Source organism: Nocardioides sp. (assembly GCF_030019515.1).
Classification (GTDB): Bacteria; Actinomycetota; Actinomycetes; order Propionibacteriales; family Nocardioidaceae; genus Nocardioides.
Genome location: NZ_JASEEQ010000005.1, coordinates 1 through 221,612, shown reverse-complemented (window position 1 = coordinate 221,612; position 221,612 = coordinate 1). Strand labels below are relative to the sequence as shown.

Below are 221,612 nucleotides of genomic sequence, written 5' to 3'. Positions count from 1 at the left end.
TCCGAGCGCTGTGGGAGACCCGCGACGAGATAGCGGAGCACCGCGACGTCACCCCCGGACGGGTCCTGCCCGACTCCGCCATCGTCGCGGCCGCACAGGCGATGCCGACCGACCGGGCCACGCTGCTGGCCACCAAGGGGTTCCACGGCCGTGGCGCCGAGCGCTACGCCAACCGGTGGGTCGCCGCGCTCCGCGAGGCTGCCGAGCTGCCCGAGTCCGAGCTGCCGGCCCGATCACCACGTGGCGACGGCCCCCCGCTCCCCCGCGCCTGGGCCGAGAAGGACCCGGTCGCTGCCCGTCGCCTGGCCCTGGCCCGCGACGCGATGGCCGCCCTCGCCGAGCAGCACCACCTCCCGGTCGAGAACCTGCTCACGCCCGACTACCTGCGCCGGACCCTGTGGACGCCGCCACGCTCGCGCGACGCCGCGACGCTCGCTCCCGCCGTCGCCGACCAGCTGCGCGCCCTCGGGGCCCGCGAATGGCAGGTCGAGCTGACCGGTCCGATCCTGGTCGACGCGATCCTCGTCGCGGAGCAGGAGCCCCCGACCGGGAGCTGACCGGGCGGCGATCGGGCCCAGCGATCGGGTGTGGTGATCGGGTGTGGCGATCGGGTCCGGGCCGGCTCGATCCTGAGGGAATCCTGAGCCGATCCTGAGGTGATCCCCCGTGGTCCGCGGTTACTTGACCCAGGTCATGTTGGGGGTGGGCGGGCTGCTTCGACACTCGGGCCACCCCAACGAGAAGGAGTGACCCCATGGTTGCTGCAAGCAAGAAGTTCCTCGCCCGCGCCGTCCTCAAGTCCCGCATCGGCCGGGCCGTCGTGGCCCTGCTGGCCGCGACGGCGCTCGCGGTCCCGCTGATGCTCGGCTCGGCCGCGCCGGCCTCGGCCCACTGCGACTCGGCCCAGGGCCCGGTCGCGACCGCGGCCCGAGACGCCCTGGCGGAGGGCAACGTCGACCTGGTCCTGCCGTACGTGAAGGCGGACCAGGAGCAGGAGCTCACCGCGGCGTTCAACCAGACCGTCGCCATCCGCGACAGCGGCCCGGAGGTCCAGAAGCTCGCCGATCAGTACTTCGTCGAGACCGCCGTCCGGTTGCACCGCGTCGGCGAGGGCGCGTCGTACACCGGCCTCAAGGACGACGTCGAGATCAGCCCCGCGCTGGCCGCCGCGGAGGCGTCCCTGGAGGAGGGCACCAGGGACCAAGTGCTCACGGTCCTCAAGCGCGACCTGCGCGTCGAGCTCACCGAGCGGTTCGAGAGCGTCCTGGAGGCCCGCGAGGCCGAGCGGGCGAACCCGAGCGTCGAGACGGCACGCGAGCGCGCGGAGGCCGAGCTGATGTTCGAGAAGTACGTCCTGGAGATCGAGACGGCGACGAACGCCGAGCTCGGCCACGACGCACCGGCCGGCGGCGAGGGCCACTGACGGCCGCTGCCGTCAGTCAGGGCCGATCAGTGACGGCCGATCAGTGAGGGGCGGTCGCGGACGTCGTCGTCCGCGGCCGTCCCGCGTCACTCCGCGGAGGACCCGCTCGCGGGGGCTGCGGGCGACTCCCCGTCGCCGGAGGACCCGTCGGACGGTTCGTCGGAGGGGCTGGGCTCGGGCGGGCTGAGGATGGCTTGCGACTCCTCGTCGATCTGCTCGGTGAGACCCTCCAGGTCGAGCACGCCGATGCCGTAGACGAGCTGGTCGAGGCTCGGCTGCACCGCGGCCTCGAGCTTGCCGAGGGTGTCGATGAGCGGCGGCAGCGTGATCGAGCGGACCGTGGAGTTGAAGAACGACGCGTGTCTCGGCTCGCGGCCGGGCTGGAGGAAGGTATCGGAGAGCGCCACCTCGAGGTTGGCGGGGGCGAGGTAGCCGGTGCGGGCCACCCGGCTGACCGCGTCCGCCGAGATCTCGTGGACCAGGAAGTCGGCCGCCAGCGGCAGGCTCTCGGAGGTGCGGGACAGGCAGAGGCCGGTGACGTCGCCGACCGTCGAGGAGCTGTCGAGCACCGGCATCGGCATCACGTCGAAGTCGAGGTCCTCGACCTGGCGCAGCAGGGGCACCAGCGAGCGGTAGCCGGCGATCATGCCGAGGCGGCCGCGCTCGAACCAGGTCAGCGGGCTGGCTTCGGCGAGCTGGTCGTCGTCCAGGGTGACCTGCGGGTTGCGGAGCAGCTCGAGGGTGCGCTCGAGCGCCGATCGGGTCCCGTCGCTGGAGAAGGACAGCGAGGTCGGGTCGGTGCTGTCGTCGTAGACCGAGCCACCGCCCGACCCGATGAACGGCGCCAGCCCGGCCAGCGTCGCGGCGATGTGCACGCCCTTGGTGTCGCGCCGGGGGCGGGAGGAGAAGTCGGCGGCCGCGGCGAACTGCTCGAAGGACCAGCTGGTGGAGTCCTGGTCGGGGGCGTCCAGGCCGCGCTTGCGCATCCGGTTGAAGTTCACCAGGTCGCGGTTGTAGTAGATGACCATCGGCGAGACGGAGTAGGGCATGCACTGCAACCGGTCGCGCGCGCTGAACGCCTGGATGGAGTCGCGCGAGTAGTCGTCGCCGAACTCGACGCCGCGCTCGTCGAGCAGCTCGTCGACCGGCTGGTTGTGGCGGTTCTCGAGCAACCAGCTCAGGTCCGAGCGGGAGGCCAGGAACACGTCGGGCACCGGGGCACCCGCGTCGATATCGGCACGCATCGCCGCGTGGTCGGGCCAGGACCGCAGCTTGACCTCGGGCCGGTCCTCGCCCTCGCCCTTGGCGGCGGCGTTCCAGACATCGACGCTGGCGCGGTACGCCGCGATCTCGGCCGGCGCGCCGTAGACCCCGAACGTCAGCTGGGACACCTCCGGCTGGGCCGGGGTGGTCGACGGCGCCGGCCCGGGCGTCGCCCCGCCGTCGGTGCAGCCCACCGCGGACAGCGCGAGGCCGACCGCAGCCACGGCGCCCAGCAACGCGCGACGCCCCCGACTCGCCCTCACCGGCATCCTCCTCGCGCGCACTCGCTGATCTCGTCCGGGTCGCGCCCGGCGCGGACAACCCTAGCGAGTGGTGTCGACCGGTCGCCGGGGCCGCATGTCGCAACCCGGATCGGCGGTCCCGGATCCCTACAATGGCAGGCGTGCCTCGGGTCCGGACCACCTCCCAGATGGCGGCACTGGTCGTCGGGGGCGTGACGGCCTCGCTGCTGCTCGCGAGCTGTGGTTCCGGTGGGGACGGGCGGGGTGCGGACGGGCCGGGTGCGGCGGAGCCGGTCGTGACCCCGAGCGCTCGGTCCACGCCCGCGGTGCCGCCGACGACCGAGCCGCCGGCACCCGGACCGAGCGCCACGACGCCACCGACCCGCAAGCCGCACGGCCGCAAGGTCGGTGCCCTGGAGCCGCGGGCGCGAGCCACCACCGCCGAGCACCTGCTGGACGCCGACCGGCTGCCCACGGTCGGCGAGCGGGCCTGGGCGGTCGACGCCACCGGCCCCGAGGACCCCGATCGCGACCCGGCCGTCGGGACCTGCCAGAAGACCCTGCTGGGCACCATCGGCGCCGTCGAGACGGTACGCCGCACGTACACCGCCGCCGACCGGGTCAGCGCGACGCAGGTGGTCGCCCGGTTCGCGGACGCCCGCTCGGCGTGGCGCGCCCACCAGGTGCTGGTCGCGTGGCGCGATGACTGCGCGGAGCGGGTGGACCGCGCCGACGTCGGGCCGATGGAGCCCGTGACGGTGCACACCGGGACCGCCGAGTCCTACCGCACCGCCGCACGGAGGCGGGCCGCCGGACTGGGCATCCTGCGCACCGGCAGCTACCTCACCGTGGTCGAGGTCACGGCCCGCAGCGAGAGCTACCCCGACTCCTGGGACCCCGCCCGGATGGCGCTGCGCCGGGTGGCCCGCACGTTCTAGGTCACCGAGCAGGAGCGAGCGAGGGACGAGCTCGCTGCGGGGGCTCGGGGAGGTCGAGCAAGGCCCGCGGCCGAGGGACGAGGCTGCGACGGCGGGTCGAGACCCGAGACCACTCAGCCCAGTGCGTGGAACCGACGCGCCTCGGCGACCACGCGATCGAACGTGGCCCGGTCGAGGGCGGCGCCCTCTCGTCGTACGGCGTCCGGCGCGAGCTCGATCAGCCGGTCCAGGCGGACCTCGCTGGGACGCCGCTCGCGGTCCCACCCGCCGGCGCCGACGTCCATCCAGTGCCGGCCCCAGCGTGCCTCGTCCGCGGCGTCGCGGTCGTGGTCCTTGCTGGTCAGCATCAGCCCGAGCAGGGTGCCCGCACGCCGGCCGATCAGGAGCACCGGCCGGTCCTTGCCCTGTCGCGGGTCGTCCTCGTAGGGCACCCAACCCCAGACGACCTCGCCGGGGTCGGGCCGACCGTCGGCCCGGGGCGCGTACGACACGGTCGACGCCGGCGCGGCGGCCCGGGCCGATCTCCGGGCCGATGTCCTGGCTCTCGGTCGGGCCCGGGCCAGCAGCCGCCGCAGCGATCTCATGCGAGGAGACTAGAAGGTGCAGGAAGTAGGAGTACGCCGGACCGGGAGCGCCTCACGGCGCGTGGCCGCTCGTAGCGGCTGATTTTGGGACCCGGGGCTGCCACGGCCCGGCGTACTCGGTGAGTGTAACGGCCTCATGCCAGCTCGTGTTCCAACTCGGCGTGACCCGCCGACTCGAGTTGCTCGGAGAGCACCAGCATCCGCTGCACCTCGGCCCCGGTCGGGTCGCTCAGCGTCGCGCGGCCGGTCGCCACGACCCGGGCGAACGCCGCCGCCCGCAGCAGCACGTCGGCGAAGTCGCTGCCCGCGATGCCGCTCAGCACCTGGTCGACCATGGTCTTGAGCTGCTCGGGTCCGGGCGGCTCCGCGACGCCGGCGACCACCCGGGCCACCTGCGCGCTGCGGCGCCCGGCCTCGAACTCGCGGGCGACCTCCAGCGGGTCGGCGTACACCCAGGAGCGCAGCAGGTAGAGGCGCCACAGGCAGCCGGCGAGCGAGTCCGCGGGGGCACCCGACCACACCTCGGCGATCGTCTCGATGCCCTCGGTGTCGGCGAGGTGCAGCAACCGGTCGGCGACCGCCGCGTCGTCGGACTCCCGGGCGCCGCGCACGAGGAGGGTCGCCGCGCGCTCCGCCGCCTCGCTCACCACGGCCGGGTCGGCACCACCGACGAGCGCCTCGAAGAAGTCACCGCCCGGGGTCATCGGACGGTGGTGCGCGCGCTCGTTCACGGTTGCAGGCTACGTCGGATGCGCTGGTCGCTGACCGGGTACGGCGTCCCGAGCTGCTGGGCCCACAGCGAGACGCGGTACTCCTCGAGCATCCAGCGGACCTGCCGCAGTCGCGCGCCGGGCGGCCGACCGGGCGGCAGCGCCTCGACCTGGTGCAGGTAGGCGGCCTGGAGGTCGGCGACCTGGTCCATCAGCTGCCGGTCGCGGTTGACCTGCCCGGGCAGCCGCTCGCGGCGCTGCTCGAGCGCGGTGAGGTAGACCGGGTAGCGGCGCAGCTGGGCCGCGCCGGCCTCGCCGACGAACCCGCGGTGCACCAGTCGCCCCAGCTGGGCGCGCATGTCGGTGAGCGCGGGCAGCGCCACCATGTCCGCGCGGCCGCTGAGCGCCTTCTCCGCCCGGCGCCAGGCGTCCAGGACCCGGATCACGTCGCCCATCACGGCCCGCAGGTGGGCCTCCTGGTCGCGGGCCGCCTCCGCCCGCAGCGCGGCGTACGCCGCCTCGTCGCGCACCACGGGCCGGGCGTCGACCAGGGCACCGACGACCGCCGCCCGGCAGTCCTCGAGGAGCTCGGCGACGCTGGGGTACGGCGAGCCCGCGAGCCCGAGCTTCTCGGCGTTGGTGAGCCCGTCGAGAACCCGCTTCACCGGGGAGTCCAGCTCGACGAGCAGCAACCGGCGCACGCCGAGGCGGTGCCGTGCCTCCTGCTCCTCCACCGACCCGAAGACCTGCAGGCCGACCGTCGTGCCCTCGTCGACCAGCGCCGGGTGCACCTGCACCTCGTGGCCGGCGCGCCGGTCGGTGTGGGTGGCCGGGACCGTGCCGAACGCCCAGCTGGTCTCGCCGGTGCGCGCCAGCCCGCTCTCGCTGGCGACCTCGGCGATCGCCTGGGCGAACCTCGGCCGCAACGGCGCCTTGAGCGCCTCGAGGTCCTTGCCGCGGGCCTGCTCGCGGCCCTCGTCGTCGACGACGCGGTACGTCGGTCGCAGGTGCTCCGGCACCTTGGCCCAGTCCCACGCGTCGCGGGGCACCAGGAGTCCGGTCCGGGCGCGGCACCAGCGCTCGAGCGCCTCCAGGAGGGGCTCCTCGCCGGGCGGCACCGTGGTCAGGAACTCCCGGGCGGTGTTGGGGGCCGGGACGAGGTGGACGCGCAGGTTCTTCGGCAGGCTGCGGATCAGGCTGGTGACCAGCTCCTCCCGCAGTCCGGGCACGTTCCAGGAGAAGTCGTCGGCCTCGACCCGGTTGAGGGTGGCGACGGGGACGTCGATCGTCAGCCCGTCGTCGGGCGTGCCGGGCTCGAAGTGGTAGCTGATCGGGAACGTCAGCCCCTCACCACCGGACCCGGCAGACTGCCACTGCTCGGGGTAGTCGGCGGCACTGATCTGCTCGACCGTGTCGTGGGTCAGCATCGCCGGGTCGAAGGTCAGCAGTTGGCCGTTGCGCTGCCGCTCCCGCTTCCACCACTGGTCGAAGTGGGCACCGCTGACCACCTCGGCGCCGACGCGGGCGTCGTAGAAGTCGAACAGCGTGTGCTCGTCGACGACGATGTCGCGGCGCCGGGCCCGGTGCTCGAGCTCCTCGGCCTCCTCGAGCAGCCGCCGGTTGGTCTCGAGGAACCGGTGCCGGCTCGACCACTCGCCGTAGACCAGTGCGTGCCGGATGAACAGCTCGCGGGACAGCGCGGCGTCGACCTTCCCGTACGCCACGGGGCGGTCCGCGACCAGTGGGACGCCGTACAGCGTGACCCGCTCGAAGGCCATCACCGAGGCCCGCTTCTTGCTCCAGTGCGGCTCGGAGTAGCTGCGCTTGACCAGGTGCTCGCCGAGGCGCTCGGCCCACTCGGGCTTGATCGCGGCGTTCTGCCGCGCCCAGAGCCGGCTCGTCTCGACCAGCTCGCCGGCCATCAGGAACTGCGGGTTCTTCCGGTGCAGCACGCTGCCCGGGAAGACCGCGAACCGCGCGCCGCGGGCGCCGAGGTACTCCCGCGGCCCGCGGCGTCGTTCGGTGGTCGAGCCCGTCGACACCCGCTCCTCGAGGAGCCCGATGTGGGACAGCAGGCCGGAGAGCAGCGCCTGGTGGATGCCGTCCTGGTCAGGGTTGTCGGCCGGCTGGCCGACCTTGATGTCCATCTCCTTGCAGACCTGGCGCAGCTGGGACTCGAAGTCCTGCCACTCCCGGACGCGCAGGTAGTTGAGGAACTCGCGTCGACACATCCGCCGGAACGCCGAAGAGGAGAGCTCCTTCTGCTGCTCCTTGAGGTAGCGCCACAGGTTGAGCCAGGTGAGGAAGTCGCTGCCCTCGGCCTTGAACCGGGCGTGCAGCTGGTCGGCCTGCGCCTGCTCCTTGGGGTGGTCCGCGCCGGGACGCTCGCGCGGGTCCTGCAGGGAGAGGGCGGCCGCGATCACCACGACCTCGCGGACGCAGCCGAGCCGCTCGGCCTCGAGGATCATCCGGGCCAGACGGGGGTCGATCGGCAGCCGCGCGAGGCGCTTGCCGATCCGGGTCAGCCGGTCGTCCTGGCCGGCGAGGGCGCCGAGCTCCTCGAGCAGTTGCACGCCGGCCTGCACATTGCGCCGGTCGGGCGGCTCGACGAAAGGGAAGCGCGCCATGTCGCCCAGGCCGAGGCTGGTCATCTGGAGGATGACGCTGGCCAGGTTGGTGCGCAGGATCTCGGGGTCGGTGAACTCGGGCCGGCCCTCGAAGTCCTCCTCCGAGTAGAGCCGGATCGCGATGCCCGCCTCGACGCGGCCGCAGCGCCCGGAGCGCTGGTTGGCCGAGGCCTGGCTGATCGGCTCGATCGGCAGCCGCTGGACCTTGGTCCGCACCGAGTAGCGACTGATCCGCGCGACGCCGGTGTCCACGACGTACCGGATGCCGGGCACGGTCAGTGAGGTCTCCGCGACGTTGGTGGCCAGCACCACGCGGCGTACGGCGTTGCCGTGGGAGGAGAAGACCCGGTGCTGGTCGGCCGCAGACAGCCGGGAGTAGAGCGGGAGGATCTCGGTGCGCGGCAGGTCGGCGAGGGCGTCGGCGGTGTCGCGGATCTCGCGCTCGCCGGGCAGGAAGACCAGGACGTCGCCGGGCCCCTCGGCGGAGAGCTCCTTGATCGCCTCGACGATGGCCTCGGTCTGGTCGCGGACGACGACCTCCCCCTCGTCGTCCTCCTCGTCGAACGCCATCAGCGGCCGGTACCGGATCTCGACGGGGTAGGTGCGGCCGGAGACCTCGACGACGGGGGCGTCGAAGTGCTTGGCGAACCGCTCCACGTCGATGGTCGCCGAGGTGATGATCAACTTGAGGTCCGGCCGCTTCGGCAGCAGCCGCTTGAGGTAGCCGAGCAGGAAGTCGATGTTGAGACTGCGCTCGTGGGCCTCGTCGATGATGATCGTGTCGTACCTGCGCAGCTGCCGGTCGCGCTGCAGCTCCGCGAGCAGGATGCCGTCGGTCATCAGCTTGACCCGGCTCCTCCTCGAGGTCCGGTCGGTGAACCGGACCTGGTAGCCGACCAGGTCGCCGAGCTCGGTCCCCAGCTCGCTCGCGATCCGCTCCGCCACCGACCGCGCCGCGATCCGGCGGGGCTGGGTGTGCCCGATCAGCCCCTTGGAGCCGCGGCCCAGCTCGAGGCAGATCTTCGGCAGCTGGGTCGTCTTGCCCGAGCCGGTCTCCCCCGCCACGATCACGACCTGGTGGTCGCGGATGGCCGCGGCGATGTCCTCACGGCGCTGGGTGACCGGCAGCTCCGGGGGGTAGGTGATCTGGAGCTTCTCGGACATGACCGCTCCATTCTGCCAACCGCGTCCACCCGAATGCCGAGTCGGCGCGTCTTGCCCACCCACGCCCGTCGAGTCGGCGCGTCTTGTCCGGGACCTGTGGACAACGCGGGCAAGATGCGCCGACTCGCGCCCTCCACGCGGGCAAGATGCGCCGACTCGCCCCCTCCACCCGGGCAAGATGCGCCGACTCGCGCCCTCCACCCGGGCAAGATGCGCCGACTCGCGCCCCACACGCGGGCAAGATGCGCCGAGTCGACGGGATAGAACGTGAGGACGTGACGCCGATCGCCGGGCTCTACGCCGGCCGACCTGCCCGAAGGTGCGGTGGCGCGGACCGGGGCGCCGGCGTAACGCCGCGCGCTGGCCCCTGCTGCTCGCCGTCCCTCCCCCCTCACCGTGGTGGTCCCTGACGCCTCCGGGCCGGCGCGCGCCCATGGCGATCGTCGGGGGACTACTGCTCCGGGACGGTCTCCACGATGGCGGGCAGGGAGGCGGCGAGGATCTCGAGGAGCTGCTCGCGGGACAGTCCGCCGGGGTCGGCGATCCAGGACAGGACCAGCTCCTCGATCATGGCCGACCAGCCGCGGACGACGAGCCGGGTCACGGGGGTGTCCGGGATGATCTCGCCCTGGGCGTCCTCGCGGAAGATCCGCCCGTTGAGCGCCGAGCGCGCCTCCTCGTAGATCTCGCGCAGCGTCTCGTTGCCGCCGGCCGCCGCCTTCACCAGTGAGAGGTAGCCCTCGTGGTTGGCGACGACGTAGTCGACGTACGCCGCGAGCGAGCTGACCAGCCGCACCATCGGCTCGTCGTCGGAGGGCGGCGCGGTCTGCTCGATCAGGTCGTCGGCCGCCCGTCGCACGACGGCCTCGTGGAAGGCATGCTTGTTCCCGAAGTAGTGGTAGAGCAGGCCCCGCGAGATGCCGGCCTCCTCGGCGAGCAGGTCGATCGAGAGCTCGTCGAGGGAGCGGGTGGCGAGCAGGCGGACCCCGAGATCGAGCAGCTGGGAGCGCCGCTGCTCGGGCGTGAGCCGGGTGCGGGTGATGGGCGTCGTCACGGACCCCACTCTATTGACACATTTTCAATAACGCCAGTACGGTCGGCCACCATGAGCGCACCCCGCACGTCCGCCCCCGAACAGCACGTCGGGCAGCACGTCGAGCACCTCGTCGTCGGCGCCGGCTTCGCCGGGCTGTGCACCGCGATCCGGCTGCAGCAGGACGGCGAGACCGACTTCCTGGTGGTCGAGAAGGCCGGCGACGTGGGCGGCACCTGGCGGGACAACACCTACCCCGGCGCGGCCTGCGACGTCCCGAGCCAGCTCTACTCGTTCTCGTTCGCTCCGAACCCCGACTGGACCATGTCGTTCTCCCCGCAGCCGGAGATCTGGGCCTACCTGCGCCGGGTCGCCCGGGAGTCGGGGACCCTGGACCGGTTCGTCTTCGACACCCGGCTGGAGCACGCGACCTGGGACGAGGCCACGCAGCGCTGGCACAGCCGCCTGGTCGGCCCGGACGGCGAGCGCACGGTCACCTCGACCACCCTGGTCGTCGGGGCCGGCGGCCTGTCGGAGCCCAGGCTGCCTGAGATCGACGGGATCGAGACGTTCCAGGGCGAGCTCTTCCACTCCGCCCGCTGGGACCACGACGCCGACCTGGCCGGCAAGCGGGTCGCGGTCATCGGCACCGGCGCCTCGGCGATCCAGATCGTGCCCGAGCTGCAGCGGGCGTTGGCGGCCACCGGCGGCCACCTCGACGTCTACCAGCGCACCGCGCCGTGGGTGATCCCGCGCCACGACCGCCGCTACCCCGCCTGGGAGCGGGCGGCGCTGCGGCACGTCCCGGGTCTGCAGCGGCTCTACCGGACGGCCGTCTACTGGGCCCGGGAGACCTACGTCCCCGCCTTCACCATCCAGCCCAAGATCGCGGCGCCCGCCAAGCGGGCGGCCCTGGCCAACATCGAGCGCGGCATCGCCGACCCGGAGCTGCGCGCGAAGGTCACGCCGCACTACGAGATCGGCTGCAAGCGGATCCTGATCTCCAACACCTACTACCCCGCCCTGGCCGCCGACAACGTCGAGCTGGTGACCGATCCGATCGCGAAGGTGACCGGCAACGCGGTGGTCACCTCCGACGGGGTCGAGCGGCCGGTCGACGTGCTGGTGGTGGCGACCGGCTTCTACACCACCGAGCTGCCGATCACCGAGCACGTGACCGGCCGCGAGGGCCGCACCCTGGCCGACGTGTGGCGCACGTCCGGCATGGCGGCCTACAAGGGCACCACGGTGCCCGGCTTCCCGAACTTCTTCATGCTGGTCGGTCCCAACACCGGCCTGGGCCACTCGAGCATGGTGTTCGTCATCGAGTCGCAGGTGGACTACCTGCGCGGCGCCGTCCGCGCGATCCGGCGCGGCGGGTACGCCGCGGTCGAGCCGCGCCAGGACGCCCACGACGCGTGGAACGACGACCTCCAGCGGCGGATGCGACGCACCGTGTGGAGCACCGGCGGGTGCTCGAGCTGGTACCTCGACGAGCAGGGCCGCAACACCACCCTGTGGCCCAAGTCGACCGTGACCCTGCGCCGCCAGCTGGCCCGCTTCGACACCGACGCCTACCGGCTGCGCCCCGCCGCACCCACCACCATCCCCCAGGGAGAGGAAGCCCACGCATGAGGACGCTCGACGACAAGGTCTGCGTGGTCACCGGCGCCGGGTCCGGCATCGGCCGGGCGCTGGCGCTCAACCTGGCCGCCCGCGGCGCGCGGCTCGCCCTCAGCGACGTCGACGACGCCGGCCTGGCGGCGACCGTGGACCAGGTCCAGGCGGCCGGGGTCCGCGAGGTGCGCCCGGACCACCTCGACGTGGCGGACCGGGACGCGTTCGCGTCGTACGCCGCCGGGGTCGTGGACCACTTCGGTCGCGTCAACGTCGCGATCAACAACGCGGGGGTGGCGCTCGCCGGCAACTTCGAGGACCTCGAGTACCCCGACATGGACTGGATCATCGGGGTGAACCTCTGGGGCGTCGTGCACGGCACCAAGGAGCTGCTGCCGCACCTGATCGCGTCCGGCGACGGCCACCTGGTCAACATCTCCTCGCTCTTCGGGCTGGTCTCGATGCCGGGTCAGAGCATGTACAACGCCTCGAAGTACGCCGTGCGCGGGATGTCCGAGGCGGTGCGCGAGGAGATGCTGATCGCGGGCCACCCGGTCGGCGTCACCGTCGTGCACCCGGGCGGCATCAAGACCGCGATCGCCCGCAACGCCCGCGTCTCCGCCCGCGAGGACAAGGAGCGGACGGCGAAGCTGTTCGACGAGAAGCTCGCGAGGATGACCCCGGAGCGGGCCGCGGAGATCATCGTGCGCGGCATCCTGCACAACCGCGCCCGGGTGCTGGTCGGGCTCGACGCGCACGCCGTGCACCACCTCGCCAAGCTGACCGGGTCGCGCTACCAGGACATCCTGGCGAAGGCCGCGTCCCGGGTGCTGTCCGACCAGACGACCGTCGTCTGACGCGGCTAGGCCCCCGCGTCGTCGGTCCGGCGGCGGGAACGGCGGGACGTGCGGGTGCGCAGCGGCCCGACCAGGCGCGGACCGGCCAGCCGGTTCTCCAGGCGGTGCGCCTCGCGCTTGAGCGGCTGGGCGACGTACTCGCCGAGGATCACGCCGGAGGCCAGCGCGATCGCCACGGACGCCGCGGTGATGATCGCCAGCAGCCCGTCGGAGGTCTGCGTGTCGCCCTCCGTGAGCAGGCTGAGGCCGCGGTAGATCGACAGGCCGGGCAGCATCGGGACGATCGCCGGGACGACGACCACCAGTGGCGGCACCCGGAGCCGGCCGGCCACCGTGTAGCTGACCAGGCCCACGAAGAACGCCGCGAGCGCGGTCGGCCAGGTCCTGCCGATGCCGCCCAGGGCGCCCGACCCCGCGATCACGATGGCCACGGCCGCCACCGCGCCGATCGGCAGCAGGGACCGGCGCGGTGCGTACGACGCGAACGCGAACGACGACCCGCAGATCGCGGCGCCGAGCGCCATCAACGAGATCGTCTTGAGGTCGGCCGCCGCGCCGGGATCGAGTCGACCGACGTCGACGCCGAGGACGTCGGCGAGCGTCAGGCCGCCGCTCACGCCGGCGATGATGCCGGCGGTCGCGAGCAGCGCCTCGGTCAGCCGGGCCCCGGCGGTGACGTAGAAGCCGGACAGCGCGTCGTGGAGCGCGCCCATGAAGCCGATGCCGGCCAGCAGCATGATGATGTTGGCCGTGACCGCGACCGAGGGGTCGAGGTCGCCGGGCACGGCGACCGCGGCCAGTACGGCGATGATCGTCGCGACTCCCCCGCCGGCGACCTGCTGGTAGAAGAACGGCAGCCGTCGCCGGGCCATCACCAGCTGGAGCCGGTCGATGCACGCCGCGGCCAGGAACGCCACCGCCACGATCACCGGGCCACCGCCCAGTTGCAGGCCCACGCCCGCGCACATCGCCCCCCACCCGAGCGTGACCGCCCAGCGCGGGGTCAGGTGGCCCGACGAGACGATCCGGGCCAGCCGGCTGCGGGCCTCCTTGAGGTCGACCTCGCCGCGGAGCACGTCGCGCACCAGATGGTCGACCAGGGTCAGGTCCTCGTAGTCGATGTCGCGCTGCTTGACGTGACGCAGCAGCACCGCGGCCGGCTCCTCCGGGTCGCGCTGGTAGCTCATCGACAGCGAGGTGAACGTGATGTCGATCTCCGGCTGTCGCACGCCCAGGTGCCAGGCCAGCGACTTCATCGTGGCGGTGACGTCGGCGGCGCCGGCTCCCGAGGAGAGGAGCAGCTCGCCGACCCGCAGACAGAAGTCCAGGGTCAGGTTCAGCTCGCGAGCCTCGGGCATGAGCGCCATCGTGGCAGCCCGACTGGTAGACAGGCCACGTGACCCCGGCCGCCCACCCGGACCTGCCGCCCGTCCCCGGCGAACGCGTGCGCGTCGTCATGACCAAGTGGCGCGACGGGCCGCACTGGGAGTTCGAGGCGGACTACCTCGGCCGCGACGAGCACGGTGACTGGCTCGGGATCCTGGCGGGCACCACGATGGCGCGCCCGGGAGCGACGTACGTCGCCCCCACCGACCAGGTCGGCCTGGCGCCGGCGCCCGGTCCGGACGCCGCACGCGGGTGGCTGGCGACGTTCCACGCCGTGGGCGGCCCGGTCCGGGTGTACGTCGACGTGACGACCCCGCCGGTGTGGGACGGGCCGGTGCTCCGGGCGGTCGACCTCGACCTGGACGTGGTGCGCGGCAACAGCGGCCGGGTCTGGGTCGACGACGAGGACGAGTTCGCCGACCACCGGGTGCGCCTCGGCTACCCCGACGAGCTGGCCCGTGCGGCGCTGTCCTCGTGCGATCGGGTGCGGGCCGCGATCGAGGCCGCGGCGGCGCCCTACGACGGGACGGCTGAGGCGTGGCTCACCCGGCTGGGCACTCTGCCCCGGCGCTGAGCTGTGGAACGCTGGGGCGATGCGGATCGACTTCCACGCGTCGCCCGAGCCCACGCTCGGCGTCGAGTGGGAGCTCGCGCTCGTCGACCGGCGCACCCGCGACCTGCGCAACGACGCAACGCACCTGTTCGCGCGGGCCAAGCCCCGGCTCCCCGACCCCGACAAGCTGCACAAGGAGCTGCTCCGCAACACCGTCGAGATCGTCAGCGGGGTCTGCCGCACCGTCGGTGAGGCGATGACCGACCTGCGCCGGACCCTCGAGGTGGTGATCCCGGCGGGCGACGATCTCGACGTCGACCTGTACGGCGGCGGCACCCACCCGTTCGCGTCGTGGACCGTGCAGCAGCTGTCCGAGGGGCACCGCTACGAGGAGCTGATCAGCCGGACCCAGTGGTGGGGCCGGCAGATGCTGATCTGGGGCGTGCACGTGCACGTCGGCATGCCCGACCGCGAGCGGGTGATGCCGGTGCTGTCGTCGCTGCTCAACTACCACCCGCACCTGCAGGCGCTCTCCGCCTCGTCTCCGATCTGGTCCGGCATCGACACCGGCTACGCCTCCAACCGGGCGCTGATGTTCCAGCAGCTGCCCACCGCCGGCCTGCCGTTCCAGTTCGAGCGGTGGTCGGAGTTCGAGGCGTTCGTGAGCGACGAGCTGGTCACCGGCGTGATCGAGGAGCTCTCCGAGGTGCGCTGGGATGTCCGGCCGGCGCCACGCATCGGCACCCTCGAGAACCGGATCTGCGACGGCGTCCCCGACCTCGACGACCTCTCGTCGCTGGTCGCGCTCATGCACTGCCTGGTCGTCGACCTCGACACCCGGGCCGCGGCGGGCGAGACGCTGCCGACGATGCCGCCCTGGCATGTCCAGGAGAACAAGTGGCGTGCGGCCCGCTACGGCCTCGACGCGATCGTGATCACCGACGCCGACTCCAACGAGCGGCTGGTCACCGACGACCTGGCCGACCTGCTGGAGCGGCTCGCGCCGGTCGCCGACCGGCTCGGCTGCAGCGAGGAGCTCGCGCAGGTGGCCCGGATCCCGGAGCGCGGCGCGTCGTACCAGCGCCAGCGCGCCGTCGCCGAGCGCACCGGCGGCGACCTGGTCGCCGTCGTCGACTCGGTCGTCGCCGAGCTGCGCGCCGGCCTGGGGTGAGGCTCGCCGGCGGTCGCTTCTGGAGGTGATGCGGACGGAGCAAGCGGTCGCACCGTCCGGATGACCTCCCGGTGACGGGAGCCGACCTTCGGGCCGGTCAACCGGCAGTCTCGGGCGGGTCGACCATCTCGAGGCGCACGCCGAGCAGGCGGACCGGGCGGTCCCGTTCCACGCGGTCGAGGAGGGAGACCGCGGCCTCCTCCAGGACGTCCGGGTCGTCGCTCGGCTCAGGCAGCGTGAGGCTGCGGCTGACCGTGGTGAACGGCCGGTAGCGGACCTTGATGCCCACCCGCGCGGCCGGGCGGCCGTCGCGGTCGATGTCGACGAGCACGCGGCGCGTCAGCAACCGGACCTCCGCGGTGACCGCTGCCCAGTCCTCGAGGTCCTCCTGGTAGGTCTCCTCGCGCCCGTGCGCCCGCGGCACCCATGGCGTCGCGTCGACCGGGCTGGTGTCGACCCCGCGGCCCAGCCGGTGGAACCACGGGCCCATCGTCGGCCCGAGCTCGGCGGCGAGCACCCGGGCGTCGGAGCGGGCCAGCTGCTCGACGGTGTCGATGCCGAGCGCGGCGAGCTTCCTCGCGGTGCGGCCGCCGATACCCCACAGTGCGGTCGTCGGCCGCTCCCCCATGACCGGGAACCAGTCCTCCTCCGTCAGCTGCCACACGCCGCGCGGCTTGCCGAAGTCGGTGGCGATCTTGGCGCGCAGCTTGTTGTCGCCGATGCCGACCGAGCAGTGCAACCTGGTCTCGGCGAGCACCTCGGCGCGCAGGTGCTGCGCGAACTCCCGCGGGTCGCCGAGCTCGCCGTGCCCCGCGCCCGCCGCGAGGAAGGCCTCGTCCCAGCCGAGCACCTCGAGGACGACCGGCACGCCGCCCCACTCCAGGCCGCGCAGCGTCGCCATCACCTGCGCCGACGCGGCGTCGTAGGCCTCCTTGTCGACCGGCAGGAAGACCGCGTCCGGGCACTTGCGGGCGGCGACCCGCAGCGGCATGCCCGACCCGACGCCGAAGGCGCGCGCCTCGTACGACGCGGTCGCGACCACCCCACGCTCGGTCGGGTCGCCGCGTCCGCCGACGACCACCGGCAAGCCGGCGAGCTCGGGCCGCCGGAGCACCTCGACCGCGGCGATGAACTGGTCGAGGTCGACGTGCAGCACCCAGCCGGGCGCGCTCGGCCCGCTCATCGGCTCGCTCATCGCGGTGGCGGTGGCAGGGCGTCGGTCGACGCCATCTGGTCCAGGCCGGTGACCATCAGCAGGTCGGCGACCACTGCTCGCAGCTGGGCCAGGATCGCCTCGGCGGTGAGCGACCCGGTGCGCTCCACTCGTCCGGTGGCCTCACCGACGACGAGCAGGGCGTCTCGGGCCGCGGCCGCCATCCGGTTCGCGGCGAGCTCGTCGGCGACCTGGTCGGCCGCGTCGGCGAGGTCGAGCGCGAGCAGCGAGTAGGACGACGGCACCGGCCGCCTGCGGTACGCCGCGACCGCGGTGTGGCGCACCAGCACGCGGGTGCTGCGCAGCGCCCGGTCGAGCGGGTCGACCAGGTCGACCATCTTGCGCAGGTCGCCCTTGTGGCGGACCCGGAACGGCGAGGACTCCACCACGGACAGGCCCTCGTCGGCGGCATCCTTGAGCTCGCGGATCAGGTAGTCGGTCGAGCGAGCGTCCGCGAGCAGGTCCAGCGCCCGCCCCGCCTCCCCGTCGTCCATCACCTCGCCCGCGGCCCGGAGCAGGGCCGCGATCTTGCGCATCACGATCGCCGCCTGCTCGCGCGGCCGGCGCAGTGGCGCGGCCGGCACCGCGGTGGCCGCGACCAGCGCGACCGCGCCACCCACGACCGCGTCCGTCCACCGGGTGAACGCCGCCCCCGGGTCGGGCACCAACGACGCGACCACGATCGACTGCACCGCCGCCTGGATCACGAACAGCGGGCCGCCGTCGAGGAGGAACGCCGCCGCCATCGCGAGCGCCACGATCAGGCCGATCTGCCACCAGCCCGAGCCGAGCCCGGCCACCAGCAGGTCGGCGAGGAAGACGCCGACGGCCACCCCGACGGTGACCTCGGCGACCCGTCGCAGCCGCTGGCCGTACGAGGTGCCGAGCGCGACCACGGCCGCCACCGGCGCGAAGAACGGCGTCGGGTGGCCCAGGACGTCGGCCGCGACCAGCCAGGCGACCGCGGCGGCGAGCGCACACTGTGCGATCTGCCAGGACTTGGACTGCAGGCGCCGGACCCGGGCCCGGGCCGAGGTCCGGCTCCGGTCCCACATCCGGTCCAGCGGCCCCGGCTCCATGGGCGCGATCCTGCCACGCGCGCCCGACGCCTGACCGACGCCAGCACCGGGACCGACCGCCGGCCGGGCGAGGGCGAGGACCTGTGCAGACAGCAGTCACCGGCCACGCTGTGCACGCTCACCGGGCCGGGGACCCCAGGACACGGTTCGCGCGGCGGCCTCGTGGGTACCGCCCCGCCGTGGACACAGGGGAGCTCCTCGGCGGCCGGTACCGGTTGACCGGGCGGATCGGCTCAGGCGGGATGGGGACCGTCTACCGGGCCCACGACACCCGGCTGGACCGGCCCGTGGCGATCAAGACGCTGCACGGGGGCCGCGACGTGGACGACGTCACCCGGGCCCGGCTGCGCGCGGAGGCGCGGCTCGCCGGCACGCTGCGCCACCCGGGAGTCGTCCAGGTCTTCGACTACGGCGAGGAGGTCGGCGCGGCCGGGCCGGCGCCGTACGTCGTGATGGAGCTCGTGGAGGGCACCCCGCTCTCCGAGGTCCTCCGCGACCGGGGCCCGCTGTCGGCCGAGGTGGTCGCCACCCTCGTCGGCGACGTCGCCCGGGCGCTCGAGGCGGCCCACGCCGCCGGCATCGTGCACCGCGACCTCAAGCCGTCGAACATCCTGATCGCCCCCGACGGCCGGGCGGTGCTCCTCGACTTCGGCATCGCGCGCTCGGACGCCATGGAGCCGCTCACCGAGACCGGGCTGATCATCGGCAGCGCCGACTACCTCAGCCCCGAGCAGGTGCTCGGCGAGCGGGCCACCCCCGCCTCGGACGTGTTCGGCCTGGGCGTGGTCGCCCACCAGAGCCTGAGCGCCGCCTCGCCCTTCCACCGCGACACCCAGGCCGCGACGGTGCTCGCCCGCCTGCACGAGGACGCGCCGGCGCTGCCGGCGACGGTGCCGGCACCGCTGCGCCGGCTGGTCGCCTCGATGCTCGCCCGCGAGCCCGAGGACCGGCCTTCGGCCGCCGAGGTGGCCGACCGGGCGGCGACGGTCGACCGGACCGGGCCGGTGCTCCCGCCGCTGCCGGTGCCCGCCCCGTCGCCCGCGCCACGGCAGCGGTGGAACCGGCAGCGCCTGCTGGTGATCGCCGCGGCCGCCGTCGTGCTCGCGGGCACCCTCGGGCTGCTCGCGCTGCAGCACCGCGACGTGCCCCCGGCCGGCGCCTCCGAGCTCGATGTCCCGGCCGTCGTCGGCAAGCAGGCCGAGCGAGCCGTCCGGATCCTGGACCGGGCCGGGTTCGAGGTCGTGCTGGAGGACGCCGGCGGCGACGTCCCGGGGCAGGTGGTCAAGCAGTCCCCGGACCCGGGTCGGTACGACGGCACCCCCGCCGTGACCCGCCCCGCCGTGACGCTCTGGGTGACGGTCGCCGCGAGCCCCCCTCCCTCGCCCACCGCCACACCCCGTCCCGAGCCCGACGAGAAGCCGCCGGCGACCGGCGCGGGCACCGGGAAGCACGACCCCGGATCCGGGCAGGGCCACGGGGCCGACAAGGGACCCGGCAAGGGGCCGGACAACGGGCACGGCAAGGGCCCGGGGAAGAAGCACCGCTGAGACCGGCCCTTGTGGCCGCCCCGGCGACGGGACATAGTCGGACGCCACGACAACGGCGCACACAACGAGTGGGGGACGCGCGTGGTCTCACCGATCGACCCGACGGCTACGGGCTTCCTGCTCGCCGAGAACCGCAGCATGCCGATGCACGTCGGCGGCCTGCAGCTCTTCGAGAAGCCCGAGGGCGCCGGACGTGACTACGGGCGGGTGATGTACGAGGCGATGCGCGACGTCTCCGAGGTCGCGCCGCTGTTCATCAAGCGACCCCACCGGTCGATCGCGACCGCCGGGCAGCTCGTCTGGGTCGAGGACGAGCAGTTCGACATCGAGCACCACGTGCGGCACAGCGCGCTGCCCAAGCCCGGGCGGATCCGGGAGCTGCTGGACCTGGCCGGCCGGCTGCACAGCACCCGGATGGCCTGGGAGCGGCCGCTGTGGGAGGCGCACGTCATCGAGGGCCTGCGCGACGGCCGGGTCGCGCTCTACACCAAGACCCATCACGCCCTGGTCGACGGGATCTCGGCGATGCGGCTCCTGCAGGGCGTGCTCACCACGGACCCCGACCAGCGCAACATGCCCGCACCCTGGGACGCGCGCACCCGCTCCAACCGGGCCGCGGCCGAGAGCCGCACGACCGACACCAACCTGGCCGAGCTGCCCACCCACGTGGTCCGGCAGGCGCTGAGCCAGGGCCTCGGCATCGTCGCCGAGGCCGCCGGGATGCCGGGCGCCCTGGTGCGCACCCTCGGCAAGGGCGTGCGCAACGAGACCTCCGCGATCTCCCTGCACGCGCCGCGCACCCTGTTCAACCAGAAGATCACCGGGTCCCGCCGGTTCGCCGCCCAGGACTGGCCGATCGAGCGGCTCCGCGCGATCGGCAAGGCCACCGGCACCACGATCAACGACGTGGTGCTGGCCATGTGCAGCGGCGCGGTCCGCGCCTACCTGCTCGAGCACGAGGCGCTCCCCGAGGATCCCCTGGTCGCGATGGTGCCGGTCGGGCTCAAGGCCAAGGAGTCGAACGTCGCCTCGATCGACGGCGGGAACGCCGTCGGCGCCGTGATGTGCCGGCTCGGCACCGACCTGGTCGACCCGGCCGACCGGCTGACCGCGATCCACCGGTCGATGAAGGAGGGCAAGGACGCACTCTCGAGCATGACGCCCACCCAGATCCTGGTGATGAGCGCCCTCGGGCAGGCCCCGGCGATCGTCGCGCCGATGCTCCGCATGCAGGGCATCGTGCGCCCGCCGTACAACCTGATCATCAGCAACGTGCCCGGCCCGCGCACGACCCACTACTGGAACGGCGCGAAGCTGGTCGGCACCTACCCGCTCTCGATCCCGATCAACGGGATGGCGCTGAACATCACCTGCACGTCGTACGACGGCAACATGGGCTTCGGGCTGATCGGCTGCCGCCGGACCGTCCCCCACCTGCAGCGGCTGCTCGCCCACCTCGACGACGAGGTCCGGGCGATGGAGAAGGCCGCCGGGGTCTAGGGGCGGTCGAGCGCTCGCTCAGCGCGGGAGGTCCTGCGGACGGAGCCAGCGGTGACACCGTCCGGATGACCTGTGCGGGGGCACTCCCGGGCTGCAGCAGGAGAGCCCTCTAGGGGAGGCGGAGCTCCTCGAACCCGCCGCCGACGCTCTCGGCGACGGCTCGCAGCCGGGCGCGGGTGATGTCGGCGACCGTGTGCAGCCCCGCGTTGCGCGCGTTGGAGCCCGCGCGGGTCGGCTCGGCGGAGTTGATGCTGACGCAGCGGCGGGTGCCGCCGTCGGCGGCGTTCTGCAGCGCGACGGCGTGGCCGGTGGTACCGCTTCCGGCGAAGAAGTCGAGCACGAGCGCGTCGTCGGGCATGGTGCCGAGGATCCGGCGGACCAGGCCGGTCGGCTTGGGCGACTCGAAGACGTGCCCGAGGACGTCCTTGAGCTCGGCGACCGCGGTGTCGGTGGAGCCGACCTCCTCGGCCAGCCAGATCGTGCGCAGCTTCTTGCGCCGCACGCCGGGGGTGCCCGCCGAGGCGATCGGGTGCAGCCAGTCCTTCTGGAACACGTCGACTCGCTCCCCCAGGCGTCCCTTCACGCGGCGGCAGACCAGGTCGTCGGGTCGCTGGTCGATCAGCGGCCGGCTCCACCGCCACACCGCCGGGGTGCCGTCGCCGAACACCGGCCCGATCTCGAGCGCGCCCTCGAACGGCACGGTCGCGACCCGACCGGTCTCCGGGTCGCCCCAGACCGTGAAGTGCAGGGTGCGCGCGGTGACCGGGTTGAACTTCTTGTTGGTGTTGCGCAGCGGCAGGTGCCTGTATCGGTGGCCGTCCGCGCTCTCCAACGGGAAGTCCGCAGGGTCGACAGTCTCACTCGTCGACGCATTGAGAGCGGTGCTGGCGGCATCTCGTGCATAGGTCAACAGGTACTCGTGACTGGTGGCGAAGCCGGAGCCCCTGCCGAGCTGACGGCCCTTGGGGTTGAGGTTCACCACGACCTGGGCGAGGAAGTTCTGCTCGCCGTACACCTCGTCCATCAGCAGCCGCAGGTGGGCGGCCTCGTGGTCGTCGATGCTGACGAAGATCGCCCCGGTCTCGGCGAGCACCTCACGCGCGGCCTCGAGCCGCGGCCGCATCATCGCCACCCACGCGGCGTGACCGCGGAAGTCGTCGTGGTAGGCGAAGTCGTTGCCGGTGTTGTACGGCGGGTCGATGTAGACCAGGTCGACCGGCCGCCCGACCAGCCCCGGCACCCGGGGCAGCACGTCGAGGTTGTCGCCCTCGACGAAGAGGTTCCACGGCTGGCCCACGGCCCGACAGTAGTGGCGCGCGCGTCCTCGAAGATGGGCGAAACGCCCCCGGGCCCCCCGGCGGGGCCCGAGAATCACCGCGTGTTCCGCATGCGCTCGGCACGTCTGGCGCAGCGCCGCCATGCCCGGGAGCTGCGCCGGCTGCTGCGGGACCTCGACCGGCTGGAGCAGCGTCGCCGTCGTCGTACTCACCGGATCCCGGCCCGCGCCCGCACCTCCACCTCGCTGCTGCTCGCCGTCGTGCTCGCGGCCCTGGTCGTCGCGTTCAACCCCACGTCGACCGGTGAGCGGCTGCGGGCGACGCTCGGCCTCGGCCAGGACCTCACCTTCACGATCGCCGACCCCGGCGGCGCCGGCTACGCGTTCGCGATGATGCAGCCCGACGGCGTCGGCCCGGTGACCTGGGACCGCTGCCGGGACATCCCCTACGTGGTCAACCCCGACGGCGCGCCGGCCGGGCACCTGGAGACGGTGGCGGCCGCGGTCGACGAGCTCGCGGACGCCAGCGGGCTCCGACTGCGGTACGACGGCACCACCGACGACCGCCGCCTCGAGGACCGGGCCGGGGCGTTCGGGTCGACGGCCCCCGTGCTGATCGCCTGGGCGACGCCCGAGGAGGTGCCCGCCCTGGCCGGCGACGTCGCCGGCGTCGGCGGGGCCGAGGCGCGGTCGGTGCCGCCGGGCCGGTTCGTCTACGTGACCGGGACGGTCGCCCTCGACCGCGACGCGTTCGCCGCGATGGGGACGCGTCCCGGCGGGGCGGCGCTGCAGCGCGCGGTGGTCGAGCACGAGCTCGGCCACGTCCTGGGGCTCGGCCACGTCGAGGACCCGGCCCAGCTGATGTACGCCGAGACCACCGGCCAGCGGCACCTCGCCGCCGGCGACCGCGAGGGCCTGGCCGTGCTCGGCAGCGGACCCTGCCGGTGAGGGCGTCGTCCCGCGTCGCCCCGCGTGGTGACCGGTCAGTAACCTGAGCCCCGCTCCAGGCGTTGTCCTCACATGCTGCGCACCACACTCCACCCGGCGCTGGCCGCCGCGCTGGCCGCCACCCTGGCCGCCGGCACCCTCCTCGCCGCCCCGGTCACGCCCGTGGCAGCGGCGAAGCCGGTCGCGACGACGACCGACGGCTGCCTGAGCAGCGTCCCCGACCCGGGCACCAGCGAGCCCGTCCAGATCTGCTACACGATCTTCCGGCCCGCGGACGCCTCCCGCCGGCACCCGGTGCCGATCCTCATGCACAGCCACGGCTGGGGCGGCTCCCGGGCGACCGACCCGGCCGAGCTCTCGACCTACCTGCGGGCCGGCTACGGCGTGATCTCCTTCGACCAGCGCGGCTTCGGCGAGAGCGGTGGGCACGCGTACGTCGAGAACCCCGCGGTCGAGGGCCACGACGTGCGGGCGCTGGTGCGGCTGGTCAGTCGCCTGCCGTGGGTCCGCCAGGACGGCCCCGGAGACCCGCGGATGGGCGCGATCGGCGGCAGCTACGGCGGCGGCTACCAGTTCCTCACCGCGTTCGAGGAGCTCCGGGTGACCGGCGAGCCCGTGCTCGACGCGCTGGCCCCCGAGATCACGTGGAACGACCTCAGCGACAGCCTCGCGCCCGAGGGCGTGGTCCGCACCGCGTGGGCCGCAGCTCTCAGCGCCGCAGCGGTGCCCTCCGACGCGCTGCCCCCGAACGTCTACAAGGCACTCGTCGAGGGCGCGGCGACCGGCTCCTGGCCGGACGGCTCGGTGCCGGGCACCGAGGACATGGCGACGTTCTTCCGCGCCAACGGCCCGAAGTGGCACGTCGAGCACGGCCGTCGTCTCGACATCCCGGTGCTGTTCGGCCAGGGCACCACGGACTCCCTGTTCCCCCTCCAGCAGGGGCTCGCGAACTGGCAGACCGCGCTCACCCCGCGAGCCCGCCGGCACAGCATCTTCGTCGCCTACAACGGCGGCCACGTGCTGCCGGCGGTGCTGCCCAGCGGCGTGAGCGTCGACTCCGACCCGTGCAGTCGCAGGCTGGCCGGCGGCAGCTTCGCCGACCTCAGCGTGCGCTTCTTCGACGAGCAGCTGCGCGGCCGCGACACCGGCCTGCGCGGCTACGGGAGATATCACCTCGCCACCCCCGACAGCACCTGCACGACCGTCGCGTCGGTCGCCGCGAACGCGACGTACGACGTCGGCACGGTGGCGACCCCCGAGGCCGGCGGCGCGCCGTTGGCCTACGAGGTCGCCGCCGGGCCGATCCGGGTCGCGGGGACGCCGTACCTCACCGGCACGCTGACCGCGCTCGGCGCCAACAACCGGGCGTTCTACGGCCTGGCGGTCGGCACCTCGCCGGCGGACGCGCACCTGGTGCAGAACAACGTGCTGCCGCTGAGCACGCTCGAGCCGGTGGTCGGGCAGCCGTGGCGGCTGGCGCTGCCCTCGGTGGCGGTCGACGTGCCGGCCGGGCAGTCGCTCTACGTGCTCGCCAGCCCGGTCAGCGACACCTTCGTCGGCATGGGCAGCCGGACGCCCGGCGCGGTCCTGCTCGAGGACACGGTCGCCCACCTCCCCGTCGTCGGCAGGTGAGCGCTTAGCCTTGTAGAGGTGCGTACCCACCTCCTCTCGGTCAGTCTCGCCGCGTGTCTGCTCGCGGCCACGGGGCCCGCTCTCGCGGGCGAACTGGGCAGTGATGCGTCCGTGGCCCCGCAAGCCGGCGGGCACGGGAACCGTCCCGACGTGCCGCGCACGCTGCACCCCCGGCACACCTCCGGAGGCGAGAAGGGCGAGGTCGCGGTGGCGCTGCCCTCGATGCGCCGCGCGGCCGGCCAGAACTGGCAGACCAGCTGGCAGGTCGCTCCGGGCGTGAAGTTCACCAAGTGGAGCCAGACCGACGCGCGCGGGCCGATCGTCGCCCACCTGCTGACCATCGACCCGAGCACCCCGGGCCTGCGCGTCGACTACGCGAGCATGGGCGCCGTACGCCGCGTCGCGCCGGTGCGCGACATCCTCGGCGTCGACGGCGCCGTCGCCGGCGTGAACGGCGACTTCTACGACATCGGCCACACCGGTGCCCCGCTCGGGCTGGGCAAGGACCGGCAGCGCGGTCTCCTGCACGCCCGCGAGGACGGCTGGAACAAGGCGTTCTTCATCAACCGCCACGGCCGCGCCCGGATCGGCGACCTGCCGATGAGCGCCCACGTGCTGCGCCACCCGGAGCTGGAGGTCACGAACCTGAACTCACCGTTCGTGACGCCGGGCGGCATCGGCATCTACACCCCGCGCTGGGGCCGCACCGCCGGCTACCGCGTCACCCAGGGCCAGACCAAGCGGGTGCGGGCGGTGAGCGTCGTCAACGGCCGGGTCCGGACCAACCGCGCGAGGCTCAGCCACGACAAGCCGATCCAGGGGCTGCTGTTCATCGGCCGGGGCGAGGGCGCGAACGTGCTGCGCAAGCTGCCCAGGGGCACCCGGATCAAGGTCCGCTGGTCGCTCCAGGGCCGTCCGCAGATGGCGATCAGCGGCAACAACTTCCTGGTCCACGACGGGATCATCCGGGCGATCGACGACCGGCAGATGCACCCACGCACCGCGGTCGGTGTCGACTCCGACACGGGCGAGGTGCTGCTGCTGGTCATCGACGGCCGGCAGGCCGACAGCCGCGGCTACACGATGGTCGAGCTCGCGAACCTGATGGTCGACCTCGGCGCCGACGAGGCCGTGAACCTCGACGGCGGCGGCTCGTCCACGATGGTCGGCAAGAACCGCAAGGGGACCGTCGCGGTCCTCAACGACCCCTCGGACGGCTTCCAGCGCTGGGTCGCGAACGCGATCGAGGTGACCTACTCGCCGCCGTCCTGAGGCACCGCCGCGAGCGCCACCGTCGTCACCGGCGCGAAGCACTCCTGCCGGGGTGAGCGCACCTGCTCGGGCACGAACGTCGCGTCCTCCCCCCGGCCCGCGACGTCGACGCCGGGAGGTACGTCGCAGCCGACCGCGACGACCGCGGCGACCAGCCGGGTCCCGGCCGGGACGTCGACCGCCTGCGCCGCGCGCTCGATGTTGCCGGCGAGCGGGCCCCGGAACCGGTCGGCGTACGTCGCGATCGCCGCCTCGTCGTCGAGCGCCGTCACCCGGTCCGCGACCTCGCCGCCCGCGGCCGTGCCGGAGACGACGATGACCTCCGGCGCCGCCGGGTCGCCGACCGCGGTCACCCCCTCGTCGCTCCCGCACCCGCCCGCCGCGAGGAGCAGTGCCGGCACGAGCAGCGTCGTTCCGAGAATCCGTCGCATGACCATGGGACGGTAGCCGCCGGACCGGGGTTCCGGGGCCGTGGCAGGCTTCCGGCGTGCCCCGCTTCACCCGCGCCGAGCTCGAGTCCTTCCGCGACGCCGAGGTGCCCGACCTGCTCGGCCCCGGGCTGAGGCTGCTGTTCGTCGGCATCAACCCGGGCCTGTGGACCGCCGCCACCCGGACGCACTTCGCGCACCCGGCGAACCGGTTCTACCCCGCGCTCCTGCAGGCCGGCATCATCACCGAGCCGATCAGCCCGTCGGCCGGCATGACCGACGAGGACCGCGACCGGCTGCGCGCCCGCGGGATCGGCATCACGAACCTGGTCCGCCGGGCCACGGCGCGGGCCGCCGAGCTCACCGACGAGGAGCTGCGCGCCGGCGGGCTCGCGCTGGTCGAGACGGTGCGCCGTACGGCGCCGCGCGTCGTCGCCGTCGCCGGCATCACCGCCTACCGCTCGGCGTTCGGCTCCCGGCGCGCGGTGGTCGGTCGACAGCCGGAGCCACTCGCGGGAGCCGAGCTCTGGATCGTCCCCAACCCGAGTGGTCTCAACGCGCACGAGACGGTCGCGTCGCTCGCCGTCGCGTACGCCGACGCCGCGCGGGCGGCCGGCGTGATCTGAGCCGGCCGCGGCCGACCGGGGCGCGGATCAGGCGAGCCACTCCAGGGCGGCGGTGACGAGGGCGGTGGTGCCGGTGTCGAGGGTGGGCTGGAGGACCGGGGCGAAGGCGGCGGAGTGGTTGACGGGGACGTCCTGGGCGACCCGGCCGGCCGCCCGGGCCTGCTCGTAGAGGTCACGGTCGATGCCGCCGATCCCCCAGTAGGTGTACGGGATGCCGAAGGCGCCGGGGAGGTCGGTGAAGTCCTCGCTCGCGGTCTGCAGCGGGAGCTCGACGGCGTCGGCGCCGAACCGCCGGCGGAAGGCCGCGGCGACCCGCCCGGTCACGCCCGGGTCGTTGTCGGTGAGCGGGAACCGGTCGAAGAGCTCGAACTCGGGCGGCCGCGGGCTGCCCGACGCGTCGCACTCGGCCACCACGATGCGGCGGATGGCGTCGAGGATCGCGGTCCTGGTCTGCTCGTGGTAGGTCCGCACGTTGAGGGCGATCACGGCGTGGTCGGGGATCACGTTGCTCTTGGTCCCGGCCTGGACGCTGCCCACGGTGAGTACGGCGGGCTCGCCCGGCTGCGTCTCGCGCGAGATGACGGTCTGCAGCCGGACGACGATCATCGCGGCGAGCACCACCGGGTCGACCGATGCCTGCGGCATCGAGCCGTGCGCGCCACGGCCGTGCACGACGATCCGCATGCTGTCCGCAGCGGACAGCGTCGGGCCGACGCGCGTCGCCACCTGACCTGCCGGCAGCGGCAGCACGTGCTGGCACAGCGCCACCTCGGGCCGGCCGGCACCGTCGACCAGGTCGACGAGACCGTCGTCGACCATGCCCCGCGCCCCGTCGGCGACCTCCTCGGCCGGCTGGAACACCGCGACCACGGTGCCGTGCCAGGCGTCCCGCGCAGTCGCGAGCAGCGAGACCGCGCCCAGCAGACAGGCCACGTGCACGTCGTGCCCGCAGGCGTGCATCACCGGCACCTCGGCCCCGTCCGCGTCGAGGGCGACGGCGCTGCTCGCGTAGGGCAGCCCGGTCGCCTCGCGCACCGGCAGCGCGTCCATGTCCGCGCGCAGCAGCACGGTCGGCCCGTCGCCGTTCGCCAGGACGCCGACCACGCCGGTGCCGCCCACCCCCTCGTGGACCGCGCAGCCGTCCTGGCGGAGTCGGTCGGCGACCACGCCCGCGGTCCGGCTCTCCTGGTGGGAGAGCTCGGGGTGTGCGTGCAGGTCTCGGTAGCAGTCCTCCTGCCAGGAGCGCACCGACGCCAGGCCGGCGAGCACGGTCGTGAGCGGGTCGCGGGTCATGGCTGCCTCTCGTCGGCGGGTCCGGCTGGTCGATCAAGCCTGTCGGCTACGTCGGGAAGGCCTGGTCCTTGCCGAGGATCGTGAGCCCGTCCTCGACGACGAAGCCGCGGGCGAGGTCGGCCTCCGGGTCCACGCCGATCTGCTCGCCGGGCGGCACCACGACGTTCTTGTCCAGGATCGCGTTGCGCACGACGGCCCCGGCGCCGACGTACACCCCGTTCATGAGCACGGCGCCGCTGACCTCGGCGCCGGTCTCGACGCGCACGGACGGGGACAGCACCGAGCGCCGCACCTCGCCGCCGGTGACGACGACGCCCGGCGAGAGGACCGCCTCGTCGACCCGCGGCAGGTCGCCGGACGCGCCCTGCACGAGCTTGGCGGGCGGCTGGGGGCCGTAGGAGGTGTAGATCGGCCAGTCGAAGTTGTAGAGGTTGAACACCGGCAGCGGCGAGACGACGTCCATGTGCGCGGCGTAGTAGGACCCGATCGTCCCGACGTCGCGCCAGTAGCCGCGGTCGCGGTCGGTGGACCCCGCGACGTCGTTGTCCTTGTAGTCGTAGACGGCCGCCTGCTGGCGGCGCACGAAGGCCGGCACGATGTCGCCGCCCATGTCGTGCTTGGAGCCGATCTCGGTCGCGTCCCGGGTCACCGCCTCGACCAGGGCGTCGGCGTCGAAGACGTAGTTGCCCATCGACGCGAGCACCTCGCCGGGGCTGTCCGGGAGCCCGACCGGGTCGGTGGGCTTCTCGAGGAAGTCGCGGATCCGCGACGGGTCGTCGGGGTGCACGTCGATGACGCCGAACTGGTCGGCCAGCTCGATCGGCTGCCGGATCGCGGCGACCGTGCAGGCCGCGCCGCTCGCCACGTGCGCCTGGACCATCTGGTAGAAGTCCATCCGGTACACGTGGTCGGCGCCGACGACCACGACGTAGTCGGGCCGCTCGTCGCGCATCAGGTTCAGCGACTGGTAGATCGCGTCGGCGGAGCCGAGGTACCAGTGCTTGCCGACGCGCTGCTGCGCGGGCACCGGGGTGACGTAGTTGCCGAGCATCGTCGACATCCGCCAGGTCTGGGTGACGTGCCGGTCCAGGCTGTGGGACTTGTACTGGGTCAGCACGACGATCTTGAGGAACCCCGAGTTGACGACGTTCGACAGCGCGAAGTCGATCAGCCGGTAGATGCCCGCGAACGGCACGGCCGGCTTGGCCCGGTCCGCGGTGAGCGGCATCAGCCGTTTGCCCTCGCCGCCGGCGAGGCAGATGACGAGCACGTTCTTCCGGGAGATACGGGCCATGGGCCCACGCTAGCCTCCGCTGACCGCCCGCAGGGGCGAGTAGGTTCGTGGCGTGCGAGTCGACGTGCTGAGCAGGGAGTACCCACCCGAGGTGTACGGCGGGGCCGGTGTCCACGTGGCCGAGCTGGTGCGGGCACTGCGGGCGCGCGAGGACCTCACGACGCACGTGCACGCGTTCGGCGCGCTGCGCGACGAGGACCGCACGTCGTCGTACCCGGACCTCGCCGAGCTGGCCTCGGCGAACGCCGCGCTGCGCACCCTCGGTGTCGACCTCACCATCGCGGACGGCTGCGCGGGCACCGACCTGGTGCACTCGCACACCTGGTACGCCAACCTCGCCGGGCACCTCTCCTCGCTCCTGTACGGCGTCCCGCACGTCGTGACCGCCCATTCGCTCGAGCCGCTGCGACCGTGGAAGGCCGAGCAGCTCGGTGGTGGCTACGCGATCTCCTCATGGGCCGAGCGGACCTCCTACGAGGCCGCCGCCGCGGTGATCGCGGTGTCGGCGGCGATGCGCGAGGACGTGCTCGCGTCGTACCCGCGCATCGACCCGGACCGGGTGCACGTCGTGCACAACGGCATCGACACCGAGGACTGGCGGCCGGCCCCGGACCCCGGCCGGGTGCGCGAGCTCGGCGTCGACCCGGACCGCCCGTCGGTGGTGTTCGTCGGCCGGATCACCCGGCAGAAGGGGTTACCGCTGTTCCTGCGGGCCTGCTCGGCGCTGCCGCCGGACGTGCAGATCGTGCTGTGCGCCGGCGCGCCGGACACCCCGGAGATCATGGCCGAGGTGGAGGGCCTGGTCGACGGGCTGCGCGCGACCCGGGGCGGCGTCGTCTGGATCCCGGAGATGCTGCCGCGGCGCGACGTGGTCGCGCTGCTGACGGCGGCGACCGCGTTCGCCTGCCCCTCGATCTACGAGCCGCTGGGCATCGTCAACCTCGAGGCGATGGCGTGCGAGACCGCCGTGGTCGCGACCGCCACCGGCGGCATCCCGGAGGTGGTGGTCCCCGGCGAGACCGGCCTGCTGGTGCCGATCGAGCAGGCCACGGACGGCACCGGCACGCCGCTGGACCCGGACCGGTACGTCGCCGACTTCGCCTCGGCCCTGATCGAGGTCGTCTCCGACCCGGTCCGGGCCGCCGAGATGGGCCGCGCCGGGCGCGCCCGCGCGATCGCGGACTTCAGCTGGGCGGCGATCGCCGAGCGCACCGTGGAGGTCTACCGCTCGGTGACCTGACGGGGGCGGGCACCCGATGCGGACCGCCTGTGGAGAACCGCTCGCCGGCAGCCGCGAACCGGGAAGGCTCCGCGGCATGAACGATCACCCCTACCGCCCCACCGTCCGCAGCCAGGCCGACCTCGAGACGGTCTGGCGCCACCTCATGCGGCCGCTCGGCTTCGCCGAGGGCAGCATCTGGATGATGCACCTCGAGCCCGACGGGCGCGCGGTGCCCAGCCTTATGGAGATCGCCGACGCCGAGCTCGACGCGGCGGGCCCGGAGGACTTCGCGACCCTGCTCGCGGAGCTCGAGAGCGCCGACCCGGGTGGCAGCTACTGCTTCCTGCGGTCCCGCCCCGGGCGCGGCGGCGTGCTGCCCGAGGACCGCGACCGGGCGACGTTCCTGTACGCCGCCGGCCGGGCCGCGGGCGTCCGGCTCGAGGTCGTGCACCTGGCGACCGACACCGACGTCGTGCCGCTGCCGCTCGACGAGGTCGGCCTGCCCCGCAGCGCCTGACCGCCGTCGGGACGGCCGGGCCGCTACCGTGGGCGCCCGTGAGCAAGCTGGTGTTCGCGCTGTGGGGCGAGGGACCTCCGACGAGCCTCCACGACCCCGGCCTGCACGAGCGGCTCGCGGCCGTCGGCGTACGCCGACTGCAGGTCAACGTCGACGACGAGCACGTGGCCCCGGCGATGCGGATCCCGACCGGCGACCCGGTGCGCGCGATCGTCAGCGTCTGGGACGCCGAGGCCGGGCCCGTCGCCGAGGTCCTGGCGACCGCGGCGGCGACCGTGCACGGCTGGCGGGTGGACGAGCGCCGTCGGCTGGACCCTCCCGAGACGTGGGACGGCAGCCGGGCCGACGCGCTGAGCAACGTCGCGATCCTGCGCCGCCCCGACGAGCTGGCGCACGGGGAGTGGCTGCGGCGCTGGATGGTCGAGCACACCCCGATCGCGATCCGCACCCAGGCCACCTTCGGCTACGTCCAGAACGTCGTCGTCGAGCCGGTCACCACGGGCGCGCCGCGCGTCGACGCGTTCGTCGAGGAGCTCTTCCCGAGCGCCGCCATGACCGACATGCACGCGTTCTACGGCAGTGGTGGGGACGACGCCGAGCTGGGCCGCCGGCTCACCGGGCTGATGGCCAGCGTCGCCCGGATCGGGGCCGACCGCGACCTCGACCTGGTGCCGACCAGCCGCTACCTCTACGCGCTCCGCTAGGCGTCAGGCGCTGGGGTAGGTGCGCACGTCCACGACGTTCGGGTAGAACGCCACGTGGCCGGCGATCTCGGCGACCGCGTCGTGCGGCTGCTCGTAGGTCCACACCGCGTTGTCGTGGGCGGCACCGTCGACGACCAGGCTGTAGTAGCCGGCGTCGCCCTTGTACGGGCAGTACGTCGCGTGGTCGGTCCGCTCGAGGACCGCCGGGTCGACGTCGGCCAGCGGCACGTACTGCACGGGCGGGTAGCTCGCCTCCTGCAGCGTCAGGGCGGCGGTCGTGTCGGCCACGGTGCGCTCACCGAGCGTGACGACGACCCGGCCCGTGGTGGGCGTGATCGTGATCGGGTGACCCGCGTCGGGCACCAGCACCTGCTTCTCGCTCATACCCGCTCCAACACCGTCCGCGGCGCGCGGATTCCGGGTCTCGCGGGCTGTTCGCGGACGAGGACGTCCGGCACCGACACCACGACCGGGCCGGTCACCGGCCGCACGGCGACGTCAGCCCTGCTCCGCAGGGGTGCTGCCGGGGGCGGCGGGGAGCCGGGCGACGCACTCCTCGACGATCTGGTCGACGCTCTGGTCGACGTCCACCGCGATGCCGTGCTCGTCGGGCTCGAGCGGCTCGAGGGTGGCGAACTGCGAGGACAGCAGGGACGCGGGCATGAAGTGGCCCGGACGGCTGGCCTGCCGCCGGGCGATCGCCTCGTGGGAGCCCTCGAGCTGCACGAACTCCACGTCGGGAGCGTGCCGTCGCAGCTGGTCGCGGTACCTGCGCTTCAGCGCCGAGCACGCCATCACCCCGCCGTCCGGGTGCGCCGCGAGCCACCCGCCGACCGCCTCCAACCACGGGTAGCGGTCGGCGTCGTCGAGCGCATGCCCGGCGCTCATCTTGGCGACGTTCTCCGGCGGGTGCAGGTCGTCCGCGTCCTCGTAGGGCACCCGCAGCCGCTGCGCCAGCGCGGCACCCACGGTCGACTTGCCCGAGCCCGAGACACCTATCACCACGAGAGGACGCATCCCCGCACGTTAGTCCGCGACGTTCAGCAGTGCCGCCACCGCGAACCGGGCGGCCGCGCGCTCGAAGACCGCGCCGTGACGCAACATCGCGTGCCGAGCACCCGGGACCTCGACGTACTCGAGGTCGGTACGACGGGCGAGGCGCTCGGCGACGGCCCGCGACCGCTCCAGGGGCGCGACCCGATCCTCGGTGCCGTGCACGAACAGCACCCGGCGGCCGGTCAGGTCGACCGGCCGGCGCGGGTCGTCGGGATAGACCCACGGGTTGAGGGCGACCACACCGCGCACGCCCACCTCGCCGCCGGCCAGCAGCGCCGCCCGGCCGCCGAGCGAGTGCCCGACCAGGCAGGCCGGCAACGTCCCCCAGCGGGCGCGGACCTCGCGCAGCGCCCAGGCGACGTCGTCGACCGGCGTGTGGGTGGTGTCCCACCCGCGCGCCGAGTTGAGCAGCCGGAGCACCGCGAGCCGGCCCCGGCCCGCACCCGCGATCCGTCGCGCCACCGGGACCATCCGCAGCACCGAGAGCTGGGCCGGGCTCACCTCGGAGCGCCCCGGACGGCTGGCGCCACCGTGCAGCACCAGCACGACCCCCTCGGGGTGCTGCGGCGCCCGGGTCTCGATCAGTCGGGCGCGGGTCACGCCGTGGTCCGCGGCCCGGGTCGAGGCGTCACCGGGACCGGCCGGCACGTGCGGAGTGGTACGCCGGCTCGCGCAGTCGCTCGACCGCGTCGTACTGCTCGAGCCCGGGCAGCCGGTTGGCCACCGGGTCGAACGAGACGTCCGCGTCGGAGGTGTCGTCCGGGGGCAGCGTGGAGAGGCGCAGCTCGGCGAAGCGCACCCACTCCCCCTCAGGCTCGGCCGCTGCGAGCTCGAAGGACTCCTCGCCGGTCGCCCGGGCGCCGATCACCAGCGGGCCCCGCGCCGTCCGGTAGGGCAGCAGCGTGGTCATCGGGCGCCGGCGCGGCGAGCGACTCGCCGTCAGCACGAAGCGGGTCAGCCGGCCCCACCCGGTCGAGGCGAGCAGCAGGTCGCCGTACCCGCCGTCGGGGCGTGGCACCCGCACCGCGAGGCCGTGGATGTCGGGCGCGGAGACGGGCAGGCCGATGGCCCGGGACCGGCGCACGAGCACGTCGTCCTCGCCGGCCTCGTCGAGCCACGGCACGCCGGTCGCCGGCCGCGCCCCGCTGCGGAACAGGCGGCCGCGGGTGACCTCCCCGCGCGGGTGCAGCGGCTTGGCCGCCGGCCGGACGGCGGCCACGGCGCGCGTGGTGCCGGCGAGCAGCAGGCCGCCGGCCGAGGCGAGGGCGTGCGCGGGGGCGTCGAGAGCAGACATGGCCGCTCCGTACCCACGCCGCGTGGCGAGCACGCGGTCAGGGCACCACGACGGTGAACGCGACGGTGTTGGCCGGCCGGTACGGGTTGCCGGCGGTGAAGCTGAAGGTCCGCACGCCCAGGTCGGCGCCCTCGGGGCAGTCGTGCGCGGACTTGCTGAGGTACGCGGCGAGGTTGGCGCCCGCCGACCCGTCCCAGTCCACGCTCACCAGCGGCGCGAGGATCCCCGGATCCAGCGAGTCGTCGCTGTAGGTGAGGCAGTAGACGCCGGTCTTGGGGCGACTCACGGAGGCGAAGCCGCGGGTGCGGGCGGAGTCGAGGACCACGGGGTCCTGCCACGTCACGTACGTGTAGGCACGCACCGAGAGCGCGGCCAGCGAGGACGCGCTGAGGTCGGTCGGGCGCACCGCGCCGTCCTTGATCTTCACGCTGGTGATCGCGCTGTTCGCGATGTCCTTGGTGCCGATCCTGGTGGCCGCGTAGCCGACCCCGCCCATCGAGAGCACCAGGGCCAGGCAGGCCACGATCATGGCGGGTGAGGGGATCAGTCGGCGCACGCCCCCCACTCTAGGAAGCGCCGCCGCCGCGGCGGTGGCGCCGCACCGCACGGGCCGGCCCCGGTGGCTCGGCGCGTACCAGCCGGTAGCGTCTGCCCCACCACGCTCGACCAGGCTCGATCGAGAGCCCCACCCACGGAGGTACGGATGCAGCTGGCGCTGTCGGCAGAGGACGCCGAGTTCCGCGACGAGATGCGCGAGTTCTTCACCACCCAGGTCCCCGAGGACATCCGCGACGCGGTCCGCGACCAGCGCGAGCTGACCAAGGACCAGTTCGTCAGCAGCATGCGGATCCTCAACGAGCACGGGCTCGCCGTACCGAACTGGCCCGTCGAGTGGGGCGGCCGCGACTGGTCGCCACTGCGGCGCCACATCTGGCACGAGGAGATGCAGCGCGCCTTCGTGCCGGCGCCGCTGGCCTTCAACGCCACGATGATCGGGCCGGTCATCGCCCAGTTCGGCTCCCAGGCGCTCAAGGAGCGCTTCCTGCCCGCCACCGCGAACCTGGACATCTGGTGGTCGCAGGGCTTCTCCGAGCCCGACGCGGGCTCCGACCTCGCGTCGCTGCGCACCACCGCGGTGCGCGACGGCGACGAGTACGTCGTCAACGGGCAGAAGACGTGGACCACGCTCGGGCAGTACGGCGACTGGATCTTCAACCTCGTGCGCACCGACCCGGAGGCCAAGAAGCAGGCCGGCATCTCGATGCTGCTCATCGACATGACCTCCCCGGGCGTCGAGGTGCGCCCGATCGAGCTGGTCGACGGCGGCCACGAGGTCAACGAGGTGTGGTTCACCGACGTGCGCGTGCCGGTCGAGAACCTGGTCGGCGAGGAGAACCGGGCCTGGGACTACGCCAAGTTCCTGCTCGGCAACGAGCGCGTCGGCGTCGCGCCCGTGGGCGCCACCAAGCGGCTGCTCGCCCAGGCCAAGCAGTGGGCCGGGCCGCTGCTCGAGGACCCCCTGGTCGGCGCCCGGATCGCCGAGCTGGAGAACGAGCTGCTCGCGCTGGAGCTCACGGCGCTGCGCGTGGTCGCCCACTCCGCCGACGGCAAGCCGCACCCGGCGTCGTCGGTGCTCAAGCTCAAGGGCACCGAGCTGCAGCAGGCGGTGACCGAGCTGGTCGTCGACCTCGCCGGGCCGGCGTCCCTGGCGAGCGGCGCCGGCGAGGACTCCGACCTGCCGTGGTGGACGCGCCGCTCGACGCCGATCTACCTCAACTTCCGCAAGGCGTCGATCTACGGCGGCTCCAACGAGGTGCAGCGCCAGATCGTCGCCCGCACGATCCTGGGACTCTGAGCCCTCTCCCGGAGGAGGAACCGCCATGGACTTCACCTACGACGACGAGCAGCAGGCCCTGCGCGAGGCCGTGCGCGGCCTGGTCGGCCGGACGTACGCCGACTTCGAGAACCGCCGCCGGACGGTGGCCGAGGACCCCGGCTTCAGCGAGGCCGTGTGGGGCCAGCTGGCCGAGATGGGCGTCCTCGGGCTCCCGTTCGCCGAGGAGTACGGCGGGATGGGCGCCGGCGCCGTCGAGGTCGGCATCGTCGCCCAGGAGCTGGGCCGGGTGCTCGCCCCCGAGCCGTTCCTCACCTCGGTGGTGCTGGCCGGGGGCCTGGTCGCCGAGGCCGGATCGGCCGAGCAGCGCACCGAGCTGCTCGGCGGCCTGTCCGCGGGCGAGCTGGTGCTCGCCTTCGCCCACGCCGAGCCGGGCTCACGCTGGGACCCCGCCGCCACGGAGGTCCGTGCGGAGGCGGCCGGCGACGGCTGGACGCTCAGCGGCGTGAAGGAGCCGGTGCCGCACGGCGCGCGCGCGGACGTGCTCGTCGTGAGCGCCGCACTGCCCGACGGTGGGACCGGGCTGTTCGTGGTCAGCGGGGCGGACGCCGTACGCGACGGCTATCCGACCTACGACGGCGGGCGCGCCGCACGCGTGGCCTTCGACGCCACGCCGGCGACGCCGCTGGGGAGCGCCGAGGACCGCACGGGCATCATCGCCCGGGTGCTCGACGCCGCCCGCGTCGCCGCGTGCAACGAGGCGGTGGGGCTGATGGAGGTCGCCCTCGACCTGACCTCGGCGTACCTCAAGAGCCGCAAGCAGTTCGGGGTCACCCTCAACACCTTCCAGGCGCTCACGTTCCGCGCGGCCGACATGTACGTCTCCCTCGAGCTGGCGCGCAGCATGGCGCTGTGGGCGACGATGGTGCTCGACGGCGGGTCGGGCGAGGAGACGTCGGTGGCGGCGTCGCGCGCGGCGCTCCAGGTGAGCCGGGCGGGGCGGCACCTCGGGCAGGAGGCGATCCAGCTGCACGGCGGGATCGGCATGACCGCGGAGTACAGCGTCGGCAGCTACACCAGCCGGCTCACCGCGCTCGACCACCTGCTCGGCGACGGCAACCACCACCTGGGCCTGCTCGCCGCCGGCGTGCGCGGGTACGACGAGGTCGACCCGCTGCCGTGACCTTCTGCCTCTGACCTGCGGCCCAGCGGCCCTGGCCACTGCTCCCCGTCCGCGCGAGCGTCGAGGTGACGGCTCCCCGCGCGGGCGGGAGCGGTCGGGAGAGCTCGGGGAAGGGAGGGCGGACATGGCCAGCCTGGTCCACGACCGCTTCGTGGTGGTCGAGCAGTTCCAGCGGGACGGGGCGTACGTCGTGCGCGTCGAGCTGCCGGAGGTCGAGGTCTCGGTGGCGGGTCGCTACCTGGTGCTCCGTGGCGTCTCGGCGCGTGGCACCTTCTCGCGCAGCCTGCGGCTGCCGGACGGCGCGGAGCCGTTCGGGCTGCGCACCCTCAAGCACGACGGGAGCGTCGAGGTCATCGTCCCGCTGGTGACGGGCCGCTGACCCCAGCCATCCACAGGCGGACGATGCCCGGTGTCGGCGGCCGGCCGGGCGGGGCTCAACCCGGCAGCGGGCCGCGATAGCTGAACAGGTCCCCGGGGTGCAGCACGTAGGACCGCCCGTCGGCGCCGGGGCCGGGGCCGGGGCCGAGGGAGAGCCGGACGGTCTGGTCGGTGCTGGAGCGGTTGTGGCCGAAGACGCCGTAGCTGCCGTCGGGGTTGCGGAACGCCGCGACGCTGAGCCACTCCGGGGCGGTCGAGCCGATCACCCGGGCGCCGGGGACGGCGGCGCGCGCGAGGTGGGCCAGGGTGAAGAACTCGGGCTCCCGGGCGATCCCGAAGGGGGTCACCGTGACGACCCCGCGACACTGCTTGCAGCCCCACAGCGAGCCCTCGTCGGTCGGCCCGTGGTCGGGGTCCAGCGCGAGGTTCCACATCATCAGGCCCGACGAGCCGGCGGCGACCGAGTCGGCGACCAGGTTCTTCGCGTCCCAGGCGAAGGTGCCCGCCGCACCGTCGGTGGTGCCGGTGCACTCCGTGACCATCCGGGGTACGGCGAGGCCGGCCATCTGCGCCGGCTGGCCGGCGTAGCAGTGGAAGGCCGCACCGTCGAAGCCGGCCGACCCGGCGAGGACCGCGTCGACCCGGTCCCGGTCGGACCAGTTGTGGTCGACCGCCCACAGTCGGGTGCCGAGCCGGTCGAGCCGCGGTCCGACGGCGGTCCCCAGCTCGGCCAGCTGCGCGTCGGTCATCGTCATCGTCGGGTAGTCCGAGCTGTGGCCGGGCTCGTTGCCGAGCGAGGTGGCCCACAGCGGCACGCCGTGCCGGCGCAGCCACCGGGCCTGGCCGACCAGCAGGTCGCCGTACTCGACCAGCGAGTCCGCCGCGAGCGCCCCGCCACGCAGCGTGCCGCCGGTCTTCATGGCCCGCGGCGCCGTCCACGGCGCGCCGACCACACGCAGCCGCGGCACCAGCGGCTGCACCCGCGACCGCACGAGGTCGACCGCGGCCCGCGCCTCGCGGGCCGGACGGACCGCGCCGTCGCGCAGTCGCCAGGTCCAGAGCCGTGGGGAGAAGTCGGTGGCCGACAGCGGGAGCCGCAGCATCGTCAGCCGGGCGCCCTTGCGGGCTGCGGGATCGAACAGCGTCCGGACGACGCCGGGACGATCCGCGAGCAGCCGGACCGACGCGTCGGTGAGCGCCGCCCCGGTCCCCCACCAGGCCTGCCGGACCTGGTCCGGGTGCAGCACCACCTCGGCGGTCGCGGCGGCGTCGGCCGGGGCGGCCGAGATGCTCTGGAGGCGCCGGTCGCCGTCGGTCGGCGAGGAGACGACGAACGACGGCGCCGCGGCCCGCCGCGCCGGCGAACCGGCCTCCGGCGTCTCCGCGCGGGCGCAGCCGGCCGGCGCGCTGAGCAGCACGCAGAGGAGGAGGAGGGCGAGTGCCCGCGGTCGAGGTGCGGAGGTCACGACCTACCCCCGGTGCCCACGCGCCCGGGACCCATGCACCCGGGGTCGGCCCCGGTCAGCGGCGGCGAGGAACCCGACGAGGAACCCAGCGAGGAACCGGCGAGGAACCCGGCGAGGAACAAGGTCCGTGCCGCCGGCGGACCCGCGACCCTGGGGAACGAGGGCCCGGCGCCCGAGCCTGGTGGCATGAGCACACCCACCCGCGTCGCCAGCCACCGACGTCCGCCCCGGGCGGCCGCCCGCCGGTCCGGGTACGTCGGCACCGTCGTCTTCGACGCGATCAGCCTCATCGCGATCAACGGGTGGCCCGGCTGGGACGTGCTGCCGTTCCTCACCGCGGACACCGACCGGGTGCTCGGCCTGGTGAACGCCTCGATCGTCGTGCACCTGGCGGTCTTCGCGCTCTACACGGTGTGGGACCCGCGGTGGCTCCGGGCGACCGGAGAGATCCTCACCTCCGGCTTCGGCGTCGTGGTGACCTCGCGCCTGTGGCAGGTCTACCCGTTCGACACGGCCGACGACTGGTCGGGATGGGGGCTGGTCGCCCACGTCCTGGTCGGACTCGGCATCGTCGGGTCGGCGATCGGCGTGGTCACCGGGGTGGTGCACCTGGTCCAGGCGTGCGCCCGTCCTGACTGAGCCCCGGCCCGGCACCTCGTTCGAGCCGGTCCCGGAGCCGGTCGCGGACCTGCTCGGGGGTCAGCTGCGCGCGCTGGCGCTGGTCGCGCGCGATGATGGCACCGGTGGCAGCCACCCCGGCCAGCCCCGCCAGCCCGAGCCACTTCCACAGCTTCACGGGGGACTCCTCTCGATGACTCGTCCGACCGGCCCGACCGGCTCCACCCTCTCGCTCGAACAGGCCGTCGACCTGACGCGGACCGGCGACCTGTGGCTGTTCCGCGGCCGCTCGACCGCCGACCACGCTATCCGGGTGCTGACCAACGCGCCGGTCAACCACGTCGGCATGGCGGTCGTCCTCGACGACCTGCCGCCGCTGATGTGGCACGCCGAGCTCGGCAAGGGGCTGCTCGACGTGTGGACCAACAGCCACCACCGCGGGGTGCAGCTGCACGACCTGCGTGCGGCCGTCGAGCAGTGGACCGGCCGCTACGGGCAGCGCGCCTGGCTGCGCCAGCTCGACGCACCGGTCACCCCGGAGATGGAGGACGCGGTGCTGCGGATCGTGGCCCGCCTGGACGGTACGCCGTTCCCGGCCACGGCCGCGCTGGTCGGCCGGTGGGCCCGCGGCCGGCTGCGCCGCCCCGCGCCGGCCGAGCTGACCTACTGCGCCGAGGTGGTGGCGGCGACGTACACGGCGATGGGCCTGCTCGACGGCCGCCGACCCACCAACTACTACGACCCGGGGCGGTTCTGGTCGGGTGACGACCTGGAGCTGCTGCACGGTGCGGAGCTGAACGAGGAGATCGAGGTACTGCCATGACCGACCCGACCTTGACCCCCGACGGGCTCGCGGTGCGGTTCACGCGGCTGCGCGGCACGTGGCGCTCGCGTGGCCACAAGCAGCTGGTCGCGCTGCGCCGCGGCGTGCCGGCGGTCCGGATCGGCCTCGCCGGCTCGTCGTACGACGAGCTCCTGGTCAGCACGCCCGCCGTCGAGCGGCTGGTCGCCGAGCTCGGCCGAGGCCGCCGATGAAGACACCGGGCCGGGCCTCGTCGAGGCCCGGCCCGGTGTGCGGTTCAGGGTGCGCTGCGGTGGTGGTCAGGCCTGGGCGCCGACCGACTTCCAGTACTCGTTGAGCGCGTTGTTGGTCTTGACGAACCACACGATGGCGCCCACGAGGAACAGCCAGCCCAGCAGCAGGAACCACAGGCCGGTGGCCGCGGTGACCGGGGCCTGCTGGCCACGGCGCTCGTAGAGCTTGCCGACCTCGTTGGAGGAGAGGAACGGCATCACGATGCTGACGAAGATCGCCAGGAGCAGCGCGATGCCGCCGCCGATGCCCTCGCCGGAGTGACGCTTCATCTCGTCGTGGGTCTTGTAGTACCAGTACCAGCTGTAGATCCCGAGCGTCACGATGCTGAGCAGGATGCAGGTCCCGGTGCTGCGTACCTCGCCGATCGGTCCGGCGGCCGGCGCCGCGTGAGCCGCCCCGGCGTACGCCGGGGCGGCAGGTGCCGCCGCAGGAGCGGGGGTGGCCTCGCCGAAGGGCGGCGGCGCCGATGCGCTCTGGGGGCTGACGGGGGTGGGGTCGTTGCTCTCGGTCATGCGGCAGAGGCTAAGCCCCCGCCGACCCCGTCGCGGGGATTCACGCGGTGGACTGGACCGGCGTGTCCGGGCCTGGGTCGGGGAGTCCGGCAAGGCCGGCAGCGGGTCGGGACCGGGTCAGCGCGCCCGTAGAAGCCCCAGGGCGCCGCGCGGACCCGGGACCGCGCGTCCGATCGACCGTCAGCCACCGGACACCCCCGCGGGGCGCCCGCCGGGTGGCGGAGGATGGTGGGATGTCGACCGCGCTGAGCACCGCCCGCACGACGTACGCCGAGGCGGCTGCCGCGTTCCTCGCCCTGGCCGCGCAGGTGCCGCTCGAGCGGTACGCCGAACCGGGGCTCGGCACCTGGGACCTGCGCGCGCTCGTCGGGCACACCGGCCGCTCGCTGGTCACGGTCGCGACCTACCTGACGACCCGCGCGGACCGGGTCGACGCGCCGGACGCCGCGGCGTACTTCGCGCTGGTCAGCCGGCTCGCGCACGGCAGCGCGCGCGACGCGATCCACCAGCGCGGGATCGAGGCCGGCGTCTCGCTCGGGGCGGATCCGGTCGCCGCCCTGGACGCGGCACGCGAGGAGGCGGAGCTGGCCCTGGACCTCCTCGAGGGCGACGACCCGGTCGTCGAGACGGCCGCGGGCGGGATGCGGGTCAGCGACTACCTGCCCACCAGGACGTTCGAGCTGACGGTGCACTCCCTGGACATCGCGGCGGCCGCCGGCCTCGACTTCACCCCACCGGCCGAGGCGCTCGCGGACACCCTCGCGCTGGCCACGGCCACCGCCCTGCGCCTGGGCCACGGGGTCGACGTCCTCCTCGCCCTGACCGGCCGCCGATCGCTGGCCCCCGGCATGTCGGTCGTGCCCTGACCCGGCGGCTCGGCCCGCACGATCAGCCCGCGCTAGAGGAGGGCGCCCGGGTCGTCGGGGACGTCGACCGCCTGCTCGTCGAGGTACTCCAGCGGAATGATCTCCAGGGCCCGCTCGCTGGTGGACGCGAGCACGACCGGAGCGGGGACACCGGCCTCGTAGGCCTGCAGCCAGCGCGCGGCCACGACGCACCACCGGTCGCCGGGGTGCAGGCCCGGGAAGTCGTACTCCGGGCGCGGGGTGGACAGGTCGTTGCCGATCCGCCGCTGGTAGTCGAGGAACTCCTCGGTCAGCACCGTGCAGACGGCGTGCAGGCCGATGTCCTGGGGACCGCAGCTGCAGGTGCCGTCGCGGTAGAAGCCGGTGATCGGGTCGGTGCCGCAGGGCTCCAGCGGCGTCCCGAAGACGTTGCGCTCCTCCAACGGCCCGACCATCAGCCCCGCTCCCCCATCGCTGCCTGCATCAGCCCAGGGCCCAGATCCCCGGGCGACCCTTGGTCATCGCGCCCTCGGCGACCAGCGCCTGCCGGGCCCGCCGCGCGGCGTACCGCCAGCGCAGCTCGCCCTCGGGCGTCTTCTCGCGATCGGCGTCGGTGAGCCGCTCCTCCATCCGGACCTCGAGCTCGAGGAACACCTCGTCCTGCTCCAGCTCGCCGCCGGCGGCGTCCAGCACGGCGACGATCTCCGGCTTGAAGACGTCCGGCGGGGTCCAGCGGTGCCGGACCGCCCGGGCCGGCGCGGCCGCGGCGGCCGAGGACCTCGGGGATGCGGAGGATGCCGTGGTCCGGCGTGCGACCGGCCGGGCGGCCGGCGCCTTGCGCACCGTCGGCGGCGGCGGAGGCGGCGGGTTCCCGTGGATGCATTGGGACTTCGGAAGGTCACACAGGTCGCAGTAGTCCTCGGCGCTCATCGGCTCCAGCCTAAGGCACGACCCGACGACGAGGAATCGCTGGACGGCGCCGGGCGAACTACTCTCGAGACAGGACACGGCAGGCGACGTCGTACCACCACGGACGACGCGCCACGGTCCGGGACGGGAGCCGCATGACTGTCGAGCGAAGCACCCATTGGCGACCGACGGACAGCGAGGTCGAGCCCGACCCGGTCCCGCCGGGCGAGGCCGAGGACGCGTGGGCCGACGAGGCACGCCGGATCCTGGGCACGGTCGCCGGCACGTACCACCGCCTGATCGACCGCACCGACCTCGCGGCGCAGGTCCAGCAGGCCAGCGGCATCCACTCGAGCAAGAACCCGCACTACTGGCTCAGCCGGGTGCTCGCACAGGTCGCTGCGGTCAACGTCCTCGAGCACGAGCCGCCGCTGACCGCGCTGGTCGTGCACCGGCAGACCGGGGCCGTGGGCGAGGACTACGACGAGGTGCTCCGGCTCACCGGCGCGGCCCCGATCGACGACGAGCTGGCGCGCGAGAAGCACGCGGCCGCGGCCCGCATGGACTGCTACCGCTGGGCGGGCGCACCGATGCCCGCCAGCGGCGGCCACCCCGCGCTCTCCCCCCGGCTCGACCAGCGCATCGTCCGCGACCGCAAGCGGGCCCGCACCGAGGCCCAGCCGACCGTGTGCCCGCACTGCTTCATGGCGATCCCGCCGACCGGCGTCTGCGACAACTGCGGCTGACGCACGCCCGCTCAGCTCAGCCGGCGTGCACCACGAACGGCGCCGTGACCACGGTCCCGTCTCCGAGCCGGAACTGCGCCCACAGCCGGTAGGCCCCCCCGACCTCGAACCGGGCGTGCATGTCCAGCTCGGGCCCGAACTCGGTCCCGGGCAGCGCCGGCACCGGCCGACCCCGGTCGTCGAGCATCTCAGCGTGCCGGTGCGCGAACCGGGTCCCGTCCTCGCGCAGGACCACCACGTGGCCCGCGGCGCCCAGATAGGGCTCGAGGTCCTCGACCGGGGCCCCGGACCCGGCGTCGGCGAAGGTCAGCGTGAACTCGCTGGGCGCGTCGACGTGCGCGTCGCCGGTCAGCGTGATCCGCACGCCGTCGACCGTCACCTCCCGGACGTCCTCGGTCGGGACCGGCTCGGCCGGCGGCGGACCGCCCGCGACCGTGACCTCGTGGCGGTCCAGGACGTCGGCGAGCTGGCCCTCCTGGCGCAGCTCGGTGTGCAGCGCATAGGTGCCGGCGGTCGGGAACGTCGCGTCGACCGTGAAGACGCCCTCCTCGCCGGTCGGCTCCGGGTGGAGGTGGGCGAAGGTGCCGAGGTCGGCCCGGGTCACGATCAGGTGCATCCACACCTGGTGGGTGCGGACCAGGTCGCCGACCGGGTCGCCGGTGTCGGCGTCGCGGACGGTGACGGTCAGGGTCGTCGGCACGCCGGGACGTACGTCGGCAGGCAGGTCGTACCCGATCTCGAGGCCCGCGTGGTGGGCGCTCGTCGGCGGCACGTCAGCCTCCTCCAGGACGCTCATCTGCGGCCGCATCGGCATCCCCATGCCCGCCTGCCAGGTGAGCAGGCCGTTCATGCCGCGCTCGGCCTGGTCGGTGCGGCTCAGCCAGGTGAAGCCGACCCCGAGGGCGAGCGCGAGCGCGGCGATGCCGACGAGGTAGCCGGCGTCCACGACCCGGCCGCGCAGGCTCTGGCCGTGGCCGGGCTTGCGCAGCCGCAGGGCGTTCGTGACCACGCTGACCGAGCTCATCGCCATCGCCGCGCCGGCCAGGACCGGGTCGAGCAGCAGCCCGTCCCACCAGTAGAGCGCACCCGCGGCGACGGGGACCAGCAGCACGTTGTAGGCGAACGCCCAGACCAGGCCCTGCTTGATCGTGGTGACGGTACGGCGTGAGAGGTCGATGGCGGAGACGATCCCGTGCAGGTCGCCGCCGACCAGGGTGATGTCGGAGGCGGCGATGGCGACGTCGGTGCCGGTGCCGATCGCGATGCCGAGGTCGGCCTGGGCCAGCGCCGGCGCGTCGTTGACGCCGTCGCCGACCATGGCGACGACCTGGCCGGCGGCCTGGAGCTCGGCGACCCGACGGGCCTTGTCGGCCGGGCGCACGTCGGCCATCACGTGCTTGATGCCGACCTGCTCGGCGACGGCGCGGGCGGTCGCGGCGTTGTCGCCGGTGACCATCCAGACCTCGAGACCGAGGCCCTCCAGGGCGGCCACGGCCGAGGCCGAGGAGTCCTTGACGGTGTCCGCGACGGTGACGCTGCCGGCCAGCGCGCCGTCGACGGCGGCGTACACGCCGGTGCCGCCGAGGGGCGAGGTGTCGATGCCGTGCTCGGCAAGGTGGGCGGTGTTGCCGACCAGCACGGCGCGGCCGTCGATCTCGGCGACGACGCCGTGACCCGGGACCGAGTCGAAGTGGGTGACCGTCGGCAGCGTGAGCCCACGCTCCTGGGCGCCGCGCACGATGGCCTCGCCGACCGGGTGCTCGCTGCCGACCTCGGCGGCCGCGACCAGGGCGAGCAGCTCGTCGGCGTCCCAGCCGTCGGTCGTGGCGACCTCGGCGAGGTCGGGGCGGCCGCGGGTGATGGTGCCGGTCTTGTCGAGCACGACCGCGGTCAGCTTGCGCGCGGTCTCGAGGGCCGCACCGTCGCCGACCAGGATGCCCATCTCGGCGGCCTTGCCGGTGCCGACCATGACCGCGGTCGGGGTGGCCAGGCCGAGGGCGCACGGGCAGGCGATGATCAGCACCGCGACCGTCGTACCGATCGCCAGGACCAGCCGGTCCGTCTCCGGGCCGAACAGCAGCCAGCCGAGGAACGTCGCGAGCGCGACCACCAGCACGGCCGGCACGAACCACGCCGACACCCGGTCGGCGAGCCGCTGCATCGGCGGGGCGCTCGCCTGCGCCTCCTCGACGAGACGCACGATCTGGGCGAGCGTGCTGTCGGCGCCCACCGCCGTCGTCCGGACGACGAGGGTGCCGGTGGTGTTGACCGTGGCGCCGATGACCGCGTCCCCCGCGGTCTTCTCGACCGGGACGCTCTCGCCGGTCAGCATCGACTCGTCGACCGCGGACCGGCCCTCGGCGACGACGCCGTCGACGGGCAGCTTCTCCCCCGGCCGGACCCGGACGTGGTCGCCCACGCGCACCTCGGCGATCGGTACGTCGACCTCCGCGCCGTCGCGGAGCACCCGGGCGGTCGTCGGCGCGAGCCCGACCAGCGCCTTGATCGACGCGGCGGTGCGCTTCTTGGCCTTCAGCTCCAGCCACCGGCCCATCAGGATCAGCGCCATCACGATCAGCGCCGTCTCGTAGTACAGGTGGAGCGGCAGCCCCCAGCGCTCGGCCGGCCCGGGCCAGAGGGTGACGAACGCGCTGTAGCCGTAGGCCACGCCGGTCCCGAGCGCGACCAGGGTGTCCATGCTCGAGGAGCCGTGCTTGGCGTTCGCCCAGGCCCGCTGGTAGATCTCCCGGCCGGCCCAGAACAGGGTGCCGGTCGCGACCACGAGGAGCAGCGGCATCAGCCAGTCCATCGTGTCGATGTCGAGCGGGACGTACATCAGCCCCATCAGCCCCAGGCCGACGGCGAGCGCGACCCGCCACTTGCGACCCAGCCGGGTGATCTCGACGTCCCGGCGCGCATCGAGCTCGGCGACCGGGTCCGGCGCGGCCGGCCGGTCCGCCTCGGGCTGGGGCGCCGCGCGGAGGGTGCCGGCGTACCCCGCCTTCTCGACCGCCGCCGTGAGCGAGGCGGGCTCGACGACCGCCGGGTCGTAGGTGACCGCGGCCGTCTCGGTCGCCAGGTTCACCGAGGCCTCCACCACGCCGTCCACCCGGGAGAGCGCCTTCTGCACCCGGCCGACACACGACGCGCAGGTCATGCCCTCGATGTCGAGGGTGCTCTCGGTCGTGAGCAGGGGGTGCTGGCTGGTGGGTGTGGTCGGTGTGGTGGTCATGGCCTCAGGAAGCGAGCTCGTAGCCGGCCTCGTCGATGGCGGCGGCGATCTCGTCGTGGGTGAGCGGGCGGGCGGACTGGACGGTGACGTCGCCGGTCTCGAGCGTGACCTGGACGTCGGTGACGGGCTCGAGCGCGCTGACCTCGCGGGTCACGGCGCCGACGCAGTGGCCGCAGGTCATCCCGGTGACGCGGTAGGTGTGGGTCGTGGACATTCTGTTCTCCTCACAATGCAGGGTGAATACCCCAAGGGGGTATCACATCGACGCGAACCTAGCATACCCCTATGGGGTATGAACAGGGCCGATCGCCAGGTCGGGGCCGGGCCGGGGCCTGAGGGGGCCTGAGCCGGGAAGTACGTCGATCTCCCGATGCCCCGGCCCACCTCAGGCGTGAACCGTGGCATCCGTCACCGCCGTCCGACCGACCACTCCCAGGAGTACCCGATGATCGACTCCCTCGCCATCCCCGATCCCACCAGCGCGCTCATGCTCGCCCACCTGCGGGTGGGCCAGGACGGGCGGGCGTACGCCGTGCGCCGGCGCGCCCTGCGCCGCCGGCGGCGGCGCTTCCAGCACCAGGCGCGGCTGCGCCGGCTGCTCGCCTGAGGCGACCGGCCGAGTCCGACTTATACCCCCCGGGGTATATAGTCGACGGCATGACGACCTCGATCGACCCATCCGCCGAGCCCCGGTCCACCGAGCACCAGTCCACGGAGCACCCCCACGGCAAGGAGGTGCTCGACGCCCTCTCCCCCCTGCACCGACAGCTGCGCCAGGCGGTGCCGGACGTCTACAAGGGCTTCGGCGAGCTGCACCGGGCCGCGTTCGCCGCGGGCGCCCTCGAGACCCGGACCAAGGAGCTGATCGCGGTCGCGATCGGGGTGGTGGAGGGCTGCGACGGCTGCATCGCCTCCCACGCCCAGGCGGCGGTCCGGGCCGGGGCGACCAGGCAGGAGGCGGCCGAGGCGATCGGCGTCACGTTCTTGATGAAGGGCGGACCGGCCACGATCTACGGACCGCGGGCCTACGACGCGTTCTGCGAGTTCGCCGACGCCCACGAACAGGCCCAGGAGCGGGCTCAGGCCTGAGCGCCGGCCGCAACCACACCGTCTGAACACCGGCCCACGGGCGATCCCGCGGCCGGCGCGGCGGCGAAGCCGACGCGGCAGACGCGGCTACCAGCGGCCGTGGATCGCTGCGCGGAACCGCGCGTCGTAGATCCCGACGACCCCGTCCAGCACCGTCGCGGGCAGCGGGTCGGCCAGCCCGGCGGCGGCGTTGGCACGCGCCTGCTCGGCGTTCCGGGCGCCGGGGATCACCGTGGTGACACCGGGCTGCTGGACCACCCACGCGAGCGCCGCCTGGGCAGGCGTGAGGTCCAGGTCGCGCACCAGTGCCGAGAACTCCTGGGCCGCGCGGACCCCGGTCTCGTAGTCGACGCCCGAGAACGTCTCCCCCACGTCGAACGCGCTGCCGTCGCGGTTGTAGCTGCGGTGGTCGTCGGCGGCGAACGTCGTGTGCTCGTCGTAGCGACCGGACAGCAGGCCCGACGCGAGCGGCACCCGCGCGATGATCGCGACCCCGGCCTCGGCGGCCGCGGGCAGCACCCGGTCCAGCGGCTTGAGCCGGAACGCGTTGAGGATGATCTGGATCGACGCGACGTTCGGGCGGGCGATGGCCGACAGGGCCTGGTCGGCCGTCTCGACGCTCACGCCGTACGCCGCGATCGCGCCGTCGGCGACCATCGCGTCGAGGGCGTCGTACGTCGCGTCCGCGTCGATGACGGCGCTCGGGGGGCAGTGCAGCTGCACGAGGTCGAGGGTGTCGACGCCGAGGTTGCGCCGGGACCGGTCGGTCCAGGCCCGGAAGCTCTCGAGCGTGTAGTGCTCGGGCAGCTGCTCGACGCGGCGGCCCATCTTGGTGGCCACGACGATCTCGGGGTGCTCGCGCAGGAACCGCCCAATCACCTGCTCGCTGCGCCCGTCGCCGTACACGTCGGCGGTGTCGAAGAACGTCACGCCGGCGTCGACCGAGGCGGCGAGGACGGCGAGGGCGTCGTCCTCCGAGACGTCACCCCAGTCCGCGCCGAGCTGCCAGGTGCCGAGTCCGACCACGGATACCGGACGCCCGGTCCGGCCGAGGGTGCGCTGCTCCATGCCGCGAGTCTGGCAGGGGCCGGCAGGCGTCACTCAGGCAGGTAGGACAGCACCTTCCTGGACAGCCGGTGCTTGCCGGGGACGTAGTCGTCGGTGCGCGCCCGGGCGTGCATCTGGTAGGAGCGCACGGAGACCGCGAACCGCACCGAGGGCTCCAGGCAGCTGGGGTCGAACCGGACGACCGACCGGCGCTCGCGCATCCGCAGCGACGCGCACTGCTGGTCGGTGATGTCGCGGCCGTGGTCGGTCCAGGAGCGGGTCTTGTAGACGGCGTACTCCGAGAACGACGGGCCGGTGACGAGCAGGTCCGGCACCCGGTCGTCGTCGGTGTCGACCCAGAAGTCGATGGAGTCGCGGACCTCGATCGGTCGGGCGTGCCGGATCACGACCTTGGCCTTGCCCCCCGGAGCCGGGGCCGAGGTCATCGTCACCGACACCACGTCGAAGGCCTTGCCGGGCTCTCGTGGATCGGTGATCGTCCGCTCGGTCGGCGGCGCCGCCACCGCGGGCGGGGCGAAGGTCACGACCAGGGCGAGGGCGGCGAGGAGCGGAACCACCCGAGCTGCACGCATACCGGGACGCATACCCGTCAGTCTCCGCCCATCCGGCGCGAAAGACATCAGACTTTGGTCCATGGCGTACGACGCCGGTGCGCGCGGTCTCGACCGGCTCGGGACCCGGACGGTGGCACCGGTACCGCCCGCGTGACGGCGCAGCCTCAGGTGCAGGCCACGCAGGTCGTCGCGGTGGGGCGCACCTCGAGCCGCTCGGTGGCGATCGGCCGCCCGCACCGGGTGCACCGGCCGTAGGTCCCCTCGTCGAGGCGGACCAGCGCGTCCGCGATCTCGCCCAGGCGCTGCTCGGCCCGGCGCACCAGCGCGCCGACCTGCTCGCGCTCGAAGGCGATCGTCGCCCCCTCGGGGTCGTGCTCGTCGTCCGCATTGGTGTCACGCGAGGCGTCGACGAACCCGCGGTACTCCCCGCGCAGCTGCGCCAACCTGGCCGTCGTACGTCGGCGCTCCTCCTCGAGCCGCTCGCGCTCGCCGGTCACGACCGCTCCAGCAGTGCGAGGACCTCGTAGTGCGCGGTGTTCGGGAACATGTCGAGCAGCTGCGCGCGCACCGGCCGCAGCGACGGCATCGTCTCCAGGTCGCGGGCCAGCGTGTGGGCGTTGCAGCTGGAGTAGAGGACGTGGCGCACACGGGAGTCCTCGAGCCAGCCGCTGAGCTCCGCGCCCAGGCCACGCCGCGGCGGGTTCACCACGACCAGGTCGGGGACGTCGGACCGGGCCAGCGCCCAGGCGGTGGCGTCGGCGGCCTCGAAGCGCACCTGGTCCAGGCCGGCCTCCGCCGCGCTGGCGGTCGCCGACGCGACCGCCGCACCGCTGATCTCGATGCCGATGACCTCGGAGTCTGTCGTCGAAGCGATCGCCAGGGCGAACCCGCCCACCCCGCAGTAGAGGTCCCAGACCGTCGCCGGCTCGACCTCGACCACCCAGGTCCGGGCGAGCCGGTAGAGCTCGGCCGCCATCGCGGTGTTGGTCTGGAAGAAGCTCTGCGGGCGCAGGTGCAGCCCGAGGCCGCCGACCCGCATCAGCAGCGACTCCTGCTCGGTGAGCACGATCTCGCGCTCGCCCTCCAGCACCGCCTTGTGCTCCGGCTGGAGGTTCACGGTCGCGACCGCGACCTGCGGCAGCCGCTCGATCAGCGCCGGTAGGTGCTTGCGGATCCGGGCCACCGGCTCCTGGGAGCGCAGCACGAACCGCACCATCAGCTCGCCGTCCGGCGACTCGGTGACCAGCAGGTACTTCAGCTCGCCGCGGCGGGTGGCCAGGTCGTACGGCGCCAGCGCGGCGCGGGTCGTGAAGTCGGCGAGCACCGGGAGCGCGGCCTGGATGCCCGGCGTGTGCAGGGGGCAGTCGCGCAGGTCCACGCCGGCGCCGGCGGGGTTGAGGATGCCGAGGGTCGGCTCCGCGACGGTGCCGCTGACCACCATCTTGGCCTTGTTGCGCACGCCCAGCTGGGCGCTGGCGGCCGGCGGCAGCCAGACGGAGGCCCGGCCGGTGTCGACCGGGCCGGCGAGCAGCTCCTCGACGGTGTGCTGCTTGGCGGCCAGCTGCTCGGCGTACGCCGTGCCGAGCCAGGTGCAGGACCGGCAGCGTCCGGCGTCGAAGTGGGAGCAGAGCATGACCGATCCAGGCTACGGGGCCGGGCGCGGCACTGGTCTGATCCGGTGCCGCCGAGGTGACCGTTCCCGGGACCGGACGCCGCGCCGGCGCTACCGTCGTGACGTCAGGACGGGGGGTCCGGGCGCACGGATGCGTGCGTCGGGGGGTCATGACGATCACCAGCATGACGCCTCGTCCCGTCACCACCGATGGAACGAGGGGGGTCCAGCCGTGGTCACGTCTGGTCGTACTGCCAACCGCGCGCACGTCATCCTGAGCGGACTGCTCGGCATGCTCGTCGCGCTCGCGCTCGTCGTCGTCCCGGGGACGCCGCTGACCGGCTCCGCCCGGGCCGCGGGCGACCCGCCGGGCAACAACGGCACGGTCAAGATCGCCGAGCACGGCGAGCTCGACGGGACGCCGGACAACGACCCGCACGTCGGCTGCGCGTTCGAGGTCGAGTGGTACGGCTTCGACCAGGGCGCCGACATCATCTCCCAGGTCACCTTCGAGATGCAGGCGCCGACCGACGGCGTCGTGCTCGACGTCACCGGCCCCGCCGCGGTCTTCGTGGGCGGCGACCCGGCCAGCGGCGCCGGCACCGGCACCGGCCTGGACGCCCGCGAGACCTACACGCTCGCCTTCTTCGGCGACCCGCAGCCGCTGCAGGGCTACCACGTCAAGCTGACCATCCACACGCCCGGCTCCCAGGGTGCGGACAAGAAGTCCAAGGTCTTCTGGGTCGAGGGCTGCGACCCCGTCGTGCCCGACGGGCCCGCGATCCACCTGGAGAAGAGCGTCACCGACTCCGCCGACGCCGACACCGTCGGCTCGCTGGGCGAGCAGCTGACCTACGGCTTCGTGGTCACCAACGTGGGCGACACCACACTCGAGGACGTCACCCTCACCGACGAGCTGCTCGGGCTGGCCGCCGCGCCCTGCGTCGGCACGCTCGCGCCGGGCGAGTCGACCACCTGCCCGCTGCTGCCCACCCCGACGTACGTCGTCACCGCCGCGGATGTGGCCGCGGGCCGGGTGTGGAACCTCGCCACCGCGACCGGCACCCCGCCGGCCGGCCCGGACGTGTCCGACTCCGACGACGCGATGATCCCCACGCGCCCGGACGAGCCGGTGCCCGCGGGCCTGGCGATCGTGAAGACCGCGGACGTCAGCCTCGCCGCGCCGGGTGACCAGGTCACCTACACCCTGCGCGCCGTCAACAGCGGGCCGGGCGACGCCGAGGACGTCGTCATCACCGACGTGCTGCCCGCCGGCACGACCTTCGTCTCGGCCGGGCCCGGCTGCACCTTCACGGCCCCCACCGTCACCTGTGCGCTCGGCGACGTCGCGGCCGGGGCGCAGCGGTCGGTCACGGTGACCGTGCGGGTCAGCCTGCTGCCGAGCACCGTCACCACCCACGACCACCTCTTCGACGTCACCAAGATCGAGAGCCACCTGTCCGCCTTCGCCGGCCAGACCGCGTCCGCGACCACCTGGTGCCCGACCGGCTACCTCGCCACCGACGGCAGCGTCCGGATCGACCACGTCGACCAGAACGCCGGGACCTGGCCCGACGTGGCCGTGCTCGCCTCGACCACCACCGCCGACGGCCGAGGCTGGACCGGGACCCTCCGCAACGGCACCACCGGCCAGGTCCAGGCCAAGGTCAACGTCGTCTGCATGAGCGAGCGGACCGTCTCCGGAGAGGACCACACGCACCCGCTGGTGGTCTCCGACGTGCTGACCACGACGCAGGCCTGGGCGACCGGGCCGCACACCGTCGACCTGTCCTGCGGGCCCGGCGCGGTCGCGATCGCCCCCGGCTTCGCCTTCCTCGAGGGCGACGGCGTGGTCGTCAGCCGCCCGATCTCCGACGGCCGCCGGTTCGCGGGGGACATCGAGGACGACGCCCTGGTCACGCTGACCGCCCGGTGCCTGCGGACCACGCTCGGCGTGGCCCGTGGCCACACCCACGAGCTGCTCACCTCCGAGCTCTCCGGGCACGTCGTCGTCGCCCCGGGCGGCCTGGTCGAGCGGAGCCTGACCTGCCGCGACGGCGCCAAGGGCATCGTCGCGTGGGTCGACCCGCACGGCACGCTGCCGCTGGGCAACGACCCGCAGCCGGTGACCCGGGTGTTCCGCTTCTACAACCAGTCGGCCGGACCGCTCACCGTCGACTACGGGCTGCTCTGCGTCGACGTGCGCACCACCCCGGCCCAGGAGGAGAGCCGCCAGGTGGACAACACAGCCACGGTGGCGACCAGCAGCCCGGACGCGGACACGTTCGACGACAGCTCGACCGCGACGATCACCGTCAGCGCGACCGGCCTCTCGACCGGCGGCTCCGGCTGGGTCAACGCGGGCCGGACCAGCGTTCAGGTCCGGGTCGCAACCGAGGTACGCCGCCACGTCTCGCTGAAGCTGATCGCCACCCATCGGGTCGCCGGCTCCCACGTGCACCGCGGCACGGTGCTGGCCCGCGGCACGACGATGGTCCGGGCGGCCCAGCCGACCGTCCGCCTGGCCGTGACCGACGCGGCCCGGGCCGCGCTGCGCGGCGACCGGATCCACCGGGCCCGGCTGGTGGTGACCGGTCCGGGCGGGCACGACGCGCGGATGATCTCACTGCGCTGATCACATCGGGCTGACCCCACTGGGGACGTCCTGCCGGACGTCAGACGGATGGTGCTGCCGGTTCCACTGTCCGTCTGACGTCCCGGGCGCGCCGCGGCGGCCGAGGACTCAGGACTGGGCGTCGCGGGCCGCCACGAACGCCGCGACGCACCGGCGCACGTCGTCCTCGGAGTGCGCGGCGGAGAGCTGGACGCGGATCCGCGCCTTGCCCCGCGGCACCACCGGGAACGAGAACGCGATCACGTAGACGCCCTGGCGGAGCATGTCGTCGGCGATCGCGGTGGCGAGCCTGGCGCCGTCCTCGCCGGGGAACATCACCGGCGTGATCGGGTGCTCGCCGGGCAGCAGCGAGAAGCCGGCCTCGGTCATCAGCGAGCGGAACAGCGCGCTGTTGCTCGCCAGGGCGTCCCGGGCCTCGCTCGAGGAGGTCACCAGGTCGAGCGCCGCGAGCGAGCCGGCGACGACGCCGGGCGCGACGGAGTTGGAGAACAGGTAGGGCCGCGACCGCTGCCGCAGCAGGTCGACGACCTCCCGGTGGGAGGCGACGTAGCCGCCCGAGGCGCCGCCGAGCGCCTTGCCCAGGGTGCCGGTGATGATGTCGACCCGGTCCATCACCCCGAACAGCTCGGGCGTCCCGCGACCGCCGGGGCCGACGAAGCCGACCGCGTGCGAGTCGTCGACCAGCACCAGCGCGGAGAACTCGTCGGCGAGGTCGCAGATCCCCCGGAGCGGGGCGAAGCTGCCGTCCATCGAGAACACGCCGTCGGTCGCGATCAGCACCCGCCGGGCGCCCGCGTCGCGGGCGGCCACCAGCTGGTCGCGCAGGTCGGCCAGGTCGGCGTTCCGGTACCGGTACCGGGCGGCCTTGCTCAGCCGGATGCCGTCGATGATCGAGGCGTGGTTGAGCTCGTCGGACACGATCGCGTCCTCCTCGCCGCACAGCACCTCGAAGACGCCTCCGTTGGCGTCGAAGCACGAGCTGTAGAGGATCGTCGCCTCGTGGTGCAGGAACTCCGAGAGCCGCCGCTCCAGATCGGTGTGCTGGGTCTGGGTGCCGCAGATGAACCGCACGGAGCTCATGCCGAAGCCCCAGGTGTCGAGCGCGGCCTTGCTGGCCGCGATCACGTCGGGGTGGTCGGAGAACCCGAGGTAGTTGTTGGCGCAGAAGTTCAGCGCCGCCCCCGCGGTCGTCGCGATGTGCGCCGCCTGCGGCGTGGTGATCTCGCGCTCGCGCTTATAGAGCCCCGCGCTCTCGATCTCCGCGAGGGTGTCGGCCAGCTGCTGCTTCACGTCGCCGTACATCTCAGCTCCAATCCAGGACGGCCTTGCCGGCGGTGCCGGACCGGGTGTGCTCGAAGGCTTCCTCCCAGTCCTCCGCCGGACCGCGCCACGTGATCACGGACTGTACGGCGTCCCTCAGGGCCGGAGTGGTCGCCAGCATCGAGCCCATCAGGTACCACGTCTCGAACATCTCGCGGCCGTAGATCCCGCGCAGCGTGATCATGTGGGTGATCACCTTGCCCCAGTCGATCTCGTAGGAGGACCGCGGCAGGCCCAGCATCGCGACCCGGGCCCCGTGGTTGAGGTTCTCGAGCATGTCCCGCACGGCGTTCGGCGCCCCGGACATCTCCAGGCCGATGTCGAAGCCCTCGAGCATGCCGAGCTGTCGCTGCGCCCAGGCCAGGTCCTGCCCCTGGGAGACGTCGACGGTGAGGTCGGCTCCGGCGCTGGCGGCCAGCTCCAGCCGCTCGGGGCTGAGGTCGGTGACCGCGATCCGCCGGGCACCCGCGTGCCGGACGATCGCGGTCGCCATGATCCCGATCGGGCCCGCCCCGGTGATCACGACGTCCTCCCCCACCACCGGCCACTGCAGCGCCGTGTGGGTGGCGTTGCCGAGCGGATCGAACAGCGCGCCCAGGTCCGGGTCGAGGTCGGCCGGCTGGACCCAGGCGTTGCTCGCCGGGATCACGACGTAGTCGGCGAACGCGCCGTCGCGGTTCACCCCGAGGCCGACCGTGTTGATGCAGAGCTGACGGCGGCCCGCGCGGCAGTTGCGGCAGGCGCCGCAGACGATGTGGCCCTCGCCCGAGACCCGGTCGCCCACCGAGACGTGGTCGACGTCGGCGCCGACCTCGACGACCTCGCCGAAGAACTCGTGGCCGATCGTCATCGGCGCCCGCACCGTCGACGCCGCCCAGTCGTCCCAGGACAGCAGGTGCAGGTCGGTGCCGCACAGCCCCGCTCTCAGCACCCGGATCTTGACGTCGCGGTCACCACAGACCGGCTCGGGCACGTCGATGAGCTCGAGCCCCGGCCCGGCGGTCGTCTTCACGAGAGCACGCACGTGCCCATCCTGCACATCCCCGTCCCACCCCGCGCGCCCGGGCCGGGTCTCACCGGTCGAGGACGGTCACGGTCCGCACCGCCGGGCCGCTCCGGCGGGCGGTGGTGATCGGCAGGTCCGTCGGCGAGCGCCAGGTCGGCCGGTAGGAACCAGGTCCCCCCAGGGAGACCTCCCAGCTCCCCCGGGCGTCCGGCCCCGCCGGGAGGGTGAGGCTGAGCACGGGGGTCCGGGTGCCGCCGGTGGCAGGGGCGATCCCCGGGGCGAGGGTCATGCCCACCGCAAGGTTCACGACGAGCGCCAGACCCGCCACCGTCGTACGTCGTGCGCGGCCCATGGCTCACCATGCGTCCGCTCCCTCGGCCCCGTGCAGGGTCCAAGGTCATCGGCTCGCCGGATCGCCGACGCGGCGCAGCACCGGCGACGCGAGGACGCCGTGCAGGAGCACCGAGGCGACGACGGTGAACGCGACCGTCGACCACAGCCAGTCCGTGCCAAGCTCGCGGGCGTGCCCGGCCGCGTAGGCCAGGTAGTAGACCGAGCCCACGCCGCGCACGCCGAAGAACGCCGCCGCCCAGCGCTGACCCTGGGTCAGCGGTGGGCGCTCGCGCCGCGCGAGCGGCGCGAGCGCGACCCATCCGGCGAGCGGGCGAATCACCAGCAGCAGCGCGAGGCCGAGGACGACGCCCCGCCAGTCGAGGCCACCCAGCAGCCCGCGGCTGAGCGCGATGCCGAGCACCAGCAGCACGAAGAGCGTGAGCAGCCGCTCGAGGCGCTCGGCCACCTCGTGCATCGCGGCGTGGTAGTCGTGGGCGCGCTCGGCGGACCGGAACGTCATCGCACAGACGAACACGGAGAGGAAGCCGTAGCCGCCCGCGATCTCGCCGACGCCGTAGGCCGACACCAGGGCCGCGAGCGCCAGCAGCGACTCGCCGCGCTCGGCGACCCGCAGCGACCGGCTCGCGGAGCGGAACGCGACCCAGGCCAGCACCCGGCCGATCGCGATGCCGGCGACGACGCCGATCACGACCTTCGCGACCAGGTAGAAGCCCACCCACTCCAGCGCCCAGCCCGACACCGCGCCCTCGGTCGCGAGCAGGATCGCGGCGTACACGAACGGGAACGCGAGCCCGTCGTTGAGCCCGGCCTCGGAGGTGAGGGTGAAGCGCAGCTCGTCGGACTCGTCGACCTCGTGGTCGCCGGTCTGCGGGCCGGCGACCCGGACGTCGGAGGCGAGCACGGGGTCGGTGGGCGCCAGCACCGCCCCGAGCAGCAGGGCGGCCGCTGGTGCCACCCCTGCCCCCCAGGCGAGCAGCGCGACGGCGCCGATGCACAGCGGCATCGTCACGCCGAGCAACCGCCAGGTCGTGCTCCACCGGGCCCAGGAGGACCGGCTGCGCGGCTGCAGCGGCCGGTCGAGGGCGAGCCCGACGCCCATCAGCGCGACCAGGACCGCGAGCTCGGTGACGTGCTCGATGGTGGCGCGGTTGACCTGCGGGTCCAGCGGCATCCCGTCCGGAAGCGGGGTGAGCCCGATGCCGATGCCGACCGCCACCAGCACCATCGGCGCAGACACGGCCCACCGGTCGAGCAGCTCCGGCAGCACGATGGCGAGCAGCAGGCTGCCCCCCGCCACGAGGTACACGAGGTCGGCGGTCACGCCGGGCAGTACCCCAGGTGGCCCTTGTTATCCTCGCCGACGTTCGAGGCTCCCCCGTCCGGGCGAGGGCCGACCGCGAACGAAGGGTGCGAGCGTGCGGATGAGGATCACGGGTGTGCTGGGTGCGCTCGTCCTGGTGGTGACGATGCTGGCGGCCAGCCCCACCGGGCCGGCCGAGGCGGCGGGCCGGAGGCGATGGGAGCCCCCGACCGGGGGCTTCTTCAACAACCCGTGGCGCGACCGGGAGGCCAAGTTCCGCATCGAGCGGCAGATCGTCGCGGCGATCAACCACGCCCACAAGGGCTCCTACATCCGGATCGCGGTCTACTCGTTCGACCGGGTCAACGTGGCCAAGCGGCTGATCGAGGCGCACCGGCGCGGCGTGCACGTGCAGGTGCTGCACAACGACCACGCGTACACGAAGGCCATGAAGATGCTCAAGCGCGCGCTGGGCACCAACCGCGGCAAGAAGAGCTGGGACTACACCTGCAAGACCGGCTGCCGCAGCCAGCAGGGCGTGCTGCACGACAAGATCTACCTCTTCGAGCACACCGGCGCGGCGCGGAACGTCGTGATGACCGGCTCGGCGAACCTCACCGGCAACGCGTCGATGCACCAGTTCAACGACCTGCTGGTGAAGAAGGACGTCCCGAACCTGTACGACGTCGTCCTCGGCCTGTTCCGGGAGCTGAAGAAGGACCGGACGGCCAAGCCGCTCTACCAGCACAAGGTGCTGCGCGACTACCAGCTCTGGGTGATGCCGCACCCCCGGACGACTGCCGACAACGACCCGGTCATGAACATCCTGCGCCCGGTGAGATGCCGCGGCGCCAGGGGCGGCACCGGCATCCGGGGCCGCACCACGATCCGGGTCTCGATGCACTCCTGGAACGGTGACCGCGGCGCCTGGATCGCGCGCCGGCTCCGGCACCTGTACGCCGACGGCTGCAACGTCAAGGTGATGTGGGGTCTGGCCGGGCGGAAGATGAAGCGGGTGATCGGCGCGCAGACGCCGCGCGGGCGGGTCCCGCGGCACTCGAACGGCTACGACACCGACTGCGACGAGCTCAACCAGGTCGACATGTACAGCCACCAGAAGTACTTCACGATCTCGGGCCACTACGGCAAGGACCGCTCGGCGTCGTTCGTGTACACCGGTTCGAGCAACTGGACGCACTCCGGTGTCAGCGGCGACGAGATGATCCTGCGCGCCAAGGGCCCGCACCTGGTGAAGCAGTGGAACCACAACTTCTCGAACATCTGGGAGAACTGGTCGCGACCGGTCGGCAGGACGGGCGGCTTCCGCCCCGCACCGCCGCCGTGCAAGGCCGAGCGCGGCCTCCCCGCCCGCCGCGCCACCACCACCGACCTGTCCTTCTCGGGCCCGTACTGGGAGGCCGACTGATCCGCCTTCACGTGGTTGAGGTGCGAGCGCGGCGAGCCTCGAAGCCACCGCGGCGCGGGCGAGAGCGCTTCGGCCTGCGCTCCGCAGTGGTTGCGGTCCGGGCAGCGGCGGGGACGGCGGGTGGTGGTCCCGACCCGCACCCGGGTCACCGGCCGCCGCCCGCGGAGAGTGCGGTGCCTGGGATCAGCCTGGTTCATCCCAGGAACCGCGCTTCCCGATGCGCCCCACCGCGTGGGTGCGGGGATCCCACCCGAGGCCCGGCCGAACAATTTCTCCTCCGAACCCGTATCCAGGGTGACGGATCGGACGATCTACCGGATGAGTGCGCTGAACCGCAGCGCCGGCGGGAGGAACGAGCATCGTGAGCAGCTACTTCGAGCACCGGCGTGGCGTGGCAGCCGTGGCCGCCGGGCTGGCCGCCATCGCCGCCCCGCTGGCCCTGGGCAGCCCGAGCCTGGCGCAGGGCAGCCGGGACAGTGACGGCGACGGCATGCCGAACCGGTGGGAGGTCGCCCACAACCTCAACCCCCACAAGGCCAACGGGCGGGCCGACGCCGACAAGGACGGCCTGCGCAACCTCGGGGAGTTCCGCCGGGGCCTCGATCCTCGCGACCAGGACTCCGACGACGACGGCGACGACGACGGCGACGAGGTCACCGACGGCAGCGCGAGCACCGACCCGAGCGACGCGGACACCGACGACGACGGCACCCTGGACGGCGACGAGGACGCCGACCACGACGGCGTCGACAACGAGGACGAGGACGACGCCACCGAGCCCTGCGTCGCAGACGACGAGGACACCGACTCCGACGGCGTCGACGACGAGGACGAGAACGAGCAGGGCACCGACCCCGAGGACGCCGACTCCGACGACGACGGCACGGACGACGGCAACGAGGACGCGGACCAGGACGGCGTGGACGACGAGGACGAGGACGACGTCTCCGGCGATGACTGCTCGACCGCCGACGAGGGCGAGGACGACGACGACAACGCGAGCGAGCCCGGCAACGACGGGGACCGCACGACGGCCTCGGGCAGCCGGGTCGTCTGGTACGCGGTTGTCTGAGGACGCCATCGGTCCACGGGGGACGATGCCGGCGCGCCGGCCGGCGCCAGGGCCCTGACAATGAGAGCCCGTGGACTTCCAGGACCTGCTGCGTGACGCGCGGCTCGGCGAGGGCACTGCCTTCGCCGAGCTGTGGTCGCGGCACGCCACTCGGGTGGCGGGGTTCGTGCGGGTCCGCGGGGCCACCGACGTGGAGGAGATCACGAGCGACGTGTTCGTGGCGGCATTCGAGGGGATCGGTCGCTTCGAGGGCGACGAGGCGGGGTTCGTGGCGCTCCTGCTCACCATCGCCCGGCGCCGCGTGGTCGACGAGCAGCGTCGTCGGAGCCGGCGGGTCCCGGTCGCTCCCTGGGAGGCCGAGGACGACGTCCGCACCGTGCGGAGCGTCGAGGACGACGTGCTCGACCGGGCCACGGCCGACGACCTCGCCGACCACCTCGGTCGGCTCACACCCGAGCAGCGCGAGGTCGTCACGCTCCGCCTGCTCACCGACCTCTCCCTCGAGCAGACGGCCCAGGTGATGGGCAAGCGGGTCGGCACGGTGAAGTCCCTGCAGCGCCGGGCCCTCGACGCCCTGCGCCGCTCGCTGGCCGGCGAGCCCGACAACCGACACAGCTCCTCCCACAGCGAGGCGACCTCATGACCACGCTCCTGACCCACGACCAGGCGGAGGCCCTCATCGAGCGCGCCCGCGGCGGTGACGCACCGCTGGCGTCCGGCCTCGGTCAGCTGGCAACCGCGCTCGCCGGGCACCGCGCCGCGCTCGCAGCCACGCCCGCTCCCCCACCGCGGCCCACGCTCCAGGCCTGGCTGACTCCGGGCCCCCACGCTCCGGTCCGAGTCGTCGGGCCGCCGTGGTGGCGCCGGGCGCTGCACATGGTGGCCGGGCTCGGCCTCGGCGTCCAGGTCGCGATCGGTGCCGGCGCCGCGGTAGCGGCCGGCCTCGGCATCGGCATCGCCCACCACCAGAACCTGCTACCGGGCGGCGGGTCGGAGCAGCAGCCGACCGCGCCGCTCGACCGGTCCCCGGCCTCCGGCGCGCCCTCCGACGAGTCGGACGCCACGGCGGACCCCACAGCCGCTCCCGCGGGCACTCCCACCCCCGTAGTGCCCGCGGGAGCACCCTCCGGCGCATCCGCCGGTACGCCCGGCCAGCCGGGCACCGGCACCTCCGCCGGGGGCACCGACGACCAGGGCGCCGAGGACCAGGGCGACGACTCGGGCCAGGACGACTCCGGCCAGGAGGACCCCGGCCAGGACGAGCCGGGTACGGACCCCGGCGACGACCCGAGCGACCACGCCGGCGGGCCGGACGACTCTCCCGAGCCCAGCGAGCCGGCCCAGGAGGCCTCCGACGAGCCGTCGCAGGAACCCTCGGAGACGGACGGCCCCGGTGGCCCGGACGAGCCGGACGAGCCCGACGCCAGCCCGGATCAGGCGGGACGGGCCGCGAGCCGCCTGAGCTGAGGCACCAGGTTGCGCCGGTTGGTCTCGGCCAACCAGCCGTTCGGCAGCGAGAGCCGGATCACCTTGTGCCACGCGCTGGCGACCTGCTTGACCATCGGCCGGGCGTTGTAGGCGAGGTCGAACCGTGCGAACACCTCCCGCACCCGGGGCGCGATCTCGGCGTACCGGTTGCTCGGCAGGTCCGGGAAGATGTGGTGCTCGATCTGGTGGGACAGGTTGCCGGTCATCAGGTGCAGCGCCCGCGAGCCCGAGATGTTGGCCGAGCCGAGCATCTGGCGCACGTACCACTGCCCGCGCGTCTCGGACTCGTCGAGCTCGGCCTGCTCGAAGGTCTGCACGCCCTCGGGGAAGTGCCCGCACATGATCACCGAGTGGCTCCACAGGTTGCGCACCAGGTTCGCGGTCGCGTTGGCCGCGAGCGTCGAGCGCCAGCCGCGACCCGACAGCGCCGGGTAGAGCACGAAGTCCTTGGTCAGCTGGCGGCCCGCCTTGGCGAGGGTCACCTTGACCTCCGCCTTCTTCTCGGGCGTCATCTGCCGCTTGTCTCGGATGTGGTCGCCGAGGTCGAGGTCGAACATCGCGATGCCGTACTCGAAGATGCAGGCGGTCACGAAGTTCCAGGCGGGCTGGACCAGGTAGCGCGGCTGCCACTCCTGGGCCTCGTCGACCCGCATGATCCCGTAGCCGAGGTCGTTGTCCTTGCCGAGGATGTTCGTGTACGTGTGGTGGGTCTCGTTGTGGGCCCGCTTCCACTGGGCCGCCGGGGTGACGTGATCCCACTCCCAGGTGCTGGAGTGGATCTTCGGGTCCCGCATCCAGTCCCACTGGCCGTGCAGGACGTTGTGACCGATCTCCATGTTGTCGAGGATCTTGGCGAGCGTGAGCGCCGTGGTGCCGAGCACCCACGCGGTGGGGCGGCGGCTGCGCAGCAGCGTCGCCCGGCCGCCCAGCTCGAGCATCCGCTGCACCTGCACGACCCGGCGGATGTACGCCGCGTCCCGCTCGCCGCGACTGTCGAGCACGTCCTGCCGGATCGCGTCGAGCTCCTTGCCGAGCAGCTCGATCTCGTCGGAGGTGAGCCCCCCGGGCGCGGTCCGAGCTCGTACCTGCGTCGTGGTCATACCCACACTGTGCCCCACGGGCGGGTCCGACACGCCCGAGGTCGCCCATCTTCGAGGCGCAGCCGCCGTTCGTCACGACGTACGGCGTGCACGCGCCCGGCCCCCGGCCGACGGCTTCGGCGACACGATGCGGGTCGGTCGGCCGACCGGCGCGAGTCCGTGCCGAGCGTGCTCTGACGCACGCCCGACGACCGTCGGCTCCACACCCCTCCCGCGAAGGCCGTCCGCGATGTTCAATGGTCGGATCGCGACGGTCGATCCGACAGCAGGGAGGCGCCGTGTCCACACCAGGCACCTTGATCCAGTCCGTGAGCCGGGCACTCCACCTGCTCGACGCCGTCGGCGCGTCCGCTCGACCGGTGACCGCGAAGTCCCTGGCCAGGCAGACCCGGATGCCGCTGCCCACGACCTACCACCTCCTGCGAACCCTGGTCCACGAGGGATACCTCGCCCGAGGCCCGGAGGGCTATGTGCTCGGCGACCGCGCGATGACCCTCGCCGGTTCGCCCGCGCTGCGCCCCACGCACAGCCACCAGGTCCTCGAGCACCTGCGCGACGAGCTGAACGCGCCCGCCTACCTCTCGGTCCTCGACGACGGGGAGATCCGCCTCGCGGACGTCGCCGACAGCCGAGCGGCACCGCGGGTCGACCTCTGGGTCGGCTTCCACGACGCCGCCCACGCCACGGCCCTGGGCAAGGCCGTGCTCTCGACGTTGCCCGAGCCCGCCCGGCGCGAGTACGTCCAGGCCCACGAGCTGGCCGACCTCACCCAGCACACGGTCACCAGCACCCGGGCGCTGCTGCGCGAGCTGAGCGAGTCCTCGGAGTTCGCCGTCGACCGCGAGGAGTACGCCGTGGGCACCGCGTGCCTGGCCGTCCCGGTGCCCTCGACCGCCTTCGCGGCGGCCGTCGCGGTCTCGGTCCCGACCCGAGCGCTGCCGCGAGCCATCGCCAGTCGCGACGCGATCCGCCGGGCCGCCCGGCTGATCGCCTACGCCGGACCGCAGACGGCGGAGGCCTCTATCACCATCTGAAACTTCGGCCCTGGCTGGCCCCCGGCCCCGGGTCTACGTTCCGAAGCAGGTACCCATCTGCGGAGGACACCATGACTACTCAGGCAGCGGCACAGCCCACGACTCCCCAGCAGGCCGGCGGTGGCCCGGACCTCGACCCCGCCGTGCGGCTCGGCCTCTACGAGACGATGGTGCTCTCGCGCACCTACGAGGAGGCGATCCTGCGTGAGTACCACGCGGACAAGGGGCCGGGCTTCGACATCGGCAAGGGCCTGATCCCCGGCGAGATGCACCTCTCCGCCGGCCAGGAGCCGGTCGCCGCCGGCGTGTGTGCGCACCTGACCACCGGCGACGCGGTCACCGCCACCCACCGGCCGCACCACTTCGCGGTCGCGCACGGCGTCGACCTGCGGCGGATGACCGCGGAGATCTTCGGGCGCGAGGGCGGCCTGGGCCGCGGCCGGGGCGGCCACATGCACCTCTTCGACCCGGACACGCACTTCTCCTGCTCCGGCATCATCGCCGAGGGCTACCCGCCCGCGCTCGGCCAGGCGTTCGCGTTCCACCGCCAGGGCACCGACCGGATCGCGGTCGCCGTCACCGGCGAGGGCGCGGCCAACCAGGGCGCGTTCCACGAGTCGCTGAACCTCGCGGCCCGCTGGTCGTTGCCGGTGGTCTTCGTCGTGGAGGACAACGACTGGGGGATCTCGGTGCCACGAACCGCGTCCACCTCGGTCGCGTCCAACGCCGACCGGGCGGTGGCATACGGCATCCCTGGCGAGCGGATCGAGGGAAACGACGTCGAGGGGGTCTACGGCGCCGCGAGGCGGGCCGTCGCCCGGGCCCGTGCCGGCGAGGGCCCCTCGCTCATCGAGGTCCACACGCTGCGGCTGTGGGGCCACTTCGAGGGCGACGCCCAGGGCTACCGGCTCGACCTGGAGGACGCGCCGAGCCACGACCCGATCCCCCGCTACGAGGCCGCGCTGCGCGAGGCCGGCGTACTCGACGACGAAACGGTGACGCGGATCAGGAGCGCCGCCGGCGAGCGCACCGAGGACGCGATCGCGTTCGCCAAGAACAGTCCCGTGCCGGACCCCGCGTCGGCCACGTCCTACGTGTTCGCCTGAGGAGACGACGATGACCATCACCGAGACCCCGACCACCCCTACCCCGCACTCGCGGAGGCTGACCACGTCCAAGGCCATCGTCGAGGCCATCGCGTTCGAGATGGACCGTGACCCGTCGGTGTTCTACCTCGGCGAGGACGTCGGGTCCTACGGCGGCATCTTCGGCTCCACCGGAGGGCTGCTGGACCGGTTCGGCAAGGATCGGGTGATCGATACGCCGATCTCCGAGACCGCCTTCATCGGCCTCGGCATCGGCGCGGCGGTGGAGGGCATGCGGCCGATCGTGGAGCTGATGTTCGCCGACTTCATGGGTGTCTGCCTCGACCAGATCTACAACCACATGGCGAAGATCCACTTCGAGTCCGGCGGCAACGTCAAGGTGCCGATGGTGCTGACGATGGGCGCCGGCGGCGGCTACTCCGACGGCGCCCAGCACTCCCAGTGCCTGTGGGGCACCTTCGCCCACCTCCCCGGGATGAAGGTCGTCGTCCCCAGCAGTCCGGCCGACGCCAAGGGGCTGATGACCGCGGCGATCCGCGACGACAGCCCGGTCGTCTACATGTTCCACAAGGGCGTGATGGGGCTGCCGTGGATGGCGAAGAACCCGCGGTCGAACGACGACGTCCCCGAGGGCGACTACGAGACGCCGATCGGCAAGGCGAACGTCGTCCGGTCGGGCAACGACGTCACGGTGGTGACGATCTCCCTGTCCGTCCACCACGCCCTCGACGTGGCGGAGCGGCTCGCGGGCGACGGCATCGACGTCGAGGTCCTCGACCTGCGCAGTCTGGTGCCACTGGACCGCGAGGCGATCCTCGCCTCGGTCGCCAAGACCGGTCGCCTGGTCGTCGTCGACGAGGACTACCTGTCCTTCGGCATGTCCGGCGAGGTGGTCGCCACGATCGCCGAGCACGACCCGACGCTGCTGAAGCGACCGGCCGAGCGGGTCGCGGTGCCCGACGTGCCGATCCCGTACGCCCACGCGCTGGAGTACGCCGTGCTGCCGAGGCACGACCGGATCGAGGCCGCCGTACGGCGGGCGGTGGCCGGGTGACCGACGTCCTGTTCCCGCCTCTGTCGAAGGAGACGCCGGACGCGGAGGGCGTGGTGTCGACCTGGTTCGTGCGCGACGGCGAGACGGTGGCAGTGGACCAGCTGATCGCCGAGGTGCAGGTGGACAAGGTCGCGGCTGAGGTGCCGGCGCCGGCGGCCGGCGTGGTGCACCTGCTGTTCGAGGAGGAGGCGACGGTCGCGCAGGGCACGCCGATCGCCCGGATCGACGAGTGACTCACCACTGGCTCGGGCGAACTTCATCGAACCTTCATCCGATGCCCACGGTTCGCACCGGGTCCACCTCCCACGCTGGCGGCGCGGTTCGTCCGACCGCGCTGTGCACCGACCAGCCGGGAGGCCACCATGACCCACGCCAGCGACGACCGAGGCGGACCGCCTGAGCCGACCGGGCTGGCCGACGGGCCGGGACCCGACCGTCGCGGTCGACGGGTCTGGCTCGGCGCGGCGGGGCTCGCCGTCCTGACCGCCGTCGCGTTCGTCGCCGCCACGCTGATGGACGACGACGGGGCGGGGCAGCCACCCGGCGCCGTGGCCGGCGGCCTCACGACGGGCACGATCTGGGTCGCGAACGAGGAGGGTGACAGCCTCACGGCCATCGACGCGGCCACGAACCAGGTCGTGACGACGGTCTCCGGCATCGCCGGACCTCACAACGTGCAGGTCGCGCCGGACGGCAACAGCATCTGGGCGGTCAGTGGGCACGACGCGCTCGCCGTGATGCTGGACGCGGCGACGCTCGTCCTGCACGGGAGCGTGGGCACAGGAGCGATGCCGGCCCACGTCGTGTTGACGCCGGACGGTTCCACCGCCTACACGAGCAACGGCGAGGACGGCACCGTCACCGCGATCGACACGGCCACGATGCGGCCGACGGCCACGATCCCGGTCGGGGTCGGCCCGCACGGCCTCCGCCCGAGCCCGGACGGCAGCCGGATCGTGGTGGCGAACGTCGGCGGGAGCACGCTGAGCGTGATCGACACCGCGACGAACGAGCAGGTGACGCAGATCGAGGTCGGCGCCGCACCGGCCCAGGTGGCGTTCTCGCCCGACGGGACCTTCGTCTACGCCTCGCTCAACGCCGATGACGCCGTCGTGAAGGTGGACCTGGCTGCGGGCCGTGCGATCGCCAAGACCCCTGTCGGGACCGGCCCCATCCAGACCTACGTGACCCCCGACGGAGAGCTTCTGCTGGTCGCCAACCAGGGCACGGTCGAGGACCCGGGCACGACGGTGTCGGTCGTGGACACGGCCACGTTCCAGGTGGTGCGCACGATCGAGACCGGCGAGGGCGCGCACGGCATCGTCATCGATCCCACCGGTCGTCAGGCCTACGTCACGAACATCTACGCGAACGACGTCGCCGTCATCGACCTGCAGCAGCTGCGCGTTGTCGCCCGGGTACCGGTCGGCGAGGCACCCAACGGGATCAGCTTCTCACCGGTCGTCGTCGACGAGCAGCCGACCGTCGAGCTGCAGCTGCCGGAGACCGGCATGGAGTCGCCTGGCGAGGGTCATGACGACGCGGGCCACTGAGACGGCCCACCGACGCGGCAACACGGATTCTCCATGCGAAGGTGATCGGAACTTCATCCCGCGCCGGGATGGTCAGGACATGCGACCTGACCAGGTAGGCCGATCGTGAGGCCGGTCCTGTTCGACCTCTTCGGACTCTCGGTGAACAGCTATGGCGTCAGCAAGGCAGCCGCAGCCCTCGTCGCCGGCTTCCTCCTGGTCCGGGAGTTCCGCCGGATGGGGTGGGACGAGGATCGCGCCTGGACACTCACGATGGCGACCACCCTCTTCGGGTTCGTCGGCGCCAAGGCGTACTTCCTCGCGGAGCACCCCGGCAACATCAGCCTGCACCACTTCGGGGCCTCCGGCTTCACCTGGTACGGCGGGTTCATCGCCGGCACCTCGACCGTGCTCGTCCTCGCCCGGCGTTGGCGCCTCCCACTGGTCCCCCTGGCCGGGGTGCTCGCGAGCCCACTCGCAGCCGCGTACGCGATCGGCCGCGTGGGCTGCTTCCTCGCCGGCGACGGCACCTACGGCCGTCCCAGTGACCTCCCGTGGGCGATGGCCTTCCCGAACGGGGCGGTACCGACGTCGGTCCCCGTCCATCCCACCGCTCTGTACGAGACCGTCGCCGCGCTCGCGCTCGCAGTGGCGCTGTGGCAGCTCCGCACCAGGGTCCGGCCGGTCACGCTCATCGCCGTCTACCTGCTTGTCAGCGGGGGCACGCGACTGCTGATCGAGGAGCTCCGCATCAACTCCGAGACCTGGCTCGGCCTGACGCAACCCCAGCTGTGGTCCGTCCTGCTCACCATCGCCGGTGTGGGCCTGCTTCTGCACGGGGTCCACCATCGCGGCCGGACCGCGATGGAGGACGCCTCGGCCCCGACGCCCCAGGAGACGGGCAGCGGCCAGCGCGCCTGACGGCGCGCGGCGCCTCTCGCGAGCTGCTTCGGAAGGAGCCCATGAGCAAGCATCGAGCCGGTCGTCACGCCCGCGGCGGCGCCCATCGTGCGCCACACCACCGCGAACGCCGCTCGGCGGAACAAGGCACGCGGAGAGCCCCGATGAGCGCGACGTTGGGTGCGCTCGCTACCGGAGCCGCCGTCGTGGGCGCCACCCTGGGCGGGGTGTCATCACCCAGCCAGGACCTGACGTCCCAGGGTGTCGACGCCATCGTCGGCCCAGCACCGCTGACGGCAGGAGGCCAGCGGCGGCGGGTGGTCTCGCGGAGCACCGATCGCCTGGCAGCGGAGAGCGTCGTCGGCACGGAGGACGGGCGGCTGCAGGCCGCGGCCCGGGCCCGGGAGTCCGCGCTGTCGCGCATCGAGGAGCTTGTCGACAGACGAGCGGCCTACCTGCGTCGACACCACTGGGTGCTGCCGTTCACCGGCTACCGCATCACGGCCACCTTCGGCGACACCAGCTCGCTGTGGTCCACCGTGCACACCGGCGTCGACCTCGCCGCGCCCACCGGGACGGTGACGGGTGCCGTCGGCGCCGGAGTCATCACCTACGTCGGGTACGACGGCGCGTACGGCAACAAGGTGGTCGTCACGCACGCCGACGGCACGGAGACGTGGTACGGCCACCTCGACACCATCGCGGTCGGACCTGGCCAGGAGGTGGTGGCCGGGCAGCAGATCGGGACGGTCGGCGCGACCGGCAACGTCACCGGTCCGCACCTGCACCTCGAGGTCCGTCCGTACGGGCAGGACCCGGTCGACCCGGTCCCGGTGCTCAGGGAACGGGGGGTCCAGCTCTGAGGGCCCCACGCGACCCACGTCTCATGTCCCCGCGGATCGACTCCCTAGTGGTTCCCGTGCCCTCCGCCCGGCATGGCGCGCATCATCAGCGCCATCATGACCGTGCAGAGGATCGCCGGGACCAGGATCCCCGGGCTGGCGGCGCCGGACACCATCAGACCGACCGCGATCAGCAGCATCGGGATGCAGCAGATCAGCATCATCCAGCCATGCCCGCCGTGGCCACCGCCGTGCTCGGTGTGGCCGTGCTCGGTGTGGCCACCGTGGTCGGCGCCCGTGACGTGGTCGTCGTGGCTGAGCACGCCGCCCTCGGTGGATGGGTTGCGCTCGTCTGCGCCGCCGTACGGCGCGACGCCGCCGGCCCGCCCGGTCATCGGGTGCTCGCCTTGAGCGGGAAGGGCACGTGGTGGAGCCGGGCGTAGAGCGGGCCGACCGCGCCGATCACGATTCCCACCAGCCGTTGCGGTGGGGTGGGGTCCACGGGCCAACGAGGTGACATGACAGCCTCCGAACTTCTCTCGACCCGCGATCGGGGTCCTGGCTCCAGCCTCGCCGCCGCCCTTGAAGATCAGTGCAGCGTTGTCGTGAAGGTTCGTTGAAGGTCGACGCGCTCGACGTCGGATGCGCCGGCTCAGCCGCCGTGGTGCTGCGAGTGCTGGTCCGGGGACGAGGGTCGCGCGGGCCCGGAGTCGTCGACCGAGCCCGTGATCGCCGGTCCGACGACGAAGGCGGAGAGCGAGAAGACGGTCACGAACACCGCAACGGCGATGGCGGGCGCCTTCCAGGTGCGGTGCCGGCGGTGCAGACGGAGCAGGAACGGGATGGAGAGCACCAGACCCGCGAGGCCGAACAGGATGTTTCCGGTCGCCCCGGTGACGAGGAAGGCACCAGCGAACAGCCCGACATGGTGCAGGACGTGTGGCGCCAAGCCGAGGAGACCGGTCGCCGCGGTGCCCGCGGCGTTCCAGGCGCTGGCCGACCCGCGCCGGTCCTCCGCTGCCGAGGGGGGCGCCGGCGTGACCCCTCCGGGCAGCTCGCCGACCACGCGGGCCGGCCCCGGGCCGGACACGTCAGGCGCCATCGACGTGGGTGGGGTGGCGACGACGCGGGCGCTCGGTCGTGCTGTGCAGCACGTCCGTCCGCACCCGGTACTCGGCAGCGTCGATCTCGCCACGTGCGTAACGCTCGGCCAGGATCCGGGCCGGCTCCTGCCCCGAGTGCGCGGCATCCCCACCCCGTCGATCAGCCGGTCGGAACACCATCACGATCGCCACGATCACGGCGCCCCAGACGATCGCCATCATCACGGCCATGCCCAGCCACGTGCTCCAGCCCCAGCCCGCGTCGGGGCTCCAACCCATCATCGGATCTCAACCTCCTTCGGCGGACCGACCGGCCGCTGTCGATCCACCCTCGATGGCGCACCCCGGTGACGCCGTGCCGTTCCGGTGAAGGTTCGGTCAAGATGTCGGCGCCGGTCGCGATCTCGTTGAAGGACGCGCCCCTGCCCGCGGCGTCGGCGACCGCATGGGGACGGGCGAGGACTGGCGCATCCGCCGTGTCGCTGCACCGGGCCATAGGACCCTGCGGTCCGGGACCTTCCTCGGTCGGCTTCAGCGAATCTTCATCCGAGCAGGCACGAATCTCCACCTGCGGCCCGGAGGCTGGGAGCACCTACGACACCGCGACTGACAGAAGGGCCGGCCATGCCGCTGATCCCGCCCGTCCACCGCTCGGCAGCGCCGCTCGCCCCGGCGTTCCCGCCTCCTGGCGCGATCCGAGTGACCGTCGTCGAGTCGGAGGCCTGCCACTTCTGCGAGGACGCGCTGAGCGTCCTGGACGCGTTCGCCCAGGACCACGAGCTCACCGTCGAGGTGGTCGACATCCGCTCTGAGGAGGGCCAGGCCCTGGTGCAGCGACACCGACCGTCGCTCACACCGCTCGTCCTCGTCGAGAGCGTGTTCTTCTCCCAGGGTCGCCTGCCGCGTCGGAAGCTCGCGAGGCTCCTGGCCGAGCGAGGCCACCATGGGTGACCTGCTCACCACCGGTTCGATCCTCGCGGCGTTCTTCGCCGGCGGCGTGGCGCTGTTCGCCCCGTGCTGCATCGTGTTCCTGGCTCCGTCGTACCTCGCGGTCGCCGTCAAGAACCGTCGTTGGCGCCTGCTCCCGCTCACGTTCGTCTTCGCGGCCGGTCTGGCGCTGGTCCTCGTGCCGATCACCCTCGGCATGAGCCTGGTGGCCTCGACGATCGCGAACTACCACGCGCCGCTCTACTACGCGGGCGGCGCCTTGATGCTCGGCCTCGCTGCCTTCTCGCTCTCCGGACGGATGGTCAGCATGCCGTCCTTCCTCCGCGCACCGGACACCGCCCGCGGGGACAGCGCCAGCTTCTTCGCACTCGGGGTGTTCTCGGGCGTCGCGAGCTCGTGCTGTGCGCCGGTCCTGGCGGGGGTGATGACCCTCTCGGCGCTCTCCGGGTCGGCCGCCGGTGGGATCGCGCTCGGGCTCGCCTACACCTTCGGAATGGTGTTCCCGCTGTTCGTGATGGCGCTGGCCTGGGACCGCTTCCGGCTCGGTGAGCGACGCTGGCTCCGCGCGAGGCCGGTCCGCATCCGGGTGGCCGGCCGTGTGCTGGCGACGAACACCATCAACCTCGCGGTCGCGATCGCGTTCGCGCTGATGGGCGGCTTCGTCATCTACCTCGCCAACACCGGCCAGATGACGGGCGGACCCGGCTTCCAGGTCGCGATGGGCGAGGGCCTCAAGACGATCTTCACCCGCGTCGAGCGCTGGACCGACCCGGTCCCCGAGCCGGTCCTCGGGCTGGCAGTCCTGCTCCTGGCGGCCGGGTTCATCACCGCGACCCTCGCCGACCGTCGCAGGCCTACCGCTGCCGACGACGCGGCCAGCACCGCGCACGTGCCCGGTGCAGCACCCGACAGCACCTGTCACGACCACCACGAACCAGGCAAGTGAGGGGAGCACGAGATGTCTCGCAAGGCGGCCGACCGGTCGAGGAACGAGCGCCGGGAGCGCGCCGCGAAGGTCCTCCACGACGAGGAGCGGAACCAGCACCTGCGACGCGCGGCCGTGTGGGTCGTGGCCCTGGCCGCGATCGGCGGCATCGTCAGCGCGATGATGCTGACGTCGCGTCCCCAGTCGTCCGACGCGATCAAGGGAGCGCCCGACTTCACGTTGACCGACACCGCGGGGACGACCCACAGCCTGGGCGAGCACCGCGGCGACAACCTGCTCCTGTACTTCTCCGAGGGTGCCGGCTGCCAGTCGTGCCTGGTCCAGATGGCCGAGATCGAGCGCCACGTGGACGAGCTGGCCGACCTCGACGTGACCGTGCTCCCCATCGTGATGAACACGCGCGAGCAGATCCTGCACGACATGGCCGCGAACGGGGTCAGCACGCCGTTCCTCCTCGACGACGGCACCGTCTCCGGCGAGTACGGCACGTTGGGCAAGGGCATGCACGCCGGTCTCCCCGGCCACAGCTTCGTGCTGATCGACAGTGCGGGGCGTCAGCGCTGGTACGGCGAGTACCCGTCGATGTGGCTCGACCCCGAGAAGCTCATCGACGAGGTCCGGGCACGCCTGGCCTGACTACGCGATCCGACGCCCGGACGAGCGCGCCCGGCGCGCGCTACCGACGACGGCGGTCGATCTGATGGAGGGTGGAAGCCATGAGCCCCGGTCCCGGTCCCCGGCCCACCACTCGACGACCCTTCCTCGTCGCCCTGGTCGGCGGAGCCGCGGCCGTCGCCGGGATCGGTGTCGCCGCCCGCAACGGCGTCCTGTCCGATCCGGGTGCCGGCCCCTCGCCCACCGGCGGTGTGCTCCAGCTCACCGCCGGTCGCATGGGCGTGGAGTCGCTCGCGGTGCGACTCACCGATGAGATCCTCGTCCCCGACGGTCCCGGCGCGTGGCGCAGCCCCGCGCTGAGGACGAGCACCCACACCATGGTCGGCTTCACCTGGCGCAGCGGCGAGGCCGAGCCACGCATCGACATCAGCTCGCGCACCGCGGGCGTCTGGCAGCGGTGGTCACACATGCCTCATGTCCACCACTCGCCGGACTCGGACTCGTCGGAGGCGACCGACGTCGTCGGCACCGAGCTCGCCTGGATCGGCCCGGCCGACGGCATCAGGATCCGCGTCCGGGGCAGCCGGCCGGCCGAGCTCACGATGGCGCTGCTGCATCCCACGGCCCTGCCGAGCGATCGGTCGGGCGATCTCGTCCAGGCCGGCCGGCGGAGAGCAGGAGGCGCCGACACCGGAGTCGCAAGCCCCGCCGGGGTGGTGCCCCCGCCCGACCTCCTGGGCCGGGCACAGTGGGGTGCCGACGAGAGCTGGCGCAACGGGCGCCCGTCGTACGTCGACACGATCGAGCAGGTCCACGTCCACCACACCGCGAACAGCAACACCTACGAGCGCGAGGACGTGCCGGCCCTGATCCGCGGCATGTACGCCTACCACACCCAGAGCCTGGGCTGGTCGGACATCGCCTACAACTTCCTCGTGGACCGCTTCGGGCGGGCCTGGGTCGGTCGGGCGGGCGGCGCTGCCGAGCCGGTGCGCGGCGCGCACACCCTCGGCTTCAACGCCACCTCGGCGGGTGTCGCCGCCATCGGGAACTTCGACCAGGTCGCGCCCAGCCGGGCGGTGATCGGCACGTTAGCCCGGATCGCCGCCTGGAAGCTCCATCCCTACTCCCGGGATCCCGAGGGAAGCATCGTCGTCACCTCCGAGGGCAGCGACAAGTTCCGATCCGGAAGGCGGGTGACCCTGCCCGTCATCGACGGACACCGGGACACCAACGACACCGCCTGCCCGGGCCAGCACCTCTACGACGAGCTTCCCGAGATCCGGCGGCGCACGCGTGCCCGCATCGACCGCTTCGCTCGTCAGGCGACGGTCGAGATCACCGAGCCGTTCGCCGCCGACGGGACGACGATCGATGGTGAGCTGCTTGTCGTGAACCCCGGAGCGTGGGTCCCGCCAGCCGCTGCGGCGACCTACACCTGGATGCGTGACGGCGTGCCGATCGGCTCCGGGGCCGCCGCGGATCTCCGCTTGGCCACCACGGACGTGGGATCACAGATGAGCGTGCGGATCGACCTCGCGGCCGACGGCTACGAGTCCGCGAGCCAGGTGGTGAGCTTCCCCGAGCCGGTGCAGTCGCGCACCCGGCTCGACGTCGAGGCCGTCGGACGGCGCAACCGGGCCGTCGTCAGGGTGACGGTCGACGCGCCGGGACTCGACGTGCCGTTCGACGACTCGGTGACGATCACGATGGCCGGGCTCAGCCGCACCGTCGCGGTCGCCGGCGGCCGGGTCCGGACGGTCTTCCGCGACCTGGCGCCCGGTCGCTACGAGGCTCAGGTCGACTTCGCCGGCAACGCCAGCGCTGCGGCCGCCGGCGCGACGGACACCGCGACCGTCAAGCCGTCAGGGTGACCGGCCGCGGTCCGGCAGATCCAGGTCAGGAGGTCCGCGATGCCAGCCATGTCGGCCGTGGAGGCGGCGTTCTGCCGCAGTGCGCCCTGGCGCGCGGTCGCGCGACGGACGATCCTGCCCTGGGCACTCCAGGGAGTGGAGCCGTACGGCGAGGTGCTCGAGCTCGGTAGCGGCAGCGGGGCCATGGCCGAGGGTGTCGCCCGGTCCTTCCCGTCGGCGCGGCTGACGGTGACCGACGTCGACCTCGCCATGGTCTCGGCGGCAGCCCGGCTCCTGGCCGGCCTCGAGAACGTCAGGGTCGACCGGGCCGATGCCACGGCGCTGCCCTATCCGGACGGCTCCTTCGACCTCGTCACGAGCTACCTGATGATGCACCACGTGGTCGACTGGAGGCGTGGCCTGGAGGAGGTCGCCCGGGTGCTCCGACCGGGCGGCACGTTCGTGGGATACGACCTCACGGACACCTTGATCGCGAGGGCGGTCCACGTCGTCGACCGCTCGCCGCATCTCCTCCTCCGCCCTGACGACCTGCGCCGGCAGCTGCGCGCGGCCGGGTTCGTCGGCGTCACCGTGCGCGTGGGGTTCGCCCGGACCGTCGCGAGGTTCCTGGCGCACCGCTCCGCGCCCTGAGCCGTCGAGGCCGACCGGGCCCGATCCCCGCGTGCCGGCGTCGACCGCGTCCTGCGATGGTTCTCTCGTGAAGACACGCCTCGCCCTGCTCGCCCCGACCTTGATCGGATCGCTGCTCCTCGCCGGGTGCGGGAGTTCCGACCAGGGCCCCGACGCCGGCGGCTCGGCGGCGGCTCCGACCGGCTCGCTCGAGATGACCACCACGCCCCCACCGTGGCCGGCACCCACGGACGACGTCGCCGCCCGGGTCGAGGCAGCCGGCCTCGACCTGGGCCCGATGGGCACCGCGGAGCACTACCACCCGCGGTTGGAGATCACGGTGGCAGGAACAACGGTGCCGGTGCCGGCCAACATCGGCGTCGACCCGTCGACGGGGGCCATGTCGGCCCTGCACACCCACGAGACCGACGGAACCATCCACATCGAGGCCGACACGGTCGGCGAGGTGTTCACGCTCGGGCAGCTGTTCACCCAGTGGGGGGTGCCGCTGACGACGACCCAGATCGGCGGGGTGCGTGCCGACGCGGGAGAGAGCGTCACACTCACCAGCAACGGGACCCCGGTGGCCGGCGACCCGGGCGACCTCCGCCTCGAGCCGGACCAGGTGATCGTCCTCAGCATCCCGTGAGTAGGTGACGTCGGCTCGCTAGAGTGGAGCCGGCCTTGCCCTGGCACGGCGTGATCGGAGGCGCTCATGGTGTTCCTGGCCCTTGCGGCGTTCGTCCTCCTGGTGGCGGCGCTGGCTCGGCTCGCATCACGGAACGGACAGCGCATCACCGGGTGCTGTGCACCCGCCGACCCCCACGACGACCTCCGGATGCGCTCCGCGTATGACCAGAGGGACGACCCGGCCGGGAGCTAGGACCCTAGGCGGCCATCCGGGCGGCAGCGGCGAGCTCGCGGCAGATCGCCGCCGCGGGGCCGAAGAGCCGGTCGGCCAGCGCCAGCAGGCCGGGCACGTCCTCGGGTCGGACCCGGTCGGCCACCCGCTGGATCATCGGCGGGTCGCACAGCACGGCGGCGACGCACGGCCACGGGTCGAGGTCGGCGTCGTCGACGTACCCGTCGAACTCTCCGCGGAGCGCTGCTCGCACCAGCTCCGCCCCCGACTCGGCCAGGAGGTCCGGGGTCAGGGCCGAGGCGTCGAGCCGGCCCGCCCACTCCAGCGTGGCGAACTGCCAGACGGTCTCCGGCACGTCGGTGAGCAGATGGTTGCCGCGCATGATCGCGGTGTCGAGCTCGCGCGCGCCGGACCCGCTCCGGCGCAGCGCACCGAGCCAGTCACCGGGATCCGCGGCGACCGCCGCGGCGACGTCCGGCGGGACCCGCAGCGGCGTCCCCTCAAACATGGGTCCGTCCTCGGTGGGCACCACCCGGCCGATCACGGTCTCGGCGGGCAGGACCAGCGCGGCGGCGCCCAGGTTCGGGACGTCGAGGGGAACGCCGGTGGCCAGGTCCGTCCAGTGCAGCACCGCCGGCTCGCGCCCGACGAGACGCAGGGCACGCATCGGCGCGGACGCCCACTCCTGGACCCGATCGGCACCAGCCACCAGGTCGGCCGCCGCGCCGCGCCGCAGGAAGGCCGCGAGCGCGCCGCGGTCGTAGAGGTGGAGCTGCCGGTAGACCCAGTCGTTCTCGGTCACTCGGCTCATGGCATCGACCCCGTCGACACCGGGCAGCGCCGCCAGACCGCCCCGCATCTCGATCGCGAGATCGAGAGCGATCCGCCGGCTCCGGCTCGGCGTCGGGTCGGAGGCCTGCAGCGCCTGCTCGAGGATCCACCGGGAGACCACCCAGCGCGGCAGGAACGGCTCGAGCACCAGCAGCTGCTCCAGCCGGGCGATCCGCCAGGGTCGCCAGAAGAGCTCACCCCGATCGTCCAGGGGCTGTCGGCTGATCGCCTCCAGGGCGGCCGCCGCGTCCCCGCGGGCCTCGGCCCCGTCAGCGAGCAGCATCAGGCCGACCATCCTGCGCAGGTACGGCGGGAGGCCCGGACGTCCGGGTCGTGGTCCTGATCGGGTCTTCGTCCTCCGCTGCTTGCGTCCCCGAGATCTCGGCATGGCTCCAGCGAACGCCTCGACGACCTGCGCCGCCAGGGGGTCCGAGCGATCTGTGGACAACCGCCCGCCGGGTGGCTCACGCCGGTGGAGCCAGCCCGCGCAGATCCATGCTGGTGCATGCTCCGGCGGCTGCCCACCGGAACCCATGAGAGGACCCTCACCGACGCCTCACGCCCGGCTCATCTCGGGCGCGCAGGCTCGGGGCATGAAGACACTCATCACCGCCACAGCCGCGGTCCTGCTCACCGTCCCGGTCCTGGCCGCCGCTCCCGCGGACGCCGCCGGCACCGACGTCCGCCGCTCCGGGTCCTGCTCCGGGAGCACGGACTGGAAGATCAAGGCCGGCCCCGACGACGGCCGCATCGGGGTCGAGGCCGAGATCGACAGCAACCGGGTCGGCCAGACCTGGCGCTGGCGGCTGCGCCACGACGGCGACCTGGCCGACAGCGGCCGCTCGGTCACCCGTGCGCCCAGCGGATCGTTCTCCGTCGACCGCCGGACGGGCAACTCCCCGGGCCGCGACACGTTCACGTTCCGGGCGACCAACCGCGCGACCGGCGAGACCTGCGTGGCGCGGGTCAGCCTCTGAGCCGGATTCGCAGGGGCCGGCCGGACCAACCTCGAGCCCGGGTCACCGGGGTGCCGGACCCCCCTGGATGCCGGGCTCGCAGACGACGCCGCCCGCACAGGTGGGGCCGGGAGCGGTCGGAGCGGGGGCCGGCGGCGCGTCCCGGCCGATCAGCCCGGTGGTCTCACCGAGCCACGGGACCATGCTGAGGACCAGTACGGCGAGCACGAGGAACAGCATCAGCCGCAACGCCGAGGGGCTCGCCGGCTCGTCGTACCCGGTCCGCGACGGCGGGCCGGTCATCCGGTGGCGAGCCGACTGGCCGGTCCACTCAGTGGCCACGTCACTCCCCGATCTGTCCTCCCCCGGGATACATCGGCGCGCGGAGCGGGCGTCTTGAGCAGCTCCCACCGGCAGGGGCGAGCGGGCCGTGCCGGCTGGGCGCGCTCGTCAGCTCGAGCGGCTGTCGACGAGGACCGGCATGACGACCAGGGCCGGGTCGGCCGAGAACCGTCGGAACAGCGTAGGAGCGGCTGGCGGTTGGGGGGCCGCCCGCAGCGCATCGAGAGCGGCGCGATCCCTCCAGAGCGAGTGGATCGCCCAGTGACCCTGCCCGTCGCCCAGCAGTCGCGTTTCGAGCAGTCCGTCGGGAAGGCCCTCGGCGAGCAGGGCCTGGTACGCCGCGACCAGCTCCTGAGCCCGGCCTTCATCCACGTCCGCGGTCACGATGGTGAGGATGTTCATGAGACGCAGCATCCTCCGCGCGACCACGGACGCCCAGCCCCGACCGACCCGCTGGGAAGCCAGGTCCGTGCCCCGGTCCTCGGCCGGGCGATCGAGAGGCGTTCAGACGCGCACCACGTCGAGCAGGCCCAGCTCCACCAGCGCATCGAAGTCGTCGTCCTGGGTGACGACCGGGAGGTCCCGAGACATCGCGATGCTCGCGATCCACAGGTCGTTGACGCCGATCCGGCGGCCGCGCTCGTGGAGCAGCACCCGGGCCCGGGCGAACGCCCTGGCGGCCGGGGCGTCGACAGGCAGGGGCGCGATCGTCGCCGCACGCTGGGCGGTGAGCAGCCGGCGCGCGCGGATCTCGGTGGTGGCGGCGGCCAGTACCCCGGCCTCCAGCTCGGCGACCGTGATCACGCTGACCAGGCTCTCGTCGGGAAGGAGGTCGACCGCGAGCGGGCGTCCGGTCTCGGAGGCGATGAAGACGCTGGTGTCGAGCAGGCCGACGGCGCTCATGCGAGCGAGTCGAGGTCGTCGGTGGTCTCGCCCGCCAGCGTGCGCAGGTCGTCGCGCAGCCCGGGGTCCGCCTGCTCCCGGGCGATCCACGCCGCCAGGTCCGCACGGCGCCACGCCCGCGGGCGGCCGTCGCTGGGCGGGTGCAGCTCGGCGACCACGGTGCCGCGCACGGTCACGGCGACGACGCCGCCGGACGCCACTCGGCGCAGCACCTCGGCGGTGTGGTTGCGCAGGTCACGGCTCGCCACGGCATCCATGTGGTCGAACGTAGCATCTCGCGCACACCTTGCCCTGTCGTCCCCGAGCCCGGGTCCTGCGACCCTGTGCCGGACCGCGTGCGCTCGCTAGCGTCGGCGGCGGAGGGAGGATCGATGGGTGACAACACGGGCTCGTCGTACACCGGCGCCAGCGGGGCCCTGTACGGGATCGGCATGTTCGGCGCCTGGGTGTGGTTCTGGCAGCAGGCCGACGGCTTCTGGTGGTACGTCCTGGCCATCCTCGAGGGCATCGCCTGGCCCGCGTTCCTCGTCTACTACGGGCTGGAGGGGCTCGCGGGCTGACCGCCCGGCGCCGGGTCGTCGTACCGCAACCCGTCGGGGGTGACCCGCGCACCCGCGGCCGGGGCGTGCTCGGAGCGCCTGCCGTCGTGCCCGAGGTGGAGCACCGAGACGCCGTGCAGGAGTACGGCCACGTCGGCGATCAGTCGGCGGTGGCAGCGCCACCACAGGCTCTCGCTGCACATCACCGCGGTGCTCGCTTCCGGGCGTGCGGAGACCTCGGCGAGCAGCTCGTCCATCGCCTCGCGGAACTCGGCGGTGCGGGCGTACGCGGCGTACGCGCGGAACGCCTCGACCCGCCACCACGGGTCGGCGTCCCGCTCGTCCGGCGGGAGGCGCCGACGCCCCCCTAGCCGCGGCTCCCAGCGGTAGGAGACGCCCGCGGCCGGGAGCCACTGCTCGAGCTGCTCGGTCGCCACGTGCGGATGACGGCGACTGCCGGGGAACCGGCGGACGTCGACGACCAGGCCCACCCCGGCTACCGTGAGCAGCTCGGTGAGCTCCTCGCGGGTGGCGGTGCCGTGACCGACGGTGAGCAGTGCGGTGATGAGGCCCTCCTACTGCTCGTCGTCGTCGACCGGACCGGCCCGGTGCCACCGGGTGGCGCTGGTGGCGCCCGTGCGGACCAGCTCGCCGGCGTCGACGAGCTGCTGGAGCAGGGCCCGCGACCGCGCCGGGGTCAACCCGGTCGCGGCGCGCACCTCAGCACCGGTCACGGACCCCTTCCCGGCCAGCTCCAGGACCGCCTCGCGCGGCCCCGCCGGCCCCGCCGCCGGCTCCGCCAGTACGACGGTCCTCGGCGCGAGGGCGAGCAGCCGCTGGTCCTCGGCGTACTCCCCCGCCGGGTCGTGGAGGACCAGCACGTCGAGCCCGCCGGACCCGACCCCGCCGGCGACCAGCTCGGGGAGCGCGATGACCCGGACCGCGTCGGCATCGGCGTCGAGGGCGGCCGCCGAGGCCTCCCGAGCTGCCTCCCAGGCCTCGGCCCACCGGGCGATCCGGGGTGCCCACCTCGCCTCCGTGGCGTCGGCCTCGATCAGGGCGGGCAGGCCGGGCGCGCACTCGGTGAGCCGGGCGGTGAGCTCGTCCCGCAGCACCGCCAACCGGTGCGCCCGGCGGGCGACCGCCAGCTTCACCTGCCAGTCGGCGTAGGCCTGGTCGGCCGCGGCACGCAGGCACAGCACGAGCTCGGCGACCTCGGGCGCCGGCTGGTCCAGGTCGGCGGCGCTCGTCAACTGCGCCACGGCCCGCTCCAGGGCGCTCGCGGCCGTCTCCAGCTCGCGGCGGGCGAGCTCGCCCTCGCGGACCGAGGCGAGGGCGTCACCGACCCAGCCGACCCGCTCGACGTCCTCGAGCGAGGAGACCGGCAGCTCCTTGACCGGCGCGGGGCCGAGCACGTCGGCCAGCCGCCGGGAGGCGTCGACCAGCCGGGAGATCGCGCGCAGCGCGCCCAGCACGTCGATGTACCCCTCCGCCAACGCCTCGCGCGGCAGGTCCGGGGGCACCGGCACCCCGAGCGGGGCCAGCCGCTGCTCCAGGTCCGCGGACCGGGCGGCGACCTCGAGGAAGCGGCGTACGGCGGATGCTCCGGCGAGGTCGCTGACCGGCTCGCCGTCGACCCGGGCGCTCTCGAGCAGGCGCGCGGCCGTCCGCTGCGTCCGGCCCCGGAACCACCGTCGCGCCGACTGCCCCACAGCCATCTCGTCCTGCAGCGAGGTGAAGGCCTGCATCGCCTCCTCGGACGGCTCCACCCCCTCCACCACGGTGTCGCCGAGGTCGGCGACGGCCCGGAGCAGGTGCTCGATGCTCTCGGCCTGGCCCGAGAGCCGTTGCCAGGCGTCGGCGCCGGGGTCGGCGAGGGCCAGGTCGACGACCCGGACCACCCAGGCACGCCGGTGCCCCAGGACCTCCCCGAGACGAGCCTTGACCTCTCGGATCGCGGCGAGCACGTCCGCGGCGTCCTTCCGCTCGAGCACGTCGCGCAGGGCCGGGTCGAGCTGCCGGGCGGCCAGATCGGCGCGGGTCACCCGGTCCGCCAGGACGCGCACCTCCTCATCGGTCGGGACGGCCTCCACCGGCGGGAACGCCTGCCGCCTGCGGCGCTCGTGCTCGGGCGTGGCCCGGGCGCGCAGCCGGACCAGGCGCTGGAGCTCCTCCGCGCTCAGCGGCAGGTCGCCGTGCACCGGCAGCGGCAGCCACCGCAACGCGGGGTCCGCAACCTGGGGCACCTGCTCCGGCGGCGTGACCGCCACCGCGAGCCGGTCGCGGGCCTTCTCGAGGACCGCCCCGTCCGTGCCGGTCACGGCGATCCGCAGACCGTCGACGGCGAGTTCGGCGACGGTGGCAGCCAGCCGGCGCTCCGCTGCCTCTCCGGGCCGGAGCACCACCCGGTCCAGGCGCCGCCCCGGCTCCTCACCAGCTCCCACGTCACATCCCTCCACCGAGATCTCGTCGCGTCCGGCGGGACGCACAGTGTCGATGCTAGAGAGCAGGCTCCGGGTCGCCTCCGAGTGACCTGACCGGCCGCTTCGGGTACGGGTCCCGCATGAGCACCACGACCACCGTCCGCCGGGCCCGGGCCGGGGCCCGGGCCCGTCCGCACTTCTTCATGGCCATCAAGGCGGCCGTCGCCGCGATGCTGGCCTGGCTCGTGGTGCAGCCGTTCGGCGGATTCGCCACGGAGTACTCCTACTACGCCCCGCTCGGCGCACTGGCCGTCGTCTCCACCTCCGTGGTGCGCTCCGCCCGAAGCGCACTCGAGGTCGTACTCGCGATCCTGCTCGGCTCTGTGCTCGCGCTGGTCGCCATCGCTTCTCCGCTCCCCGAGCCGATCCCTCTCGGGCTGGCCGTGGTCGCGGGCGTGATCATCGGCGGCGCCGGCCTCGCCGGCGGGATGGGCAGCTGGGTGCCGCTGGCCGCCATGTTCGTGCTGGTCGCGGGCAAGGGCGATCCGATCGAGTACACCGCGGCGTACGGCGGCCTCACCGCCGTCGGTGCCGTCGTCGGGGTCGGGGTCTACGTCGCGTTCCCCCAACTGCCGCTCACCCCTGCCGCCCTCGCTCAGGAGCGGCTCCGCGCCGAGCTCGCCGACCACCTCGACCAGCTCGCCACGGCACTGGAACAGGAGATCGTCGGCGAACGGGACTGGAACGCGCTGCGGAACTCCCTGGCCCGGACGGCATCTGACGCCGACGGCCTGATGGACGAGGCCCGCGACGCCCGGCGCGCGAACTGGAAGGCGGCCCGCTGGGCCGAGAGCACCGAGCGGCACGGTGTGCGCGCTCGGGCCCTCCAGCGCCTCACCGGCTGCGTCGACGAGGTCATCGCTCTGGTCTCCGATCAGCGCGCGGAGATCCGCGACGACGACCCCACCGCCGCCTCGCTCCGCGCGACCGCCGCCCAGGCCCTCCGGTGCGTCGCCGCCCTGCTCCGGGAGGAGGCCGACCCCGACGCCGCCCGCTCGGACGTCTCGGCCCTCCGCTCCCACGTCGTCCAAGCCCAGACCAGCACCGACAACCACCACTTCGCCGCCGCCGCGATCGTGCTCAACCTCGAGCAGGCCGTCGAAGCCTGGACCTGACGCTGTGCCGCTCCGGCGTACCCGCACGCGAGGCCTTCCCGGCCCACCGTGGTGGCGGAGCCGCACCTGCACCGAGTCAGTGGGCGACCTCCGCGACGCCGGCGAGCAGCCGGTCCACGTCGTCGCTGCTCGGGTACGGCGCCAGGCCCGCGCGCACGGCGCCGGTGTCGCCGAGGCCGAGCCACCGGGACGCCTCGAGGGCGTAGAAACTACCCGCCGGGGCGTTGACCCCGCGGGTCGCGACATGACGACCTCATGTCGGCCACCGGCCGGACGCACGCGAACGGCACCGCGAGCACCCCGCCGTCGACGCGCAGGTGGTAGCGGGTCCGGCCCCTCTTCACCAGGGTGCCGGTGAGTCCGTCGTACTTGCTGCCGGGCGCGGCGATCCGGAGCCGGTCGCCCGGCCGGGCCGGCACGTCGAACAGGGTGGGCTCGGAGGACCGAGACATCACTCTCGCCAGCTCGGCGCGGTAGCCGGCGGTCATCACCGCCGGGGCGCCGCGATAGGTCCAGGTGAGCAGGTGGTCGGCGGAGAAGCCCCGGAAGCACGTCACACACGACCCGGGCCGCGAGGGACGGCGGTGTCGGGTGACCCGGTGACCCGCCGGGCAGCTGCCGACCCAGTCGCCCTCGACCCCCGGCACCTGCGGGTCGGTGCACCGCTGGCCCGTGCAGCCGATGCGGTGCGCGGCCGCCCGCCACACCTCGTCGTGCCCGTGCCGCGGCCCGACCAGGGCATGCGCGATCTCGTGCAGGAGCGTGTCGCGCACCTCGGCCTCGGGATGCAGCGCGGTCAGCGGCGCGCTCAGGCCGATCTCCCGGCGTGCGTGCCGGCACACCCCGGCTCGTCGCTTGGCACGGTCGAGGACCAGCGTCCAGCCCGACAACCCGTGCAGGTCGAGCAGCTCGCGGCCGAGCCGGCACGCCGCGTCCAGGTCCATCCCCGTCTCCTCGCCACTCCGCGATCGTCGTCGGGGAGGACCCTAGGTCGGCGCGCCGACATCGCCGATCGGGACACCTGTCCGGAGCCGATCGAAGGCCGGAGCGAAGGCCCTGGGACGCGGCAGAAGGACGAAGACAAACGAGGCAGAAACGGCCGAAGTTACGGCTTGAACGCTGCGAATAGTCGCAAATTCCAAAGCCTCAGGACCGCTGATCCGGCACCGAACTTCACCGTGTCCACCGAAGGCCGACGCCCAGAAGTCGGCCGGGCGACGTGGGCGACGCCATCATGGAAGAAGGCAACCATCATGAACCGCAACACTCTCGCCGTGGCGGCCCTGGCCGCGACCATCGCGACGCTCGCCGGTGCCACCGCCCCCGCCACTGCCGCCAGCGGCAACGCGGAGATCCGCGTCTCGCTGCAGCACCGCATCGACCGGCAGGTCGACGCCAGCGTGCACGCCCTCGCCACGATCGAGGCGAATCGGCTGGAGTCGCTCGAGGCCGACAACCGCGCCGAGGTGCGGGGCAGCATCGACGCCGACGTCGCGGCCCTCGTCGAGCTGCGGGCCGAGGCGGACTCCGACGCCACCGTCGCCGAGTTGCGCGACCTCCTCACCTCCGTCCAGGAGTACCGGGCCGCGGTCTACGCCAAGGCCGTGGTGATCATCAACGCCGCCGAGCGGCTCGAGGCGAACGTCCAGGTCACGCTCGCGAGCACGGTGTCCGCGGCGCTCACCGCGATCCTCGACGAGGTCTCCACCCAGCTCGACGTGACCGTCGACGCGGCGCTCGACCTGGATGCGACGAGCACCGGCGGCGAGGTCGCCGAGGTCCGCTCGGACTTCGCGGCCGCTGCCCGCGCGTACGCGCACGCGCGCACGCACGCCGGCTGATCCGCGACCGGTAGCACCGGCCCGGCTCCTCCGACCGAGGGGCCGGGCCGGTGCCGTCGCTACCGGGCGATCTCCGCGACCCCGGCGAGGAGCCGCTCGACGTCGTCGGCGTTCGTGTACGGCGCGAGCCCGGCCCGGACGGCGCCGGTGTCCCCGAGCCCGACCCAGCGCGACGCCTCGATCGCGTAGAAGCTGCTCGCCGGGGCGTTCACGCCCCGGGCGGCCAGCTGCTCGTAGACCTCCTGGTCCTCCCGGCCGGTGACGGAGAAGAACGCCGTCGGCGTACGGCGCTTCGGGTCGCCGTACAGCGTGACGCCGTCGATCCCACGCAGCCCGTCCAGCAGCCGCGCGAACAGCTGCTCCTCGTGCTCCTCGACCGCCCGCATCGACTCCAGCACCCGGGTCCGCCGGTCCGCGGCGTCGGAGGCGAGGCCGGCGAGGTAGTCGACCGCGGCGGTGGTGCCGGCCAACAGCTCGTAGGGCAGGGTGCCGAGCTCGAACCGCTCGGGCACCTCGTCGGAGGCCGGCAGCAGCTTGTCCGGGTGGATCCGGTCCAGCAGCTCCGGCGCAGCCACGACCACGCCGTGGTGCGGGCCGAGGAACTTGTACGGCGAGCACGCGTAGAAGTCGGCCCCGAACGCCGCGACGTCCACCGGAACGTGGGGCGTCAGGTGCACCCCGTCGACGTACAGCAGCGCGCCCACCTCGTGCACCGCCTCCGCGATCGCCGGCAGGTCCGGCCGGGTGCCGAGCACGTTCGACGCGGCGGTGACCGCCACCAGCTTCGTCTCCGCCGGCAGCTGCTCGCGCACGTCGTCCACGGTGAGCTCGGCGGTCTCCCGGTCGAACCCGACCCACCGCACGGTCGCGCCCGCGGCCTCCGCCGCCTGCACCCACGGCCGGACGTTCCCGTCGTGGTCGAGCCGGGTGACCACGACCTCGTCGCCCTCGGCCCACTCCTTCGCGAGCGCACGGGAGACGTCGTACGTCGCCTGCGTCATCGACCGCGCGAACACCACCCCGCCCGGGTCGCAGCCGAGCAGGTCGGCCATCGCCTGCCGCGCGCCGGTGGTGACGCCGTCGGCCAGCCGCTCCGCCGCCGTCACCCGGCCCCGGTTGGAGATCCCGGACGTCATCGTCCGCGCCATCGCCTCCGCCACCTGCCGCGGCACCTGGCTGCCGCCCGGTCCGTCGAAGTAGGCGGTGCCCTGCTCGAGGGCGGGGAAGTCCTTGCGGATGCGATCGATGTCGAGGGTCATGGCGACATCATGTCGGGCGCAGGGTCGCCTGGACGAGCTTCCGGTGGCCGCGAGTCGGCGCCCTGTGGATGACCTCAGCAGGCGGCCGACCTTCCGAGCGAGACTCCGGGAATCCGCCGCCGACAGGAGAAACCATGTCGAGTCCGATGCCCGAGATCGACCACCCGCTGCATGACACGCTCGTCGCTCTCGTCCGCGAGCACGGTCCGCTCGACCTTCGGACCCTGACCCACCGGGCCCGCGTGGCCGCCGGGCGACCAGACCTCGACGCGAGCGGGGTCGCGGCGCTCGTCGAGACGGGGACCTTGCTCGTCGTCCGCCCGGATGGGCGCATCACCTACCTCGGCGACGTCCTGGACGGCATCGTCCTCACCCATCGGGTGCGTGGCTCGCTCCGTGGCCGCACCGACCTATGGCTGGGCCGCGGCGTCCAGCCGTTCTTGACCATGGCCGTCATCGCCCCGCTTCCCCTCGTCAGCGGCGGCGCGGCTCGGCTCGCCGAGACCGACGACCCGGTGCTGCTGGGACCGGAGGGCTGGCTGCCTCCGGCCGAGCCCGGTGACCTGGTCGCGCTGCGGTGGAGCGCGGGTCAGCTAGCCGTGCGACTGGTGGACCCCGCCGAGCTGCCCGGCCCCGCAGAGGAGGACGCCGTACGCCGCCTGCTGTCCGAGCACTGCCGGGCCGAACGGTGGTGGAAGGGTGACGACGAGGACTGGGTTCGCAACGCGCTGCTGCTCGAAGCACTCGGCCGCGCCCGGCTCGAGGACCCGCAGCTGCTCTCGACGCCGCACGCACCGCTCGACCAGCTGCTCTACGACCCGCTCAGCCACGACCCCCGCGCACACTGGCGCGACACCGCCGCGCTGCGCCAGTTCGAGAGCGTGGGCTTCTACGTGGACGGCATGCCGGTCGGACTGGACCGCGAGCTGCGCCACCGCGCCGAGCGCTACGGGATGACGTTCGACCAGTTCGTGATCGCGCTGCTCGGTCACCTGGCGTGGCGGACCCCCTTCGCCGAGGACCTGGAGCCCTGGGAGGACTGGTGGCCCGAGGAGACGTCACGGACGGGCTCGACCGTGACGCCGCTCCGGCTGGCCCCGGACAAGGACCGCGCGACCGGCAGACCGCACCCCGACCAGACCGGATGAGGCACCATGAACGACATGACGACGCTCCCGCGTGGTCGCACCATGACCCGCGCCGACCTGGAGGCGCTCCCCGACGACGGGTGGCGCCATGAGCTGGTCGACGGTGCGCTCGTCATGACACCGGCGCCCCAGTGGCGACACCAGTCGGCGGTCGTCCGGCTCCTGGTCGCCCTCGACGCCGCGTGCCCCGCCGACCTGCGGGTCGTGGTGGCGCCGTTCTCCGTCGTCCTCGGCCCGGACACGGTGGTCCAGCCCGATCTCCTGGTCGCGCCACGGTCCGCGATCACCGACACCGGCCTCGACGGCCCGCCCCTCCTCGCCATCGAGGTCCTCTCGCCGTCGACCACGCACATCGACCTCGGCCTCAAGAAGGCTCGCTACGCGGCCGCCGGCTGCCCGTCGTACTGGGTCGTCGACCCCGGCTCCACCGAGCACGAGCCGTCGATCACCGCGTGGCAGCTCGAAGACGGCGCGTACGTCGAGACCGCGGCCGCTCGCGGTCGGGAGCGGCTCGCGGTCAGCCAGCCGTACGCCGTGCACGTCTCGCCGGCCGACCTGGTGACCTGACGACTCGGGCCATGGGCTCGATGTTCGAGGTAGCCGAGCCAGAGCCCGGATGACGATGGCGTCGACGGGGATGCCCGGGGCAACCCAACACCTTTCGGCGGTATGGCGCACCGGTCTCAGGCGAGCCGGCGGCTGTTGCGGGGCATCAGCCGGAGCCATCGGTAGCCGTAGCCGTCCAGCGTCACCTCGACCCGTCCCGAGTCGTCCAGCTCGAGGTGATCCGAGTCCCGCAGCAGGTCGAGGAGGTGGTAGCTGCTATCGCAGTGGTGGAGGGTCAGCGGCACGGTGCAGCTCTCGGGGCTGAGATTGTGCACGGCGACGATGCGGCGGTCGTCCCAGGCGCACTCGTGCGCCAGCACGTGCCGGAGCGGCTGGTCGAGCACAGCGAAGTCGGCCCAGCCCAGCTCCGGTGACTCCCGGTAGCGCTTGATGAGCATGCTGATGAACGCCAGGAGAGACTCCGGATCGCTGCGCTGGGAAGCGACGTTGACGTGCTCGGGCCCGAACGATCCCTCCGTCAGCGGCCGGCGCAGCCTCGACGGAGGCGCGTTCGAGAAGCCGCCGTTGCGCTGGCCGGTCCACTGCATGGGGGTGCGTACGGCGAGTCGTCCCTCGATGGCGAGGTTCTCCCCCATCCCGATCTCCTCACCGTAGAAGAGAACAGGCGTGCCGGGCAGGGAGAACAAGAGGCTGTAGACCATCCGGAGGCGCCGAGGGTCGCCGTCGAGCATGGGCGGCAGACGGCGGCGCAGGCCGCGGCCGTAGAGCTGCATGTCCGGCTCGGGCCCGAAGGCGTCGAACACCTCCTCGCGCTCGGACTCCGAGAGCTTGTCGAGGGTGAGCTCGTCGTGATTGCGGACGAATGTCGCCCACTGCGACTCCGACGAGATGGCCGGCCGCCGCCGGAGGGCCCGCGCCAGAGGTCGGGCGTCCTGCCTCGCGAGCGACAGGTAGAGGTTCTGCATCCCGATGAAGTCGAACTGCATCGTCAGCTCGCCGCCGTTCTTGCCACCGAAGAACAGCTTCTGCTCCCGGTGTGGCACGTTCACCTCCCCGAGCAGGATGCCGTCGCCGGTACGCCGCCCGACGAAGGACCGCAGATGACGCAGGAACTCGTGCGGGTCGGGGAAGCGGTCGAGCTCGGCCTGATCGACGCCCGTGGTCTCGATCATGAAGGGCACAGCGTCCACCCGGAACCCCGAGATCCCGAGCTCCAGCCAGAACCCCATTGTCTTGACGATCTCGTCGCGGACGCGGGGATTGGTGATGTTGAGGTCCGGCTGGGTGCGATAGAAGCGATGGAGGTACCACTCCTTCGTCTTCGCGTCGTGCTCCCAGATGCTGTCCTCCCGGTCAGGGAACGCGACCTCTGCCTTGGTGCTGGGCGGCTCGGTGTCACGCCAGACGTAGAAGTCGCGGAACGGAGAGGTCTTGCTCGACCGAGCGGCTCGGAACCACGGGTGCTTGTCCGAGGTGTGGTTGACGACCAGGTCGACGATGACCCGCATGCCGCGATCGCGGGCGGTGCGGACCACTTCCACGAAGTCGCCCGCGCTGCCCAGCCGCGGGTCGACGCCGTAATAGTCGGTGATGTCGTAGCCGTCGTCGCGGTCCGTCGTCGGGTAGAACGGCATCAACCACAGACAGGTGACCCCTAGTTCGGCGAGATAGTCGATGCGCTCTGCCAGGCCGGTGAAGTCGCCCATCCCGTCGTCGTTCCAGTCCATGAACGTCTGCACATCCAGGCAATAGATGACCGCCGTCTTCCACCACAGGTCGCTGGTGTCACTGATCCGCATCCGGCTCCTCCCACGAGGACCGGTACGTACCCACTCCTCGCCGCCGCTGCACGCCGATCGATCAGCTCCGCCTCTCCTGAAGTCCGGATGAGGCAGACCGAGCGCGGCTGGCAGTGTGAGGGTGCGCGGTCGTGCGGCCGCACTTGGTGACGCTGCCTTCGCACGGAACGATCTGACATGTGGCGGCTCCGATCCCGAGGCTGACCGACCCCAAGGTCGCTCTCTCGGAATCCACCCGACAACGCAGCCGGGCTCGCCACCTCCAAGGTGGCGAGCCCGACGTGTCGACGACTCAGCTGCAGCCGCTGGTGCTGCCGCAGCCCTCGCAGACGTAGCAGGAGCCGGCGGGACGCATCTTGGTGCCGCAGGTGAAGCAGAGCGGGCTGTCGACGGCGGTGCCGGTGATCTGCTCGAGGAGCTCGGCGGAGGTGTGGGCGGTCTTCGCGGGTCCTGCCTTCACTTCCGGGGTCTCGACGAGCTCGACCACCGGCGCCTCCTCGACCACCGTGGCTTCCTCGATGCCGTGGTCGTGGTCGGCGATCAGCTCGGCGGCGGAGCCGGTCTCCTCGACGGGCTCGTAGGAGCCGGTCTCGAGGTAGCGCTGGCGCTCGTCGGCCGAGTAGATCCCCAGGCCCTGGCGGGTCTCGAAGTCGAGGTAGTCCAGGGCGAGGCGGCGGAAGATGTAGTCCATGATCGACTGCGCCATCCGCACGTCCGCGTCGTCGGTGAGGCCGGCCGGCTCGAAGCGCAGGTTGGTGAACTTCGAGACGTAGGTCTCCAGCGGGACGCCGTACTGCAGGCCGATGCTGACCGCGATCGAGAACGCGTCCATCACGCCGGCCAGGGTCGAGCCCTGCTTGCCGAGCTTGAGGAAGATCTCGCCCAGCTCGCCGTCGTCGTGGGCGCCGGAGGTCATGTAGCCCTCGGCGCCACCGACGGTGAACGACGTGGTGCGCGAGACGCGGGACTTCGGCAGCCGCTTGCGGGTCGGGGCGTAGACGATCTTCTCGACGACCTTGGTCGCCTCGGCGGCCGCGGCATCAACAGCGTCAGCGGCGTCCTTCTTGGCCTTGCCGCCCCCGTCGGCCAGCGGCTGGCCCACCTTGCAGTTGTCGCGGTAGACGGCCGTCGCCTTGAGGCCGAGCTTCCACGACTGCAGGTAGATGTCCTCGATCTCCTCGACGGTCGCCGTCTCCGGCAGGTTGACCGTCTTGCTGATCGCGCCGGAGAGGAACGGCTGCGCCGCCGCCATCATCCGCACGTGGCCCATCGGCTTGAGCGCCCGGGCGCCCATCGCGGTGTCGAAGACCTCGTAGTGCTCGGTCTTCAGGCCCGGCGCGTCGATCACGTGGCCGTGCTCGGCGATGTAGGCGACGATCGCCTCGACCTGCTCGGGCTGGTAGCCGAGCTTGCGCAGCGCCCGCGGGATCGTCTGGTTGACGATCTGCATCGAGCCGCCGCCGACGAGCTTCTTGAACTTGACCAGCGAGAAGTCCGGCTCGATGCCGGTGGTGTCGCAGTCCATCATGAAGCCGATGGTGCCGGTGGGTGCGAGCACCGAGGCCTGCGCGTTGCGGAAGCCGTTGGTCGCGCCGAGCTCGATCACGTCGGCCCAGGCCTGGGTGGCGACCTTGTGGACCTGGCTGTCGGCGATGCCGAGGGTGCGAACGGTGTCGTTGGCGGCCTGGTGCTTGCGCATCACCCGCTTGTGGGCCTCCGCGTTGCGGGCGTAGCCGTTGTAGGGGCCCACGATGTCGGCCAGCTCGGCCGAGCGCTTGTACGACGTGCCGGTCATCAGCGAGGTGATCGCGGCGGCCATCGCGCGGCCACCGTCGGAGTCGTAGCCCAGGCCCATCGCCATCAGCAGCGCGCCGAGGTTGGCGTAGCCGATGCCGAGCTGGCGGTAGTCGACGGTGGTCTTGCCGATCGCCTCGGTCGGGAAGTCGGCGAAGCAGATCGAGATGTCCATCGCGGTGATGATCACCTCGACCGCCTTCGCGAACAGCTCGGCGTCGAAGGTGTCGTCCTCCTTGAGGAACTTCAGCAGGTTCAGCGAGGCGAGGTTGCACGAGGAGTTGTCCAGCGACATGTACTCCGAGCACGGGTTGGACGCGGTGATCCGGCCGGTCTCGGGGTTGGTGTGCCAGTCGTTGATGGTGTCGTCGTACTGCAGGCCCGGGTCGGCGCACTCCCACGCGGCCTTGCTGATCTTGCGGAACAGGTCCCGGGCGTCGACGGTCTCGATGACCTCACCGGTCTTGCGGGCCCGCAGGCCGAACTCGGTGCCGTCCTCGACCGCGCGCATGAACTCGTCGCTGACGCGCACGGAGTTGTTGGCGTTCTGGTACTGGACCGAGGTGATGTCGACGCCGCCGAGGTCCATGTCGAACCCGGCATCGCGCAGCGCGCGGATCTTGTCCTCCTCGCGCGCCTTGGTCTCGACGAACTCGACGATGTCGGGGTGGTCGACGTCCAGGACCACCATCTTCGCGGCGCGACGGGTCGCGCCGCCGGACTTGATGGTGCCGGCGGAGGCGTCCGCGCCGCGCATGAAGGAGACCGGGCCGGAGGCGGTGCCGCCGGAGGACAGCAGCTCCTTGGAGGAGCGGATCCGGGAGAGGTTCAGGCCGGCGCCAGAGCCGCCCTTGAAGATGAAGCCCTCCTCCTTGTACCAGTTCAGGATCGAGTCCATCGAGTCGTCGACGGAGAGGATGAAGCAGGCCGAGACCTGCTGCGGCGACGGGGTGCCGACGTTGAACCAGACGGGGCTGTTGAAGGAGAAGTACTGGTGCACGAGCAGCCAGGTCAGCTCGTGCTCGAAGACCTCGGCGTCGCCCGCGGTGGCGAAGTAGCCGTGGTCGACCCCGGCCTTGGTGTAGGTCTTCACGACCCGGTCGACGAGCTGCTTGAGGCTCCACTCGCGGACGTCGGTGCCGACGGCGCCCCGGAAGTACTTGGTGGTGACGATCGTCGAGGCGTTGACCGACCAGAAGTCGGGGAACTCGACGCCGCGCTGCTCGAAGACGGTCTCGCCGGTCTTCCAGTTGGTCTGCACGACGTCGCGGCGCTCCCACGTCAGCTGGTCGTAGGGGTGCACCCCCTCGGTGCTGAAGACCCGCTCGATCGTCAGGCCCTTCGACCCGGCCTTCGCGCCCGTGCGCCCGCTCACCGTCTCCGTCATCCCTCTGTGTCCCGTCTCTCGAGGTGGGTGTTGCTTCGATCATTGCCCTGCGCACCGACATCGCTCGGGTGAGCGGCCGATGTTGACGATTGGTGCGCCCGGCGCGTGCAGCTTCCCCACTACACACGCCGGGCGGTCTGGGGTCAGCCCGTCGCGACGGGCTGAGGTGGGGCCGGCACCGCGGCCGGCTCGATCGCCCTGGCCGCGCGCTCGGCGCGCAGGCTGCGCTCCGCCCGGAGCCGGGCGATCTCGTCCTCGAAGTCGTCGGCCGACTCGAAGGCGCGGTAGACGCTCGCGAAGCGCAGGTAGGCGACCTCGTCGAGCGCGCGCAGCGGGCCCAGGATGGCCAGCCCGACCTCGTGGGCCGGGATCTCGGCCGCCCCGGCCAGGCGCAGCGCGTCCTCGACCTCCTGGCCCAGGCACGCGAGCTGGTCCTCGGTGACCGGGCGGCCCTTGCAGGCCTTCCGGACGCCGGCGACGGCCTTCTGGCGGGTGAACGGCTCGGTCGCGCCGGAGCGCTTGAGCACGGTCAGCTGCATCATCTCGACGGTCGTGAACCGCTTCGCGCAGGCCGAGCAGGTACGCCGGCGGCGGATCGAGCCGCCGTCGTCGGCGACGCGCGAGTCGAGGACCCGGGTGTCGGCGTTGCGGCAGTACGGACAGTGCACGGGTCACTCCTCTCGAGTGAGCTCTGGGGTGGCCGAGAACCCCCGGGAGGGGTGGGCGCGGGCTGTGGATATCGGGGGGTTCCGCTGTGTACAACAAGGTGTCGACTGTGGGTCTTCCACCCTCGTCCTGTGAGTCGCCGAGGCGGTTCTGGGGACTAGATGTGGATAACTACACCGTTGTAAGTACTAGATGTAGTGGTAACCGTACGCCCGCCCCCCAGGGCTGCGCAAGTAGCCCGCCGAAGTTCTTCCGGGGCCGGCCCGCGCGGGGACAAACCCGCAGGTCAGGGCCCCTGTCGGCACCCGGGCGAGAGTCCAGTTGGGGCGTGTCGCCGACGGCACAGCGGGGCGGGTGGTCGCCGCGCGACCAGGCGTCGCGGGAGCCGACCGCCGGATCAGCTCCGGGCGGGATCCGGGAGCACCCCGTCCTCCTGCAGCCGGGCCAGCCAGTGCCGCACGGATGCCTCGGTATCGAAGCAGGGCGTGAACCCGGCCTGTCGGATCTTGATACCGCTGACGAAGCGCGGGAAGACCTCCCCGAGCTCGCCGAGGTTGAAGCACAGATCGGCATAGTGGTCCGACTCCCCGACCAGTTGGTCGAGGCTCAGCGGCACCAGCCGGTTCCGGCGTACCACGTCGTCCCAGACCTGCGAGTGTGCGCGCAGGAACTCGGCGACACCCCGCGGGCTGTCGGGGCCGGGTTCGGCGCCGAGCGCGTCGGCGATGGCGGGCCAGAGGTTGCGCCATTCGAAGACATCACCGTTGGTGACGTTGAAGATCTGGCAGGCCGCAGCGGGCTCCTCCGCCGCCCACAGGAGCGCCTGTGCGCACAGTCGGGCGTCGGTCGCCTCCCAGACGTACGACACACCACCGGGGAAGCCGAAGGGCTCGCCGAGCTCTCGGCACACCGCGGCGTAGGCGCCGAGAACCGGCACCAGGTTCATCGCGGCGCCGACAGCGCCACCCAGCACCACCTGCGGACGGAGGATGGTCCACCGAAGACCGTTGCTCTCGGCGACCCGACGGAGACGGTCCTCCTGCAGGAAGTAGAAGTTGGCATGCTCGTCGCGGGCAGCGTTCTCCCGCGCCGGGACCGGGATCGGGTGCAGGTGCGCTCCGTATGCCTTCGTGCCCTGCATCAGCGAGACGTGCTCCAGGGCGGGCGCGCTGGTGAACAGGGTCTCGATCAGGTTGCCGAACATCAGGTCGTTGGTGGCCATCTGGTCCGCCTCGGTCCACCCGCCGACCAGTCCAGGCTTCTCGAAGAGCGCGGCGTAGACGAGGTGGGTGACTCCTGACAGCTGTTCGGCGACCACGGAAACCGCCTCGGCGTCGCGCAGGTCGACCGAGACGTGGGTGAACTCCCGGTCGCCCCGCACCACGGGCGCACGTCGCGACAGGGCGACGACGTCCCAGTCGGTGTCCTGCAGGGCCTGCTCGACCGTCGCGGACCCAACCACTCCACTCGCCCCGGCCACTAGCAGCGTCGGCAATTCGACCACCGTTCCTTTCCGACCGTCCAGTCGGTTGGAGCATAGATTCTCTTGCGCGGTTCTGTCGCCCCCTCTAGCGTGACGCCCAGGTCCCGTCCGAAGGGTCGGTCGGGACATGGTGCGCGAGGAGGCCCGATGAAGTTCGGATACATGCCCGACACCCACGGCGGCCCCTACGACCGTCCACTCCCGAGCCGGGAGGAAGCGGCCGAGTTCGCTGACCGCCTGATCGAGGAGGCCGTGGTCGCCGAGCAGGTGGGGTTCGACGGGGCGTTCGTCCCGGAGCGGCACGCGCGCAGCGAGACGCTGTGGCCCTCCCCGCTCATGGCGCTCATGGCGATGGCGATGCGGACCACCCGCATCCAGCTCGGCACCTGCGTCCTGCAACCGCCGTACTACAACCCCACTCACCTGGCCGAGGACGCCGCGCTCGTCGACGTCGTCTCACGCGGCCGGCTGATCCTGGGCGTCGGCGCCGGCTACCACGAGGGCTACTTCCAGCACTTCGGGGAGCCCCACGAGGAGCGCTTCTCGCGGTTCCGCGAGTCGGTGCGCTTCCTGCGGCGGGCCTGGGCGGGCGAGCGCTTCGACTGGGAGGGCACGCACTGGTCGATGCAGAACGTCCTCGTCAACCCGCGGCCGTACCAGCCCGGCGGGCCGGCGCTCTGGTTCGCGGGGACGACCGACGCCGCAGTACGGCGCGCGGGGCGCGCCGGCGACGGGCTCGTGCTGCTGGGCTTCTACACGCCTCTGGAGGAGCGGCGGGCGATCGTGGAGATGTATCGAGCGGAGGCTCGCGCGGCCGGCAGGAAGCCGGTGGTGGTCCAGCTCCTGGACGGATTCGTCGGTGAGACCTACGACGAGGCACGCGACACGTTCGGGCCACTGTGGGTCGAGGAGATCGCGTACTACCTGAAGTGGGGGATGATCGACTACACCGACGAGATCCGATCCATCGAGGACGCGACGTTCGAGCGGCTCGAGAAGTACATGGTGATCGGGGACCCGGACACGGCGGCACAGAGCCTGGCGCGGTTCCGGGACGGGCTCGACCTCGGCGAGGACGACTGGGTGATCCTCAGGTCACGGCTACCCCAGGGCCCAGGGTTCGAGGCGGCGCTGGACTCGATTCGCAGGTTCGGGCAAGACGTCCTCCCGGCCCTCCGCGGCTGATCCGCCGACCCCGGTGGATGCAGCGGCGCTCACCCGCCGCCGTGGCCCTCGCCTGCGCACCCGGTCAGTGCGGCGAGGTCGCGCCACCAGGAGAGCCGGTCCGGGCGGCCGTCGTAGTCGTGGCGCTGGTTGGCGCCGCTGACGCCGGGGAGCACGAAGACCTGGGCGGGTCCGAGGTACCAGTCGGCCGGGCCGAGCCCGGGCCGGCGTACGCCCAGGGCGCGCGCCGCCTCGTGGGCGACGGCCTTGCTGGTGAACGCCAGCCACTCGGGGCTCCAGCGCTCCACCCTGGCGACCAGCGCGTCGATCTCCACCCACCGGGGGTCCCAGTGGCCGACCAGGTCCGTGAGCCCGATGCCGAGCTCGACAACACGGTGGTCCTCCTCGGGCCGGAGCCGCCACGGCGAGAGACCGGACCGGTGCAGCGACTCCCAGAAGGAGTTGCCGGGAGTCTCGTAGTAGTGGTCGCGGACCTTGGTGCTCTCCGCGCCGGCCAGCCCGCAGAACACCACCACCGGATCGGGTCCGACGATGTCGTCCAGCACCTGCACGCGGACCTCCCAGTCGCTCTCCACGCGCACTCTGCCACCCCAATAGACCACCCGCACGGGTGGTTTATGCGGCTATCGATACCGGGCAAGACAACGAATACGGTCGCGAGAAGGCCGCCACGCAACCGAAGACAGGAGAGGTCACCCCGATGACTGCAGGTATTGCACCCAGCCGAGCCGACGAGACCATCCGTCTCTTCGCCCTCCGTGCCACGGCCGGGCCCGAGGAGCGCGCCGAGATCGAGGACCAGCTGATCCGGCTGAACATGGCGATGGCGGTCGACGCGACCCGCCGCTTCCGGGGACGCGGCATCGCGACCGACGACCTCGAGCAGGTCGCGTACGTCGGCCTGGTCAAGGCGGTCCACGGCTTCGACCCCGAGCGCGGCCACGACTTCTTGAGCTTCGCGATCCCGACCATCCGCGGCGAGGTCCGCCGGCACTTCCGCGACCTGGGCTGGACGGTGCGTCCGCCGCGCTCGATCCAGGAGGCGCAGACCAAGATCATCGCCTGCGAGGGCGAGCTCTACCAGCGGCTCGGCCGGGCGCCGCGGCCCTCGGAGATCGCCGAGCACCTCGGTCTCGACCGTGACCTGGTGGTGGAGGCGCTCGGCGCCAGCGGCTGCTTCGCGCCCGCCTCGCTCGACGCTCCGGCCCACGAGGGCGACGACGACCCCATCGGGCGCCGTCTCAGCTTCACCGACGAGGGCTTCGACCTCGCCGAGGCGCGCGCGATGCTCGCCCCGGTGCTCGCGAAGCTCTCCAAGCGCGAGCGGACCATCGTGGAGATGCGGTTCTTCCGGGGCTGCACCCAGGCCCAGATCGGGGAGGCGATCGGCGTGACCCAGATGCAGGTCTCCCGACTGCTCACCCGGCTGATGGCGCGGCTGCGCGAGGAGCTGGAGGTCACCCTCGCCGCTTGAGCCCAGCCCCGCCGCCGGCCGGTGCGGCCGAGGGCGCGCGCCGCGCGCACCGGCCCCCGGGTGGCCGAGGGGCAACCGGGGATCGGCGACAATGGCGCGGTGGCAGGCAGGGCATCGGAGAGCACGGCGGGCAAGCGAGCGGGGTCGCGACGCGGGCCGCGCCGCCAGGCCCGGTTCCAGCCCGCACTGCTGCTGCTCGCGCTCGGGATCACCGCCTGCATCGTCGCGTGGGGCTACCTCGTGTACGCCGCGATCGACTTCGGCTCGACCGCCCGCGGGGGCGACTCGACGGCGTGGTGGCTCCTCGCCCTCGCCTCGGTCGGCGCGGTGGCCTGCCTGTTCGTCGGCCTGATGCTGCTGGCGCGGGTGCTGCGCCGGCTCGGCATCACCGGCGGCCCGCCGCCGCGCTCCGAACCGGCCCCGGCCAAGCCGGCCGCCGAGGACGACCGCACCCGTCCCATCGGCGGACGCCGCGCCGCCCGCTGAGGACGGGGCCGCGCTCGCACGGGTCCGGTCCGCCACGAAACTCGTGCCTGGACGACGCAGCTTCATCGTCCAGGCACGAGGTTCATCGGCCGACCGACGAAACTCGCCGCGGCCCCGGCACCCCACCAAGACGCCGCGAGGGGCGGGGCCCCCAGGCCCCGCCCCTCGTCTTCCCCGGCTCGTCAGCCGGGGTCGAGGCGGCTGACGATGTTCATGGGCCCTGGGTACACCGGCCCTGGTCCATCGGGCCGGCGGGCTACTCCGTCGGCACCAGGAGACGCTGGCCGGCCACGACCATGCCCGAGTCGAGGGCGTTGAGCCGCTGGATCCGGTCGACCATGGCGCGGACGTCACCGTCGTCGGAGAGGCCGGCGGCGATGTCCCACAGGGTGTCGCCGGTGCCGACCATCACCACGCGGGTGGGCTCCGGGCGCCCCGACTCGTCGGTGGCCACCGAGCCGCCGGCCAGCACGAATCCGACCGCGAGGATCGCGAGCACCGCGACCGCGAGCACCACCAGCCGGCCGCGGCGGGTCAGCCGCGCCGAGCCCCGACGAGGGGCGGGTCGCACCACAGACGGTCGCACCACTGGGGTTCGCACCGGCCGGGCCGGGTGGACGGGGATCGTCATCGTGCTCATCGTGACCTCCTGGGGAAGCGGCGGTCTGCCGGGAGTCCTGCTCTCTCGAGATCCGTTCTAGTGGTGGCCACCGACAGTCCCTGCGGGACGGTCTGGACCAGTCACTCGATCAGACGTTCGATCGAACATGTGTACGACGATAGAGCACGTGTTCGAACGGATCAAGGCCGACACGAACATTTGTTCGACGGGTCGTGCCGACCTCCGGACACCCACGGGTCACACCCGTCACGACGCCGTCGTGGAGCTCGCTCCCGGCGCGCGAAGGCTCACGCCAGGAGCACCGGAGTCACCGCCCGGTCGGAGCGTCTCCGGACGGCCCGCCCCGGTCCCGCGCGATCGCGCGGCGGCCCTGGGCGGCGAACAGGCCGGTCGCCCGGGCGGCCACGGACGGTGCGAGCGTGGTGGCGCGGATCAGCCCACCCCTCCAGGCCGGGACGGTGCGGACCACGCGGCCGGCACCGACCAGCCCGACCGCCGCCTCGGCGACCTCCTCGACCGTGAGGATCCGGCCGCCGGAGTGCACGAGCGCGGCGCCCAGGCCGCCGGGTCGCTGGGCGTCGAGCATCGCGGTGCGCACGCCGTCGGGGCACAGGGCGTGGACCCGCACCCGCCGGGGCGTCTCCGCGGCCACCGACATCGAGGCCGACACGATCGCCGCCTTGGTGGCGGCGTACACGCTGTAGCCCGGCACCGGCCCGAGCCCGGCCAGGGACGCGGTGTTGACGACGTCCCCGCCGCGCCGGCCGAACGCCGCGACCGCGGCGCGGATCCCCCACAGCGTGCCGAGCAGGTTCACCTCGACCAGGCGACGCACGGCCTCGTCGGAGAGGTCGCCGATCAGGCCGTCGTCACCGACCCCGGCGTTGTTGAACCAGGCCGTCAGCTCGCCGAGGCGTCCCGCCGCGGCCGCCGCAGCGCGGTGCGCTTCCGGGTCGCGTACGTCGAGCCCGCGCCCCTCGGCCGCCCCGATCTCCGCCGCGCACGTCCGGGCCGCGGCCTCGTCGGTGTCGCTGACGACCACGGCGTACCCCTGCGCCACCAGCCGCTCGGCGATCCCGCGCCCGATGCCCCGCGCCGCGCCGGTCACCACGGCGCTCCGGCCCGCGCCTGCACTCCTGCTTCCTGAGGTCATGGCCGCAGTCTGTCCGACACGCCGTTCGAACAGGTGTTTGAAGCCGGCGCCCAAGATGGCTACCGTGCTCCCATGGCCACGTCCCAGCCCGGCAAGAAGACCCCGTCCCGCCGCGTGAGCGAGCTGCCCGACGGGCCGCCCGACGCCACGGGACTCACGCCGCGCCAGCAGCGCGTGCTCGCACACATCAAGGACTCCATCGAGAAGCGTGGCTACCCGCCGTCGATGCGCGAGATCGGCGAGGCCGTCGGGCTGACCAGCTCCTCGAGCGTGGCCCACCAGCTCAAGACGCTCGAGGAGAAGGGCTTCCTCAAGCGCGACCCGCACCGCCCGCGCGCCCTGGAGGTCTTCCTCCCCGAGGTGATGGCCGCGCGCCGGTCGATGTCCTCGGCCGAGGAGTCCTCCTTCGACGAGACCGGGGTCGGCGACGCCCTGCCGGCGGCGCAGTACGTGCCCGTGGTCGGCCGGATCGCCGCCGGCGGGCCGATCCTCGCCGAGGAGCGGGTCGAGGACGTCTTCCCGCTCCCCCGCCAGCTCGTCGGCGACGGCCAGCTGTTCCTGCTGGAGGTCCGCGGCGACTCGATGATCGAGGCCGCGATCTGCGACGGCGACTACGTCGCGATCCGCCAGCAGCCCACCGCCGAGAACGGCGAGATGGTGGCCGCCCTGATCGACGGCGAGGCGACGGTCAAGACCTTCCAGCGCAAGGACGGAAATGTGTGGCTCCTGCCCCACAACCCGGCCTACGATCCGATCGACGGTACCCATGCCACCATCCTGGGTAAGGTGACAGCGGTGCTGCGCCGGGTCTGACACGACCGCAGGTCGGGGAATTACCTGAGCAGACCCTGGTGTTGATTCCGGGTGGAGCCCGGATGCCTCAGGGAGGTTGTATGAACAACGCTGGTGCTGTGTCGATAGCACCCGCGCTCGCCCACAGCCGCCCGATGCCTCGCTGGGTGCGCGGCATCCTCGAGCTGCTCCTGATCCTCGCCCTCTGGGTGGTCTACAGCCTGGCCCGGCTGCTCGCCGACACCGACATGGGGCCGGCGCTGCACCGCGCCGACGAGCTCCTGCACGTCGAGGGCCTGATCGGCATCCAGTGGGAGGTCCCCCTCAACCAGCTGTTCAGCGACCACCGGGTGCTCGGCCTGGCCGGCAGCTACTGGTACGCCACCCTCCACTACATCGTCACCGCCGGCGTGCTGATCTGGTTGTGGCGCCTGGGCGCCGACCGCTACGGCCCGGCCCGCCGGGCGCTGGTGATCGGCACCCTGATCGGCCTGATGACCTACATCTCGCTGCCCACCGCGCCGCCCCGCTTCATCGGCGGGTACGTCGACGTCCTCAGCCTGCACGCGGCCGACGGCTGGTGGGGCGCCGACGCCTCCGCACCCCGGGGCCTGGGCGGGCTGACCAACGAGCTGGCGGCGTTCCCCTCGCTGCACGCCGGCTGGTCGCTGTGGGTCGCGCTCGCCCTGCAGATATACGCCACCCGCAGGTGGGTGCGCGGGCTCGGCTGGCTCTACGCCCTGGGCACCGCGATCGTCATCATCGGCACCGGCAACCACTGGGTGATCGACGCGATCGTCGGCTGGATGGTCATCGTCGCCGGCTGGGCCGCGGCCGAGGCGATCGGCCGGATCCAGCTCCGACAGGCGCTGAGCCAGCTGCTGCACCGGGCGCGGCGGCGCGAGCGCGACCTGGTGCTCACCACCGCACCGGTCCAGACCACCCGTCCCGAGGCTGGTCCTGATGCGGGCTCCGGCGCCGACCCGGTGGCGCCCCAGGTCGCGAAGCGGCTGGTCGACTCCGAGCAGTGATGCCGGCGGCCCGCGAGGTGACGGCCGGATGAACAGTCGGTGCTCATCGCGGCCGGGGCGTGCCTCGGCGCCCGGTCGGTCGTTCTTGGAGGCGTGACCACGCTCGATCGCCGTACCCTGCTCGCCACCGGCACCGCCGGCGCCGCGACCCTCGCCGTCGCCGCCCACCTCGACGGGCCCGCGACGGCCGCCGGGCCCACCGCCTCCGAGCGCGCCGGCCGCGGGGTCTTCCGGCATGGCGTGGCCTCCGGCGACCCGCTCCCCGACGCCGTGCTCGTCTGGACCCGGGTGACGCCGACGGCCGCCAGCCTCCCGGGGTCGGGCCGGGGGCCGCGGGTCGAGGTCCGCTGGGAGCTGGCGACGGACCCCGGCTTCCGTCGGGTGGTCCGGCGCGGGACGTTCCAGACCGGGCCGAGCCGCGACCACACCGTCAAGGTCGACGTGACCGGCCTGGCGCCGGCGACGTGGTACCACTACCGCTTCCGGTACGACGGCGTCCTGAGCCCCGTCGGCCGGGCCCGCACCGCTCCCGCGACCGACGCCAGCCCCGACCACCTGCGCTTCGGTGTCGTCTCCTGCGCGAACCTGCAGGCCGGCTGGTTCTCCGCGTACCGGGGCCTGGCCGAGCGCGACGACCTGCACGCCGTGCTCCACCTCGGCGACTACCTCTACGAGTACGGCCCCGGCCAGTACGGCTACGGGATCGACGACCGGGACATCCGGCCGCACCAGCCGGCCCACGAGATGGTCACGCTGGCCGACTACCGCCAGCGGCACGCGCAGTACAAGGAGGACCCGGACCTGCAGGCGCTGCACGCGAAGTACCCGTGGATCGTCACCTGGGACGACCACGAGGTCGCCAACGACGCGTACCGCGACGGCGGCGAGAACCACGACCCCGATCGCGGCGAGGGCGACTTCCACCTGCGTCGCGCGCGGGCGCACCGGGCCTACGACGAGTGGATGCCGGTGCGCCTGGACGGCACCGCGCGACTGCGCGACGGCGACCGGCTCTTCCGCCGGCTGCGGTTCGGCCGGCTGGCCGAGATCAGCATGCTCGACCTGCGCAGCTACCGCGACCAGCAGGTCGCGAGTCCGCTGCCCTCACCCGTGCCCGCGCCCGAGGCCGGGGTCAGCGACCCCGACCGGACGATCACCGGACGCCAGCAGCTGGACTGGCTCAAGGGCTCGCTCTCGCGCGGTCGCGCCCAGTGGAAGATCATCGGCAACCCGGTGATGATCGCCCCCGTCGACTTCGGGGCGCTCCCCCAAGACCTGGTCGACCCGGTCAACGACGTGACCGGCCTGCTCCCCCGCGACGGCCTCCCGTACAACGTCGACCAGTGGGACGGCTACACCGACGACCGGCGCGAGGTCTTCGCGCACCTCCGCGACCACCAGGTCAGCGACGCGCTGTTCGTCACCGGCGACATCCACTCCGGCTGGGCGTGCGAGCTGCCGTACGACGCCTCGACGTATCCGGTCGGCGACTCGGCCGGCGTGGAGTTCGTGTGCTCGTCGGTCACCTCCAACAACCTCAAGGACATCACCGGGACGCCGCCGCACACCACGAGCACCGCGGTGGAGGAGACCATCAAGGCGAACAACCGGCACATCAAGTACCTCAACTTCGACGACCACGGCTTCTCGGTCCTCGACGTGACGCCGCTGCGCGCACAGATGGACTGGTACGTCATCGGCGACCGCGCGGACCGGGACACCCCGATCACCTGGTCGGTCTCCTACGCGACCCGGACGGGCACCGGCCGCGTCGAGCAGGTCCAGGAGCCGGTGTGAGCGGGCCGGTCGCGGCGGGTCGCCGTACCTTCCTGAAGGCGGGCGCCGCCGGGCTGGTCTTCTCCACGGTCGCCGGCGCCCCGGCGCTCGCTGCCGGCGGGCGGAGCCGCAGACGCGCCTACGTGCTGGTCGTCGACGGCTGCCGGCCCGACGAGATCGACAGCGGGCTGACCCCGAACCTGGCGGCGCTGCGCGACGGTGGGCTCCGGTTCCCCCAGGCGTCCTCGATGCCGGTCATGGAGACCATCCCCAACCACGTGATGATGATGACCGGGCTGCGCCCCGACCGGACCGGGGTGCCCGCGAACTCCGTCTACGACCGCGACCTCGGCGAGGTGCGCGACCTGGACCGGCCCTCCGACATCCGCTGCGGCACCCTGCTGGGCCGGCTCAACCGGCGCGGCCTCACGACCGGCACCGTGCTCTCGAAGACCTACCTGTACGGCGTGTTCGGCGACCGGGCCACGCACCGCTGGGAGCCCAGCCCGACGCTGCCGGTCTCCGAGCACGCCCCCGACGCGGTCACCATCGACGCCGCGATCACGATGCTCGAGGAGCTCGACCCGAACCTGATGTTCGTCAACCTCGGCGACATCGACCGGTTCGGGCACGCCGACCTCACCGGCACCACGCTGCGCGTGGCCCGCCGGCTCGCGCTGGCGGACACCGACCTCCAGGTGCAGCGGTTCCTCGACGCGCTGACGGCCCAGGGCCTCTGGGAGCACTCGATGGTGATCGTGCTGGCCGACCACTCGATGGACTGGTCGACCCCGGACCGGCTGATCGGCCTGACCGGGCCGCTCGCCGCGGACCCGCTGCTGGCCGGGCGGGTCCGGATCGCCGACAACGGCGGCGCCGACCTCCTCTACTGGACCGGACCCGCCGCGCAGCGGGCCGAGGCGATCGAGCGGATGCGGACCGTCGCGCGCGCCCAGGAGGGCGTGCTCGCCGCCTACCCGCGCACGGCCCCCTGGCTGCGCCTGGGCCCGGAGGCCGGCGACGTCGTCGTGTTCTGCCGGGCCGGGTGGCGGTTCAGCGACCCGGACCCGATGGCGAACCCGATCCCCGGCAACCACGGGCACCCGGCCACCCGGTCGATCCCGTTCTTCATCGGCGGCGGCCACGCCGACGTCCCCCGCCGGGCCACGTCGTCGCGGGTCGCCCGCACCATCGACGTCGCGCCCACCGTCGCCGGGTTCTTCGGCGCCGGCGCCCCGCGGGGCGGGTACGACGGCCGCAACCTGCTGTAGCGCGCCGGGGACGATCGCCGGATCCACGCGCGGTCGTGGTTGAGTAGGCGGGTGCGTCTGCGTCGTGTCCTCGTCCTGGCCGCGACGTCCGCGGTCGCTGCCTCGCTGCTGGGCGTCGTGCCCGCGCAGGCCGATCCGGACAGCGCGCCGGCCGCGGCGCGGGCCCTGTCCCAGGCCCGGGCGGTGCTCGCCGGCGAGAGCCACCGCGACGCCACGCTGACGCTGCGCGAGCTGCGCCGCCACCGCGACGACCTGTCCGCGGACGACCTGGCCAGCGCCGACCGGCTGCTGGCGCGGCCGACGACGGGACGCACCACCTGCTTCACCACCGTGTGCGTGCACTGGTCGGCCAGCGGCGCGGACAAGGCGACGGCCGCCTACGTGGACGAGGTCGCGACCACCGCCGAGCACGTGCTCTCGACGTACGCCGCGGCCGGCTACCGCGCCCCCGAGGACGACGGGGTCCGCGGCGGCAGCGGGCTGCTGGACATCTACCTGCAGGACCTGGGTGCGCAGGGCCTCTACGGCTACTGCGACAGCGACGGCCAGCCGCCGGTGAACGGCCCCTACGACACCTGGGCCTACTGCGCCTTCGACAACGACTACCACGAGTTCCCGACCCACACCCCGCTGCAGAACCTGCAGGTGACCGCGGCCCACGAGCTCTTCCACGCCGTGCAGTTCGCCTACGACTACTTCGAGGACGGCTGGTTCATGGAGGCCACCGCCACCTGGGCCGAGGACGAGGTCTACGACGACGTCGACGACAACCTGCAGTACCTCCGCCGGAGCCCGCTCACCCAGCCGGCGAGGTCGATGGACCACTTCGAGTCCTACGGCCTGCGGCAGTACGGCGACTGGATCTTCTTCCGCTACCTCACCGAGAGCCTCGCCGGCCGCAAGGGCGGCCTGCCCACCCTCGTGCGCGACCTCTGGGTGCGGGCCGACGGCGCCGAGGGCGGCCCCGACGACTACTCGATCCAGGCGGTCGCCCACGTCCTCGCGGACCGCGGCACCAGCCTGCGCGCCAGCTGGGTGGCGTTCGCCGACGCGAACCGCCGGCCCGGCACGTCGTACGACGAGGGCCGGGCCAACGACTACCCGACCGCACCGCCGGCCCGCACGATCGCGCTCTCCGGCAGCCACCGCGGCACCGGGTGGACGACCCAGCGGGTCGACCACCTGGCGAGCGCGACCTACCGGCTCACCCGGGCCGCGGGGATGGCCGCCCGCCAGCTGCGGCTGCGACTGGACCTGCCGCGCACCCGACGCGGCTCCGGCGCGGTCGCGACCGTGTACCGCACCGAGGGCCGCCCGGAGACCGTGCCGCTGCGCCTCTCGGCCCGCGGGAACACCACCCGGTCGGTGGCCTTCGGCAGGGACGTGAGGTACGTCGAGGTGACGCTCGCGAACGCGGGCGTGGCCTACCGGTGCTGGCGACCGAGTGACACCGGCTACTCCTGCCGGGGCCGCTCGGAGGACGACGACCTGCCGATGCGGCTCCGGGCGGTCGCCCTGCGATAGTCCGATCGGGTCATGCGTCCCGCCGGCACGCGTAGTTTGCTGTTCGGGTGACCTCTCGTCGGCTCCACGTCCGCCTCGCCGTCCCCGCCTGCCTGGCCGTCCTGCTCACCGGCGGACTGACCGCCGGCCTCTCCGGAGCCAGCGCTGCGCCCGGCGACCCGTCCGGGACGGCCGCCAAGACGGCCGCCTCCCGGACCGAGGCCCGCGCCGCGCTCGCCGACGCACAAGCGGTGCTGGGCGGCGACGCCGCCCCGGCGACCGACGCGACCATGACGCTGCTCCGCCTCTGGCAGCTGCGCGGCGAGCTGTCCGGCGCCGACCGGGCCGCGGCGGACCGGCTGCTCGCCCGGCCCGACGACGAGACACCCGGCCAGGCCTGGGAGTCCGCGTGCACGGCCGACAACTGCTACCACTGGGCGACCCTCGGCGCCGACGCCGTAGCGACCGGCGACCTGGACGGCGACGGCGTGCCCGACTACGTGCAGACGGTGATGGAGGTCGTCGACGGCGTTCGCGACACCTATGTCGGTGCCGGCTACCGGGCGCCGAAGACCGACGCCGGGGAGGGCGGCAGCACGAAGACCGACATCTACCTCGCGGACGTCGGCACCGACAGCCTCTACGGCTACTGCACCAGCGACGCGCCGGACCCGTCCGGGAGCGGCCCGTGGGACGCCTGGGCCTACTGCGTGCTCGACAACGACTACGACCAGGACCAGTTCCCGACCAACACGCCGCTGGAGAACCTCCAGGTCACCGCGGCGCACGAGTACTTCCACGCCGTCCAGTTCGCCTACGACGCCTTCGAGGACGCCTGGCTGATGGAGGCCACCGCCACCTGGGCGGAGGACGAGCTCTACGACGACGTCGACGACAACCTGCAGTACCTGGCCGAGAGCCCGCTGAAGAAGCCCGGCCAGCCGCTGGACACGTTCAACGAGGCCGGCGCGCAGTACGGCACCTGGATCTTCTTCCGGTTCCTCACCGAGCTGTCCCCCGAGGCCGCCGGAGGCCTGCCGACGCTGGTGCGCGACGTGTGGAACCGGGCCGACGGGGCGGCCGGTGGGCCGGACGACTACTCCGTCCAGGCGCTCAGCCACGTGCTCGGCGCCCGCGGCTCCTCCCTGCCCTCGACGTTCGCGCTCTTCGCGACCGCCAACCGGGCGCCCGCACTGTGGTACGACGAGGGTGCCTCCTACCCGAGCACCGGGCCGGGCGGCACCTTGAAGCTCAGCACGTCGCGCCGGGACAGCAGCTGGGTCGGCGCCACGCTCCGGCACCTCAGCAGCGTGACGGCCCGCTTCGTGCCCGGCGTCGGCCTGCGGTCGTCGGCCTGGAAGCTGAAGGTCACGCTCGACCTGCCCGACGCCGCCACCGACCCCGCCGCGGTGATCACCGTCTACCGGCGGTCCGGGTCCCCGCAGGTGAGCGTGGTGCCGCTGAGCTCCAGCGGTGCCGCCACCCGCAAGGTCGCGTTCGGCTCGTCCGGAGTGAGGTACGTCGAGGTCACGATGGCGAACGCCGGCACCCGCTACGACTGCTGGACCAGTGGCGCCTACTCCTGCCAGGGCAGCTCGCTCGACGACGGCCGCAAGGTGCGGGTCCGCGGCCAGGCGGTCAAGTAGCCGCGAGCCGCGCCAGCGCCTGGCGGGCGACCGCCGGGTCCGTGGTCGTCCACATCGGCGGCAGGCTCGCCTTGAGGAAGCCGCCGTACCGCGCCGTCGCGAGCCGCGGGTCGAGGACAGCGACGACGCCGCGGTCGGCGTGGGTGCGGATCAGCCGGCCCGCACCCTGGGCGAGCAGCAGCGCGGCATGGGTCGCCGCGACCTGCATGAAGCCGTTGCCGCCCGCCTGGTCGGCGGCCTTCTGGCGGGCGCTGAGCAGCGGGTCGTCCGGCCGCGGGAACGGGATCCGGTCGATGAGCACCAGCTGGCAGGTGTCGCCGGGGACGTCGAGGCCCTGCCACAGGCTCAGCGTGCCGAACAGGCAGGTGTGCGGGTCACCGACGAACTGCGCCGCGAGCTCGGGCAGCTGGGCGTCGCCCTGCGCGAGCGTGGTGAGGTGGGGCAGCCGCTCGCGCACGACCTCGGCCGCCGTCTCGGCAGCGCGGCGGCTCGAGAACAGGCCCAGGGTGCGGCCGTCCGCGGCGTCGACCAGCTCGACGATCTCGTCCAGCTGGGCCTTGCCCAGCCCGTCGCGGCCCGGCGGCGGGAGGTGCCGGGCGACGTACAGGATCGCCTGCCGGTCGTAGTCGAACGGACTGCCGACGTCGAGGCCGCGCCAGGGCTCGGCGTGCTCGGCCGCCGCCGGCCCGGCGACGGGGGTCTCGACGACCGGGGTGCCGTCGACGATCCGCTCGGCGGGCCTGAGCCCGACGCTCGTGGCGATCGAGGAGAAGTCGCCGCCGAGCATCAGGGTGGCCGAGGTGAACACGACCGTCTTGTCGGCGAGCAGCTTGTCGCGCATCGGGCCCCACACCTGGAGCGGGGCCACGCACAGCCGCGGCGGCATCCGCTCGGTGCCCTCGCTGAGCCACAGCACGTCGCCCTCGGAGGCCGCGGCCATCCGCTCGGCGGTCGCGAAGACCTCCTGCACCGCGCCCTTGGCCTGCTGGCGGCCGGCGTCGGCCTCTTCCGAGGCGTCCGCCTTCGGGTACGCCGAGAGGCAGGCGCGCGCCGCGTCGCGGACCAGCACGAGGGCGTCCGAGAGCCCCTCCGGGACCCGGTCGAAGCGGCCCGGCCTGGCCTCCGCGATCGCGTCGCGCAGCGCGTCGGCCGCGTCGGCGAGGTCGTCCGCGGCGCTTGCTGCGGTCGAGGCCACGTGGCGCTGGCTGCGGCGGGCGGCGCGCTCGACTTCGGCGGCCCACAGCTCGTCGGTGGCCGCCTGGGTCACCCGGGTGGTGAGCTCGTGCGCCTCGTCGATCACCACGACGTCGTACTCGGGGATCATCGGCACCCCCTCGATCGCGTCGATCGCGAGCAGCGAGTGGTTGGTGACCACGAGGTGGGAGCGGTGCGCCTTCTCCTTGGCGAGCTCGGCGAAGCACTCCTGGCCGAACGGGCACTTCGTCGCGCCCAGGCACTCGCGGTGGTTGACGCTGACCTGGCGCCACTCCCGGTCGGTGTGGCGGGGCGCGTTGTCGCGCTCGCCGCTGCCGCCCTGCTCGGCCTCCTCCTCGGCCCAGGCGCGCAGCCCGAGGACCGCCTTGCCGAGCGAGCCCTCGGGCAGCTCGACCAGCGCGCCCTGGTCGTCGGGGACGCCCTCGCGGATGCGGTGCAGGCAGGCGTAGTTGGAACGGCCCTTGAGCACGGCGTAGCTGGGGTCGAGGTCGCCGGACCCGTCGGCCGCCGGCACGCCCTTGACCGCCTCGACCAGCCGCGGCAGGTCGCGCTCGACGAGCTGGTGCTGGAGCGCCAGGGTCGCCGTCGCCACCACGACCCGCTCGCCGTGGAGCAGGCTGGGGACCAGGTAGGCGAGGGACTTGCCGGTGCCGGTGCCGGCCTGGACGAGCAGGTGCTGCTGCTTGTCCATCGCCTCGGCCACGGCCTCGGCCATCCGCACCTGCCCGGCGCGCTCCTGACCGCCCAGCGCCGCCACCGCGGTGCCGAGCAGCTCGGTCACGGCCGACGTGGCAGGCGGGGCTTCGGGCACCCGAGAACCCTAGCCGCGCCCTCGGACACACCTGCGCTCGCGGCTCCTCCCCGTCTCCTCCCCGTCTCCTCCCCGTCAGTCCGAGGCGGCGAAGGCGGCGTCGAAGGCGGCCTCGGGGGCGTCGAAGGCGAGCCGGCGGACGAACGCGAGGGCCTCGGGCGCGCCGACCAGGCGGTCCATGCCGGCGTCCTCCCACTCGACCGAGATGGGGCCGTCGTACCCGATCGTGTTCAGCATCCGGAAGCACTGCTCCCACGGCACGTCACCGTGGCCGGTGGAGACGAAGTCCCAGCCGCGGCGCGGGTCGGCCCACGCCAGGTGCGAGCCGAGCCGGCCGTTGCGGCCGTTGCCGGTCAGCCGCTTCGCGTCCTTGCAGTCCACGTGGTAGATCCGGTCCTGGAAGTCCCACAGGAAGCCGACCGGGTCCAGGTCCTGCCACACGAAGTGCGAGGGGTCCCAGTTGAGGCCGAAGGCCTCGCGGTGCCCGATCGCCTCCATGGTCCGCACCGTCGTCCAGTAGTCGTAGGCGATCTCGGAGGGGTGCACCTCGTGGGCGAACCGCACCCCGCACTCGTCGAAGACGTCGAGGATCGGGTTCCAGCGGTCGGCGAAGTCCTGGTAGCCAGCGTCGATCATCTCCTGCGAGGCCGGCGGGAACATCGCGACGTACTTCCAGATCGAGGAGCCCGTGAAGCCGATGACGGTCTTGACGCCGAGCTTCTGCGCCAGCCGGGCGGTCAGCTTCATCTCCTCGGCGGCGCGCCGCCGCACGCCCTCGGGGTCGCCGTCGTCCCAGACCTTCGCCGGCAGGATCGCCTGGTGGCGCCCGTCGATCGGGTCGTCGCAGACGGCCTGGCCCTTGAGGTGGTTGGAGATCGCGAAGACCTTCAGCCCGTACTTCTCGAGCAGGTCGAGCTTGCCCTGCACGTAGGCGTCGTCGTCGGCCTGCCACGGGTCGAGGTGGTCGCCCCAGCAGGCGATCTCCAGCCCGTCGTAGCCCCACTCCGACGCGAGCCGGGCGACCTCCTCGAACGGCAGGTCGGCCCACTGCCCGGTGAACAGGGTGATCGGTCGTGGCATGTTGCGCTCCTTCCTTGGTGTGTCTGGTGGTCGGCGGCTCAGCGGGCGCCGAGCAGGTGCTCCATGGCGAGCTGGTCGAGGGCCTCCATCGCGACGCTGCGCCCGCGCAGCGCCTCGAGGTCGTACGACGCGCCGCGCACGTCGTCGAGGGACTCGCCGGGCGCCACGGTCGGCACGTCGAGCTCGCCGACGCCGGCGGCCTCGAGGGCGGCGGCGACCTCCGGGTCGGCGCGGAAGGCCCGCACCCGCTCGCGGAGGATGAGGTAGTTGCGCATGCAGGCCCGCGCCGACTCCCAGACCCCGTCGACGGCCTCGGCCCGCGGCGGCTTGTAGTCGAAGTGCACGTAGCCGTCGTAGCGCCGGTCGGTGCCGGCGCCGAGCATCGCGTCCACGGTCCAGAACGCCCCCCGCAGGTTGCCGGCGCCGAAGCGCAGGTCCTGGTCGAAGCGCGGCCCGTGCTGACCGTTGAGGTCGATGTGGAAGAGCTTGCCGTGCCAGAGCGCCTGGCTGATGCCGTGCGCGAAGTTCAGCCCGGCCATCTCCTCGTGCCCGACCTCCGGGTTGAGCCCGACCAGCTCGGGGTGGTCGAGCTCGTCGATGAGCGCCAGCGCGTGCCCGATGGTCGGCAGCAGGATGTCGCCACGCGGCTCGTTGGGCTTGGGCTCGAGCGCGAAGCGCAGCGCGTAGCCCTGGTCCTTGACGTAGCCGCACACGATGTTCAGCGCGTCGCGGTAGCGGTCCAGCGCGGCGCCGACGTTCTTGCTGCCGCCGTGCTCGGCACCCTCCCGGCCGCCCCACATCACGAACGTCTCGGCCCCCAGGGACGCCGCGAGATCGATGTTCCGCAGCACCTTGGCGAGCGCGTAGCGGCGCACCTCCCGGTTGTTCGCCGTGATCGCGCCCTCCTTGAAGAGCGGGTCGGAGAACGTGTTGGTGGTGACCATCTCCACGACCAGCCCGGTCTCGTCGAGGGCCTTGCGGAACCGGGCCAGCGTGGCCTCGCGCTCGTCCTCGTCGGGCAGCAGGTCGTCGTCGTGGAAGGTCACCGCGGCGGCGCCGAGCTCGGCGAGTCGGTACGTCGCCTCCACGGGGTCGAGCAGGGCACGGCTGGCGGGGCCGAACACGTCGACCCCCTGCCAGCCGACGGTCCACAGGCCGAAGGAGAACTTGTCCTCGGGGCGAGGGGCGTAGCGAAGGTCAGTCATCGGTGGGGATCTCCTGCCAGGTGCGGGTGTCGGAGCTGGTCTCGACGGCGGCCAGGACCCGCTGCACCTGGAGCCCGTCGGCGAAGCTCGGCGCCGGGTCGGTGCCGGCGGCGATCGCGCTCACCAGGTCGACGACCTGGTGGGTGAAGCCGTGCTCGTAGCCGAGGCCGTGGCCGGCCGGCCACCAGCTCCCGACGTACGGGTGCGTGGGCTCGGTGACCAGGATCCGTCGGAAGCCGGCGGTGCCGGCGTCCTCGGTCCCGTCGTAGAACTCGAGCACGTTCATGTCCTCGAAGTCGAACGCGAGGCTGCCGCGCGAGCCGTTGACCTCGATCCGGATCGCGTTCTTGCGACCGGTGGCGAAGCGGGTCGCCTCGAAGACCCCCATGGCGCCGCCGGCAAAGGAGGCCAGGAACGCCGCGGCGTCGTCGACGGTGACCGGCCCGCGCTCGGTGGCGGACCCGCCGCCGCCCAGCCCGCCGGCGGTCTCGCCGGCCGGGTACGGGCGCTCCTTGACGAAGGTCTCCAGGCGCCCGGACACCTCGCGGATCCGGTCGCCGACGATGTGCTGGGTGAGGTCGATGACGTGGGCGCCGATGTCGCCGAGCGCGCCCGAGCCCGCCTGGGCCCTGTCGAGGCGCCAGGACAGCGGCGCCTCGGGGTCGACGATCCAGTCCTGGAGGTACTGCGCGCGCACGTGCCGGACCTCGCCGACCCGGCCCTCGGCGACCAGCCGGCGGGCCAGCGCGATCGCCGGGACGCGGCGGTAGGTGAAGCCGACCATCGCCCGGACGCCGTGCGCCCGCGCCTGCTCGGCGGCGGCGGCCATCGCCTCGGCCTCCGCGACGGTGTTCGCCAGCGGCTTCTCGCAGAGGACGTGCTTGCCCGCCTCGAGCGCGGCGATCGCGATCTCGGCGTGCGTGGAGCCGGGGGTGCAGATGTCGACCAGGTCGACATCGTCGCGTACGACGGCCGCGCGCCAGTCGGCCGAGCTGTCGGCCCAGCCGAGGCGCTCGGCGGCGGCGGCCGCGCGACCGGCATCGTGCCCGACGACGAGCGACATGACCGGACGCAGCGGGAGGTCGAAGAAGCGCGGCGCCGTGCGCCACGCCTGTGAGTGGGCGTTGCCCATGAAGGCGTGTCCCACCATCGCGACACGGAGTGGGGAACGAGGCGACTCGATTGGTGACGGGGTCATTGCGTGGCTCCTGTGTGGTGTGCGTGCCCGCCCCAGGACGTCAGGCCGGGGCGGGCACGCGGCGTACGCCGGTGCGGTCAGGTGCCGGGTCGATCAGGACTCGAACGCGGTGTCGATGTACTGGTCGACGTTGTCTGCGGTCACCACGGGGGCGTACAGCTGGACGACGCGCGGGACCTCGACCTCGACGAGGTCGGACATCGCCTTCTGCTGGACGAGCAGGCGGGCCAGGCGGATGCCGTCGGCGGCCTGCGTCGACGGGTAGATGACGGTCGCCTTGAGCACGCTGTCACCGGACTTGATGAGCTCCATCGCGTTCTTCGAGCCGGCGCCACCGATCATCGTGAACTCGTCGCGGCCGGCGTTGTCGATCGCCGCGAGGACACCGACGCCCTGGTCGTCGTCGTGGTTCCAGAGGAAGTCGATCTTCGGCGCCGCCTGCAGGAGCTGCTCGGCGGCGTCCGAGCCGCCCTCGACGGTGAAGTCGGCGGCGACGCGGTTGTCGACGTCGAGGCCGCACTCGGCGAGCGCGTCGTTGAAGCCCTGGCTGCGGTCCTGGGTCAGCGGCAGCGAGTCGATGCCGGCGATCTCGGCCACGATGGCGTCCTTGTTGCCGTCGGCCTCGGCGCACACGTAGGCACCGGCCGAGACGCCCATGCCGTAGTTGTCGCCGAGGACGGTGACGCGCGCGGCGTTCGGGTCGTCGAACTCGCGGTCGACGTTGATGACCGGGATGCCGGCCGCCATCGCCTTCAGCGCGATCGGGGTCATGGCGGCACCGTCGAAGGGCAGCAGCACGATCGCGTCGACCTTGTCGTTGATGAAGGTCTCGACCTGGCTGATCTGGACGGCGACGTCGTTGGTGCCCTCGGCGACCCGCAGCTCGATGTCGTCGTACTTCGCGGCCTCGTTCTTGGCGGACTCGGTGATCGAGCCCATCCAACCGTGGTCGGCGGCCGGCGCCGAGAACCCGATGACGACCGTGTCGCCGGTCTCGTCGTTCGAACCGGCCGGCGCCGCGACGGCGCCGCCGCCGGAGTCGTTGCCGCTGGTGTCGTCACCGTCGCTGTTGCTGGTGCAGGCGGTCAGCGCGAGGACCGCGAGTCCGGCGACGAGGCTCGTGGCGAACCGTTTCCTGGTCTTCGGGGTGGTGGACCGCAGGGACATGGTGGTGCTCCTTGCTCGTGCAGAAGGGGTGGTGCGGAGTAGTGGTGCGGATGGATGGTGCGGATGGATGGTGCGGAGTGGTGCCGCGGCCGGGGCCGCTAGGTGTTGCTCCGAGACGCCAGCCGCTGCTGCAGGAGCACGGCGGCGACGATGATGGCTCCCTTGAACAGCGACTGCTCGGAGAAGGAGCGGTTGTTGAGGATGAAGATGTTCGTGAGCGTCGAGAAGATGAGGACGCCGAGCACGGTGCCGACGATGGTGCCGCGGCCGCCGGTGAGCAGGGTGCCGCCGATGACGACGGCGGCGATGGCGTCGAGCTCCCAGAGGGTGCCGTGGGTCGACGACCCGGTCGTGGTCCTGGCGACCAGCATCAGCGCGGCGATGCCGGAGCAGACGCCGATCAGCACGTAGAGGTAGACGGTGTGCCGCTTGACGTTGATCCCGGCCAGCCGGGCCGCCTCGGGGTTGCCGCCGACGGCGACGGTACGGCGGCCGAACGTGGTGCGGTTGAGCAGGATCCAGCCGACGGCCGCGACCAGTGCGAACAGCCAGATCTGCACGCTGACGCCGAGGAGGTCGCCGTTGAAGAACTCGGCGAAGCCGTGGCGGGGGATGATCTGCGTCTTCTTGTCGCTGATGATCTCGGCGAGGCCGCGGGCGCTGGCCAGCATCGCGAGCGTGGTGATGAACGCGACCACGTTGCCGTAGGCGATCACCAACCCGTTGACCAGGCCGCAGCCGGCGCCCACCAGCAGCGCGACGCCCACCATCGCGATCCAGTGGGTGTCCTCGACCATCTGCTGGGTCGCGACGGTGGTGGACCAGACCGAGGCCAGCGCGACGATCGCGCCGACCGAGAGGTCGATGCCGCCGCCGATGATCACGAACGTCATCCCGATGCTGACCACGCCGACGCCGGCCGCGAGCCGCAGGATCGTGAGCGCGTTGTCGGAGGAGGTGAACCGGTCGCCGGCGGAGACCGCCCCGACGACGCAGATCAGCAGCAGCGCGACGACGAGTCCCGCATTGCGGCCGACGCTGGTGCTCAGCAGGGCGAGGGCCGGGTTGGCCTCGCGTTCGGTCTCGAGCGCGGCGCGCTCGACCCGGGCACTGTCCTGGGTCACTGGACTACCTTTCCTTCCATGACGAGGTCGAGGACCGTCGCCTCGTCGATCGCGGCCGCGGCGGACTCGTGGACGACCTCGCCCTCCCGGACGACGAGCACCCGGTCCGCCAGGCCGAGCACCTCCTCGATCTCGCTGGACACCACGACGACGGCGACGCCGGCGTCGGCCAGGGAGCGGACCAGCGTGTAGATCTCGGTGCGGGCGCCGACGTCGACGCCGCGCGTGGGCTCGTCGAGCAGCAGCACCCGGCACTCGCGCAGCAGCCAGCGCGCGAGCACGACCTTCTGCTGGTTGCCGCCGGACAGGTTGCGGGCCGGTCGGGTCACGCCGGCGGGGCGGATGTCCAGGCGCTTGGCCAGCTCCTCGGCACGCCGCTTCTCCTCGCCCCGGTCGAGGAAGCCGAACCGGGCAAACCGCAGCAGCGAGGCGATCGTGACGTTGCTGTAGACCGACTCGTCGAGCAGCAGCCCCTGGCTCTTGCGCTCCTCGGGGCACAGGCCGACCCCGGCGCGCACCGCGGCGCCGATCGAGCCGCGCCGAACCCGCCGGCCGTCGATGCTGACGGTGCCGGTCGAGGCGCGGCGGGCGCCGTACAGGGTCTCCAGGATCTCCGAGCGCCCGGCTCCCACCAGGCCGGTCAGGCCGACGATCTCGCCGGCGCGGACGGTGAGGTCGACCCCGGAGAACACCCCGGCGAGGCCCAGGTCGCGCACCTCGAGCACCACGTCGGCCCGGTCGGGCCGCGCCTCCACCCGCGGCGGAAACGCGTACTCGATGGAGCGGCCGGTCATCAGCCGGATCAGCTCGGCGGTCGGGGTGTCCGCGACCGCGAGGCCGGTGCCGACCGTGCGGCCGTCCTTCAAGACGGTGATCCGGTCGCCGATCTCGCGGATCTCCTCGAGGCGGTGGGAGATGTAGACGACCGCGACGCCCTCGGCGGTCAGGCCGCGGATCACCCGGAAGAGGTTCTGGACCTCCTCCTGGTCGAGCACCGCCGAGGGCTCGTCGAGGATCAGCAGGCGGGTGTCGCGCGAGAGCGCCCGGGCCATGCTGACGATCTGCTGCTTGGCCGGCGACAGGTCGCCGACGATCCGGGTCGGCGCGATCTCGGGGTGGCCGAGCCGGTCGAGCAGCTCGCGCGCCTCGCGGTGTGCCCGGCTGCGCTGCATGAAGCCGCCCCGGGAGAGCTCGTGGCCGAGGAAGATGTTCTCGGCGACGTCGAGGTGCGGCACCAGGTCCAGCTCCTGGTAGATCGTCGCGATGCCGAGGTCGATCGCCTTGGCCGGCGGCGAGACGGACGCCTCGGCGCCGTCCCAGGTCACGGTCCCCTCGTCGTGCTCGTAGACGCCGGAGAGGACCTTGATCAGCGTGGACTTGCCGGCGCCGTTCTGGCCGAGCAGGCAGTGCACCTCGCCGGCGCGGACGTCGAGGTCGACGCCGCCGAGCGCGAGCACCCCGGGGAACTGCTTGACGATCCCGGTCATCTGGAGCAGCGGCTGGGCGGTGCCGGGCGTGCTGGTCATCGGGCTCCTCCGGAGACGGCGGCCCCCCGGGGCCGGGCGACGAGCGTGGGATCTTCGAAGACGGTCTCGAGCGCGGCGAGGGCGCCGCCCCGGACGGCGGCGGCGAAGCCGAGCGTGGACATCTCCACGCGGGTGCCGCCCACGTGCGGGGCGACCACGCCGGCGGCCAGCCGTTGCTCCATCGCGGGGCGCAGATGCGGTCCGAGGCCGGCGAAGTAGCCGCTGAGGACCACCGAGCCGGGGTTGAGCGCGTTCGTGAGGATGGCGGCGCCGACGCCGACCCAGCCGCCCACCTGGTCGAGGGCCGCGACGGTGCGGGTGTCGCCGAGTGTCGCCCGCCGGTCGATCTCGGCGAGCCGGTCATCGAGGCTCAGCGCGGGGTCGCGGACCGGGTCGTCGGGGTCCGCGGCGGCGTCCATCAGGGCCCGCAGACCGCAGACGGTCTCCCAGCAGCCGATCCGCCCGCAGCCGCACCGGCGCCCGCCCGGGTCGACGATCATGTGGCCGAGCTCGCCGGCGTACCCCTGCCGGCCGCGCAGCAGCCGGCCGTCCGCGACGATCCCGCCGCCGAGACCGACCTCGCCGTAGATGACCAGGATGTCCTGGCGGGCCGGGTCACCGGGCCCGGACTCGGCGGTCGCGGCCAGGTTCCCCTCGTTGTCGATGAGCACGGGGAACGCCGCCCCCAGCCGGCCGCGCAGCTCGGCGCCGACCGGTACGTCGCGCCAGCCGAGGTTGGGGCCGAGGGTGAGCACGTCCCGGGTGCGGTCGACCAGCCCGGCGACGCCGACGCCCAGCCCGATCGTCTGCGCGCCGGCCGCCCGCACCTCGTCGTCGGTGCGGGCGACCAGCGCGGCGAGGCGGTCGAGCACCTCGCCGGCGTCGAGCCTCGAGGCGTCCAGGGACTCCCGGTGCTCGACGACCACGCGGCCGCCGAGGTCGAGGGCGACGGTCGCGACGTGGTTGACGTTGATCTCGGCGCCGAGGCCGCACACGTTGCGCCCGTCGAGCTCCAGGGTGGTCCCCGGGCGGCCCACGCCGCCGCGCTCGGTGCCGGCCGAGCGAACCAGGCCGCGCTCCTCGAGCTCGGCGACGAGCGCGGAGACCGCCGAGCGGGAGAGGTCGAGCTCCTCGGCGAGCCGGGCGCGCGAGCGCGGACCCGGGTCGCGCAGCCGACGAAGCACGAGGCCGAGCTTGTCCGTGCGGGAGTGGCTGCCGCTCATGTCGGCCCCTCCCGTCCGCACGCGGTGGGCGGTCGCGATGACCGCCACCAGTTTGTTGGATCGAGGCTCAAACTAGGGCGGGTTTTGACCGAGCCGCAAGCGGTTCACGTGGAAAGTTCCCTAGATCACTTCCAGACTTTCGAAATCCCCCTGACAAAGTGAGGACGGTCTAGGCCACTGGCGCGCCGGGGGGCGACGAAGGCGGCGCCGACAGCGGGCGGCCGGGCATCCCGCGGGACCACGAGGACCGGAGGGAACCGCGGGGACCGCCGGGTCGACGGCGGCGCTGCTCGCTCGGCGGGTCGCTCAGGACGCGTAGACGGAGTCGCTGATCAGCCGGGCGGAGCCGATCACGCCGCACTCGTCGCCGAGCTCGCTGAGCACGATCGGGAGGCTGCCGGTGGCCAGCGGCAGGGACCGCCGGTAGGTGACGCCCCGGATCTCGGCCAGCAGTCCGTGGCCCAGGCCGGTGACGCGGCCGCCGATGACGATCAGGCCGGGGTTGAAGAACGACACCAGGCTGGCCAGCACCTGGCCGATGTGGCGGCCGCTGTCGCGGATCAGCTGCACGGCCTGGGCGTCCCCGCGGGAGACCGCGAAGCCCACGTCGGCGGCGCTCAGCTCGCCCTTCTCCTCGAGCAGCGACGCGAGCACCGCGGAGCGTCCGGACCGGGCCGCGGCGGTGGCGTCACGGGCCAGCGCGGCGCCTCCGGAGAACGCCTCGAGGCAGCCGGTGTTGCCGCACGCGCAGGTCGGCCCGAAGTCGTCGATCCGGATGTGCCCGATGTCCCCGGCGCAGCCGTCGACCCCGCGGTAGAGCTCGCCGCCGAGGACGATGCCGCAGCCGATGCCGGTGCCGATCTTCACGAACAGGAAGTCGCTGGCGCCCTTGGCCACCCCTGCGTGCTGCTCGCCCAGCGCGAGCACGTTCACGTCGTTGTCCAGCACCACCGGGCAGCCGAGCTCGCGGGAGACGGCGTCGCGCACCGGGTAGCCGTCCCAGCCCGGCATGATCGGCGGTGAGACCGGCACGCCGCGGTGGAAGTCGACCGGACCGGGCACCCCGACGCCCGCACCGGCCGGCCGGTTCACGCCCACCTCGGTCAGCAGCTCGCGGACCTGCTCGAGCGCGGTGGCGAGCACCACCTCGGGGCCCTGCCGGATGTCGCAGGGGTGGGTGCGGGTGGCGAGCACCGCCAGCCGGCCGTCGGTGACCCCCACAGACATCCCGGTCGCGCCGATGGAGATCCCCACGAAGCGGATCTCCTCGGAGAGGTCGACCATCGTCGAGCGCCGCCCGCCCCGCGAGGCGGCCGGACCGGCCTCCTGGGCCAGTCCCAGCTCGGCCAGCCGCGAGACCTCCGCTGCGATCGTGGTCCGCGACACCTGGAGCCGGTCGGCGAGCTGGGCCTTCGACAACGGCCCCTCGTCACGGAGCTCCGCGAGCAGCCGGGCCTGCGTCGGGGTCTCCGCACGGCCGGCCAGGGAATGACGCACGCACGGATGATCCCACGCCGCGCCAACCGGCCGCCGCCGATCCGCCGGGAGCGCCTCCACCGACCGCCGCCGATCAGCTGAAACGCCGGCTGAAACCGCCCCGTGTCACCCCTTCCTCCCCCGGTGCTGCAGCACGGTGGGTAGTCGGGTGAACGGGCGTGACAGCAGGCTCAGGGGGCCAGGGACGCCAGCCGCGAGGCGACGAAGTCGCCGAAGGCGTCGTGGCCGGCGGCGGTGAGGTGCAGGCGGTCGTCGAGGTAGTCCAGCCGGAGGCCGGACGTGCGGAGGTAGGCCACGCCGTACCGCTCGGCGAGAGCGGCCAGCAGGGCATCGAGGTGGGGTACGGCGGCCGCGCGGGACGGCGCGCTGGCCGGGCCGACCACGACCACCCGTTGCCCGGCCAGGGCGGTCATCAGCCGGGCGAAGCCGGCGCGGATCTCGGTGTCGGGCCGGTCGTAGTCGTTGAGACCGCCCTCCACGACCACCAGGTCGGCGCCCTCGCGCAGGGCGGCCGGCGCCCGGTCGGCGAACGAGACCCGGGCGCAGGCACTGGCGTGGGTGCTGAAGCCCGAGCCGGAGAACCCGGCCACGTGCACGGCACCGGGCAGCCGCGAGGGCCAGGAGCCGGCCGGTCGGTCCAGGCCGAGGCCGGCGGACCAGGAGTCGCCGATCACCACGACCCGGTCACCGGTGCCGCTGACCTGGGCGGCGCGGGCTGCGGAGTCGGCCGCGAAGCGACGGCACCGGTCGGCGTCCGCGCCGGCGCGGTCGGCGACGTGCAGGATCAGCGCGAAGGCGAGCAGGAGAACGAGGAGCGCGCCGATCGCAGCAGTGCGACGGCGTACCGACCTCAGCGAGCCCGTGCTCGCGACCCCCCGGAGGACCACGCGAGCCATCATCCGGCCCGGGGCGACCGCCCGCACGCGATGTTGCCGACCCGTGACAAAACCGCAAGAAATCCTGGCACGCTGGGAGCATGAGCGAGCACCTGGCGGTCCCCGGTCCCGACGGCCGCACGATCGAGGCGCTCACCGGAGGCGATCCCGGCGGATTCGGCCTGCTCTACCACGGCGGATCCCCGTCGGCGGCGGCCCGGTTCGCGCCGATGGACGAGGCCGCCCGGGCGCACGGGCTGCGCCTGGTGACCTACTCCCGCCCCGGCTACGGCGACTCGTCGCCGCGTCCCGCGGCCGGGCGGTACGCCGACGACGTGATCGAGTCCGTGGCCGTGCTCGACGCGCTGGGCATCGAGGAGTTCGTCACCGTGGGCTGGTCGGGCGGCGGACCGCGGGCGCTGGCCTGCGCCGCGCTGCTGCCGGATCGGTGCCGAGCCGCGGCCTCGCTGGCCGGGGTGGCGCCGTACCACGGCGCCGGACTGGACTGGTTCGCCGGCATGGCGGAGGAGAACCACGAGGAGTACCACGCCGCCGAGCGGGGCCGGGAGGCCTACGAGGCGTACCTGGTCGAGAGCTTCCTGCCGATCCTGGGCGCCTCCCCCGACGAGCTCTCCGAGGCGATGGGCGGGCTGGTGCCGCCGGTCGACCGGGCGGTGCTGCGCGGCGCGTTCGCGGACTGGCTGAGCCGCACCTTCCGACACGCCGGCGCGCAGGGCGTGGTCGGTGTCCGAGACGACGGGCTGGCGGCCGTGGCGCCGTGGGGGTTCGAGCTCTCGCAGATCCGGGTGCCGGTGGCGGTCTGGCAGGGCCGTGCGGACGCGATGGTCCCCTACGCGCACGGGGAGTGGCTGGCCGCTGCCGTGCCCGGCGCCCGGGCGCACCTGTTCGAGGACGAGGGCCACCTCTCGCTCGTCGAGCGGTTCGACGAGGTGCTCGCCGACCTCACCCGGCTGGCCGGACTGGCCCGCGAGGCATGATCGGGTGCCCTGCGGGGAACGACCACCGCATGGAAGACACTCCCATCTGCGCCTCCGTCGAGCACGATCTGGAGCTCCTGTTCGACGAGATCACCGGCCCGCGCCCGGAATGGACCCCCACGGGGCAGGCCGCCGGGCAGGCCACCTGACGGCCTCTCCCCGGGCCCTGGGATCGGGTCCCGCCGAGGCTCAGACGGCGTACGCCGCCAGCTCGCCGGCCAGGTCCTCGTTGGCCCGGCCGATCACGATGGTGCCCTCGCCGGTGTGCTCCATCGAGTCGATCTCGCCGTGCTGGTGCAGCCGGTTGATCAGGTCGCCACGCTCGTAGGGCAGCAGCGCCTTGAACTCGACCCCGGGCCGGGGCAGCTCGCCCTCGATCACCAGCAGCGCCTCGGCGATCCCCTCGCCGGTCTTCGCGGAGACGACCACGGAGTGCGGCTCGCGCTGGCGCAGCCGCGCGATCACCATCGGGTCGGCGGCGTCGGCCTTGTTGATCACCACGAGCTCGGGCACCTGGGAGGCGCCGATCTCGGCGAACACCTCGCGGACCGCGGCCAGCTGGCCCTCCGGGTCGGGGTGGGAGCCGTCGACCACGTGCAGGATCAGGTCGGCGTCGGCGACCTCCTCCAGGGTCGAGCGGAACGCCTCGACCAGCTGGTGCGGCAGGTGCCGCACGAAGCCGACCGTGTCGCTCATCGTGTAGACCCGCCCGTCAGCGGTCGTCGTACGACGTGTCGTCGGGTCCAGCGTCGCGAACAGCGCGTCCTCCACGAGCACCCCGGCGTCGGTGAGCCGGTTGAGCAGCGAGGACTTGCCGGCATTGGTGTAGCCGGCGATCGAGACGCTCGGGATGTGGTGCCGGCGCCGCTCCTGGCGCTTGGTGTCGCGGGTGCCCTTCATCTCGCGCAGCTCGCGGCGGAGCTTGGCGATCTTGGTGTTGATCCGGCGCCGGTCGGTCTCGATCTTGGTCTCACCGGGGCCACGACCACCGATGCCGACCCCGCCGGCGGCGCGACCGCCGACCTGGCGGGACAGGTTGCCGCCCCAGCCGCGCAGGCGCTGCTTGAGATAGCTCAGCTGGGCCAGCTCGACCTGCGCCTGGCCCTCCTTGGACTTCGCGTGCTGGGCGAAGATGTCGAGGATCAGCGCGGTCCGGTCGACGACCTTGACCTTGAGCCGGTCCTCGAGGTTGCGCAGCTGGCTGGGCGCCAGCTCGCCGTCGCAGATCACGGTGTCGGCGCCGGTGGCCTGCACGATCTCGCGCAGGCCGTCGACCTTGCCCCGGCCGATGTACGTGGCGGGATCGGGCTTCTGGCGGCGCTGGTAGATCGCGTCCAGGACCTCCGAGCCGGCCGTCTCGGCGAGCAGCGCGAGCTCGGCCATCGAGTTCTCGGCGTCCTCGACCGATCCGTCGGTCCAGACGCCGACGAGCACCACCCGCTCCAGGCGGAGCTGGCGGTACTCGACCTCGGTGATGTCCTCGAGCTCGGTGCGCAGCCCGGCGACCCGGCGCAGCTCGTGCCGCTCGGCGAGGTCGAGGTCGCCGGTGGTCGGCTCCTCGGGATCGGGCTCGTCGACATAGCCGGACCGGAAGTCGTCGTCCTCCCAGCCGTCGGTGGCGGCGAGCTCGTCGTCGAGGTTGAAGTCAGGTGCGTTCGTCATACCCTCGCTAGGGTACGTTCGACGCCCTGACCGGCGCGAACCGATAACGGCCGGGCAGTACCTTGAGCCCGTGACCAGCATCCCGGACCGCGCCCGCGTCGTGGTCATCGGCGGCGGCGTGATCGGCTGCTCCGTCGCCTACCACCTGGCCCATGCCGGCTGGAGCGACGTGGTCCTCCTCGAGCGCGACCGGCTCACCTCGGGCACCACCTGGCACGCCGCCGGCCTGATGACCTGCTTCGGCTCGACCTCGGAGACCTCGACCGCGATCCGCCTCTACTCCCGCGAGCTCTACGCGCGGCTGGAGGCCGAGACCGGCCAGGCCACCGGGTTCCGCCCGGTCGGGCTGATCGAGGCGGCGGCCGACCGGGCGCGCCTGGAGGAGTACCGCAGGGTGGCGGCCTTCCAGCGGCACCTCGGGCTGGAGGTCCACGAGATCACCCCGCGCGAGATGGCCGACCTGTTCCCGTGGGCACGCACCGACGACCTGCTGGCGGGCTTCCACGTCCCGGGCGACGGGCGGGTCAACCCGGTGGACGTGACGCTGGCGCTGGCGAAGGGCGCGCGGCGGCTCGGCGTACGCATCGTCGAGGGCGTCTCGGCGACCGACGTGCGCGTCGCGCCGGGGCCGACCGGCGGGACCGACCGCGTGAGCGCGGTGACGACGACGGCGGGCGACATCGAGTGCGAGTACGTCGTCAACTGCGCCGGCATGTGGGCCCGCGAGCTCGGGGCGCGCAACGGCCTGGTCATCCCCAACCAGGCGGCCGAGCACTACTACCTGATCACCGACACCATCGACGGGCTCGACCCGGACGCGCCGATCTTCGAGGACCCCGCGTCGTACGGCTACTACCGCGAGGAGGGCGGCGGCATGATGGTCGGGCTCTTCGAGCCGGTCGCCGCGCCGTGGCGGGTCGACGGCATCCCGGCCGACTTCTCGTTCGGGAGGATCCCGCCGGACTGGGACCGGATGGGCCCGTTCCTGGAGCAGGCGATGGCCCGGGTGCCGGTGACCCTCGAGGCCGGCGTGCGCACGTTCTTCTGCGGGCCGGAGTCGTTCACGCCGGACCTCGCGCCCGCGGTCGGGGAGGCGCCGGGCATCCGCAACTACTTCGTCGCCGCCGGGATGAACTCGGTCGGCGTGCTGTCCGCGGGCGGCCTGGGCCGGGTGCTGGCCGAGTGGATCACGACCGGGCGGCCCGACGTGGACGTCACCGGCTTCAACGTCGACCGGTTCCGCCCGTGGCAGGCCGACGACGCCTACCGCGCCGCGCGGACCACCGAGATCCTCGGCACGGTCTACGCCGCGCACACTCCCGGCACCCAGCTGCGCTCGGCCCGCGGCATGCTGCTCTCGCCGGTGCACGCCCGGCTCGTCGAGCAGGGCGGCTACCTGCGTGAGGTCTCGGGCTGGGAGGGCGCGGACTGGTTCGCGGGCCCCGGGGCGACGCCGGTCGCCGAGCCCACCTGGGACCGGGCCCCGTGGTTCCGAGAGTGGGAGGCCGAGCACCGCGCCGTCCGGGAGGGCGTGGGCCTGATGGACTTGAGCTTCATGGCGAAGCTCTCGGTCCGCGGCGCCGGTGCGGCCGCCCTGCTCGACCGGGTCTCGGCCGGCGACGTGGCGGCCGCCGCGGAGACGATCACCTACACCCAGTGGCTGGACGAGCGCGGCCGGATCGAGGCGGACCTGACCGTCACGAGGCTCGCCGACGACGACTTCCTCGTGGTCGCCTCCGACACCGCCCACGGCCACGCGCTGGCCTGGCTGCGCCGGGCGGTCGGCGCGGGCACCGACGTCCGGATCGAGGATGTCACGGCCGACCACGCCCAGCTCAACGTGCAGGGACCGCGCTCGCGGGACCTGCTCGCCGAGCTCACCGACGCCGACCTCTCCACCGAGGCCTTCCCGTTCCGCACGGCCCGCTGGATCGACCTGGCCGGCGTCCGCGTGCTGTGCGCGCGGATCACCTACCTCGGCGAGCTCGGCTACGAGCTCTACGTGCCCGCCGGGTCGGCGCTGCCGGTGTACGACACGATCCGGGACGCGGGAGTGGCCTTCGAGCTGCGACCGGTCGGGCTCAAGGCGCTCGCGTCGCTGCGGATGGAGAAGGGCTACCGGGACTTCGGGCACGACATCGACAACACCGACTGCCCCCTCGAGGTCGGCCTCGGCTTCGCGCTCGCGCTCGACAAGCCGGGCGGGTTCGTCGGCTGCGACGCCGTACGCGCGCGCAAGGCCGAGCACGCGGCAGCGGGCGGGATGGGCCAGCGGCTGGTGCAGGTCCGGCTGCTCGACCCCGAGCCGCTGCTCCACCACGCCGAGGTCGTGCACCGCGACGGCGTGCCGGTCGGGTACGTCCGGGCGGCGTCGTACGGCTGGACCCTCGGCTCGGCCGTCGGGCTCGCCATGGTCTCCGGCCAGGGGGCGCCGGTGACGCCCGACTGGCTGGCCGGCGGCACCTGGGAGGTCGACGTCGCCGGCACCCGGCACCGAGCGGCGGTGTCGCTGCGGCCGATGTACGACCCGACGTCCGCGCGCGTCCGGGCGTGAGGCCGGTGCGCCTCCCGGACCTGCCGCCCGGGATCCGGCTGCTCGGCATCACCGGCGCGCCGGGGGTCGGCAAGTCCACGCTCGCCGCCGCGCTCCGTCAGCAGCGCGGGCTCGCGATCCTGCCGATGGACGGCTTCCACTACGCCGACGTCGAGCTGGCCCGGCGCGGGCTGCTGGACCGCAAGGGCGCGCCGGAGACGTTCGACGCCGAGGGGTACGCCGCGCTGCTGCGGCGGGTCCGCGCGGGCGAGGAGGACGTGGTCGCTCCGATGTTCGAGCGCGACCTGGAGCAGCCGCTGGCCGGCGCGATCCCGGTGCCGGCGACCGGGACCGTGGTCACCGAGGGCAACTACCTGCTGCTCGACGAGCCGCGCTGGCGGCTGGTCCGCGAGCAGCTCGACGTGGTGTGGCACCTGGTCGTCGACGACGCGCTGCGGGTCGAGCGGCTGGTCGCCCGGCACGTGGCGCACGGCAAGAGCCCGGAGGCCGCTCGGGCCTGGGTCGAGCGCGTCGACCAGGCCAACGCGCGGCTGGTCGAGGCGTGCCGGGACCGGGCCGACCTGGTGGTCGAGTCCCCCTGATCGCTCCGTCGCCGTACGGGTCAGCTCACTTGGGGGGCATCCGGATGCCGCCGTCGACGCGGACCACCTCGCCGTTCATGTAGCTGTTGGTGATGCACTCGACGACCATGCTGGCCAGCTCCTCCGGCACGCCCAGGCGCTTGGGGAACAGCACGCTCTCGCCGAGCTTGGCCTTGAACGCCTCGGCCGGCTCGCCCTCGCCGTAGATCGGGGTGTCGATCAGGCCGGGAGCGACCGTGTTGAGGCGGATGCCGGCGGCGGAGAGGTCGCGGGCGACCGGCAGCGTCATGCCGACCACGCCGCCCTTGGACGCGGAGTACGACGCCTGCCCGATCTGGCCGTCGAACGCGGCCACGCTGGCGAGGTTGACGATCGCGCCGCGGCAGCCGTCGTGGTCCGGCTCGTTGCGGCTCATGGCGGTCGCGGCGAGGCGGGTCATGTCGAAGGTGCCGATCAGGTTGATCGCGATCACCTTGCGGAACGCCTCGAGGTCGTGCGCGGAGTCGAACTCGCCGTCCCGGCCGATGGTGCGCTGCGCCCAGCCGATGCCGGCGGAGTTCACGCACGCCCGGAGCGGCGCGATCTGGGCCGCGACCTCGACCGCCGCGCGGATCTGGTCGGTGTTCGTGACGTCGACCTGGGCGAAGACGCCGCCGATCTCCTGGGCGAGCGCCTCGCCCTTGTCGGCCTGCAGGTCGGCGACCACGACGACCGCGCCCCTCTCGGCGAGCTGGCGGGCGGCGGCCGCGCCGATGCCCGACGCCCCGCCCGTGACGATGGCACTGGCTCCGTTGATGTCCATGCCTCGGAGCATATCCATGCTCACAGTGGCACTGTCACGGTGCCGGGCCCGCGCCGTCGAGTGACGTGAGGTGGCTGCCGATCGCGGCCCCGCGCAGCCACTGCACGTCACTCGACGGTCTCCGCGCAGCGGAGCACCCGCGGGTCAGGGGGTCAGAGGGTGGTGGTGCCCCGGGCGACGATCACGGCGGGGCCGGTGAGGAGCACCCGGTCGTCAGCGGTCCAGGTGACGGTGAGGGTGCCGCCCGGGACGTCGACGCGGTAGGCGACGTCCGCGCCGTCGGGGCGTGCCCCGTCGGCCACCGCCGCGGCGACCATCACGGCACAGGCGCCGGTGCCGCAGGAGCGGGTCTCCCCCGAGCCGCGCTCGTGCACGCGCATGGCGACGTGCCGCTCGCCCCGGCGTACGACGAACTCCACGTTCGCTCCGTCGGGGAAGGCCTCGGTGTCGCGGCTGGGCGGGTCGAGCAGCGGGCCGACCGGCCCGCGCGGGTCCAGCGAGTCCACGAACGCCACCGCGTGCGGGTTGCCCAGGTCGACCTGGCGCGCCACCCAGCTGACCGTGCCGACGCCGACCACGGTGTCGCCGAGCACCCGCGGCCGGCCCATGTCGGCGGTGATCAGGTCGCCGTCCACCGTGAGCACCTTGACACCGTCACGGGTGTCGACCTCGATCGGATGCGCGGGATCGGCCAGCCCCTCCTCGAGGAGGTGGCGCACGAAGACCCGGATCCCGTTGCCGCACATCTCGGCGATCGAGCCGTCGGCGTTGCGGTAGTCCATGAACCACCCGCCGTCGGTGCGCAGCACCCGCAGCACGCCGTCGCCGCCGATGCCGGCCCGGCGGTCGCACAGCGCGCGGACCCGCTCCGCCATCTGCCGGGCGGACAGGTCGCCGTGCACGCTGCCGTCGAGGTCGGGCAGCAGCACGAAGTCGTTCTCGGTGCCGTGGCCCTTGAGGAACGGGTAGGAGTCAGCCATACATGCCCCGCTCGTAGTTCTCGGGCCGGTAGTAGTCGTCGAGCTGGTCGAGGGACAGGTCGCTCTTCTCGACGTCGTGGGCGATCACCGCGCGGCGTGGGACGACGCCGTCGGGGTCCCAGGTCTCGGGCCGCCACAGCGCCGAGCGCAGGAACGCCTTCGCGCAGTGGAAGAAGATCTCCTCGATGTCCACGACCACCGCGAGCACCGGCCGGTGGCCCTTGACGACCATCTCGTCGAAGTACGGCGCCTCGCGCACGAGGCGCGCGCGGCCGTTGATGCGCAGCGTGTCGCCGCGGCCGGGGATCAGGAAGGTCAGGCCGACGTGCGGGTTCTCGAGGATGTTCTTGTAGCCGTCGGCGCGCTTGTTGCCGGGCCGCTCGGCGATCGCGATCGTGGTGTCGTCGACGACGTGCACCAGGCGCCCGGCCGGGTCGCCCTTGGGCGAGGCGTCGCAGCGGCCGTCGGCGGACGACGTGGCGAGGACGCAGAACGGCGTGGCCGCGAGCCAGGCGCGGTCGACGTCGAGCAGCGCGGTGCGGCCCTTGTCGCGGACCCGGGCGATCGGCTCACCGAGCAGAGCGACGAGCTCCTCGACGGTGCCGATGTCGGTCGGGGCGGGCGCGGTGGTCACGCGTCCACGGTACTGGTCGGCGCCCGGTCAGGTCCGCGGCAGCACGGCGTACCGGGCGCAGAGGAACTCGCGGTTGCGCGCATGCTCCTCGAGCCGGAGCTCCACGTGCCGCGGCAGCAGGGGCGCGCCGCCGCCGAGGGTCACCGGTGCGTACTGGACCCACACCTCGTCGAGCAGCCCGGCGTCGGCGAACTGGCCGACCAGGTCCCCGCCGCCGATCAGCCACACGTCCCTGTCGCCGGCGGCCTCGACCATCGCGGCGTGCACGGCGCGCACGTCGTCGGTGGTGAACGTGATCCCGTCGTGGGCCGCGAACTCGCGGTGGGTGAAGACCCAGGACGGCATGGTGTACTCCCAGCCGTCGGGGTCGTTGTCGAGGATCCACTGGTAGGTCGTCGCCCCGAGTGCGGCCGCGCCGATGCCCGCCCGGAACCCCGGGTAGGCCATCGGGCCGTCCTCGTCGATGTCGCGGCTGAGCAGCCACGCCAGCGAGTTGTCCGGATCGGCGATGAAGCCGTCGAGCGAGCTGGCGGTGTAGTAGACGGTCCTGGTCATCCGCCCATCATGGCGGCGACCTCCGACGCCGCCCGGTCGGCCAGGCCGGGGTCGTCGTACCGGATCCAGGTCACCCGCGGGTCCTTGCGGAACCAGGAGTCCTGACGACGGGAGAACCGGCGGGTCGCGATCACCGTGCGCTCGCGGGCCTCGGCGAGGCTCAGCTCGCCGCGGAGGTACGACGCCACCTCGCGGTAGCCGATCGCGCGGCCCGCGGTGCGGCCCTCGGCGAGCCCCTCGGCCAGCAGCCGCTCGACCTCGTCGACCAGTCCGGCCTCGAACATCGCCTCCACCCGCGCGGCGATCCGCTCGTCGAGCGCCGGCCGGTCGATGTCGACGCCGACCTGCACGGTGCGGGGGTCGGCGTACTCGAGGGTCGGGAGCGACGCGGTGAACGGCCGGCCGGTGATCTCGACGACCTCGAGGGCCCGGACGATGCGCCGGCCGTTCTCCACCAGGATCCGGTCCGCGGCCTCGGGGTCGACCGCCCGCAGCCGCTCGTGCAGGGCGGCCGGCCCGAGCGCGGCGAGCTCCCCCTCGAGCCGGCGGCGGACCGTCTCGTCGGTGCCGGGGAACTCGAAGCGGTCGAGGATCGCGCGGGTGTACAGCGCCGACCCGCCGACCAGGACCGGCATCCGTCCCCGCCCCCGGATCTCCGCGACCTCGACGCGCGCCCAGGCCTGGAACTCCGCGACCGTCGCCGGGTCGCGCACCGAGAGCGTGTCCAGCAGGTGGTGCGGGATCCCGCGCCGCTCGGCGACCGGCAGCTTCGCCGTGCCGATGTCCATCCCGCGGTAGACCTGCATCGCGTCGGTGTTGACGATCTCGCCCCCCAACCGCTCGGCCAGGTCCAGGGAGAGCCCCGTCTTGCCGGACGCCGTCGCGCCCACCACGGCCACGATCGGCGCCCGGTCCGGCGCCCGGTCCGGCACCCGGTCCGGCACACGGTTTGGGGTCGGGGGCATGTGGTTAGTGTGACAAGCATGAGCGAGCCCGAGGACATCCCCCAGGACACGCCCCAGGACACGCCCCAGGGACCGGTCGACCCGCACGGGCCGGGTGGCGCGGACGCCCCGCCGCCGCCCGGCGGACCGCAGCGCACCGACACCCCGGACGGCCCCTACGGCACCCCGCCGGGCGAGCACGACAGCGAGCTCCCCTCGCCGGACGATCGCGAGGACCACACCCGCGACCGGGCCGATCAGGAGGAGAATGCAGGGACGTCGCTCGATGAGCCGTCCGACGGCTCGGGAGGTGAGTGAGATGAGCGAGTTCGACCTGACCGAGGACCTCGAGCCCGAGGAGTCGCCGGACGAGGAGGAGTACGAGGCGTCCGAGCAGGAGGCCGTCTCCGAGGACACCGGCACGGTGTACGACGGGCAGGGCGAGCCGGCCGTGACCCCGCACGACGTCGAGGGCGAGGACGAGGGCGACAAGGAGTGATCGACCGCTTCGTCGTCGTCCCCGCCGCGTACGTCTTCCTGCTCCGCGACGGGGTCAGCGGCCCGGAGGTGCTCCTCCAGCTGCGCCGCAACACCGGCTTCATGGACGACCACTGGGCCGCCGCGGCGGCCGGGCACGTCGAGAAGGGCGAGACCGCCTACGACGCCGCGCACCGCGAGGCGCTCGAGGAGATCGGGGTGACCGACCTCGACCTGACGTTCGTGACCGCGATGCAGCGCACCCGCGGCGGTGAGCCGATCGACGAGCGGATCGACTTCTTCTTCACCGCGCGCTCCTGGTCCGGCGAGCCCCGGATCCTCGAGGCGTCGAAGGCCGCCGAGCTGCGGTGGTCTCCCCTGGACGCGCTGCCCGACCCGGTGGTGCCGCACGAGCTGACCGTGTTGGAAGGGCTGCGAACGGGTACGACGACGGCGTACTCGACGTTCGGATTCTGAGCAGGGAGGGACCCATGGCATCCGATCTCGGCCCGAAGCCCACGCCCCAGATCGAGCCCGGCGAGCCCAACCCGGGCGGCGTCGACGCGGTCGAGGACGACAGCGGGCCCATCCTGATCCCCGACCTCACCCCGGCGGAGAACCCCGCCATCGAGGAGAAGGCACCCGAGCCGATGGTGGACGAGGTCAGGGGCACCGAGGACACCTCGACCACCGCGACGCGCAGCGCCGACGGGGCGGACGACCAGCCGGACAAGGAGTCCCCCGCATGAACGACATCGAACCCACCCCTCCCAGCGACGCCGACGAGGAGGTCCAGTCCTCGACCCCGGGGTCCGGCGGCCCGCAGCGGGCGGCCGGCGGCATGGGAGTGAGCAGCGAGCGGGTCGGCCACGCCGGCCCCGGCCAGGAGGCCACCGACGGGGTGCGCGACGTCGCCCCGCACGAGCGTCCCGCAGACGCCGACGAGCCCCCTGAGCAACGCCCCGGCAACCCCGAGGAGAACCCGGTCGGCCTGCCGCCCAAGGCGGGCTACTCCAGCAAGGACCCGCGCTCGGACGACGAGGTCTAGCCGCGGGCCCCCGCGCACCTGACGGATCTGCTGCGAAGAGCGCCGTTCGGCGGCAGTTCTGTCAGGGGCGCGGGCTCAGCGGCACGCGGGCGCGTCGGGCAGCGCCGCCGGGATCCCGACGGTCGGCATGCCGAGCGTGACGCCGGACGAGGCGGCGGGAGCGGCGTTGCGGGCCGCCCAGGCGTCGCCCGAGCGGGTACGGCGGACGTCGACCACGGGCCCATCGGCCACCAGGTGGTGCGGCGCGGCGTAGGTGATCTCCACCGTGGCCAGGTCGCCCGGGCGGATCTCGACGCCCGCGGGCGGCGTGAAGTGCACCAGCCGGTTGTCCGGGCCACGCCCCGACAGCCGGTGGGTGGCGGCGTCCTTGCGACCCTCGCCCTCGGCGACCATCAGCTCGACCCGGCGGCCGAGCAGCCGCTTGTTCTCCGCCCACGCGATCTCGTCGGCGAGCGCGACCAGCCGCTCGTAGCGGTCCTTGACGACCTCGGGCGGCACCTGGTCGGGCAGCGTGGCGGCGGGGGTGCCCGGACGCTTGGAGTACTGGAAGGTGAAGGCACCCGAGAAGCGTGCCTCGCGCACCACGTGCATGGTCTGGAGGAAGTCCTCCTCGGTCTCGCCCGGGAAGCCGACGATGATGTCGGTGGTGATCGCGGCGTCGGGCATCGCGGCCCGGACCCGCTCGATGATGCCGAGGAACTTCTGCTGCCGGTAGGACCGGCGCATGTCGCGCAGCACCTTGTCCGAGCCCGACTGCAGCGGCATGTGGAGCTGCGGCATCACGTTCGCGGTCTCGGCCATCGCCTCGATCACGTCGTCGGTGAACTCCGCCGGGTGCGGGCTGGTGAACCGCACCCGCTCCAGGCCCTCGATGTCCCCGCAGGCGCGCAGCAGCTTGGAGAACGCCTGCCGGTCGCCGAACTCCACGCCGTACGCGTTGACGTTCTGCCCCAGCAGGGTGATCTCCGAGACGCCCTCCGCGACCAGTGCCTCGACCTCGGCGAGGATCTCGCCGGGGCGGCGGTCCTTCTCCTTGCCGCGCAGGCTGGGGACGATGCAGAACGTGCAGGTGTTGTTGCAGCCCACCGACACCGAGACCCAGGCGGCGTACGCCGACTCGCGCCGCGTCGGCAGCGTGGAGGGGAACACCTCGAGCGACTCGAGGATCTCGACCTGCGCCTCGTCCTGGACGCGCGCCCGCTCCAGCAGCGCCGGGAGCGAGCCGATGTTGTGGGTGCCGAACACCACGTCGACCCACGGCGCCCGGGCGGTGATCGTGTCGCGGTCCTTCTGCGCCAGACAGCCGCCGACGGCGATCTGCATCCCCGGCGTCGCGGCCTTGACCGGCGCCAGGTGGCCGAGGTTGCCGTAGAGCTTGTTGTCGGCGTTCTCCCGCACCGCACAGGTGTTGAACACGACCACGTCGGCCTGCTTGCCGTCGGCCGCGGCGACGTAGCCCGCGTCCTCGAGCAGCCCGGTGAGCCGCTCGGAGTCGTGGACGTTCATCTGGCACCCGTAGGTGCGGACCTGGTACGTGCGCTGTGCGGTGGCCATGACAGTCGTCAAGGGTACGGCGGGCCGGCCCGCCGGGCCGAACCGCGGCGTACCGTGCGGTCCATATGGTCCCACGGCTCGCGCGGCTCGATCCTCTCGCTGTGGTCGGACGGGTCGGTCCTCTCGATCGGGAGCATCGGCTCGGTCGCCTCGTTCGGCAGCGTCGGATCGCTGATGTCGGCGGGGTCGCTGGGCTCGCTGATGTCCGCGGCGTCGGTGCTGTCCTTCCAGAGCGCGGCCTCGGTGTGCTCCCGGGAGAGCAACGGCTCGGCGCTCTCCTACCAGTGCCACCGGAGCCTGCGTGGCCACCGCGAGCACGGTGAGCTGGGGATCTGGCCCGGCCTGGTCGGCGGCTCGATGCTGCTCGCGGCCGCAATCACCGGGTTCGCCGTACGACGCGGCTCGCGCTGAGCCATCCTGGTGGCACCATGAGCAGCCATCACCTCGACCGTCGCCGGCTCCTGCTCTCCGGAGCCGGCGTGGCGACCACCGCCGCGCTGACCACCTTCGAGCCCGCGGCCGCCGGCTCGACGGTCACCAAGAAGTTCCGGGGCCACTTCTCCCCCACGGACACCGAGGACTGGCGATACCTGCCGTTCCGGGTGCCCCGCGGCGTACGCCAGATCGAGGTCTCCTACTCCTATCCGCCGCCCAACGACACCGGGTTCGGCTTCAGCACGAACGTCATCGACATCGGCATCTTCGACCCCTCCGGGGTGGGGTTGGGCAACGCCGCCGGCTTCCGGGGTTGGACGGGTGGCGCGCGCTCCTCGTTCCGCCTCAGCCGCGGGTCGGCCACGCCGGGCTACCTGGCCGGGCCGATCGAGCCGGGACGCTGGCGGATCTCACTGGGCCCGTACCAGATCATGAGCCGGGTCGACTACGAGGTGACGGTCACCCTGCGCTTCGGCCCGCGCGGGCCGGCCTTCGAGTCCGCACCGGCGCCGACCGCGGTCCCGGGCACCGGCCACGGCTGGTACCGCGGCGACCTGCACGTGCACACCGTGTTCTCCGACGGCTCGCAGACGCGGCGCCAGGTGCTCGAGTACGCCCAGGCCGCCGGCCTCGACTTCATCGGGACCTCCGAGCACAACAACAGCTCGGCGACGCGGACCTGGGGCCGGCACGTGCCCGAGGGCTTCCTGGTGATCAACGGTGAGGAGGTCACCACCCGCGGCGGGCACTGGCTGGCGACCGGGCTGCCCGCCGACACCTGGATCGACTGGCGCTACCGTCCCGAGGACGACCGGCTCGCGGAGTTCACCCAGCAGGTGCGCGACCTGGGTGGGCTGTCCATCGCCGCGCACCCGAGCGTGCCGGTGCCGTCGATCCGCTGGGACTACGACGCGGGGTTCTCCGAGGTCGACGCGGTCGAGGTGTGGAACGGCCCCTGGTCCGGCGTGAACGCCGTCTTCAACGCACAGACGGTGAAGCGCTGGCACACCCTGCTCAGCGCGGGCACGTTCAAGCCCGCGGTCGGCAACTCCGACACCCACCGGCAGGCGCAGCAGATCGGCCTGGCCCAGACCGTGGTACGCGCGGAGTCGCTCTCGACCGAGGCGATAATCGCCGGCTACCGGGCCGGGCACTCCTGGATCGCCGAGTCCTCGGGCATCGGCCTGACGTTCACCGCGACCCTCGGCGACGTCAGCGGCGAGTGCGGCGACCGGGTGCCGAGCGCGGTCGGCGACGAGGTCGCCGTACACCTCGAGGCGAGCGGCCTGGACGACGGCTGCGTGGCGACGCTGCTCGGCCCGGCGGCGGCGACCTACGGTACGGCGATCGCCAGTGGCGGGACGGTGGTCCTCGACGCGACCGTGCCGGGCGGCACGGCGTTCGTCCGAGCGGAGGTGCGCCGGAGCTCGGCCACGGGGCAGATGGTGGCGCTGACGAACCCGATCCTGCTCACGCCCGCGGGGTGACCCAGAGCCGGATCACGCCCTCGATGACGACGGTGCCGTCGTCGCGGACGCCCTGCACGCGCACCGGCAGCTGACCTCCGGTGTCGGGCAGCGCGTCGGAGCGCCACTGCTCGGGGTCGGTCTCGGCGATGCACACGATGTCGCTGGTCGCCTTGGCGGTGTAGGCGACCTCCATCCCCTGGGGGATCCAGCGCCGGTCGGCCGGGATCGTGACCTCGGCGAGCGCGCCCATCGCAGCCTCGAGACCGTTGCACAGCGCGATCGCGTGCACGGTGCCGAGGTGGTTGTGCACCCGGCGCCGCTTGGGGATCAGCAGCTCGACTCGGTTCGGCTCGATGGTGAGGAAGCGGGGGCGGATCGAGGCGAAGTACGGCGCCTTCTGCGCGAACAGCACCGAGAACACCCGGCTGCCCACGACGGGGAGCGCGCTCGTCTTGTGCCACAGGATGAGGACCTGGCTCATGCGGACATATTACCCGCCGGTAACCGCCGGGACGTCATACGGACAGTGTGTCCCCCTCCACCGTCCGTATGACGTCCCGCGCCGCGCTTGATCGGCCACCCCAGGACCGGCGTCGGCCTACGGCGAGCCGAGCCGGAGCGCGACGCCGCGGATCCGGCCGTGGTCGAGGAACACGCTCACGCCCCACCACTGCAGGCACGAGTCGATCGAGTCCTCGGGAACGGTGAGGCTGATCGCGCGCAGGCCGGCGAGCTCGGCCGGCGCGGTCGGGTTGCCGCCCGGGCAGGTGCCGACGATGCCGCGGCGCACCTCGTAGTGGCCGCCGCTGCCGGCGAGGACGTCCAGGGCCGAGAACGGCCCGCCCCGCTCGGCGTACTCCGCGTCCAGCTGCCAGGCCGTGAGGTCGGCTCGCTGCTCGGGCCCGACCGTCCTCGCGGCGAGTCCGTCCTCGATCCCGGTCCACACGCCTCCGGCGACGAACGGCGCCCCGAGCGCCGGGTCGGCCGCGAACCGGTAGAGCGCGCGGGCCAGTACGGCGTCCGGGCCCGTGACCGGCCCGAGCTCGTCCGCCTCGCAGGGCCCGCGGAACTCGTCGAGGTCGAGGATCGCGGTGCGCAACCGCACCACGGTCCGGTCGGTCAGCTCCGACCCGGGGGCCGGCACCTGGTGGACGACGGTGCCCGGCCGGGCACCGCACCGCACCGCGACCGTGTCCCACTCCGAGCCCAGCCCGAGCTCACTGATCCGACGAGCGGCATCCGCCGAGCCGAGCCCGATCAGGTCGGGCATCGTGTCCGGCGCACTCGCCCCGCTGCCCGGCGCCCGGCTGCCCGGCGCACTGCTCGGCTCCTGGCTGCTCGGCGCCGGCGTGGGCGCCACGTCCGCACCGGTGTCCGACCCGCCCTGCACCCCGCAGGCCGTCACCAGCACCGGCACCACGACCAGTGCCGCCCAGCCACGCCACCAACCCCACCGACACCACCGCGTACCCATCTCGCGCCTCCCTCGGGTCCTATCTGTTGGACGCGCGGTGGGGCCGCCCGGTTTACCGGGGCCGGTCCCGGTCGGCCGCCGATGTCGGCGAGGACCTCGACCCGGTTGCCGTGGGCATCGAGGATTCACGTGCGCGTCGAGGAGCCGTTCGTCCCGGCCCGCTCAGCACCGCCGAACGACCGCCCCGCGATCGATCCCGCGGCCCGCGCGGCGACGAAGTCGACGCGCGAGACGCGGCTCACCTCCGGGCGGGCAGGCGATCTGGAGGTGGTGCAGCCTCACCGGGCCACCTGCGCCACGACGAACACCCGGCGGAACGGCAGCACCACGCCGTACTCGCGCGGCGGGTAGGCCTCGGCCAGCCGGCGACGGAATTCGGCCTCGAAGCCAGGACGCAGGTCGTCGGGCAGCGCCTGGAGGGTCGGGCGGGCGCCGGTTCCGGAGACCCAGGTGAAGACCGGGTCCGCGCCGGTGAGGAGGTGGAGGTACGTCGTCTCCCAGGCGTCCACCGTGCAACCGAGGCCGGCGAGCGCGTCGAGGTAGGCCGCGGGGTCGTGGCTGCTCGGCACGGCCACGCTGCGCGTGTGGACGTCGTACGGCGGCTCCGCGGCCAGCTGGTCGCGGAGCGTGTGGCTGGGCTCGCCGAGGTTGCCGGGCACCTGGACGGCGAGCCAGCCGCCGGGCGCGAGTGCGGCGACCAGGCGCGGCAGCAGCTCGAGGTGGCCGGGGATCCACTGGAGGACCGCGTTCGCGACGACCACGTCCACCGGCTCGGCCGGCGCCCAGTCCCGCAGGTCGGCCACCTCGAACCGGAGGCCGGGCGCCGCGGCCCGGGCGGCCTCGACCATCTCCGGGCTCGAGTCCAGGCCGGTCACCCGCGCGCCCGGCCAGCGCTCGGCGAGCAGCGCCGTGAGGTTGCCGGGACCGCAGCCGAGATCGACCACGGTGCGCGGCCGGGTCGCGCGGACCCGGGCGAGCAGGTCGACGAACGGCCGGCCGCGCTCGTCGGCGTAGGCGAGGTAGCGGTCGGGGTCCCAGGTGTGCGCCATGCGACCACCGTGCGACCGGAGGTATCTCGATGTCAAGATTCTCGACGCTGTCCGGTACGCTCGGGCCATGCGGGACGAGGTCGATGCGCTGGTCGAGGCCTGGGCACGGGAGCGCCCGGACCTGGACCTGGCACCGGTCGAGGTGTTCAGCCGGATCAGCCGGCTCTCGCGCCAGCTCGACCTCGCGCGTCGCGACGCGTTCACCGCCGCCCGGGTGGAGCCGTGGGAGTTCGACGTGCTGGCCGCACTGCGCCGCGCGGGGACGCCGTACGAGCTCTCGCCGGGCCGGCTGCTGCGCGAGACCCTGGTGACCAGCGGCACGATGACCAACCGCGTCGACCGACTGGCCGCCCGCAGCCTGGTCGAGCGGCTGCCCGACCCGCACGACCGCCGCGGGGTGCTGGTGCGGCTCACCCCGGAGGGCCGCACCGCGGTCGACGAGGCGTTCGAGGCGCTGCTCGCCGCCGAGCGCACCTTCCTCACCGCGCTGCCCGAGCGCGACCGCACCCGCCTCGCCGGGCTGCTCCGCACGCTGTCGGCGCCGTTCTCCGGCTGACCCCACGCACCTGACCCAACTGCTCCACACCGACCGGACGGGGAGCAGTTCCGTCAGGTGCGACGCCCGACCGGTCCCGCTACTCCAGCAGCTCGGCCGCCTCGAGCCACTCGAGCTCGAGCTCGTCCTTCTCCGCAGCAAGCGTCTGCAGCTCCTCGCTGAGCTCGGCGAGCCGCTCGTAGTCCTGCGCGTGCTCGAGCGCCCGCGCGGTCAGCGTCGCCTCCTGCTCCGCGATCCGCTCGAGGCGCTTGTCGATCCGGGCGATCGTCTTGCGTGCCGCCCGCTCCTCCGCACTCCCGGGCTTGGCCTTGGGGACGTGGCGGAGGCCGGGGCCGGCGACCGGCTCACCGGGTCCCGACCCGCTCGCGCCGCCTCGTCCCTCGGCGGCGTCGCGTGCTCGACCTTCGCTCGCCCACGCCGCGCGCTCGTCCCCCGCGCGGAGCTGCTCGCTCCGCCGCTCGAGGTACTCGTCGACGCCGCGGGGCAGCATCGAGATCTGCCCGTCGCCGAGCAGCGCCCACACCGAGTCGGTGACCCGCTCGAGGAAGTACCGGTCGTGGGAGACGACCACGAGCGTGCCGGGCCAGCCGTCGAGGAAGTCCTCCAGGACGTTGAGCGTCTCGATGTCCAGGTCGTTGGTGGGCTCGTCTAGCAGCAGCACGTTGGGCTCGGTGAGCAGCAGCCGCAGCAGCTGGAAGCGCCGCCGCTCGCCCCCGGACAGGTCGCCGACCCGGGCGGTGAGCCGGTCGCCGGTGAAGCCGAAGCGCTCCAGCATCGCGCTCGCGGTGACCTCCCCGTCGGTGGTCCTGGTCACCCGCCGGATCGACTCGACGGTCGCCAGCACCCGGCCCTCGGGGTCGAGGTCGTCGAGCTGCTGGGTGAGGTGCTGCAGCGCGACGGTCCGGCCCAGCCGGACCCGCCCCGCCGACGGCGCGAGCTCGCCGGAGAGCAGCGACAGCACCGAGGTCTTGCCGGCGCCGTTGACCCCGACGATGCCGACCCGGTCGCCGGGCCCGAGCCGCCAGGTCGCGTGCGCGAGCAGCTGCCGGCCGCCCTCCCCCGGCGTCCCGCGGATCAGGTCGACGTCCTCGACGTCGACCACGTCCTTGCCGAGCCGCTGGGTGGCGAACCGCTGCAGCTCGAGCCGGTCCCGCGGGGGCGGCACGTCCTCGATCAGCTGGTTGGCCGCGTCGATGCGGAACTTCGGCTTCGAGGTCCGGGCCGGCGGCCCGCGGCGCAGCCAGGCCAGCTCCTTGCGGACCAGGTTCTGCCGGCGCACCTCCGAGGCCGCCGCCTGCCGCAGCCGCTCGGCCTTGGCCAGCACGAAGGCGGCGTACCCGCCCTCGTAGACGTCCACGACGCCGTCGTGCACCTCCCAGGTCCACTGGCAGACCGCGTCGAGGAACCAGCGGTCGTGGGTGACGACGACGAGCGCGGAGGTACGGCGGACCAGGTGGTCCGCCAGCCAGGCGACCGCCTCCACGTCGAGGTGGTTGGTCGGCTCGTCGAGGACCACCAGGTCGTGCTCGCCGAGCAGCAGCGCGGCGAGCGAGCAGCGCCGGCGCTCGCCGCCGGACAGGCCGAGCACCGCGCGGTCCAGCGCCACGCCGGCCAGCAGCACCTCGACGACCTCACGGGTGCGCGGGTCCGCGGCCCACTCGTGGTCGGAGCGACCGGCCAGCACCGCCTCGCGCACGGTGTGCGAGTCCTCCAGCTGGTCGGCCTGGTGGAGGTACCCGACCTGCAGCCCACGGCTGCGGGAGACCCGTCCCGAGTCCGGCTCCTCCAACCCCGTCATCAGCTCGAGGAGCGTGGTCTTCCCGTCGCCGTTGCGGCCGACGATGCCGACCCGCTCGCCGGCGCCGATGCCGAGCGAGACCTCGGTGAGCAGCGGCCGGACGCCGTACGCCTTGGAGACCCGCTCGAGGTTGACCAGGTTGGTCCCGGGGCTAGGCATAGGAGACCAGGTGGGCGCCGGCGACCGGCCCGTTGGCCGCCAGGACGACCGGATGGCCGGCGCCGGACAGGTCGGCGGCCAGCGAGCGGGCGTGGTCCGCGGAGCCGCACAGGAACACGCAGGTGGGCCCGGAGCCGGACACCAGGCCGCGCAGCGCCCCGGCCTCCTCGCCCTGCTCGATCAGCCGGCCCAGCTCGGGCCGCAGGTCGATCGCGGCCGCCTCGAGGTCGTTGTGCAGGGCGTCCGCGAGCTCCCAGGCGTCGCCCACGGCGATCGCGCCGAGCACTGCGTCGGCGGGCACCGGCTGGGCGGGCGCGTCGGGGAACATCCGGTCGAAGTGCCGGTAGACCTCCGGGGTCGACAGGCCGGTGTCGGAGGGGACGACCACCCACCACCAGGTGCCACGGTCCTGCACCGGCGTGACCAGCTCGCCGCGGCCGGTCCCCAGCGCGGTGCCGCCCAGCAGCGCGAACGGCACGTCGCTGCCCAGCCGGGCGGCGAGCGCGAGGAGGTCGTCGTCGGACGTGCCCAGCCCCCAGAGCCGGTCCAGGGCGACCAGCGCCGCGGCGGCGTCCGCGGAGCCGCCGGCCATGCCGCCCGCGACCGGGATCGCCTTGGCGATGTGCAGCTCGCCGCTCCGCTCGACCCCGTGGTGGGCCGCGAGCAGGTCGGCGGCCCGGTCGACGATGTTCGCGCCGTTGAGGGGTACGGCGTCGTCGTCCATCCAGTCCGGCAGGCCGACGCCCAGGCTCCAGTCCGGCGCCTCGCGCGCGGTGACGTCGTCGTAGAGGCCGACCGCCTGGTACACCGTGACCAGGGGATGGAAGCCGTCCGCACCGGGGGCGCCGACCCCGAGGTGCAGGTTGATCTTCGCGGGGGCGCGCACGGTCACCTCCACGGCTGCACCTCCCACGGCAGCCGCTCCGCGATCCGGGCGAAGTCCCCGACCCGCAGCGACTCCCCGCGGGCCAGCGGGTCCACGCCCGCGCCGGCCAGTGCGGCGTCGACCGCCTCCGCCGGGGCGAGCGAGCGCAGCACGCCGCGCAGTGCCTTGCGGCGCTGGGCGAACGCGGCGTCCACGACCGCGAACACCTGGGCTCGGTCGGCGGTCGTGGCCGGCGGCTCGCGGCGGGTCCACGCCACCAGGCCGGAGTCCACGTTGGGCGCGGGCCAGAACACGTTGCGGCCGACCGCACCGGCCCGGCGGACGTCGGCGAACCAGGCGGCCTTGACCGAGGGGACGCCGTACACCTTGGAGCCGGGGGGCGCGGCGAGCCGGTCGGCGACCTCGGACTGCACCATCACCAGGCCCCGCTCGAGCGAGGGCAGCAGGGTGAGCAGGTGCAGCAGCACCGGCACGGAGACGTTGTAGGGCAGGTTCGCGACCAGGGCGGTCGGGGCCGGGCCGGGCACCTCCTGGATCCGCATCGCGTCGCCGAGGACGACCTCGAACCGGCCCGCCTGGCCGGGCGCGTACGTCGCGATCGTCTCGGGCAGCCGGCCGGCGAGCACCGGGTCGACCTCGACGGCGACCACCCGGCCGGCGACGGCGAGCAGCGCGAGGGTCAGCGAGCCCAGGCCCGGACCGACCTCGAGCACCACGTCCTCGGCGGTGACGCCGGACTCGCGGACGATGCGCCGCACCGTGTTCGCGTCGATGACGAAGTTCTGCCCGCGCTGCTTGGTGGGTCGCAGGTCGAGCTCGGCGGCGAGCAGGCGCACCTCGGCCGGTCCCAGCAACCTGGGACCGGCCGAGGTGTCAGACATGTGCGCCAGCGTAGTCAGCGGGTCGCGGTCCCGCGCGCGCACCTGACGCAACTGCCGCGAAACCCGCACGGGCGCGACAGTTGGGTCAGGTACGACGGCGGGGTCGCTCAGGTCGGGAGGCCCAGGGCGCTGGCGCAGCCGGGCCAGGCGCCGTAGCCGCCGGACGCGTCCCGGACCTTGGTGGCGATGGCGATCTGGGTCTCGCGGCTGGCGTTGCTGGGCAGGCCGGAGCCGCCGTACGACTGCCAGGTGCCGAGGCTGAACTGGAGGCCACCGTAGTAGCCGTTGCCGGTGTTGATCGCCCAGTTGCCGCCGGACTCGCACTGCGCGAGCCGGTCCCACACGCTGTTGCCGGAGACGAAGTTCACCACCGGTGCCTTGGTGCCGACCTTGACGATCTCGTCGACCGGCTCGCGCAGCACGTCCTGGTGCAGGACCTTGCGCACCGAGACCTCGCCGTTGCGGTAGACGATCCGGTAGGTCACGTCCCGCAGCCCGGTCTCGCCGGCGCGCGCGACCGAGGTCTCGCCCTGGACCATCGAGCCGTCCTCCTGCTCGACGGTGCCGAAGCCGATGACCTCGTCGTCGACGTGCCTCGTGACGACCTTGACGTTGGTGAAGACGATCTTGTCGCCGTCCTCGAGGCGGTGCGCCGGGCCCGGCCGGGTCTCGTCGTGCTTGCCGAGCTTGACCCCGAGCTCGTCGAGGGCGTCCTCGACCGTGAGCGCGGTGACGGTCCGCTTGACCAGGTCGTGCTTGCCGAGCTTGACCTTCAGCGTCTTCGGCGTGACCACCGCGAGGCTCATCCCCCCGCGGTCGATCGAGCCGCCGCGGCTGGCCGACAGCTCGGCGTTGCCGTACCGCTGGCCGATCTCGCCCAGCGCCTCGGCGACGGTGGTGGAGGTGACCCAGTAGGTGCGGGTGTCGCCGTCCACGCTCAGCTCGAGCGGGCGGGCGAAGCGCACCGAGATCTTGGTGCCGTCGGTGATCGGCTCGTCGACGCTCGGCGCGACGACGTCGCGGGACGAGACCTCCACGCCCTCCGACTCCAGCACGTCGCCGACGGTCCCGCCGAAGGCGGTGACGTCCTGGGACTGCCCGTCGAGGGAGAGGGTCACGGTCTTGCTGAGGGCGCTGTAGCCCCAGGTGCTCCCGGCGACCGCCAGCACCACGATCGCGGCGAGGGCGACCATCAAAGGCCGGCTCCGGCCGGCACGGCTCAGGAGGCTGTTGGTGGGCTGCTGCTCATTGCTGTGCTCACTGGTGGGCACGATTCTCCGAACGTCGTACGTCCCGGGCCTCGGGCTGCCAGCGCGGTCCCGACGTGTTCCCCACACCCGCGCTGGTCCTTGCTGGACCTGTCCTGATCCGTCCCGATCCCGGCCTTCCGCATGCCAGACCACCAGCCAACCGGTCGGAAATGCAAACCGAGCCAACCACATTTCACCCGCGCGTGAGCAGGATCTCGATGGTAAAGAGGGCTACCAGGGGCCCCCGAAGGCCGCTTCCGTGGCCGCCTCGAGGGCCGCGCAGAGCGTCTCCAGGTCCGCGCCACGGACCTCCGCCATCGCCCGCACGGTGAGCGGGACGAGGTAGGAGGCGTTGGTCCGGCCGCGGTACGGCGTGGGCGTGAGGTACGGCGCGTCCGTCTCGACCAGCAGCCGGTCGAGCGGAGTGATCGCGAGCGCCTCGCGCAGCGGCCGGGCGTTCTTGAAGGTCACCGTGCCGGCGAAGGACAGGTGCGCGCCGCGGTCCAGGCAGCGGCGCGCGAACGCGGCGTCGCCGGAGAAGCAGTGCATCACCCACCGCGGCGGCGCCCCCTCCTCGTCGATCACGTCGAGGACGGCGTCGTGGGCGTCGCGGTCGTGGATGACCAGGGTCTTGTCGAGCCGCTTGGCGAGGTCGATGTGCCGGCGGAAGGACTCGACCTGCACGGCCCGCCCCTCCTCGCCGGTGCGGAAGTGGTCCAGCCCGGTCTCCCCCACCGCCCGGACCTTGTCGTGCGCGCCGGCGAGCCGCTCGATCTCGGCCATCGCGGCGTCCAGGTCGGGCAGTCGGGGCGCCTCGTTGGGGTGCAGGGCGACGCCCGCGACCAGCGCGCCGTGCGTCGCCGCCGCCTCGACCGCCCAGCGGGCGCCGGGCAGGTCGCAGCCGATCTGGACGATCCGGGTGACCCCGACGGCGGCGGCCGCGGCGATCGCCTCGTCCACCGGGAGCGGGTCCTCGTCGCGCGCGACGTCGAGGTGGCAGTGGTTGTCGACGACCGGGTGCGGCAGCGGCTCGGGGGCGGGCGGGCGCTCGGTCACCGCGTCGCTTCCGTGCCCCGCACGCGGGCCAGGATCGCGGCCGCGCACTCCTCGGGCGCCTGGGTCGGGATCCAGTGGCTGACGCCCTCGAGCACGACCAGGTCGTACGGCGCGTCCACCCAGCGCGCGGTGCCGTCGACCCCCTCGCGACCGATGGCGATGTCCCGGTCGCTCCACACCAGCGTGGTCGGGACCGTCACCGTGACGTCGGTGCTGCCCGGGCGGGTGAACGGCACGCCGCGGTACCACCCGAGCGCGTGGTGCAGCGCGCCGTACTCGACGATCTCGGTGCGGAACCGGACGACCTCCTCGGCGGTCATCCCGGCCTTGCGCATCGCTCGATCGAAGCGGCCGCCGGGCGCCCGCGCCATCAGCTCGGGGAGCACCGGGAGGTTGAACAGCGCCATGTAGCCGGACCGCCGGCGCTGGCTCCGGCTCCTCATCGCCCGGACGAAGGCGGCGGGGTGCGGCACCGACACTGCGGTGAAGGTGCGGACCTGCTCCGGGAGCCGTCCGGCGACGGCCCAGCCGACCGCGGCGCCCCAGTCGTGCCCGACCAGGTGGACGGGCCGGCCGATCCGTTCGATCAGCGCAGCGACGTCGCCGACCAGGAGCGGGAGCCGGTAGCTCCACCGACCGCGCGGCCGCGCGCCCGGGGAGTAGCCGCGCTGGTCGAGGGCGTAGGTGCGGAGCCCCGCCCCGTGCAGGATCGGCGCGACCGCCGCCCAGGTCGAGCTGCGCTCCGGGAAGCCGTGCAGCAGCACGACCGGGGGCCCGTCCAGCGGCCCCTCGTCGAGGACGTCGAAGGTGAGGCCGTCGTGCTCCAGCCGGGTGATCCGTGCGCTCATGCTCACTCCTGTGCTCCGTGGCCCTTGTCGTGAACCAGGTTGTAGACCTCGCGCTTCGGTACGCCGGCGCGGCGAGCGACCACGACGATCGCCTCCTTGCGCGGCACGCCCTCACTCTCCAGGTCGGCGACCGCGGCCCGCAAGCTCGCCGGGTCGCTCGCGACCTCGGCCGCCGGCTCGGCGCCCGCGACCACGAGGGTGACCTCGCCGCGCACCCCCTCGGCCGCCCAGGCCACGAGCTCGGCGAGCGGACCTCGTCGTACCTCCTCGTGGGTCTTGGTGAGCTCGCGGCACACCGCGGCCGCGCGGTCGGCGCCGAGCGCCTCGGCCATCGCGGCGAGCGCGGCCTCGGTGCGGTGCGGCGCCTCGAAGAACACCATCGTGCGGCGCTCGTCGCGCAGGTCGGCGAGGCGGCGCCGCCGCTCCCCCGGCTTGCGGGGCAGGAACCCCTCGAAGCAGAACCGGTCGACCGGCAGGCCGGAGACCGCGAGCGCGGTCAGGACCGCCGACGGGCCGGGGACCGCGGTGACCCGCACGTCGTGCTCGACGGCGGCGACCACCAGGCGGTAGCCGGGGTCGGAGACGCTGGGCATGCCCGCGTCGGTGACCAGCAGCACCCGCTCACCGGCGAGGAGGCTCTCGAGCAGCGCCGGCGTGCGGGCCGACTCGTTGCCCTCGAAGTAGGACACGACGCGACCGCCGATGCTCACCCCGAGCTCGGTCGTGAGCCGCTTGAGCCGGCGGGTGTCCTCGGCAGCGACGACGTCGGCGGTCGCCAGCTCGTCGGCGAGCCGCGGCGGCGCGTCGGCGACCCGGCCGATCGGGGTCGCCGCCAGCACGAGCACGCCCAGGCTGTCGTCCACGCCCCGATCATCGCAGCGTCTGATCTCGGGGCCCGTATCCTCGGGCCCGTGACGACCGGCGCCCCTCCCTCCGCCTGGGAGCGCGCCCGGAGCCGGGCCCGGCTCGAGGACCCGTTCATCGGCTGGACGGCGACCGTCGCGGTCACGCTGCTGGCCCTGTTCCTGCGGCTGTGGAGGCTCGGCCGCCCGCACGTCTTCGAGTTCGACGAGACCTACTACGCCAAGGACGCCTGGTCGCTGCTCAACTACGGCTTCGAGCACGACACCACGGAGAAGGCGAACGACCTGATCCTGCGGGGCCAGACGCTCTCCGGCGTCTTCAAGGACACCCCCGAGATGATCGTCCACCCCGAGGTCGGGAAGTGGCTGATCGCGGCGGGCATCAAGGTCTTCGGGATGGACCCGTTCGGCTGGCGGGTCGCGGCCGCCGTCATCGGCTCGCTGATGGTGCTGGTGATGATCCGGCTCGCCCGGCGGCTCACCGGCTCGACGTTCCTCGGCGTCCTGGCCGGGCTGCTGCTGTGCTTCGACGGCCTCCAGTTCGTGCTGTCCCGGCTCGCCCTGCTCGACATCTTCGTGGCGTTCTTCCTGCTCTGCGGCGTGCACTGCGTGGTCGCCGACCGGGACTGGCACCGCGCCCGGCTCGCCCGTCTGGTCCCCGCGCCGATCGACGACTCTCGGGCGTGGGGACCGGTGCGCGGAGTGCTGTTCCGGCCCTGGCTGCTGCTCGGCGGGATCTGCTGGGGACTGGCGGTCGGCACCAAGTGGGAGGCGGTCTACCCGCTCGCCGCGTTCGGGCTGATGGTCTGGCTGTGGTCGGCGGGCGCCCGCCGCTCGTTCGGGGTGCGGTGGCCGATCCTGCGCGCCGCGGTGGTCGACGGCATCCCGGCGTTCGTGCACCTCGTGCTGGTCGCGTTCTTCGTGTACGTCGCGACCTGGAGCGGCTGGCTGGTCAATGCGCACGAGTACGAGGAGCACCTCTCCGCCACGCAGTACACGCACTTCGACGGCGGCCAGGACTGGCCGACCCGCACCGAGGCGGACGCGTCCGGCCTGGGCGAGGTGACCCAGTCGCTGCGGTCGCTCTGGTACTACCACCAGGACGTCTACACCTTCCACACCCGGTTCCTCAACGACAGCACGCACACCTACGCCTCCCAGCCGTCCGGCTGGCTGCTGCTCAACCGCCCGGTGGGCGTCGCCGCCGACGTCGACATCCAGCCCGGCAGCCAGGGCTGCCACGCCCCCGCCGACAGCGACTGCCTGCGCCAGGTGCTGCTGCTCGGCACCCCCGTCCTCTGGTGGGCCGGCTGCCTCGCGCTGGTCTTCGCCGTCGTGATGTGGGCCGGCTCCCGGGACTGGCGCTTCGGCGTCGTGGTCGTCGGCGCCGCCTCGACCTGGCTGCCGTGGCTGCAGTACGACGACCGGCCGATCTTCTCCTTCTACGCGGTGATCACGCTGCCGTTCCTGGTGCTCGCGCTGGTCCTCGCGATCGGCCGGATGATCGGCCCGGCCGACGGACCCTCGGGCCGGCGCACCGCCGGCGTGATCGCCGCGGGCACGTTCTTCGTGCTGGTGCTGCTGAATTTCGCCTGGTTCTGGCCGATCTACACCGACCAGCTGCTCACCCACTCCGAGTGGCTGGACCGGATCTGGTTCTCGCGCTGGATCTGACCGCGTCTGGCGACCGGCGCGGCTAAGCGGCGCCGACCATCCGCAGCGCGAGCAGCCGGTAGTGGGCGGCGACCTCGTCGGGGGTCCAGCGCCCCTCCTCGCGGTACCAGCGCGCGACGTCGATGCCGAGCGACAGGACGGCGAGCGCGGTCATCCGCGGATCCGGCGTGGTGAAGACACCGGTCGCGACGCCGCGCTCGATCACCTCGCGCAGCACCAGGTCGATCTCGTGCCGGATCGTACGGATCTCGGCGAGGTGCTCGGGGCGCAGCGCGGCGAGCTCGTAGTTGATGACCCGCGCCCCGGTGTGCGCCTCGGCGTGGTCGCGCACGAAGTCCTCGACGAGCTGACCGAGCTGGGCCACGGGGTCGGAGAGCGGCGCCACCGACGCGCGTACCAGGTCGAGCACCCGCAGGTGTCCGAGCCGGGCCAGCTCGAAGAGCAGCTCCTCCTTGGAGCGGTGGTGGACGTAGAGCGCGGCCGGGCTCATCCCGGCGGTGGTGGAGATGTCGCGCGTGGTCGTCCCGTGGAAGCCGCGCGCGGCGAACGCGTCCACGGCGGCGGCCGCGAGCCGGGTCCGGGCATCGGGAACGGGGCTGGACGCGCTCATGCACCGCATGGTAAGCAAGCGCTTAGTTCAGAGCAAGCCAGGACGCAGGAGGACACGTGCAAGGAATCGCCGGCAAGGTCGCGATCGTGACCGGGGCCAGCCGCGGCATCGGGCTGGGCATCGCCCGGCGCCTGGTCGACGAGGGCGCCAAGGTCTGCCTGACCGCCCGCAAGCCCGAGGCACTCGAGGAGGCCGTGCGCAGCCTCGGCGGCGCCGAGCACGCGATCGCCGTGGCCGGCAAGGCCGACGACCCCGAGCACCGCGAGGACGCCGTACGCCGCACCATCGAGACGTTCGGCAGCCTCGACCTGCTGGTCAACAACGCCGGCATCAACCCGGTGCTCTCGAGCCTGGTCGACATCGACCTCGCGGCCGCGCGCAAGATCGTCGAGGTCAACGCCCTCGGTGCCCTGGCCTGGGTGCAGTCCGCGCACCGGGCCTGGATGGCCGAGCACGGCGGCGCGGTCGTCAACATCTCCTCGGTCTCCGGGGTCAAGCCGGCCCCGGGCATCGCCATGTACGGCGCCTCCAAGGCGATGCTGATCAGCCTCACCGAGTCGCTCGCGGTCGAGCTCGGCCCGACCGTTCGGGTCAACGCGGTGGCGCCCGCGATCGTGAAGACGCAGTTCGCGGGCCCGCTCTTCGAGGGTCGCGAGGACGAGGTCGCCGCGAGCTACCCGCTCAAGCGCCTCGGTGTCCCCGAAGACGTCGCCGGCGCGGTGACCTTCCTGCTCTCCGACGACGCGGCCTGGGTGACCGGCCAGACGATCACGCTCGACGGCGGCGTGACCCTCACCGGCGGGGTCTGATGCACGAGCAGCTCCGGGGCAAGGGTGTCGTGGTCACCGGCGCCGGCCGCGGGATCGGACGTGCGCTGGCGACCCGGCTCGCCGCCGAGGGCGCGCGCGTGGTCGTCAACGACCTCGACCCGGCCACCGCGCGGTCCGTCGCCGACGACATCGGCGGTACGCCGGTGCCGGGCGACGCGTCGTCCGCCGACGGCGTCGCGGCGCTCGTCGGGCGCGCCACGGAGGTGCTCGGCGGCATCGACGTGTACTGCGCCAACGCCGGCATCGACGGCGCCGGCGGCCTCGGCGCGGCCGACAGCCTGCAGACCCCCGACGAGCACTGGCAGCGGATCCTCGAGGTCAACGTGATGGCGCACGTGCGCGCCGCCCGGCTGCTGGTGCCGCGCTGGCTGGAGTCCGGCGGCGGCCGGTTCGTGGTCACGGCCTCGGCGGCGGGGCTGCTGACGATGATCGGCAGCGCGCCGTACTCCGTCACGAAGCACGCCGCGGTGGGCTTCGCCGAGTGGCTCTCGGTCACCTACGGCCACCGCGGCATCGTGGTCCAGGCGATCTGCCCGCAGGGGGTGCGCACGCAGATGCTCGAGGACGCGGGTCCTCTGCAGGAGCTGCTCTCCCGCGACGTCGCGCTCGAGCCGGAGCAGGTCGCCGACGCCTGGGTCGCCTCCCTCGACGACGACCGGTTCCTGGTGCTGCCCCACCCCGAGGTCGCCGGCTACTACGCCGCCCGCGCCACCGACACCGACCGCTGGCTGGCCGGGATGCGCCGCCTCCAGCACAAGGTCGACGAGGCCGTCGACCAGGGCGGACGGCCGTCGTGAGCGACCTGCGGGCCCACGACGTCCCCGGCCTCGACCTCGCCTCCTTCCGCCACTGGTACGACGAGCAGCGGCCCGGTGAGATCGCGGGTGAGCTGCGCGCCCAGGTGATCGCCGGCGGCCGGTCCAACCTCACCTACGAGGTCACCGACGGCGACTCCTGGTGGATCGTGCGCCGGCCGCCCCTCGGGCACGTCCAGGCGACCGCCCACGACATGGGCCGCGAGTACACCGCGATGAGCGCGCTGGCGGGCACGGCCGTCCCGGTGCCCGCCACGTACGCGCACTGCGCCGACCCCGAGGTCCTCGGGGCGCCGTTCTACGTGATGGAGCGGGTCGCCGGCACGGCGTACCGCTCGGTCTCCCAGCTGGCGTCGCTCGGCCCGGAGCGCACCGCGACCATCGCCGGCCGGATGATCGACGTGCTGGCCACGCTGCACGCGGTCGACCCCGCGGCGGTCGGGCTCGCGGGCTTCGGCCGGCCCGAGGGCTTCCTGGGGCGCCAGGTGCGGCGCTGGGGCCAGCAGCTCGAGGGCTCGAAGACCCAGGACCGCCCGGCCGCCGACGAGCTGCACCGGCTGCTGACCGAGCGGGTGCCCGACGACGAGACGGCCCGCGAGCACGTCGGCGTCGTGCACGGCGACTACCGCCTCGACAACCTGCTCACCGGCGCCGACGACCAGGTCAAGGCGGTCGTCGACTGGGAGATGGCGACGCTCGGCGACACCCGCACCGACCTCGCCCTGCTGCTGGTCTACGACCGGCTCGGGGCGCTGCCCGCGGCCGGGCTGGTGTCCGACGTCAGCCTGGCGCCGGGCTACCCGACCCCGGACCAGCACCTCGCGCGGTACGCCGTCGCCAGCGGCCGGGACCTCGGGGACCTCCGCTCGGGCCTGGGGTTCCACCTCGGGCTCGCCTACTTCAAGCTCGCCGTGATCCTCGAGGGCATCAGCTTCAGATTCCTCCAGGGCCAGACCGTCGGCGAGGGCTTCGACAGGATCGGCGCCGGCTTCGACCCCCTGGTCGAGGCCGGCCTGGACGCACTGGGAACGGGAGGGGACTGACATGGACTTCGGTCTCGACGCGAGGACCACCGAGCTGCGCGAGGCGCTGCTGGCCTTCATGGCGGAGCGGATCGTGCCCTCCGCGCCGCTCTTCCACGAGCAGCTCGGCGGGCTCGAGGACCGCTGGGCCTGGTCGCAGGCGCCGGTGCTCAAGGAGCTTCAGGCCGAGGCGCGGGGCCTCGGGCTGTGGAACCTCTTCCTCCCCCACGAGCACGCGGACTCGCCCGGGCTGACCAACCTCCAGTACGCGCCGCTCGCCGAGATCACCGGCCGCTGCGGGCACCTGGCCCCGGCGGCGCTCAACTGCGCGGCCCCCGACACCGGCAACATGGAGGTGCTCTCGCTGTTCGGCACCGCGGAGCACAAGGAGCGCTGGCTCCGGCCGCTGCTGGCCGGCGAGATCCGATCGGCGTTCGCGATGACCGAGCCGGACGTGGCGTCCTCGGACGCGACCAACATCGAGACCCGGATCGAGCGCGACGGCGACGAGTACGTCATCAACGGACGCAAGTGGTGGATCACCGGCGCCATGAACCCGCACGCCGAGATCCTCATCGTGATGGGGAAGACCGACCCGTCGGCCTCCCGGCACCGCCAGCAGAGCATGGTGCTGGTGCCGCGCGACACCCCGGGGCTCGTGGTGAAGCGGGGCATGGAGGTCTTCGGGTACGACGACCACGAGCACGGCGGCCACGCCGAGCTGGAGTTCCACGACGTCCGGGTGCCGGTCGCCAACCTGATCGGCGAGGAGGGCGCCGGGTTCGCGATCGCGCAGGCGCGTCTCGGGCCCGGCCGGATCCACCACTGCATGCGCGCCATCGGGGTCGCCGAGGCCGCGATCGAGCTGATGTGCGAGCGCGCGGCCTCGCGGGTCGCGTTCGGCCGACCGCTGGCCGCGCAGGGCGTCGTCCGCGAGTGGATCGCGGAGTCGCGGATCCGCGTCGAGCAGCTGCGGCTGCTGGTCCTCAAGACCGCGTGGCTGATGGACACCGTCGGCAACCGCGGCGCGCACACCGAGATCCAGGCGATCAAGATCGCCACCCCGGAGACCGTCCAGTGGATCCTGGACAAGGCGATCCAGGTGCACGGCGGCGGTGGGCTGTCCCAGGACTTCCCGCTGGCCTACGCCTTCGCCCAGGTCCGCACGCTGCGCTTCGCCGACGGCCCGGACGAGGTCCACAAGAGCTCGCTCGGCAAGGCCGAGGTCGCTCGGTGGGCGAGCCCGGCCGGCCACTGACCAGACCACCGGCCGACCACCGGCCCGACCACTGGCCCGACCACTGGCCCGACCACTGGCCCGAACGAGGAGAACCCGTGCCCGTCGACCCCCAGATCGCCGTACTGCTCGACGTCATCGCCGCGGCCGAGACCAAGCCGATGTCGGAGGGGACGCCCGAGGAGGCCCGCGCCGGCTTCCGCACGCTGACCGTGGACCTGCGCGACCCCGCGGCCGTGCCCGCGGTCGCCTCGGTCGAGGACACGACGGTCCCCGGTGCGGCCGGGGACCTGCCGGCCCGGGTCTACCGCCCGGCCGGCGAGGGCCCGCTGCCCACGATCCTGCTGCTGCACGGCGGTGGCTTCGTGATCGGCGACCTCGACACCCACGACATCACCGCCCGCACCCTGGCCGACGGGTGCGCGGCGGTGGTCGTCTCGGTGGCCTACCGGCTCGCCCCCGAGCACCCGTTCCCCGCCGCGGTCGACGACGCGATGGCCGCCGCCCGGCACGTCGCGGACCACCTCGCCGACCTCGGCGGCGACGACCGGATGGCGGTGGCCGGGGACAGCGCCGGCGGCAACCTGTCCGCCGTGGTCGCCCAGGCGTTCCGCGACGAGGCCCGCCCGCTGGCCGGGCAGCTGCTGATCTACCCGGTCACCGACCTGGGCGGCCAGTACCCCTCGCACGCCGAGAACGCCGAGGGCTACTTCCTCGACCGCGCGTCGATGGACTGGTTCCTCCGGCAGTACGCCGGCCACCTCACGGACCACACCGACCCGCGACTCTCCCCGCTGCACGGCGACCTCGCCGGCCTGGCCCCGGCGGTCGTCGTGGTCGCGGAGTTCGACCCGCTGCGCGACGACGGCCTCGCGTACGCACAGGCGCTCGACGCGGCCGGCGTACCGGTCGAGGTGCGGACCTTCCCCGGCCTGATCCACGGCTTCGCGGACATGGGCCGGCACTCCACGGCCGCCCAGGAGGCGCTCGACGAGACCTGTGCGCTGTTCCGGAAGGTCCTGCACGGCTGACGCGGCCGAGATCACCGGCCGACGGTCCCGATGGCCTATCGACCATCACCGGCGAGCGTGAGGCCGCCGAGGCCCGAAGCGTGGATCGACCATGGCATCGGGCCGGACGGCCGCCAGGCCCAGGAGCGTCCACTGCGGTTCGGGCTTGGCTGGGCGACCCACCCAGCAGGAGTGCGGTGGATCGGATCAACCTGGTTCATCCGATCCACCGCACTCCCCGACCGAGGTCCGGTCACTGCGTGACGAAGCGCCGCGAGGCCACGCCGAAGACCGGCCGGAAGGCGCCGTCAGTCACCACGCCGCGTCTCCAGCACCCGGAACCCCTTGGCGCTCGCGAGCCGCTCGGTCGGCCAGCCCTGCTCGCCGAGCCAACGCTGCAGCGAGTCGGCGCCCAGGTTCTTGCCGACCACCATCACCGCCCGGCCGCCCGGGGCGAGCCGCGGCAGCCAGGTGAGCAGCAGCTCGTGCAGCGCCTCCTTGCCGATCCGGATCGGCGGGTTGGACCAGATCTCGTCGTACACCTCGCCGGTCGGGACCTGCTCGGGCCGGCACGCGACGAACCGGCCGGCCACGCCCATCCCCCGGGCGTTCTCGTTGGCGAGCGCGATGGCGCGGTCGTTCACGTCGACCGCGGTGATCGAGGCGAGCGGTACGGCGGCGGCGATCGCCAGCCCGATCACGCCGTACCCGCAGCCCAGGTCGAGGAACCGGCCCTGCACCGGCGGCTCGGTCTCGCGGAACAGCACCGCGGTCGCGTGGTCGAGGTGGCCCCTGCTGAAGACTCCGGAGCCGCTCACCAGCGTCAGCTCGCGGCCCCACACCTCGCAGGTGAAGGCCTCGCGCTCGAACGGCACCGACGGGTCGGCGCTGAAGTAGTGGTCCTCACTCATCGGCGACCCTCCGCGCTCGTGTCTGCTCGGCCCGGGCGGCGAGCTCGTCGTCGAGCGGGTAGGCGACCTCCTCCAGCGTGAGGCCGTGCGCGTGCACGACCGCGACCGAGGGGTCGCGGACCTCCGCCCGCAGGATGTCCTCGGCCCAGGCCACCGGCCGGCGCCCCTCCCCGACCGCGATCAGGCAGCCGACCAGGGAACGGACCATGCTGTGGCAGAACGCGTCGGCGCGGACCGTCCCGACCAGGAGCCCGGACCGCTCGCGCGCCCAGGACAGCTCCAGCAGGGTCCGGATCGTCGTCGCGCCCTCCCGCTGCTTGCAGAACGACGCGAAGTCGTGCCGGCCGACCAGCACCGCTGACGCCGCGTTCATCGCGTCGAGGTCCAGCGACCGCGGCCACGCGAGCACGTGCCCGCGGGTCAGCGGGTCCACCACCGCCGGGGTGTCGGCGATCCGGTAGGCGTAGCGGCGCCAGAGCGCCCCGAACCGGGCGTCGAACCCGGCGGGCGCCGCCGCCACCCGGCGCACCCGCACGTCGGCGGGCAGCCGCCCGTTGAGTCGCCGTAGCAGCCCTTCGACGGCGGCCGGCTCGAGGCCGTCCAGGTCGGCATGCACCACCTGTCCGCGGGCGTGCACGCCGGCGTCCGTGCGCCCGGCGCACACCACCGCGACCGAGGGCACTCGCAGCACCGTCGCCAGGGCGTCGCTCAGCTCGCCCTGCACGGTCCGCAGCCCCGGCTGGGCCGCCCAGCCGTGGAAGTCGGTGCCGTCGTAGGCGAGGTCGAGCCGGATGCGCACGGGCCCAACCCTATTGCGGCCCGCGGCGAGGCTCCGGGGACGGGCCCGCCCCTGACCTGCCGCCCGCCGGCCCCGCGCGTCGCGTGCCTGTTCGTCAGGGGGCGCGGCGGGTGCGGCCAGGCGCCTACAGCTCGGAGCGGTACGGCGGGTCCGCGCCCGGACGCGAGACGGTCACGGCCGCGGCCCGCGCCGCGTGCGCGAGCACCTCCGCGATCACCCCGGGGTCCAGCCGCCGCAGGTCGGGCCGGCGCTCGGCGCCGAGCAGACCACGCTCCCAGAGCGCGTCGACGACGGCCGCGCCGAAGGTGTCGCCCGCGCCGATGGTGTCGGCCACCTCGACCGGCAGGGAGGCCGCCTCGACGGTCGCGTGCTCGGCGAACCAGGCGGCCCCGTTCCCGCCGCGGGTGACGATCACGGCCGCGGGCCCCAGCGCGAGCAGGTGCCGGGCCGCGGCCTCCTCGTCGAGCTGCGGGTAGAGGTGGGCCAGGTCCTCGTCGGAGGCCTTGACCAGGTCGGTGACCGCGGCGAGCCGCTCCACGAGCGCGACCACGTCCGGGCCGGTGCCGGTGATCGCGGGCCGCGCGTTGACGTCGTAGCTGATCGTCGCGCGATCACGCAGCCGCTCGACCAGGGCCAGCACCCCGTCCGCCCCGGGCTCGAGCACGGCGCCGAGCGAGCAGGTGTGCAGCACCAGCGGAGCGGGCTCGTCGCTGACGTCCGGGATCCGCCACTCCAGGTCGAACTCGTAGCTGGCCGCCCCGTCCGCGCCGATGGTCGCTGCGGCGGTCGCGGTCCGGTCCAGGACGTGCGGGTCGCCGGCGAGCTCGACCCCGGCCGCCGCCAGGTGGTCGGCCAGCACCCGCCCGCGCTCGTCGTCGGCCCACGCGGTCACGAACCGGACCCGGCGATCGAGCCGGGCCAGGGCGACCGCCACGTTGGCGGCGCTGCCGCCGGCGTACTCCATCGTGCTCCCGTCGGGTCCGTGCACGATGTCGACCAGCGACTCCCCCACCACCAGCACGCTGCCCACGCTCTCCATGGGGATTTCTCTACCATGCGGGGATGCACGTGCACCCGCTGGACCCCGACTCCCCGGTCGCGCCGTACGAGCAGCTGCGCGCCCAGCTCGCCACCCGCGCGGCCTCCGGCGACCTGGCTGCCGGGACCCGCCTGCCGACCGTGCGGGCGCTGGCCGCCGAGCTGGTGCTGGCGGTGAACACCGTGGCCCGGGCCTACCGCGAGCTCGAGGCCGACGGCGTGGTGGTCACCGAGGGCCGGCGCGGCACCTTCGTCGCCGCCTCGACGGCCGGGCGCTCGACCGATGCCGCCGAGAGCGCCGCGGCGTATGTCGCCACCGCCCGCCGGCTCGGCCTGACCCTCCCCGAGGCCACCCGGCTGGTCGAGAGCGCCTGGGCCTGACCTGACTGACTTGAAATGGCGTCGACCCGCCCGAGAGCCTCGGGCGGGTCGACCTCTCAGGCGCTCAGGCCTTGTCGTCCTCGGTGCTCTCCTCGGCGGCGGCCTCGTCCTCGACGGGCTGCTCCTCGGCGACCACGCTCTCCTCCGGCGACGCCTCGTCGGTCAGCTCGGTGGGAGCCTCCTCGACAGCCGTCTCCTCGGCCACGGTGTCCTCGGCCACGGTCTCCTCGGCCACGGGCTCCTCGGCCGGAGCCGGGGCAGCGGCGGCCGGGGTGGCCTTCTGCTTCGCCTTCGGGGCCGAGGGCTGGTAGGCCTCGGTCACGAGCGCGATCACGGCCATCGGGGCGTTGTCGCCCTTGCGGGGGCCGATCTTGGTGATCCGGGTGTACCCGCCCGGACGCTCGGCGAAGGTCGGCGCGATCTCGGTGAAGAGGGTGTGCACGACCGACTTGTCGCGGATGGTCTTGAGGACCTCGCGACGGTTGTGCAGGTCGCCCTTCTTCGCCTTGGTGATCAGCTTCTCCGCGTGCGGACGCAGCGCGCGCGCCCGCGACTCGGTGGTCGTGATCCGGCCGTGCTCGAACAGCTGGGTGGCCAGGTTCGCCAGGATCAGGCGCTGGTGGGAGGGGCTGCCGCCGAGGCGGGGACCCTTGGTGGGCTTGGGCATTGCTCTCTTCTCATCTCTCCGGCCGTGCTAGGTACCGGGGTAGACGCCCGACCGGGTGGCCGGACGATTTGGTTCAGTACTGCTCGTCCTCGACGAAGGCGTCGTCGTCGTCATCGCCGTACGCCGCGAGCGCGGCGTGCGGGTCGAAGCCGGGCGCGCTGTCCTTGAGGGACAGACCCATCTCGACCAGCTTGGCCTTGACCTCGTCGATCGACTTCGCGCCGAAGTTGCGGATGTCGAGCAGGTCCTGCTCCGAGCGGCTGATGAGCTCACCCACGGTGTGGATGCCCTCGCGCTTGAGGCAGTTGTACGACCGCACGGTCAGCTGCAGGTCCTCGACCGGGAGGGCGAGGTCGGCAGCCAGCTGCTCGTCGACGGGCGACGGACCGATGTCGATGCCCTCGGCCTCGACGTTGAGCTCGCGCGCCAGGCCGAAGAGCTCGACCAGGGTCTTGCCGGCCGAGGCGATCGCGTCGCGGGGACGGATCGACGGCTTGGTCTCGACGTCGATGACGAGCTTGTCGAAGTCGGTGCGCTGCTCGACACGGGTCGCCTCGACCTTGTAGGTCACCTTCAGCACGGGGCTGTAGATCGAGTCGACCGGCATCCGGCCGATCTCGTTGTCGGCGCCCTTGTTCTGGACGGCGGACACGTAGCCGCGGCCACGCTCGACGACCAGCTCCATCTCCAGCTTGCCCTTGTCGGACAGGGTGGCGATCTTCAGGTCCGGGTTGTGCACCTCGACACCGGCGGGCGGCGCGATGTCGGCGGCGGTCACGTCACCGGCACCCGACTTGCGCAGGTACATGGTGACCGGCTCGTCGTGCTCGGAGGAGACGACGAGGCCCTTGAGGTTGAGGATGACCTCGGTGACGTCCTCCTTGACCCCCTCGATGGTGGAGAACTCGTGGAGGACGTTGTCGATCTTGATGCTCGTGACCGAGGCACCCGGGATCGAGCTGAGGAGCGTCCGGCGGAGCGAGTTGCCCAGCGTGTAGCCGAAGCCGGGCTCCAGGGGCTCGATCACGAACCGCGAGCGGAACTCGTCGACGGTCTCTTCCGACAGGGTGGGGCGCTGTGCGATGAGCACTGGTTTCTTTCCTTTCCGGGCCCACCCGCTATATGACGGGCCCGAACATCGTGATGACGGAAGGGAGAGGTCTTACTTCTTGGAGTAGAACTCGACGATGAGCTGCTCCTGGACGGGGATGTCGATCTGGGCACGCACGGGGAGCTGGTGGACCAGGATCCGCATCCGCGTCGGGATCGCCTCGAGCCACGCGGGCACCACGCGCTCGCCGTGGGTCTCGCGAGCCACGATGAACGGGGTCATCTCCAGCGACTTGTCGCGGACGTCGATGACGTCGTGCGCGGTGACCTGGAAGGACGGGATGTCGACCTTCTTGCCGTTCACCTTGAAGTGGCCGTGGGTGACGAGCTGACGGGCGTGGCGACGCGTCCGGGCGAACCCGGAGCGGTAGACCACGTTGTCGAGGCGGCACTCCAGCAGCTGGAGCAGGTTGTCGCCGGTCTTGCCGGAGCGACGCGAGGCCTCGGTGTAGTAGTTGTGGAACTGCTTCTCGAGGACGCCGTAGGTGAAGCGCGCCTTCTGCTTCTCGCGGAGCTGAAGGAGGTACTCGCTCTCCTTGATGCGGCCGCGGCCGTGCTGGCCGGGCGGGTAGGGGCGACGCTCGTAAGCCGAGTCGCCACCGACGAGGTCGACACCGAGGCGGCGCGACTTCTTGGTCATGGGTCCGGTGTAACGGGCCATTGCTACAAGTCTCCTGTTCTGGTGTCGGGTCAGACGCGGCGGCGCTTGGGCGGGCGGCAGCCGTTGTGGGGCGTCGGCGTGACGTCCTGGATGGTGCCGACCTCGAGGCCGATCGCACCCAGGGAGCGGATCGCCGTCTCGCGGCCCGAGCCCGGGCCCTTCACGAAGACGTCGATCTTCTTCATGCCGTGCTCCATCGCCCGACGACCGGCAGCCTCGGCTGCCATCTGAGCGGCGAACGGGGTGGACTTGCGCGAGCCCTTGAAGCCGACGGTGCCGGCCGAGGCCCACGAGATCACCGCACCGGTGGGGTCGGTGATCGTGACGATGGTGTTGTTGAACGTGCTCTTGATGTGAGCCTCGCCCATGGCGACGTTCTTCTTCTCCTTGCGGCGCACCTTCTTGGCGCCGGCCGCGGTGCGGCTCTTGGGAGGCATGCAGTTATCTCCTGAAGTAGCTGGTCTGGATGATCAGAGACCGAATTGGCTCGCCCGGGGGCGAGGCGTCACTTGGCCTTCTTCTTGCCGGCAACCGTGCGCTTCGGACCCTTGCGGGTGCGGGCGTTGGTCTTGGTGCGCTGACCGCGGACCGGGAGGCCCTGACGGTGGCGGCGACCCTGGTAGCTGCCGATCTCGATCTTGCGCCGGATGTCGGCCTGGACCTCGCGACGGAGGTCACCCTCGATCTTGAAGTTGGCTTCGATCTCGTCACGGAGCTTGACCAGCTCTTCGTCTCCCAGCTGGTGGACGCGGAGGTCGGGGTTGACCCCGGTGGCCTCCAGGACCTGCTGGGCGCGGGTACGGCCGATGCCGTAGATGTAGGTGAGTGCGACCTCGATGCGCTTGTCGCGCGGGAGGTCCACACCAACGAGGCGTGCCATGGTCTGGCTGTTTCCCTTCGGGTGGTTCACGACAGGTGTCTGGTCGTGACGCGTCCTGACCCTCGTGGTTCAGGCCCCGGCCTGTCGTCCGGAGGTGGTTGACCCGTCGCAGACGGGCTGAGCGTTCACGTTTGAGTGTTCAGTTGTCCTACAGGTTGCGATCAGCCCTGACGCTGCTTGTGGCGCGGGTTCTCGCAGATCACCATGACGCGGCCGTGGCGACGAATCACCTTGCACTTGTCACAGATCGCCTTGACGCTCGGCTTGACCTTCACTGTCAGGCCCTTTCCGGTGAGTAGCGGCTTGCTTACTTGTACCGGTAGACGATCCGACCTCGGGTGAGGTCGTACGGCGAGAGCTCGACCACCACGCGGTCCTCGGGGAGGATCCGGATGTAGTGCTGGCGCATCTTGCCGCTGATGTGGGCGAGAACCTTGTGGCCGTTGCTCAGCTCCACGCGGAACATCGCGTTCGGAAGGGCCTCCACGACGGTGCCCTCGATCTCGATCACGCCTTCTTTCTTCGGCATGTCCTCCACAATCTGTTGGTTGCTTGTCTACCGTGTGGCCCGGGAACCTCCGGCCTCCCCGTGAGCACGGGGCGGACGGTGGACCTCGTGAAGCCGCTCGTGGTCCTCATCCCGGGCACACGCACGAGTCACTCCGAGGAGTGATTCGGTTGGTTTCCGGCAGCCGCGAGGCGCCACGAAGCAGACCCACGTTGGGCCGACACGCCAGTTTAGTCTCAAACAGGCGCGAAACACGAATCAGGCAGGAGCCGCGAGCAGGAGCCGCAAGGTCTCCTCGCGGGCCGGGCTCGCGCCCGGCTCGGTGCCGGTGAAGGCACCGGCGACCGGGTGCACCATCACCTCGTCGACGTCGTACGTCGCGGCCAGCTCCTCGATCCGGTCCCGGGCCCGCTCGGCGGTGCCGATCACCCAGCGCTGCGCCATCGCGTCCAGCAGGTCGCGGTGCGCCGGCGGCAGCTCGACCTGCTCCGCCTCCTCGACGCTGAGCTGCGGGCGCAGCTCGCCGCCGGTGCGCAGGGCCACCATCGCCAGCAGCTGCGGCAGCGCGAGACGACCGGCCTCCTCGGCGGTCTCGGCGACGACCGCGTTCACCGTGAGGAAGGTCCGCGGCTCGGGGAGCTCCGGGGACGGGCGGAAGCCGGAGCGGTAGAGCTCCAGCGCCTCGGCGGTCCCCGAGCCTGAGAAGTGGTGCGCGAAGACGTACGGCAGCCCCTTCTCGGCGGCCAGGCGGGCGGAGTAGTCGGAGGACCCGAGCAGCCAGACGGTCGGGACGGTCCGGGCCGCGGGAGTGGCGCGCAGCGGGTAGGTGCGGCCCTGGATGCCGAGGCCCACCCCCTCGGGCGCCATCATCGCGAGCACGTTGTCGACGTACTCCGGGAACCGGGTCACCGCCTCGTCGCTGACTCCCCCGGCCCCGTGCCGCAGCGCGTAGCTGGTGACCGGGTCGCTGCCCGGCGCGCGGCCGATGCCGAGGTCGATCCGGCCCGGGAAGGCAGCCTCGAGCAGCGCGAACTGCTCGGCGACGACGAGCGGCGCGTGGTTGGGCAGCATCACCCCGCCGGACCCGACCCGCAGCCGCCGGGTGGCGCCGGCGACCAGGCCGATGAGCACCGGCGGGTTGGTCGCGGCGACCGCCGGCATGTTGTGGTGCTCGGCGAGCCAGTAGCGCCGGTAGTCGAGCTCGTCGGCGACCCTGGCGAGCGAGAGCGTCGCCGCGAGTGCGTCGGCGGTCGTCTGGTCGCTGCGGACCGGGACCAGGTCGAGGACGGACAGGGCGGTACGACGGGCGCTCACCCTGGTGCCAACCGGCCGGCCGGGTGTTCCATTCCGGTCCCGGTCTCGGGCCACGGGCTAGTCGTCGCCGAGCGAGGCCGTGCGCTCCTCGACCTCCGCCTTGGACATCCGCGAGGAGACGGCCAGGCTGACGACCGCGGTGATCGCCAGGGTCCCGATGATCACCGCCAGCGAGAGCCAGATCGGGATGTCGGGGGCCCACCCGATGTGCTCCCCGCCGTTGATGAACGGCAGCTCGTTCTCGTGCATCGCGTGCAGCACCAGCTTGACGCCGATGAACCCGAGCAGCACGGCGAGGCCGTAGGAGAGGTAGATGAGCCGCTGGAGCAGGCCGCCGATGAGGAAGTAGAGCTGCCGCAGGCCCATCAGCGCGAACACGTTGGCGGTGAACACCAGGTAGGGGTCGCGGGTCAGGCCGTAGATCGCGGGGATCGAGTCCAGGGCGAACAGCAGGTCGGTGGTTCCGAGCGTGAGGACCACCAGGAACATCGGGGTGATCAGCCGCTTGCCGTTCGTCTTGGTGAGCAGCTTCGTCCCGTGCCACTCGCTGGTGGCGGGCAGGTGCTTCTCCGCGAACCGCACCAGGCGGTTCTCCTCGTACTCCTCGGCGTCGTCCTCGGTGGAGCCCTGCTTGGCGAGCTTGACCGCCGTCCACAGCAGGAACGCCCCGAAGACGTAGAAGACCCAGCTGAACTCGTTGATGGCGGCGGCGCCGACCACGATGAAGATCGCCCGCATCACCAGGGCGAGCACGATGCCGATCATCAGCGCGGTCTGCTGGTACTGCCTCGGCACCGAGAAGTTCGCCATGATGATGATGAAGATGAACAGGTTGTCGATCGACAGGGAGTACTCCGTCAGCCAGCCTGCGAAGAACTCCGGTCCGGGGTTCGGCGAGAGCGCGTGCGGCTCGGCGAACAGCCAGAGCGCCGCGCCGAACAGCACGGCCAGACCGATGAAGAACGCCAGGTGGCGGCTCACCTCGGGCATGGTCGGCTCGTGCGGGCGGCGGGCGATGACCACGAGGTCGACGAACAGGACGCCGAGCGTCACCGCGATGGTGATCGCCCAGACGAGCGGTGAGGCGACCGAGTCACCCATGATCATGGCAGTCATCGAGAGTTCTCCTCCGGAGTGGCGCAGAATGTCAACGTACGTCGTACGCCGGCGCGGTCAGTTCTCCGGAGGTCTCTTCCGCTCGGGTCACGAGCCGATGGCACCGGGTCCGGGCACCGGCCCGGGCCGTACTGACGACACCACCGCGGGGAATACTCCCCTCCTGGTGGCTCCCATCATTCCACGCCGGGGCCACCGCGCACGATTCGGGGCGGGGCGACCGGGTCAGTCCCCGCCGTAGGGGACCCCGAGCGCGGTGAGCGCCGCCTCGCCGCCGTCCAGCGCCGTCAGCGCCCAGGTCCCGCGCGGCGTGATCGTGAACGTGTGCTCGAAGTGGGCGGCCCAGCTGCCGTCGTCGGTGACCACGGTCCAGTCGTCCTCGAGCACCGAGACGTCCTTGGCGCCGAGGGTGAGCATCGGCTCGACCGCGAGCGCGAGGCCCTCGACCAGACGCGGCCCCTTGCCCGGGCGACCGTAGTTGGGCACGTTCGGCGGCTGGTGCATCTGGGAGCCGATGCCGTGGCCGGTGTAGTCCTCGAGGATCCCGTAGCGACCGCGGCTCCGCACGAACGTCTCGACGGCGTGGGAGATGTCGGTGACCCGGCCGCCGAGGCGGGCCGCGGCGATGCCTCGCCACATCGCCTCCTCGGTGACCCGCATCAGCTCGGCCACCTCGTCGGGCACGTCGCCGATGGCGACCGTGATCGCCGCGTCGCCGTGCCAGCCGTCGACGATCGCGCCGCAGTCGATCGACACCACGTCGCCCTCGGCGATCACCCGGTCACCGGGGATCCCGTGCACCACCTCGTCGTTGACCGAGGTGCAGATCGTGGCCGGGAACCCGTGGTAGCCCTGGAACGACGGGACCGCGCCCGACGAGCGGATGCTGTCCTCGGCGATCGCGTCGAGCTCGGCCGTGGAGGTCCCGGCACGCACGCTGGCGCGCAGCAGCTCCAGGGTGCGGCCCACCACGAGGCCGGCCTTGCGCATGCCGGCGATCTGCTCGGGGGTCTTGATCTCGACCCCGCGGTCGAACAGGCCCATCAGCTTTCCGGGATGACGTCCAGCGCCTGGAAGATCCGCGCGGTCACCTCGTCGACCTCGCCGATGCCGTCGATCTCGTGCACGATGCCGCGCTGCTTGTAGATCTCGATCAGCGGCGCCGTCTCCTGGAGGTAGAGATCCTGGCGGCGCCGGATCACGTCCTCGGTGTCGTCGGCGCGTCCCTCGACCTGCGCGCGCTGGAGCAGCCGGCTGACGATCTCGTCCTGGTCGACGGTGAGGCAGACGACGGCGTCGAGCTGGTGTCCGGTGAACCGGATCATCCCGTCGAGCTCCTCGACCTGGGCGACCGTGCGCGGGTAGCCGTCGAGCAGGAACCCGCTGGCCGCGTCCGGCTCGTCGATCCGGTTGCGGACCATCCGGTTGGTCACCTCGTCGGGGACGTACTCGCCGGCGTCCATGAAGCGCTTCGCCTCGACACCCAGCGGCGTGCCCTCGGAGACGTTCGCACGGAAGATGTCGCCGGTCGAGATCGCGGGGATCTTGAAGTGCTCGGCGATGAACTTCGCTTGGGTTCCCTTGCCGGCCCCCGGGGGGCCCATGATGATCAGGCGCATGTCATCCGCATTGTCGCAGGGCGCGTCGTGCCCGCGCAGTCGATGGTGATCAATCGCATATCAGCGCAGGAATCCTTCGTAGTTGCGCTGCTGGAGCTGGCTCTCGATCTGCTTCACCGTGTCCAGCCCGACGCCGACCATGATCAGGATGCTGGTGCCGCCGAACGGGAAGTTCTGGTTGGCACCGATCACGGCGAAGGCGATCAGCGGGATCAGGGAGATCAGCCCGAGGTAGAGGGAGCCGGGCAGCGTGATGCGGGACAGGACGTAGGCCAGGTAGTCCTCGGTCGGCTTGCCCGCCCGGATCCCGGGGATGAAGCCGCCGTACTTCTTCATGTTGTCGGCCACCTCGTTCGGGTTGAACGTGATCGACACGTAGAAGTAGGTGAAGAAGATGATCAGCAGGAAGAACGTGAGCATGTACAGCGGGTGGTCGCCGCGCACCAGGTAGGAGTTGATCCAGTTCGCCCACCTCGAGTCGGCGCTGGGGTTGAACGACACCAGCATCGCGGGCAGGTAGAGCAGCGACGAGGCGAAGATGACCGGGATGACGCCGGCCTGGTTCACCTTGAGCGGGATGTAGGTGGAGCTGCCGCCGAACATCTTGCGGCCGACCATCCGGCGGGCGTACTGCACCGGGATCCGGCGCTGGGCCTGCTCGACGAAGACGACCGCTGCGACGATCACCAGGCCGGTGACCATCACGATGCCGAAGACCCACCAGCCCTTGGAGCTCTGGACCGACCACAGCGAGGACGGGAAGCCCGCGATGATCTGGGTGAAGATCAGCAGCGACATGCCGTTGCCGATGCCGTGCTCGGTGATCAGCTCGCCGAGCCACATGATCACCGCGGTGCCGGCGGTCATCGTGACGACCATGAGGAGGAACGTCGAGGTCCCGTTGTCGTGGAGCAGCGGGAACGTGGTGGGGTCGCAGCCCTGGAGCAGGTTGCCGGAGCGGGCCAGGGCCACGATGCCCGTCGCCTGGAGGACCGCGAGGCCCAGCGTCAGGTAGCGGGTGTACTGGGTGATCTTGGTCTGGCCGGACTGGCCTTCCTTCTTCAGCGCCTCGAGCCGCGGGATCACCACGACCAGCAGCTGCAGGATGATGCTCGCGGTGATGTACGGCATGATGCCGAGCGCGAAGATCGTCAGCTGGAGCAGCGCCCCGCCGGAGAACATGTTGACCAGGCTGTACAGGTCGGCGTTGCTGCCCTCGGTGGCGATGTCCACGCAGGCCTGCACGTTGCCGACGTCGACGCCGGGGGTCGGGACCTGCGATCCGAGCCGGAAGACCCCGATGATCAACACGACGAACAGCAGCTTGCGCCGCAGGTCCGGGGTCCGGAAAGCGTTCGCGAACGCGCTCAGCACGAGATCCTCTTTCTCCAAGCGTGAAGCGGCCCCTGCGACTCGACCGCAAGGACCCGGGGAAGCCTAACAGGCAGGGTGACGACCCCCGAGCGCGCGACGGGCGCGGACGGTCCTGCCAGGGGCAGGACCGCCGCGCCCAATGCGCTGGATCGGGTCACCCGTGGGTCACACCAACGTCGTGGTGCCGCCGGCGGCCTCGATCTTCTCCGAGGCCCTCGCGGAGAACGCGTTCGCGCTCACCTGCACGGCCACGGACAGGTCGCCCTGGCCGAGGACCTTCACCGGGTGGCCGTCACGGACGGCGCCCTTGGCGACGAGGTCCTCGACGCCCACGGCGCCGCCCTCGGGGAAGAGCTTGTTGATGCGGTCCAGGTTCACGACCTGGAACTCCACCTTGAACGGGTTCTTGAAGCCCTTGAGCTTCGGGAGCCGCATGTGGATCGGCATCTGGCCGCCCTCGAAGGCGGCCGGGACCTGGTAGCGAGCCTTGGTGCCCTTGGTACCACGGCCCGCGGTCTTGCCCTTGGAGCCCTCACCGCGACCCACCCGGGTCTTGGCGGTCCTGGCGCCGGGGGCAGGACGCAGGTTGTGCAGCTTGAGCGTCATGTCACTCGACCTCCTCGACCGTCACGAGGTGACGGACGGTGTTGACCATGCCGCGGATCTCCGGGCGGTCCTCCTTGACGACGACGTCGCCGATGCGCTTGAGCCCGAGCGTGCGCAGGGTCTCGCGCTGGTTGGCCTTGATGCCGACGACGCCCTTCTTCTGCTGGACCTTGAGCTGCGCCATCAGGACGACACCTCCTCGGAGACCCCCGCGGGGACCTCGACCCGGGCCTTGAGCAGCGCCGCCGGGGCGATCTGCTCGACCGGCAGTCCGCGGCGGGCGGCCACGGCCTCGGGCTGCTCGAGCATCCGCAGGGCCGCCACCGTCGCGTGGACGATGTTGATCTGGTTCGACGACCCGAGCGACTTGCTCAGCACGTCGTGGATGCCGGCGGCCTCCAGCACCGCGCGCACCGGGCCACCGGCGATGACGCCGGTACCGGGGGCGGCGGGACGCAGGAGGACGACACCGGCCGCCTTCTCGCCCTGGACGGGGTGCGGGATCGTGCCCTGGATGCGCGGAACGCGGAAGAAGTGCTTCTTCGCCTCCTCGACACCCTTGGCGATCGCCGCCGGGACCTCCTTGGCCTTGCCGTAGCCGACGCCGACCATGCCGTCGCCGTCGCCGACGACCACGAGGGCGGTGAAGCTGAAGCGACGACCACCCTTCACGACCTTGGCGACACGGTTGATCGCGACGACGCGCTCGATGTAGGCGGTCTTGTCAGCACCCTGGCCGCGACGGTCGTCGCGTCCACGGCGCTCGCCACCGCGCTGTCCGCGCTGGGCTCCGCTCATGAGACTGTTCCTCTTCTCTCTACTTGCGTATCTATCGCGATCAGAAGGTCAGGCCGCCCTCGCGGGCGCCCTCCGCCAGGGCCGCGACGCGGCCGTGGTACTTGTTGCCGGCCCGGTCGAAGACGACGCCCTCGACACCGGCGGACTTGGCCCGCTCGGCGACGAGCTCGCCCACCTTCTTGGCCTTGGCGGTCTTGTCACCCGTGAAGCCACGCAGGTCCGACTCCATGGTGGACGCCGACGCAAGCGTCTTGCCCACCAGGTCGTCGACGACCTGGACGCTGATGTGCTTCGAGGAGCGGGTGACGACCAGGCGCGGACGCTCCGGCGTGCCGGAGACCTTCTTGCGGCCCCGGACCTGGCGGCGCAGGCGGGACTTCGTCCGCGTGGCGGTGTGCTTGTTGTTCGACAGTGAGATCGCCATGATCACTTACCGGCCTTTCCGACCTTGCGGCGAATGTGCTCACCCGCGTAGCGAACGCCCTTGCCCTTGTACGGCTCGGGCTTGCGCAGCTTGCGGATGTTGGCGGCCACCTCACCGACGAGCTGCTTGTCGATGCCCTGGACGCCGAGGCGCGTGGGGCCGTCCACCGTGAAGGTGATGCCCTCGGGGGCGTTGAAGGTGATCGGGTGGGAGTACCCCAGCTGGAACTCCAGCTGGGTCGGGCCCTTGGACAGGACGCGGTAGCCCACGCCCACGATCTCGAGCTTCTTCTCGTAGCCCTCGGTCACGCCCACCACCATGTTGTTGACCAGGGTTCGGGTCAGGCCGTGGAGGGCCTTGCTCTGACGCTCGTCGTCGGGACGCCTGACGTCGAGGACGCCGTCGTTCTTCTCGACCGTGATCGGGGCGGCCACGGTGTGCGACAGGGTGCCCTTGGGGCCCTTGACCGTCACGTGCGCGCCGTCGATCGCGACGTCGACGCCCGACGGGACCGCGACGGGGAGCTTGCCAATACGCGACATGCTTTCGTTCTCCTTCTCGGTCTCGTCGTTACCAGACGTAGGCGAGGACTTCCCCACCCACGCCCTTCTGGTTCGCCTGGCGGTCGGTCAGCAGGCCCTGGCTGGTCGAGATGATCGCGACGCCCAGGCCGCCGAGCACCCTCGGGAGCCCGGTGTGCTTGGCGTACACCCGCAGGCCGGGCTTGCTGATCCGGCGGACGCCCGCGATCGAGCGCTCCCGGTTGCGGCCGTACTTGAGGGTGATGGTCAGCGTCTTGCCGACCTCGCCCTCGGCCGGCTCGGTGACGTCGTAGGAGGTGATGTAGCCCTCCTGCTTGAGGATGTCGGCGACACCCTGCTTGAGCTTGCTGTACGGCATCGACACCGCATCGTGGTACGCCTGGTTGGCGTTGCGCAGACGGGTCAGCATGTCTGCGATCGGGTCAGTCATCGTCATTGCGGTTGTTCTCTCTCTTCTGCGGTTTCGCGCCCATCAGGCGGACGCGACCTTCAGCGGTCGTGGAGGGTGGTGGTCACCAACTGGACTTGGTCACGCCCGGCAGCTCGCCGCGGTGCGCCATCTCCCGCAGGCAGATGCGGCACAGGCCGAACTTGCGGTAGACGGCCTTGGGCCGGCCGCAGCGCTGGCAGCGGGTGTAGCCGCGCACCGCGAACTTGGGCTTGCGAGCGGCCTTGACCTTCAGAGCGGTCTTCGCCATGTCAGTTGCCCTCCTTGAACGGGAATCCGAGCTGCTTGAGCAGCGCACGGCCCTGCTCGTCGTTGGTGGCGGTGGTGACGACCGTGATGTCCATGCCCCGCGAGCGGTCGATCCGGTCCTGGTCGATCTCGTGGAACATGACCTGCTCGGTGAGGCCGAAGGTGTAGTTGCCCCGGCCGTCGAACTGGGTGGGGTTCAGGCCGCGGAAGTCACGGATGCGCGGCAGCGCGAGTGACAGCAGCCGGTCCAGGAACTCCCACATCCGGTCGCCGCGCAGCGTGGTGTGCGCACCGATCGGCATGCCCTCGCGCAGCTTGAACTGCGCGATCGACTTGCGGGCCTTGGTGACCAGCGGCTTCTGGCCCGTGATCGCGGTGAGGTCCTTGACGGCACCCTCGATCAGCTTCGAGTCGCGAGCCGCCTCGCCGACACCCATGTTGACCACGATCTTGGTCAGCGCGGGCACCTGCATGACGTTCTCGATGGCGAACTCGGAGCGCAGTGCGGGGAGGATCTCCTCGCGGTAGCGCGTCTTGAGACGAGGGGTGACCCTTGCGGAGGCCGTCGTCTGCGACTGCTCAGAATCGGTCTGGGTCATCAGATTTCCTTGCCGGTCTTGCGCGAGATGCGGACGCTGCGCTCCGCCTTGTACGTCGAGCCGTCGGGGCGGCGCTTGGTGACCTCGTCGCGGCGGAAGCCGATCCGGGTCACACCGTCGTCCTCGACCAGCATCACGTTCGAGACGTGGATCGGGGCCTCGGCGGTGATGATGCCGCCGGTGCTGCCGGCACGTCCGCCCTGGTTGACCACCTTGGTGTGCCGCTTGACGCGGTTCACGCCCTCGACGATCACCCGCTGCTCCTCGCGGAGCACCTGGATGACCCGACCCTCGGCGCCCTTGTCCTTGCCCGCGATCACCTTGACGGTGTCGCCCTTCTTGATGCTCACGCTCTTCTTCTTCGACTCAGCCATGGCTCAGAGCACCTCCGGGGCGAGCGAGATGATCTTCATGAACTTCTTCTCGCGCAGCTCGCGGCCCACCGGGCCGAAGATGCGGGTGCCTCGCGGCTCGCCGTCGTTCTTGAGGATGACGGCGGCGTTCTCGTCGAAGCGGATGTACGAGCCGTCCGGGCGACGGCGCTCCTTCACGGTGCGCACGACGACCGCCTTGACGACATCACCCTTCTTCACGTTGCCACCGGGGATCGCATCCTTCACGGTGGCGACGATGACGTCGCCGATACCGGCGTAGCGCCGACCCGAGCCACCGAGAACACGGATGCAGAGGATCTCCTTCGCACCGGTGTTGTCGGCGACCTTGAGTCGCGACTCCTGCTGGATCATCAGTTTCTCCTGGTTGTCGAGCTGGTTCTCAACGCTTCACGAACGATGAGCCTGGCCGAACTTCATTGGTTGGTCCGTCCCGGGCAGGGAACGGGTGCTACTTCGCCTTCTCGAGGATCTCCACGACGCGCCACCGCTTGGTGGCCGACAACGGCCGGGTCTCCATCAGGAGAACACGGTCGCCGATGCCGCACTCGTTCTGCTCGTCGTGCGCCTTGAGCTTGCTCGTGCGGCGCAGGACCTTGCCGTACAGCGCGTGCTTGACGCGGTCCTCGACGGACACGACCACGGTCTTGTCCATCTTGTCGCTGACGACCAGGCCCTCACGGACCTTGCGGGCGTTCCGCTCTGCAGCGTTCGCCGGAGCCTGCTCGCTCACTTGGCGTCACCATCCTCGTTGCTGTCCTGGCCCGGGGTGGTCCGGATGCCGAGCTCGCGCTCGCGCACCACGGTGTAGATCCGGGCGATGTCCTTCTTGACCGTGCGGAGCCGACCGTGGCTCTCCAGCTGGCCGGTGGCCGCCTGGAAGCGGAGGTTGAAGAGCTCCTCCTTGGCCTCGCGCAGCTTGGCCTCGATGTCGACGGCGTTCAGCTCGTCGAGCTCGTGGGCAGTGGTAGCCATCAGAATTCACCTGCTTCGCGGGAGATGAACCGGCACTTCATGGGGAGCTTGTGCATCGCGCGGCGCATGGCCTCGCGGGCGGTCGTCTCGTCCACGCCGGAGAGCTCGAACATGACCCGACCCGGCTTCACGTTGGCGATCCACCACTCGGGCGAGCCCTTGCCGGAGCCCATGCGGGTCTCGGCGGGCTTCTTCGTCAGCGGGCGGTCGGGGTAGATGTTGATCCACACCTTGCCGCCACGCTTGATGTGACGGGTCATCGCGATACGGGCCGACTCGATCTGCCGGTTGGTCACATAGGCGGCCTCGACCGCCTGGATGCCGAAGTCGCCGAACGCCAGACGGGTGCCGCCCTTGGCCGCACCGGTCCGCCGGGGGTGGTGCTGCTTGCGGTGCTTGACACGACGGGGCATCAACATGACTCAGCCCTCCTTCGGAGTGTCAGCGGCCGGAGCCGGAGCGGCAGCCTCGGCCGGGGCCTCGGCGGGAGCGGCGTCGCGGTCCGAGCGCGCCGGACGGTCGCCCCGCGAGCCGCGGCTCGGACGCTCGCCACCGCGCTCGTTGCCGCGGGTCGGACGACCACCGCGGCCGGGGACCCCGGCGCGGGCGGCGGCCTGGGCCTGGCGCTCGGCACGGGTGCCGGCGACCTCGCCCTTGTAGATCCAGACCTTCACGCCGATCCGGCCGAAGGTCGTGCGGGCCTCGTAGAAGCCGTAGTCGATGTCGGCACGCAGCGTGTGCAGCGGGACGCGACCCTCGCGGTAGAACTCGGTGCGCGACATCTCGGCGCCGTTGAGGCGGCCCGAGCACTGGATCCGGATGCCCTTGGCACCCGAGCGCATCGAGGTCTGCATGGCCTTGCGCATGGCGCGCCGGAACTGCACGCGGCCGGAGAGCTGCTCGGCCACACCCTGCGCGACCAGCTGGGCGTCGACCTCGGGGTTCTTCACCTCGAGGATGTTCAGCTGGACCTGCTTGCCGGTGAGCTTCTCGAGCTCGCCACGGATGCGGTCGGCCTCGGCGCCGCGGCGGCCGATGACGATGCCCGGACGCGCGGTGTGGATGTCCACCCGCACGCGGTCACGGGTGCGCTCGATCTCCACCTTGGCGATGCCGGCCCGCTCCATGCCCTTGGAGAGCAGCTTGCGGATGGCGACGTCCTCGCCGACGTACGACTTGTAGAGCTTGTCAGCGTACCAACGGCTCTTGTGGTCGGTCGAGATGCCGAGGCGGAAGCCGTTCGGGTTGATCTTCTGGCCCATCAGGCACTCTTCCTCTTCTTCGGGGTCGCCTTGTTCCCTGCGACCACGTCGGCCGGCTGGACGGCCAGGGTGATGTGGCTGGTGCGCTTGTTGATGCGCGTCGCCCGACCCTGGGCCCGGGGGCGCCAGCGCTTCATCGTCGGACCCTCGTCGACCTGGGCCACGGAGACCACCAGGTCGCCGCGGTCGAGGCCCTCGGTGGTCTCGGCGTTGGCGACGGCGCTCTCGAGCACCTTGTAGACGGTCTCGGAGGCGGCCTGCGGCGCGAACTGCAGCAGCGACAGGGCCTCGTCGACGGGCAGCCCGCGGACCATCTCGACGACCCGGCGGGCCTTCATCGGCGTGATCCGCGCGTAGCGGGCGCTCGCGAAGGCGCCGGGCTGGTCAGCGAGCAGCGACTCGCGACGGGCGCTGGTGCGCCTGCGCTCGGTGGTGCTCATCGGCGACGTCCCTTCCGGTCTTCCTTGACGTGCCCGCGGTAGGTGCGGGTGGGAGCGAACTCCCCGAGCTTGTGGCCGACCATCGAGTCGGTCACGAAGACCGGCACGTGCTTGCGACCGTCGTGCACGGCGATCGTGTGACCGATCATGTCCGGCACGATCATCGACCGGCGCGACCAGGTCTTGATGACGTTGTGAGAGCCCTTGGCGTTCTCGGCGTCCACCTTCTTCTGCAGGTGGTCGTCGACGAACGGGCCCTTCTTCAGGCTGCGAGGCATGTCTCTATTTCCCTATCAGCGCTTGTTCTTGCCGGTCTTGCGACGACGGATGATCTGGGAGTCGCTGGCCTTGCGCTTGCGCGTGCGGCCCTCGGGCTTGCCCCAGGGGGACACCGGGTGACGACCACCCGAGGTCTTGCCCTCGCCACCACCGTGCGGGTGGTCGACCGGGTTCATGACGACACCGCGGACGGTCGGGCGCTTGCCCTTCCAACGCATCCGGCCGGCCTTGCCCCAGTTGATGTTGGACTGCTCGGCGTTGCCGACCTCGCCGACGGTCGCGCGGCAGCGCACGTCCACGAACCGCATCTCGCCCGACGGCAGCCGCAGCGTGGCCCGGGAGCCCTCGCGGGCCACCAGCTGGGCACTGTTGCCCGCGGAGCGGGCGATCTTCGCACCGCCGCCCGGCCGCAGCTCCACGCAGTGGATCGTCGTACCGACCGGGATGTTGCGCAGCGGCAGGTTGTTGCCGGGCTTGATGTCGGCGTTCGGGCCGGACTCGACCCGGGTGCCCTGCGTCAGGTCCTTCGGCGCGATGATGTAGCGCTTCTCGCCGTCGACGTAGTGCAGCAGCGCGATCCGCGCGGTGCGGTTCGGGTCGTACTCGATGTGCGCGACCTTGGCCGGGACGCCGTCCTTGTCGTAGCGACGGAAGTCGATGACGCGGTAGGCGCGCTTGTGGCCGCCACCCTGGTGCCGGGTGGTGATCCGGCCCTGGTTGTTGCGGCCGCCCTTCTTGGGCAGCGGACGCGTCAGCGACTTCTCCGGAGTGGTCCGGGTGATCTCGACGAAGTCGGCGACCGACGAGCCGCGACGGCCCGGGGTAGTCGGCTTGTACTTGCGGATAGCCATCTGTCTGATGTCCTCGTAACTTACGTCTCTACGGCTGCCCGGTCAGGAGACCGGACCCCCGAAGATGTCGATGCGGTCGCCCTCAGCGAGGCTGACGATCGCGCGCTTGGTGTCCTTGCGCTTGCCGAGCCCGTTGCGGGTCCGGCGCGTCTTGCCCGGACGGTTGATCGTGTTGACGGAGGTGACCTTGACGTTGAACACCTTCTCGACCGCGATCTTGATCTCGGTCTTGTTGGCGTCGGGGTGCACCAGGAAGGTGTACTTGTTCGCGTCGAGCAGGCCGTAGCTCTTCTCGGACACGACCGGCGCGAGCAGGATGTCGCGGTGGTCCTTGTGCAGGGTGCTCACTTCGCAGCCTCCTCGGCCTCGACGGGCTTGGACAGCGCCGTGCCGGTCACGAAGGCGTCGTACGCGCCCTGCGTGAAGACGACGTCGTCGGACGCCAGCACGTCGTAGGTGTTCAGCTGGTCGACCGCCACGATGTGGACCTCGGGGGCGTTGCGCAGCGACAGCCAGGTGACGGTGTCGGTGCGCTCGAGCACCACGAGGAAGCGCGAGCGCTCGGAGAGCGTCGACAGCGCGGCCAGGGCCGTCCTGGTCGACGGGGCCTCCGCGGCGATCAGCGAGTCGACCACGTGGATCCGGTCGTTGCGCGCCCGGTCGGACAGGGCACCGCGGAGGGCGGCGACCTTCATCTTCTTGGGGGTGCGCTGGTCGTAGCTGCGCGGCTGCGGGCCGTGGACGGTGCCACCGCCGGCGAACTGCGGAGCGCGGATCGAGCCCTGACGGGCGCGGCCGGTGCCCTTCTGCTTGTAGGGCTTGCGGCCACCACCGCGGACCTCGCCGCGGGTCTTGGTGGCGTGCGTGCCCTGCCGGGCGGCGGCCTGCTGGGCCACCACGACCTGGTGGATCAGCGGGACGTTCAGCTCGACGTCGAAGATCTCGGCGGGGAGGTCCACCTTCGCGGCCTTCGGAGCGGCGGCCTTCGCCGGCGCCGCCTTCTTGGCAGCAGCGGCCTTCTTGGCAGGAGCGGCCTTCTTGGCCGGCGCAGCCTTCTTGGCGGCGGTCGTCTTCTTGGCGGCCGTCTTCTTCGCCGGGGTGGTCTTCTCGTTGTCCTCAGCCATGATCAGACCTCCTTGCCAGCAGTGAGAGTGCTCTTCGCGGCCGAGCGGAGGACCACGAGGCCGCCCCGGGGGCCGGGAACGGCGCCCTTGAGGAGGATCAGGCCCTTCTCGGTGTCGACGGCGTGCACGGTGACGTTCTGGGTGGTGACCGTGTCGGTACCCATCCGACCGGCCATCCGGACGCCCTTGAACACGCGGCCGGGCGTGGCGCACGCGCCGATCGAACCCGGCTTGCGGTGGTTGCGGTGGGCACCGTGCGAGGCGGAGACGCCGGCGAAGCCGTGCCGCTTCATGACGCCGGCGAAGCCCTTGCCCTTGCTGGTGCCGGTCACGTCGATCTCCTCGCCCGCGGCGAAGGTGTCGACGGCGAGCTCCTGGCCGACGGTGTAGTCGGCCGCGAGAGCGGTGCGGATCTCGACCAGGTGGCGGCGCGGGGTGGTGCCCGCCTTGCCGAAGTGGCCGGCCTGCGGCTTGGTCACCTTGCGGCCGTCGATCTCCCCGAACCCGACCTGCACGGCGTTGTAGCCGTCGGTCGCGGGGGTCCGCACCTGGGTGACCACGTTGGTGCCCGCGGCGATCACGGTGACGGGGACGACGCGGTTGTTCTCGTCCCAGACCTGGGTCATGCCGAGCTTGGTGCCCAGCAGGCCCTTCACGTTGCGCTCGATTGTCATCTCAGGAACCTCAGAGCTTGATCTCGATGTCGACGCCGGCAGGCAGGTCGAGGCGCATGAGCGAGTCGACGGTCTTCGGCGTGGGGTCGATGATGTCGATGAGGCGCTTGTGGGTGCGCATCTCGAAGTGCTCGCGGGAGTCCTTGTACTTGTGGGGCGAGCGGATGACGCAGTACACGTTCTTCTCGGTCGGCAGCGGCACCGGGCCGGCGACCTTGGCACCCGTGCGGGTGACCGTGTCCACGATCTTGCGCGCCGAGGTGTCGATCACCTCGTGGTCATAGGCCTTGAGCCTGATGCGGATCTTCTGTCCCGCCATAGGTCTCTCTCGTCCTTCTCGATTCGGTACCGCGTGCAGTCCCGGGGCTTCCTCCGGCTTGAGTCGTCCCCGCCCGTGCTTCTCCGCCTGGCAGCTCCGACCCCCGCGGTCGGGCGTGTCGCACCTGTGAGGCGCAACACGAGACCGGTTGATCTCGCCTGCTGTGTTGGTGGTGCCCGACGGTTCGTCGAGCGGATCGGGTCTCCTGGGTCGGTGCGGCCGCACGCCGGACCACTGACCCCTCATGGAGACGCGATTCAGTGGTCAAGATGTGTGACGCACCCCGGCAACCCGCCGAAGCAACCGGACTATCTTGGCAGACATCGGGCGTCAGGCCAAAATCGGCTGCCGAACCGGCCGATCGGGCGTGGCACCCGGTCCGGGAATCGCCCTGGTCCGCCCCTCGGCGCGGCGGCCGGGACCTGGGAGGATGGCCGCGTGTCGGGCGATCACTACCCTCCCCCGGGCGGACCGCCCCCCAGTCCTTCCCGACCCCTCAGCCCTCCCCCGCCCGGGTGGCAGCCACCGCCCGCCCCGGCGCCACCGCCCGGTTGGGCGCCGCCGCCCGGCTGGGCCCAGCCGCCCCCGGGCGCTCCGGGGCCGGGCCCCGCGCCGGGCATCCTCGGCGCCGCGCACAAGCCGGGCGCGATGCCGCTGCGTCCGCTCGCGCTCGGCGACATGTACGACGCGGCGTTCCGGATCATCCGCTTCAACCCGAGGGCCACGGTCGGCTCCGCCGTGCTCGTGGCCGCGGTCGCGATGGCGGTCCCGGTCCTGGTCACGGCGCTGCTCACGCTGCTCGCGGACCTCTCCGCCGCCCAGTCCGGCGAGGACCTGTCGACCGCGGAGATCGTCGGCTACGCCGGCTCGATCGGCTCGCTGTTCCTCGGCACCGCGCTCCAGTCCGTCGGGTCGATCCTGGTCACCGGCATGATCGCCCACGTGACCGCGGCCGCGGCGATCGGACGCCGGCTCACGCTCGGCGAGGCCTGGGCCGCGACCCGCGGCTCGCGCTGGCGACTCGTCGGGCTGACGCTGCTGCTCGGCCTGATGCTGACCGGGCTGCTGCTCGGCTACGGCGTGCTCTGGATCCTGGTGGTCGTGCTGCTGCCGACCTGGGCGATCGTCGTGTTCGGCGTGCTCAGCGTCCCGGCATTCCTCGCGTTCGCCTGCTGGTTCTGGATCCGCGTCTACTACCTGCCGGTGCCGGCCCTGATGATCGAGCGGACCGGCGTGCTCGCCGCGATCGGACGCGGCTTCCGGCTGACCCGGCGGCAGTTCTGGCGGACCTTCGGGATCGCGCTGCTGACCGTGGTGGTCGGGGCGATCGCCGGGAGCATGCTGTCGGCGCCGTTCACGATCGCCGCCCAGCTGCTGCCGTTCGCGATGGCCGAGTCGCGCTACGCCGTACTCGTCCTGGTCGTGCTGAGCGCGATCGCCACGGTCATCCAGACGGCGTTCGTCACCCCGTTCACCTCCGCGGTCACCAGCGTGCAGTACCTCGACCAGCGGATCCGCAAGGAGGCCTACGACGTCGAGCTGATGACCCGGGCCGGGATCACCGCGTCGTGACCGGCCCGCTGCTCGCGTTCCTGGCCGAGCCGCCGCTCGATCCGTCCCCCGACGAGGCGAGCTCGCTGCTGCGCCGCGAGCTGGTCCGCCCGGAGTACCACGAGCGCGACGTGCTGCGGCAGGTGCTGGACTGGATCGACCGGCTCGTGAGCGGCGCGCTGGACGCCGCGTCGGGCACCCCGCCGCTGTCGACGTTCGCGGCGATGGTCGCGTTCCTGCTGCTCGCGCTCGGACTCGGCTGGCTGCTCTCCCGGGCGCGCCGTACCGCCCGGTCCGCCCGGGAGCGGGCGGTGCTTCCGGCGGGGCCCGTGCTGACCGCGGCGGACCTGCGGGCCCGTGCCGAGCGAGCGCTCGCGGAGGGTCGTGCCGAGGACGCCGTCGTGGACGCCTTCCGCGCGCTCGCGGTCCGGCAGGTCGAGCGCGGCCTGCTGGACGACCGGCCCGGTGCCACCGCCCACGAGGTCGCGGCCGCCGTCGGTGCCGCCCACCCCGACCAACGACCGCGGGTCGACGGCACCGCCGCGCTCTTCGACGGGGTCCGGTACGGCGACCGACCGGCCTCCCCCGACCAGGCCCGGGGCGTGCTGGACCTCGACGACGTGCTGGCCGGCCGCGCATGACCGGCCGACGGCTGCTCCGGCAGCGCTCCACGCTGCTCGTCCTCGCGGGACTGACGCTCGCGGTGGTCGTGGTCCTCCTGCTCGGGGACGCCGGGGCCCGGCGCGGTGTGGCCCTCGACCCGGACAACCCCGACCCCGGCGGCGCCCGGGCGCTCGCGCGGGTGCTCGCCGACCAGGGCGTGGACGTGACGGTGGCGCGCGGGGCCGACGCGCTCGAGGAGACCGACGTGGCCGGCGCGACCGTGCTGGTGACCTCGACCGAGCTGCTCGGGGAGAGCACGATCGCCCGGCTCGTCGAGCACACCGCGGGTGCCCGACTCGTGCTGGCCGAGCCCGGACCGGGCACCACCGCGGCCCTCGGGGTCGACCGCCTGCCCTACCAGGTCGCGCTCGACGAGCCGCGGGCGGCGGACTGCCCGGACCCGGCGTACGCCGGGCTCTCGGTGCAGGTCGACGACGCCGTCGAGTACCCGGTCCGGGGCGGCTGCTTCCGCGGCGAGCACGGGGCGCTCCTGGCCGAGCCCCGGCCCGGCCTGGTGCTGCTCGGCGCCGGCGAGCTGCTCAGCAACGGTCAGGTGCTGCGGGCCGACGACGCCGCCGTCGCGCTGCGCCTGCTCGGCCAGCGGGACCGTCTGGTCTGGTACCTGCCCTCGCTCGACGACCTGGTCGCGGACGACGGGGTCAGCCTGGCGACCCTGTTGCCGCGCTGGGTGCGCCCGGTGCTCTGGGTGTTCGCCCTCAGCGCGCTGGCCCTGCTGCTGTGGCGGGTCCGGCGACTCGGCCCGCTGGCGACCGAGCCGCTGCCCGTGGTGGTCAGGGCCATCGAGACCACCCGCAGCCGCGGCCGGCTCTACCGCCGGGCCGGGGACCGCGGGCACGCGGCCGACGTGCTGCGCTCGGCCGCCCGGGCGCACGCCGCGGACCGGCTCGGTCTCGGCGCGAGCGCCGCCGCCCCCACCCTGGTCGACGACGTGGCGCGCCACACCGGCCGGAGCCGCGACGAGGTCGCGTGGCTGCTCGACCCGAGCGCGTCGCCGCCCACCACCGACCACGACCTGATCGCCCTGGCCGATCGCCTGGCCGAGCTCGACAGAGAGGTACGCCGTCCATGACCGAGACCGCCCACTCCGATGCCGCCGACCGGGAGGCCCGCGACCGGCTGGCCGCCGTACGCACCGAGGTCGCGAAGGCCGTCGTCGGCCAGGACGCCGCGGTGTCCGGGCTGCTGGTCGCGCTGCTGTGCGGCGGGCACGTGCTGATGGAGGGCGTGCCCGGCGTCGCGAAGACGCTGCTGGTGCGCACGCTCGCGGCGGCGCTCTCCGTGGACGCGCGGCGGGTGCAGTTCACCCCCGACCTGATGCCCGGCGACATCACCGGCTCGATGGTCATCGACGGCACCCGCGGCGAGCTGACGTTCCGCGAGGGACCGGTCTTCACCAACCTGCTGCTGGCCGACGAGATCAACCGGACCCCACCGAAGACGCAGTCCGCGCTGCTCGAGGCGATGGAGGAGGGCCAGGTGTCGGTGGACGGCGTCTCGCGGCCGCTGCCCCGGCCGTTCCTCGTCGCCGCGACCCAGAACCCGGTCGAGTACGAGGGCACCTACCCGCTCCCCGAGGCGCAGCTCGACCGGTTCCTGCTCAAGGTCGTCCTGCCGATCCCCGAGCGGGAGGCGGAGCTGGAGATCGTGAGCCGGCACGCGGCCGGCTTCGACCCGCGCGACGTCGCGGCGGCCGGCGTCCGAGCGGTCGCCGGAGCCGACGACATCGCCGCCGGCCGGGCGGCGGTCGGGCGGGTGCAGGTCAGCCCGGAGGTCGCGGGCTACGTCGTCGACATCGCCCGCGCGACCCGGGTGTCGCCGTCGCTGAGCCTGGGGGTGAGCCCGCGGGGTGCGACCGCGCTGCTGCACGCCGCCCGGGCCTGGGCCTGGCTGACGGGTCGGGACTTCGTGACGCCCGACGACGTCAAGGCGCTCGCCCACGCGACGCTCGTGCACCGGCTCGGGCTGCGACCCGAGGCCGAGCTCGAGGGTGTGGACGTCGGTCAGGTGCTCGCGTCCGCCCTCGGGTCGGTGCCGGTCCCGCGCTGATGGTGCGCTGATGGCGATCTCCGGCCGGGTCCCGCTGCTGCTGCTCCTCGGGGTGGTGGCGGTGCTGCTGCGTCCCGGGATGGGCACGGTCTGGCTGTGGGTGCTCGCCGTCGGGCTGCTCGTGGCGGCCGACGTGCTGCTGGCCCCCTCGCCCGAGCGGCTCTCGCTCGAGCGCCCGCCGGTGCCGACCGTGCGACTGGGTGAGCCCACGGAGACGCGGCTGGTCGCGAGCAACGGGTCACGGCGCCGGGTGCGCGGCACCCTGCGCGATGCGTGGCAGCCGTCGGCCGGCGCGGCCGGCAACCGGCACCGGCTGGCCCTCGGCGCGGCGGATCGGGCGGTGCTGCACACCGCCCTGCTGCCCGGTCGGCGGGGCGACCTGCGCGCCGTCGGCGTGACCGTGCGGCTGCGGGGCCCGCTGGGCCTGGCCGCGCGCCAGCGCACCCGGGTCGTCGGCGGGACGGTCCGCTCGCTGCCGCCGTTCGACTCCCGCAAGCACCTGCCGAGCAGGCTGGCCCGGCTGCGGGAGCTGGACGGTCGCGCCGCGGTCCGGGTGCGCGGGGCCGGCACCGAGTTCGACTCGCTGCGCGAGTACGTGCGCGGGGACGACGTACGGTCCATCGACTGGCGCGCGAGCGCCCGCAACCGCACCGTCGTGGTCCGCACCTGGCAGCCCGAGCGCGACCGGCGGGTGGTGCTCGTCCTCGACACCTCGCGGACCTCGGCGGGACGGGTCGGCGACGTGCCCCGCCTCGACTCCGCGATGGACGCGGCGCTGCTGCTCGCGGCGCTGGCCGCGCGGGCGGGCGACCGCGTGGACTTCGTGGCCGGCGACCGCCGGGTGCGCGCCCGGCTGCGCTCCGCCGGTGCCCGCGACCTGGCCGCGCGGCTCCAGGACGCCATGGCCGACCTCGAGCCGGTCATCGCCGAGGCCGACTGGGACGCGCTCGCGGGCGCGGTCACCGCGCTGGGCCGCCAGCGCGCCCTGGTGGTGCTGCTGACCCCGCTCGAGCCCGCGGCGGTCGAGGAGGGCCTGCTGCCGGCGCTGCCCGCGCTCACCAAGCACCACCGGGTGGTGCTCGCCTCGGTCCGCGACCCCGCCCTCGAGCGGCTCGCCGCCGCGCGCGGCACCCTCGACGAGGTGTACGACGCCGCCGCGGCCGAGCAGGTCCTCGGCCGGCGCCGGCACACCGCCGGCCTGCTCCGCACGCTCGGCGTGGACGTGATCGATGCCGACGCCGAGCAGCTGCCGCCCGCGCTGGCCGACCACTACCTGGCTCTCAAGGCGCGCGGGCTGCTCTGAGGGGCGCCCGTTGCGTGCGGGTTTCGGCTGCCGGCAGCCGAACCCTCACGCCTGGCTGGCGACCCGATCCTCGAGGAGTGCGGCATCGAGGTCGCCGGTGTGGCCACGGCGCACGGCGTCGCGACCCAGCACGAACACGTAGGCGAGGAACACGGCCTCCGCGAGGACGCCGATGCCGACCCGGGCCCAGGTGGGCAGGCCGGAGGGGGTCACGAACGCCTCGATCAGGCCGCTGACGAGCAGCACGGCGACCAGGCCGAGGGCGACCGTGCCGGCGGTACGGCCCTCCCGGGCCAGCGCCTGGGTGCGGGTCAGCGGACCGGGCTCGACCCAGGACCAGAACAGCCGCAGCCCGACGCCGCCCGCGACGAACACCGCGGTCAGCTCGAGCAGGCCGTGCGGGAGGATCAGCCCCCAGAAGTGGGCGCCGTGGTCGTGGCGGATCATGACCGAGCCGATGATCGCGAGGTTCGCGATGTTCTGGAACAGCAGGTAGACGACGGGGACGCCGAGCACCCCCAGCGCCAGGCACAGCGCGGCGACCCACGCGTTGTTGATCCAGACCTGGGCGGCGAAGTGGCTCGCGGCGTACTCGCTGTAGTAGTCCTCGAAGTCGTGGGCGACCAGCTGGTCGACCTGCTCGGGCGAGAGCAGGCTCTGCTCGACGGCGGGGTGGTCGAGCAGCCACAGCATCATCAGGGCGGTCACCGCGACGTTGGCCGCCAGCGTCCCGAGCCACCACCACCGCAGCCGGTAGAGCGCGGCCGGGAACCGGTCGGTGAAGAAGGTGCGGACGCCGCGCCACGTGCCGGTACGGGTGCCCGTCGCCCGGTTGCGTGCTCGCGAGAGCAGCACCGAGAGATGGGCGACGACGGTGGGGTCCGGCGCGGAGGTGCGTACGACGGACAGCTGGGTGGCCACCCGTTGGTAGCGCTCGACCAGCTCGTCGGCCTCGGCGCCCGTGAGCCGGTGCTTGCGGGTCAGCTGCTCGAGCCGGCGCCACTCCGGCGCGTGCGCGCCGACGTACGCGTCGAGGTCCATGGCGAGAAGCCTAGGAGGAGCCGCCCCCGAGTAGCCTGAGCGGCGATGGCGACCCCCGAGTTCGCGACGCTCACGACCGACGACCTCGTCACCGGCGAGGCGGTCGCGCTCGACCTGCCGCCGGCGGGCCTCGGCCTGCGGATCGTCTCGGGGCTGATCGACGTCGTCGTCACCGCCGGCCTCCTCGGCGTGCTGGTCCTCGGCCTGGCGGTCGCCGCGTTGCAGGCCGACGAGGCCTTGCTCCAGGTCGCGATGCTGGCCGCCATCATCGTGTCGTTCGTGGGGTTCCCCACCGCGCTCGAGACACTGAGCCACGGTCGCTCCCTGGGCAAGCTGGCCCTCGGCCTGCGCACGGTGCGCGACGACGCAGGCCCGATCTCCTTCCAGCACGCGTTCGTCCGGGCCCTGGTCGGCGTGGTCGAGATCTATGCGTTCCTGGGCGGCCCGGCGTTCTTCGCCGCGCTGCTCAGCGCCCGGGGCAAGCGGCTCGGCGACTTCGCCGCCGGCACCTACGTGGTGCGGGAGCGGGTCAAGCTGCAGCTCGGCCCGCCGACGCCGATGCCGCCGCAGCTGGCGGAGTGGGCGGCCGGCGCCGACCTCGCCGCGTTGCCGACCGGCCTGGCGCTCGCCGTACGCCAGTTCCTGGCGCGGCTCCCGCAGATCGACCCGGCCGCGCGGGCGGTCCTCGGCGGCCGGCTCGCCGCCGCCGCCGAGGAGTACGTCGCCCCTGCGCCCCCGCCGGGCACCCCACCGGAGGCGTTCCTCGCCGCGGTCGTGGCCGCCCGGCGCGACCGCGACGCAGCCCGCCTGGCCCGCGAGGCCGAGCTGCGCGCGCGGCTCACCCGCGGCCGCTGACCCTCGCGCGCGGCGACCCCGCGCGACGGTCACGGAACGTGACCGCGGGCGGGCCCAAGGTCAACAGGTTCCGCTGTCCTTGGCCCCTCCCGCGCGGTCGGGGGCGCACCCACGATGGTCCGTACCGGCGACATCGACGTTGACGGCAGCGATGGAGACCGGCCCGCTCCCGCCCCACCGCCTGCGCGGCATGCGCACATTGGGAGCGTTCCCACCAAATGCCGCCGCGTGTTACGGAAACGTTACGGCGGATGCTTGACGGACCGGAGCGTAAACGTTTGCATCAGGTTCGACGGAGCGGGTTCCGGGCACGCGGACCCAGGACGGACCTGCTGACAACGCAGAGAGGAAAGCACGCATGCGATCACGCAAGACGCGCCGGGGGATGGCAGTCGCTGCCGCCCTCGTGAGCGCAGGACTCGTTCTCGCCGGTTGTGGCGGGAGCGACGACGGCGGCAGTGGCGAGGCCAGCGGCAAGTCGCCGGGCGAGGGCAAGGCCGAGTGCGAGCAGCTCACGCAGTTCGGTGACCTGACCGGCAAGGACGTCACGGTCTACACCTCGATCGTGGCGCCCGAGGACAAGCCCCACATCGACTCCTGGAAGGTCTTCGAGGACTGCACCGGCGCCGACGTCAAGTACGAGGGCTCGAAGGAGTTCGAGACCCAGCTGCAGGTGCGCGTCCAGTCCGGCAACCCGCCGGACATCGCGTACGTCCCGCAGCCGGGCCTGCTCCAGACCCTGGTCGGCACCGGCAAGGTCGTCGAGGCGCCGGACACGGTCTCGGCCAACGTCGACAAGTGGTTCGGTGAGGACTGGCGCTCCTACGGCAGCGTGGACGGCAAGCTGTATGCGGCCCCCCTCGGCGCGAACGTGAAGTCCTTCGTGTGGTACTCCCCCAAGATGTTCTCCGAGAACGGCTGGGAGATCCCCACGACGTGGGACGACATGCTCGCCCTGTCCGACACGATCGCGGCGACCGGCATCAAGCCGTGGTGCGCGGGCATCGAGTCCGGTGAGGCGACCGGCTGGCCGGCCACCGACTGGCTCGAGGACGTGCTGCTCCGCTCGGTCGGCCCGGACGTCTACGACCAGTGGGTCGCCCACGAGATCCCGTTCAACGACCCCGCGGTCGTCGAGAGCCTCGACAACGTCGGCGCGATCCTGAAGAACGACAAGTACGTCAACGGCGGCATCGGTGACGTCAGCTCGATCGCCACGACCGCGTTCCAGGACGGCGGCCTGCCGATCCTCGACGGCAAGTGCGCCCTGCACCGCCAGGCGAGCTTCTACGCCGCGAACTGGCCCGAGGGCACCGACGTGTCGGAGAACGGCGACGTGTTCGCGTTCTACCTGCCGGCCATGGGTGACGAGTTCGGCAACCCGGTCCTCGGCGGCGGCGAGTTCGTCGCGGCGTTCTCGGACGCCATCGAGGTCCAGGCCTTCCAGACCTACCTGTCCAGCGACCAGTGGGCCAACGAGAAGGCCAAGGCCACCCCGAACGGCGGCTGGGTCAGCGCGAACAAGGGCCTGGACATCGCCAACCTGGCGAGCCCGGTCGACAAGCTCTCCGGCGAGATCCTGCAGGACCCCGACGCGGTCTTCCGCTTCGACGGATCCGACATGATGCCGGGTGAGGTCGGTGCCGGTTCGTTCTGGAAGGAAATGACCAACTGGATCACCGGCGAGAGCACCCAGGACGCGCTCGACAAGATCGAGTCCTCCTGGCCGTGACGGAGCTCCTCCCCGCCGGTCGCTGACCGGCGGGGAGGAACCGTTCTCGGCTCCATCCGCCAGGCCGCGACACCCTGACCCCACGCGGGGGCGGGTGTCGCGGCCCAGCACGTCTCCACCACCACCTCACCGTCCGCCCGGTCGTCGAGCCGCCGCTCGCCGGCCCGAGTCCATCGGGAGTGCCTGTATGTCCACAGGTGAGAAGTTCATCCAGATGGTGATCGCGATCGCGGTGTTCTTCGCCGTGGTCGCGGTCATCCTGCTGCTCACCCAGCGGCTCCGGTCCCGCCGGGGCGAGCTGGTGCAGTCGGCGGCGTTCGTGCTGCCGGCGCTCGCGCTGATCGGCGTCGGCCTGCTGTACCCCGCCGTCACGACGATCTACCAGTCGTTCCTGGACCGCTCCGGCGACGCCGCCGTCGGGTTCGACAACTACAAGACCATCTTCACCGACTCCGACCAGCTCATCGTGCTGCGCAACACCGCGGCCTGGGTGATCCTGGTGCCGATCCTGTCCACGGTCATCGGCCTGGTGTACGCCGTCCTCGTGGACCGGTCCCGCTTCGAGAAGGTCGCGAAGGCGCTGATCTTCCTGCCGATGGCGATCTCGCTGGTCGGCGCCTCGATCATCTGGCGCTTCGTCTACGACTACCACGACAAGAGCCAGACCCAGATCGGCATCGCGAACGCCGTGATCAAGGGGCTGGGCTTCGACACCTACAAGTTCATCCTCAACGATCCGTGGAACACGATCTTCCTGATCATCGTGATGATCTGGGTGCAGGCCGGCTTCGCGATGGTGATCCTCTCGGCCTCGATCAAGGCCATCCCCGACGACATCGTCGAGGCCGCCCGGCTCGACGGCGTGGGCGGCTTCCGGATGTTCCGCTACATCACCGTGCCGAGCATCCGCCCGTCCCTGATCGTCGTACTCACCACGATCAGCATCACGACGCTGAAGGCCTTCGACATCGTGCGGACGATGACCGGCGGCAACTTCGACACCAGCGTGCTGGCCTACCAGTTCTACCGGGAGTACTTCGTCTCCGCGAACCAGGGCCTGGCCACCGCGATCGCGACGCTGATCTTCGTCCTGGTCATGCCGATCGTCATCTACAACGTCCGTCAGATGCGCAAGCTGGAGGCACGATGAACCACCCCACGCAACCGCTCGCTTCGCTCGCGCTCGGACAGGGACTCCGATGAGCACCGCCATCCCTGAGCAGAAGGGCGTCGAGGCCGTGGTCGCCCAGGAGCCCGTGACCGCCACCGCCAAGCGAGCGCTCAGCTCGCCCTGGGCGTCACTCGCCGCGATCATCATCGCCGTCCTGTGGACCATCCCGACCTTCGGCCTGCTGGTGACCTCGTTCCGGCCGGAGTCCGCGATCACCACCAGCGGCTGGTGGACGGCGCTGTGGAACGGCGGCTGGACGCTGGACAACTACGACCAGGTCCTCAACGGCAGCGACACCAACCTGGGCACGTACTTCGTGAACTCGATGGTGATCACCATCCCGTCCGTGCTGATCCCGATCAGCATCGCGGTGATGGCGGCCTACGCGTTCGCCTGGATGAAGTTCCCCGGCCGCGACTTCCTGTTCGTGGCGATCTTCGCGCTGCAGATCGTGCCGATCCAGGTCACGATGATCCCGCTGCTCAAGCTGTACGTGAACCAGGGCTTCGCCGGATCCGACGCGCCCGGCGGCGGCTTCTACACGATCTGGCTGTCGCACTCGATCTTCGCGCTGCCGCTCGCGATCTACCTGCTGCACAACTTCATGAGCCAGATCCCCGGGGAGCTGATCGAGTCCGCGCGCGTGGACGGCGCCGCCCACGTGCAGATCTTCACCCGGATCATGCTGCCCCTGATGGCACCCGCCATCGCGGCGTTCGGCATCTTCCAGTTCCTCTGGGTCTGGAACGACCTGCTCGTCGCGCTGGTCTTCGGCGGCGGCAGCCTGGAGATCTCGCCGCTCACCGTCCGGCTCGCCGAGCTGTCCGGCACCCGCGGCAACGACTGGTTCCTGCTGTCCGCCGGCGCGTTCGTCTCGCTGGTCATCCCGCTCATCGTCTTCCTGTCGCTGCAGCGGTACTTTGTCCGCGGCCTGCTGGCCGGCAGCGTCAAGGGGTAGGCCCAGGAACCACAGTCAGGACGGACACGCGATGAGGTGGTCAACGGGCCCCGGCGACGTGCTCGGCCAGCCAGTGGTACGACGCCTTGGGGGTCCGGGTCTGGTCCTTCGGGTCGACGTGGACGACACCGAAGGTCTTGGTGAAGCCCTCGGCCCACTCGAAGTTGTCCAGCAGGGTCCACACGATGTAGGCCCGCACGTCCGCGCCGGCCGCCCGGGCCCGCTCGGTCGCGGCGATGTGGTCGCGCAGGTAGCCGATCCGGTCCTGGTCGTCGATGACGCCGGCGGCACCCTCCTGGAGGGTGTCGTCGGCGTACGCCGCACCGTTCTCGGTGACGACCAGCGGCAGGCCGGTGCGCCGGTGCGTGTCGACGAGCAGCTCCTCGAGGCCACGGGCCTCGACCTCCCAGCCGATGTCGGTGCGCGGCTCGCGGACCACGAAGGACACCGGGGTGGCGCCGGGGTAGGCGTCGACCTCCGGGTGCGTCTCGAGCGCGGGGTCGGCGAGGGTCGGGCGGAACGGCGTGTAGTAGTTGATCCCGATCCAGTCGGCCGAGCCGCGGACCAGCTCGAGGTCGCCGTCGCGGACCACGGCGGGGTCGGCCAGCTCGGGCGCGACCACGAGCAGCCCGGCGTCGTACGCGCCGTCGACGAGCGGGCCGAGCCAGACCCGGTTGCGGATCGCGTCGATGCCGTCGGTGGCGGCCACCGCGTCCGGCGACTCGGGCCAGAACGGCGCCAGGTTGAGGGCGATGCCGACGTCGCTGACGCCGGCCTCGTGCAGGTGGGCGGCGGCCAGGCCGTGGCCCAGCAGCAGGTGGTGGGCCGCCCGGTGCGCGGCGCCGCCCTCGCGCCGGCCGGGCGCGTGGATGCCGGCGGCGTAGCCGAGGTAGGCCGCGCACCACGGCTCGTTGTGGGTCGCCCAGACGCCGACCCGGTCGCCGAGGCGCTCGTGCACGACGATCGCGTACTCGGCGAACGCCTCCGCGGTCGAGCGCTCCAGCCAGCCGCCCCGGTCCTCGAGGGCCTGCGGCAGGTCCCAGTGGTAGAGCGTGGCCGTCGGGGAGACGCCGCGCGCGAGCAGCGCGTCGACCAGGCGGTCGTAGTAGTCGAGCCCGCGGGCCTCGACCCGGCCGGTGCCCTCGGGCAGCACCCGCGGCCAGGCGATCGAGAAGCGGTACCACCCGACGCCGAGGCCCGCGACCAGGTCGGCGTCCTCCTCGTAGCGGTGGTAGGAGTCGCAGGCGACCGAGCCGTCCGAGCCGTCCCGGACGGTGCCGGGCCGGGCCGCGAAGGTGTCCCAGATCGAGGCGCCGCGACCGTCCTCGGTGCTCGCCCCCTCGATCTGGTACGACGCGGTCGCGGCGCCGTAGGCGAGGGCGCTCCGGTGCGGCAGGTGCAGGCTCATGCGCTCCACCGTAGTGCCTGGGCCGCGCGAGTGGGAGCGCTCCCGCTGTGACCGGCATCAAGGACGTCGCCCGCGAGGTCGAGATGTCGACCGCGACCGTCTCGCGTGCCCTGCGCGGCCTGCCCGGGGTCTCCGAGGAGACCCGGAGCCGGGTCCGGGAGACCGCCCGGCGACTGGGCTACGTGCCGTCCCCGAGCGCGGCCGGGCTGGCCACCGGGCAGACCCGGACCGTGGCCGTGATCGTCCCGTTCGTGACCCGCTGGTTCTTCGCCGCGGTCGTGCAGGGGGCCGAGGAGGTGCTCCGCGAGCGAGGCTACGACCTCCTCCTCTACAACCTCGCCGGCGACCCGTCGGCGCGGCACCGGGTCTTCGAGACCAGCCTGCTCACCAAGCGGGTCGACGCCGTTCTCGTGCTCAGCCTCAAGCCCAGCCCCGACGAGCGGGCTCGGCTGGAGAAGCTCGGCCGCCCGGTCACCATCGTGGGTGCCGACCTGCCCGGCTGGGCCACGGTCCGCATCGACGACCACCTGGCTGCGCAGACCGCCATGCGGCACCTGCTCGACCTCGGCCACGAGCGGATCGGGTACGTCGGCGGCGCGACCGAGGGCGTCTTGGACTTCACGGCGCCGGCGGCCCGACTGGCCGGCTACCGCGACGCCCTCCTCGAGGCCGGTCGGCCGACCGAGCCGGCCCTGGAGGCCAACGGCGAGTTCACGGTCAGCGGCGGCATGCGCGCGGGTCGCGAGCTGCTGCAGCGCCCGGACCGCCCGACCGCGGTCTTCGCGGCCTCCGACGAGATGGCCATCGGCGTGCTCCGTGCCGCCCGTGAGCTCGGCCTCGCCGTCCCCGAGGACCTGTCGGTGATCGGCATCGACGACCACGAGATGGCCGCGATCTTCGACCTGACCACGGTCGCGCAGCCGGTCCACGAGCAGGGCCGGGTGGCGGCCCTGCAGGTGCTCGGCGCGCTCGCCCGTCGGGACTGGGAGCCCGAGCAGGTGCTGCTGCCGACCCGGCTCGTGGTGCGGCGTACGACCGCTAGTCCTCGCGGCGGCGGTAGGCGAGGTCGGTGATCGCGCGGCCGGCCGCGATCCCCTTGCGCTCGAACCTGGTCGCCGGGCGCTCGGCCCACCGCTCGACGACCCCGCCCTCGAGCAACGGCTCGGCGTCGAGCACCTCGACCATCTGACCGGCGTAGTCGGCCCAGTCCGTGGCCAGGCGCCACTCGGCGCCCGGCGCGAGCCGGTCCGCGGCGAGCCGGGCGAAGGACGCGGTCACCAGTCGCCGCTTGTGGTGCTTCACCTTGTGCCACGGGTCGGGGAAGAAGGTCCAGAGCGCCGCCAGGCTGGCGGACCCGACCAGGTGCTCCATCGACCACACGGCGTCCACGCTGAGCAGCCGCACGTTCGACAGCCCGGCCTCGCCGATCCGGCCCAGCGTGTCGGCGACCCCGGGGCGCCAGACCTCGAAGGCGACCACGTCGTGGTCGGGCCGCGCGGCCGCCAGCGCGACCGTCGACTCGCCGATGCCCGAGCCGATCTCGACGATGAGCGGCGCGGTGCGCGCGAAGCAGCCGGCCAGCGAGAACCCCGGGTCGTCGACGGCCTCGTCGGGCACCCACCAGCGCTCGGCGTACGCGCTCCAGGCCTGCTGCTGGCGGGGGGTGAACCGGGCCCCCCGACGGGAGTAGGTCAGCACCTCCCGCATGCGCCGGCCGTCCGCCATCAGCTTGTGGTGCGGGCGCGCGGGGCGCACCCCGTCGGGGGCGTGGTCGGGCATGGGGCCATCCTCCCCCAGCCCTCCCCCAGCACCTCGCCGGGCCGCAGGTCGGGACGGCGTGCCGGGCGTCCCTGGCACCTGTGCCCTTCGGCCCTACTCGTGCCGAACCGCGCTTTCTAGCGTCGGAGGGGAGAGAACCAGACGGAGGTAGGTAGGCATGAACCACACCATCGAGGACGTGCACGAGGCCGGGCGCAGGATCGCGGTCACGTCGTTCCCGTGGGACCACGAGGACATCGGCGAGCTGATGGCCGCGTCCTTCGGGACCGTCTCGCGGTACCTCGCCCGCATCGGCGTGCCGATCGCCGGGCCGGCGGTGGGCTACTACACCAAGCAGGCCGACGGCCGGTTCCGCGTCTCGGCCGGGTTCGTGGTCGACGAGGCGTTCGAGGGCGACGGGACCGTCGAGCTGACCCGGCTGCCCGCCGGTCGGGTGATCTCCACGGTGCACATCGGCCCCTACGAGCGGCTCACCGAGAGCTACGACACGCTCCAGGACTACGCCGCTCGTCACCACCTGGTCCTCGACCAGGAGTCGATGTGGGAGGAGTACCTCTCCGGCCCCGAGGTCGACCCCGAGCAGGTCCACACCCGGGTGACCTGGCCGGTGACCCACGCGAACGTGCCCGTCGGAGCCCACTGACCCGCGTCGGGTGCCCTAGATTGGCGGCGTGCTGAACCGAGCCCACCTCGCCGAGCTCCGTGCCACCGAGGAGGAGCGGTTCGTCGCCGGTCACCCCCGCTCCGCCGAGCTGTCGGCGCGCGCCCGCGGGCCCCTGCTCGCCGGCGTGCCGATGCCGTGGATGACCCGCTGGCCCGGGCGCTTCCCGTTGTTCTTCGAGTCCGCAGCCGGCGCCCGCCTCGTCGACGTCGATGGCCGGGAGTACGTCGACCTGTGCCTCGGCGACACCGGTGCGATGACCGGCCACGCCCTACCGCAGGTCGCCGACGCGATCGCGTCCCGCGCTCGGCACGGGCTGACCACCATGCTCCCGTCGGCGGACGCGGTGTGGGTCGGCGAGGAGCTCGCGCGCCGCTTCGGACTGCCCACCTGGCAGCTGGCCATGTCGGCCACCGACGCCAACCGGTTCGTGCTCCGCTTCGCCCGGCACCTGACCGGCCGGCCCCGGATCGCCGTGATGGACTGGTGCTACCACGGCACGGTGGACGAGGCCCTCGCGGTGCTCGACGGCGATCGCGTCCTCCCGCGGCCAGGCGCCCTGGGGCCGCAGGTCGACGTCGCGGAGACGACGGCCGTGGTGCCCTTCAACGACGCCGAGGCCCTCGACCGGCGACTCGCCCGGGGAGATGTCGCCTGCCTGCTCATGGAGCCGGCGCTGACCAACATCGGGATCGTGCTGCCCGAGCCCGGCTACCTCGAGGCGGTCCGCGAGATCACCCGCCGACACGGCGTGCTGCTCGTGATCGACGAGACCCACACGCTGTGCACCGGACCGGGCGGCGCGACCGCCGCCTGGGGCCTCGAGCCCGACCTGGTCGTGGTCGGCAAGCCGATCGGCGGCGGGGTGCCGTGCGCGGCGTACGGCATGAGCGCCGAGGTGGCCGAGCGCCTGACCGGCCCGATGCTCGGCCACGAGATCGACGTCGCCGGCGTCGGGGGCACCCTCACCGGCAACGCACTGGCGCTGGCCGCGATCCGCGCCACGCTGTCGACCTGCCTGCGGGAGGAGGACTTCGCGGTGGCCGTCCCGCTCGCCGAGCGCTTCGCCGCCGGCGTGGCCGGGGTGATCGCCGAGCACGGTCTGCGCTGGCACGTGCAGCGGCTCGGCTGCCGCGCGGAGTACTGGTTCTGCCCGCCGCCGCGCGACGGGGCCGCCGCGGCGGCCGCGGTCGACGAGGACCTCGAGGGGTTCCTACACCTGTGGTGCCTCAACCGGGGCGTGCTGCTCACGCCGTTCCACAACATGGCGCTGTTCTCCCCCGCACACACGCCCGCCGACGTGGACCGGCACACCGAGGTGTTCGCCGAGGCCGTCGCCGCGCTGCTCGGATAGGTGCCGAGTCGGCGCATCTTGCCCGCCGTACGACGCCGAGTCGGCGCATCTTGCCCACTCAGGGGGCTGGCGCACGGCTCGTTGCCGCCGTCTCGCTGCGCTCGCCGGCTCGTGGTTGGGCACGGGGTCACCGCCGCCGTCTCGCTTCGCTCGCCGGCTCGTGGGCGATGTCCCTTGGTCGCCGGCTCGTGGACCGGTCTCGCCGAGTCGGCGTGACGTGCCTCCTCCGCTGCGCTCCCCCGGCCAAGTAACGCCGACTCGGCTCCTACCGACGCAGCATGCCTGATCCAAAGCGAAGGGCCCCGAAAGCTGCTGCGCAGCTTTCGGGGCCCTTCGTTTGGATCAGGCGATCACTTCGTGATCTTCGTGACCCGGCCGGCGCCGACGGTGCGGCCGCCCTCGCGGATCGCGAAGCGCAGACCCTCGTCCATGGCGATGGGCTGGATCAGCTCAACGGCCATCTCGGTGTTGTCGCCCGGCATGACCATCTCGGTGCCCTCGGGGAGGGTCACCACGCCGGTCACGTCCGTGGTCCGGAAGTAGAACTGCGGGCGGTAGTTGTTGAAGAACGGCGTGTGCCGGCCGCCCTCCTCCTTCGAGAGGATGTAGACCGAGGCCTCGAAGTTGGTGTGCGGGGTCGTGGTGCCCGGCTTGATGACCACCATGCCGCGCTCGACGTCCTCGCGCTTGGTGCCACGGAGCAGCAGACCGACGTTCTCACCGGCCTGGCCCTCGTCGAGCAGCTTGCGGAACATCTCGACACCGGTGACGGTGCTCTTCTGCGAGGCCTCGCGGATGCCGACGATCTCGACCTCCTCGCCGACCTTGACGATCCCGCGCTCGATACGGCCCGTGATGACCGTGCCGCGACCGGTGATCGTGAAGACGTCCTCGACCGGCATGAGGAACGGCTTGTCCGTCTCACGCTCGGGGGTGGGGATGGCCTCGTCGACCGCGTCCATCAGCTCGAGGATCGACTCGCCCCACTTGGCGTCGCCGTTGAGGGCCGGGAAGGCCGCCACGCGCACGACCGGGATGTCGTCGCCCGGGAACTCGTACTCGGAGAGGAGCTCGCGCACCTCCATCTCGACGAGCTCGATGAGCTCCTCGTCGTCGACCATGTCGCACTTGTTCAGCGCGACGACCAGGGCGGGCACGCCCACCTGGCGGGCGAGCAGCACGTGCTCACGGGTCTGCGGCATCGGACCGTCGGTGGCGGCGACCACGAGGATCGCGCCGTCCATCTGCGCGGCACCGGTGATCATGTTCTTGATGTAGTCCGCGTGACCCGGGCAGTCGACGTGCGCGTAGTGGCGCGACTCGGTCTGGTACTCGACGTGCGCGATCGAGATCGTGATGCCGCGCTGACGCTCCTCAGGGGCCTTGTCGATCTCGTCGAACGGCGTGAAGGGGTTCAGGTCCGGGTACTTGTCGTGCAGCACCTTGGTGATCGCCGCGGTGAGCGTCGTCTTGCCGTGGTCGATGTGACCGATGGTGCCGATGTTGACGTGCGGCTTGGTCCGCTCGAACTTCGCCTTAGCCACTGTGGGCTCCTCCTGGTTGGGTTGTTACTTGACTCGTACTTGCTGGTGGTACTGCCGAGGGTCCGGACTGCAGCCGCAGAGGCTACTCGCCACGCACCTTCTTGATGATCTCGTCGGCGATGTTCGTGGGAACCTCGGCGTACGAGTCGAACTCCATCGAGTACGAAGCCTGGCCGGAGGTCTTGGACCTCAGGTCGCCAACGTACCCGAACATCTCTGAGAGCGGCACGAGGGCGTTGATGACCATGTCACCATGCCGCTCCTCCTGTGCCTGGATCTGGCCGCGTCGGCTGTTGATGTCGCCGATGACCGTGCCGAGGAAGGTCTCCGGCGTGGTCACCTCCACCGCGAACATCGGCTCGAGCAGCACCGGCTTGGCCTGCCGGGCGGCCTCCTTGAAGGCCTGGTTGCCGGCGATCTTGAACGCGAGCTCGGAGGAGTCGACGTCGTGGTAGGCGCCGTCCTCGAGCGTGAACTTCACGTCGACCATCGGGTAGCCGGCGAGCACGCCGAACTCCATCGCGTCCTGGCCGCCCTGGTCGACCGAGGGGATGTACTCCTTCGGGACCCGACCACCGGAGACGTTGTTCACGAACTCGTAGCCGGCACCGGTGCCGGTCTCGGGGTCGATGTTGGGGCCGAGCGAGACGACGACCTTCGCGAACTGGCCAGAGCCGCCGGTCTGCTTCTTGTGGGTGTAGCTGTGCTTGGAGACCTCCTTGCGGAGCGTCTCGCGGTAGGCGACCTGCGGCTTGCCGACGGTGGCCTCCACGCGGAACTCGCGCTTCATCCGGTCGACCAGGATCTCGAGGTGGAGCTCGCCCATGCCCGCGATGATCGTCTGGCCCGTCTCCTCGTCGGCCTTGACGGTGAACGTCGGGTCCTCGTCGGAGAGGCGCTGGATCGCCATGCCCAGCTTCTCCTGGTCGCTCTTGGTCTTGGGCTCGATCGCGACCTCGATCACCGGCGCCGGGAACGTCATCGACTCGAGCACGACCTGGTGCTGCGGGTCGGAGAGGGTGTGCCCGGTCTTGGTGTCCTTCAGGCCCATCACGGCGACGATCTGGCCGGCACCGACCGACGCGATCTCCTCACGCTTGTTGGCGTGCATCTGGTAGACCTTGCCGATCCGCTCCTTGCGGCCGTTGACCGAGTTGACCACGGTCGAGCCGGCCTCGAGCTTGCCGGAGTAGACCCGGACGTAGATCAGCTTGCCGAGGTGCGGGTCCGAGGCGATCTTGTAGGCCAGGCCCGAGAACGGCTCGGAGTCGGACGGCTTGCGGGAGACCTGCTCGTTCTCGTCCTTGACGGAGTGACCGATGATCTCGCCGATGTCGAGGGGCGAGGGCAGGTACTTCACGACCGCGTCGAGCAGCGGCTGGACGCCCTTGTTCTTGAACGCCGTGCCGCACAGGACCGGGTTGATCTTGTCGGCCAGGGTGGCGCGACGGATCGCGGCCTCGAGCTCCTCGACGGTGAAGTCGCCCTCCTCGAGGAACTTCTCCATGATCGCGTCGTCGGCGTCGGCGAGCGTCTCGAGCAGCTTCTCGCGGTACTCGGCGGCCTGCTCGGCCAGGTCGGCGGGGATCTCCTCGACGGTGTAGTCCTCACCCATCGTGGTCTCGCCGCGCCAGGTGAGCGCGCGCATCCCGACCAGGTCGATGACCCCGAGGAACTCGGACTCGGCGCCGATCGGGAGCTGGAGGACCAGCGGGGTGGAGTTGAGGCGCTCGACCATCATGTCGACGCAGCGGAAGAAGTCCGCGCCGGTGCGGTCCAGCTTGTTCACGAAGCACATCCGGGGCACGGCGTACTTGTTGGCCTGGCGCCACACGGTCATCGTCTGCGGCTCGACGCCGGCCACGCCGTCGAACACCGCGACCGCGCCGTCGAGGACGCGCAGCGAGCGCTCGACCTCGGCCGTGAAGTCCACGTGGCCGGGGGTGTCGATGATGTTGATCTGGTGGTCCTTCCACCAGCAGGTCGTCGCGGCGGACGTGATCGTGATGCCGCGCTCCTGCTCCTGCTCCATCCAGTCCATCGTGGCCGCGCCCTCGTGGACCTCACCGATCTTGTAGGTGATGCCGGTGTAGAAGAGGATGCGCTCGGTGGTGGTGGTCTTGCCGGCGTCGATGTGCGCCATGATGCCGATGTTGCGGACCTTGTTGAGGTCGGTGGTGATGTCGACAGCCACTGTCTGTCCGATCCTTGAGAGTCGTAGGTAGTGCTGGGGCGTGGGAGAGGAGGCGCGGCGGCGTACGCCGTGCTCCCCTCCCCGCGATCACCAGCGGTAGTGCGCGAAGGCCTTGTTGGACTCGGCCATCTTGTGGGTGTCCTCGCGCTTCTTCACCGCGGCACCGAGGCCGTTGGAGGCGTCGAGGATCTCGTTCATGAGGCGCTCGTGCATGCTCTTCTCGCGACGGTCGGCCGCGTAGCCGACCAGCCAGCGCAGCGCGAGCGTGGTGCCGCGCGTGCCCTTGACCTCGATCGGGACCTGGTAGGTCGCACCGCCGACGCGGCGGGACTTGACCTCGATCGCAGGCTTGACGTTGTCGAGCGCACGCTTCAGCGTGACGACCGGGTCGGTGCCGGTCTTCTCGCGGCAACCCTCGAGCGCGGTGTAGACGATGCGCTGCGCGACCTGCTTCTTGCCGTCCTGGAGCACCTTCGACACGAGCTGGGAGACCAGCTGCGACCCGTAGACCGGGTCGATGTCGATCGGCCGCTTAGGAGCGGGACCCTTGCGCGGCATATCAGCTCTTCTCCTTCTTGGCGCCGTAGCGGCTGCGGGCCTGCTTACGGTTCTTCACACCCTGGGTGTCGAGCGTGCCGCGGATGATCTTGTAGCGGACACCGGGCAGGTCCTTCACGCGGCCGCCGCGGACGAGCACGATCGAGTGCTCCTGCAGGTTGTGGCCGACACCCGGGATGTACGCCGTGACCTCGACGCCGCTCGACAGGCGCACGCGGGCGACCTTGCGGAGGGCGGAGTTCGGCTTCTTCGGAGTCGTGGTGTAGACGCGGGTGCACACACCGCGTCGCTGGGGCGAACCCTTGAGGGCAGGCGTCTTGTTCTTCGACACCTTGTCCTGGCGGCCCTTGCGGACCAACTGCTGAATGGTGGGCACCGGGTGGTTCCCCTTCTTTTCCGCTCTCAGTACGGACGCTCTGTCCGCACGGTGTTCTGCTCGTGTCCGGGTGGTGCAAGGTCAACCCTCGTCGCTCACCCCCGAGGTCGGGCGTGTCGCCCTGACCGCAGCTGTTCAACGAGAGCCGGTGAGGGCTTTCGCTGGTGGGGCTTCGGTGCCGGATCCGAGGACCTGACTCCCCGACTGCTTCCGGGCACGCGCAACGGCCTGGTTGTCCCAGACACGAGGAAAAAGGTTACCCGGGCGGTCTACGCCGGTCAAAACGGTGCGTACCCCACCTTGGAGGCGGGCGTGCACGGCCAAGGCCAACAGTACGCCGAGGATGGTGAGCGCCCCACCGATCATCAGGCCCCACCGGGCCCCGAAGTGCTGGGCGATCCACCCGATGATGGGGGCGCCGAGCGGCGTGCCGCCCATCACGATCGTCATGTAGAGGGCCATCACCCGGCCGCGGAGCGCCGGCGCGGCCTCCAACTGGAGGGTCGCGTTCGCCGAGGTGAGCAGGGTCAGCGTGAAGAACCCGATGACCGGGGCGAACAGCGCGAAGGCGAGGTAGGACGGCAGCAGGCCGGCGACGATCTCCGCGACGCCGAAGCCGAGCGCGGCGAGCACCAGGAGCCGGACCCGGATCTGGACCCGTCGGGCGCCCAGCAGGGCGCCGGTCAGCGAGCCGACTGCCAGCGCCGAGCCGAGGACGCCGTACTCGCTCGCGCCCTTGCCGAACACCTCGGTGGCCATCAGCGCGGAGGTGATCTGGAAGTTCATGCCGAAGGTGCCGGCGAAGAAGACCATGATCAGGATCAGCACCATCTTGGGCTGGCTGCGCACGTAGCGGACGCCCTCGAGGAGCATCCCGGGCGTGCGGACCTGGAGCTCGGCCGGGTGCAGGAGCGCCAGGTCCATGCGCTGCAGCTGCCCGATCACGGCGAGGTACGACGCGGCGTTGACGAGGATCACCCAGCCGGTCGCCTGCGCGCCGCCGCCGAGGGCGCCGATCATCAGGCCGGCGACGGCCGGGCCGAGGATCCGGGCGGCGTTGAAGCTCGCCGAGTTCAGGCCGACGGCGTTCGTGAGGTCCTCGGGGCCGACCATCTCGGAGACGAAGGACTGCCGGGCGGGCCCGTCGAAGGCCGCGCCGATGCCGAACAGGACCGCGATCAGGTAGACGTGCCAGGTCTGCGCCACGCCGAGCACGGCGATCAGGCCGAGGGCCAGCGACGCGAGCGCCATCGTCGCCTGGGTGACCTGCAGGAGCCGACGCTTCGGGAACCGGTCGGCCACGACCCCGGCGTAGGGGCTCAGCAGCAGCACCGGCAGGAACTGCAGGCCGGTGGTGATGCCGAGCTCGCTGCCGCTGTTGCCCGGCAGCTGGAGCACCAGCCAGTCCTGGGCGACCCGCTGCATCCAGGTCCCGGTGTTCGACACCAGACTGCCGGCGAGGTACAGCCGGTAGTTCGGGTTGCGCAGGGAGCGGAACGTGGGGCTCACAGTGGGGTGGTCAGTCCTTCTGGTCAGTCTCGTTGGGCAAGGTGCTCGAGGATGGGTGCGGCCCGGCGGAGGATCGCCCGCTCGTCGGGCGTCAGCTCCTTGAGCCGTCGGGCCAGCCAGGCGTCGCGCCGCTCGCGGTCGGCGATCACCCGGGCGCGGCCCTGGTCGGAGAGCTCGACCACGACCTGACGGCCGTCGGTCTCGTGGGGACGGCGTACGACGTCGCCGGTCTCCTCCAGGCAGTTGACGGTGCGGGTCATCGACGGCGGCTGCACCCTCTCGGCCGCCGCCAGCTCGCCGACGGTCAGCGCGTCGGCGGTGCGGTAGAGCACCCCGAGCACGCCCATCTGGGGAATGCTCAGCTCGTTGTCGGGGTGCCGCTCGCTGGCGAGCCGGCGCCGCAGGCGCATCACGCTGAGCCGGAGCTCCGCGGCGAGTCCGGCGTCGGTCCGGGCGACCTTCTGCAACGTTGGCATTTCGTTAGCATAACTCATTACCCATGCTAACGATTCCGGTTTCGGCGAGGAGATTCCGACCCTCTCGGCGGGGCCGGCGCCGACCCGGCCTCAGGTGAGCCAGTTGGTGATCGGGTTGATCGCGAAGTAGACGACGAACAGCGCGGCGACCACCCACATCAGCGGGTGGACGGCGGCGAAGCGACCACGGATCACCTTGATCAGCACGAACGCGAGGAAGCCGGCGCCGATGCCGACCGAGATCGAGTAGGTGAACGGCATCAGCACGATCGTGAGGAAGGCCGGGATGGCGATCTCGAGGTCGTCCCAGTCGATGCCCTTGACCTGCTGCATCATCAGGAAGCCGACCAGCACCAGCGCGGGGACGGCGGCTTCGGAGGGGATGATCTCGACCACCGGCGCGATGAAGATCGCGGCCAGGAACAGCGCGCCGGTGACGACCGAGGCCAGGCCGGTGCGGGCGCCCTCGCCGACGCCGGAGGCCGACTCGATGTAGGAGGTGTTCGACGACACGCCGGCGGCGCCGCCGGCGGCGGCGGCCAGCGAGTCGACGGCGAGGATCCGGCGGGTGGCCGGCGGGGTGCCGTCCTCCTGAAGCAGGCCCGCCTCGGCGCCGATGGCCGTCATCGTGCCCATCGTGTCGAAGAAGTCCGCGAGCATCAGCGTGAAGATCAGCAGCAGTGCGGTCACCACGCCGGCGTTCTCCCAGGAGCCGAGCAGGCTGAACTCGCCCAGGGTGTCGAAGTGCGGGGTGGCGACGATGTCGTCGGGCCAGGACGGGACGTTGAGGCTCCAGCCCTTCGGGTTCTCCGAGCTGGGGCCGAGGTCGGCGATCGCCTCGACGACGATGGCGAGCACGGTCGTGGCGATGATCGAGATCAGGATCGCGCCGCGGACCTTGAGCACCCACAGGCTGACGACGAGCACCAGGCCGATCGCGAACACCAGGACCGGCCAGCCGGAGAGCTGGCCGTTCTGCCCGAGCTGGACCGGCACGGTGCTGTGCGCCGCGTCGGGGATGCGGCGTACGAAGCCGGCGTCGACGAACCCGATCAGCGCGATGAACAGGCCGATGCCGACCGAGATCGCGATCTTGAGCTGGGCCGGCACCGCGTGGAACACCGCCTCGCGGAACCCGGTCAGCACCAGCGCCAGGATCACCAGGCCCTCGATCACCACCAGGCCCATCGCGTCGGCCCAGGTCATCTGGTTGGCGACCGAGAACGCGACGAACGCGTTGAGGCCCAGGCCGGTCGCGAGCGCGAGCGGGAAGTTCGCGACGACCCCCATCAGGATCGTCAGCACGCCGGCGACCAGGGCCGTGCCGGCCGCGATCGCCGCCAGGTTCGGGCGGTCGCTGGAGGAGCCGAGCAGCGCACCGTCCTGGTCGGGTGCGAAGCCGAGGATCAGCGGGTTCAGCACGATGATGTAGGACATCGTGAAGAACGTGACGATCCCGCCACGTACCTCACGCTCCACGGTCGAGCCGCGCTCGGTGATCTTGAAGTAGCGGTCCAGGCCGCTGCGGTCCGTCGTCGCCTGTGTGGTCACGGGCGGCAGCATCCCAGACCTGGGCGCCGTCGACTAGCGTGTCTCGCGTGGAGTTTCGCGACAACCAACCGCTGCAGCACGAGATCGGCAGCCGCACGTTCTTCGTCGCGAACGTCGAGCCGCTCGACGTCGACGGCGTGCGCACCGTCGAGGTGGGCACCGCGCTGTGGCTGGTCGGGTTCGTCGCGCTGCTGCCGTTCTACGGTCGGCTCCAGGACTCCGGCAACGAGTGGTGGCTGTGGACCTGCCTGGCCGGCTTCGGGCTCGGCCTGTTCGGACTGGACTACTGCCGGCGGCGCCGCAAGGCGCGCAAGGAGCTGACGGAGCAGGCCTGACGGTCCGCCCACCGGGCTGCAGACTCGACTCAGAAGCTCTCGATGTCGTCGGGGTTGATCGTGTCGACGACCGGCTCCGGCAGCGGCTGCGGCTCGTGCCGCTTCGCCAGCCGGACCTCGGAGTGGGCGCCACAGCCGTGGTCGAAGGACACGATCCGTCCGTCGTCGTTGGCGTCGCCGTTCGCGCACACGCCGAACAGCTCCGAGAGCGGCCCCGCGATGCGCAGCAGGAAGCCGCAGGTGGTGCAGCTGTCCGGTGCGGACCGGGCCACCGGCGCCTCCGGGCCGCCATCGCCGTCGTACCAGCGCTGGGCGGCGATCTCGCGGCCCTCGGGCGAGAGCGTGCGGACCCGGCCGAGCCCGAGGTCCTGGGCGACCTGGCGCACCTGGGCCTTGTCGTCGGCGTCGAGCGGGTCGTCGCCGTAGGAGTACGTCGGGACCAGCCGCGGGTCGTCGTCGTCGACCGGCAGCAGGTCGCCCGGGGAGAGGTCGCCCGGCTTGATCCGCTCGCGGTAGGGCACCCACGGCGGGGCCACGATCGCCTCGCCGCCCGGGATGAGGACGACCTCGTCGACCGTCACCTGCTTCTGCCGGGGTGCCCGCGCGACCGTCACCGACCAGCGCCACCCGACGTACCCGGGGCGCTCGCAGGCGAACAGGTGGGTGACCAGCCGCTCCCCCTCGACGAGGTGACCGAGGTGGTCGCCGACGTCGGCCGCGTCGGCCTCGAGCAGCAGGGCGGCACGGGCCAGGTCCACCGCCGCGACGGTGGCGGCGTCGGGCTTGGGTCGCGTGGTCGTGATCACCCGGGAATCATGTCTCATGTCCACCCGGACTGTCAGGTCGGGTGCGGCAGGATGGCCCCATGTCCGCGCCGACACCCGAAACACCGACGACGGGGCGCGGGGCCAAGGTGGTCCGCGGGCTCGGCGCGACCGCGCGGGCGACGCGGCGGTTCGGCCGCTTCACGATGCGCCAGGCGAAGCGGGCCGCGGAGGCCGAGGGGGCCGGGGAGTCGGGGCTGTCCCGGCTGATCCAGATGCACACCTTCAACACCGCGGGCGACGCCGCCGTGGCGATCTCGCTGGCCGGCACGCTGTTCTTCCAGGTCCCCTCCGGGGAGGCGCGCGGCCAGGTCGCCCTGTTCCTGGGGCTGACGATGCTCCCGTTCGCGATCGTCGCGCCCCTGATCGGGCCGTTCCTCGACCGGTTCGCGCACGGCCGGCGGTGGGCGATCGGCGCGACGATGGCGATCCGCGCGTTCCTGTGCTGGGTGCTCGCGGACGCGGTGGTCACCGAGTCGACGCTGCTGTTCCCGGCCGCTCTGGGCGTGCTCGTCGCGTCCAAGGCGTACGGCGTCACCAGGGCGGCCGCCGTACCCCGGCTGCTGCCGCACGACTTCACCCTCGTGAAGGCGAACGGCCGGGTGTCGATGTCGGGAATCGTGGGGGTGGCGATCTCGGCGCCGATCGCGGGGCTCGCGTCGCTGGCCGGACCCGAGTGGGTGCTGCGGTACGCGTTCGTGCTGTTCGTGGTCGCGACCGTCGCCGCCATCCGGCTGCCCGCCCGGGTCGACTCCAACCAGGGCGAGGAGGAGCTGGTGCTCCGCGGCTCGTCGGAGCGGGGCGCCGCCGGGCGCCGGCGGACCCGGATCCCGCCCGCGGTCGCCTACGCGCTGCGCGCCAACTGCGGCCCGCGCTGGCTCGCGGGCTTCCTGATCATGTTCATGGCGTTCCTCCTGCGGGAGAACCCGATCGGCGACTGGAGCCCGCAGCTGCTGACCGGGATCGTGGTCGGGGCCGCCGGTCTCGGCAACCTCGCCGGCGTGGTGGCCGCGTCGGTCCTGCGGCGGATCAACCCGGCGATCACCGTCACCGCGGTCCTGGTCGCCGACGTCGCGGTCGCCGTGGTCACGGCGCTGTTCTACGGAGTGCTCACCGTCGCGCTGCTCGGCCTGTTCGCGGGACTCGGTCAGGCGCTGGCGAAGTTCTCCCTGGACGCGACCATCCAGCGCGACATCCCGCACCGGGTGCAGGCGAGCGCGTTCGCCCGCAGCGACACCACGCTCCAGCTGGCCTGGGTGATCGGCGGGTTCGTCGGCATCGCCCTGCCGCTGGACCCGCCGCGCCTGGGGCTCGGGGTCGCCGCGGTCGTGCTCGCCGCCTGGGCGGTGTTCGTGCTGGCCAACCGCCCACGACGGCTCGGGTCAGACGCGCAGCTCAGCTGATCGACCGGTCGCGACACACAACCACCATCAGCTGTGGTCCCGCGCTCCGCTCGGACTACGACTCGAGCTCGTCGGCGAGGGCGCGGAGCAGCTTGGCGGCCGGACGGGCCGTCTTCGGGTCGGGGTGCCGGCCGTGGCGGTAGGCCTCGCCGACGCCGTCGAGCAGCCGGATCAGGTCCTCGACGATCGGGACCATCTCCTCCGGCTTCTTGCGCCGCGCGTCCCGCTGGTTGCGCGACACCGACGCCGGGGCGTCGAGGATCCGCACCTGGAGCGCCTGGTCGCCGCGCCGGCCCTGGGCGATCCCGAACTCGACGCGGGTGCCGGCCTTGAGGCTCGACGTGCCGGCCGGGAGGGCCTCGCTGCGCACGTAGACGTCGGGGCCGTCCTCCTGGGAGAGGAAGCCGAAGCCCTTCTCGGCGTCGAACCACTTCACCTTGCCAGTGGGCACGGACTGACCTCTTCTAGCTTGTTCGGGACCGCTGTCGGACCGGGGCGCTCCAGCCTATAGCGCCAGGTTCATCGACCCCGAACGGAATCCGCGCCGGTCCACCTCGGCGGCCTCGAACCCGGCTCCGCGCACCGCGTCCAGCAGCCGGGCCTCCACGTCGGTGGGCATCGGCAGCAGGGCGGCGTCGACCTCGACGGAGGCGCGCTCGCCGAGGTCGCGGACCCGCAGGTTGCGCAGGCCGGAGCCGGCCAGCAGCGCTCGGGCGGCGGTCTCGGCCCGCTCCACCCGGCCGAGTCGGTACGGCGTCACCTCGACGCCGTACGCGACCCGGGAGGACAGGCAGGCGGCCGCCGGCTTGTCCCAGGTCGGCAGGCCCCAGCGGCGCGAGGCCTCCCGGACCTGGGCCTTGGTCAGGCCGGCGTCGCGCAGCGGCGCGATCGCGCCCCGCTCGTCGGCCGCGCGGATGCCGGGCCGGAACCCCGCGACGGCGTCGTCGGCGTTGGTGCCGGTGGCGACGTGCGCCAGCCCGCGACCGGCCGCGAGCGGGGCGAGCACGTCGAGCAGCTCGGCCTTGCAGAAGTAGCAGCGGTCCGCGCCGTTGGACCGGTAGCCCTCGCGCTCGATCTCGTGCGTGGCCGGGGTCAGCACCTCGACGCCGAGCGAGGCCGCGAAGTCGCGGGCCGGGTCGCGCTCGGCCAGCGGCAGCGAGTGGGAGTAGCCGGTCGCCGCGGCGACCCGGTCGGTGCCCAGCGCGCGGACCGCGGCGGCCAGGAGGAACGCGCTGTCGGCGCCACCGCTGTAGGCGACCAGCACCGAGCCGCGCTCACGCAGGTCGGCCGCGAGCGCGTCGAGTCGCGTCTCGAGCAGGTGCTCGTCGAGCCAGGCCGGGAACTCGGCGAGGCTGCCGAGCACCACGTCGGTGCCGGCCGCGACCAGCTCCTCCCGTGTCGATCCGCCGGTGAGCACGGAGACGCTCAGCGCGCCGGCGGCCTTGGCGCCCTCGACGTCGTGGACGTGGTCGCCGACGTAGACGGTGGCGCCCTCGCGGCGCAGCACGTCCGCCTTGCCGACCCCCCACACCCAGCCCTCGAGGTGGTCGACGTCGATCCCCAGGTGGTCGAGGTGCAGGCGCGCGTTGGCGGGGTACTTCCCGGTGACGACCAGCACCCGCCCGCGGTGGCGCCGTACGGCGGCCAGGGCGTCCTCGGCGCCGGCCAGCAGCGGGACCGGGGCGATCGCGTGGTCGGGGTAGAGCGCCCGGAACCGGTCGCCGGCGGAGGCCACCGCGTCCGCGGCCAGGTGCTCCCCGAGCAGCGAGTCCAGCGGCGGCCCGAGCCGGGTGATCAGGTCCTGGACCGGGAACTCCACGCCGAGCTCCGCGCCGAGCGCGAGCAGGGTGGCGCTGAAGCCGGGGACGGTGTCGATCAGCGTCATGTCGAGGTCGAAGCCGACCACCAGGGGCGCCGAGTGCATGCCCCCACCCTAGAGATCCGTGGGAGGGATGCCGAAACTCCTGTCACAATGGTTCGTTCAGGCATCAGGGGGTGACCGCGATGGGTGGACGGCGTACGGCGCGTGCCGGGCTGGTCGTCGCGGCCGTCACGGCGACCCTGGCCGCCCTGGCGCCGGCGACCCTGGCCGCGCCGGCGACCGGGTTCGCGGCCGCCGCGGAGCCGAGCCCGACGGACCCCCTCTACCTGGTGACCCTGGCCGGGCCCGGCACGGCCGGCGTCCACACGGGCCTCCTCGCGGCCGCGCGGATGCGCGCGGAGCAGGACGCCGTGCTCGAGACCGTGGACGGCGCCGAGCCGGTGTACCGCTGGACCACGGCGCTCAACGGGGTCGCGGTGCGCCTGTCGACGGCCGAGGCCGACGACCTCCGCGACGACCCGCGCGTGGTCCTGGTCGAGCGGAACGCCGTACGACCCCTGGCCGGCCACGCGACGAGCACCGGGCTGCACGGCGCCGCCGCGACGGCGCGCGGCGGCGCGGGCGTGGTGGTCGGGCTGGTCGACTCCGGCCTGTGGCCGGACTCCCCGCTGTTCTCGACCATCGCCGGGCTGGGCAGCGCGGCACGCGGCTTCACCGGGACCTGCGAGACCGGCGAGGGCTGGCCCGAGTCCACCTGCGACCGCAAGGTGCTGGGCGCCCGCTGGTTCGTCGACGGCTTCGGCGCCGACCACGTCCGGTCGGCCTCCGCGCTCTCGCCGCTCGACGACGACGGCCACGGCACCCAGGTCGCCTCGATCGTCGCCGGCAACGCCGGCGTGCCCGCGCGGGTCCGCGGCCAGGGCCTCGGCACCTACGCCGGCGTCGCGCCGCAGGCCCGGCTCGCGGTCTACAAGGCGTGCTGGAGCGCTCCCGACCCGCGCGACGACGGCTGCGCGACGGCCGATCTGGTCGCCGCGATCGACGCCGCCACCGCCGACGGCGTGGACGTGCTCAACCTCTCCGTCGGCGGCCCCGCGCGGATCGACACCGTCGAGCGCGCGCTGCTGGGTGCCACCGAGGGCGGCGTGGTCGTCGTCGGCGCGGCCGGCAACGCGGCCGACTCCCCCGCGGCGCACCGCAGCCCCTGGGTGACCACCGTCGGAGCGGCGACCGGACCGGTGCGCCGGGGCCGGGTCCTGCTCCCCGACGGGGTGTCGTACGTCGGCGCCATGGCCGCGGCCCGGCCCGTCGGCCCGGCACGGGTGGTGCGGGCGGTCGACGCCCCGGCTGCCGGGTCCACCCGCCGGGCGGCGCGCGTGTGTACTCCCGGGAGCCTGGACGCCGGCCGCGTGGTGGGCCGGATCGTGCTGTGCGAGCGCGGCGTGGTCGGCCGCGTCGACAAGTCCGCGGCGGTCGAGCTGGCGGGTGGCGCCGGCATGATCCTGGCGAACGTCGCTCCCGGCGCCCTCGTGGCCGACTTCCACCGGGTGCCGACCGTCCACGTCGACCGCACCGCGGGCCGTGCGCTCGCACACTGGCTCGCCGACCACCCGGATGGCCGGGTCCGGCTCGAGCCGCGAGGCCTGGTGCGCACCCCGCCGCGGGTCGTGGGCTGGTCGAGCGCCGGCACCCGCTCCGCGCCGGTCGTCAAGCCGGACCTGGTGGCCACCGGCGTCGGCGTGCTGGGCGCCGTGCCGCCCGAGGGGACCGACGCCGGCTGGGACCTCGTGTCCGGCACGTCCGCGTCCGCCGCGATCACCAGCGGCGTCGCCGCGCTCGTGCTCTCCCGGCACGAGGACTGGTCGCCCGCACGGGTCCGCTCCGCGCTCGTGACCTCGGCGCGGCGGCTGCCCGGCACCACCCCGCTGCGCGCCGGCGCGGGCCTGGTGACCGCGGCCGCCGCCGTACGGCCCGGCCTCGCGTACGACGTCCCGGTCGACGACTACCGGTCCTGGCTCGAGGGCGACCTGACGGAGCTGAACACCCCGTCGATCCGGGTCGACGGCGCCGGCACGGTCGAGCGCACCATCACCAATGTGACCGCCCGCCGGCTCTACTTCTCCTCGACCGCCACCGGGTTCGCCCACCACCGGGTGCGGGTCACCCCGGCGGCGGTGCGGCTCGGGCCGGGTGGGAGCGCGACGTTCACGCTGACGGTCGCCCCCGGCTCGCGCCGGGCCGACGACGGCTGGGTGACCTGGCGCGGCGCGACCGGGACCGTCACCCGGATCCCGGTCGTCGTCAGCCGCTGAGCCAGTCGCCGAGCTCGGCCTCGACCATCAGCTCGCGGGCCTCGTCGAGGCGCTCGTCGGGGACCAGGACCCGCACCTTGATCACCTCGATCAGGCCGTCGAGCACGCTCATGTTGCGGTCGGCCACGTCGTAGGGGATCTCGGCCGACGTGAGCAGCCCCTCGACGACCGAGATCGCCACCGGATCGTTGGTGCGGACCAGCTCTGCCATGGAGCCTCCAGTGCTCGGGTCTCCACTATCCCTCACGGGGTACGCCGGCGCCGGAACGGTGCCGGCCGGGCGGCCACCAGGGCGTCGCGGAGGTCGTCCGCCCGGCCGCGGCCTCGCTCTCCGCCGCGACTTTCAAGCGCTGTATCTCGTCCAGACGGTCTCGAAGTGGCGGGTGTACGCCGAGAGCGCCGACGCGGACGGGACCTGCACGGTGACCTCGTCGTTGTGCCGCGAGACGTCGGACCAGTTCTCCGACCCGGTCCACACCCCCTTGAACGGGTGGCCGGCCCACGTCCCGGACAGCGACATCCACTTCTCGTGGGAGAAGACCTCCCACCCGGTCTCGTCGAAGCCCGTGAGGGGATCGTCGTCGAGGTCGAGCGCGGAGCTCCGGATGGCGACCCCGGACCTGTGCAGCACCGCGCGCACCCTGCGCCCGGCCCCGCTGACCAGCACTCGGACCCGGCACCCGGCCCGCGACAGCGCCGCGACCTTGCGGGCCAGCAGCAGGCCGCGCGTACCCACCCAGCCGTACATCATGATCCGGATCGTCGTGTGGCCCCGGTCGCCGTACCCGGCCGGGGCCCGACAGCCGACCCGGTCGAGGCGCTGGTAGACGTGGTCCCTCGACCCGGTGGCGTGCGGGTCCGACCCGAACTCGACGGCGTACTTGCCGTCCTGGACCGCCACGTAGGGGTTCTTGCGCCACCGGTCCTCCGCCATCTGGGCGAAGATCGTGCTGAAGTCGTCGAACATGCTCTGGTTGCCGATCACCGTGTAGAGGTCGTTCCAGTGCACGTTGGCGGCGAAGCTCATCAGGTTGTTCGAGCCGAACATGACAGCCGGCTCCCCGTTGCCGGTCGCCGAGAACAGGTAGAACTTGCTGTGCTGGTTCGATCGGTCGCTGCCCAGCCGGCAGGCGCCCTGGCACACCTTGAAGAAGCTCGGCACGGGATACGGCTTGTGCTTGGGCCGGTACTTCCTCGGGTGGCACCGGTCCTTCCACCGCGGCTGCGTGTCCTGGCCGAGGTACCGCATCATCCGGTGGGCCTCGGCGCCGATCGCGTTGTCGTTGAGCACCAGCTGGACCGACACGTGCCGCCGGCACGCGCGGATCAGGGCGTCACCGATGTCGCGGCGGTTGTAGGAGTAGACCGCGATCCTGATCACGCCGCCACGCGGCACGCTGTCGATCGTGTTCCGCACCTTGGCCATGTTGACGTTGCGCGCCGCGACGTCGCCCCGTGGGTTGTTCCACGTCGGTCCGGGGCGCGGCGTGAACGAGGTCACGGCGGCCACCGGGCCCGTCGACAGGCATCCGAGGACGACGGCCAGAACAACGACCACGGCAACCCGCTTGAGCACCCGGAACCCCCAGCTTGAACGCCTGACGACTCCTGGATCGTAGGTGCGCGACGACGGCGCCGAGGGGAAATCGCAAAGCAGTCGGGGCGAGCGGGCCCGCTGCTCGTCGTCGGACCACCGATCGACCGCCGATCGCCGCGACGCGGCCCGGCCGTCAGAGCCCGAGTCGCCTGGCGCTCTCCTCGCGCATCTGCACCTTGCGGATCTTGCCGGTCACCGTCATCGGGAACTCCTCGACGACCAGGACGTAGCGGGGGATCTTGTAGTGGGCCAGCCGCCCGGTCGCGAACGCGCGCACGCCGTCGGCGTCCAGGGGCTCGGCCCCGGCTCGCATCCGGACCCAGGCGCACAGCTCCTCGCCGTACCGCTCGTCCGGGACGCCGATCACCTGGACGTCCTCGATGTCGGGGTGCTGGTAGAGGAACTCCTCGATCTCGCGCGGGTAGATGTTCTCCCCGCCCCGGATCACCATGTCCTTGATCCGTCCGACGATGTTGCAGTACCCGTCCGCGCGCATCTCGGCGAGGTCTCCGGTGTGCATCCAGCCGTCGGCGTCGATCGCCTCGGCCGTCTTGTCGGGGTCGTCCCAGTAGCCGAGCATCACCGAGTAGCCGCGGGTGCAGAACTCCCCGGTCCGGCCGCGCTCGACGGTCTCCCCGCTCACCGGGTCGACGATCTTGATCTCGACGTGCGGGTGCACCCGCCCGATGGTGGCGGTACGCCGCTCCAGGTCGTCGTCGGCGCGGGTCTGGCAGGACACCGGGCTGGTCTCGGTCATGCCGTAGGCGATCGCGACCTCGGCCATGTGCATGTCGTCGACGCACCGCTTCATCACCTCCACCGGGCAGATCGAGCCGGCCATGATCCCGGTGCGCAGGCTGGAGAGGTCGTGCTCCGCGAAGGTCGGGTGGCTCTGCATCGCGATGAACATCGTGGGGACGCCGTACACGCCGGTGCAGCGCTCCGCTGCGATCGTGCGCAGGGTGATCTCGGGGTCGAAGCCGGGCGCGGGGATCACCATCGTGGCGCCGTGGCTGGTGCACCCGAGGTTGGCCATCACCATCCCGAAGCAGTGGTAGAAGGGCACCGGGATGCACAGCCGGTCCTCGGGCCCGAGGTGGATCAGCTCGGTGGTGAAGTAGCCGTTGTTGAGGATGTTGCGGTGGCTCAGGGTCGCGCCCTTGGGGTAGCCGGTCGTCCCCGACGTGTACTGGATGTTGATCGGGTCGTCCGGGGCGGTCTGCGCCAGCCGGTCCGCGACGACGCCCTCGGGCAGCGCCCGGCCGGCCTCGACCAGCCGAGCCCAGTCGTCGGTGTCGAGGTAGACGACCCGCTCCAGGGTCGGGGTCTGCGCCGCGGTCTCCTCGACCATGGCGCGGTAGTCGCTGGTCTTGAACGACGAGGCGCTGATCAGCAGCCGCAGGCCGCTCTGGTTGACGGCGTAGGAGAGCTCGTGGGTGCGGTACGCCGGGTTGACGTTGACCAGGACGATGCCGACCTTGGCGGTCGCGTACTGGACGATCGTCCACTCCGCGCAGTTGGGCGCCCAGATCCCGACCCGGTCGCCCTGGCCGATCCCGGCGGCGACGAGCCCGCGAGCCAGGTCGTCCACGTCGCGGTCCAGCTCGGCCCAGGTCCAGCGCCGGCCGCTCGCCACCTCGACCAGCGCCTCGCGGTCGGCGTACGCCGCCACCGTCCGCTCGAAGCTCGCTCCGATGGTCTCCTCGAGCAGGGGCGGCTCGAGCTCGCCCTTCGCGTAGGCCTCCATGCCCGGCAACCTACGCCCGGCGACATCGCACTGTCGTCGGCCCAGCCAGGGTCAGTGGCGCTTCTCCGCCATGGCGACCAGGGTCTCGAGCGCACGCGGGGTGTCGGCGGTGACCATCGGGCCGACGTCGCCCGCGCCCGGGCCGTCGACGGTCGTGCGCACCGTGACCTCGGCGCCCTCGGCGGTCTCCTTGACCTGGTGGTCGATGCGGACCACGAGGTCGCCCACGGTCACCTTGTCGAGGTAGCGAGCGCAGGGCTCGACGATCTCGAGGACGAACGGCGCCTCGACGCCGCTACTGAGCACCATCGTGCCCGCCGCACCCTCACCGAAGTGGCCCTCGATGGCGACCTGCTCGACCGCCGGGTCCCAGCGATGCCAGCTGCCCACGTTGCTCCAGAGCGCCCAGACGTCGGCGGGAGTCGCGGTCGTGGTCACGGTGTGCTCGTACTCGAAGCTCATGCAGAGCAACCTAATACGGCGGGGCACCCGATGGGCCGGTTCGGAGCCGCCCATCAGCGGTCCCGGTGTCTGCCCGGTCACGCTCGGTCACGCTCGGTCGCCGGCCGGCCGGCGGGGCGCACGAGGTCATCGGACGGAGCACCAGGTGGCACCCTCCGCATGACCTCGTGCACGACGACAGCGGGCCCCGCCAGGTGGTGGCGGGGCCCGCTGGGGATGGGACCGATCAGCTGGAGGTGCCGACCCGGACGGTCATCACACCGGTCCTGCTGTTGACCTTGACCACGCGGACCGTGGTGCCGGTCTTGGGCACGTCGACGCCGTACCACTCGGGCTCGTAGAAGCCGGGGTGGTCACCGGTGCCGTGCTCGTCGCCCGCGAACCACCAGTCCAGGGTGTCGTCGAACAGCGGCACCGCCGACCGGCCCTTGAGCGTGTACGCGTGGCCGCGGTAGTGCAGCTCCTGCGCCGGGCTCCGGCGCAGCGAGAACGTCGAGTCCGCGGTCAGCACCTTCGGGCGCAGGACCGACCCGTCGTAGGCGTGCTGGAACGAGGGACGCGCGTCCACGGGGAGCACCTCGCCGTGACCGGGGTGGTCGCCGACGTTGTTGTCGGTGTACGAGGTGTCCCAGTAGCTGATCAGCGCACCGGGCTGGTAGGCGAAGAAGTCGACCCAGTCGGGCCGCTTCTCGAAGCCCGCGAAGTTGTAGACGTGCGCGAGCACCCGGTCGCGGCCGACGTACTGCCGGTTGTCCACGAAGTAGGTGTTCAGGAACGCCTTGGTCTCCTCGGAGTGGACCGCCTCGAAGCCGTCCATCGCCCAGCCCTCGTCGTCGGTCTCGGCGGTCCCGATCGACGCACCCGCGAGAGTGATGTTGTCGACCTGGAAGCCGGGGTACGACGCCGCGCCGTCGGTCAGGTAGCGCCAGCGCACCGCGTCGGTGCCGTCGGGCACGGTCGCCGTCAGGTCGACCCAGGCCCCGTCGGTGGTGCCGCTGATGCCGGTGCCGTCGGGGTTGAACGAGCCCTGGTCCGGCTCGGTGTAGCTCTGGCTGGTCGGGATCGACGTCCAGGTCTCGCCACCGTCGCCGGACACCTCCAGGAACGCGTAGTCCCAGCCCGGCTCGATGTCGTAGCGCACCTTGGCGGTCAGCTCGCCGCCACCCTCGACCGTGCGGGTCATGGTCTGGTCGAGGTTGTCGCCGGTGCCGCTGAAGTAGAAGCGCTCACCGCACTCCGCACAGGGCTCGCCGTACTGGAAGGTGACGTCCTTGTCCGGCAGCAGCACGATCAGGCCGTTGGCCTGCGAGCCGGTGGTCGAGGCGCCCGGACGCAGCCGGAAGGTGCCGGAGTGCCCGGCGTTGATCGTGTCGTAGTCGAGCCAGCCGAGCTGGAACTTCTCCCAGGCGCCCATCGGCTGCGGACGGTCGCCGATGCCGGCGTCGCGCTTCGCGGTGCCGCGGGACTGAGCCATCAACGACCAGTGCTCGACGCTGTTGCTGGCGCCGCCGGTGTTGCCGGAGGTGTCGTAGAGGTCGGGCAGCTCCAGGTCGTGGGTGAACTCGTGCGCGAAGACGCTGAGGCCGCCGTTCTCCGGCTGCATCGTGTAGTCGCTGACCCACAGGCCGGTCGGGTTGTTCGGGATGTCGACGCCGCCGTCGGGCGCCGAGCCGTCGCTCTTGCCGCCCTCGCCGACCTGGACGCCGCCGATGGCGGGGCCGGGGCCGTCGCCGAGGCCGTGCAGGCCGACGTTGCCGCGGTGGCTCCAGATCGCGTCCGAGCCGTAGATCGGGTCACCGTCCGCCTCGTCGCCGCCCGCGTGCACGATCTGGAAGTGGTCGATGTAGCCGTCCGGCTCGCGGAAGTCGCCGTCGCCGTCGTAGTCGTAGCGGTCCTGGACGTCGAAGGTCTTCAGGTAGGCCTGGATGCGCTCCATGGTCCACCCGGCGTCGAGCCGGTCCTGGGTCCAGCGGGCGAGCGCGTCCCGGACGAGGAACCAGACGTTGGCGCACACGATCGAGCCGCAGTCCTTGTTGCTGCCGTAGCGCGCCTCGTTGAAGGGGACCTTCACCCAGGCGGTGACGTCGCCGTCGATCGAGTAGCGGCCGCTGGACTGGTCCTCGAAGAAGTCCCTCATCCGGTTGAAGTACATGTTCTGGAAGTAGGACTTGCTGAAGTCCGCGTTCCAGAGCGTCGAGTTGTCCTTCTTGCGGTTCGGCTTCGGGATCTGGTTGTGCAATGGGCCGTCGTATCGCTGGGCGCCCGAGTCGGGGTCGTCCTGGTAGGCCTGGTGCCGGCGGTCGCCGAACTCGGCGAGCACGACGAAGATCCGGTCCTTGCCGGTCTGCGCGACCCGGCCGTAGACGCCCTTGCCGAGCTTCTCCGCCTGGCCCTTGCCACCGGTGCGCAGCCGCTTCTCGAGGGCGGCCTGGGTCCGCTCGTGGTACTTCGTCTTCCAGCCCGGCGTGAGGACGTCCGAGGGGGTGCCCCGGTCCGGCTTCGCCGCCTGGGTCGCGGCCGGCGGGGTCGCGCCGGCCTGGGGCGTGGTGAGCGACAGCGCAGTGGCTGCCGCGATCAGTGATGCGGTCGCCGTGGCGGCGACCCGGGTCCTTCGCAAGAGATGCCTCCCGTGATGTCGGGGCGAGATACGCCCGAAAGCCTCCTGAGACGGGCTCGACAACGGGTTGCGGTGCCGAGCCCACCGACCTGGAGGAGAGCAGTCGACACGCCCGGGGCCGGACGACGGAAGAGGCGCCCGGGTTCGTTATCGGACCGTTACCGAGCCGGCGGCCCCGGCGCCGCGGTCGACACGCATCTCGCGGTCCCCGAACCGGACCACGTCGCCGTCGAGCAGGGTGGTCGGCCGGCCGGCCGGCAGCTCCCGGGCGGCGCCCTGGCGGAGCAGGATCGAGCCGTTCGTCGAGCCGCGGTCGACGACCACGAGCGCGCCCCCGGCGTCCACGTGGAGCTGCGCGTGGGTCTTCGAGAGCGACATGTCCTCCGAGCGCAGCGCGACCAGGTGCGCCACCGGCTCGCCGGCCCGCGGCTCGGGTCGGCGACCGACCAGGGCCGGTCCCTCGAGGACGAGGCTCTCGCCGGAGTCGAAGCCGATCCACCACCGGGCCGACGCGGCCGACACCGGGGCGGGCGGCAGGGCGGGCGGCAGGGCGGACGGCAGGGCGGACGGCAGGGCGGGCGGCGTGGGCGCCGCCGGGACGGGAACCAGCCGCAGCGCGGTCAGGTTCACGAGCTGGCGCGGGGCCGGCTCCTCGGGGGCGGGCTCTGCCGGCGCCCGCCGTACCTCGATCACCTCCGAGCCGGCGACCCGGTCGTGCCACCCGCGCCGGCGCCCACCGGGATCGGCCATCGCCGTCCAGGCGAGGGTGGCGGCGCCCAGCCCGAAGGTCGGCAGCGTCGCCAGGCCCAGCAGCAGCTGGCGCCGGAGCGCGGCCCCGACGCCGATCGGGGCGCCGTCGTCGGCCGCGACGAGCCGGGTACCCGTGGCGGCCCGGCCGGGCGAGGACCCGGTGCGGCCGAGCACGACGGCGAGCAACGCCCCCACCAGCAGCACGGTGCCCAGGATCACCAGGACGCCGGCGAGCGTGTGGTCGCGGGCGAGCAGGGTGCGGTAGACGAGGTAGCCCGCGGCCGCGTCGACGGTCCAGGCGACCAGCCGGTCGACGACGAAGGCGTAGAAGCGACGGTCGGGATCGGCCGGTGCGCACAGCGGTACGGCGGTGTCCGTCACGGCGTGACGACCTGGATGCTCACTCCGTCGCCGAGGTCGACCACGGCACCGGGGACCAGCTGGACGGCGACCCCCGCCGGGAGATCCTCCGGGGGCAGGCCGGGCTGGACGAGCAGGGTGCCGTTGGTGGACCCGAGGTCGGTGACCACGGCGCAGCCGTGGTCGGCACCCGACCCGGGGCGGATCTCCAGGTGGGTGGAGGAGACCTCGTGGTGGGGGCTGCGGACGACGACCAGGCGGGGCTCCTCGGTCAGGGTGTGGCGGCGGGGCTCGGGCGCGCGGCCCACGAGCACCAGCCGGTCGACGTCGACCTGCTCGCCACTGGAGAACAGCAGGCGTGCGACCGGCCGGGCGGTGACCGGCGGCGCGGGCGGCTGGCCCGGGATCCCCGGTCGGGCCGGGTCGGGCCGGCCGGGGTCGACCGCGCCGCTGCGGGTCAGGCCGTCGTGGTCCTCGCCGACGACGGGCGGGACCGCGGGCATCGCCTCGGTCAACGGCCCGTCCTCCAGCAGCACCTCCAGGTCCGACGCCAGGTCCGAGGCCAGGTCCAACACCGGGTCCGACACCGGGTCCGGTGCCGGGTCGGGGGCGGGATCCGCGTCCGCGACCGGCACCGCGGCGCGCGCGGCGCCCGGCGGCCACTCGGCGCGCGCGAGCCGCACCAGGCCGGCGGCGACGGCGAGCTCGCCGGCACCGGTCTCGTCGCCGACCTCGATCCGCAGGCGGGTGAGACCGGGCAGGGTCCGCTCGACCCAGGTCGCGGCCGGATCGCCCACCAGGTGCACGACCTCCTCGGCGGTGGCGAGGTCGGCCCGGGCGGCCCCGCGCAGCAGCACCCGGGTCCGGTCATCGTCGCGGCCGACCAGCACGAAGCCCGGAAGCTCTCGCAGCCCGCCGCCGAGCAGCGCGTCCAGGGTCTCCTCGAAGCCCGCCCCGTCGTCGACGAGCTCCCAGAGCCGGGCGACCCGGGCCTTCTCCGAGGGCGGCAGCACGACGGTGACCCGGGCGCCGAAGATGCCGAACCACTCGCCGCCGCGGACCGACCAGGTGGGGTGCTCGCTCACGGCCGTGCTCCCAGCTTCTCCTCGAGACTCGCGCGCTGGCGCTCGGCGTCGTAGGGGCTCTCGGGCGCCCAGCCCACCACGTCGACGACCACCGCGGTCGCGTTGTCGGCACCGCCCGCCTCGAGGGCCGCCGCGACCAGCCGGTCGGCCGCGTCGCGGGGGTCCGGGGAGGCGCCGAGGATCTCGGCGAGCACCGCGTCGCCGACCATGCCGCTGACCCCGTCCGAGCACAGCAGCAGCCGCTCGGCCTCGGCGAGCGGCACCACGAAGAAGTCGGCCGGGCCTCCGGTCGAGTCGCCGAGGGCCCGGGTGATGACGTTGCGCTCGGGATGGGTCGCGGCCTCGTCGGGCCCGATCCGGCCGGTGTCGACCAGCTCCTGGACCAGGCTGTGGTCGACGCTGACCTGGGTGAGCCGCCGGTCGGCGTACCGGTAGATCCGCGAGTCACCGAGGTTCACCAGCAGCCAGGACGGTCCGTCGTCGGCCTCGACCAGCAGCGCAGCGACCACGGTGGTCCCCGCGGAGCGGCCGCGGGCGACGCCGCCCGCGCGCTGGACGCCGGCGTACTCGCGGATCCGCTCCTGACAGGCAGCGAGCGTCTCGGTCACCGTCTCGGCGCCGCGACGGGGGTCGAAGCCGGCGGTCGCGAGCCGGCCGAACTCCTCGACCACGATCCCGCTCGCCACGTCGCCGCCCTCGTGGCCACCCATGCCGTCGGCGACGACGAACACCGGCGGCGCCGCCAGGTAGGAGTCCTCGTTGACCTCGCGGACCAGACCGACGTCGGTGGCCGCCCCGTGGTGCAGCTCGACCTGCTTCATCGCCACCCGGCCCCTCACGACTCGGACACTGTCCGCCCGCCGGCGCAGACGGCAATGCTCAGTGTCTTAGATGCCCTCGTCGCCCGCGGTCGAAACTGGTTCCGCGGCCGGGCACCTGGAGGCCGGCGCTGCCGGAGGTCAGCTCGCGGGGAGTCAGCCCCGGGGGTCAGCCGAGGGGGTCAGCCGAGGGCGCGCTCCAGGTCGGCCCACAGGTCCTCGACGTCCTCGAGGCCCACCGACAGCCGGAGCAGGGCGTCGCTCGGGCGGGCCGCGGCCTCGACCGGCCGGTGGGTCAGGCCGGCCGGGTGCTGGATCAGGGTGTCCACGCCCCCGAGCGAGACCGCGTGGGTGATCAGCCGGCACCGCTGGGCGGTCCCCGCGGCGGCGGCGTACCCACCCGCGAGCTCGACCGCCAGCATGCTGCCGGGTCCGCTCATCTGGGTGCCGACCAGGCCGGTGGGGTCGCACTCCTTGAGGCCCGGGTACCTGACCCGTGCCACCGCGGCGTGCTCGGCGAGCCGGCCCGCGAGCACCGCCGCCGACTCCTGCTGCGCCCGGACCCGCAGCGGCATGGTCTGCAGGCCGCGGTGCAGGTCGTACGCCGCACGCGGGTGCAGCAGGCCACCGGTCAGGGCCCGGACCTGGCGCAGCCGGACCTGCCACTCCTCGCCGGCCGCGACGACGCCGCCCATCACGTCGCCGTGCCCGCCCATGAACTTCGTGGCGGAGTGCAGCACCAGCGCCGCGCCGTGGTCGCCGGGTCGTTGCAGGACCGGGGTGGCGAAGGTGTTGTCGACCAGGACCGGCACGTCGCCCGCCTGGGCGACCACGGCGGCGAGGTCGACCAGGTCGACGGTCGGGTTGGCCGGGGTCTCGACGACCACGAGGCCGGTGTCGGGACCGATCGCCTCCGCGATCCGGTCCGGCGCGGCCCAGGTGACCCGGGTGCCGAGCAGGCCGGTCGCGAGCACGTGGTCGGTGCCGCCGTACAGCGGGCGGACGCCGACGACATGCGGCCTGCCGGCCGCGACCGTGGCCACCAGGACGGCGCTGAGCGCTGCCATGCCGGTAGCGAAGGCGACCGCCCCGGGCAGCCCCTCGAGGCCGGCGACGGAGCGCTCGAACCGGTCGACGTTGGGGTTCCAGAGCCGCTGGTAGACCAGCGAGTCGGACGCCTCCGGGCGGCCGCCGGTCGCCAGCCGCTCGTAGGCCGCGCCGCCGTCGTCCACGCTGGGCAGCGGGTAGGTCGTCGAGAGGTCGAGCGGAGGCACGTGCACGCCGCGCGCGGCGAGGTCCTCCCGGCCGAGGTGAACGGCATCCGTGTCGAGGCGACTCATGACACCAGCGTGGAACCGCACGGTCAGGATCACAATGGTCATGCAGATCCTTCGCAAAACGGTGCCATCACCGTGGAATCTTCGGGCCACCCGGCTAGGCTGGGTAGCGTGCCGAAGAACCCTCCGCGGCTGCCGCCCGGGCCGCCGCCCCGCGAACGGCCGGTCCTCGACGAGGTGGACCGGGCCCTACTGGCGGCGCTGCTGCGCGACGGGCGGACCCCCAACGTGGAGCTGGCCCGCGCGACCGGCATCGCGGAGTCGACGTGCCTGGCCCGGGTCCGGGGACTGCGCGAGCGCGGCATCGTCACCGGCGTCACCGCCGACGTCGACCTGGCCCGCCTCGGACTGCCGGTGCAGGCGATGGTCACGGTGCGCTTCTCCGGTCACCTGCGCGCCGACGTCGACGCGTTCGCCGAGGAGGTGACCGACCTGCCCGGGGTGCTCGCGGCGTACAACATCTCCGGTGCGAACGACTTCCTGGTGCACGTGGCGAGCGCCACGCCCGAGGCGCTGCGGGACTTCGTGCTCGACAACCTGACCGGGCGGCCCGGTGTCGTGCACGCCGAGACCAGCCTGGTCTTCCACGCGACGCGGGGCCGGGTCGTCCTCGGCTGAGCCTCGGGTCCCACGGCTGGCCCGGTAGCGTTGCGGGGATGTCCACGACCGGGTTCCGCACCCTCGCCGGCCAGCTGCGCAGCTGGCCGGACGAGCGGCTGGCGCGCCTGCTCGTCGCCCGTCCCGACCTCGCCACGCCGGCGCCGCACGACTCGGGCCAGCTGGCGTCGCGCGCGGCAACCCGGTCCTCGCTGCTGCGGGCCCTCGACCAGCTGACCCGCGCCGAGCTCGCCGTCCTCGACGCGCTCGTCGTCGTCGGCCCGACCACCGAGGCCGGTCTGGCCGAGGTCGTGCACGCCCGTCCGGCGTCCGTGGCCGTCGCGGTCGCCCGGCTGCTCGACCTCGCCCTCGTGTGGGAGTCGCCTGCGGGGCTGCGGGCGCTGAGCGCGGTGGCGGAGACGCTGACCCAGAGCGGCGGCGCGGCGGGCGCCAGCGGCCTGCGCCCGGTCTCCGAGGACCCGCCGCCGCCCGAGGAGGTACGCCGGCGCCTCGACGAGCTGTCCCCGGCCGCCCGGGCGCTGCTCGAGCACGTCCTCGACTCCGGCGGGGAGGCGACCACCGGGTCGGCACGGCACACGGTGCTGCCCGAGGAGGCCGCGAGCCCCGCGGAGGAGCTGCTCGCCCGGCGGCTGCTCGTGCCACGCTCCGGCGGCGTGGTCGTGCTGCCCGGCGAGGTCGGCCTGGCGCTGCGCGGCGGGCGGACGACCGTGGACGCGATCGACGAGGAGCCCCCGCTGGCCACCTCGGAGCGCGGTCCGGCGATGGTCGGCCGGGCCGGGGCGGGCGCCGCCTTCGACGCGGTGCGCCGCGTCGAGCTGCTGCTCGACCACTGGGGCCTCCGGCCGCCGAGCGCGCTGCGCAACGGCGGGCTCGGCGTCCGCGACCTGCGGGCCACGGCCGGCCAGCTCCACGTCGACGAGCCGACCGCCGCCCTGCTGATCGAGGTCGCCGCCGCCGCCGGGCTGCTCGCGACCGCCGCCGACCCGGACGGCAGCCCCGCCTGGATCCCCACCGACGCCTTCGACCAGTGGACCGCGCAGCCGGTCGTCACCCGGTGGGCCGCCCTGGTCCGGGCCTGGCTGGACAGCCCCCGGCTGCCCGGGCTGGTGGGCTCGCGGGACCCGGCCGGCAAGGTCTGGAACGCGCTCGCGCCCGAGCTGGCGGGCGGGCACCAGGTCGAGACCCGGCGGATGACGCTCGACGCGCTGCTCGAGCTGCCCGCGGGCGAGGTCCTCGCGACCGGCACCGGGGTGCCGTCGCTGGTCGGCCGGATCTCCTGGCGGCGGCCGCGCCGGCCGCGCACCCGCGCGGACCAGGTGGGCTGGGCGGTCGCCGAGGCGACCGCCTTCGGGGTCGTCGCGCTCGGCGGGGTGCCGGCGTACGCCCGGCTCCTGCTCGGCGGCGACGAGGCGGCCGGGCTGGCCGCGCTCACGGAGCTGCTGCCCGAGCCGGTCGACCACGTGCTGCTCCAGGCCGACCTCACCGCGGTCGCGCCCGGACCGCTCGAGTCGCAGCTCGCCCGCCGGCTCCAGGTGGTCGCCGACGTGGAGTCGCGCGGCGGCGCGACCGTGTACCGGTTCACCCCCGAGTCGGTACGCCGCGCCCTCGACGCCGGCTGGACCGCGGCGGAGGTGCACGACTTCGTCACCGCTCTCTCCCGGACGCCGGTCCCCCAACCGCTCACCTACCTCGTCGACGACACCGCACGGACCTTCGGCAGCATCCGGGTCGGCCACGCCGAGGCGTTCCTGCGCGCCGACGACGAGGCCGCGCTGACCGAGCTGCTGCACCACCCGCGGTCGGCCGCGCTGGGGCTGCGCCGGATCGCGCCGACCGTCCTGGTCAGCTCGACCCCGCTGGACCTGCTGCTCCCCCGGCTGCGCGAGCTCGGCGCCGCCCCGGTGGTGGAGGCCGCCGACGGCACCGTGCACGTCGCCCGCCCGGACCTGCTGCGGGCGCGCACCCCGCGCGAGCACCGCGCCCGCGCCGCGCG

At 72.7% G+C, this 221,612-nt stretch carries 232 protein-coding genes (1 of these 232 running past the window's edge); 94 read left to right on the top strand and 138 right to left on the bottom strand.

Features of this window, described 5'->3' with window-relative positions; genetic code table 11:
- Nucleotides 1-557: the 3' portion of a ribonuclease D gene (locus QMC84_RS09630; protein ID WP_300374267.1), read on the top strand. It extends 751 nt beyond the left edge of the window; the window shows 557 of its 1,308 coding nt (coding positions 752-1,308); the start codon falls outside the window, past its left edge; its stop codon occupies nt 555-557.
- A gap of 197 nt (nt 558-754) precedes the next feature.
- A complete protein-coding gene (locus QMC84_RS09625; protein ID WP_300374265.1) occupies nt 755-1,423 on the top strand; it encodes a DUF6448 family protein in 669 nt (222 codons plus the stop codon).
- A gap of 86 nt (nt 1,424-1,509) precedes the next feature.
- Here the strand turns inward: QMC84_RS09625 and QMC84_RS09620 are convergent, their stop codons facing one another.
- The gene (locus tag QMC84_RS09620) at nt 1,510-2,949 is read right to left on the bottom strand and encodes an extracellular solute-binding protein (RefSeq protein ID WP_300374263.1); all 1,440 of its coding nucleotides are present in this window, start codon (nt 2,947-2,949) and stop codon (nt 1,510-1,512) included.
- Nucleotides 2,950-3,089: 140 nt separating this feature from the next.
- On the opposite strand from QMC84_RS09620, the gene QMC84_RS09615 reads away from it, so the two are divergent.
- The gene (locus QMC84_RS09615; RefSeq protein ID WP_300374261.1) at nt 3,090-3,866 is read left to right on the top strand and encodes a hypothetical protein; all 777 of its coding nucleotides are present in this window, start codon (nt 3,090-3,092) and stop codon (nt 3,864-3,866) included.
- 113 nt (nt 3,867-3,979) lie between these two features.
- On the opposite strand, the gene QMC84_RS09610 is transcribed toward QMC84_RS09615, so the two are convergent.
- The 4 genes from QMC84_RS09610 to QMC84_RS09595 form a co-directional block, all read right to left on the bottom strand.
- The gene (locus tag QMC84_RS09610) at nt 3,980-4,450 is read right to left on the bottom strand and encodes a type II toxin-antitoxin system PemK/MazF family toxin (RefSeq protein ID WP_300374259.1); all 471 of its coding nucleotides are present in this window, start codon (nt 4,448-4,450) and stop codon (nt 3,980-3,982) included.
- 134 nt (nt 4,451-4,584) lie between these two features.
- Nucleotides 4,585-5,181 (bottom strand): hypothetical protein, encoded by a 597-nt coding sequence (locus QMC84_RS09605; protein WP_300374257.1) that lies wholly within the window; start codon nt 5,179-5,181, stop codon nt 4,585-4,587.
- Complete coding sequence (gene hrpA, locus QMC84_RS09600; RefSeq protein WP_300374255.1) at nt 5,178-8,951, bottom strand: ATP-dependent RNA helicase HrpA; 3,774 nt, start codon at nt 8,949-8,951, stop codon at nt 5,178-5,180. Before hrpA ends, QMC84_RS09605 begins: the two co-directional genes overlap by 4 nt.
- A gap of 451 nt (nt 8,952-9,402) precedes the next feature.
- Nucleotides 9,403-10,005: a TetR/AcrR family transcriptional regulator gene (locus tag QMC84_RS09595; protein ID WP_300374253.1), complete on the bottom strand. Its 603-nt coding sequence runs from the start codon at nt 10,003-10,005 to the stop codon at nt 9,403-9,405.
- A gap of 51 nt (nt 10,006-10,056) precedes the next feature.
- Here QMC84_RS09595 and QMC84_RS09590 point away from each other — a divergent pair, with 51 nt between their 5' ends.
- Nucleotides 10,057-11,619 carry an NAD(P)/FAD-dependent oxidoreductase gene (locus QMC84_RS09590; protein WP_300374251.1) on the top strand — a complete coding sequence of 521 codons (1,563 nt, stop codon included), beginning with the start codon at nt 10,057-10,059 and terminating at the stop codon, nt 11,617-11,619.
- Nucleotides 11,616-12,458: an SDR family NAD(P)-dependent oxidoreductase gene (locus QMC84_RS09585; protein WP_300374249.1), complete on the top strand. Its 843-nt coding sequence runs from the start codon at nt 11,616-11,618 to the stop codon at nt 12,456-12,458. Before QMC84_RS09590 ends, QMC84_RS09585 begins: the two co-directional genes overlap by 4 nt.
- 5 nt (nt 12,459-12,463) lie before the next feature.
- Here the strand turns inward: QMC84_RS09585 and QMC84_RS09580 are convergent, their stop codons facing one another.
- Nucleotides 12,464-13,816 carry a threonine/serine exporter family protein gene (locus QMC84_RS09580; protein WP_300374247.1) on the bottom strand — a complete coding sequence of 451 codons (1,353 nt, stop codon included), beginning with the start codon at nt 13,814-13,816 and terminating at the stop codon, nt 12,464-12,466.
- 38 nt (nt 13,817-13,854) lie between these two features.
- Between QMC84_RS09580 and QMC84_RS09575 the strand changes: the two genes are divergently transcribed.
- Both QMC84_RS09575 and QMC84_RS09570 read left to right on the top strand, forming a co-directional pair.
- Nucleotides 13,855-14,418 (top strand): DUF402 domain-containing protein, encoded by a 564-nt coding sequence (locus QMC84_RS09575; protein ID WP_300374245.1) that lies wholly within the window; start codon nt 13,855-13,857, stop codon nt 14,416-14,418.
- A gap of 19 nt (nt 14,419-14,437) precedes the next feature.
- Entirely contained in the window at nt 14,438-15,568 is a 1,131-nt protein-coding gene (locus QMC84_RS09570; RefSeq protein ID WP_300374243.1) for a glutamate--cysteine ligase, read from the top strand.
- A 97-nt stretch (nt 15,569-15,665) separates the two neighbouring features.
- On the opposite strand, the gene QMC84_RS09565 is transcribed toward QMC84_RS09570, so the two are convergent.
- Nucleotides 15,666-16,751, bottom strand: coding sequence for a DNA polymerase IV (locus QMC84_RS09565; RefSeq protein WP_300374241.1), 1,086 nt, complete (start codon nt 16,749-16,751; stop codon nt 15,666-15,668).
- Nucleotides 16,752-16,759: 8 nt separating this feature from the next.
- Entirely contained in the window at nt 16,760-17,860 is a 1,101-nt protein-coding gene (locus QMC84_RS09560) for an FUSC family protein (RefSeq protein WP_300374239.1), read from the bottom strand.
- Nucleotides 17,861-18,039: 179 nt separating this feature from the next.
- Between QMC84_RS09560 and QMC84_RS09555 the strand changes: the two genes are divergently transcribed.
- A complete protein-coding gene (locus tag QMC84_RS09555; protein WP_300374237.1) occupies nt 18,040-19,407 on the top strand; it encodes a serine/threonine protein kinase in 1,368 nt (455 codons plus the stop codon).
- A gap of 81 nt (nt 19,408-19,488) precedes the next feature.
- Nucleotides 19,489-20,907, top strand: a complete 1,419-nt coding sequence (locus QMC84_RS09550) for a wax ester/triacylglycerol synthase family O-acyltransferase (RefSeq protein ID WP_300374235.1) — start codon at nt 19,489-19,491, stop codon at nt 20,905-20,907.
- Nucleotides 20,908-21,016: 109 nt separating this feature from the next.
- Here the strand turns inward: QMC84_RS09550 and QMC84_RS09545 are convergent, their stop codons facing one another.
- Nucleotides 21,017-22,204, bottom strand: coding sequence for a site-specific DNA-methyltransferase (locus tag QMC84_RS09545; RefSeq protein WP_300374233.1), 1,188 nt, complete (start codon nt 22,202-22,204; stop codon nt 21,017-21,019).
- A 90-nt stretch (nt 22,205-22,294) separates the two neighbouring features.
- Between QMC84_RS09545 and QMC84_RS09540 the strand changes: the two genes are divergently transcribed.
- From QMC84_RS09540 to QMC84_RS09530, 3 genes are all read left to right on the top strand, one after another.
- On the top strand, nt 22,295-23,131 hold the full coding sequence (locus tag QMC84_RS09540; protein WP_300374372.1) for a matrixin family metalloprotease: 837 nt from the start codon (nt 22,295-22,297) through the stop codon (nt 23,129-23,131).
- 72 nt (nt 23,132-23,203) lie between these two features.
- Nucleotides 23,204-24,763 carry an alpha/beta fold hydrolase gene (locus QMC84_RS09535; RefSeq protein ID WP_300374231.1) on the top strand — a complete coding sequence of 520 codons (1,560 nt, stop codon included), beginning with the start codon at nt 23,204-23,206 and terminating at the stop codon, nt 24,761-24,763.
- An 18-nt stretch (nt 24,764-24,781) separates the two neighbouring features.
- Nucleotides 24,782-26,035 (top strand): phosphodiester glycosidase family protein, encoded by a 1,254-nt coding sequence (locus QMC84_RS09530; RefSeq protein ID WP_300374229.1) that lies wholly within the window; start codon nt 24,782-24,784, stop codon nt 26,033-26,035.
- Here QMC84_RS09530 and QMC84_RS09525 read toward each other — a convergent pair.
- A complete protein-coding gene (locus QMC84_RS09525) occupies nt 26,017-26,466 on the bottom strand; it encodes a hypothetical protein (RefSeq protein ID WP_300374227.1) in 450 nt (149 codons plus the stop codon). The two genes, QMC84_RS09530 and QMC84_RS09525, sit on opposite strands and share 19 nt — an antisense overlap.
- 56 nt (nt 26,467-26,522) lie before the next feature.
- On the opposite strand from QMC84_RS09525, the gene QMC84_RS09520 reads away from it, so the two are divergent.
- Entirely contained in the window at nt 26,523-27,089 is a 567-nt protein-coding gene (locus QMC84_RS09520) for a mismatch-specific DNA-glycosylase (RefSeq protein ID WP_300374225.1), read from the top strand.
- Nucleotides 27,090-27,116: 27 nt separating this feature from the next.
- On the opposite strand, the gene QMC84_RS09515 is transcribed toward QMC84_RS09520, so the two are convergent.
- The gene (locus QMC84_RS09515; RefSeq protein WP_300374223.1) at nt 27,117-28,382 is read right to left on the bottom strand and encodes an amidohydrolase; all 1,266 of its coding nucleotides are present in this window, start codon (nt 28,380-28,382) and stop codon (nt 27,117-27,119) included.
- Nucleotides 28,383-28,428: 46 nt separating this feature from the next.
- A complete protein-coding gene (gene glgC / locus QMC84_RS09510; RefSeq protein ID WP_300374221.1) occupies nt 28,429-29,676 on the bottom strand; it encodes a glucose-1-phosphate adenylyltransferase in 1,248 nt (415 codons plus the stop codon).
- A 52-nt stretch (nt 29,677-29,728) separates the two neighbouring features.
- On the opposite strand from glgC, the gene glgA reads away from it, so the two are divergent.
- From glgA to QMC84_RS09495, 3 genes are all read left to right on the top strand, one after another.
- Nucleotides 29,729-30,916, top strand: coding sequence for a glycogen synthase (glgA, locus tag QMC84_RS09505; protein ID WP_300374219.1), 1,188 nt, complete (start codon nt 29,729-29,731; stop codon nt 30,914-30,916).
- Between the two features lie 76 nt (nt 30,917-30,992).
- Nucleotides 30,993-31,415: a hypothetical protein gene (locus tag QMC84_RS09500; RefSeq protein WP_300374217.1), complete on the top strand. Its 423-nt coding sequence runs from the start codon at nt 30,993-30,995 to the stop codon at nt 31,413-31,415.
- A 38-nt stretch (nt 31,416-31,453) separates the two neighbouring features.
- Nucleotides 31,454-32,119, top strand: coding sequence for an EthD domain-containing protein (locus QMC84_RS09495; protein WP_300374215.1), 666 nt, complete (start codon nt 31,454-31,456; stop codon nt 32,117-32,119).
- 3 nt (nt 32,120-32,122) lie between these two features.
- Here the strand turns inward: QMC84_RS09495 and QMC84_RS09490 are convergent, their stop codons facing one another.
- The 5 genes from QMC84_RS09490 to QMC84_RS09470 all read right to left on the bottom strand — a co-directional run bounded on the left by QMC84_RS09490 (nt 32,123) and on the right by QMC84_RS09470 (nt 35,025).
- Nucleotides 32,123-32,503 carry a DUF427 domain-containing protein gene (locus QMC84_RS09490; protein WP_300374213.1) on the bottom strand — a complete coding sequence of 127 codons (381 nt, stop codon included), beginning with the start codon at nt 32,501-32,503 and terminating at the stop codon, nt 32,123-32,125.
- A gap of 114 nt (nt 32,504-32,617) precedes the next feature.
- Nucleotides 32,618-33,136: a gluconokinase gene (locus QMC84_RS09485; protein ID WP_300374211.1), complete on the bottom strand. Its 519-nt coding sequence runs from the start codon at nt 33,134-33,136 to the stop codon at nt 32,618-32,620.
- A gap of 9 nt (nt 33,137-33,145) precedes the next feature.
- Entirely contained in the window at nt 33,146-33,823 is a 678-nt protein-coding gene (locus QMC84_RS09480; protein ID WP_300374209.1) for an alpha/beta hydrolase, read from the bottom strand.
- Complete coding sequence (locus QMC84_RS09475) at nt 33,804-34,469, bottom strand: hypothetical protein (RefSeq protein ID WP_300374207.1); 666 nt, start codon at nt 34,467-34,469, stop codon at nt 33,804-33,806. Before QMC84_RS09475 ends, QMC84_RS09480 begins: the two co-directional genes overlap by 20 nt.
- A 37-nt stretch (nt 34,470-34,506) precedes the next feature.
- The gene (locus QMC84_RS09470; RefSeq protein WP_300374205.1) at nt 34,507-35,025 is read right to left on the bottom strand and encodes a hypothetical protein; all 519 of its coding nucleotides are present in this window, start codon (nt 35,023-35,025) and stop codon (nt 34,507-34,509) included.
- A gap of 147 nt (nt 35,026-35,172) precedes the next feature.
- Between QMC84_RS09470 and QMC84_RS09465 the strand changes: the two genes are divergently transcribed.
- The 3 genes from QMC84_RS09465 to QMC84_RS09455 all read left to right on the top strand — a co-directional run bounded on the left by QMC84_RS09465 (nt 35,173) and on the right by QMC84_RS09455 (nt 37,865).
- A complete protein-coding gene (locus QMC84_RS09465) occupies nt 35,173-36,324 on the top strand; it encodes an acyl-CoA dehydrogenase family protein (RefSeq protein WP_300374203.1) in 1,152 nt (383 codons plus the stop codon).
- A gap of 25 nt (nt 36,325-36,349) precedes the next feature.
- Nucleotides 36,350-37,486 carry an acyl-CoA dehydrogenase family protein gene (locus QMC84_RS09460; RefSeq protein WP_300374201.1) on the top strand — a complete coding sequence of 379 codons (1,137 nt, stop codon included), beginning with the start codon at nt 36,350-36,352 and terminating at the stop codon, nt 37,484-37,486.
- A gap of 124 nt (nt 37,487-37,610) precedes the next feature.
- Entirely contained in the window at nt 37,611-37,865 is a 255-nt protein-coding gene (locus QMC84_RS09455) for an Hsp20/alpha crystallin family protein (protein WP_300374199.1), read from the top strand.
- 55 nt (nt 37,866-37,920) lie between these two features.
- On the opposite strand, the gene QMC84_RS09450 is transcribed toward QMC84_RS09455, so the two are convergent.
- Nucleotides 37,921-39,330, bottom strand: coding sequence for a glycoside hydrolase family 30 beta sandwich domain-containing protein (locus QMC84_RS09450; protein ID WP_300374197.1), 1,410 nt, complete (start codon nt 39,328-39,330; stop codon nt 37,921-37,923).
- 186 nt (nt 39,331-39,516) lie between these two features.
- Between QMC84_RS09450 and QMC84_RS09445 the strand changes: the two genes are divergently transcribed.
- Complete coding sequence (locus QMC84_RS09445; protein WP_300374195.1) at nt 39,517-39,969, top strand: hypothetical protein; 453 nt, start codon at nt 39,517-39,519, stop codon at nt 39,967-39,969.
- On the opposite strand, the gene QMC84_RS09440 is transcribed toward QMC84_RS09445, so the two are convergent.
- Complete coding sequence (locus QMC84_RS09440; protein WP_300374193.1) at nt 39,923-40,126, bottom strand: hypothetical protein; 204 nt, start codon at nt 40,124-40,126, stop codon at nt 39,923-39,925. The genes QMC84_RS09445 and QMC84_RS09440 overlap by 47 nt on opposite strands.
- Nucleotides 40,127-40,141: 15 nt before the next feature.
- On the opposite strand from QMC84_RS09440, the gene QMC84_RS09435 reads away from it, so the two are divergent.
- Together QMC84_RS09435 and QMC84_RS09430 are read left to right on the top strand one after the other, a co-directional pair.
- Nucleotides 40,142-40,771, top strand: a complete 630-nt coding sequence (locus tag QMC84_RS09435; RefSeq protein ID WP_300374191.1) for a hypothetical protein — start codon at nt 40,142-40,144, stop codon at nt 40,769-40,771.
- Entirely contained in the window at nt 40,768-40,983 is a 216-nt protein-coding gene (locus tag QMC84_RS09430) for a hypothetical protein (RefSeq protein WP_300374189.1), read from the top strand. The genes QMC84_RS09435 and QMC84_RS09430 overlap by 4 nt, the downstream gene beginning before the upstream one ends.
- A 66-nt stretch (nt 40,984-41,049) precedes the next feature.
- Here the strand turns inward: QMC84_RS09430 and QMC84_RS09425 are convergent, their stop codons facing one another.
- On the bottom strand, nt 41,050-41,556 hold the full coding sequence (locus QMC84_RS09425) for a DUF4234 domain-containing protein (protein WP_300374187.1): 507 nt from the start codon (nt 41,554-41,556) through the stop codon (nt 41,050-41,052).
- Between the two features lie 233 nt (nt 41,557-41,789).
- Between QMC84_RS09425 and QMC84_RS09420 the strand changes: the two genes are divergently transcribed.
- Nucleotides 41,790-42,422: a maleylpyruvate isomerase N-terminal domain-containing protein gene (locus QMC84_RS09420; protein WP_300374185.1), complete on the top strand. Its 633-nt coding sequence runs from the start codon at nt 41,790-41,792 to the stop codon at nt 42,420-42,422.
- A gap of 32 nt (nt 42,423-42,454) precedes the next feature.
- Here the strand turns inward: QMC84_RS09420 and QMC84_RS09415 are convergent, their stop codons facing one another.
- Together QMC84_RS09415 and QMC84_RS09410 are read right to left on the bottom strand one after the other, a co-directional pair.
- A complete protein-coding gene (locus QMC84_RS09415) occupies nt 42,455-42,856 on the bottom strand; it encodes a DUF2237 domain-containing protein (RefSeq protein ID WP_300374183.1) in 402 nt (133 codons plus the stop codon).
- A gap of 28 nt (nt 42,857-42,884) precedes the next feature.
- Nucleotides 42,885-43,331: a hypothetical protein gene (locus QMC84_RS09410; protein WP_300374181.1), complete on the bottom strand. Its 447-nt coding sequence runs from the start codon at nt 43,329-43,331 to the stop codon at nt 42,885-42,887.
- 134 nt (nt 43,332-43,465) lie between these two features.
- Here QMC84_RS09410 and QMC84_RS09405 point away from each other — a divergent pair, with 134 nt between their 5' ends.
- The gene (locus QMC84_RS09405) at nt 43,466-44,056 is read left to right on the top strand and encodes a hypothetical protein (RefSeq protein ID WP_300374179.1); all 591 of its coding nucleotides are present in this window, start codon (nt 43,466-43,468) and stop codon (nt 44,054-44,056) included.
- 16 nt (nt 44,057-44,072) lie between these two features.
- On the opposite strand, the gene QMC84_RS09400 is transcribed toward QMC84_RS09405, so the two are convergent.
- Together QMC84_RS09400 and QMC84_RS09395 are read right to left on the bottom strand one after the other, a co-directional pair.
- The gene (locus tag QMC84_RS09400; protein WP_300374177.1) at nt 44,073-47,288 is read right to left on the bottom strand and encodes a heavy metal translocating P-type ATPase; all 3,216 of its coding nucleotides are present in this window, start codon (nt 47,286-47,288) and stop codon (nt 44,073-44,075) included.
- Nucleotides 47,289-47,292: 4 nt separating this feature from the next.
- Nucleotides 47,293-47,502 (bottom strand): heavy-metal-associated domain-containing protein, encoded by a 210-nt coding sequence (locus tag QMC84_RS09395; RefSeq protein ID WP_300374175.1) that lies wholly within the window; start codon nt 47,500-47,502, stop codon nt 47,293-47,295.
- Nucleotides 47,503-47,733: 231 nt separating this feature from the next.
- Between QMC84_RS09395 and QMC84_RS09390 the strand changes: the two genes are divergently transcribed.
- Nucleotides 47,734-47,895, top strand: a complete 162-nt coding sequence (locus tag QMC84_RS09390; RefSeq protein ID WP_300374173.1) for a hypothetical protein — start codon at nt 47,734-47,736, stop codon at nt 47,893-47,895.
- Nucleotides 47,896-47,945: 50 nt separating this feature from the next.
- A complete protein-coding gene (locus tag QMC84_RS09385; RefSeq protein WP_300374171.1) occupies nt 47,946-48,377 on the top strand; it encodes a carboxymuconolactone decarboxylase family protein in 432 nt (143 codons plus the stop codon).
- Nucleotides 48,378-48,464: 87 nt separating this feature from the next.
- Here the strand turns inward: QMC84_RS09385 and QMC84_RS09380 are convergent, their stop codons facing one another.
- The 4 genes from QMC84_RS09380 to rlmC form a co-directional block, all read right to left on the bottom strand.
- Entirely contained in the window at nt 48,465-49,445 is a 981-nt protein-coding gene (locus QMC84_RS09380; RefSeq protein WP_300374169.1) for an aldo/keto reductase, read from the bottom strand.
- Nucleotides 49,446-49,474: 29 nt separating this feature from the next.
- Complete coding sequence (locus QMC84_RS09375; protein WP_300374167.1) at nt 49,475-50,017, bottom strand: hypothetical protein; 543 nt, start codon at nt 50,015-50,017, stop codon at nt 49,475-49,477.
- 146 nt (nt 50,018-50,163) lie between these two features.
- Entirely contained in the window at nt 50,164-50,496 is a 333-nt protein-coding gene (locus QMC84_RS09370) for a TraR/DksA C4-type zinc finger protein (RefSeq protein WP_300374165.1), read from the bottom strand.
- Nucleotides 50,493-51,632 (bottom strand): 23S rRNA (uracil(747)-C(5))-methyltransferase RlmC, encoded by a 1,140-nt coding sequence (gene rlmC, locus QMC84_RS09365; protein ID WP_300374163.1) that lies wholly within the window; start codon nt 51,630-51,632, stop codon nt 50,493-50,495. Before rlmC ends, QMC84_RS09370 begins: the two co-directional genes overlap by 4 nt.
- A 211-nt stretch (nt 51,633-51,843) precedes the next feature.
- Here rlmC and QMC84_RS09360 point away from each other — a divergent pair, with 211 nt between their 5' ends.
- Nucleotides 51,844-54,246: a DUF11 domain-containing protein gene (locus QMC84_RS09360; protein WP_300374161.1), complete on the top strand. Its 2,403-nt coding sequence runs from the start codon at nt 51,844-51,846 to the stop codon at nt 54,244-54,246.
- Nucleotides 54,247-54,354: 108 nt separating this feature from the next.
- Here QMC84_RS09360 and QMC84_RS09355 read toward each other — a convergent pair whose 3' ends face one another.
- The 4 genes from QMC84_RS09355 to QMC84_RS09340 are packed head-to-tail and all read right to left on the bottom strand — an operon-like array spanning nt 54,355 to nt 58,247.
- Nucleotides 54,355-55,548, bottom strand: coding sequence for a glycine C-acetyltransferase (locus QMC84_RS09355; protein WP_300374159.1), 1,194 nt, complete (start codon nt 55,546-55,548; stop codon nt 54,355-54,357).
- A gap of 1 nt (nt 55,549) precedes the next feature.
- Entirely contained in the window at nt 55,550-56,590 is a 1,041-nt protein-coding gene (tdh, locus tag QMC84_RS09350) for an L-threonine 3-dehydrogenase (protein ID WP_300374157.1), read from the bottom strand.
- A gap of 49 nt (nt 56,591-56,639) precedes the next feature.
- On the bottom strand, nt 56,640-56,924 hold the full coding sequence (locus tag QMC84_RS09345) for a hypothetical protein (protein WP_300374155.1): 285 nt from the start codon (nt 56,922-56,924) through the stop codon (nt 56,640-56,642).
- Nucleotides 56,925-56,969: 45 nt separating this feature from the next.
- Nucleotides 56,970-58,247: a cation:proton antiporter gene (locus QMC84_RS09340; RefSeq protein WP_300374153.1), complete on the bottom strand. Its 1,278-nt coding sequence runs from the start codon at nt 58,245-58,247 to the stop codon at nt 56,970-56,972.
- Between the two features lie 100 nt (nt 58,248-58,347).
- Here QMC84_RS09340 and QMC84_RS09335 point away from each other — a divergent pair, with 100 nt between their 5' ends.
- The 4 genes from QMC84_RS09335 to QMC84_RS09320 all read left to right on the top strand — a co-directional run bounded on the left by QMC84_RS09335 (nt 58,348) and on the right by QMC84_RS09320 (nt 62,191).
- Nucleotides 58,348-59,652, top strand: coding sequence for a phospholipase D-like domain-containing protein (locus QMC84_RS09335; RefSeq protein ID WP_300374370.1), 1,305 nt, complete (start codon nt 58,348-58,350; stop codon nt 59,650-59,652).
- Nucleotides 59,653-60,013: 361 nt separating this feature from the next.
- Nucleotides 60,014-60,724 carry a hypothetical protein gene (locus QMC84_RS09330; protein ID WP_300374151.1) on the top strand — a complete coding sequence of 237 codons (711 nt, stop codon included), beginning with the start codon at nt 60,014-60,016 and terminating at the stop codon, nt 60,722-60,724.
- 70 nt (nt 60,725-60,794) lie between these two features.
- A complete protein-coding gene (locus QMC84_RS09325; protein WP_300374149.1) occupies nt 60,795-61,367 on the top strand; it encodes a sigma-70 family RNA polymerase sigma factor in 573 nt (190 codons plus the stop codon).
- On the top strand, nt 61,364-62,191 hold the full coding sequence (locus QMC84_RS09320; protein WP_300374147.1) for a hypothetical protein: 828 nt from the start codon (nt 61,364-61,366) through the stop codon (nt 62,189-62,191). Before QMC84_RS09325 ends, QMC84_RS09320 begins: the two co-directional genes overlap by 4 nt.
- On the opposite strand, the gene QMC84_RS09315 is transcribed toward QMC84_RS09320, so the two are convergent.
- On the bottom strand, nt 62,158-63,312 hold the full coding sequence (locus QMC84_RS09315; protein WP_300374145.1) for an acyl-CoA desaturase: 1,155 nt from the start codon (nt 63,310-63,312) through the stop codon (nt 62,158-62,160). The genes QMC84_RS09320 and QMC84_RS09315 overlap by 34 nt on opposite strands.
- A 308-nt stretch (nt 63,313-63,620) precedes the next feature.
- On the opposite strand from QMC84_RS09315, the gene QMC84_RS09310 reads away from it, so the two are divergent.
- The 7 genes from QMC84_RS09310 to QMC84_RS09280 all read left to right on the top strand — a co-directional run bounded on the left by QMC84_RS09310 (nt 63,621) and on the right by QMC84_RS09280 (nt 69,801).
- Nucleotides 63,621-64,346, top strand: coding sequence for an IclR family transcriptional regulator C-terminal domain-containing protein (locus QMC84_RS09310; protein ID WP_300374143.1), 726 nt, complete (start codon nt 63,621-63,623; stop codon nt 64,344-64,346).
- A 71-nt stretch (nt 64,347-64,417) separates the two neighbouring features.
- A complete protein-coding gene (locus tag QMC84_RS09305) occupies nt 64,418-65,452 on the top strand; it encodes a thiamine pyrophosphate-dependent dehydrogenase E1 component subunit alpha (protein WP_300374141.1) in 1,035 nt (344 codons plus the stop codon).
- 10 nt (nt 65,453-65,462) lie between these two features.
- Nucleotides 65,463-66,506: an alpha-ketoacid dehydrogenase subunit beta gene (locus QMC84_RS09300; protein ID WP_300374139.1), complete on the top strand. Its 1,044-nt coding sequence runs from the start codon at nt 65,463-65,465 to the stop codon at nt 66,504-66,506.
- Nucleotides 66,503-66,739: a biotin/lipoyl-containing protein gene (locus tag QMC84_RS09295; RefSeq protein ID WP_300374137.1), complete on the top strand. Its 237-nt coding sequence runs from the start codon at nt 66,503-66,505 to the stop codon at nt 66,737-66,739. Before QMC84_RS09300 ends, QMC84_RS09295 begins: the two co-directional genes overlap by 4 nt.
- Before the next feature lie 129 nt (nt 66,740-66,868).
- The gene (locus QMC84_RS09290; protein WP_300374135.1) at nt 66,869-68,059 is read left to right on the top strand and encodes a beta-propeller fold lactonase family protein; all 1,191 of its coding nucleotides are present in this window, start codon (nt 66,869-66,871) and stop codon (nt 68,057-68,059) included.
- A 105-nt stretch (nt 68,060-68,164) separates the two neighbouring features.
- Nucleotides 68,165-68,959 (top strand): prolipoprotein diacylglyceryl transferase, encoded by a 795-nt coding sequence (locus tag QMC84_RS09285; protein WP_300374133.1) that lies wholly within the window; start codon nt 68,165-68,167, stop codon nt 68,957-68,959.
- A 143-nt stretch (nt 68,960-69,102) separates the two neighbouring features.
- Nucleotides 69,103-69,801 (top strand): M23 family metallopeptidase, encoded by a 699-nt coding sequence (locus tag QMC84_RS09280; RefSeq protein ID WP_300374131.1) that lies wholly within the window; start codon nt 69,103-69,105, stop codon nt 69,799-69,801.
- Nucleotides 69,802-69,845: 44 nt separating this feature from the next.
- Here the strand turns inward: QMC84_RS09280 and QMC84_RS09275 are convergent, their stop codons facing one another.
- The 3 genes from QMC84_RS09275 to QMC84_RS09265 all read right to left on the bottom strand — a co-directional run bounded on the left by QMC84_RS09275 (nt 69,846) and on the right by QMC84_RS09265 (nt 71,165).
- The gene (locus tag QMC84_RS09275; RefSeq protein WP_300374129.1) at nt 69,846-70,175 is read right to left on the bottom strand and encodes a hypothetical protein; all 330 of its coding nucleotides are present in this window, start codon (nt 70,173-70,175) and stop codon (nt 69,846-69,848) included.
- Between the two features lie 257 nt (nt 70,176-70,432).
- Nucleotides 70,433-70,870: a hypothetical protein gene (locus QMC84_RS09270; protein ID WP_300374127.1), complete on the bottom strand. Its 438-nt coding sequence runs from the start codon at nt 70,868-70,870 to the stop codon at nt 70,433-70,435.
- Between the two features lies 1 nt (nt 70,871).
- The gene (locus QMC84_RS09265) at nt 70,872-71,165 is read right to left on the bottom strand and encodes a hypothetical protein (protein WP_300374125.1); all 294 of its coding nucleotides are present in this window, start codon (nt 71,163-71,165) and stop codon (nt 70,872-70,874) included.
- Nucleotides 71,166-71,507: 342 nt separating this feature from the next.
- Here QMC84_RS09265 and QMC84_RS09260 point away from each other — a divergent pair, with 342 nt between their 5' ends.
- The 6 genes from QMC84_RS09260 to QMC84_RS09235 all read left to right on the top strand — a co-directional run bounded on the left by QMC84_RS09260 (nt 71,508) and on the right by QMC84_RS09235 (nt 76,524).
- On the top strand, nt 71,508-71,834 hold the full coding sequence (locus tag QMC84_RS09260; RefSeq protein ID WP_300374124.1) for a glutaredoxin family protein: 327 nt from the start codon (nt 71,508-71,510) through the stop codon (nt 71,832-71,834).
- Entirely contained in the window at nt 71,827-72,777 is a 951-nt protein-coding gene (locus QMC84_RS09255) for a cytochrome c biogenesis CcdA family protein (RefSeq protein ID WP_300374122.1), read from the top strand. Before QMC84_RS09260 ends, QMC84_RS09255 begins: the two co-directional genes overlap by 8 nt.
- Nucleotides 72,778-72,789: 12 nt before the next feature.
- Complete coding sequence (locus QMC84_RS09250; protein WP_300374120.1) at nt 72,790-73,413, top strand: redoxin domain-containing protein; 624 nt, start codon at nt 72,790-72,792, stop codon at nt 73,411-73,413.
- Nucleotides 73,414-73,493: 80 nt separating this feature from the next.
- The gene (locus QMC84_RS09245) at nt 73,494-75,266 is read left to right on the top strand and encodes an N-acetylmuramoyl-L-alanine amidase (RefSeq protein WP_300374118.1); all 1,773 of its coding nucleotides are present in this window, start codon (nt 73,494-73,496) and stop codon (nt 75,264-75,266) included.
- A gap of 39 nt (nt 75,267-75,305) precedes the next feature.
- Nucleotides 75,306-75,896: a class I SAM-dependent methyltransferase gene (locus QMC84_RS09240; RefSeq protein ID WP_300374116.1), complete on the top strand. Its 591-nt coding sequence runs from the start codon at nt 75,306-75,308 to the stop codon at nt 75,894-75,896.
- A 67-nt stretch (nt 75,897-75,963) separates the two neighbouring features.
- On the top strand, nt 75,964-76,524 hold the full coding sequence (locus QMC84_RS09235; protein WP_300374114.1) for a hypothetical protein: 561 nt from the start codon (nt 75,964-75,966) through the stop codon (nt 76,522-76,524).
- Between the two features lie 238 nt (nt 76,525-76,762).
- Here QMC84_RS09235 and QMC84_RS09230 read toward each other — a convergent pair whose 3' ends face one another.
- Nucleotides 76,763-77,851: a hypothetical protein gene (locus QMC84_RS09230; protein ID WP_300374112.1), complete on the bottom strand. Its 1,089-nt coding sequence runs from the start codon at nt 77,849-77,851 to the stop codon at nt 76,763-76,765.
- A gap of 310 nt (nt 77,852-78,161) precedes the next feature.
- Between QMC84_RS09230 and QMC84_RS09225 the strand changes: the two genes are divergently transcribed.
- Nucleotides 78,162-78,545 carry a hypothetical protein gene (locus QMC84_RS09225; protein WP_300374110.1) on the top strand — a complete coding sequence of 128 codons (384 nt, stop codon included), beginning with the start codon at nt 78,162-78,164 and terminating at the stop codon, nt 78,543-78,545.
- Between the two features lie 42 nt (nt 78,546-78,587).
- Here the strand turns inward: QMC84_RS09225 and QMC84_RS09220 are convergent, their stop codons facing one another.
- The 4 genes from QMC84_RS09220 to QMC84_RS09205 form a co-directional block, all read right to left on the bottom strand.
- Nucleotides 78,588-78,866, bottom strand: a complete 279-nt coding sequence (locus QMC84_RS09220) for a hypothetical protein (RefSeq protein WP_300374108.1) — start codon at nt 78,864-78,866, stop codon at nt 78,588-78,590.
- Between the two features lie 108 nt (nt 78,867-78,974).
- A complete protein-coding gene (locus tag QMC84_RS09215) occupies nt 78,975-79,268 on the bottom strand; it encodes an antibiotic biosynthesis monooxygenase (protein ID WP_300374106.1) in 294 nt (97 codons plus the stop codon).
- A 102-nt stretch (nt 79,269-79,370) separates the two neighbouring features.
- Nucleotides 79,371-79,769 carry a PIN domain-containing protein gene (locus QMC84_RS09210; protein ID WP_300374104.1) on the bottom strand — a complete coding sequence of 133 codons (399 nt, stop codon included), beginning with the start codon at nt 79,767-79,769 and terminating at the stop codon, nt 79,371-79,373.
- Nucleotides 79,766-80,026 carry a type II toxin-antitoxin system prevent-host-death family antitoxin gene (locus tag QMC84_RS09205; RefSeq protein WP_300374102.1) on the bottom strand — a complete coding sequence of 87 codons (261 nt, stop codon included), beginning with the start codon at nt 80,024-80,026 and terminating at the stop codon, nt 79,766-79,768. The genes QMC84_RS09210 and QMC84_RS09205 overlap by 4 nt, the downstream gene beginning before the upstream one ends.
- 114 nt (nt 80,027-80,140) lie before the next feature.
- Here QMC84_RS09205 and QMC84_RS09200 point away from each other — a divergent pair, with 114 nt between their 5' ends.
- A complete protein-coding gene (locus QMC84_RS09200) occupies nt 80,141-80,329 on the top strand; it encodes a hypothetical protein (protein WP_300374100.1) in 189 nt (62 codons plus the stop codon).
- On the opposite strand, the gene QMC84_RS09195 is transcribed toward QMC84_RS09200, so the two are convergent.
- Both QMC84_RS09195 and QMC84_RS09190 read right to left on the bottom strand, forming a co-directional pair.
- Nucleotides 80,302-80,865, bottom strand: coding sequence for a DUF488 domain-containing protein (locus QMC84_RS09195; protein WP_300374368.1), 564 nt, complete (start codon nt 80,863-80,865; stop codon nt 80,302-80,304). The genes QMC84_RS09200 and QMC84_RS09195 overlap by 28 nt on opposite strands.
- Before the next feature lie 18 nt (nt 80,866-80,883).
- Nucleotides 80,884-82,752 carry a hypothetical protein gene (locus QMC84_RS09190; RefSeq protein WP_300374098.1) on the bottom strand — a complete coding sequence of 623 codons (1,869 nt, stop codon included), beginning with the start codon at nt 82,750-82,752 and terminating at the stop codon, nt 80,884-80,886.
- 119 nt (nt 82,753-82,871) lie between these two features.
- Here QMC84_RS09190 and QMC84_RS09185 point away from each other — a divergent pair, with 119 nt between their 5' ends.
- A complete protein-coding gene (locus tag QMC84_RS09185; protein WP_300374096.1) occupies nt 82,872-83,906 on the top strand; it encodes a hypothetical protein in 1,035 nt (344 codons plus the stop codon).
- A gap of 209 nt (nt 83,907-84,115) precedes the next feature.
- Here the strand turns inward: QMC84_RS09185 and QMC84_RS09180 are convergent, their stop codons facing one another.
- Entirely contained in the window at nt 84,116-84,850 is a 735-nt protein-coding gene (locus QMC84_RS09180) for a SprT family zinc-dependent metalloprotease (RefSeq protein ID WP_300374093.1), read from the bottom strand.
- 309 nt (nt 84,851-85,159) lie between these two features.
- Here QMC84_RS09180 and QMC84_RS09175 point away from each other — a divergent pair, with 309 nt between their 5' ends.
- Entirely contained in the window at nt 85,160-85,747 is a 588-nt protein-coding gene (locus QMC84_RS09175; protein WP_300374091.1) for a hypothetical protein, read from the top strand.
- A gap of 59 nt (nt 85,748-85,806) precedes the next feature.
- Here QMC84_RS09175 and QMC84_RS09170 read toward each other — a convergent pair whose 3' ends face one another.
- Nucleotides 85,807-87,006 (bottom strand): cysteine desulfurase-like protein, encoded by a 1,200-nt coding sequence (locus tag QMC84_RS09170; RefSeq protein ID WP_300374089.1) that lies wholly within the window; start codon nt 87,004-87,006, stop codon nt 85,807-85,809.
- A gap of 134 nt (nt 87,007-87,140) precedes the next feature.
- On the opposite strand from QMC84_RS09170, the gene QMC84_RS09165 reads away from it, so the two are divergent.
- Together QMC84_RS09165 and QMC84_RS09160 are read left to right on the top strand one after the other, a co-directional pair.
- Nucleotides 87,141-88,154: a hypothetical protein gene (locus QMC84_RS09165; RefSeq protein WP_300374087.1), complete on the top strand. Its 1,014-nt coding sequence runs from the start codon at nt 87,141-87,143 to the stop codon at nt 88,152-88,154.
- A 15-nt stretch (nt 88,155-88,169) separates the two neighbouring features.
- On the top strand, nt 88,170-88,721 hold the full coding sequence (locus QMC84_RS09160) for a Uma2 family endonuclease (protein ID WP_300374085.1): 552 nt from the start codon (nt 88,170-88,172) through the stop codon (nt 88,719-88,721).
- Between the two features lie 116 nt (nt 88,722-88,837).
- On the opposite strand, the gene QMC84_RS09155 is transcribed toward QMC84_RS09160, so the two are convergent.
- The 4 genes from QMC84_RS09155 to QMC84_RS09140 form a co-directional block, all read right to left on the bottom strand.
- On the bottom strand, nt 88,838-90,520 hold the full coding sequence (locus QMC84_RS09155; protein WP_300374083.1) for an alpha-amylase family protein: 1,683 nt from the start codon (nt 90,518-90,520) through the stop codon (nt 88,838-88,840).
- 292 nt (nt 90,521-90,812) lie between these two features.
- Nucleotides 90,813-93,701, bottom strand: a complete 2,889-nt coding sequence (locus QMC84_RS09150) for a vitamin B12-dependent ribonucleotide reductase (protein ID WP_300374081.1) — start codon at nt 93,699-93,701, stop codon at nt 90,813-90,815.
- A 143-nt stretch (nt 93,702-93,844) separates the two neighbouring features.
- Nucleotides 93,845-94,369, bottom strand: a complete 525-nt coding sequence (gene nrdR, locus QMC84_RS09145) for a transcriptional regulator NrdR (RefSeq protein WP_300374079.1) — start codon at nt 94,367-94,369, stop codon at nt 93,845-93,847.
- A gap of 395 nt (nt 94,370-94,764) precedes the next feature.
- Entirely contained in the window at nt 94,765-95,979 is a 1,215-nt protein-coding gene (locus tag QMC84_RS09140) for an SDR family oxidoreductase (RefSeq protein ID WP_300374077.1), read from the bottom strand.
- An 18-nt stretch (nt 95,980-95,997) separates the two neighbouring features.
- On the opposite strand from QMC84_RS09140, the gene QMC84_RS09135 reads away from it, so the two are divergent.
- Nucleotides 95,998-97,035, top strand: a complete 1,038-nt coding sequence (locus tag QMC84_RS09135) for an LLM class flavin-dependent oxidoreductase (protein ID WP_300374075.1) — start codon at nt 95,998-96,000, stop codon at nt 97,033-97,035.
- Between the two features lie 29 nt (nt 97,036-97,064).
- Here QMC84_RS09135 and QMC84_RS09130 read toward each other — a convergent pair whose 3' ends face one another.
- Complete coding sequence (locus QMC84_RS09130) at nt 97,065-97,610, bottom strand: mismatch-specific DNA-glycosylase (protein WP_300374073.1); 546 nt, start codon at nt 97,608-97,610, stop codon at nt 97,065-97,067.
- A gap of 125 nt (nt 97,611-97,735) precedes the next feature.
- Here QMC84_RS09130 and QMC84_RS09125 point away from each other — a divergent pair, with 125 nt between their 5' ends.
- Both QMC84_RS09125 and QMC84_RS09120 read left to right on the top strand, forming a co-directional pair.
- Nucleotides 97,736-98,509 carry a SigB/SigF/SigG family RNA polymerase sigma factor gene (locus QMC84_RS09125; RefSeq protein WP_300374071.1) on the top strand — a complete coding sequence of 258 codons (774 nt, stop codon included), beginning with the start codon at nt 97,736-97,738 and terminating at the stop codon, nt 98,507-98,509.
- 99 nt (nt 98,510-98,608) lie between these two features.
- Nucleotides 98,609-98,995 carry a hypothetical protein gene (locus tag QMC84_RS09120; protein WP_300374069.1) on the top strand — a complete coding sequence of 129 codons (387 nt, stop codon included), beginning with the start codon at nt 98,609-98,611 and terminating at the stop codon, nt 98,993-98,995.
- 256 nt (nt 98,996-99,251) lie between these two features.
- Here the strand turns inward: QMC84_RS09120 and QMC84_RS09115 are convergent, their stop codons facing one another.
- Nucleotides 99,252-99,635 (bottom strand): LysM peptidoglycan-binding domain-containing protein, encoded by a 384-nt coding sequence (locus tag QMC84_RS09115; RefSeq protein ID WP_300374067.1) that lies wholly within the window; start codon nt 99,633-99,635, stop codon nt 99,252-99,254.
- Nucleotides 99,636-99,924: 289 nt separating this feature from the next.
- The gene (locus QMC84_RS09110) at nt 99,925-100,770 is read right to left on the bottom strand and encodes an SDR family oxidoreductase (protein WP_300374065.1); all 846 of its coding nucleotides are present in this window, start codon (nt 100,768-100,770) and stop codon (nt 99,925-99,927) included.
- Nucleotides 100,771-100,842: 72 nt separating this feature from the next.
- Here QMC84_RS09110 and lexA point away from each other — a divergent pair, with 72 nt between their 5' ends.
- The 6 genes from lexA (at nt 100,843) to QMC84_RS09080 (ending at nt 108,789) form a co-directional block, all read left to right on the top strand.
- Nucleotides 100,843-101,583 (top strand): transcriptional repressor LexA, encoded by a 741-nt coding sequence (gene lexA / locus QMC84_RS09105; protein WP_300374063.1) that lies wholly within the window; start codon nt 100,843-100,845, stop codon nt 101,581-101,583.
- Nucleotides 101,584-101,717: 134 nt separating this feature from the next.
- A complete protein-coding gene (locus QMC84_RS09100; RefSeq protein ID WP_300374061.1) occupies nt 101,718-102,593 on the top strand; it encodes a phosphatase PAP2 family protein in 876 nt (291 codons plus the stop codon).
- A 93-nt stretch (nt 102,594-102,686) separates the two neighbouring features.
- Nucleotides 102,687-104,390, top strand: a complete 1,704-nt coding sequence (locus QMC84_RS09095; RefSeq protein WP_300374059.1) for an alkaline phosphatase D family protein — start codon at nt 102,687-102,689, stop codon at nt 104,388-104,390.
- A complete protein-coding gene (locus QMC84_RS09090) occupies nt 104,387-105,640 on the top strand; it encodes an alkaline phosphatase family protein (protein ID WP_300374057.1) in 1,254 nt (417 codons plus the stop codon). The genes QMC84_RS09095 and QMC84_RS09090 overlap by 4 nt, the downstream gene beginning before the upstream one ends.
- A gap of 51 nt (nt 105,641-105,691) precedes the next feature.
- Nucleotides 105,692-107,164, top strand: coding sequence for an MXAN_6640 family putative metalloprotease (locus QMC84_RS09085; RefSeq protein ID WP_300374055.1), 1,473 nt, complete (start codon nt 105,692-105,694; stop codon nt 107,162-107,164).
- 47 nt (nt 107,165-107,211) lie between these two features.
- Nucleotides 107,212-108,789 (top strand): MXAN_6640 family putative metalloprotease, encoded by a 1,578-nt coding sequence (locus tag QMC84_RS09080; protein WP_300374053.1) that lies wholly within the window; start codon nt 107,212-107,214, stop codon nt 108,787-108,789.
- On the opposite strand, the gene QMC84_RS09075 is transcribed toward QMC84_RS09080, so the two are convergent.
- From QMC84_RS09075 to QMC84_RS09030, 10 genes are all read right to left on the bottom strand, one after another.
- Nucleotides 108,782-110,815, bottom strand: a complete 2,034-nt coding sequence (locus QMC84_RS09075) for an ATP-dependent DNA helicase (protein WP_300374051.1) — start codon at nt 110,813-110,815, stop codon at nt 108,782-108,784. The two genes, QMC84_RS09080 and QMC84_RS09075, sit on opposite strands and share 8 nt — an antisense overlap.
- A 75-nt stretch (nt 110,816-110,890) precedes the next feature.
- Nucleotides 110,891-111,895 carry a sugar phosphate isomerase/epimerase family protein gene (locus QMC84_RS09070; RefSeq protein ID WP_300374049.1) on the bottom strand — a complete coding sequence of 335 codons (1,005 nt, stop codon included), beginning with the start codon at nt 111,893-111,895 and terminating at the stop codon, nt 110,891-110,893.
- 38 nt (nt 111,896-111,933) lie between these two features.
- Complete coding sequence (xylA, locus tag QMC84_RS09065; protein WP_300374047.1) at nt 111,934-113,100, bottom strand: xylose isomerase; 1,167 nt, start codon at nt 113,098-113,100, stop codon at nt 111,934-111,936.
- Nucleotides 113,093-114,250 carry a Gfo/Idh/MocA family oxidoreductase gene (locus QMC84_RS09060; RefSeq protein ID WP_300374045.1) on the bottom strand — a complete coding sequence of 386 codons (1,158 nt, stop codon included), beginning with the start codon at nt 114,248-114,250 and terminating at the stop codon, nt 113,093-113,095. Before QMC84_RS09060 ends, xylA begins: the two co-directional genes overlap by 8 nt.
- A 141-nt stretch (nt 114,251-114,391) precedes the next feature.
- Entirely contained in the window at nt 114,392-115,465 is a 1,074-nt protein-coding gene (locus QMC84_RS09055; RefSeq protein ID WP_300374043.1) for a substrate-binding domain-containing protein, read from the bottom strand.
- Between the two features lie 98 nt (nt 115,466-115,563).
- Nucleotides 115,564-116,589 carry an ABC transporter permease gene (locus QMC84_RS09050; protein WP_300374041.1) on the bottom strand — a complete coding sequence of 342 codons (1,026 nt, stop codon included), beginning with the start codon at nt 116,587-116,589 and terminating at the stop codon, nt 115,564-115,566.
- Nucleotides 116,586-118,115 carry a sugar ABC transporter ATP-binding protein gene (locus tag QMC84_RS09045; RefSeq protein ID WP_300374039.1) on the bottom strand — a complete coding sequence of 510 codons (1,530 nt, stop codon included), beginning with the start codon at nt 118,113-118,115 and terminating at the stop codon, nt 116,586-116,588. Before QMC84_RS09045 ends, QMC84_RS09050 begins: the two co-directional genes overlap by 4 nt.
- Nucleotides 118,112-119,338 carry an ROK family transcriptional regulator gene (locus tag QMC84_RS09040; RefSeq protein WP_300374037.1) on the bottom strand — a complete coding sequence of 409 codons (1,227 nt, stop codon included), beginning with the start codon at nt 119,336-119,338 and terminating at the stop codon, nt 118,112-118,114. Before QMC84_RS09040 ends, QMC84_RS09045 begins: the two co-directional genes overlap by 4 nt.
- A gap of 306 nt (nt 119,339-119,644) precedes the next feature.
- Complete coding sequence (locus tag QMC84_RS09035) at nt 119,645-120,835, bottom strand: ROK family transcriptional regulator (RefSeq protein WP_300374035.1); 1,191 nt, start codon at nt 120,833-120,835, stop codon at nt 119,645-119,647.
- A gap of 170 nt (nt 120,836-121,005) precedes the next feature.
- Nucleotides 121,006-121,722, bottom strand: a complete 717-nt coding sequence (locus QMC84_RS09030; RefSeq protein ID WP_300374033.1) for an SGNH/GDSL hydrolase family protein — start codon at nt 121,720-121,722, stop codon at nt 121,006-121,008.
- An 89-nt stretch (nt 121,723-121,811) separates the two neighbouring features.
- On the opposite strand from QMC84_RS09030, the gene QMC84_RS09025 reads away from it, so the two are divergent.
- A complete protein-coding gene (locus QMC84_RS09025) occupies nt 121,812-122,708 on the top strand; it encodes an alpha/beta fold hydrolase (protein ID WP_300374031.1) in 897 nt (298 codons plus the stop codon).
- 189 nt (nt 122,709-122,897) lie between these two features.
- Here QMC84_RS09025 and hflX read toward each other — a convergent pair whose 3' ends face one another.
- Nucleotides 122,898-124,370, bottom strand: coding sequence for a GTPase HflX (gene hflX / locus QMC84_RS09020; RefSeq protein WP_300374029.1), 1,473 nt, complete (start codon nt 124,368-124,370; stop codon nt 122,898-122,900).
- A gap of 70 nt (nt 124,371-124,440) precedes the next feature.
- Here hflX and QMC84_RS09015 point away from each other — a divergent pair, with 70 nt between their 5' ends.
- Both QMC84_RS09015 and QMC84_RS09010 read left to right on the top strand, forming a co-directional pair.
- A complete protein-coding gene (locus QMC84_RS09015) occupies nt 124,441-126,924 on the top strand; it encodes an FAD-dependent oxidoreductase (protein WP_300374027.1) in 2,484 nt (827 codons plus the stop codon).
- Nucleotides 126,921-127,505 (top strand): nucleoside/nucleotide kinase family protein, encoded by a 585-nt coding sequence (locus QMC84_RS09010; RefSeq protein WP_300374025.1) that lies wholly within the window; start codon nt 126,921-126,923, stop codon nt 127,503-127,505. The genes QMC84_RS09015 and QMC84_RS09010 overlap by 4 nt, the downstream gene beginning before the upstream one ends.
- A 25-nt stretch (nt 127,506-127,530) precedes the next feature.
- Here QMC84_RS09010 and QMC84_RS09005 read toward each other — a convergent pair whose 3' ends face one another.
- The 5 genes from QMC84_RS09005 to miaA form a co-directional block, all read right to left on the bottom strand.
- Nucleotides 127,531-128,307 (bottom strand): SDR family NAD(P)-dependent oxidoreductase, encoded by a 777-nt coding sequence (locus QMC84_RS09005; RefSeq protein ID WP_300374023.1) that lies wholly within the window; start codon nt 128,305-128,307, stop codon nt 127,531-127,533.
- Between the two features lie 152 nt (nt 128,308-128,459).
- Nucleotides 128,460-129,287 carry a diaminopimelate epimerase gene (dapF, locus tag QMC84_RS09000; RefSeq protein ID WP_300374021.1) on the bottom strand — a complete coding sequence of 276 codons (828 nt, stop codon included), beginning with the start codon at nt 129,285-129,287 and terminating at the stop codon, nt 128,460-128,462.
- Nucleotides 129,280-129,921 (bottom strand): MSMEG_1061 family FMN-dependent PPOX-type flavoprotein, encoded by a 642-nt coding sequence (locus QMC84_RS08995; protein ID WP_300374019.1) that lies wholly within the window; start codon nt 129,919-129,921, stop codon nt 129,280-129,282. The genes dapF and QMC84_RS08995 overlap by 8 nt, the downstream gene beginning before the upstream one ends.
- A gap of 27 nt (nt 129,922-129,948) precedes the next feature.
- On the bottom strand, nt 129,949-130,476 hold the full coding sequence (locus QMC84_RS08990; protein WP_300374017.1) for a dihydrofolate reductase family protein: 528 nt from the start codon (nt 130,474-130,476) through the stop codon (nt 129,949-129,951).
- Nucleotides 130,473-131,441 carry a tRNA (adenosine(37)-N6)-dimethylallyltransferase MiaA gene (gene miaA / locus QMC84_RS08985; RefSeq protein ID WP_300374015.1) on the bottom strand — a complete coding sequence of 323 codons (969 nt, stop codon included), beginning with the start codon at nt 131,439-131,441 and terminating at the stop codon, nt 130,473-130,475. Before miaA ends, QMC84_RS08990 begins: the two co-directional genes overlap by 4 nt.
- Nucleotides 131,442-131,459: 18 nt before the next feature.
- Between miaA and QMC84_RS08980 the strand changes: the two genes are divergently transcribed.
- Genes QMC84_RS08980 through QMC84_RS08960 form a run of 5 tightly spaced genes read left to right on the top strand, consistent with a single transcriptional unit; the run spans nt 131,460 to nt 132,945 of the window.
- Nucleotides 131,460-131,738 carry a hypothetical protein gene (locus QMC84_RS08980; protein WP_300374013.1) on the top strand — a complete coding sequence of 93 codons (279 nt, stop codon included), beginning with the start codon at nt 131,460-131,462 and terminating at the stop codon, nt 131,736-131,738.
- A 1-nt stretch (nt 131,739) separates the two neighbouring features.
- Nucleotides 131,740-131,919 (top strand): hypothetical protein, encoded by a 180-nt coding sequence (locus QMC84_RS08975; protein ID WP_300374011.1) that lies wholly within the window; start codon nt 131,740-131,742, stop codon nt 131,917-131,919.
- A complete protein-coding gene (locus tag QMC84_RS08970; protein ID WP_300374009.1) occupies nt 131,916-132,374 on the top strand; it encodes an NUDIX domain-containing protein in 459 nt (152 codons plus the stop codon). The genes QMC84_RS08975 and QMC84_RS08970 overlap by 4 nt, the downstream gene beginning before the upstream one ends.
- Nucleotides 132,375-132,388: 14 nt before the next feature.
- Complete coding sequence (locus tag QMC84_RS08965) at nt 132,389-132,646, top strand: hypothetical protein (protein ID WP_300374007.1); 258 nt, start codon at nt 132,389-132,391, stop codon at nt 132,644-132,646.
- Nucleotides 132,643-132,945, top strand: coding sequence for a hypothetical protein (locus QMC84_RS08960; RefSeq protein ID WP_300374005.1), 303 nt, complete (start codon nt 132,643-132,645; stop codon nt 132,943-132,945). Before QMC84_RS08965 ends, QMC84_RS08960 begins: the two co-directional genes overlap by 4 nt.
- A 75-nt stretch (nt 132,946-133,020) precedes the next feature.
- Here QMC84_RS08960 and miaB read toward each other — a convergent pair whose 3' ends face one another.
- Entirely contained in the window at nt 133,021-134,499 is a 1,479-nt protein-coding gene (gene miaB / locus QMC84_RS08955) for a tRNA (N6-isopentenyl adenosine(37)-C2)-methylthiotransferase MiaB (protein WP_300374004.1), read from the bottom strand.
- 54 nt (nt 134,500-134,553) lie between these two features.
- On the opposite strand from miaB, the gene QMC84_RS08950 reads away from it, so the two are divergent.
- Nucleotides 134,554-134,910, top strand: coding sequence for a hypothetical protein (locus tag QMC84_RS08950; RefSeq protein ID WP_300374002.1), 357 nt, complete (start codon nt 134,554-134,556; stop codon nt 134,908-134,910).
- 17 nt (nt 134,911-134,927) lie between these two features.
- Nucleotides 134,928-136,421 (top strand): CehA/McbA family metallohydrolase, encoded by a 1,494-nt coding sequence (locus QMC84_RS08945; RefSeq protein WP_300374000.1) that lies wholly within the window; start codon nt 134,928-134,930, stop codon nt 136,419-136,421.
- Here QMC84_RS08945 and QMC84_RS08940 read toward each other — a convergent pair.
- From QMC84_RS08940 to QMC84_RS08930, 3 genes are all read right to left on the bottom strand, one after another.
- Nucleotides 136,405-136,884, bottom strand: coding sequence for a hotdog fold domain-containing protein (locus QMC84_RS08940; protein WP_300373998.1), 480 nt, complete (start codon nt 136,882-136,884; stop codon nt 136,405-136,407). The genes QMC84_RS08945 and QMC84_RS08940 overlap by 17 nt on opposite strands.
- Nucleotides 136,885-137,001: 117 nt before the next feature.
- The gene (locus QMC84_RS08935; protein ID WP_300373996.1) at nt 137,002-137,877 is read right to left on the bottom strand and encodes a PASTA domain-containing protein; all 876 of its coding nucleotides are present in this window, start codon (nt 137,875-137,877) and stop codon (nt 137,002-137,004) included.
- A gap of 278 nt (nt 137,878-138,155) precedes the next feature.
- Nucleotides 138,156-138,926: a trans-aconitate 2-methyltransferase gene (locus tag QMC84_RS08930; RefSeq protein ID WP_300373994.1), complete on the bottom strand. Its 771-nt coding sequence runs from the start codon at nt 138,924-138,926 to the stop codon at nt 138,156-138,158.
- A gap of 67 nt (nt 138,927-138,993) precedes the next feature.
- Between QMC84_RS08930 and QMC84_RS08925 the strand changes: the two genes are divergently transcribed.
- A complete protein-coding gene (locus tag QMC84_RS08925; RefSeq protein WP_300373992.1) occupies nt 138,994-139,482 on the top strand; it encodes a MarR family winged helix-turn-helix transcriptional regulator in 489 nt (162 codons plus the stop codon).
- Nucleotides 139,483-139,561: 79 nt separating this feature from the next.
- Here the strand turns inward: QMC84_RS08925 and QMC84_RS08920 are convergent, their stop codons facing one another.
- The 7 genes from QMC84_RS08920 to rsmI form a co-directional block, all read right to left on the bottom strand.
- Nucleotides 139,562-141,439 carry an ABC-F family ATP-binding cassette domain-containing protein gene (locus tag QMC84_RS08920; RefSeq protein WP_300373990.1) on the bottom strand — a complete coding sequence of 626 codons (1,878 nt, stop codon included), beginning with the start codon at nt 141,437-141,439 and terminating at the stop codon, nt 139,562-139,564.
- Nucleotides 141,432-142,337: a 4-(cytidine 5'-diphospho)-2-C-methyl-D-erythritol kinase gene (locus tag QMC84_RS08915; RefSeq protein WP_300373988.1), complete on the bottom strand. Its 906-nt coding sequence runs from the start codon at nt 142,335-142,337 to the stop codon at nt 141,432-141,434. Before QMC84_RS08915 ends, QMC84_RS08920 begins: the two co-directional genes overlap by 8 nt.
- The gene (rsmA, locus tag QMC84_RS08910; protein ID WP_300373986.1) at nt 142,328-143,206 is read right to left on the bottom strand and encodes a 16S rRNA (adenine(1518)-N(6)/adenine(1519)-N(6))-dimethyltransferase RsmA; all 879 of its coding nucleotides are present in this window, start codon (nt 143,204-143,206) and stop codon (nt 142,328-142,330) included. Before rsmA ends, QMC84_RS08915 begins: the two co-directional genes overlap by 10 nt.
- A 107-nt stretch (nt 143,207-143,313) precedes the next feature.
- Nucleotides 143,314-144,399: a resuscitation-promoting factor gene (locus QMC84_RS08905; RefSeq protein WP_300373984.1), complete on the bottom strand. Its 1,086-nt coding sequence runs from the start codon at nt 144,397-144,399 to the stop codon at nt 143,314-143,316.
- A gap of 288 nt (nt 144,400-144,687) precedes the next feature.
- A complete protein-coding gene (locus QMC84_RS08900; RefSeq protein WP_300373982.1) occupies nt 144,688-145,512 on the bottom strand; it encodes a TatD family hydrolase in 825 nt (274 codons plus the stop codon).
- Nucleotides 145,509-146,360, bottom strand: a complete 852-nt coding sequence (locus QMC84_RS08895; RefSeq protein WP_300373980.1) for an alpha/beta fold hydrolase — start codon at nt 146,358-146,360, stop codon at nt 145,509-145,511. Before QMC84_RS08895 ends, QMC84_RS08900 begins: the two co-directional genes overlap by 4 nt.
- Nucleotides 146,361-146,362: 2 nt before the next feature.
- Complete coding sequence (gene rsmI, locus QMC84_RS08890) at nt 146,363-147,223, bottom strand: 16S rRNA (cytidine(1402)-2'-O)-methyltransferase (RefSeq protein WP_300373978.1); 861 nt, start codon at nt 147,221-147,223, stop codon at nt 146,363-146,365.
- A 48-nt stretch (nt 147,224-147,271) separates the two neighbouring features.
- On the opposite strand from rsmI, the gene QMC84_RS08885 reads away from it, so the two are divergent.
- The gene (locus QMC84_RS08885; protein ID WP_300373976.1) at nt 147,272-148,897 is read left to right on the top strand and encodes a phospholipid carrier-dependent glycosyltransferase; all 1,626 of its coding nucleotides are present in this window, start codon (nt 147,272-147,274) and stop codon (nt 148,895-148,897) included.
- Nucleotides 148,898-148,919: 22 nt separating this feature from the next.
- On the opposite strand, the gene QMC84_RS08880 is transcribed toward QMC84_RS08885, so the two are convergent.
- Nucleotides 148,920-149,507, bottom strand: coding sequence for a TetR/AcrR family transcriptional regulator (locus tag QMC84_RS08880; protein ID WP_300373974.1), 588 nt, complete (start codon nt 149,505-149,507; stop codon nt 148,920-148,922).
- Between the two features lie 56 nt (nt 149,508-149,563).
- Between QMC84_RS08880 and QMC84_RS08875 the strand changes: the two genes are divergently transcribed.
- From QMC84_RS08875 to QMC84_RS08855, 5 genes are all read left to right on the top strand, one after another.
- A complete protein-coding gene (locus tag QMC84_RS08875; protein ID WP_300373972.1) occupies nt 149,564-150,316 on the top strand; it encodes an SDR family oxidoreductase in 753 nt (250 codons plus the stop codon).
- Nucleotides 150,316-151,134 (top strand): SDR family oxidoreductase, encoded by an 819-nt coding sequence (locus QMC84_RS08870; RefSeq protein ID WP_300373970.1) that lies wholly within the window; start codon nt 150,316-150,318, stop codon nt 151,132-151,134. The genes QMC84_RS08875 and QMC84_RS08870 overlap by 1 nt, the downstream gene beginning before the upstream one ends.
- Complete coding sequence (locus QMC84_RS08865) at nt 151,131-152,195, top strand: phosphotransferase family protein (protein WP_300373968.1); 1,065 nt, start codon at nt 151,131-151,133, stop codon at nt 152,193-152,195. Before QMC84_RS08870 ends, QMC84_RS08865 begins: the two co-directional genes overlap by 4 nt.
- Nucleotide 152,196: 1 nt before the next feature.
- On the top strand, nt 152,197-153,432 hold the full coding sequence (locus tag QMC84_RS08860; protein ID WP_300373966.1) for an acyl-CoA dehydrogenase family protein: 1,236 nt from the start codon (nt 152,197-152,199) through the stop codon (nt 153,430-153,432).
- A gap of 77 nt (nt 153,433-153,509) precedes the next feature.
- Nucleotides 153,510-154,442 (top strand): alpha/beta hydrolase, encoded by a 933-nt coding sequence (locus QMC84_RS08855; RefSeq protein ID WP_300373964.1) that lies wholly within the window; start codon nt 153,510-153,512, stop codon nt 154,440-154,442.
- 287 nt (nt 154,443-154,729) lie between these two features.
- Here the strand turns inward: QMC84_RS08855 and QMC84_RS08850 are convergent, their stop codons facing one another.
- From QMC84_RS08850 to QMC84_RS08840, 3 genes are all read right to left on the bottom strand, one after another.
- On the bottom strand, nt 154,730-155,332 hold the full coding sequence (locus QMC84_RS08850; protein WP_300373962.1) for a methyltransferase: 603 nt from the start codon (nt 155,330-155,332) through the stop codon (nt 154,730-154,732).
- A complete protein-coding gene (gene truA, locus QMC84_RS08845) occupies nt 155,325-156,131 on the bottom strand; it encodes a tRNA pseudouridine(38-40) synthase TruA (protein ID WP_300373960.1) in 807 nt (268 codons plus the stop codon). The genes QMC84_RS08850 and truA overlap by 8 nt, the downstream gene beginning before the upstream one ends.
- A gap of 124 nt (nt 156,132-156,255) precedes the next feature.
- Complete coding sequence (locus QMC84_RS08840) at nt 156,256-157,170, bottom strand: PfkB family carbohydrate kinase (protein ID WP_300373958.1); 915 nt, start codon at nt 157,168-157,170, stop codon at nt 156,256-156,258.
- A gap of 23 nt (nt 157,171-157,193) precedes the next feature.
- Between QMC84_RS08840 and QMC84_RS08835 the strand changes: the two genes are divergently transcribed.
- Entirely contained in the window at nt 157,194-157,550 is a 357-nt protein-coding gene (locus tag QMC84_RS08835; RefSeq protein WP_300373956.1) for a GntR family transcriptional regulator, read from the top strand.
- A 64-nt stretch (nt 157,551-157,614) separates the two neighbouring features.
- Here QMC84_RS08835 and rplQ read toward each other — a convergent pair whose 3' ends face one another.
- The 33 genes from rplQ to rpsJ all read right to left on the bottom strand — a co-directional run bounded on the left by rplQ (nt 157,615) and on the right by rpsJ (nt 176,781).
- On the bottom strand, nt 157,615-158,217 hold the full coding sequence (gene rplQ / locus QMC84_RS08830; RefSeq protein WP_300373954.1) for a 50S ribosomal protein L17: 603 nt from the start codon (nt 158,215-158,217) through the stop codon (nt 157,615-157,617).
- Between the two features lie 73 nt (nt 158,218-158,290).
- A complete protein-coding gene (locus tag QMC84_RS08825; RefSeq protein WP_011757304.1) occupies nt 158,291-159,307 on the bottom strand; it encodes a DNA-directed RNA polymerase subunit alpha in 1,017 nt (338 codons plus the stop codon).
- 72 nt (nt 159,308-159,379) lie between these two features.
- Entirely contained in the window at nt 159,380-159,988 is a 609-nt protein-coding gene (gene rpsD / locus QMC84_RS08820; protein WP_300373950.1) for a 30S ribosomal protein S4, read from the bottom strand.
- A gap of 29 nt (nt 159,989-160,017) precedes the next feature.
- Complete coding sequence (gene rpsK, locus QMC84_RS08815) at nt 160,018-160,425, bottom strand: 30S ribosomal protein S11 (protein WP_011757306.1); 408 nt, start codon at nt 160,423-160,425, stop codon at nt 160,018-160,020.
- A 68-nt stretch (nt 160,426-160,493) separates the two neighbouring features.
- Entirely contained in the window at nt 160,494-160,868 is a 375-nt protein-coding gene (rpsM, locus tag QMC84_RS08810) for a 30S ribosomal protein S13 (protein ID WP_300373947.1), read from the bottom strand.
- A 161-nt stretch (nt 160,869-161,029) separates the two neighbouring features.
- Nucleotides 161,030-161,143 carry a 50S ribosomal protein L36 gene (gene rpmJ, locus QMC84_RS08805; RefSeq protein WP_028644817.1) on the bottom strand — a complete coding sequence of 38 codons (114 nt, stop codon included), beginning with the start codon at nt 161,141-161,143 and terminating at the stop codon, nt 161,030-161,032.
- Between the two features lie 32 nt (nt 161,144-161,175).
- Nucleotides 161,176-161,397 carry a translation initiation factor IF-1 gene (gene infA / locus QMC84_RS08800; RefSeq protein ID WP_011757309.1) on the bottom strand — a complete coding sequence of 74 codons (222 nt, stop codon included), beginning with the start codon at nt 161,395-161,397 and terminating at the stop codon, nt 161,176-161,178.
- A gap of 237 nt (nt 161,398-161,634) precedes the next feature.
- Nucleotides 161,635-162,690: an LLM class flavin-dependent oxidoreductase gene (locus QMC84_RS08795; RefSeq protein ID WP_300373942.1), complete on the bottom strand. Its 1,056-nt coding sequence runs from the start codon at nt 162,688-162,690 to the stop codon at nt 161,635-161,637.
- A 57-nt stretch (nt 162,691-162,747) separates the two neighbouring features.
- Nucleotides 162,748-163,806, bottom strand: coding sequence for a TerC family protein (locus QMC84_RS08790; protein ID WP_300373940.1), 1,059 nt, complete (start codon nt 163,804-163,806; stop codon nt 162,748-162,750).
- Between the two features lie 225 nt (nt 163,807-164,031).
- Nucleotides 164,032-164,850 (bottom strand): type I methionyl aminopeptidase, encoded by an 819-nt coding sequence (gene map / locus QMC84_RS08785; protein ID WP_300373938.1) that lies wholly within the window; start codon nt 164,848-164,850, stop codon nt 164,032-164,034.
- Nucleotides 164,850-165,425: an adenylate kinase gene (locus QMC84_RS08780; protein WP_300373936.1), complete on the bottom strand. Its 576-nt coding sequence runs from the start codon at nt 165,423-165,425 to the stop codon at nt 164,850-164,852. The genes map and QMC84_RS08780 overlap by 1 nt, the downstream gene beginning before the upstream one ends.
- A 60-nt stretch (nt 165,426-165,485) precedes the next feature.
- Complete coding sequence (secY, locus tag QMC84_RS08775; protein WP_300373934.1) at nt 165,486-166,799, bottom strand: preprotein translocase subunit SecY; 1,314 nt, start codon at nt 166,797-166,799, stop codon at nt 165,486-165,488.
- A gap of 165 nt (nt 166,800-166,964) precedes the next feature.
- A complete protein-coding gene (gene rplO, locus QMC84_RS08770; RefSeq protein WP_300373932.1) occupies nt 166,965-167,405 on the bottom strand; it encodes a 50S ribosomal protein L15 in 441 nt (146 codons plus the stop codon).
- 1 nt (nt 167,406) lies between these two features.
- Entirely contained in the window at nt 167,407-167,589 is a 183-nt protein-coding gene (gene rpmD / locus QMC84_RS08765) for a 50S ribosomal protein L30 (RefSeq protein ID WP_011757316.1), read from the bottom strand.
- Nucleotides 167,589-168,203 (bottom strand): 30S ribosomal protein S5, encoded by a 615-nt coding sequence (gene rpsE, locus QMC84_RS08760; protein WP_300373929.1) that lies wholly within the window; start codon nt 168,201-168,203, stop codon nt 167,589-167,591. The genes rpmD and rpsE overlap by 1 nt, the downstream gene beginning before the upstream one ends.
- Nucleotides 168,204-168,243: 40 nt before the next feature.
- Complete coding sequence (rplR, locus tag QMC84_RS08755; protein ID WP_300373927.1) at nt 168,244-168,627, bottom strand: 50S ribosomal protein L18; 384 nt, start codon at nt 168,625-168,627, stop codon at nt 168,244-168,246.
- Nucleotides 168,628-168,629: 2 nt separating this feature from the next.
- Nucleotides 168,630-169,169, bottom strand: a complete 540-nt coding sequence (gene rplF, locus QMC84_RS08750) for a 50S ribosomal protein L6 (protein ID WP_300373925.1) — start codon at nt 169,167-169,169, stop codon at nt 168,630-168,632.
- Nucleotides 169,170-169,197: 28 nt separating this feature from the next.
- On the bottom strand, nt 169,198-169,605 hold the full coding sequence (rpsH, locus tag QMC84_RS08745; protein WP_300373923.1) for a 30S ribosomal protein S8: 408 nt from the start codon (nt 169,603-169,605) through the stop codon (nt 169,198-169,200).
- A 76-nt stretch (nt 169,606-169,681) separates the two neighbouring features.
- Nucleotides 169,682-169,867: a type Z 30S ribosomal protein S14 gene (locus tag QMC84_RS08740; protein WP_011757321.1), complete on the bottom strand. Its 186-nt coding sequence runs from the start codon at nt 169,865-169,867 to the stop codon at nt 169,682-169,684.
- A 1-nt stretch (nt 169,868) separates the two neighbouring features.
- Nucleotides 169,869-170,465, bottom strand: a complete 597-nt coding sequence (gene rplE / locus QMC84_RS08735) for a 50S ribosomal protein L5 (protein ID WP_300373921.1) — start codon at nt 170,463-170,465, stop codon at nt 169,869-169,871.
- Nucleotides 170,465-170,839, bottom strand: a complete 375-nt coding sequence (gene rplX, locus QMC84_RS08730) for a 50S ribosomal protein L24 (protein WP_300373919.1) — start codon at nt 170,837-170,839, stop codon at nt 170,465-170,467. Before rplX ends, rplE begins: the two co-directional genes overlap by 1 nt.
- Nucleotides 170,840-170,842: 3 nt before the next feature.
- Nucleotides 170,843-171,211: a 50S ribosomal protein L14 gene (gene rplN, locus QMC84_RS08725; protein ID WP_011757324.1), complete on the bottom strand. Its 369-nt coding sequence runs from the start codon at nt 171,209-171,211 to the stop codon at nt 170,843-170,845.
- A 97-nt stretch (nt 171,212-171,308) separates the two neighbouring features.
- Nucleotides 171,309-171,590, bottom strand: coding sequence for a 30S ribosomal protein S17 (rpsQ, locus tag QMC84_RS08720; protein WP_300373917.1), 282 nt, complete (start codon nt 171,588-171,590; stop codon nt 171,309-171,311).
- The gene (gene rpmC, locus QMC84_RS08715) at nt 171,587-171,832 is read right to left on the bottom strand and encodes a 50S ribosomal protein L29 (RefSeq protein ID WP_300373915.1); all 246 of its coding nucleotides are present in this window, start codon (nt 171,830-171,832) and stop codon (nt 171,587-171,589) included. Before rpmC ends, rpsQ begins: the two co-directional genes overlap by 4 nt.
- Entirely contained in the window at nt 171,832-172,251 is a 420-nt protein-coding gene (gene rplP, locus QMC84_RS08710; RefSeq protein ID WP_300373913.1) for a 50S ribosomal protein L16, read from the bottom strand. Before rplP ends, rpmC begins: the two co-directional genes overlap by 1 nt.
- 3 nt (nt 172,252-172,254) lie before the next feature.
- Nucleotides 172,255-173,094, bottom strand: coding sequence for a 30S ribosomal protein S3 (gene rpsC, locus QMC84_RS08705; protein ID WP_300373911.1), 840 nt, complete (start codon nt 173,092-173,094; stop codon nt 172,255-172,257).
- Complete coding sequence (gene rplV / locus QMC84_RS08700; RefSeq protein WP_300373909.1) at nt 173,094-173,534, bottom strand: 50S ribosomal protein L22; 441 nt, start codon at nt 173,532-173,534, stop codon at nt 173,094-173,096. The genes rpsC and rplV overlap by 1 nt, the downstream gene beginning before the upstream one ends.
- On the bottom strand, nt 173,531-173,812 hold the full coding sequence (gene rpsS / locus QMC84_RS08695; protein ID WP_011757330.1) for a 30S ribosomal protein S19: 282 nt from the start codon (nt 173,810-173,812) through the stop codon (nt 173,531-173,533). The genes rplV and rpsS overlap by 4 nt, the downstream gene beginning before the upstream one ends.
- Before the next feature lie 15 nt (nt 173,813-173,827).
- Nucleotides 173,828-174,664 (bottom strand): 50S ribosomal protein L2, encoded by an 837-nt coding sequence (rplB, locus tag QMC84_RS08690; RefSeq protein WP_300373906.1) that lies wholly within the window; start codon nt 174,662-174,664, stop codon nt 173,828-173,830.
- A gap of 42 nt (nt 174,665-174,706) precedes the next feature.
- Nucleotides 174,707-175,012, bottom strand: coding sequence for a 50S ribosomal protein L23 (rplW, locus tag QMC84_RS08685; RefSeq protein WP_011757332.1), 306 nt, complete (start codon nt 175,010-175,012; stop codon nt 174,707-174,709).
- Complete coding sequence (rplD, locus tag QMC84_RS08680; RefSeq protein ID WP_300373904.1) at nt 175,009-175,788, bottom strand: 50S ribosomal protein L4; 780 nt, start codon at nt 175,786-175,788, stop codon at nt 175,009-175,011. Before rplD ends, rplW begins: the two co-directional genes overlap by 4 nt.
- Before the next feature lie 2 nt (nt 175,789-175,790).
- The gene (rplC, locus tag QMC84_RS08675; RefSeq protein ID WP_300373902.1) at nt 175,791-176,462 is read right to left on the bottom strand and encodes a 50S ribosomal protein L3; all 672 of its coding nucleotides are present in this window, start codon (nt 176,460-176,462) and stop codon (nt 175,791-175,793) included.
- A gap of 10 nt (nt 176,463-176,472) precedes the next feature.
- Complete coding sequence (rpsJ, locus tag QMC84_RS08670; protein ID WP_008360994.1) at nt 176,473-176,781, bottom strand: 30S ribosomal protein S10; 309 nt, start codon at nt 176,779-176,781, stop codon at nt 176,473-176,475.
- 648 nt (nt 176,782-177,429) lie between these two features.
- Here rpsJ and QMC84_RS08665 point away from each other — a divergent pair.
- From QMC84_RS08665 to QMC84_RS08645, 5 genes are read left to right on the top strand one after another with little or no spacing between them, the layout of a single operon-like run.
- A complete protein-coding gene (locus QMC84_RS08665) occupies nt 177,430-178,353 on the top strand; it encodes a hypothetical protein (protein ID WP_300373900.1) in 924 nt (307 codons plus the stop codon).
- Entirely contained in the window at nt 178,350-178,973 is a 624-nt protein-coding gene (locus QMC84_RS08660; protein WP_300373898.1) for a DUF4129 domain-containing protein, read from the top strand. Before QMC84_RS08665 ends, QMC84_RS08660 begins: the two co-directional genes overlap by 4 nt.
- The gene (locus tag QMC84_RS08655; RefSeq protein ID WP_300373896.1) at nt 178,970-180,085 is read left to right on the top strand and encodes a DUF4350 domain-containing protein; all 1,116 of its coding nucleotides are present in this window, start codon (nt 178,970-178,972) and stop codon (nt 180,083-180,085) included. The genes QMC84_RS08660 and QMC84_RS08655 overlap by 4 nt, the downstream gene beginning before the upstream one ends.
- Complete coding sequence (locus QMC84_RS08650; protein WP_300373894.1) at nt 180,082-181,062, top strand: MoxR family ATPase; 981 nt, start codon at nt 180,082-180,084, stop codon at nt 181,060-181,062. Before QMC84_RS08655 ends, QMC84_RS08650 begins: the two co-directional genes overlap by 4 nt.
- A gap of 10 nt (nt 181,063-181,072) precedes the next feature.
- The gene (locus QMC84_RS08645; RefSeq protein WP_300373892.1) at nt 181,073-182,365 is read left to right on the top strand and encodes a DUF58 domain-containing protein; all 1,293 of its coding nucleotides are present in this window, start codon (nt 181,073-181,075) and stop codon (nt 182,363-182,365) included.
- Nucleotides 182,366-182,410: 45 nt separating this feature from the next.
- Here the strand turns inward: QMC84_RS08645 and QMC84_RS08640 are convergent, their stop codons facing one another.
- Entirely contained in the window at nt 182,411-183,406 is a 996-nt protein-coding gene (locus QMC84_RS08640) for a stage II sporulation protein M (RefSeq protein WP_300373890.1), read from the bottom strand.
- A 45-nt stretch (nt 183,407-183,451) separates the two neighbouring features.
- Between QMC84_RS08640 and QMC84_RS08635 the strand changes: the two genes are divergently transcribed.
- From QMC84_RS08635 to QMC84_RS08620, 4 genes are all read left to right on the top strand, one after another.
- Complete coding sequence (locus QMC84_RS08635) at nt 183,452-184,261, top strand: RDD family protein (protein WP_300373888.1); 810 nt, start codon at nt 183,452-183,454, stop codon at nt 184,259-184,261.
- A 358-nt stretch (nt 184,262-184,619) separates the two neighbouring features.
- A complete protein-coding gene (locus QMC84_RS08630; protein ID WP_300373886.1) occupies nt 184,620-185,993 on the top strand; it encodes an ABC transporter substrate-binding protein in 1,374 nt (457 codons plus the stop codon).
- Between the two features lie 187 nt (nt 185,994-186,180).
- Nucleotides 186,181-187,143, top strand: a complete 963-nt coding sequence (locus QMC84_RS08625; protein WP_300373884.1) for a sugar ABC transporter permease — start codon at nt 186,181-186,183, stop codon at nt 187,141-187,143.
- A gap of 49 nt (nt 187,144-187,192) precedes the next feature.
- A complete protein-coding gene (locus QMC84_RS08620; RefSeq protein ID WP_300373882.1) occupies nt 187,193-188,122 on the top strand; it encodes a carbohydrate ABC transporter permease in 930 nt (309 codons plus the stop codon).
- 40 nt (nt 188,123-188,162) lie between these two features.
- Here QMC84_RS08620 and QMC84_RS08615 read toward each other — a convergent pair whose 3' ends face one another.
- A complete protein-coding gene (locus QMC84_RS08615; protein WP_300373880.1) occupies nt 188,163-189,530 on the bottom strand; it encodes a GH1 family beta-glucosidase in 1,368 nt (455 codons plus the stop codon).
- 47 nt (nt 189,531-189,577) lie between these two features.
- Here QMC84_RS08615 and QMC84_RS08610 point away from each other — a divergent pair, with 47 nt between their 5' ends.
- Complete coding sequence (locus QMC84_RS08610; RefSeq protein WP_300373878.1) at nt 189,578-190,603, top strand: LacI family DNA-binding transcriptional regulator; 1,026 nt, start codon at nt 189,578-189,580, stop codon at nt 190,601-190,603.
- Here the strand turns inward: QMC84_RS08610 and QMC84_RS08605 are convergent.
- A complete protein-coding gene (locus QMC84_RS08605; protein ID WP_300373876.1) occupies nt 190,569-191,309 on the bottom strand; it encodes a tRNA (guanine(46)-N(7))-methyltransferase TrmB in 741 nt (246 codons plus the stop codon). The genes QMC84_RS08610 and QMC84_RS08605 overlap by 35 nt on opposite strands.
- 157 nt (nt 191,310-191,466) lie before the next feature.
- On the opposite strand from QMC84_RS08605, the gene QMC84_RS08600 reads away from it, so the two are divergent.
- Together QMC84_RS08600 and QMC84_RS08595 are read left to right on the top strand one after the other, a co-directional pair.
- On the top strand, nt 191,467-191,952 hold the full coding sequence (locus tag QMC84_RS08600; protein WP_300373874.1) for a GyrI-like domain-containing protein: 486 nt from the start codon (nt 191,467-191,469) through the stop codon (nt 191,950-191,952).
- Nucleotides 191,953-191,980: 28 nt separating this feature from the next.
- Nucleotides 191,981-193,324 (top strand): aspartate aminotransferase family protein, encoded by a 1,344-nt coding sequence (locus tag QMC84_RS08595; RefSeq protein ID WP_300373872.1) that lies wholly within the window; start codon nt 191,981-191,983, stop codon nt 193,322-193,324.
- Nucleotides 193,325-193,674: 350 nt separating this feature from the next.
- Here the strand turns inward: QMC84_RS08595 and tuf are convergent, their stop codons facing one another.
- The 7 genes from tuf to QMC84_RS08560 all read right to left on the bottom strand — a co-directional run bounded on the left by tuf (nt 193,675) and on the right by QMC84_RS08560 (nt 201,544).
- Nucleotides 193,675-194,868 carry an elongation factor Tu gene (gene tuf / locus QMC84_RS08590; protein ID WP_300373870.1) on the bottom strand — a complete coding sequence of 398 codons (1,194 nt, stop codon included), beginning with the start codon at nt 194,866-194,868 and terminating at the stop codon, nt 193,675-193,677.
- Nucleotides 194,869-194,950: 82 nt separating this feature from the next.
- Nucleotides 194,951-197,062, bottom strand: a complete 2,112-nt coding sequence (gene fusA / locus QMC84_RS08585; RefSeq protein WP_300373868.1) for an elongation factor G — start codon at nt 197,060-197,062, stop codon at nt 194,951-194,953.
- An 87-nt stretch (nt 197,063-197,149) separates the two neighbouring features.
- Nucleotides 197,150-197,620 (bottom strand): 30S ribosomal protein S7, encoded by a 471-nt coding sequence (rpsG, locus tag QMC84_RS08580; protein WP_300373866.1) that lies wholly within the window; start codon nt 197,618-197,620, stop codon nt 197,150-197,152.
- Nucleotide 197,621: 1 nt separating this feature from the next.
- A complete protein-coding gene (rpsL, locus tag QMC84_RS08575) occupies nt 197,622-197,996 on the bottom strand; it encodes a 30S ribosomal protein S12 (protein ID WP_011757353.1) in 375 nt (124 codons plus the stop codon).
- Nucleotides 197,997-198,131: 135 nt separating this feature from the next.
- Nucleotides 198,132-199,505: an MFS transporter gene (locus tag QMC84_RS08570; RefSeq protein WP_300373863.1), complete on the bottom strand. Its 1,374-nt coding sequence runs from the start codon at nt 199,503-199,505 to the stop codon at nt 198,132-198,134.
- Nucleotides 199,506-199,528: 23 nt separating this feature from the next.
- Nucleotides 199,529-199,981, bottom strand: coding sequence for a MarR family transcriptional regulator (locus QMC84_RS08565; protein WP_300373861.1), 453 nt, complete (start codon nt 199,979-199,981; stop codon nt 199,529-199,531).
- 90 nt (nt 199,982-200,071) lie between these two features.
- Nucleotides 200,072-201,544, bottom strand: coding sequence for an NCS2 family permease (locus tag QMC84_RS08560; RefSeq protein WP_300373859.1), 1,473 nt, complete (start codon nt 201,542-201,544; stop codon nt 200,072-200,074).
- Between the two features lie 35 nt (nt 201,545-201,579).
- On the opposite strand from QMC84_RS08560, the gene QMC84_RS08555 reads away from it, so the two are divergent.
- Nucleotides 201,580-201,867, top strand: coding sequence for a DUF2530 domain-containing protein (locus QMC84_RS08555; protein ID WP_300373858.1), 288 nt, complete (start codon nt 201,580-201,582; stop codon nt 201,865-201,867).
- Nucleotides 201,868-201,896: 29 nt separating this feature from the next.
- Here QMC84_RS08555 and QMC84_RS08550 read toward each other — a convergent pair whose 3' ends face one another.
- The gene (locus QMC84_RS08550) at nt 201,897-202,673 is read right to left on the bottom strand and encodes a DUF3027 domain-containing protein (protein ID WP_300373856.1); all 777 of its coding nucleotides are present in this window, start codon (nt 202,671-202,673) and stop codon (nt 201,897-201,899) included.
- Nucleotides 202,674-202,732: 59 nt separating this feature from the next.
- Here QMC84_RS08550 and QMC84_RS08545 point away from each other — a divergent pair, with 59 nt between their 5' ends.
- Nucleotides 202,733-204,094, top strand: coding sequence for an MFS transporter (locus QMC84_RS08545; protein ID WP_300373854.1), 1,362 nt, complete (start codon nt 202,733-202,735; stop codon nt 204,092-204,094).
- Between the two features lie 55 nt (nt 204,095-204,149).
- Here the strand turns inward: QMC84_RS08545 and QMC84_RS08540 are convergent, their stop codons facing one another.
- The gene (locus tag QMC84_RS08540; protein ID WP_300373852.1) at nt 204,150-204,545 is read right to left on the bottom strand and encodes a cold-shock protein; all 396 of its coding nucleotides are present in this window, start codon (nt 204,543-204,545) and stop codon (nt 204,150-204,152) included.
- A 54-nt stretch (nt 204,546-204,599) separates the two neighbouring features.
- Complete coding sequence (locus tag QMC84_RS08535) at nt 204,600-206,018, bottom strand: HAD hydrolase-like protein (protein WP_300373850.1); 1,419 nt, start codon at nt 206,016-206,018, stop codon at nt 204,600-204,602.
- A gap of 80 nt (nt 206,019-206,098) precedes the next feature.
- Between QMC84_RS08535 and QMC84_RS08530 the strand changes: the two genes are divergently transcribed.
- On the top strand, nt 206,099-208,228 hold the full coding sequence (locus QMC84_RS08530) for a S8 family serine peptidase (RefSeq protein ID WP_300374366.1): 2,130 nt from the start codon (nt 206,099-206,101) through the stop codon (nt 208,226-208,228).
- Here the strand turns inward: QMC84_RS08530 and QMC84_RS08525 are convergent.
- From QMC84_RS08525 to QMC84_RS08485, 9 genes are all read right to left on the bottom strand, one after another.
- Nucleotides 208,218-208,439: a DUF2007 domain-containing protein gene (locus QMC84_RS08525; protein WP_300373848.1), complete on the bottom strand. Its 222-nt coding sequence runs from the start codon at nt 208,437-208,439 to the stop codon at nt 208,218-208,220. The two genes, QMC84_RS08530 and QMC84_RS08525, sit on opposite strands and share 11 nt — an antisense overlap.
- A 132-nt stretch (nt 208,440-208,571) precedes the next feature.
- A complete protein-coding gene (locus QMC84_RS08520) occupies nt 208,572-209,804 on the bottom strand; it encodes a phospholipase D-like domain-containing protein (protein ID WP_300373846.1) in 1,233 nt (410 codons plus the stop codon).
- A 154-nt stretch (nt 209,805-209,958) separates the two neighbouring features.
- On the bottom strand, nt 209,959-211,572 hold the full coding sequence (locus QMC84_RS08515) for an AMP-binding protein (protein WP_300373844.1): 1,614 nt from the start codon (nt 211,570-211,572) through the stop codon (nt 209,959-209,961).
- Nucleotides 211,573-211,623: 51 nt separating this feature from the next.
- Complete coding sequence (locus QMC84_RS08510; RefSeq protein WP_300373842.1) at nt 211,624-212,034, bottom strand: SRPBCC family protein; 411 nt, start codon at nt 212,032-212,034, stop codon at nt 211,624-211,626.
- 226 nt (nt 212,035-212,260) lie between these two features.
- Nucleotides 212,261-214,651 carry an immune inhibitor A domain-containing protein gene (locus QMC84_RS08505; RefSeq protein ID WP_300373840.1) on the bottom strand — a complete coding sequence of 797 codons (2,391 nt, stop codon included), beginning with the start codon at nt 214,649-214,651 and terminating at the stop codon, nt 212,261-212,263.
- Nucleotides 214,652-214,798: 147 nt separating this feature from the next.
- Complete coding sequence (locus tag QMC84_RS08500; protein ID WP_300373838.1) at nt 214,799-215,782, bottom strand: RDD family protein; 984 nt, start codon at nt 215,780-215,782, stop codon at nt 214,799-214,801.
- Nucleotides 215,779-216,846: an FHA domain-containing protein gene (locus QMC84_RS08495; RefSeq protein ID WP_300373836.1), complete on the bottom strand. Its 1,068-nt coding sequence runs from the start codon at nt 216,844-216,846 to the stop codon at nt 215,779-215,781. The genes QMC84_RS08500 and QMC84_RS08495 overlap by 4 nt, the downstream gene beginning before the upstream one ends.
- On the bottom strand, nt 216,843-217,685 hold the full coding sequence (locus QMC84_RS08490) for a protein phosphatase 2C domain-containing protein (RefSeq protein WP_300373834.1): 843 nt from the start codon (nt 217,683-217,685) through the stop codon (nt 216,843-216,845). Before QMC84_RS08490 ends, QMC84_RS08495 begins: the two co-directional genes overlap by 4 nt.
- A 161-nt stretch (nt 217,686-217,846) precedes the next feature.
- The gene (locus QMC84_RS08485; RefSeq protein ID WP_300373832.1) at nt 217,847-219,046 is read right to left on the bottom strand and encodes a PLP-dependent aspartate aminotransferase family protein; all 1,200 of its coding nucleotides are present in this window, start codon (nt 219,044-219,046) and stop codon (nt 217,847-217,849) included.
- Between the two features lie 66 nt (nt 219,047-219,112).
- Here QMC84_RS08485 and QMC84_RS08480 point away from each other — a divergent pair, with 66 nt between their 5' ends.
- Both QMC84_RS08480 and QMC84_RS08475 read left to right on the top strand, forming a co-directional pair.
- Complete coding sequence (locus tag QMC84_RS08480) at nt 219,113-219,619, top strand: Lrp/AsnC family transcriptional regulator (RefSeq protein ID WP_300373830.1); 507 nt, start codon at nt 219,113-219,115, stop codon at nt 219,617-219,619.
- Nucleotides 219,620-219,657: 38 nt separating this feature from the next.
- Nucleotides 219,658-221,612, top strand: a 1,955-nt coding sequence (locus QMC84_RS08475; RefSeq protein ID WP_300373827.1) for a helicase-associated domain-containing protein, incomplete at its 3' end; no start/stop codon positions are given.

Bases quoted from the DNA above. Each gene is read 5' to 3' on its own strand.
- QMC84_RS09375 (WP_300374167.1), bottom strand. From the start codon at position 50,017: ATGCGTGCAGCTCGGGTGGTTCCGCTCCTCGCCGCCCTCGCCCTGGTC.
- QMC84_RS09395 (WP_300374175.1), bottom strand. From the start codon at position 47,502: ATGTCCACGACCCACACCTACCGCGTCACCGGGATGACCTGCGGCCAC.
- QMC84_RS09625 (WP_300374265.1), top strand. From the start codon at position 755: ATGGTTGCTGCAAGCAAGAAGTTCCTCGCCCGCGCCGTCCTCAAGTCC.
- rlmC (WP_300374163.1), bottom strand. From the start codon at position 51,632: ATGCTCTGCTCCCACTTCGACGCCGGACGCTGCCGGTCCTGCACCTGG.
- QMC84_RS08530 (WP_300374366.1), top strand. From the start codon at position 206,099: ATGGGTGGACGGCGTACGGCGCGTGCCGGGCTGGTCGTCGCGGCCGTC.
- QMC84_RS09490 (WP_300374213.1), bottom strand. From the start codon at position 32,503: ATGAGCGAGAAGCAGGTGCTGGTGCCCGACGCGGGTCACCCGATCACG.
- QMC84_RS09420 (WP_300374185.1), top strand. From the start codon at position 41,790: ATGTCGACCGCGCTGAGCACCGCCCGCACGACGTACGCCGAGGCGGCT.
- rpsK (WP_011757306.1), bottom strand. From the start codon at position 160,425: ATGCCTCCCAAGAGCCGCACCGCGGCCGGCGCCAAGAAGGTGCGCCGC.
- QMC84_RS09210 (WP_300374104.1), bottom strand. From the start codon at position 79,769: ATGAGCGCCGTCGGCCTGCTCGACACCAGCGTCTTCATCGCCTCCGAG.
- glgC (WP_300374221.1), bottom strand. From the start codon at position 29,676: ATGGCCCGTATCTCCCGGAAGAACGTGCTCGTCATCTGCCTCGCCGGC.
- QMC84_RS09445 (WP_300374195.1), top strand. From the start codon at position 39,517: ATGAGCACACCCACCCGCGTCGCCAGCCACCGACGTCCGCCCCGGGCG.
- QMC84_RS09290 (WP_300374135.1), top strand. From the start codon at position 66,869: ATGACCCACGCCAGCGACGACCGAGGCGGACCGCCTGAGCCGACCGGG.
- QMC84_RS09240 (WP_300374116.1), top strand. From the start codon at position 75,306: ATGCCAGCCATGTCGGCCGTGGAGGCGGCGTTCTGCCGCAGTGCGCCC.
- QMC84_RS09175 (WP_300374091.1), top strand. From the start codon at position 85,160: ATGAACCGCAACACTCTCGCCGTGGCGGCCCTGGCCGCGACCATCGCG.
- QMC84_RS09045 (WP_300374039.1), bottom strand. From the start codon at position 118,115: ATGACCAGCACGCCCGGCACCGCCCAGCCGCTGCTCCAGATGACCGGG.
- rpsE (WP_300373929.1), bottom strand. From the start codon at position 168,203: ATGAGCGGAGCCCAGCGCGGACAGCGCGGTGGCGAGCGCCGTGGACGC.
- rsmA (WP_300373986.1), bottom strand. From the start codon at position 143,206: ATGTCTGACACCTCGGCCGGTCCCAGGTTGCTGGGACCGGCCGAGGTG.
- QMC84_RS09205 (WP_300374102.1), bottom strand. From the start codon at position 80,026: ATGGATGCCGTGGCGAGCCGTGACCTGCGCAACCACACCGCCGAGGTG.
- QMC84_RS09315 (WP_300374145.1), bottom strand. From the start codon at position 63,312: ATGACCACGACGCAGGTACGAGCTCGGACCGCGCCCGGGGGGCTCACC.
- miaB (WP_300374004.1), bottom strand. From the start codon at position 134,499: ATGGCCACCGCACAGCGCACGTACCAGGTCCGCACCTACGGGTGCCAG.
- QMC84_RS09150 (WP_300374081.1), bottom strand. From the start codon at position 93,701: ATGACGGAGACGGTGAGCGGGCGCACGGGCGCGAAGGCCGGGTCGAAG.
- rpsJ (WP_008360994.1), bottom strand. From the start codon at position 176,781: ATGGCGGGACAGAAGATCCGCATCAGGCTCAAGGCCTATGACCACGAG.
- QMC84_RS09070 (WP_300374049.1), bottom strand. From the start codon at position 111,895: ATGCCACGACCGATCACCCTGTTCACCGGGCAGTGGGCCGACCTGCCG.
- rplQ (WP_300373954.1), bottom strand. From the start codon at position 158,217: ATGCCCAAGCCCACCAAGGGTCCCCGCCTCGGCGGCAGCCCCTCCCAC.
- QMC84_RS09225 (WP_300374110.1), top strand. From the start codon at position 78,162: ATGAAGACACTCATCACCGCCACAGCCGCGGTCCTGCTCACCGTCCCG.
- QMC84_RS08535 (WP_300373850.1), bottom strand. From the start codon at position 206,018: ATGCACTCGGCGCCCCTGGTGGTCGGCTTCGACCTCGACATGACGCTG.
- QMC84_RS09405 (WP_300374179.1), top strand. From the start codon at position 43,466: ATGACTGTCGAGCGAAGCACCCATTGGCGACCGACGGACAGCGAGGTC.
- QMC84_RS08485 (WP_300373832.1), bottom strand. From the start codon at position 219,046: ATGACCATTGTGATCCTGACCGTGCGGTTCCACGCTGGTGTCATGAGT.
- QMC84_RS09180 (WP_300374093.1), bottom strand. From the start codon at position 84,850: ATGGACCTGGACGCGGCGTGCCGGCTCGGCCGCGAGCTGCTCGACCTG.
- QMC84_RS09500 (WP_300374217.1), top strand. From the start codon at position 30,993: ATGAACGATCACCCCTACCGCCCCACCGTCCGCAGCCAGGCCGACCTC.
- QMC84_RS09540 (WP_300374372.1), top strand. From the start codon at position 22,295: ATGCGCTCGGCACGTCTGGCGCAGCGCCGCCATGCCCGGGAGCTGCGC.
- QMC84_RS09355 (WP_300374159.1), bottom strand. From the start codon at position 55,548: ATGTACGGCGACGTGAAGCAGCAGCTGGCCGACACCCTCGCGGAGATC.
- lexA (WP_300374063.1), top strand. From the start codon at position 100,843: ATGGCCACGTCCCAGCCCGGCAAGAAGACCCCGTCCCGCCGCGTGAGC.
- QMC84_RS09185 (WP_300374096.1), top strand. From the start codon at position 82,872: ATGAGCACCACGACCACCGTCCGCCGGGCCCGGGCCGGGGCCCGGGCC.
- QMC84_RS08860 (WP_300373966.1), top strand. From the start codon at position 152,197: ATGGACTTCGGTCTCGACGCGAGGACCACCGAGCTGCGCGAGGCGCTG.
- xylA (WP_300374047.1), bottom strand. From the start codon at position 113,100: ATGACTGACCTTCGCTACGCCCCTCGCCCCGAGGACAAGTTCTCCTTC.
- map (WP_300373938.1), bottom strand. From the start codon at position 164,850: ATGGGCCTGTTCGACCGCGGGGTCGAGATCAAGACCCCCGAGCAGATC.
- QMC84_RS09245 (WP_300374118.1), top strand. From the start codon at position 73,494: ATGAGCCCCGGTCCCGGTCCCCGGCCCACCACTCGACGACCCTTCCTC.
- QMC84_RS08615 (WP_300373880.1), bottom strand. From the start codon at position 189,530: ATGAGCCTGCACCTGCCGCACCGGAGCGCCCTCGCCTACGGCGCCGCG.
- rpsG (WP_300373866.1), bottom strand. From the start codon at position 197,620: ATGCCGCGCAAGGGTCCCGCTCCTAAGCGGCCGATCGACATCGACCCG.
- rplD (WP_300373904.1), bottom strand. From the start codon at position 175,788: ATGGCTGAGGACAACGAGAAGACCACCCCGGCGAAGAAGACGGCCGCC.
- QMC84_RS08650 (WP_300373894.1), top strand. From the start codon at position 180,082: ATGACCGAGACCGCCCACTCCGATGCCGCCGACCGGGAGGCCCGCGAC.
- QMC84_RS09430 (WP_300374189.1), top strand. From the start codon at position 40,768: ATGACCGACCCGACCTTGACCCCCGACGGGCTCGCGGTGCGGTTCACG.
- QMC84_RS08640 (WP_300373890.1), bottom strand. From the start codon at position 183,406: ATGGACCTCGACGCGTACGTCGGCGCGCACGCGCCGGAGTGGCGCCGG.
- QMC84_RS09425 (WP_300374187.1), bottom strand. From the start codon at position 41,556: ATGACCGAGAGCAACGACCCCACCCCCGTCAGCCCCCAGAGCGCATCG.
- QMC84_RS09435 (WP_300374191.1), top strand. From the start codon at position 40,142: ATGACTCGTCCGACCGGCCCGACCGGCTCCACCCTCTCGCTCGAACAG.
- QMC84_RS08930 (WP_300373994.1), bottom strand. From the start codon at position 138,926: ATGGCGCACACCTGGGACCCCGACCGCTACCTCGCCTACGCCGACGAG.
- rpsH (WP_300373923.1), bottom strand. From the start codon at position 169,605: ATGACGATGACTGACCCGATCGCAGACATGCTGACCCGTCTGCGCAAC.
- QMC84_RS09260 (WP_300374124.1), top strand. From the start codon at position 71,508: ATGCCGCTGATCCCGCCCGTCCACCGCTCGGCAGCGCCGCTCGCCCCG.
- QMC84_RS08645 (WP_300373892.1), top strand. From the start codon at position 181,073: ATGGCGATCTCCGGCCGGGTCCCGCTGCTGCTGCTCCTCGGGGTGGTG.
- QMC84_RS09335 (WP_300374370.1), top strand. From the start codon at position 58,348: ATGAGGATCACGGGTGTGCTGGGTGCGCTCGTCCTGGTGGTGACGATG.
- QMC84_RS09590 (WP_300374251.1), top strand. From the start codon at position 10,057: ATGAGCGCACCCCGCACGTCCGCCCCCGAACAGCACGTCGGGCAGCAC.
- QMC84_RS09115 (WP_300374067.1), bottom strand. From the start codon at position 99,635: ATGAGCACGATGACGATCCCCGTCCACCCGGCCCGGCCGGTGCGAACC.
- QMC84_RS09415 (WP_300374183.1), bottom strand. From the start codon at position 42,856: ATGGTCGGGCCGTTGGAGGAGCGCAACGTCTTCGGGACGCCGCTGGAG.
- rpmC (WP_300373915.1), bottom strand. From the start codon at position 171,832: ATGGCTACCACTGCCCACGAGCTCGACGAGCTGAACGCCGTCGACATC.
- QMC84_RS09345 (WP_300374155.1), bottom strand. From the start codon at position 56,924: ATGGGCCGCGCACGACGTACGACGGTGGCGGGTCTGGCGCTCGTCGTG.
- QMC84_RS09400 (WP_300374177.1), bottom strand. From the start codon at position 47,288: ATGACCACCACACCGACCACACCCACCAGCCAGCACCCCCTGCTCACG.
- QMC84_RS09465 (WP_300374203.1), top strand. From the start codon at position 35,173: ATGCAGCTGGCGCTGTCGGCAGAGGACGCCGAGTTCCGCGACGAGATG.
- QMC84_RS08850 (WP_300373962.1), bottom strand. From the start codon at position 155,332: ATGAGTGAGGACCACTACTTCAGCGCCGACCCGTCGGTGCCGTTCGAG.
- QMC84_RS08545 (WP_300373854.1), top strand. From the start codon at position 202,733: ATGTCCGCGCCGACACCCGAAACACCGACGACGGGGCGCGGGGCCAAG.
- QMC84_RS08600 (WP_300373874.1), top strand. From the start codon at position 191,467: ATGAACCACACCATCGAGGACGTGCACGAGGCCGGGCGCAGGATCGCG.
- QMC84_RS08620 (WP_300373882.1), top strand. From the start codon at position 187,193: ATGAGCACCGCCATCCCTGAGCAGAAGGGCGTCGAGGCCGTGGTCGCC.
- rplE (WP_300373921.1), bottom strand. From the start codon at position 170,465: ATGACCCAGACCGATTCTGAGCAGTCGCAGACGACGGCCTCCGCAAGG.
- QMC84_RS08925 (WP_300373992.1), top strand. From the start codon at position 138,994: ATGCGGGACGAGGTCGATGCGCTGGTCGAGGCCTGGGCACGGGAGCGC.
- QMC84_RS08940 (WP_300373998.1), bottom strand. From the start codon at position 136,884: ATGAGCCAGGTCCTCATCCTGTGGCACAAGACGAGCGCGCTCCCCGTC.
- QMC84_RS09525 (WP_300374227.1), bottom strand. From the start codon at position 26,466: ATGCGACGGATTCTCGGAACGACGCTGCTCGTGCCGGCACTGCTCCTC.
- QMC84_RS09485 (WP_300374211.1), bottom strand. From the start codon at position 33,136: ATGCGTCCTCTCGTGGTGATAGGTGTCTCGGGCTCGGGCAAGTCGACC.
- QMC84_RS09380 (WP_300374169.1), bottom strand. From the start codon at position 49,445: ATGGAGCAGCGCACCCTCGGCCGGACCGGGCGTCCGGTATCCGTGGTC.
- QMC84_RS09160 (WP_300374085.1), top strand. From the start codon at position 88,170: ATGACGACGCTCCCGCGTGGTCGCACCATGACCCGCGCCGACCTGGAG.
- QMC84_RS09580 (WP_300374247.1), bottom strand. From the start codon at position 13,816: ATGCCCGAGGCTCGCGAGCTGAACCTGACCCTGGACTTCTGTCTGCGG.
- QMC84_RS08565 (WP_300373861.1), bottom strand. From the start codon at position 199,981: ATGCCAACGTTGCAGAAGGTCGCCCGGACCGACGCCGGACTCGCCGCG.
- QMC84_RS08515 (WP_300373844.1), bottom strand. From the start codon at position 211,572: ATGGAGGCCTACGCGAAGGGCGAGCTCGAGCCGCCCCTGCTCGAGGAG.
- hflX (WP_300374029.1), bottom strand. From the start codon at position 124,370: ATGACGAACGCACCTGACTTCAACCTCGACGACGAGCTCGCCGCCACC.
- rpsM (WP_300373947.1), bottom strand. From the start codon at position 160,868: ATGGCACGCCTCGTTGGTGTGGACCTCCCGCGCGACAAGCGCATCGAG.
- QMC84_RS08960 (WP_300374005.1), top strand. From the start codon at position 132,643: ATGAACGACATCGAACCCACCCCTCCCAGCGACGCCGACGAGGAGGTC.
- QMC84_RS09305 (WP_300374141.1), top strand. From the start codon at position 64,418: ATGACTACTCAGGCAGCGGCACAGCCCACGACTCCCCAGCAGGCCGGC.
- QMC84_RS08780 (WP_300373936.1), bottom strand. From the start codon at position 165,425: ATGCGCCTGATCATCATGGGCCCCCCGGGGGCCGGCAAGGGAACCCAA.
- QMC84_RS09155 (WP_300374083.1), bottom strand. From the start codon at position 90,520: ATGCGGATCAGTGACACCAGCGACCTGTGGTGGAAGACGGCGGTCATC.
- QMC84_RS08790 (WP_300373940.1), bottom strand. From the start codon at position 163,806: ATGACTGCCATGATCATGGGTGACTCGGTCGCCTCACCGCTCGTCTGG.
- QMC84_RS09320 (WP_300374147.1), top strand. From the start codon at position 61,364: ATGACCACGCTCCTGACCCACGACCAGGCGGAGGCCCTCATCGAGCGC.
- dapF (WP_300374021.1), bottom strand. From the start codon at position 129,287: ATGGCTGACTCCTACCCGTTCCTCAAGGGCCACGGCACCGAGAACGAC.
- hrpA (WP_300374255.1), bottom strand. From the start codon at position 8,951: ATGTCCGAGAAGCTCCAGATCACCTACCCCCCGGAGCTGCCGGTCACC.
- QMC84_RS08945 (WP_300374000.1), top strand. From the start codon at position 134,928: ATGAGCAGCCATCACCTCGACCGTCGCCGGCTCCTGCTCTCCGGAGCC.
- QMC84_RS08905 (WP_300373984.1), bottom strand. From the start codon at position 144,399: ATGGTCGCCCTCGCCGCGATCGTGGTGCTGGCGGTCGCCGGGAGCACC.
- rplB (WP_300373906.1), bottom strand. From the start codon at position 174,664: ATGGCTATCCGCAAGTACAAGCCGACTACCCCGGGCCGTCGCGGCTCG.
- rpsD (WP_300373950.1), bottom strand. From the start codon at position 159,988: ATGGCCCGTTACACCGGACCCATGACCAAGAAGTCGCGCCGCCTCGGT.
- QMC84_RS08655 (WP_300373896.1), top strand. From the start codon at position 178,970: ATGACCGGCCGACGGCTGCTCCGGCAGCGCTCCACGCTGCTCGTCCTC.
- QMC84_RS08975 (WP_300374011.1), top strand. From the start codon at position 131,740: ATGAGCGAGTTCGACCTGACCGAGGACCTCGAGCCCGAGGAGTCGCCG.
- QMC84_RS08880 (WP_300373974.1), bottom strand. From the start codon at position 149,507: ATGAGCGCGTCCAGCCCCGTTCCCGATGCCCGGACCCGGCTCGCGGCC.
- QMC84_RS08525 (WP_300373848.1), bottom strand. From the start codon at position 208,439: ATGGCAGAGCTGGTCCGCACCAACGATCCGGTGGCGATCTCGGTCGTC.
- QMC84_RS08935 (WP_300373996.1), bottom strand. From the start codon at position 137,877: ATGGGTACGCGGTGGTGTCGGTGGGGTTGGTGGCGTGGCTGGGCGGCA.
- QMC84_RS09125 (WP_300374071.1), top strand. From the start codon at position 97,736: ATGACTGCAGGTATTGCACCCAGCCGAGCCGACGAGACCATCCGTCTC.
- QMC84_RS09200 (WP_300374100.1), top strand. From the start codon at position 80,141: ATGGGTGACAACACGGGCTCGTCGTACACCGGCGCCAGCGGGGCCCTG.
- QMC84_RS09025 (WP_300374031.1), top strand. From the start codon at position 121,812: ATGAGCGAGCACCTGGCGGTCCCCGGTCCCGACGGCCGCACGATCGAG.
- QMC84_RS09475 (WP_300374207.1), bottom strand. From the start codon at position 34,469: ATGTCTGCTCTCGACGCCCCCGCGCACGCCCTCGCCTCGGCCGGCGGC.
- QMC84_RS09140 (WP_300374077.1), bottom strand. From the start codon at position 95,979: ATGTCCCGACCGACCCTTCGGACGGGACCTGGGCGTCACGCTAGAGGG.
- QMC84_RS09265 (WP_300374125.1), bottom strand. From the start codon at position 71,165: ATGATGGGTTGGAGCCCCGACGCGGGCTGGGGCTGGAGCACGTGGCTG.
- QMC84_RS09250 (WP_300374120.1), top strand. From the start codon at position 72,790: ATGTCTCGCAAGGCGGCCGACCGGTCGAGGAACGAGCGCCGGGAGCGC.
- QMC84_RS09300 (WP_300374139.1), top strand. From the start codon at position 65,463: ATGACCATCACCGAGACCCCGACCACCCCTACCCCGCACTCGCGGAGG.
- QMC84_RS08665 (WP_300373900.1), top strand. From the start codon at position 177,430: ATGCCGCTGCGTCCGCTCGCGCTCGGCGACATGTACGACGCGGCGTTC.
- QMC84_RS08920 (WP_300373990.1), bottom strand. From the start codon at position 141,439: ATGCCTAGCCCCGGGACCAACCTGGTCAACCTCGAGCGGGTCTCCAAG.
- rpsS (WP_011757330.1), bottom strand. From the start codon at position 173,812: ATGCCTCGCAGCCTGAAGAAGGGCCCGTTCGTCGACGACCACCTGCAG.
- QMC84_RS08560 (WP_300373859.1), bottom strand. From the start codon at position 201,544: ATGCTGCCGCCCGTGACCACACAGGCGACGACGGACCGCAGCGGCCTG.
- QMC84_RS09100 (WP_300374061.1), top strand. From the start codon at position 101,718: ATGCCTCGCTGGGTGCGCGGCATCCTCGAGCTGCTCCTGATCCTCGCC.
- QMC84_RS08625 (WP_300373884.1), top strand. From the start codon at position 186,181: ATGTCCACAGGTGAGAAGTTCATCCAGATGGTGATCGCGATCGCGGTG.
- QMC84_RS09255 (WP_300374122.1), top strand. From the start codon at position 71,827: ATGGGTGACCTGCTCACCACCGGTTCGATCCTCGCGGCGTTCTTCGCC.
- QMC84_RS08965 (WP_300374007.1), top strand. From the start codon at position 132,389: ATGGCATCCGATCTCGGCCCGAAGCCCACGCCCCAGATCGAGCCCGGC.
- QMC84_RS09165 (WP_300374087.1), top strand. From the start codon at position 87,141: ATGTCGAGTCCGATGCCCGAGATCGACCACCCGCTGCATGACACGCTC.
- QMC84_RS09230 (WP_300374112.1), bottom strand. From the start codon at position 77,851: ATGCTGCTCGCTGACGGGGCCGAGGCCCGCGGGGACGCGGCGGCCGCC.
- QMC84_RS08635 (WP_300373888.1), top strand. From the start codon at position 183,452: ATGGCGACCCCCGAGTTCGCGACGCTCACGACCGACGACCTCGTCACC.
- QMC84_RS09515 (WP_300374223.1), bottom strand. From the start codon at position 28,382: ATGACCCGCGACCCGCTCACGACCGTGCTCGCCGGCCTGGCGTCGGTG.
- rplC (WP_300373902.1), bottom strand. From the start codon at position 176,462: ATGACAATCGAGCGCAACGTGAAGGGCCTGCTGGGCACCAAGCTCGGC.
- QMC84_RS09570 (WP_300374243.1), top strand. From the start codon at position 14,438: ATGCGGATCGACTTCCACGCGTCGCCCGAGCCCACGCTCGGCGTCGAG.
- QMC84_RS09055 (WP_300374043.1), bottom strand. From the start codon at position 115,465: ATGTCCCTGCGGTCCACCACCCCGAAGACCAGGAAACGGTTCGCCACG.
- QMC84_RS09280 (WP_300374131.1), top strand. From the start codon at position 69,103: ATGAGCGCGACGTTGGGTGCGCTCGCTACCGGAGCCGCCGTCGTGGGC.
- QMC84_RS09060 (WP_300374045.1), bottom strand. From the start codon at position 114,250: ATGGTGGGACACGCCTTCATGGGCAACGCCCACTCACAGGCGTGGCGC.
- rpsC (WP_300373911.1), bottom strand. From the start codon at position 173,094: ATGGGCCAGAAGATCAACCCGAACGGCTTCCGCCTCGGCATCTCGACC.
- rplO (WP_300373932.1), bottom strand. From the start codon at position 167,405: ATGACGCTCAAGCTGCACAACCTGCGTCCTGCCCCCGGCGCCAGGACC.
- QMC84_RS08840 (WP_300373958.1), bottom strand. From the start codon at position 157,170: ATGGAGAGCGTGGGCAGCGTGCTGGTGGTGGGGGAGTCGCTGGTCGAC.
- rplX (WP_300373919.1), bottom strand. From the start codon at position 170,839: ATGGCTGAGTCGAAGAAGAAGAGCGTGAGCATCAAGAAGGGCGACACC.
- QMC84_RS09560 (WP_300374239.1), bottom strand. From the start codon at position 17,860: ATGGAGCCGGGGCCGCTGGACCGGATGTGGGACCGGAGCCGGACCTCG.
- QMC84_RS09455 (WP_300374199.1), top strand. From the start codon at position 37,611: ATGGCCAGCCTGGTCCACGACCGCTTCGTGGTGGTCGAGCAGTTCCAG.
- rplF (WP_300373925.1), bottom strand. From the start codon at position 169,169: ATGTCGCGTATTGGCAAGCTCCCCGTCGCGGTCCCGTCGGGCGTCGAC.
- QMC84_RS09135 (WP_300374075.1), top strand. From the start codon at position 95,998: ATGAAGTTCGGATACATGCCCGACACCCACGGCGGCCCCTACGACCGT.
- rplR (WP_300373927.1), bottom strand. From the start codon at position 168,627: ATGGCGATCTCACTGTCGAACAACAAGCACACCGCCACGCGGACGAAG.
- QMC84_RS09170 (WP_300374089.1), bottom strand. From the start codon at position 87,006: ATGACCCTCGACATCGATCGCATCCGCAAGGACTTCCCCGCCCTCGAG.
- QMC84_RS09110 (WP_300374065.1), bottom strand. From the start codon at position 100,770: ATGACCTCAGGAAGCAGGAGTGCAGGCGCGGGCCGGAGCGCCGTGGTG.
- QMC84_RS08895 (WP_300373980.1), bottom strand. From the start codon at position 146,360: ATGAGCGCACGGATCACCCGGCTGGAGCACGACGGCCTCACCTTCGAC.
- QMC84_RS09610 (WP_300374259.1), bottom strand. From the start codon at position 4,450: ATGAGATCGCTGCGGCGGCTGCTGGCCCGGGCCCGACCGAGAGCCAGG.
- QMC84_RS09215 (WP_300374106.1), bottom strand. From the start codon at position 79,268: ATGAACATCCTCACCATCGTGACCGCGGACGTGGATGAAGGCCGGGCT.
- QMC84_RS09410 (WP_300374181.1), bottom strand. From the start codon at position 43,331: ATGAGCGCCGAGGACTACTGCGACCTGTGTGACCTTCCGAAGTCCCAA.
- miaA (WP_300374015.1), bottom strand. From the start codon at position 131,441: ATGCCCCCGACCCCAAACCGTGTGCCGGACCGGGTGCCGGACCGGGCG.
- QMC84_RS09460 (WP_300374201.1), top strand. From the start codon at position 36,350: ATGGACTTCACCTACGACGACGAGCAGCAGGCCCTGCGCGAGGCCGTG.
- QMC84_RS08740 (WP_011757321.1), bottom strand. From the start codon at position 169,867: ATGGCGAAGACCGCTCTGAAGGTCAAGGCCGCTCGCAAGCCCAAGTTC.
- rplP (WP_300373913.1), bottom strand. From the start codon at position 172,251: ATGTTGATGCCCCGTCGTGTCAAGCACCGCAAGCAGCACCACCCCCGG.
- QMC84_RS08870 (WP_300373970.1), top strand. From the start codon at position 150,316: ATGCACGAGCAGCTCCGGGGCAAGGGTGTCGTGGTCACCGGCGCCGGC.
- rplV (WP_300373909.1), bottom strand. From the start codon at position 173,534: ATGAGCACCACCGAGCGCAGGCGCACCAGCGCCCGTCGCGAGTCGCTG.
- QMC84_RS09585 (WP_300374249.1), top strand. From the start codon at position 11,616: ATGAGGACGCTCGACGACAAGGTCTGCGTGGTCACCGGCGCCGGGTCC.
- QMC84_RS09565 (WP_300374241.1), bottom strand. From the start codon at position 16,751: ATGAGCGGGCCGAGCGCGCCCGGCTGGGTGCTGCACGTCGACCTCGAC.
- QMC84_RS09005 (WP_300374023.1), bottom strand. From the start codon at position 128,307: ATGGACATCAACGGAGCCAGTGCCATCGTCACGGGCGGGGCGTCGGGC.
- QMC84_RS09390 (WP_300374173.1), top strand. From the start codon at position 47,734: ATGATCGACTCCCTCGCCATCCCCGATCCCACCAGCGCGCTCATGCTC.
- rpmD (WP_011757316.1), bottom strand. From the start codon at position 167,589: ATGGCGCAGCTCAAGGTCCAGCAGAAGAAGGGCGTCGTCGGCATCAAG.
- QMC84_RS08980 (WP_300374013.1), top strand. From the start codon at position 131,460: ATGAGCGAGCCCGAGGACATCCCCCAGGACACGCCCCAGGACACGCCC.
- QMC84_RS08605 (WP_300373876.1), bottom strand. From the start codon at position 191,309: ATGCCCGACCACGCCCCCGACGGGGTGCGCCCCGCGCGCCCGCACCAC.
- QMC84_RS09385 (WP_300374171.1), top strand. From the start codon at position 47,946: ATGACGACCTCGATCGACCCATCCGCCGAGCCCCGGTCCACCGAGCAC.
- QMC84_RS09535 (WP_300374231.1), top strand. From the start codon at position 23,204: ATGCTGCGCACCACACTCCACCCGGCGCTGGCCGCCGCGCTGGCCGCC.
- infA (WP_011757309.1), bottom strand. From the start codon at position 161,397: ATGCCGAAGAAAGAAGGCGTGATCGAGATCGAGGGCACCGTCGTGGAG.
- QMC84_RS08990 (WP_300374017.1), bottom strand. From the start codon at position 130,476: ATGACCAGGACCGTCTACTACACCGCCAGCTCGCTCGACGGCTTCATC.
- QMC84_RS08510 (WP_300373842.1), bottom strand. From the start codon at position 212,034: ATGAGCTTCGAGTACGAGCACACCGTGACCACGACCGCGACTCCCGCC.
- QMC84_RS08630 (WP_300373886.1), top strand. From the start codon at position 184,620: ATGCGATCACGCAAGACGCGCCGGGGGATGGCAGTCGCTGCCGCCCTC.
- QMC84_RS09040 (WP_300374037.1), bottom strand. From the start codon at position 119,338: ATGAGCGGCAGCCACTCCCGCACGGACAAGCTCGGCCTCGTGCTTCGT.
- QMC84_RS09275 (WP_300374129.1), bottom strand. From the start codon at position 70,175: ATGACCGGGCGGGCCGGCGGCGTCGCGCCGTACGGCGGCGCAGACGAG.
- rplN (WP_011757324.1), bottom strand. From the start codon at position 171,211: ATGATCCAGCAGGAGTCGCGACTCAAGGTCGCCGACAACACCGGTGCG.
- QMC84_RS08835 (WP_300373956.1), top strand. From the start codon at position 157,194: ATGCACGTGCACCCGCTGGACCCCGACTCCCCGGTCGCGCCGTACGAG.